Origin of the sequence: Bradyrhizobium huanghuaihaiense (assembly GCF_007830635.1) — a bacterium.
In the GTDB taxonomy this organism is placed as follows: Bacteria; Pseudomonadota; Alphaproteobacteria; order Rhizobiales; family Xanthobacteraceae; genus Bradyrhizobium; species Bradyrhizobium huanghuaihaiense.
On sequence record NZ_VLLA01000008.1, the window covers coordinates 1 to 220,784 of the forward strand.

At 63.5% G+C, this 220,784-nt stretch carries 225 protein-coding genes, 1 tRNA gene and 8 pseudogenes (1 of these 234 running past the window's edge); 124 read left to right on the plus strand and 110 right to left on the minus strand.

Annotation, left to right across the window (positions count from 1 at the left end):
• The 6 genes from IQ16_RS17670 to IQ16_RS17695 all read left to right on the plus strand — a co-directional run.
• Nucleotides 1–857: response regulator (locus IQ16_RS17670; protein ID WP_145831642.1), on the plus strand; the 857-nt coding region annotated here is incomplete at its 5' end.
• A 20-nt stretch (nucleotides 858–877) separates the two neighbouring features.
• On the plus strand, nucleotides 878–1,351 hold the full coding sequence (locus tag IQ16_RS17675; protein WP_018645940.1) for a chemotaxis protein CheW: 474 nt from the start codon (nucleotides 878–880) through the stop codon (nucleotides 1,349–1,351).
• Nucleotides 1,352–1,383: 32 nt separating this feature from the next.
• Nucleotides 1,384–1,770: a response regulator gene (locus IQ16_RS17680; RefSeq protein ID WP_018321619.1), complete on the plus strand. Its 387-nt coding sequence runs from the start codon at nucleotides 1,384–1,386 to the stop codon at nucleotides 1,768–1,770.
• A 61-nt stretch (nucleotides 1,771–1,831) separates the two neighbouring features.
• Entirely contained in the window at nucleotides 1,832–2,710 is an 879-nt protein-coding gene (locus IQ16_RS17685) for a CheR family methyltransferase (RefSeq protein WP_018645939.1), read from the plus strand.
• A 2-nt stretch (nucleotides 2,711–2,712) separates the two neighbouring features.
• Nucleotides 2,713–3,030 (plus strand): hypothetical protein, encoded by a 318-nt coding sequence (locus IQ16_RS17690; RefSeq protein ID WP_011083221.1) that lies wholly within the window; start codon nucleotides 2,713–2,715, stop codon nucleotides 3,028–3,030.
• 138 nt (nucleotides 3,031–3,168) lie between these two features.
• Nucleotides 3,169–3,672: a response regulator gene (locus tag IQ16_RS17695; RefSeq protein WP_018645938.1), complete on the plus strand. Its 504-nt coding sequence runs from the start codon at nucleotides 3,169–3,171 to the stop codon at nucleotides 3,670–3,672.
• A 48-nt stretch (nucleotides 3,673–3,720) separates the two neighbouring features.
• On the opposite strand, the gene IQ16_RS17700 is transcribed toward IQ16_RS17695, so the two are convergent.
• Nucleotides 3,721–4,026, minus strand: a complete 306-nt coding sequence (locus IQ16_RS17700) for a hypothetical protein (protein ID WP_018645937.1) — start codon at nucleotides 4,024–4,026, stop codon at nucleotides 3,721–3,723.
• 149 nt (nucleotides 4,027–4,175) lie between these two features.
• On the opposite strand from IQ16_RS17700, the gene IQ16_RS17705 reads away from it, so the two are divergent.
• The gene (locus IQ16_RS17705) at nucleotides 4,176–4,811 is read left to right on the plus strand and encodes a response regulator transcription factor (protein ID WP_020608024.1); all 636 of its coding nucleotides are present in this window, start codon (nucleotides 4,176–4,178) and stop codon (nucleotides 4,809–4,811) included.
• A gap of 109 nt (nucleotides 4,812–4,920) precedes the next feature.
• Here the strand turns inward: IQ16_RS17705 and IQ16_RS17710 are convergent, their stop codons facing one another.
• Together IQ16_RS17710 and IQ16_RS17715 are read right to left on the minus strand one after the other, a co-directional pair.
• Nucleotides 4,921–8,517 (minus strand): PAS domain S-box protein, encoded by a 3,597-nt coding sequence (locus IQ16_RS17710; RefSeq protein ID WP_145831643.1) that lies wholly within the window; start codon nucleotides 8,515–8,517, stop codon nucleotides 4,921–4,923.
• Complete coding sequence (locus IQ16_RS17715) at nucleotides 8,495–8,914, minus strand: response regulator (RefSeq protein ID WP_018645934.1); 420 nt, start codon at nucleotides 8,912–8,914, stop codon at nucleotides 8,495–8,497. Before IQ16_RS17715 ends, IQ16_RS17710 begins: the two co-directional genes overlap by 23 nt.
• Before the next feature lie 392 nt (nucleotides 8,915–9,306).
• Between IQ16_RS17715 and IQ16_RS17720 the strand changes: the two genes are divergently transcribed.
• Nucleotides 9,307–11,448, plus strand: a complete 2,142-nt coding sequence (locus IQ16_RS17720) for a HAMP domain-containing methyl-accepting chemotaxis protein (RefSeq protein WP_018645933.1) — start codon at nucleotides 9,307–9,309, stop codon at nucleotides 11,446–11,448.
• Nucleotide 11,449: 1 nt separating this feature from the next.
• Here IQ16_RS17720 and IQ16_RS17725 read toward each other — a convergent pair whose 3' ends face one another.
• Nucleotides 11,450–12,163, minus strand: coding sequence for a GntR family transcriptional regulator (locus tag IQ16_RS17725; protein WP_018645932.1), 714 nt, complete (start codon nucleotides 12,161–12,163; stop codon nucleotides 11,450–11,452).
• A gap of 97 nt (nucleotides 12,164–12,260) precedes the next feature.
• On the opposite strand from IQ16_RS17725, the gene IQ16_RS17730 reads away from it, so the two are divergent.
• The 6 genes from IQ16_RS17730 to IQ16_RS17755 all read left to right on the plus strand — a co-directional run bounded on the left by IQ16_RS17730 (nucleotide 12,261) and on the right by IQ16_RS17755 (nucleotide 18,664).
• Complete coding sequence (locus tag IQ16_RS17730; RefSeq protein ID WP_018645931.1) at nucleotides 12,261–13,277, plus strand: ABC transporter substrate-binding protein; 1,017 nt, start codon at nucleotides 12,261–12,263, stop codon at nucleotides 13,275–13,277.
• Nucleotides 13,277–14,038 carry an ABC transporter ATP-binding protein gene (locus tag IQ16_RS17735; protein WP_018645930.1) on the plus strand — a complete coding sequence of 254 codons (762 nt, stop codon included), beginning with the start codon at nucleotides 13,277–13,279 and terminating at the stop codon, nucleotides 14,036–14,038. Before IQ16_RS17730 ends, IQ16_RS17735 begins: the two co-directional genes overlap by 1 nt.
• An 11-nt stretch (nucleotides 14,039–14,049) precedes the next feature.
• On the plus strand, nucleotides 14,050–14,910 hold the full coding sequence (locus tag IQ16_RS17740) for an ABC transporter permease (protein WP_018645929.1): 861 nt from the start codon (nucleotides 14,050–14,052) through the stop codon (nucleotides 14,908–14,910).
• Nucleotides 14,907–16,643 carry an L-arabinonate dehydratase gene (gene araD, locus IQ16_RS17745; RefSeq protein ID WP_018645928.1) on the plus strand — a complete coding sequence of 579 codons (1,737 nt, stop codon included), beginning with the start codon at nucleotides 14,907–14,909 and terminating at the stop codon, nucleotides 16,641–16,643. The genes IQ16_RS17740 and araD overlap by 4 nt, the downstream gene beginning before the upstream one ends.
• A 134-nt stretch (nucleotides 16,644–16,777) precedes the next feature.
• Nucleotides 16,778–17,497 (plus strand): ribonuclease activity regulator RraA, encoded by a 720-nt coding sequence (locus IQ16_RS17750; protein WP_018645927.1) that lies wholly within the window; start codon nucleotides 16,778–16,780, stop codon nucleotides 17,495–17,497.
• Between the two features lie 75 nt (nucleotides 17,498–17,572).
• Nucleotides 17,573–18,664, plus strand: a complete 1,092-nt coding sequence (locus tag IQ16_RS17755) for an SMP-30/gluconolactonase/LRE family protein (RefSeq protein WP_018645926.1) — start codon at nucleotides 17,573–17,575, stop codon at nucleotides 18,662–18,664.
• A gap of 200 nt (nucleotides 18,665–18,864) precedes the next feature.
• Here the strand turns inward: IQ16_RS17755 and IQ16_RS17760 are convergent, their stop codons facing one another.
• Nucleotides 18,865–20,970, minus strand: a complete 2,106-nt coding sequence (locus tag IQ16_RS17760) for a S9 family peptidase (protein WP_018645925.1) — start codon at nucleotides 20,968–20,970, stop codon at nucleotides 18,865–18,867.
• Nucleotides 20,971–21,184: 214 nt separating this feature from the next.
• Between IQ16_RS17760 and IQ16_RS17765 the strand changes: the two genes are divergently transcribed.
• Nucleotides 21,185–22,621 carry an MBOAT family O-acyltransferase gene (locus IQ16_RS17765; RefSeq protein WP_018645924.1) on the plus strand — a complete coding sequence of 479 codons (1,437 nt, stop codon included), beginning with the start codon at nucleotides 21,185–21,187 and terminating at the stop codon, nucleotides 22,619–22,621.
• Nucleotides 22,621–23,730, plus strand: coding sequence for a hypothetical protein (locus tag IQ16_RS17770; RefSeq protein WP_018645923.1), 1,110 nt, complete (start codon nucleotides 22,621–22,623; stop codon nucleotides 23,728–23,730). Before IQ16_RS17765 ends, IQ16_RS17770 begins: the two co-directional genes overlap by 1 nt.
• Nucleotides 23,731–23,907: 177 nt before the next feature.
• Here the strand turns inward: IQ16_RS17770 and IQ16_RS17775 are convergent, their stop codons facing one another.
• The 3 genes from IQ16_RS17775 to IQ16_RS17785 form a co-directional block, all read right to left on the minus strand.
• Nucleotides 23,908–25,095 (minus strand): pyridoxal-phosphate-dependent aminotransferase family protein, encoded by a 1,188-nt coding sequence (locus IQ16_RS17775; RefSeq protein WP_018645922.1) that lies wholly within the window; start codon nucleotides 25,093–25,095, stop codon nucleotides 23,908–23,910.
• A 105-nt stretch (nucleotides 25,096–25,200) separates the two neighbouring features.
• The gene (locus IQ16_RS17780; protein ID WP_018645921.1) at nucleotides 25,201–25,923 is read right to left on the minus strand and encodes a thermonuclease family protein; all 723 of its coding nucleotides are present in this window, start codon (nucleotides 25,921–25,923) and stop codon (nucleotides 25,201–25,203) included.
• A gap of 263 nt (nucleotides 25,924–26,186) precedes the next feature.
• The gene (locus IQ16_RS17785) at nucleotides 26,187–27,914 is read right to left on the minus strand and encodes a hypothetical protein (RefSeq protein WP_026312452.1); all 1,728 of its coding nucleotides are present in this window, start codon (nucleotides 27,912–27,914) and stop codon (nucleotides 26,187–26,189) included.
• A gap of 424 nt (nucleotides 27,915–28,338) precedes the next feature.
• On the opposite strand from IQ16_RS17785, the gene IQ16_RS17790 reads away from it, so the two are divergent.
• Nucleotides 28,339–29,190, plus strand: coding sequence for a caspase family protein (locus tag IQ16_RS17790; RefSeq protein WP_018645919.1), 852 nt, complete (start codon nucleotides 28,339–28,341; stop codon nucleotides 29,188–29,190).
• A gap of 276 nt (nucleotides 29,191–29,466) precedes the next feature.
• Here the strand turns inward: IQ16_RS17790 and IQ16_RS17795 are convergent, their stop codons facing one another.
• The 4 genes from IQ16_RS17795 to IQ16_RS46315 all read right to left on the minus strand — a co-directional run bounded on the left by IQ16_RS17795 (nucleotide 29,467) and on the right by IQ16_RS46315 (nucleotide 32,172).
• Nucleotides 29,467–30,360 (minus strand): efflux RND transporter periplasmic adaptor subunit, encoded by an 894-nt coding sequence (locus IQ16_RS17795; protein WP_020608023.1) that lies wholly within the window; start codon nucleotides 30,358–30,360, stop codon nucleotides 29,467–29,469.
• Between the two features lie 186 nt (nucleotides 30,361–30,546).
• Nucleotides 30,547–30,726: a hypothetical protein gene (locus tag IQ16_RS17800; RefSeq protein ID WP_018645917.1), complete on the minus strand. Its 180-nt coding sequence runs from the start codon at nucleotides 30,724–30,726 to the stop codon at nucleotides 30,547–30,549.
• 60 nt (nucleotides 30,727–30,786) lie between these two features.
• Nucleotides 30,787–31,911 (minus strand): lactonase family protein, encoded by a 1,125-nt coding sequence (locus tag IQ16_RS17805; RefSeq protein WP_018645916.1) that lies wholly within the window; start codon nucleotides 31,909–31,911, stop codon nucleotides 30,787–30,789.
• 123 nt (nucleotides 31,912–32,034) lie between these two features.
• Nucleotides 32,035–32,172 carry a hypothetical protein gene (locus IQ16_RS46315; protein ID WP_018645915.1) on the minus strand — a complete coding sequence of 46 codons (138 nt, stop codon included), beginning with the start codon at nucleotides 32,170–32,172 and terminating at the stop codon, nucleotides 32,035–32,037.
• Between the two features lie 190 nt (nucleotides 32,173–32,362).
• On the opposite strand from IQ16_RS46315, the gene IQ16_RS45145 reads away from it, so the two are divergent.
• The 3 genes from IQ16_RS45145 to IQ16_RS17815 all read left to right on the plus strand — a co-directional run bounded on the left by IQ16_RS45145 (nucleotide 32,363) and on the right by IQ16_RS17815 (nucleotide 35,016).
• A complete protein-coding gene (locus IQ16_RS45145; RefSeq protein WP_018645914.1) occupies nucleotides 32,363–32,539 on the plus strand; it encodes a hypothetical protein in 177 nt (58 codons plus the stop codon).
• 96 nt (nucleotides 32,540–32,635) lie between these two features.
• On the plus strand, nucleotides 32,636–32,758 hold the full coding sequence (locus IQ16_RS47305; protein ID WP_018645913.1) for a hypothetical protein: 123 nt from the start codon (nucleotides 32,636–32,638) through the stop codon (nucleotides 32,756–32,758).
• 158 nt (nucleotides 32,759–32,916) lie between these two features.
• Nucleotides 32,917–35,016, plus strand: coding sequence for a methyl-accepting chemotaxis protein (locus tag IQ16_RS17815; protein ID WP_018645912.1), 2,100 nt, complete (start codon nucleotides 32,917–32,919; stop codon nucleotides 35,014–35,016).
• A gap of 140 nt (nucleotides 35,017–35,156) precedes the next feature.
• Here the strand turns inward: IQ16_RS17815 and IQ16_RS17820 are convergent, their stop codons facing one another.
• Together IQ16_RS17820 and IQ16_RS17825 are read right to left on the minus strand one after the other, a co-directional pair.
• Entirely contained in the window at nucleotides 35,157–36,854 is a 1,698-nt protein-coding gene (locus tag IQ16_RS17820; RefSeq protein ID WP_018645911.1) for a GMC family oxidoreductase, read from the minus strand.
• A gap of 123 nt (nucleotides 36,855–36,977) precedes the next feature.
• A complete protein-coding gene (locus IQ16_RS17825; protein ID WP_018645910.1) occupies nucleotides 36,978–37,337 on the minus strand; it encodes a hypothetical protein in 360 nt (119 codons plus the stop codon).
• 344 nt (nucleotides 37,338–37,681) lie between these two features.
• On the opposite strand from IQ16_RS17825, the gene IQ16_RS17830 reads away from it, so the two are divergent.
• Complete coding sequence (locus IQ16_RS17830) at nucleotides 37,682–38,197, plus strand: Spy/CpxP family protein refolding chaperone (protein WP_018645909.1); 516 nt, start codon at nucleotides 37,682–37,684, stop codon at nucleotides 38,195–38,197.
• A gap of 1,944 nt (nucleotides 38,198–40,141) precedes the next feature.
• Here the strand turns inward: IQ16_RS17830 and IQ16_RS17845 are convergent.
• From IQ16_RS17845 to IQ16_RS45660, 3 genes are all read right to left on the minus strand, one after another.
• On the minus strand, nucleotides 40,142–40,534 hold the full coding sequence (locus IQ16_RS17845; RefSeq protein WP_020608022.1) for a hypothetical protein: 393 nt from the start codon (nucleotides 40,532–40,534) through the stop codon (nucleotides 40,142–40,144).
• 281 nt (nucleotides 40,535–40,815) lie between these two features.
• Nucleotides 40,816–43,476, minus strand: coding sequence for a bifunctional diguanylate cyclase/phosphodiesterase (locus tag IQ16_RS17850; protein ID WP_018645904.1), 2,661 nt, complete (start codon nucleotides 43,474–43,476; stop codon nucleotides 40,816–40,818).
• A gap of 236 nt (nucleotides 43,477–43,712) precedes the next feature.
• Nucleotides 43,713–44,408, minus strand: coding sequence for a hypothetical protein (locus tag IQ16_RS45660; protein WP_026312450.1), 696 nt, complete (start codon nucleotides 44,406–44,408; stop codon nucleotides 43,713–43,715).
• 183 nt (nucleotides 44,409–44,591) lie between these two features.
• On the opposite strand from IQ16_RS45660, the gene IQ16_RS17860 reads away from it, so the two are divergent.
• A complete protein-coding gene (locus IQ16_RS17860) occupies nucleotides 44,592–45,614 on the plus strand; it encodes a LysM peptidoglycan-binding domain-containing protein (protein ID WP_018645902.1) in 1,023 nt (340 codons plus the stop codon).
• 170 nt (nucleotides 45,615–45,784) lie between these two features.
• The gene (locus IQ16_RS17865; protein ID WP_035667361.1) at nucleotides 45,785–47,053 is read left to right on the plus strand and encodes a Spy/CpxP family protein refolding chaperone; all 1,269 of its coding nucleotides are present in this window, start codon (nucleotides 45,785–45,787) and stop codon (nucleotides 47,051–47,053) included.
• Here IQ16_RS17865 and IQ16_RS17870 read toward each other — a convergent pair whose 3' ends face one another.
• From IQ16_RS17870 to IQ16_RS17880, 3 genes are all read right to left on the minus strand, one after another.
• Complete coding sequence (locus IQ16_RS17870; protein ID WP_244635733.1) at nucleotides 47,054–47,881, minus strand: hypothetical protein; 828 nt, start codon at nucleotides 47,879–47,881, stop codon at nucleotides 47,054–47,056.
• A 347-nt stretch (nucleotides 47,882–48,228) separates the two neighbouring features.
• The gene (locus IQ16_RS17875; RefSeq protein WP_018645899.1) at nucleotides 48,229–50,676 is read right to left on the minus strand and encodes an adenylate/guanylate cyclase domain-containing protein; all 2,448 of its coding nucleotides are present in this window, start codon (nucleotides 50,674–50,676) and stop codon (nucleotides 48,229–48,231) included.
• A 203-nt stretch (nucleotides 50,677–50,879) separates the two neighbouring features.
• Nucleotides 50,880–52,946 carry an AsmA family protein gene (locus tag IQ16_RS17880; protein ID WP_018645898.1) on the minus strand — a complete coding sequence of 689 codons (2,067 nt, stop codon included), beginning with the start codon at nucleotides 52,944–52,946 and terminating at the stop codon, nucleotides 50,880–50,882.
• 235 nt (nucleotides 52,947–53,181) lie between these two features.
• Between IQ16_RS17880 and IQ16_RS17885 the strand changes: the two genes are divergently transcribed.
• The gene (locus IQ16_RS17885; protein ID WP_026312449.1) at nucleotides 53,182–53,856 is read left to right on the plus strand and encodes a Crp/Fnr family transcriptional regulator; all 675 of its coding nucleotides are present in this window, start codon (nucleotides 53,182–53,184) and stop codon (nucleotides 53,854–53,856) included.
• Nucleotides 53,857–53,943: 87 nt separating this feature from the next.
• Here IQ16_RS17885 and IQ16_RS17890 read toward each other — a convergent pair whose 3' ends face one another.
• The 4 genes from IQ16_RS17890 to IQ16_RS17905 form a co-directional block, all read right to left on the minus strand.
• Entirely contained in the window at nucleotides 53,944–57,093 is a 3,150-nt protein-coding gene (locus tag IQ16_RS17890) for an efflux RND transporter permease subunit (RefSeq protein ID WP_018645896.1), read from the minus strand.
• A complete protein-coding gene (locus IQ16_RS17895) occupies nucleotides 57,093–58,022 on the minus strand; it encodes an efflux RND transporter periplasmic adaptor subunit (RefSeq protein ID WP_018645895.1) in 930 nt (309 codons plus the stop codon). Before IQ16_RS17895 ends, IQ16_RS17890 begins: the two co-directional genes overlap by 1 nt.
• Before the next feature lie 158 nt (nucleotides 58,023–58,180).
• Nucleotides 58,181–58,855: an OmpA family protein gene (locus IQ16_RS17900; RefSeq protein WP_018645894.1), complete on the minus strand. Its 675-nt coding sequence runs from the start codon at nucleotides 58,853–58,855 to the stop codon at nucleotides 58,181–58,183.
• A 148-nt stretch (nucleotides 58,856–59,003) separates the two neighbouring features.
• Nucleotides 59,004–60,548: a caspase family protein gene (locus IQ16_RS17905; RefSeq protein WP_018645893.1), complete on the minus strand. Its 1,545-nt coding sequence runs from the start codon at nucleotides 60,546–60,548 to the stop codon at nucleotides 59,004–59,006.
• A gap of 386 nt (nucleotides 60,549–60,934) precedes the next feature.
• On the opposite strand from IQ16_RS17905, the gene IQ16_RS17910 reads away from it, so the two are divergent.
• Entirely contained in the window at nucleotides 60,935–61,741 is an 807-nt protein-coding gene (locus IQ16_RS17910; RefSeq protein ID WP_018645890.1) for an N-acyl homoserine lactonase family protein, read from the plus strand.
• A 124-nt stretch (nucleotides 61,742–61,865) separates the two neighbouring features.
• On the opposite strand, the gene IQ16_RS17915 is transcribed toward IQ16_RS17910, so the two are convergent.
• Nucleotides 61,866–62,786: a c-type cytochrome gene (locus tag IQ16_RS17915; RefSeq protein WP_018645889.1), complete on the minus strand. Its 921-nt coding sequence runs from the start codon at nucleotides 62,784–62,786 to the stop codon at nucleotides 61,866–61,868.
• Nucleotides 62,787–63,080: 294 nt separating this feature from the next.
• On the opposite strand from IQ16_RS17915, the gene IQ16_RS17920 reads away from it, so the two are divergent.
• A complete protein-coding gene (locus tag IQ16_RS17920; RefSeq protein WP_018646232.1) occupies nucleotides 63,081–63,497 on the plus strand; it encodes a RidA family protein in 417 nt (138 codons plus the stop codon).
• Between the two features lie 300 nt (nucleotides 63,498–63,797).
• Here the strand turns inward: IQ16_RS17920 and IQ16_RS17925 are convergent, their stop codons facing one another.
• Nucleotides 63,798–64,754, minus strand: coding sequence for an AraC-like ligand-binding domain-containing protein (locus IQ16_RS17925; protein ID WP_018646233.1), 957 nt, complete (start codon nucleotides 64,752–64,754; stop codon nucleotides 63,798–63,800).
• A 564-nt stretch (nucleotides 64,755–65,318) separates the two neighbouring features.
• Between IQ16_RS17925 and IQ16_RS17930 the strand changes: the two genes are divergently transcribed.
• Nucleotides 65,319–65,879 (plus strand): TetR-like C-terminal domain-containing protein, encoded by a 561-nt coding sequence (locus IQ16_RS17930; RefSeq protein ID WP_018646234.1) that lies wholly within the window; start codon nucleotides 65,319–65,321, stop codon nucleotides 65,877–65,879.
• A 61-nt stretch (nucleotides 65,880–65,940) separates the two neighbouring features.
• Here IQ16_RS17930 and IQ16_RS17935 read toward each other — a convergent pair whose 3' ends face one another.
• Nucleotides 65,941–66,684, minus strand: coding sequence for a class I SAM-dependent methyltransferase (locus IQ16_RS17935; RefSeq protein ID WP_020608044.1), 744 nt, complete (start codon nucleotides 66,682–66,684; stop codon nucleotides 65,941–65,943).
• 57 nt (nucleotides 66,685–66,741) lie between these two features.
• Nucleotides 66,742–67,284, minus strand: coding sequence for a MarR family winged helix-turn-helix transcriptional regulator (locus IQ16_RS17940; protein ID WP_018646236.1), 543 nt, complete (start codon nucleotides 67,282–67,284; stop codon nucleotides 66,742–66,744).
• 110 nt (nucleotides 67,285–67,394) lie between these two features.
• Between IQ16_RS17940 and IQ16_RS17945 the strand changes: the two genes are divergently transcribed.
• The 5 genes from IQ16_RS17945 (at nucleotide 67,395) to fahA (ending at nucleotide 73,048) form a co-directional block, all read left to right on the plus strand.
• Nucleotides 67,395–69,011, plus strand: a complete 1,617-nt coding sequence (locus IQ16_RS17945) for an FAD-dependent oxidoreductase (protein WP_018646237.1) — start codon at nucleotides 67,395–67,397, stop codon at nucleotides 69,009–69,011.
• Between the two features lie 8 nt (nucleotides 69,012–69,019).
• Nucleotides 69,020–69,244, plus strand: coding sequence for a DUF2783 domain-containing protein (locus IQ16_RS17950; protein WP_018646238.1), 225 nt, complete (start codon nucleotides 69,020–69,022; stop codon nucleotides 69,242–69,244).
• Nucleotides 69,245–69,261: 17 nt separating this feature from the next.
• Entirely contained in the window at nucleotides 69,262–70,218 is a 957-nt protein-coding gene (locus tag IQ16_RS17955) for an MBL fold metallo-hydrolase (protein ID WP_145831645.1), read from the plus strand.
• 2 nt (nucleotides 70,219–70,220) lie between these two features.
• Nucleotides 70,221–71,567 (plus strand): homogentisate 1,2-dioxygenase, encoded by a 1,347-nt coding sequence (gene hmgA, locus IQ16_RS17960; RefSeq protein ID WP_026312494.1) that lies wholly within the window; start codon nucleotides 70,221–70,223, stop codon nucleotides 71,565–71,567.
• Nucleotides 71,568–71,776: 209 nt separating this feature from the next.
• Nucleotides 71,777–73,048, plus strand: coding sequence for a fumarylacetoacetase (fahA, locus tag IQ16_RS17965; protein WP_018646241.1), 1,272 nt, complete (start codon nucleotides 71,777–71,779; stop codon nucleotides 73,046–73,048).
• 121 nt (nucleotides 73,049–73,169) lie between these two features.
• On the opposite strand, the gene IQ16_RS17970 is transcribed toward fahA, so the two are convergent.
• Nucleotides 73,170–73,481 (minus strand): DUF1272 domain-containing protein, encoded by a 312-nt coding sequence (locus IQ16_RS17970; RefSeq protein ID WP_018646242.1) that lies wholly within the window; start codon nucleotides 73,479–73,481, stop codon nucleotides 73,170–73,172.
• 74 nt (nucleotides 73,482–73,555) lie between these two features.
• Complete coding sequence (locus IQ16_RS17975; RefSeq protein WP_026312495.1) at nucleotides 73,556–74,035, minus strand: Lrp/AsnC family transcriptional regulator; 480 nt, start codon at nucleotides 74,033–74,035, stop codon at nucleotides 73,556–73,558.
• Nucleotides 74,036–74,156: 121 nt separating this feature from the next.
• Between IQ16_RS17975 and hppD the strand changes: the two genes are divergently transcribed.
• The gene (hppD, locus tag IQ16_RS17980) at nucleotides 74,157–75,275 is read left to right on the plus strand and encodes a 4-hydroxyphenylpyruvate dioxygenase (RefSeq protein ID WP_145831646.1); all 1,119 of its coding nucleotides are present in this window, start codon (nucleotides 74,157–74,159) and stop codon (nucleotides 75,273–75,275) included.
• A gap of 182 nt (nucleotides 75,276–75,457) precedes the next feature.
• On the opposite strand, the gene IQ16_RS17985 is transcribed toward hppD, so the two are convergent.
• The 4 genes from IQ16_RS17985 to IQ16_RS18000 form a co-directional block, all read right to left on the minus strand.
• Nucleotides 75,458–76,564, minus strand: a complete 1,107-nt coding sequence (locus tag IQ16_RS17985; protein ID WP_026312496.1) for a CaiB/BaiF CoA transferase family protein — start codon at nucleotides 76,562–76,564, stop codon at nucleotides 75,458–75,460.
• Nucleotides 76,565–76,784: 220 nt separating this feature from the next.
• Nucleotides 76,785–77,585, minus strand: coding sequence for an FAD binding domain-containing protein (locus tag IQ16_RS17990; protein ID WP_018646245.1), 801 nt, complete (start codon nucleotides 77,583–77,585; stop codon nucleotides 76,785–76,787).
• 15 nt (nucleotides 77,586–77,600) lie between these two features.
• On the minus strand, nucleotides 77,601–79,943 hold the full coding sequence (locus IQ16_RS17995) for a xanthine dehydrogenase family protein molybdopterin-binding subunit (protein ID WP_018646246.1): 2,343 nt from the start codon (nucleotides 79,941–79,943) through the stop codon (nucleotides 77,601–77,603).
• 85 nt (nucleotides 79,944–80,028) lie between these two features.
• A complete protein-coding gene (locus tag IQ16_RS18000; RefSeq protein ID WP_018646247.1) occupies nucleotides 80,029–80,514 on the minus strand; it encodes a (2Fe-2S)-binding protein in 486 nt (161 codons plus the stop codon).
• Between the two features lie 548 nt (nucleotides 80,515–81,062).
• Here IQ16_RS18000 and IQ16_RS18005 point away from each other — a divergent pair.
• The 5 genes from IQ16_RS18005 (at nucleotide 81,063) to IQ16_RS18025 (ending at nucleotide 86,613) form a co-directional block, all read left to right on the plus strand.
• Nucleotides 81,063–81,512, plus strand: a complete 450-nt coding sequence (locus IQ16_RS18005) for an SRPBCC family protein (protein WP_026312497.1) — start codon at nucleotides 81,063–81,065, stop codon at nucleotides 81,510–81,512.
• Between the two features lie 407 nt (nucleotides 81,513–81,919).
• On the plus strand, nucleotides 81,920–83,635 hold the full coding sequence (locus IQ16_RS18010) for a PQQ-dependent methanol/ethanol family dehydrogenase (protein ID WP_018646249.1): 1,716 nt from the start codon (nucleotides 81,920–81,922) through the stop codon (nucleotides 83,633–83,635).
• Nucleotides 83,636–83,774: 139 nt separating this feature from the next.
• On the plus strand, nucleotides 83,775–84,965 hold the full coding sequence (locus IQ16_RS18015) for a c-type cytochrome (RefSeq protein ID WP_026312499.1): 1,191 nt from the start codon (nucleotides 83,775–83,777) through the stop codon (nucleotides 84,963–84,965).
• A gap of 153 nt (nucleotides 84,966–85,118) precedes the next feature.
• Entirely contained in the window at nucleotides 85,119–85,808 is a 690-nt protein-coding gene (locus IQ16_RS18020) for a response regulator (RefSeq protein ID WP_018646250.1), read from the plus strand.
• Between the two features lie 115 nt (nucleotides 85,809–85,923).
• Entirely contained in the window at nucleotides 85,924–86,613 is a 690-nt protein-coding gene (locus IQ16_RS18025; RefSeq protein WP_051123047.1) for a response regulator, read from the plus strand.
• Between the two features lie 143 nt (nucleotides 86,614–86,756).
• Here the strand turns inward: IQ16_RS18025 and IQ16_RS18030 are convergent, their stop codons facing one another.
• Both IQ16_RS18030 and IQ16_RS18035 read right to left on the minus strand, forming a co-directional pair.
• On the minus strand, nucleotides 86,757–88,112 hold the full coding sequence (locus IQ16_RS18030) for a hybrid sensor histidine kinase/response regulator (RefSeq protein ID WP_035667472.1): 1,356 nt from the start codon (nucleotides 88,110–88,112) through the stop codon (nucleotides 86,757–86,759).
• 5 nt (nucleotides 88,113–88,117) lie between these two features.
• A complete protein-coding gene (locus IQ16_RS18035) occupies nucleotides 88,118–89,284 on the minus strand; it encodes an FIST N-terminal domain-containing protein (protein WP_018646253.1) in 1,167 nt (388 codons plus the stop codon).
• A gap of 228 nt (nucleotides 89,285–89,512) precedes the next feature.
• Between IQ16_RS18035 and IQ16_RS18040 the strand changes: the two genes are divergently transcribed.
• Nucleotides 89,513–91,552 (plus strand): methyl-accepting chemotaxis protein, encoded by a 2,040-nt coding sequence (locus IQ16_RS18040; RefSeq protein WP_018646254.1) that lies wholly within the window; start codon nucleotides 89,513–89,515, stop codon nucleotides 91,550–91,552.
• 332 nt (nucleotides 91,553–91,884) lie between these two features.
• A complete protein-coding gene (locus IQ16_RS18045) occupies nucleotides 91,885–93,918 on the plus strand; it encodes a methyl-accepting chemotaxis protein (RefSeq protein ID WP_026312500.1) in 2,034 nt (677 codons plus the stop codon).
• A gap of 197 nt (nucleotides 93,919–94,115) precedes the next feature.
• Here the strand turns inward: IQ16_RS18045 and IQ16_RS18050 are convergent, their stop codons facing one another.
• Nucleotides 94,116–94,499 carry a DUF3175 domain-containing protein gene (locus IQ16_RS18050; RefSeq protein ID WP_018646256.1) on the minus strand — a complete coding sequence of 128 codons (384 nt, stop codon included), beginning with the start codon at nucleotides 94,497–94,499 and terminating at the stop codon, nucleotides 94,116–94,118.
• A 181-nt stretch (nucleotides 94,500–94,680) separates the two neighbouring features.
• Between IQ16_RS18050 and IQ16_RS18055 the strand changes: the two genes are divergently transcribed.
• The 3 genes from IQ16_RS18055 to IQ16_RS18065 all read left to right on the plus strand — a co-directional run bounded on the left by IQ16_RS18055 (nucleotide 94,681) and on the right by IQ16_RS18065 (nucleotide 98,698).
• Nucleotides 94,681–96,168 (plus strand): MFS transporter, encoded by a 1,488-nt coding sequence (locus tag IQ16_RS18055; RefSeq protein WP_018646257.1) that lies wholly within the window; start codon nucleotides 94,681–94,683, stop codon nucleotides 96,166–96,168.
• Nucleotides 96,169–96,172: 4 nt separating this feature from the next.
• The gene (gene otsB, locus IQ16_RS18060) at nucleotides 96,173–96,994 is read left to right on the plus strand and encodes a trehalose-phosphatase (protein WP_018646258.1); all 822 of its coding nucleotides are present in this window, start codon (nucleotides 96,173–96,175) and stop codon (nucleotides 96,992–96,994) included.
• Between the two features lie 240 nt (nucleotides 96,995–97,234).
• Complete coding sequence (locus tag IQ16_RS18065; protein WP_026312501.1) at nucleotides 97,235–98,698, plus strand: trehalose-6-phosphate synthase; 1,464 nt, start codon at nucleotides 97,235–97,237, stop codon at nucleotides 98,696–98,698.
• A gap of 48 nt (nucleotides 98,699–98,746) precedes the next feature.
• Here the strand turns inward: IQ16_RS18065 and IQ16_RS18070 are convergent, their stop codons facing one another.
• Complete coding sequence (locus IQ16_RS18070; RefSeq protein ID WP_018646260.1) at nucleotides 98,747–99,088, minus strand: hypothetical protein; 342 nt, start codon at nucleotides 99,086–99,088, stop codon at nucleotides 98,747–98,749.
• A gap of 195 nt (nucleotides 99,089–99,283) precedes the next feature.
• On the opposite strand from IQ16_RS18070, the gene IQ16_RS18075 reads away from it, so the two are divergent.
• Nucleotides 99,284–99,373 (plus strand) — tRNA-Ser (locus tag IQ16_RS18075).
• Between the two features lie 445 nt (nucleotides 99,374–99,818).
• On the opposite strand, the gene IQ16_RS18080 is transcribed toward IQ16_RS18075, so the two are convergent.
• Entirely contained in the window at nucleotides 99,819–100,085 is a 267-nt protein-coding gene (locus IQ16_RS18080) for a hypothetical protein (RefSeq protein ID WP_018646261.1), read from the minus strand.
• A 73-nt stretch (nucleotides 100,086–100,158) separates the two neighbouring features.
• Between IQ16_RS18080 and IQ16_RS18085 the strand changes: the two genes are divergently transcribed.
• A complete protein-coding gene (locus IQ16_RS18085; RefSeq protein WP_018646262.1) occupies nucleotides 100,159–100,545 on the plus strand; it encodes a hypothetical protein in 387 nt (128 codons plus the stop codon).
• 20 nt (nucleotides 100,546–100,565) lie between these two features.
• Entirely contained in the window at nucleotides 100,566–100,802 is a 237-nt protein-coding gene (locus IQ16_RS18090) for a hypothetical protein (RefSeq protein ID WP_018646263.1), read from the plus strand.
• A 26-nt stretch (nucleotides 100,803–100,828) separates the two neighbouring features.
• Here the strand turns inward: IQ16_RS18090 and IQ16_RS18095 are convergent, their stop codons facing one another.
• Both IQ16_RS18095 and IQ16_RS18100 read right to left on the minus strand, forming a co-directional pair.
• On the minus strand, nucleotides 100,829–101,155 hold the full coding sequence (locus IQ16_RS18095) for a hypothetical protein (protein ID WP_018646264.1): 327 nt from the start codon (nucleotides 101,153–101,155) through the stop codon (nucleotides 100,829–100,831).
• Nucleotides 101,156–101,157: 2 nt separating this feature from the next.
• Complete coding sequence (locus IQ16_RS18100) at nucleotides 101,158–102,537, minus strand: AAA family ATPase (protein ID WP_018646265.1); 1,380 nt, start codon at nucleotides 102,535–102,537, stop codon at nucleotides 101,158–101,160.
• Nucleotides 102,538–102,759: 222 nt separating this feature from the next.
• Here IQ16_RS18100 and IQ16_RS18105 point away from each other — a divergent pair, with 222 nt between their 5' ends.
• The 6 genes from IQ16_RS18105 (at nucleotide 102,760) to IQ16_RS18130 (ending at nucleotide 108,334) form a co-directional block, all read left to right on the plus strand.
• On the plus strand, nucleotides 102,760–103,137 hold the full coding sequence (locus IQ16_RS18105; RefSeq protein WP_018646266.1) for a ribbon-helix-helix protein, CopG family: 378 nt from the start codon (nucleotides 102,760–102,762) through the stop codon (nucleotides 103,135–103,137).
• A 304-nt stretch (nucleotides 103,138–103,441) separates the two neighbouring features.
• On the plus strand, nucleotides 103,442–105,754 hold the full coding sequence (locus IQ16_RS18110; RefSeq protein WP_145831648.1) for a hypothetical protein: 2,313 nt from the start codon (nucleotides 103,442–103,444) through the stop codon (nucleotides 105,752–105,754).
• Between the two features lie 203 nt (nucleotides 105,755–105,957).
• Nucleotides 105,958–106,431 carry a hypothetical protein gene (locus IQ16_RS18115; protein ID WP_018646268.1) on the plus strand — a complete coding sequence of 158 codons (474 nt, stop codon included), beginning with the start codon at nucleotides 105,958–105,960 and terminating at the stop codon, nucleotides 106,429–106,431.
• A 396-nt stretch (nucleotides 106,432–106,827) separates the two neighbouring features.
• The gene (locus IQ16_RS18120; RefSeq protein WP_143130628.1) at nucleotides 106,828–107,082 is read left to right on the plus strand and encodes a hypothetical protein; all 255 of its coding nucleotides are present in this window, start codon (nucleotides 106,828–106,830) and stop codon (nucleotides 107,080–107,082) included.
• Nucleotides 107,083–107,256: 174 nt separating this feature from the next.
• A complete protein-coding gene (locus tag IQ16_RS18125; protein WP_143130627.1) occupies nucleotides 107,257–107,484 on the plus strand; it encodes a hypothetical protein in 228 nt (75 codons plus the stop codon).
• A 169-nt stretch (nucleotides 107,485–107,653) separates the two neighbouring features.
• A complete protein-coding gene (locus IQ16_RS18130) occupies nucleotides 107,654–108,334 on the plus strand; it encodes an SOS response-associated peptidase (protein WP_018646271.1) in 681 nt (226 codons plus the stop codon).
• A gap of 781 nt (nucleotides 108,335–109,115) precedes the next feature.
• Here the strand turns inward: IQ16_RS18130 and IQ16_RS18140 are convergent.
• Complete coding sequence (locus IQ16_RS18140; RefSeq protein WP_321175565.1) at nucleotides 109,116–109,430, minus strand: polyphosphate kinase 2 family protein; 315 nt, start codon at nucleotides 109,428–109,430, stop codon at nucleotides 109,116–109,118.
• Between IQ16_RS18140 and IQ16_RS46570 the strand changes: the two genes are divergently transcribed.
• The 5 genes from IQ16_RS46570 (at nucleotide 109,314) to IQ16_RS47630 (ending at nucleotide 112,857) form a co-directional block, all read left to right on the plus strand.
• Entirely contained in the window at nucleotides 109,314–109,739 is a 426-nt protein-coding gene (locus IQ16_RS46570; protein ID WP_018646272.1) for a hypothetical protein, read from the plus strand. The genes IQ16_RS18140 and IQ16_RS46570 overlap by 117 nt on opposite strands.
• A 91-nt stretch (nucleotides 109,740–109,830) precedes the next feature.
• Nucleotides 109,831–110,694, plus strand: a complete 864-nt coding sequence (locus IQ16_RS18145; RefSeq protein ID WP_018646273.1) for a transglutaminase family protein — start codon at nucleotides 109,831–109,833, stop codon at nucleotides 110,692–110,694.
• A 978-nt stretch (nucleotides 110,695–111,672) separates the two neighbouring features.
• Nucleotides 111,673–112,002: a hypothetical protein gene (locus IQ16_RS18155; RefSeq protein WP_244635735.1), complete on the plus strand. Its 330-nt coding sequence runs from the start codon at nucleotides 111,673–111,675 to the stop codon at nucleotides 112,000–112,002.
• Nucleotides 112,003–112,238: 236 nt separating this feature from the next.
• On the plus strand, nucleotides 112,239–112,403 hold the full coding sequence (locus IQ16_RS18160) for a DUF3309 family protein (protein ID WP_018646276.1): 165 nt from the start codon (nucleotides 112,239–112,241) through the stop codon (nucleotides 112,401–112,403).
• A gap of 106 nt (nucleotides 112,404–112,509) precedes the next feature.
• Nucleotides 112,510–112,857, plus strand: a complete 348-nt coding sequence (locus IQ16_RS47630) for an exopolysaccharide biosynthesis protein (protein ID WP_145831649.1) — start codon at nucleotides 112,510–112,512, stop codon at nucleotides 112,855–112,857.
• A gap of 154 nt (nucleotides 112,858–113,011) precedes the next feature.
• Here IQ16_RS47630 and groL read toward each other — a convergent pair whose 3' ends face one another.
• From groL to IQ16_RS18180, 3 genes are all read right to left on the minus strand, one after another.
• Complete coding sequence (gene groL, locus IQ16_RS18170; RefSeq protein ID WP_028338372.1) at nucleotides 113,012–114,652, minus strand: chaperonin GroEL; 1,641 nt, start codon at nucleotides 114,650–114,652, stop codon at nucleotides 113,012–113,014.
• 141 nt (nucleotides 114,653–114,793) lie between these two features.
• Nucleotides 114,794–115,111 (minus strand): co-chaperone GroES, encoded by a 318-nt coding sequence (locus IQ16_RS18175; protein ID WP_018648612.1) that lies wholly within the window; start codon nucleotides 115,109–115,111, stop codon nucleotides 114,794–114,796.
• 344 nt (nucleotides 115,112–115,455) lie between these two features.
• Nucleotides 115,456–115,725: a hypothetical protein gene (locus tag IQ16_RS18180; protein ID WP_018648613.1), complete on the minus strand. Its 270-nt coding sequence runs from the start codon at nucleotides 115,723–115,725 to the stop codon at nucleotides 115,456–115,458.
• A gap of 199 nt (nucleotides 115,726–115,924) precedes the next feature.
• On the opposite strand from IQ16_RS18180, the pseudogene IQ16_RS45665 reads away from it, so the two are divergent.
• A pseudogene (locus tag IQ16_RS45665) lies at nucleotides 115,925–116,250 on the plus strand (IS701 family transposase); the annotation flags it as partial.
• Between the two features lie 28 nt (nucleotides 116,251–116,278).
• Here the strand turns inward: IQ16_RS45665 and IQ16_RS18190 are convergent.
• On the minus strand, nucleotides 116,279–116,554 hold the full coding sequence (locus IQ16_RS18190) for a hypothetical protein (RefSeq protein WP_018648614.1): 276 nt from the start codon (nucleotides 116,552–116,554) through the stop codon (nucleotides 116,279–116,281).
• 209 nt (nucleotides 116,555–116,763) lie between these two features.
• On the opposite strand from IQ16_RS18190, the gene IQ16_RS18195 reads away from it, so the two are divergent.
• The 3 genes from IQ16_RS18195 to IQ16_RS46575 all read left to right on the plus strand — a co-directional run bounded on the left by IQ16_RS18195 (nucleotide 116,764) and on the right by IQ16_RS46575 (nucleotide 119,499).
• Complete coding sequence (locus IQ16_RS18195; RefSeq protein ID WP_018273528.1) at nucleotides 116,764–117,012, plus strand: hypothetical protein; 249 nt, start codon at nucleotides 116,764–116,766, stop codon at nucleotides 117,010–117,012.
• Between the two features lie 261 nt (nucleotides 117,013–117,273).
• Entirely contained in the window at nucleotides 117,274–118,638 is a 1,365-nt protein-coding gene (locus IQ16_RS18200; RefSeq protein ID WP_026312942.1) for an alpha,alpha-trehalose-phosphate synthase (UDP-forming), read from the plus strand.
• Between the two features lie 330 nt (nucleotides 118,639–118,968).
• On the plus strand, nucleotides 118,969–119,499 hold the full coding sequence (locus IQ16_RS46575; RefSeq protein WP_018648616.1) for a DUF1003 domain-containing protein: 531 nt from the start codon (nucleotides 118,969–118,971) through the stop codon (nucleotides 119,497–119,499).
• Between the two features lie 1,028 nt (nucleotides 119,500–120,527).
• On the opposite strand, the gene IQ16_RS18210 is transcribed toward IQ16_RS46575, so the two are convergent.
• Entirely contained in the window at nucleotides 120,528–120,773 is a 246-nt protein-coding gene (locus tag IQ16_RS18210) for a DUF2061 domain-containing protein (protein ID WP_018643684.1), read from the minus strand.
• Nucleotides 120,774–120,856: 83 nt separating this feature from the next.
• Here IQ16_RS18210 and IQ16_RS18215 point away from each other — a divergent pair, with 83 nt between their 5' ends.
• Nucleotides 120,857–121,087, plus strand: coding sequence for a hypothetical protein (locus tag IQ16_RS18215; protein ID WP_145831650.1), 231 nt, complete (start codon nucleotides 120,857–120,859; stop codon nucleotides 121,085–121,087).
• Between the two features lie 41 nt (nucleotides 121,088–121,128).
• On the opposite strand, the gene IQ16_RS18220 is transcribed toward IQ16_RS18215, so the two are convergent.
• Complete coding sequence (locus IQ16_RS18220) at nucleotides 121,129–121,500, minus strand: hypothetical protein (RefSeq protein ID WP_018643682.1); 372 nt, start codon at nucleotides 121,498–121,500, stop codon at nucleotides 121,129–121,131.
• A 13-nt stretch (nucleotides 121,501–121,513) separates the two neighbouring features.
• The gene (locus IQ16_RS18225) at nucleotides 121,514–122,032 is read right to left on the minus strand and encodes a hypothetical protein (protein WP_018643681.1); all 519 of its coding nucleotides are present in this window, start codon (nucleotides 122,030–122,032) and stop codon (nucleotides 121,514–121,516) included.
• A gap of 592 nt (nucleotides 122,033–122,624) precedes the next feature.
• Here IQ16_RS18225 and IQ16_RS18230 point away from each other — a divergent pair.
• The 4 genes from IQ16_RS18230 (at nucleotide 122,625) to IQ16_RS18245 (ending at nucleotide 124,635) form a co-directional block, all read left to right on the plus strand.
• Complete coding sequence (locus tag IQ16_RS18230; RefSeq protein WP_244433026.1) at nucleotides 122,625–122,828, plus strand: hypothetical protein; 204 nt, start codon at nucleotides 122,625–122,627, stop codon at nucleotides 122,826–122,828.
• 99 nt (nucleotides 122,829–122,927) lie between these two features.
• Nucleotides 122,928–123,356: a hypothetical protein gene (locus IQ16_RS18235; RefSeq protein ID WP_018643680.1), complete on the plus strand. Its 429-nt coding sequence runs from the start codon at nucleotides 122,928–122,930 to the stop codon at nucleotides 123,354–123,356.
• 16 nt (nucleotides 123,357–123,372) lie between these two features.
• Complete coding sequence (locus IQ16_RS18240; protein ID WP_018643679.1) at nucleotides 123,373–124,050, plus strand: Crp/Fnr family transcriptional regulator; 678 nt, start codon at nucleotides 123,373–123,375, stop codon at nucleotides 124,048–124,050.
• 384 nt (nucleotides 124,051–124,434) lie between these two features.
• Nucleotides 124,435–124,635 (plus strand): hypothetical protein, encoded by a 201-nt coding sequence (locus IQ16_RS18245; RefSeq protein ID WP_018643678.1) that lies wholly within the window; start codon nucleotides 124,435–124,437, stop codon nucleotides 124,633–124,635.
• A 731-nt stretch (nucleotides 124,636–125,366) separates the two neighbouring features.
• Here the strand turns inward: IQ16_RS18245 and IQ16_RS18250 are convergent.
• The 7 genes and pseudogenes from IQ16_RS18250 to IQ16_RS18275 form a co-directional block, all read right to left on the minus strand.
• Nucleotides 125,367–126,521, minus strand: a complete 1,155-nt coding sequence (locus IQ16_RS18250; RefSeq protein WP_020607911.1) for an AI-2E family transporter — start codon at nucleotides 126,519–126,521, stop codon at nucleotides 125,367–125,369.
• A gap of 1,159 nt (nucleotides 126,522–127,680) precedes the next feature.
• A complete protein-coding gene (locus IQ16_RS18255; RefSeq protein ID WP_018643676.1) occupies nucleotides 127,681–128,421 on the minus strand; it encodes a DUF1236 domain-containing protein in 741 nt (246 codons plus the stop codon).
• Nucleotides 128,422–128,990: 569 nt separating this feature from the next.
• Complete coding sequence (locus IQ16_RS18260) at nucleotides 128,991–129,170, minus strand: hypothetical protein (protein ID WP_020607910.1); 180 nt, start codon at nucleotides 129,168–129,170, stop codon at nucleotides 128,991–128,993.
• Nucleotides 129,171–129,455: 285 nt separating this feature from the next.
• Nucleotides 129,456–129,683 carry an exopolysaccharide biosynthesis protein gene (locus tag IQ16_RS47635; protein ID WP_158646938.1) on the minus strand — a complete coding sequence of 76 codons (228 nt, stop codon included), beginning with the start codon at nucleotides 129,681–129,683 and terminating at the stop codon, nucleotides 129,456–129,458.
• Nucleotides 129,684–129,774: 91 nt separating this feature from the next.
• Nucleotides 129,775–129,861 (minus strand): annotated as a pseudogene (locus tag IQ16_RS47640) (hypothetical protein); the annotation flags it as partial.
• Between the two features lie 280 nt (nucleotides 129,862–130,141).
• Entirely contained in the window at nucleotides 130,142–130,387 is a 246-nt protein-coding gene (locus IQ16_RS18270) for a hypothetical protein (RefSeq protein WP_018643672.1), read from the minus strand.
• A 125-nt stretch (nucleotides 130,388–130,512) separates the two neighbouring features.
• A complete protein-coding gene (locus IQ16_RS18275) occupies nucleotides 130,513–130,863 on the minus strand; it encodes a phasin family protein (protein ID WP_018643671.1) in 351 nt (116 codons plus the stop codon).
• Nucleotides 130,864–131,293: 430 nt separating this feature from the next.
• On the opposite strand from IQ16_RS18275, the gene IQ16_RS18280 reads away from it, so the two are divergent.
• Nucleotides 131,294–131,824, plus strand: a complete 531-nt coding sequence (locus IQ16_RS18280; RefSeq protein WP_020607909.1) for a PRC-barrel domain-containing protein — start codon at nucleotides 131,294–131,296, stop codon at nucleotides 131,822–131,824.
• A gap of 821 nt (nucleotides 131,825–132,645) precedes the next feature.
• Nucleotides 132,646–133,354: pseudogene (locus IQ16_RS18285) on the plus strand (Crp/Fnr family transcriptional regulator).
• A 207-nt stretch (nucleotides 133,355–133,561) separates the two neighbouring features.
• On the opposite strand, the gene IQ16_RS18290 reads toward IQ16_RS18285, so the two are convergent.
• The 3 genes from IQ16_RS18290 to IQ16_RS18300 all read right to left on the minus strand — a co-directional run bounded on the left by IQ16_RS18290 (nucleotide 133,562) and on the right by IQ16_RS18300 (nucleotide 135,775).
• Nucleotides 133,562–133,810: a hypothetical protein gene (locus IQ16_RS18290; RefSeq protein WP_018643669.1), complete on the minus strand. Its 249-nt coding sequence runs from the start codon at nucleotides 133,808–133,810 to the stop codon at nucleotides 133,562–133,564.
• A 65-nt stretch (nucleotides 133,811–133,875) separates the two neighbouring features.
• Nucleotides 133,876–134,250, minus strand: coding sequence for a CsbD family protein (locus IQ16_RS18295; protein ID WP_018643668.1), 375 nt, complete (start codon nucleotides 134,248–134,250; stop codon nucleotides 133,876–133,878).
• Between the two features lie 1,006 nt (nucleotides 134,251–135,256).
• Entirely contained in the window at nucleotides 135,257–135,775 is a 519-nt protein-coding gene (locus IQ16_RS18300; RefSeq protein ID WP_018643666.1) for a hypothetical protein, read from the minus strand.
• Nucleotides 135,776–135,854: 79 nt separating this feature from the next.
• Here IQ16_RS18300 and IQ16_RS18305 point away from each other — a divergent pair, with 79 nt between their 5' ends.
• On the plus strand, nucleotides 135,855–136,118 hold the full coding sequence (locus tag IQ16_RS18305; protein WP_018643665.1) for a hypothetical protein: 264 nt from the start codon (nucleotides 135,855–135,857) through the stop codon (nucleotides 136,116–136,118).
• A 218-nt stretch (nucleotides 136,119–136,336) separates the two neighbouring features.
• Nucleotides 136,337–136,642 (plus strand): GlsB/YeaQ/YmgE family stress response membrane protein, encoded by a 306-nt coding sequence (locus IQ16_RS18310; protein WP_018643664.1) that lies wholly within the window; start codon nucleotides 136,337–136,339, stop codon nucleotides 136,640–136,642.
• Nucleotides 136,643–136,911: 269 nt separating this feature from the next.
• Here the strand turns inward: IQ16_RS18310 and IQ16_RS18315 are convergent, their stop codons facing one another.
• Complete coding sequence (locus tag IQ16_RS18315) at nucleotides 136,912–137,688, minus strand: sensor histidine kinase (RefSeq protein ID WP_026312088.1); 777 nt, start codon at nucleotides 137,686–137,688, stop codon at nucleotides 136,912–136,914.
• A 98-nt stretch (nucleotides 137,689–137,786) separates the two neighbouring features.
• Nucleotides 137,787–138,170, minus strand: coding sequence for a response regulator (locus tag IQ16_RS18320; RefSeq protein WP_018643662.1), 384 nt, complete (start codon nucleotides 138,168–138,170; stop codon nucleotides 137,787–137,789).
• A gap of 894 nt (nucleotides 138,171–139,064) precedes the next feature.
• Between IQ16_RS18320 and IQ16_RS18325 the strand changes: the two genes are divergently transcribed.
• Nucleotides 139,065–139,325, plus strand: coding sequence for a DUF1488 family protein (locus IQ16_RS18325; RefSeq protein ID WP_145831676.1), 261 nt, complete (start codon nucleotides 139,065–139,067; stop codon nucleotides 139,323–139,325).
• Here IQ16_RS18325 and IQ16_RS18330 read toward each other — a convergent pair.
• The 4 genes and pseudogenes from IQ16_RS18330 to IQ16_RS18345 all read right to left on the minus strand — a co-directional run.
• Nucleotides 139,267–139,971 carry an MOSC domain-containing protein gene (locus IQ16_RS18330; protein ID WP_321175520.1) on the minus strand — a complete coding sequence of 235 codons (705 nt, stop codon included), beginning with the start codon at nucleotides 139,969–139,971 and terminating at the stop codon, nucleotides 139,267–139,269. The two genes, IQ16_RS18325 and IQ16_RS18330, sit on opposite strands and share 59 nt — an antisense overlap.
• 38 nt (nucleotides 139,972–140,009) lie before the next feature.
• Nucleotides 140,010–141,692 carry a DNA polymerase/3'-5' exonuclease PolX gene (locus IQ16_RS18335; RefSeq protein ID WP_018643656.1) on the minus strand — a complete coding sequence of 561 codons (1,683 nt, stop codon included), beginning with the start codon at nucleotides 141,690–141,692 and terminating at the stop codon, nucleotides 140,010–140,012.
• The gene (locus IQ16_RS18340; RefSeq protein WP_145831652.1) at nucleotides 141,693–141,971 is read right to left on the minus strand and encodes a hypothetical protein; all 279 of its coding nucleotides are present in this window, start codon (nucleotides 141,969–141,971) and stop codon (nucleotides 141,693–141,695) included.
• A 48-nt stretch (nucleotides 141,972–142,019) separates the two neighbouring features.
• A pseudogene (locus IQ16_RS18345) lies at nucleotides 142,020–142,144 on the minus strand (ATP dependent DNA ligase); the annotation flags it as partial.
• Nucleotides 142,145–142,367: 223 nt separating this feature from the next.
• Between IQ16_RS18345 and IQ16_RS47645 the strand changes: the two are divergent.
• The 5 genes and pseudogenes from IQ16_RS47645 (at nucleotide 142,368) to IQ16_RS18365 (ending at nucleotide 145,090) form a co-directional block, all read left to right on the plus strand.
• Nucleotides 142,368–142,690, plus strand: a pseudogene (locus tag IQ16_RS47645) (hypothetical protein).
• A gap of 59 nt (nucleotides 142,691–142,749) precedes the next feature.
• Nucleotides 142,750–142,959, plus strand: a complete 210-nt coding sequence (locus IQ16_RS18350) for a hypothetical protein (RefSeq protein WP_018643648.1) — start codon at nucleotides 142,750–142,752, stop codon at nucleotides 142,957–142,959.
• Nucleotides 142,960–143,090: 131 nt separating this feature from the next.
• Nucleotides 143,091–144,191, plus strand: coding sequence for a glycosyltransferase family 4 protein (locus tag IQ16_RS18355; protein WP_018643645.1), 1,101 nt, complete (start codon nucleotides 143,091–143,093; stop codon nucleotides 144,189–144,191).
• Nucleotides 144,192–144,212: 21 nt separating this feature from the next.
• Complete coding sequence (locus IQ16_RS18360) at nucleotides 144,213–144,434, plus strand: hypothetical protein (RefSeq protein ID WP_018643643.1); 222 nt, start codon at nucleotides 144,213–144,215, stop codon at nucleotides 144,432–144,434.
• Between the two features lie 143 nt (nucleotides 144,435–144,577).
• On the plus strand, nucleotides 144,578–145,090 hold the full coding sequence (locus IQ16_RS18365) for a PRC-barrel domain-containing protein (protein WP_018643641.1): 513 nt from the start codon (nucleotides 144,578–144,580) through the stop codon (nucleotides 145,088–145,090).
• Between the two features lie 278 nt (nucleotides 145,091–145,368).
• On the opposite strand, the gene IQ16_RS18370 is transcribed toward IQ16_RS18365, so the two are convergent.
• Nucleotides 145,369–145,596: a hypothetical protein gene (locus tag IQ16_RS18370; protein WP_018643639.1), complete on the minus strand. Its 228-nt coding sequence runs from the start codon at nucleotides 145,594–145,596 to the stop codon at nucleotides 145,369–145,371.
• A 217-nt stretch (nucleotides 145,597–145,813) separates the two neighbouring features.
• Between IQ16_RS18370 and IQ16_RS47650 the strand changes: the two genes are divergently transcribed.
• The 4 genes from IQ16_RS47650 (at nucleotide 145,814) to IQ16_RS18385 (ending at nucleotide 148,106) form a co-directional block, all read left to right on the plus strand.
• Nucleotides 145,814–146,926, plus strand: coding sequence for a DUF1236 domain-containing protein (locus IQ16_RS47650; RefSeq protein WP_018643638.1), 1,113 nt, complete (start codon nucleotides 145,814–145,816; stop codon nucleotides 146,924–146,926).
• A gap of 25 nt (nucleotides 146,927–146,951) precedes the next feature.
• Entirely contained in the window at nucleotides 146,952–147,269 is a 318-nt protein-coding gene (locus IQ16_RS18380) for a hypothetical protein (protein ID WP_018643637.1), read from the plus strand.
• A gap of 91 nt (nucleotides 147,270–147,360) precedes the next feature.
• The gene (locus tag IQ16_RS47310) at nucleotides 147,361–147,492 is read left to right on the plus strand and encodes a hypothetical protein (RefSeq protein ID WP_283812186.1); all 132 of its coding nucleotides are present in this window, start codon (nucleotides 147,361–147,363) and stop codon (nucleotides 147,490–147,492) included.
• A 386-nt stretch (nucleotides 147,493–147,878) separates the two neighbouring features.
• Nucleotides 147,879–148,106 carry a hypothetical protein gene (locus IQ16_RS18385; RefSeq protein WP_035666614.1) on the plus strand — a complete coding sequence of 76 codons (228 nt, stop codon included), beginning with the start codon at nucleotides 147,879–147,881 and terminating at the stop codon, nucleotides 148,104–148,106.
• 378 nt (nucleotides 148,107–148,484) lie between these two features.
• Here IQ16_RS18385 and IQ16_RS18390 read toward each other — a convergent pair whose 3' ends face one another.
• From IQ16_RS18390 to ligD, 3 genes and pseudogenes are all read right to left on the minus strand, one after another.
• Nucleotides 148,485–148,904: a hypothetical protein gene (locus IQ16_RS18390; protein WP_018643631.1), complete on the minus strand. Its 420-nt coding sequence runs from the start codon at nucleotides 148,902–148,904 to the stop codon at nucleotides 148,485–148,487.
• 10 nt (nucleotides 148,905–148,914) lie between these two features.
• Nucleotides 148,915–149,136: a hypothetical protein gene (locus IQ16_RS18395; protein WP_026312084.1), complete on the minus strand. Its 222-nt coding sequence runs from the start codon at nucleotides 149,134–149,136 to the stop codon at nucleotides 148,915–148,917.
• 912 nt (nucleotides 149,137–150,048) lie between these two features.
• Nucleotides 150,049–150,964, minus strand: a pseudogene (gene ligD, locus IQ16_RS47520) (non-homologous end-joining DNA ligase).
• A gap of 118 nt (nucleotides 150,965–151,082) precedes the next feature.
• Here ligD and IQ16_RS18405 point away from each other — a divergent pair.
• Complete coding sequence (locus tag IQ16_RS18405; protein WP_018643627.1) at nucleotides 151,083–151,268, plus strand: DUF3606 domain-containing protein; 186 nt, start codon at nucleotides 151,083–151,085, stop codon at nucleotides 151,266–151,268.
• A 5-nt stretch (nucleotides 151,269–151,273) separates the two neighbouring features.
• Here IQ16_RS18405 and IQ16_RS18410 read toward each other — a convergent pair whose 3' ends face one another.
• Nucleotides 151,274–152,170: a 3'-5' exonuclease gene (locus IQ16_RS18410; RefSeq protein WP_018643626.1), complete on the minus strand. Its 897-nt coding sequence runs from the start codon at nucleotides 152,168–152,170 to the stop codon at nucleotides 151,274–151,276.
• Between the two features lie 244 nt (nucleotides 152,171–152,414).
• On the opposite strand from IQ16_RS18410, the gene ku (IQ16_RS18415) reads away from it, so the two are divergent.
• From ku (IQ16_RS18415) to IQ16_RS18430, 4 genes are all read left to right on the plus strand, one after another.
• Nucleotides 152,415–153,344 carry a non-homologous end joining protein Ku gene (gene ku / locus IQ16_RS18415; protein WP_018643625.1) on the plus strand — a complete coding sequence of 310 codons (930 nt, stop codon included), beginning with the start codon at nucleotides 152,415–152,417 and terminating at the stop codon, nucleotides 153,342–153,344.
• 129 nt (nucleotides 153,345–153,473) lie between these two features.
• The gene (locus IQ16_RS18420; protein ID WP_018643624.1) at nucleotides 153,474–153,770 is read left to right on the plus strand and encodes a hypothetical protein; all 297 of its coding nucleotides are present in this window, start codon (nucleotides 153,474–153,476) and stop codon (nucleotides 153,768–153,770) included.
• 303 nt (nucleotides 153,771–154,073) lie between these two features.
• A complete protein-coding gene (locus IQ16_RS18425; protein ID WP_018643623.1) occupies nucleotides 154,074–154,274 on the plus strand; it encodes a hypothetical protein in 201 nt (66 codons plus the stop codon).
• Nucleotides 154,275–154,354: 80 nt separating this feature from the next.
• On the plus strand, nucleotides 154,355–154,699 hold the full coding sequence (locus IQ16_RS18430; RefSeq protein ID WP_051122996.1) for a hypothetical protein: 345 nt from the start codon (nucleotides 154,355–154,357) through the stop codon (nucleotides 154,697–154,699).
• Between the two features lie 19 nt (nucleotides 154,700–154,718).
• Here the strand turns inward: IQ16_RS18430 and IQ16_RS18435 are convergent.
• Nucleotides 154,719–155,222: pseudogene (locus IQ16_RS18435) on the minus strand (protein-L-isoaspartate O-methyltransferase family protein); the annotation flags it as partial.
• 15 nt (nucleotides 155,223–155,237) lie between these two features.
• Nucleotides 155,238–155,408, minus strand: coding sequence for a hypothetical protein (locus IQ16_RS46585; RefSeq protein WP_158646939.1), 171 nt, complete (start codon nucleotides 155,406–155,408; stop codon nucleotides 155,238–155,240).
• Nucleotides 155,409–155,615: 207 nt separating this feature from the next.
• Here IQ16_RS46585 and IQ16_RS18440 point away from each other — a divergent pair, with 207 nt between their 5' ends.
• Together IQ16_RS18440 and IQ16_RS18445 are read left to right on the plus strand one after the other, a co-directional pair.
• The gene (locus IQ16_RS18440) at nucleotides 155,616–155,843 is read left to right on the plus strand and encodes a hypothetical protein (protein WP_018643620.1); all 228 of its coding nucleotides are present in this window, start codon (nucleotides 155,616–155,618) and stop codon (nucleotides 155,841–155,843) included.
• A 128-nt stretch (nucleotides 155,844–155,971) separates the two neighbouring features.
• Nucleotides 155,972–156,439 (plus strand): hypothetical protein, encoded by a 468-nt coding sequence (locus IQ16_RS18445; RefSeq protein WP_018643619.1) that lies wholly within the window; start codon nucleotides 155,972–155,974, stop codon nucleotides 156,437–156,439.
• A 249-nt stretch (nucleotides 156,440–156,688) separates the two neighbouring features.
• Here IQ16_RS18445 and IQ16_RS45170 read toward each other — a convergent pair whose 3' ends face one another.
• Nucleotides 156,689–156,880 carry a hypothetical protein gene (locus IQ16_RS45170; RefSeq protein WP_018643618.1) on the minus strand — a complete coding sequence of 64 codons (192 nt, stop codon included), beginning with the start codon at nucleotides 156,878–156,880 and terminating at the stop codon, nucleotides 156,689–156,691.
• A 161-nt stretch (nucleotides 156,881–157,041) separates the two neighbouring features.
• Here IQ16_RS45170 and IQ16_RS18455 point away from each other — a divergent pair, with 161 nt between their 5' ends.
• Together IQ16_RS18455 and IQ16_RS18460 are read left to right on the plus strand one after the other, a co-directional pair.
• Nucleotides 157,042–157,407 (plus strand): PRC-barrel domain-containing protein, encoded by a 366-nt coding sequence (locus tag IQ16_RS18455; protein ID WP_018643617.1) that lies wholly within the window; start codon nucleotides 157,042–157,044, stop codon nucleotides 157,405–157,407.
• A 117-nt stretch (nucleotides 157,408–157,524) separates the two neighbouring features.
• Nucleotides 157,525–157,911, plus strand: a complete 387-nt coding sequence (locus tag IQ16_RS18460) for a response regulator (protein WP_018643616.1) — start codon at nucleotides 157,525–157,527, stop codon at nucleotides 157,909–157,911.
• A 53-nt stretch (nucleotides 157,912–157,964) separates the two neighbouring features.
• Here IQ16_RS18460 and IQ16_RS18465 read toward each other — a convergent pair whose 3' ends face one another.
• Nucleotides 157,965–158,165, minus strand: coding sequence for a hypothetical protein (locus tag IQ16_RS18465; RefSeq protein WP_026312083.1), 201 nt, complete (start codon nucleotides 158,163–158,165; stop codon nucleotides 157,965–157,967).
• 408 nt (nucleotides 158,166–158,573) lie between these two features.
• Here IQ16_RS18465 and IQ16_RS45670 point away from each other — a divergent pair, with 408 nt between their 5' ends.
• Nucleotides 158,574–158,741: a hypothetical protein gene (locus IQ16_RS45670; RefSeq protein ID WP_018643613.1), complete on the plus strand. Its 168-nt coding sequence runs from the start codon at nucleotides 158,574–158,576 to the stop codon at nucleotides 158,739–158,741.
• 14 nt (nucleotides 158,742–158,755) lie between these two features.
• Here IQ16_RS45670 and IQ16_RS18475 read toward each other — a convergent pair whose 3' ends face one another.
• Nucleotides 158,756–159,001 carry a hypothetical protein gene (locus IQ16_RS18475; RefSeq protein WP_018643612.1) on the minus strand — a complete coding sequence of 82 codons (246 nt, stop codon included), beginning with the start codon at nucleotides 158,999–159,001 and terminating at the stop codon, nucleotides 158,756–158,758.
• A 5-nt stretch (nucleotides 159,002–159,006) separates the two neighbouring features.
• The gene (locus tag IQ16_RS18480; RefSeq protein ID WP_018643611.1) at nucleotides 159,007–159,225 is read right to left on the minus strand and encodes a hypothetical protein; all 219 of its coding nucleotides are present in this window, start codon (nucleotides 159,223–159,225) and stop codon (nucleotides 159,007–159,009) included.
• A gap of 167 nt (nucleotides 159,226–159,392) precedes the next feature.
• Here IQ16_RS18480 and ku (IQ16_RS18485) point away from each other — a divergent pair, with 167 nt between their 5' ends.
• Both ku (IQ16_RS18485) and IQ16_RS18490 read left to right on the plus strand, forming a co-directional pair.
• Entirely contained in the window at nucleotides 159,393–160,316 is a 924-nt protein-coding gene (gene ku, locus IQ16_RS18485) for a non-homologous end joining protein Ku (protein WP_018643610.1), read from the plus strand.
• 161 nt (nucleotides 160,317–160,477) lie between these two features.
• On the plus strand, nucleotides 160,478–160,675 hold the full coding sequence (locus IQ16_RS18490) for a hypothetical protein (protein WP_018643609.1): 198 nt from the start codon (nucleotides 160,478–160,480) through the stop codon (nucleotides 160,673–160,675).
• A 20-nt stretch (nucleotides 160,676–160,695) separates the two neighbouring features.
• Here the strand turns inward: IQ16_RS18490 and IQ16_RS18495 are convergent, their stop codons facing one another.
• From IQ16_RS18495 to IQ16_RS18510, 4 genes are all read right to left on the minus strand, one after another.
• Entirely contained in the window at nucleotides 160,696–161,865 is a 1,170-nt protein-coding gene (locus tag IQ16_RS18495) for an extracellular catalytic domain type 1 short-chain-length polyhydroxyalkanoate depolymerase (protein ID WP_018643608.1), read from the minus strand.
• A gap of 4 nt (nucleotides 161,866–161,869) precedes the next feature.
• Nucleotides 161,870–162,289, minus strand: coding sequence for a CopG family transcriptional regulator (locus IQ16_RS18500; RefSeq protein ID WP_018643607.1), 420 nt, complete (start codon nucleotides 162,287–162,289; stop codon nucleotides 161,870–161,872).
• Nucleotides 162,290–162,467: 178 nt separating this feature from the next.
• Nucleotides 162,468–162,737 (minus strand): hypothetical protein, encoded by a 270-nt coding sequence (locus tag IQ16_RS18505; protein ID WP_018643606.1) that lies wholly within the window; start codon nucleotides 162,735–162,737, stop codon nucleotides 162,468–162,470.
• 131 nt (nucleotides 162,738–162,868) lie between these two features.
• Entirely contained in the window at nucleotides 162,869–163,795 is a 927-nt protein-coding gene (locus IQ16_RS18510) for a LysR family transcriptional regulator (RefSeq protein ID WP_018643605.1), read from the minus strand.
• 282 nt (nucleotides 163,796–164,077) lie between these two features.
• Here IQ16_RS18510 and IQ16_RS18515 point away from each other — a divergent pair, with 282 nt between their 5' ends.
• From IQ16_RS18515 to IQ16_RS18525, 3 genes are read left to right on the plus strand one after another with little or no spacing between them, the layout of a single operon-like run.
• Complete coding sequence (locus tag IQ16_RS18515) at nucleotides 164,078–164,812, plus strand: SDR family NAD(P)-dependent oxidoreductase (RefSeq protein ID WP_018643604.1); 735 nt, start codon at nucleotides 164,078–164,080, stop codon at nucleotides 164,810–164,812.
• Between the two features lie 30 nt (nucleotides 164,813–164,842).
• A complete protein-coding gene (locus tag IQ16_RS45175; RefSeq protein WP_018643603.1) occupies nucleotides 164,843–165,481 on the plus strand; it encodes a class I SAM-dependent methyltransferase in 639 nt (212 codons plus the stop codon).
• A 56-nt stretch (nucleotides 165,482–165,537) separates the two neighbouring features.
• A complete protein-coding gene (locus IQ16_RS18525) occupies nucleotides 165,538–165,948 on the plus strand; it encodes a nuclear transport factor 2 family protein (protein ID WP_018643602.1) in 411 nt (136 codons plus the stop codon).
• Between the two features lie 30 nt (nucleotides 165,949–165,978).
• On the opposite strand, the gene IQ16_RS18530 is transcribed toward IQ16_RS18525, so the two are convergent.
• From IQ16_RS18530 to IQ16_RS18565, 8 genes are all read right to left on the minus strand, one after another.
• Entirely contained in the window at nucleotides 165,979–166,701 is a 723-nt protein-coding gene (locus IQ16_RS18530) for an SOS response-associated peptidase (RefSeq protein WP_018643601.1), read from the minus strand.
• Between the two features lie 4 nt (nucleotides 166,702–166,705).
• On the minus strand, nucleotides 166,706–167,155 hold the full coding sequence (locus IQ16_RS18535; protein ID WP_018643600.1) for a hypothetical protein: 450 nt from the start codon (nucleotides 167,153–167,155) through the stop codon (nucleotides 166,706–166,708).
• Nucleotides 167,156–167,169: 14 nt separating this feature from the next.
• Nucleotides 167,170–167,646 (minus strand): hypothetical protein, encoded by a 477-nt coding sequence (locus IQ16_RS18540; RefSeq protein ID WP_018643599.1) that lies wholly within the window; start codon nucleotides 167,644–167,646, stop codon nucleotides 167,170–167,172.
• Nucleotides 167,647–167,650: 4 nt separating this feature from the next.
• A complete protein-coding gene (locus IQ16_RS18545) occupies nucleotides 167,651–168,439 on the minus strand; it encodes a hypothetical protein (protein ID WP_145831654.1) in 789 nt (262 codons plus the stop codon).
• Nucleotides 168,411–168,869 carry a hypothetical protein gene (locus tag IQ16_RS18550; RefSeq protein WP_145831655.1) on the minus strand — a complete coding sequence of 153 codons (459 nt, stop codon included), beginning with the start codon at nucleotides 168,867–168,869 and terminating at the stop codon, nucleotides 168,411–168,413. The genes IQ16_RS18545 and IQ16_RS18550 overlap by 29 nt, the downstream gene beginning before the upstream one ends.
• A 128-nt stretch (nucleotides 168,870–168,997) precedes the next feature.
• Entirely contained in the window at nucleotides 168,998–169,273 is a 276-nt protein-coding gene (locus IQ16_RS18555; protein ID WP_020607905.1) for an SMODS domain-containing nucleotidyltransferase, read from the minus strand.
• 26 nt (nucleotides 169,274–169,299) lie between these two features.
• Nucleotides 169,300–170,742: an SMODS domain-containing nucleotidyltransferase gene (locus IQ16_RS18560; RefSeq protein WP_018643594.1), complete on the minus strand. Its 1,443-nt coding sequence runs from the start codon at nucleotides 170,740–170,742 to the stop codon at nucleotides 169,300–169,302.
• Complete coding sequence (locus tag IQ16_RS18565; RefSeq protein ID WP_018643593.1) at nucleotides 170,739–172,280, minus strand: T6SS phospholipase effector Tle1-like catalytic domain-containing protein; 1,542 nt, start codon at nucleotides 172,278–172,280, stop codon at nucleotides 170,739–170,741. Before IQ16_RS18565 ends, IQ16_RS18560 begins: the two co-directional genes overlap by 4 nt.
• 208 nt (nucleotides 172,281–172,488) lie before the next feature.
• Here IQ16_RS18565 and IQ16_RS18570 point away from each other — a divergent pair, with 208 nt between their 5' ends.
• Genes IQ16_RS18570 through IQ16_RS18580 form a run of 3 tightly spaced genes read left to right on the plus strand, consistent with a single transcriptional unit; the run spans nucleotide 172,489 to nucleotide 174,277 of the window.
• Nucleotides 172,489–173,091, plus strand: coding sequence for a hypothetical protein (locus IQ16_RS18570; RefSeq protein WP_018643592.1), 603 nt, complete (start codon nucleotides 172,489–172,491; stop codon nucleotides 173,089–173,091).
• Nucleotides 173,088–173,516 carry a hypothetical protein gene (locus tag IQ16_RS18575; protein WP_018643591.1) on the plus strand — a complete coding sequence of 143 codons (429 nt, stop codon included), beginning with the start codon at nucleotides 173,088–173,090 and terminating at the stop codon, nucleotides 173,514–173,516. Before IQ16_RS18570 ends, IQ16_RS18575 begins: the two co-directional genes overlap by 4 nt.
• Nucleotides 173,513–174,277 (plus strand): ImmA/IrrE family metallo-endopeptidase, encoded by a 765-nt coding sequence (locus tag IQ16_RS18580; RefSeq protein WP_018643590.1) that lies wholly within the window; start codon nucleotides 173,513–173,515, stop codon nucleotides 174,275–174,277. The genes IQ16_RS18575 and IQ16_RS18580 overlap by 4 nt, the downstream gene beginning before the upstream one ends.
• Nucleotides 174,278–174,347: 70 nt before the next feature.
• Here the strand turns inward: IQ16_RS18580 and IQ16_RS18585 are convergent, their stop codons facing one another.
• The 9 genes from IQ16_RS18585 to IQ16_RS18625 form a co-directional block, all read right to left on the minus strand.
• Nucleotides 174,348–174,584: a hypothetical protein gene (locus IQ16_RS18585; protein WP_145831656.1), complete on the minus strand. Its 237-nt coding sequence runs from the start codon at nucleotides 174,582–174,584 to the stop codon at nucleotides 174,348–174,350.
• Nucleotides 174,585–175,157: 573 nt separating this feature from the next.
• The gene (locus IQ16_RS18590; protein ID WP_018643589.1) at nucleotides 175,158–175,415 is read right to left on the minus strand and encodes a hypothetical protein; all 258 of its coding nucleotides are present in this window, start codon (nucleotides 175,413–175,415) and stop codon (nucleotides 175,158–175,160) included.
• Between the two features lie 85 nt (nucleotides 175,416–175,500).
• Complete coding sequence (locus IQ16_RS18595) at nucleotides 175,501–176,037, minus strand: hypothetical protein (RefSeq protein ID WP_145831657.1); 537 nt, start codon at nucleotides 176,035–176,037, stop codon at nucleotides 175,501–175,503.
• Nucleotides 176,038–176,054: 17 nt separating this feature from the next.
• Nucleotides 176,055–176,792 carry a hypothetical protein gene (locus IQ16_RS18600; RefSeq protein ID WP_018643587.1) on the minus strand — a complete coding sequence of 246 codons (738 nt, stop codon included), beginning with the start codon at nucleotides 176,790–176,792 and terminating at the stop codon, nucleotides 176,055–176,057.
• Nucleotides 176,792–177,199: a hypothetical protein gene (locus IQ16_RS18605; RefSeq protein ID WP_018643586.1), complete on the minus strand. Its 408-nt coding sequence runs from the start codon at nucleotides 177,197–177,199 to the stop codon at nucleotides 176,792–176,794. Before IQ16_RS18605 ends, IQ16_RS18600 begins: the two co-directional genes overlap by 1 nt.
• Nucleotides 177,199–177,594: a hypothetical protein gene (locus tag IQ16_RS18610; protein ID WP_018643585.1), complete on the minus strand. Its 396-nt coding sequence runs from the start codon at nucleotides 177,592–177,594 to the stop codon at nucleotides 177,199–177,201. The genes IQ16_RS18605 and IQ16_RS18610 overlap by 1 nt, the downstream gene beginning before the upstream one ends.
• Complete coding sequence (locus tag IQ16_RS18615; RefSeq protein ID WP_018643584.1) at nucleotides 177,591–177,890, minus strand: hypothetical protein; 300 nt, start codon at nucleotides 177,888–177,890, stop codon at nucleotides 177,591–177,593. The genes IQ16_RS18610 and IQ16_RS18615 overlap by 4 nt, the downstream gene beginning before the upstream one ends.
• The gene (locus IQ16_RS18620; protein ID WP_018643583.1) at nucleotides 177,890–178,228 is read right to left on the minus strand and encodes a hypothetical protein; all 339 of its coding nucleotides are present in this window, start codon (nucleotides 178,226–178,228) and stop codon (nucleotides 177,890–177,892) included. Before IQ16_RS18620 ends, IQ16_RS18615 begins: the two co-directional genes overlap by 1 nt.
• Entirely contained in the window at nucleotides 178,218–178,514 is a 297-nt protein-coding gene (locus IQ16_RS18625; protein WP_035666585.1) for a hypothetical protein, read from the minus strand. The genes IQ16_RS18620 and IQ16_RS18625 overlap by 11 nt, the downstream gene beginning before the upstream one ends.
• A gap of 159 nt (nucleotides 178,515–178,673) precedes the next feature.
• On the opposite strand from IQ16_RS18625, the gene IQ16_RS18630 reads away from it, so the two are divergent.
• Nucleotides 178,674–179,192: a hypothetical protein gene (locus IQ16_RS18630; protein ID WP_018643581.1), complete on the plus strand. Its 519-nt coding sequence runs from the start codon at nucleotides 178,674–178,676 to the stop codon at nucleotides 179,190–179,192.
• On the opposite strand, the gene IQ16_RS18635 is transcribed toward IQ16_RS18630, so the two are convergent.
• Nucleotides 179,161–179,439, minus strand: coding sequence for a hypothetical protein (locus IQ16_RS18635; RefSeq protein ID WP_018643580.1), 279 nt, complete (start codon nucleotides 179,437–179,439; stop codon nucleotides 179,161–179,163). The genes IQ16_RS18630 and IQ16_RS18635 overlap by 32 nt on opposite strands.
• Nucleotides 179,440–179,669: 230 nt before the next feature.
• On the opposite strand from IQ16_RS18635, the gene IQ16_RS18640 reads away from it, so the two are divergent.
• The 7 genes from IQ16_RS18640 (at nucleotide 179,670) to IQ16_RS18665 (ending at nucleotide 183,033) form a co-directional block, all read left to right on the plus strand.
• Nucleotides 179,670–179,885 carry a hypothetical protein gene (locus IQ16_RS18640; RefSeq protein WP_018643579.1) on the plus strand — a complete coding sequence of 72 codons (216 nt, stop codon included), beginning with the start codon at nucleotides 179,670–179,672 and terminating at the stop codon, nucleotides 179,883–179,885.
• 3 nt (nucleotides 179,886–179,888) lie between these two features.
• Nucleotides 179,889–180,785: a metallophosphoesterase gene (locus IQ16_RS18645; protein WP_018643578.1), complete on the plus strand. Its 897-nt coding sequence runs from the start codon at nucleotides 179,889–179,891 to the stop codon at nucleotides 180,783–180,785.
• Nucleotides 180,785–180,919: a hypothetical protein gene (locus IQ16_RS47325; protein ID WP_283812184.1), complete on the plus strand. Its 135-nt coding sequence runs from the start codon at nucleotides 180,785–180,787 to the stop codon at nucleotides 180,917–180,919. The genes IQ16_RS18645 and IQ16_RS47325 overlap by 1 nt, the downstream gene beginning before the upstream one ends.
• Nucleotides 180,916–181,125, plus strand: a complete 210-nt coding sequence (locus IQ16_RS18650) for a hypothetical protein (protein WP_018643576.1) — start codon at nucleotides 180,916–180,918, stop codon at nucleotides 181,123–181,125. Before IQ16_RS47325 ends, IQ16_RS18650 begins: the two co-directional genes overlap by 4 nt.
• The gene (locus tag IQ16_RS18655; protein WP_018643575.1) at nucleotides 181,122–181,313 is read left to right on the plus strand and encodes a hypothetical protein; all 192 of its coding nucleotides are present in this window, start codon (nucleotides 181,122–181,124) and stop codon (nucleotides 181,311–181,313) included. Before IQ16_RS18650 ends, IQ16_RS18655 begins: the two co-directional genes overlap by 4 nt.
• A complete protein-coding gene (locus IQ16_RS18660; protein ID WP_063710349.1) occupies nucleotides 181,310–181,870 on the plus strand; it encodes a metallophosphoesterase in 561 nt (186 codons plus the stop codon). Before IQ16_RS18655 ends, IQ16_RS18660 begins: the two co-directional genes overlap by 4 nt.
• Nucleotides 181,871–182,247: 377 nt before the next feature.
• Nucleotides 182,248–183,033: a metallophosphoesterase family protein gene (locus IQ16_RS18665; protein ID WP_051122992.1), complete on the plus strand. Its 786-nt coding sequence runs from the start codon at nucleotides 182,248–182,250 to the stop codon at nucleotides 183,031–183,033.
• Between the two features lie 437 nt (nucleotides 183,034–183,470).
• Here IQ16_RS18665 and IQ16_RS18670 read toward each other — a convergent pair whose 3' ends face one another.
• Genes IQ16_RS18670 through IQ16_RS18690 form a run of 5 tightly spaced genes read right to left on the minus strand, consistent with a single transcriptional unit; the run spans nucleotide 183,471 to nucleotide 195,153 of the window.
• Nucleotides 183,471–184,298 carry a phospholipase D-like domain-containing protein gene (locus tag IQ16_RS18670; RefSeq protein WP_018643572.1) on the minus strand — a complete coding sequence of 276 codons (828 nt, stop codon included), beginning with the start codon at nucleotides 184,296–184,298 and terminating at the stop codon, nucleotides 183,471–183,473.
• Complete coding sequence (locus IQ16_RS18675; protein ID WP_018643571.1) at nucleotides 184,295–186,520, minus strand: hypothetical protein; 2,226 nt, start codon at nucleotides 186,518–186,520, stop codon at nucleotides 184,295–184,297. The genes IQ16_RS18670 and IQ16_RS18675 overlap by 4 nt, the downstream gene beginning before the upstream one ends.
• Nucleotides 186,517–190,770, minus strand: coding sequence for a DEAD/DEAH box helicase family protein (locus IQ16_RS18680; RefSeq protein WP_018643570.1), 4,254 nt, complete (start codon nucleotides 190,768–190,770; stop codon nucleotides 186,517–186,519). Before IQ16_RS18680 ends, IQ16_RS18675 begins: the two co-directional genes overlap by 4 nt.
• Nucleotides 190,763–193,468 carry a hypothetical protein gene (locus IQ16_RS18685; protein ID WP_018643569.1) on the minus strand — a complete coding sequence of 902 codons (2,706 nt, stop codon included), beginning with the start codon at nucleotides 193,466–193,468 and terminating at the stop codon, nucleotides 190,763–190,765. Before IQ16_RS18685 ends, IQ16_RS18680 begins: the two co-directional genes overlap by 8 nt.
• Entirely contained in the window at nucleotides 193,465–195,153 is a 1,689-nt protein-coding gene (locus tag IQ16_RS18690; RefSeq protein ID WP_018643568.1) for an Eco57I restriction-modification methylase domain-containing protein, read from the minus strand. The genes IQ16_RS18685 and IQ16_RS18690 overlap by 4 nt, the downstream gene beginning before the upstream one ends.
• An 831-nt stretch (nucleotides 195,154–195,984) precedes the next feature.
• On the opposite strand from IQ16_RS18690, the gene IQ16_RS18695 reads away from it, so the two are divergent.
• The 8 genes from IQ16_RS18695 (at nucleotide 195,985) to IQ16_RS18720 (ending at nucleotide 199,188) form a co-directional block, all read left to right on the plus strand.
• Nucleotides 195,985–196,599 (plus strand): hypothetical protein, encoded by a 615-nt coding sequence (locus tag IQ16_RS18695; protein ID WP_018643567.1) that lies wholly within the window; start codon nucleotides 195,985–195,987, stop codon nucleotides 196,597–196,599.
• Nucleotides 196,600–196,691: 92 nt separating this feature from the next.
• On the plus strand, nucleotides 196,692–196,976 hold the full coding sequence (locus IQ16_RS18700; protein ID WP_145831658.1) for a hypothetical protein: 285 nt from the start codon (nucleotides 196,692–196,694) through the stop codon (nucleotides 196,974–196,976).
• A gap of 77 nt (nucleotides 196,977–197,053) precedes the next feature.
• Nucleotides 197,054–197,284, plus strand: a complete 231-nt coding sequence (locus IQ16_RS18705) for a hypothetical protein (protein WP_018643565.1) — start codon at nucleotides 197,054–197,056, stop codon at nucleotides 197,282–197,284.
• Between the two features lie 93 nt (nucleotides 197,285–197,377).
• Nucleotides 197,378–197,731: a hypothetical protein gene (locus tag IQ16_RS18710; RefSeq protein WP_018643564.1), complete on the plus strand. Its 354-nt coding sequence runs from the start codon at nucleotides 197,378–197,380 to the stop codon at nucleotides 197,729–197,731.
• Between the two features lie 99 nt (nucleotides 197,732–197,830).
• Nucleotides 197,831–197,995, plus strand: a complete 165-nt coding sequence (locus IQ16_RS45180) for a hypothetical protein (RefSeq protein ID WP_018643563.1) — start codon at nucleotides 197,831–197,833, stop codon at nucleotides 197,993–197,995.
• 439 nt (nucleotides 197,996–198,434) lie between these two features.
• A complete protein-coding gene (locus IQ16_RS18715; RefSeq protein WP_018643561.1) occupies nucleotides 198,435–198,671 on the plus strand; it encodes a hypothetical protein in 237 nt (78 codons plus the stop codon).
• Nucleotides 198,672–198,818, plus strand: a complete 147-nt coding sequence (locus tag IQ16_RS45185; RefSeq protein ID WP_018643560.1) for a hypothetical protein — start codon at nucleotides 198,672–198,674, stop codon at nucleotides 198,816–198,818. It abuts the gene before it with no gap.
• Between the two features lie 118 nt (nucleotides 198,819–198,936).
• Complete coding sequence (locus tag IQ16_RS18720) at nucleotides 198,937–199,188, plus strand: hypothetical protein (RefSeq protein WP_018643558.1); 252 nt, start codon at nucleotides 198,937–198,939, stop codon at nucleotides 199,186–199,188.
• Nucleotides 199,189–199,294: 106 nt separating this feature from the next.
• Here IQ16_RS18720 and IQ16_RS18725 read toward each other — a convergent pair whose 3' ends face one another.
• Nucleotides 199,295–201,004, minus strand: a complete 1,710-nt coding sequence (locus IQ16_RS18725) for a DUF6538 domain-containing protein (RefSeq protein ID WP_018643557.1) — start codon at nucleotides 201,002–201,004, stop codon at nucleotides 199,295–199,297.
• Nucleotides 201,005–201,123: 119 nt separating this feature from the next.
• Entirely contained in the window at nucleotides 201,124–202,077 is a 954-nt protein-coding gene (locus tag IQ16_RS18730) for a LysR family transcriptional regulator (protein ID WP_018643556.1), read from the minus strand.
• Between the two features lie 98 nt (nucleotides 202,078–202,175).
• On the opposite strand from IQ16_RS18730, the gene IQ16_RS18735 reads away from it, so the two are divergent.
• Nucleotides 202,176–203,357 (plus strand): MFS transporter, encoded by a 1,182-nt coding sequence (locus IQ16_RS18735; RefSeq protein ID WP_026312079.1) that lies wholly within the window; start codon nucleotides 202,176–202,178, stop codon nucleotides 203,355–203,357.
• Nucleotides 203,358–203,367: 10 nt separating this feature from the next.
• Entirely contained in the window at nucleotides 203,368–204,402 is a 1,035-nt protein-coding gene (locus IQ16_RS18740; protein WP_018643554.1) for an aldo/keto reductase, read from the plus strand.
• Here IQ16_RS18740 and IQ16_RS18745 read toward each other — a convergent pair.
• A complete protein-coding gene (locus IQ16_RS18745) occupies nucleotides 204,399–206,021 on the minus strand; it encodes an amidohydrolase family protein (protein ID WP_018643553.1) in 1,623 nt (540 codons plus the stop codon). The two genes, IQ16_RS18740 and IQ16_RS18745, sit on opposite strands and share 4 nt — an antisense overlap.
• Nucleotides 206,018–206,836, minus strand: a complete 819-nt coding sequence (locus IQ16_RS18750) for a uracil-DNA glycosylase family protein (protein WP_018643552.1) — start codon at nucleotides 206,834–206,836, stop codon at nucleotides 206,018–206,020. The genes IQ16_RS18745 and IQ16_RS18750 overlap by 4 nt, the downstream gene beginning before the upstream one ends.
• A 238-nt stretch (nucleotides 206,837–207,074) precedes the next feature.
• Between IQ16_RS18750 and IQ16_RS18755 the strand changes: the two genes are divergently transcribed.
• Nucleotides 207,075–208,649: an amidase family protein gene (locus IQ16_RS18755; protein WP_018643551.1), complete on the plus strand. Its 1,575-nt coding sequence runs from the start codon at nucleotides 207,075–207,077 to the stop codon at nucleotides 208,647–208,649.
• A gap of 48 nt (nucleotides 208,650–208,697) precedes the next feature.
• Here IQ16_RS18755 and IQ16_RS18760 read toward each other — a convergent pair whose 3' ends face one another.
• Nucleotides 208,698–209,996, minus strand: a complete 1,299-nt coding sequence (locus IQ16_RS18760) for a TadE/TadG family type IV pilus assembly protein (protein ID WP_018643550.1) — start codon at nucleotides 209,994–209,996, stop codon at nucleotides 208,698–208,700.
• Between the two features lie 395 nt (nucleotides 209,997–210,391).
• On the opposite strand from IQ16_RS18760, the gene IQ16_RS18765 reads away from it, so the two are divergent.
• From IQ16_RS18765 to recQ, 4 genes are all read left to right on the plus strand, one after another.
• Nucleotides 210,392–211,693, plus strand: a complete 1,302-nt coding sequence (locus IQ16_RS18765; RefSeq protein WP_018643549.1) for an O-acetylhomoserine aminocarboxypropyltransferase/cysteine synthase family protein — start codon at nucleotides 210,392–210,394, stop codon at nucleotides 211,691–211,693.
• A 12-nt stretch (nucleotides 211,694–211,705) separates the two neighbouring features.
• Complete coding sequence (gene metA, locus IQ16_RS18770) at nucleotides 211,706–212,707, plus strand: homoserine O-succinyltransferase MetA (protein ID WP_018643548.1); 1,002 nt, start codon at nucleotides 211,706–211,708, stop codon at nucleotides 212,705–212,707.
• Nucleotides 212,708–212,813: 106 nt separating this feature from the next.
• The gene (locus tag IQ16_RS18775) at nucleotides 212,814–213,557 is read left to right on the plus strand and encodes a polysaccharide deacetylase family protein (protein ID WP_018643547.1); all 744 of its coding nucleotides are present in this window, start codon (nucleotides 212,814–212,816) and stop codon (nucleotides 213,555–213,557) included.
• A 241-nt stretch (nucleotides 213,558–213,798) separates the two neighbouring features.
• Nucleotides 213,799–215,664, plus strand: coding sequence for a DNA helicase RecQ (recQ, locus tag IQ16_RS18780; protein ID WP_018643546.1), 1,866 nt, complete (start codon nucleotides 213,799–213,801; stop codon nucleotides 215,662–215,664).
• A 179-nt stretch (nucleotides 215,665–215,843) separates the two neighbouring features.
• Here recQ and IQ16_RS18785 read toward each other — a convergent pair whose 3' ends face one another.
• The gene (locus tag IQ16_RS18785; protein ID WP_026312078.1) at nucleotides 215,844–216,857 is read right to left on the minus strand and encodes a 1-aminocyclopropane-1-carboxylate deaminase; all 1,014 of its coding nucleotides are present in this window, start codon (nucleotides 216,855–216,857) and stop codon (nucleotides 215,844–215,846) included.
• A gap of 161 nt (nucleotides 216,858–217,018) precedes the next feature.
• Here IQ16_RS18785 and IQ16_RS18790 point away from each other — a divergent pair.
• The 3 genes and pseudogenes from IQ16_RS18790 (at nucleotide 217,019) to IQ16_RS18800 (ending at nucleotide 219,410) form a co-directional block, all read left to right on the plus strand.
• Nucleotides 217,019–217,475 (plus strand): annotated as a pseudogene (locus IQ16_RS18790) (Lrp/AsnC family transcriptional regulator).
• Between the two features lie 106 nt (nucleotides 217,476–217,581).
• Nucleotides 217,582–218,736: a PLP-dependent cysteine synthase family protein gene (locus IQ16_RS18795; RefSeq protein WP_018643543.1), complete on the plus strand. Its 1,155-nt coding sequence runs from the start codon at nucleotides 217,582–217,584 to the stop codon at nucleotides 218,734–218,736.
• Nucleotides 218,737–218,849: 113 nt separating this feature from the next.
• Complete coding sequence (locus tag IQ16_RS18800; protein WP_026312077.1) at nucleotides 218,850–219,410, plus strand: carboxymuconolactone decarboxylase family protein; 561 nt, start codon at nucleotides 218,850–218,852, stop codon at nucleotides 219,408–219,410.
• A gap of 16 nt (nucleotides 219,411–219,426) precedes the next feature.
• On the opposite strand, the gene IQ16_RS18805 is transcribed toward IQ16_RS18800, so the two are convergent.
• Nucleotides 219,427–220,784, minus strand: partial view of a sensor domain-containing diguanylate cyclase gene (locus IQ16_RS18805; protein WP_026312076.1) — the 3' portion only. Its footprint extends 223 nt past the window's final position; the window shows 1,358 of its 1,581 coding nt (coding positions 224–1,581); its start codon lies off the right edge, out of view; its stop codon occupies nucleotides 219,427–219,429.

Genomic DNA, 220,784 nt, shown 5'->3' on the forward strand with positions numbered 1-220,784 from the left:
AGAACGGCGCGCACCACATCGGCTCGGGCGAGCAGACCACCTCGCTCCTGGTGTTCCGCGCCGGCTCGTCGCAGCCCAAGGCGGTCCCGCTCGGCCTCGTCACGCGCCTGGAAGAGCTCCCCGCCGACAAGATCGAGTTCTCCAACGGCCGCTACATGGTGCAGTACCGCGAGCAGCTGATGCCGCTGGTCGCCATGGAAGGCGTCACCATTGCCAGCCAAGGCGCCCAGCCGATCCTGGTGTTCGCCGACGACGGCCGCTCCATGGGCCTCGTCGTCGACGAGATCATCGACATCGTCGAGGAACGCCTCAACATCGAGGTCGGCGGCTCCAGCCAGGGCATCCTGGGCTCGGCCGTGATCAAGGGCCAGGCCACCGAGGTGATCGACGTCGGCCACTTCCTGCCGATGGCGTTCGCCGACTGGTTCACCCGCAAGGAGATGAAGCCGTCGATGCATTCGCAGTCGGTGCTGCTGGTCGACGACTCTGCGTTCTTCCGCAACATGCTGGCGCCGGTGCTGAAGGCCGCCGGCTACCGCGTCCGCACCGCGCCGACCGCGCAGGAAGGCTTGGCGGCATTGCGCGCGCAAAACTTCGACGTGATCCTGACCGACATCGAGATGCCCGACATGAACGGGTTCGAGTTTGCCGAGACCATCCGCTCCGACAACAACCTCGCCGCGACGCCGATCATCGGTCTCTCGGCGCTGGTGTCGCCGGCGGCGATCGAGCGCGGCCGGCAGGCCGGCTTCCACGACTACGTCGCCAAGTTCGACCGTCCCGGTCTGATCGCGGCGCTGAAGGAGCAGACCGCGGGCGCCGCCGGCGCCTCCGAGCTGAGCCGGGCCGCGGCCTAAAGGGGACGAGGAGACACGAGATGAGCAGCAAGACCCAATCCAGCGAAGGCGCCATGGTCGAATACGTCACCGCGATGATCGGCGGCCAGCTGTTCGGCCTGCCGATCTCCCGCGTCCAGGACGTGTTCATGCCCGAGCGCGTCACCCGCGTGCCCCTGTCCTCGCGCGAGATCGCCGGCGTCCTCAACCTGCGCGGCCGCATCGTCACCGTGGTCGACATGCGCTCGCGTCTCGGCCTGCCCAGGGACGAGGACGGCAAGACCCCGATGGCGGTCGGCGTCGATTTGCGCGGTGAATCCTATGGCCTCTTGATCGACCAGATCGGCGAGGTGCTGCGCCTGCCCGAGGCCGGCATGGAAGAGAACCCCGTCAACCTCGATCCCCGCATGGCCAAGCTCGCCGGCGGCGTCCACCGCCTCGACGGCCAGCTCATGGTCGTGCTCGACGTCGATCGCGTCCTCGACCTCGAAACCAAAGTGCAAATGGCAGCGTAAGCCAACGAAAACATCGAAGCCGGAGAACCAAAATGAAAACGTGTTTGGTGGTCGATGATTCCAGCGTCGTACGCAAGATCGCACGCCGGATCCTGGAAGGCCTCGAATTCGAAGTCACCGAGGCAGAGGACGGCTCGAAGGCGCTCGAGATCTGCCAGCGGCAGCTGCCCGACGCGGTGCTGCTCGACTGGAACATGCCGGTGATGGACGGCTTCGAGTTCATGGGCCACATGCGCCGCCTGCCCGGCGGCGACCAGCCCAAGGTGGTGTTCTGCACCACCGAGAACAACGTGGCTCATATCGCTCAGGCGCTCAGCGGCGGCGCCAACGAGTACATCATGAAGCCTTTCGACAAAGACATTATCGCCGACAAGTTCGCTGAAGTTGGTTTGATCCCGGTCGGACAAGCCATGGTCTGAGTGTGTCTGGCCTGAGTGTTTGGGCCAGAGTGTTCCAGTACAGCTTTCTGAGAGGCCATCCGTGACCCCGACCGAGTACGAGTATCTACGTAAGTTTCTGAAGGATAATTCCGGTCTCGACCTGTCCGCAGACAAGCAATATCTGATCGAAAGCCGCCTGCTGCCGCTCGCCCGCAAGGCGGGGCTCTCCGGCATCCCCGAGCTCGTGCAGAAGCTGCAAGCCGGCTCGCGCCAGCTGATCACCGACGTGGTCGAAGCCATGACCACCAACGAGACCTTCTTCTTCCGCGACAAGGTCCCGTTCGATCATTTCCGCGATCACATCATGCCGGAGATCATCAAGGCGCGCGCCGGCAAGCGCAGCGTGCGGATCTGGTGCGCCGCCGGCTCGACCGGGCAGGAACCCTATTCGCTGGCGATGTGCCTGAAGGAGATGGGCGCGGCCCTCACCGGCTGGCGCGTCGAGATCATTGCGACCGATCTGTCGCAGGAGGTGCTGGAAAAGGCCAAGGCCGGCGTCTACAGCCAGTTCGAGGTGCAGCGCGGCCTGCCGATCCAGATGCTGGTGAAGTATTTCAAGCAGACCGGCGAGACCTGGCAGATCAATCCCGAATTGCGGGCGATGATCCAGCACCGGCAGCTCAACCTGCTGCACGATTTTGCCCAGCTCGGGACGTTCGACGTCATCTTCTGCCGCAACGTGCTGATCTATTTCGACCAGGATACCAAGATCAACATCTTCAACCGCCTGGCGCGCCAGATCGAGCCCGACGGCTTCCTGGTGCTCGGCGCGGCGGAAACCGTGGTCGGATTGACCGATACGTTCAGGCCGATTCCGGACCGGCGCGGCCTGTACAAGCCGAACGATCCGCGTGCCGCGGCTGCCAGGCCGGCTCTCGCCGGCGCGGCGCCGCGCATGGCGGTGATGGCAGGACGATAGGCATGGCCGAGGATGGCAAGGGCGCCGAACGCGTCACGTTCAGCCGCGGCTATGATGTCTGCATCATGGCCATTGACGGCACCTGGCGTCGCGACTGCAAGCTCAACGCCATTTCCGACACCGATGCCATCCTGACAGTTGAAGGCTCGATCCAGGGGTTGAACCTGAAGGAGTTCTTCCTGCTGCTGTCGTCGACCGGCCTTGCCTACCGTCGCTGCGAGCTGGTGCGGGTCAACGGCGCCGAAATGGACATCCAGTTCCTGCGCGGCAAGAACCGCAAGAAGCGCGGCGCAGCCGGCGGTCACGACGCGGCAGCCTGATCGGCACGTGGTGCCCAGCGCTTTCCGCTACGTTGCTTTATATTTGCTGAAACATCCGAACGAATTTGCCGCAGCGGCTTTACGGGGCCTAAGCGCGCGCCGTGTATCCATTGCCCGTCTCAATCTCAGGATCCGGCAATGCCCAGAAGTTCCCTCTCCCCCGTCACATCGAACCTGCCCGACGTCGCCGAGCGGCGTGCGCTTCAGCTCCTGGTCGTCGACGACGACGCCACGCAGCGCAGCCTGATCACCGTCGCCGCCAAGCAGGCCGGCCACGAGGTCACCGTGGCGCCGTCGGTGGCGGAGGCGATCGAAAAGCTCCGCGCCGCGCGCTTCGACTGCGTGACGCTGGATCTCGTGCTGGAGGATGGCGACGGCATCGACGTGCTGCGCGAGATGGCCGAGGCGAAGTTCGCCGGCGCGGTGATCGTCATCAGCGGCATGGACGGCAAGCGCCGCAGCGCCGCCCGCAGCTTTGCCCGTTCGGTCGGGATCGAGTTGCAGAGCCTGCCGAAGCCGCTCGATCTGGCCGCCCTGCGCATCAGCCTCGCCAATCTCGGCAAGACCGCGATGGGCCTGCCGGCGATTCACACCTGGGGTGGTGTCGCGACCGACGCGATCGTGGAGCGGCACCGCGCCTGACGCGCGGGCCTGCCATGCGGTGGGTCGCGGCGCGTGCGCGATTGCGGCCTACGCGGGACCGTCCGATGCCGACAGCTGCTGCAGGGCGTGGTCGAGCTCCGCCCGGCAGGCGTTGAGAGCGGCGCCTGCCGTGGCAAAACGGGGCGTGACGTCGTCGAGCACGAAGATCGCACTGGAACCCGCGGTAGCGCTGTCGTCCTCCGGCTCCATGTCGTCCACGGTCATGGCCGCGTCGATCAGACGCATACTGAGGTCGATGCGCGCGATCAGAGAGCGAAGTTCGGCTGCAATCAACTGACGGCTGTCGGTGTCAGCCATCGCGGTGAGCGGGGGTGTGCCTGCGTAATTTAGCATGGATATTCTCCGTCTCCCGCAATAAGGCACCCTGCCGCTACTTGTGCGTTAAGTCCATGTCCCGTACAAATACGGGTGGGCCGAATCCGCGCCGAACGCCATAACGGGAGGCGCGGACGCGAGTCCTTCATGCCAACTGGATGTGGCACATGGCCGAACAAAGCTCTCGCGGTGAAATCTTCGTAGTCGACGACGACCCTGCCGTTCGCGATACCTTGTCGATGGTGTTGAAGGCGGCGGGCTATGAGGTGATCTGTTTCGCGGACGGTGCAGCGCTGCTGTCCGTTGCGCGCAACCGCACACCGGCTGCGATCCTGCTCGACGTGCACATTCCCGGAAAGTCGGGTCTCGACATCCTGAAGGAGTTGCACGGCGAGGATTACCCGGCGCCGATCTTCATGATCTCCGGGCAGGGCGACATCACGATGGCGGTGAGCGCCATCAAGAACGGGGCGCTCGACTTCATCGAGAAACCGTTCCGTGGCAGCGAGATCGTCGGTCGTCTCGACGAGGCGATCGGCGCCTATGCACGCCGGCAGGCAGAGAACGCGTCGCCGAAATTCGGCTCGCTGCATTTCCCCGGGCGCGAGCCGTTGACGCGCAGGGAGCGCGAGGTGCTCGAGCAGTTCGCCTCAGGTGCCTCCAACAAGGAAGCCGGCCGCACCCTCGGCATCAGCCCGCGCACCATCGAGGATCACCGCGCCAACATCATGAAGAAGCTCGGTGCGCGCAATGCCGCCGACCTGATCCGCATCGTGATGACCGCGGCCCAGCGCGCGTCGTAAGGTTCTCAGTGACGTTTCGTAGCCCGGATGGAGCGCAGCGCAATCCGGGGATCGCGCGCGCGGCAAGTCTGTCCCGGATTACGCTACGCTCCATCCGGGCTACGGGACCTCACCCGTTCAGCGCCTTGCGGATGATCCGCGCCAGATCCGACTTGCGATAGGGCTTTGCCAGCAGCAGGACGCCGGAATCCAGCCGGCCGTGATGGATGATCGCATTCTCGGTATAACCCGACGTGTAGACCACCTTGAGATCGGGCCGCATCTTCGTCAGCTCGTCGGCAAGCTGCCGTCCATTCATCTTGCCGGGCATGATGACGTCGGTGAACAGCAGGTCGAACGGTTTTCCGGTGGCGACGATCGCGCGCGCCTCCGCGGCGTTCGCAGCCTGCAGGGTGACGTAGCCCAGCGCATGCAGTTGCGCCAGCACGTAGTCGCGCACCAGACGGTCGTCCTCGACCACCAGGATCGTCTCGTGTCCACCCTCGATCGTCGCGGGCGTCACGCCATCGCCGACCGCGGTCGCGGTCTTGCCCGGCGGCAGGTACATCTTGATCGTGGTGCCGTGGCCTTCCTCGCTGTAGATCTTGATGTGTCCGGCGGACTGCTTGATGAAGCCGTAGACCATGGAAAGCCCGAGCCCGGTGCCCTTGCCCGGTCCCTTCGAGGTGAAGAAGGGGTCGAACACCCGCGCCAGCATGTTCGCGGGAATGCCGGTGCCGGTATCGCTCACGGCGATCAGCACGTAGTGGCCGGGCCTGATATCGTTGACGCTGGCATAGACCTCGTCGAGATAGGCGGTGCCCGTCTCCACGATCAGCTTGCCGCCGCCGGGCATGGCATCGCGGGCATTGAGCGCGAGGTTGAGGATCGCGGTGGTGAGCTGGTTGGGATCGACGATCGCCACGCAGCTCTCGTCCTCGAACACCGATTCGATCTGGATCTGCTCGCCCAGCGTGGGCCGCAGCAGCTTTGCGGTGTCGATGATCAGCGAGTTGATGTCGATCTCGCGCGGCTGCAGCGGCTGCTTGCGCGCAAACGCAAGCAGGTGCTGGGTCAGCTCGGCGCCGCGTCCCGCCGCCTCGTCGATCATCCTGGTGATCGCCGCGAGCTCGGGTTCCTTGGCCACCGCTTCGCCGAGAATTTCGATCGTCCCGGTGATCACCGTGAGGATGTTGTTGAAGTCGTGCGCCACGCCGCCGGTGAGCTGGCCGACGGCCTCCATCTTCTCGGCGTGGCGGATGCGTTCCTCGGACGCGATCTTGTCGGTGAGGTCGCGATAGAAGACGTTGAACAGGATGCCTTCGCGACGCTTCAGTGCCGTGACGCTCAGCTCGGCCCTGAATTCCTTGCCGTCGCGGCGGCAGCACATCAGCTCGCGGCGGCGGTTGAGCATCTGGCCGTCCCTGGAATCGAGGAAGTGCGCAAGGCCTTCCCTGACCCTGTCACGCTCACCGGGGGCGACGATGAGGTCGATCGAGCTCCGGCCCAGCGCTTCGTCGCGGCGCCAGCCGAACAGCTCTTCGGCCCGCGAGCTCCAGTTCAGGATGATGGCGCGCTCGTCGGTCTGGACGAAGGCGTCGAGCGCGGTCTCGACGATGTTGCGCGCGAGTTGCTCGCTCTCGCGCAGGGATTCTTCCGCGAGCCTCGCCTCGGTCATGTCGCGGCCGACGAAGAAGAAGCGCTTGGCCTTCTCGGACCAGTTGCCGAGCCAGGACAGCCAGACCTCACGCCTGTCCTTGTGGAAGCAGCGGGTGTCGGCAAGCTTCGGGTGCTCGCCGCGCCTGAGCGCGCGCATCTCCTCCTGGGATCGCTCAAGGTGCGAGGGATGGATGAAATCCACGCCGCTGCGGCCGATCATCTCGTCGGGCCGGTAGCCGAGAATGGCTTCGCAGCTCGGGCTGATCTGCACGACATGGCCCCCCGGGTCCATGATCATGATCAGGTCCTGCGAGGCGTCGAAAAGCTGTCGCCGCTCCTCGAGCTGCTGTTGCAGCGCCCGCTCGGCCCGTCGCGCCTCGGTGAGGCTGCGCGCGGCGCCGGAGGCGCCGACGATTTCGCCCGACGGTCCCTTGATCGGCGAGAGGCTGAGCGAGATCTCGACCGGCGTGCGGTCCTTGCGCAGCCGTATCGTTTCGAAGCGTTCGATCGGCTCGCCCCGGGCTATCCGTCGCAGATAGTCCTTGCCCTGCTCGCGGCGGTCGGACGGCACGATGATCGCGGTGGATTGTCCGATCGCCTCGCTCGCCGCATAGCCATAGAGACGTTCGGCGGCGGGATTCCAGCCCGTGATGACGGCATCGAGCGACTGCATGACGATCGCGTCGTCGGATGATTCGACGGCAGCGCTGAACAATTGCTCGCGCGCCGCATGATGGCTTCGTGCCGCCTCGGTGCGTCGATGCTCCCGGACCTCGCGTTCGAGCGCGGCCGTCTTCGCTTGCGTCTCCTCGATCATCCGGGCAAAAGCCCGCGCCAGCACGCCGGTCTCCCCGCTGGCATCGACGGGAATGTCTGCGGGCCACCCGCTGCCGATGGCCTCCACCGCCGCGGTCAGGCGCCCGATCGGACGGGTCAATGAGCGCGCCAGCAGCACCGCGAGCGCGGCCGCGGCGAGCACGGCAAGGATGCCGACGAGAAGGGACGTCTTTTGAATGGCGGCTGGCACGCGACCGAAGACGGACGGGGGAACGGTCACGATGATGGCGACCCATTCCTTGCCCGCGAGCAGCGCCGGCGCGATCGCCGCGCCGCTCGGCCGGCCTGACTCGTCGGTTGTGAGCCGCGTGGCGACGTCCGGAGTGCCAGCCAGCGCCGAGAACAACGGAAAGTCTTTGCGCCAATCGGCGGGATGGCCGCGCAACGAGCCGAATTCCTGCGTGCGGTCGGGATGGACGAGATAGTCGCCGCGCGAATTCACGACGTATATCTCTCCTCCCGGACTCCTGGTCGAGCGGACGCGGTCGAGCGCCGGACGCATGTCGATATTGGCGATGACGATCCCGAACGGCTTGCCGTCCGGCGTGAACAGGGGCATCGCGACGCGAAGAGTCGGAATGTGGAGGCCCGTCGTGCCGCCCTGGCGGGTGGCAAGATCGATGGACGAGACGTAGATCTCGCCGGGTGCCAGCCGTATCGTTTCCTGAAAATAGCTTCGCTCGCTCTTGTGCTCCAGTTCGCTGTCCGGGACGATCCGTACCGTTCCATCCGGGCCGGAGCGGTCGACGCGGACCAGCTCGCGCTGGTTATCGTCGACGCCGATGATGCGAAACTGCGCATAGCTGGGCTTGGCCTCGATCTCGGCTACGAGCCGCGCCGCGATGCGATCGCGCCAGGTTTGCTCTGAAACGCCGTCGGAAGCGTCAATGCCTCCACCGAGGTGAGCGCGGATCAGTCCGTTGATGGCTGCGGCGGAGCGATAGCCGGTCAAATCGCCGCGAGCGCCGGCAACGTAGGATTCGAGATTGGTGGCCAGCAGGCGCGACTGGGCCTCGACCCGCTCCAGGACTCGCGGAATGACCGCTTGTGTGGTGTTGCGATAGCCCAGCCAGCCGACGGCGGCCACGGTCACCGCCACCAGCAGGATCATCGCGATGGCCAGCCGCGTTGCGAGCGTCATGCGGATGTTCGCAGGACTTGCCGGACGGCCGTGCCTGCTCCGGTCCGGTGCAGAGAGGAGGGGCTCGTCATCGGCGGCCGGAGTTGACATCGGATTCTTCCGGCTCGCTCGTCTTCAGGCAGCCGTCGACCGCGGCGAGCAGCGCGTGGGGCCGGAACGGTTTCTGAAGGCTCGCCACCGCGCCGAGCTTGGTCGCCATTTTCAGGAAATCCGGTTCCGCATAGGCGTCCGGCGTGATCGAGCGCCCGGAAATGACGATGATCGGAGTGGCCGGGGCTAGCGCCCGGATGTGGCGCATCGTCTCCAGCCCGTCCATGCCGGGCATGAAGATGTCGAGAAACAGCAGGTCGAACGGGCTGGCCTCGAACAGCGCAAGTCCCTTGTAGCCGTCGCCGGCGACAGTGACGTGATGGCCGGCCCTTTCCAGAAGCAGCCGGATGGTGATCTGCACGGCCGGGTCGTCATCCACGATCAGGATGTTGGCCACGTCAAGAATCCTCCGGGTCGCATGGCACGTTCCCGCGACCTCAAATCAAAGCAACAAATGCGAAATTGTTGCGCGGATTCTGGCTGCGCCGCAAGCGCCTCGCGTCTGCCGCGATTGCCTTTCCTGGCGCGCCGGGAGCCAATGCCTTCGAAATACCATACGCACTCTTGCGTGCATATGAGTTCAAATTTCGGTTCCAAATGCCGTAACCCATTTCAGAAACGAGAGATATTACTCTCGCCGTAGTTGTACGGCGCCTCGGCCTTCACGATGGATTAAAGGCCGTGGGCTACAATCTCCGATAGTTTCCGAACGTATTTCGCGCATTTCATTTCCGCATTCTGGCAACCGACGAAGCCGTCTCCCCCAACCGGCACAGCACGAGACCTCTCATGTTCAAATCGATCGCGAACACCGGAATTCGCACCCGGCTGCTCGGCGGCTTTGCGTTGATCTGTGGCCTGCTCGCGGCGACGGTGATCTACACAGTTGCCGCCGTCTCGGACATTTCGTCGCGGATCAGGGAGGTCGTGGACCAGCGTGCGCCGGTCGCGATTGCCAGCACGGAGCTCGTCGGCAATCTCTATTCCACGCTTTCGACGCTGCGCGGCTACCTGCTGACGGGCGATGCGCAGGGCAAACGCGACCGGGCCGCCGTCTGGGCCGAACTGGATCGCACGGCCGCTGCGGTCGACCGCATGGCGGAGGGCTTTTCCAATCCGCAGAACAAGACCAACTGGAGCGAAGCCAGGGCACTGATGGCGGAGTTCCGCCAGGCCCAGGACAAGGCCGAGCTCGCTGCCTTCACCCCATCGGCCTATCCGGCGAGCGAGCTCCTGGCGAAGGAGGCCGCGCCGCTGATCGCGACCATGTTCGCCGAGATCACCGCGATGATCGACGAGGAGGAGGCGCTGGAGGCGACGCCGCAGCGCAAGCGCCTGCTCAAGACCTTTGCCGACGTGCGCGGCAATCTCGCCGCCGCGGGATCGCAATTGCGCCTGTACGTGGCCTCGGGCGAGGCCACCGATCGTGACAAGTTCGAAAAGCCGCTGGCGACCTTCAGGGCTGCGCTCGCATCGGTCGGCACCCAGGCGGACCTGCTCACCGAACGGCAGGCGACCGCTTACCGGGCCATCGTCAAGGCGAATGAGGCCTTCACCCCGCTGCCGCAGAAGATCTTCGCGATCCGCCAGACGCCGCAATGGAACACGCCGGTCTTCATCCTGTCCACCGAGGCCGCGCCGCGCGCCGCGCGCATCCTCGATCTGCTCGACGGTCGCAAGGACGCCGACGGCAAGCGTTCCGGCGGTCTCAAGAGCGACCAGCAGTCGAAGCTTGCCGACGACGCCCGCAATGTGGCCGACGCGGTCGAGCGGTTGCTGCTGCTGCAATGGATCCTGCTCGCCGCGGGGCTTGCGCTCGCCACAGTGATTGCGATCCTGGTTGCGCGCTCCATCACGCGTCCGATCGTCGAGCTGGTGGGCGATTCCGCGCGCCTGTCCGGCGGCGACACCAGTGTCGAGTTCAGGACCGCCGAGCGCGGCGACGAGATCGGCGTGGTGTCGCAGGCGGTGGCCAAATTCCGCGACAACGTGATCGCCCAGCAGCAGGCGGCGGCGTCTCTCGCGCGTGAAGCGGAGGCGCGCGAAGCCGCCAACCGCAACATGGAGGACGCGGTCGAGGACTTTCGTGGGACCTCGCGCGACCTGCTCGCGCTGGTCGGCGAGAATGCGGGCACCATGCGGCAGACCGCGGAGAGCCTCGGCGGCATCGCCAATCATGCGACGAGCCAGGCCGCGTCCGCAGCGACCGCCTCCGAACAAACCGCGGTCAACGTCCAGACCGTTGCCGCGGCGGCCGAGCAGCTCGCGAGTTCCATTGTCGAGATCGGCCGGCAGATCGAACTGTCCAACAAGACCGTGCGCTCGGCGGGCGAGGTGACTGCGCGCTCGGAGAGCGAGATCGAAGGACTCGCACACGCCGCGCAGAGCATCAGCTCGGTGGTCGATTTGATCCAGGCGATCGCGGCCCAGACCAACCTGCTGGCGCTCAACGCCACCATCGAGGCCGCGCGCGCCGGCGAGGCCGGTCGCGGCTTTGCCGTGGTCGCGTCCGAGGTCAAGGCGCTGGCCGACCAGACCCGCAATGCGACGCAGGAGATCGCGCAGCACATTGCCGCGATCCAGAGCTCGACCGGCAGCGCGGTCGCCTCCGTCAAGGAGGTTGCAACCGCCATGCGCCGGATCGACGAGGTGACCGCGGCGATTGCCAGCGCCGTTGAGGAGCAGGGCGCGGCGACGCGGGAGATCTCGCAGAACGTCCAGATGGCGGCGTCGGGAACGCAGACGCTGGCAACCAGCATCGGCACCGTCTCCGGCGCGATCGCGGAAACCAACCGCTCGGCCGACGAAGTGATGGGAGCCGCGAACCACGTCTCGGGGGCGGCCGAACGCCTCGCCACCGAGGTTCAGGCCTTCTTCGTCAGGCTGCGCACTGGTCCGACGGAACGGCGCAGCGGCCGCGACGCGGCCTGATTCAATCCGTCAAATACTCCGGATGGTGGCTCCGGATCTTGTCGAGCTCGCTCAGCGTGCCCGACAGATGCTTGCGCAGATGCTGTTGCGCGGCATCGGCATCCGCCGCCTCGATCGCGCGCGTGATCAGCCGGTGGTGGCGCACGATGTTCTGGGCCTTGCCGGGTGAGGGCAGATGCAGCCGGCGCAGCCGGTCGATGTGTCCGCTGCGGCTGCGCACCAGCGCCCACAGATCCTGCTTGCCTGCCGCCGTATAGAGCTGGGCGTGGAAGTCATTGTCGGCGGCCATGAAGGCCTCGAACTCGCCGGCTTTCGCGAACTGCTGCTGGAGTGCGATGGCGTGGTCGAGGCGGATGATCAGGGCCTCATCGTGCTGTTCGGCCAGCAGCCGCACGATCTCCAGCTCCAGCGCCTGGCGCAGGAAATGCGCCTGCTGGGCGCGGCTGATGTCGATCCGGCTGACCACGGTCGCATGCTGCGGAAATACGTCGACCAGGCCCTCTTCCTCGAGCCGCATGAGAGCGTCGCGCACCGGGGTCGAGCTGATTCCGAACTGGGCGGCGAGCTCCGCGCGCGACAGCGGGGCGCCGGGCGGCAGCTCCAGCGCGATGATCGCGTTGCGCAGCCGCTCGAACACCTGCGGCGCGGCCTGGCGGGCGCGGTCGAGCCGGGCGGGTCGTGACGCCGCGCGCGGCGCGGTATGGGCTGCTTCCATATGTCGGGTCCCGCGGGCTTGCCTTTGATGCACTAATATATTAGTGCATCAGCAGGGTCAACGCAGCACGACGCGCACCCGGAGGAAACACACAACAATGATCGAGCATCTTCGCAGCAAGCTTGCGGCCGCCGTTCTGACCGCCGCCGCACTTTTCGCGCCCGCGGCGCACGCGCAGCAGAAATCCGAGATCGCGCTGTCGCGCCAGCCCGGCATTTTCTACATGCCGAGCCACATCATGGAGAAGCTGAAGCTGATCGAGAAGCACGCGGCTTCCCTCGGCGTCGCCGGCGTCACCACCAAATGGATCACCTTCTCCGGTGGCGGCGCGCAGACCGATGCGCTGCTGGCGGGTGGCGTCGACATCCTCAACACCGGTACCGGCAATCTGCTGCTGCTCTGGGATCGCACCCGCGGCGGCGTGAAGGGCATCGTCGCGACCTCGGCGCAGCCGATGACGCTGATCAGCCGCGACGCCAACATCAAGTCGATCAGAGATTTCGGCCCGAGCGACAAGATCGCGGTGCCGACCGTGAAAGTTTCGACGCAGGCGATCGTATTGCAGATCGCGGCTGCCGAAGCCTTCGGCGCCGACCAATGGTCCAAGCTCGATGCCAACACCGTGCAGCTCGGCCATCCCGACGCCTATGCGGCGCTCGCCAATCCCAAGCACGAGGTGCACACCCACTTCTCGATCCCGCCGTTCACCTTCCTGGAGCTGAAGAACGTGCCGGGCGCGCATGTCGTGCTGTCATCGCCCGACGTGATGGGCGGCCCGCTCAGCCAGGCGCAGTTCTTCACCACGACCAAATTCGCCGACGCCAATCCGAAGATCATCCAGGCCGTGCGCGACGCCACGAAGGAAGCGCAGGACCTGATCCGCAGCGACACCAAGCAGGCCGTCGAGATCTACAAGGAGATCACCGGCGACAAGACGTCGGTGGAGGAGCTGCTCGATCTCCTCAAGGAGCCCGGCATGATGGAGTGGAATCTCGAGCCGCAGGGCACGATGAAGTTCGCGGCGCATCTGTTTAAGACCGGCACGCTGAAGAACCAGCCCAAGGCCTGGACGGATTATTATCTCCCCGTCGCGCACGACCTGAAGGGCAACTGATGGCGCTGCTCGACGTCAGCGGCGTGACGCTGCGCTACAAGACCTCCAGCGCCGTCGTCACCGCCACGGAAAGGGTGAGTTTCACCGTCGACAAGTCCGATCGCTTTGTGCTGCTCGGACCGTCCGGCTGCGGCAAGTCGACCTTGCTCAAGGCCGTCGGCGGCTACATGAGCCCGAGCGAGGGCCGCATGACGATCGGCGATCGAGAGATCCACGGCCCCGGCGCGGATCGCATGATGATCTTCCAGGAGTTCGACCAGCTGCTGCCCTGGAAGAGCGTACTGGCCAACGTCATGTTCCCTCTGCTCACAGCGCGAAAACTGTCGCGCAAGGACGCCGAGGCGAAGGCGCGGGCCTATATCGAGAAGGTCGGTCTCACCCGCGTGGTCGATGCCTATCCGCACACGCTGTCCGGCGGCATGAAGCAGCGCGTCGCGATCGCGCGCGGCATGGCGATGGAGCCGGACATCCTGCTGATGGACGAGCCGTTCGCCGCGCTCGACGCGCTGACGCGCCGCACCTGCCAGGACGAGCTGCTCCAGCTCTGGAGCGAGACCAAATTCACCGTGCTGTTCGTGACCCACTCCATCGCGGAGGCGATCCGCATCGGCAACCGCATCCTGCTGCTGTCGCCGCATCCCGGCCGGGTCAAGGCCGAGGTGGTCGATGTCGACAAGGTCTCGAACGAAGACGGCAGCGCCGGCCGGCTGGAGAAGGAGATCCACGATCTTCTGTTCGCCGGCGAAGCCACCGCGCATTGAAGGAGCCTGCCATGGGCGAAGCGAGAATATTGCTCCGTGACGCGCCTGCTGCCGTCACTGGCGCAGACGAGGTCGAGCGCAAGCTGAGCGTGGCCGAGCTGCTCTGGAACGACGGCTTCGTCCGCAAGACCGTCATCATCCTGTTCCTGGCGGCGGTCTGGGAAGCCTACGGCGTGACCCTCGACAATCCGCTGCTGTTTCCGACGCTGCACGACACGATCGCCACGCTCTACGACCGCGTCAAGGACGGCACCATTCCAATGCGCGCCTGGACCTCGCTGAAGGTGTTGTTCATGGGCTATTCGGCCGGCATCGTGCTGGCCGCGATCTTCACCATCCTCGCCATCTCGACTCGCATCGGCACCGATTTCCTCGAGACGGTCACGGCGATGTTCAATCCCTTGCCGGCGATCGCGCTGTTGCCGCTGGCGCTGATCTGGTTCGGGCTCGGCAATGGCAGCCTCGTCTTCGTGCTGATCCATTCGGTGCTGTGGCCGGTCGCGCTCAACACCCATTCCGGCTTCAAGAGCGTGTCCAACACGCTGCGCATGGTCGGGCGCAATTACGGCCTGCGCGGGCTGCCCTATGTCGCCAAGATCCTGATCCCCGCGGCGTTCGGCTCGATCCTCACCGGCCTCAAGATCGGCTGGGCCTTTGCCTGGCGCACGCTGATCGCGGCCGAGCTGGTGTTCGGCGTGTCCTCGGGTCAGGGTGGACTCGGCTGGTTCATCTTCGAGAACCGCAACCTCCTCGACATACCTGCGGTCTTCGCAGGCCTCTTGACGGTGATCATCATCGGGCTCTTTGTCGAGAACCTGATCTTCCGCGCCATCGAGCGGAACACCGTCCAGAAATGGGGCACCCAATCATGACCAAGAAGAAAACGCCCGACCAGCTCCGCAGCGCGCGCTGGTTCGCGCCCGACGATCTCCGCTCGTTCGGCCATCGCTCCCGCACCATGCAGATGGGCTACGCGCCCGAGGAGTGGAAGGACCGCCCGATCATCGCGATCCTCAACACCTGGTCGGATGCGCAGCCCTGCCACATGCACTTCAAGTCGCGCGTCGACGACGTCAAGCGCGGCATCCTGATGGCGGGCGGCCTGCCGCTGGAATTGCCGGCGCTGTCGCTGTCGGAATCGCTGCTCAAGCCGACCACCATGCTCTACCGCAATCTGCTCGCGATGGACGCCGAGGAGCTGCTGCGCAGCCATCCCGTCGATGGCGTGGTGCTGATGGGCGGCTGCGACAAGACCACGCCGGCGCTGCTCTTGGGCGCGACCTCGATGAACATTCCGGCGATCTATCTGCCGGCCGGTCCCATGCTGCGCGGCAACTGGAAGGGCAAGACGCTCGGCTCCGGCTCCGACGGCTGGAAATATTGGGACGAGCGCCGCGCCGGAAAGATCTCCGACAAGGACTGGCTCGACATCGAAGCCGGTATCGCCCGCAGCTACGGCACCTGCATGACCATGGGCACGGCCTCGACCATGACCGCGATCGCGGAAGCGATCGGCATGACGCTGCCGGGCGCCTCATCGATTCCCGCGGCCGACGCCAACCACATCCGCATGGCCTCCGAATGCGGTCGCCGCATCGTCGAGATGGTGTGGGAAGACCTGACGCCGAAGGTGGTCCAGACCCGCAAGGCGTTCGAGAACGCAATCGCGGTCGCGATGGCGATGGGCTGCTCCACCAACGCGATCATCCATCTGATCGCGCAGGCGCGCCGCGCCGGCCAGGACATCGGCCTCGACGACTTTGAGATCGCCAGCCGCAAGGTACCCGTGATCGCCAACGTCCGGCCGAGCGGCGACGCCTATCTGATGGAGGATTTCTTCTACGCCGGCGGACTGCCGGCGCTGATGGGCGAAATCAAGCAGCATCTGCATCTCGATTGCGTCACCGTGACCGGCAAGACTCTGGCTGAGAATATCGACGGCGCCGAAGTTCACAATGCCGACGTGATCCGCTCGGTCGACAATCCCATCTACAAGGAAGGCGCGCTCGCGGTGCTCAAGGGCAACCTCGCGCCCGACGGCTGCGTCATCAAGCCTTCCGCCTGCGCGCCGCGGTTCCTCAAGCATACCGGCCCCGCGCTGGTGTTCGACGACTATCCTTCGATGAAGAAGGCGGTCGACGATCCCAACTTAGACGTCACCGAGGATCACATTCTCATCCTGCGCAATGCGGGGCCGCAGGGCGGGCCGGGCATGCCGGAATGGGGCATGCTGCCGATTCCGACAAAACTCGTGAAGCAGGGCGTGCGCGACATGGTGCGCATCTCGGATGCGCGCATGAGCGGCACCAGCTACGGCGCCTGCATCCTGCACGTCTCGCCGGAATCCTATATCGGCGGTCCGCTGGCGCTGGTGCAGAACGGCGACCGTATCACGCTCGATGTTGCCGCCCGCACCATCAACCTTGATGTGCCCGAGGCCGAGCTCGCCAAGCGCCGCGCTGCGTGGAGGCAGCCCGAGCGCCGCTTCGAGCGCGGCTATGGCTGGATGTTCACCAAGCACATCAAGCAGGCCAATGACGGCTGCGACTTCGACTTCCTCGAGACCGACTTCGGCGCGCCGATCGGCGAGCCGTCGATTTACTAGTTTCACCCACCGTCGTTCCGGGGCGATGCGAAGCATCGAACCCGGAACCTCGAGATTCTCAGGTGCGCAATTGCGCACCGTAGTTCACTCGCTAACGCGAGCGCCCCGGAATGACGAAGGAGAGAGTTCAGCCAATGCCCAAACTATCCGAAGCCACCCGCAACAAGCTCAAATCCGTCTCCACCGCCACTGTCGCCACCGCGCTGTTCAAGCGTGGCCTGCGCATCCAGATGATCCAGGATGTGCACCCGGTCGGCGCGGACCAGCCGACCATGGTCGGCGAGGCCTTCACGCTGCGCTACATGCCGGCGCGCGAGGATCTCAACACCATCGACGTCTTCAGGGATCGCTCCCATCCGCAGCGCAAGGCGGTCGAGGACTGTCCGCCGGGCGCGGTGCTGGTGATGGACAGCCGCAAGGACGCGCGCGCGGCCTCGGCCGGTGCGATCCTGGTGACGCGCTTGATGAAGCGCGGCGTTGCCGGCGTCGTTACCGACGGCGGCTTTCGCGATTCCGTCGAGATCGCCAGGCTCGGCATTCCCGCCTACCACCATCGCCCCTCGGCACCGACCAATCTGACGCTGCACCAGGCGATCGAGATCAACGTCCCGATCGGCTGCGGCGACGCGCCGGTATTTCCCGGCGACGTCATCCTCGGCGATGCCGACGGCGTCATCGTCATCCCCGCCCATCTCGCCGACGAGATCGCGAGCGAGACCTTCGAGATGACCGCGTTCGAGGATTTCGTCACCGAGGAAGTCGGCAAGGGCCGCGGCATTTTCGGTCTCTATCCGGCGACCGATCCGCAGACGCTCACCGATTTTGCGGCATGGCGGAAGAAGAACGGCCGCTAGAACCGAGACGAACTCGCATCAAGACATGAGCCGGCGCATCAGGCGCCGGCCTTTTATCGAGCAGGGAGGACTTTGATGAATTTCACACGACGCAATCTCATGGCCGGCGCCGGCGCGGCGGCTGCTTCCACGTTGCTCGCCCGCGCCGTCGGCGCCCAGCCGTTCGCGTTCACGCCGAACCAGCGTTATCCCGATCCCGCCGTCCAGATCCTCGATCCGAGCTTTGGAGAATACCGGCTCTATTCCTCGACGGTCGAGCAGGTCGCGACCGGCATGCGCTGGGCCGAGGGACCCGCCTATTTCCCCGAAGGCGGCTATCTCCTGTTCTCCGACATTCCCAACAACCGGATCATGAAGTTCGACGAGAAGACCGGACAGACCAGCGTGTTCCGCGCCAACGCCAATTACGCCAACGGCAATGCGCGCGACCGCCAGGGCCGCCTCGTCACCTGCGAGCACTCCGTCACCCGCCGCATCACCCGCACCGAGAAGGACGGCAAGATCACCGTGCTCGCCGACCAGTTCGAGGGCAAGCGGCTGAACGCGCCGAACGACATCGTGGTGAAGTCCGACGACAGCATCTGGTTCACCGATCCGCTGTTCGGCATCAATGGCGAGTGGGAAGGCAAGAAGGAGAAGGCGGAGCAGGCCACCACCAACGTCTACCGCATCGCCAAGGACGGCAAGATCAGCGCCGTGCTCACCGACCTCGTCAACCCGAACGGCCTCGCCTTCTCGCCGGACGAGAAGAAGCTCTATGTCGTCGAATGGAAGGGCACGCCCAACCGCAGCATCTGGAGCTACAATGTCGGCGACGACGGCTCGCTCGGCGGCAAGACCAAGCTGATCGACGCCGCCGACCAGGGCTCGCTCGACGGTTTTCGCGTCGATCGCGACGGCAATCTCTGGTGCGGCTGGGGCTCCAACGGCGCGCTGCAGGGCGAACCGACCGACATCGGTGGCCGCAAGGTGTTTCAGCTCAGGGGCAAGTCCGAAGACCTCGATGGCGTGATGGTGTTCAATCCCGAAGGCAAGCCGCTCGCCTTCATCAAGCTGCCCGAACGCTGTGCCAATCTCTGCTTCGGCGGGCCGAAGAACAACCGGCTCTATATGGCGAGCAGCCACTCGGTCTATGCGCTCTACGTCGAGGCGCACGGGGCGGTGTGAGGTGTTGGTAGGGCGGTAACTCGCCCCACAACCCCATTGTCGTCCCGGGGCGCGCAAAGCGCGAGCCCGGGACCCATAACCAAAGGGAGTAGTTTGGCGAAGACTCGGAGTTAGCAGCTTGCGCCGCAACTACTCCCTGTGGTTATGGGTCCCCGCCTACGCGGGGACGACGAGATGAATGTGTGGCTACGCGGGAGCTCTTACACCCCGGCCTCCGCCATCCCCGCCGCCCACAGCGCGAACGCGTAGACGATCGCGACTTCGTCGAGTCGGTCGAACCGTCCCGACGCACCGCCATGGCCGGCGCCCATGTTGGTGCGCAAGAGAACCGGGCCGCCGCCGCTCATGGTCGCGCGCAGGCGCGCGATCCATTTGGCGGGCTCCCAATAGGTGACGCGCGGATCGGTCAGCCCGCCCATTGCGAGGATCGCCGGATAGTCCCTCGCCGCGACATTGTCGTAGGGCGAATAGGACAGGATGGTACGAAAATCCTTCTCGCTCTCGATTGGGTTGCCCCATTCCGGCCATTCCGGCGGCGTCAGCGGCAGCGTGTCGTCGAGCATGGTGTTGAGCACGTCGACGAACGGCACCTCCGCGACGATCCCTGCGAACAATTCGCCGGCGCGGTTGGCGACCGCGCCCATCAGCATGCCGCCGGCCGAGCCGCCATGGCCGACGATGCGCTTGGCGCTGGTGTACTTCGCATCGATCAGCGCGCGGGCGCTGGCGGCGAAATCGTCGAACGAGTTGGTCTTCTTCTCGCGCTTGCCGTCGAGATACCAGCCCCAGCCCTTGTCGGCACCGCCGCGGATATGGGCGATGGCGTAGACAAAGCCGCGGTCGACCAGCGACAGGCGGTTGGCGTTGAACGAGGCCGGCATCGCCATGCCGTAGGAGCCGTAGCCGTAGAGCAGCAGCGGTGCGGTGCCATCGAGCTTGAGCCCGCGGCGATGGAGAATCGAGACCGGCACCTCGGCGCCGTCCTGCGCCTTCGCCATGATGCGCGTGGTGACGTAGTCGGCGGCGTTATGGCCTGACGGGATCTCCTGCCGCTTGCGCAAGGTACGCGTGCGCTTGACCATATCGTAGTCGTAGACTTCCGACGGCGTCGTCATCGACGAATAGGCAAAGCGCAGATTCGTCGTCTCGAATTCGTAGGAGCCCATCGTATCCAGCGAATAGGCCGCCTCGTCGAAGGCGATCGCGTGCTCGTCCTTTGTCGCGAGGTCACGGATCACGACCGATGGCAGCGCATTGGCGCGCTCGAGCCGCACCAGATGGCCGGCATAGAGATCGAGGTCGATGATGTAGATGCCGGGCCGATACGGGATCAGGTCGCGCCAGTTCTTGCGTTCGGGCGAGGCCAGCGGCGCCGTAACGATCTTGAAGTCAATGGCGTCATCGGCGTTGGTGAGGATGAACAGCTCGTCGCCGCGGTCGGCGAGCGAATATTGCACGCCTTCCTCGCGCGCCGCGACAAGGCGCGGCGGCGCCTCAGGGTTTGCGAGATCGATCAGCCGCTGCTCGCTTGTCTCGTGGTCGCCGCCCGCGATTACGCAGAACCGGCCGCTGGTGCTCTCGTGCAGATGGGTGAACCAGCCGGCATCCTGCTCCTCGTAGACCAGCGTGTCGTCGGCCTGCTTGGTGCCGAGCTTGTGCCGCCACACCTGCATTGGCCGGTGGTTGTCGTCGAGCTTCACATAGAAGAAGCTCTTGCAGTCCGCGGCCCACACCACGCCGCCGTCGGTCTCCTCGACGAGATCGCCGAGATCCTTGCCGCTTCCCCAGTCACGGACGCGGATCGAAAAATATTCCGAGCCCTTGGTGTCCGCGCTCCAGGCCTGCAGCTTGTGATCATACGAGTGCCGGCTGCCGCCGAACTTGAAATATTTGTGGTCTTTTGCGAGCGCATCGCCGTCGAGCACGATCTCGCCCTCGCCGCCGTCGCGCGGCATGCGGCCGAACAGCTCGTGCTGGCCGCCCTCGCGGAACCTGCGGAAATAGGCGAAGGGGCCGTCCGGCGACGGCACGCTGGAATCGTCCTCCTTGATACGTCCGCGCATCTCGCCGACCAGAGTCTTCTGCAGGCTAGCGGTATGGCCGAGCAGGCTCTCGGTGTAGACGTTCTCCTCGTCCAGGTATTTGCGGATGTCGGGATCGAGGACTTTGGGGTCGCGCAACACCTCCTGCCACTTCTCGTCCTTCAGCCAGGCATAGTCGTCGGTCACGGTGATCCCGTGCCGCGTGAGGGAATGCGGCCGGCGCGGGGCGACGGGGGGCTTCGAAGGCGTCTTGGCTTGTGTCACTCGGTCCTCATCATCTCTCATTCGCGGAGAGAGGCCCCTCACCCGGCCCCGTAAGCGGGGCGACGGGGAAGGAACAGGCTCGCCGCATTCCACTTATATCGTCGCGCTTTCGCGAATTGCCAGCGCGGCCGTTTCGATGCCTGCGCCAAGTCGCCGGGTTGTTGACCCGCCCCTTGTATGCTTTAGGGCTATACCCCCGCCGCCGGTCCAGCCGATGCTGTTCAATTCCTACCCGTTCATCCTGCTGTTCTTGCCGGTCGTGCTGGCCGGTTATTTCTGGCTTGGGCGGCGCAGCAATCTGACCCCGGTGATCTGGCTGGCGCTGGCTTCGATCGCCTTCTATGCGATCGGCAGCTGGCAATTCGTGGCCCTGCTGCTGCTCTCGATCGCGTTCAACTATGGCGTCGGTCATCTCCTCATCGTGGCGAAACTCGGCCCGGCGCAGCGAAAGGCGGCGCTCGCGCTGGGTGTCGTTGGCGACCTCCTCGTGCTCGGCATCTTCAAGTATGCCGGCTTCGCGACCGAGAACATCAACGCTTTGCTCGGCACGCATGTTGCGATCCATATCCTGCTGCCGGTCGGCATCTCCTTTTATACGTTCACCCAGATCGCGTTCCTCGTGGACGCGTATCGCGGCCAGGTCGCGGCCTATGCGTTGCCGCATTACGCGCTGTTCGTGACCTACTTCCCGCATCTGATCGCGGGGCCGATCCTCCACCACAAGGACATGATCCCGCAATTCGAGCGGGAGGACGCCAAGCATCCGCATGCGCATCTGATCCTGTGCGGGATCATCATCTTCGCGATCGGCCTGTTCAAGAAGACCTGCCTTGCCGACGGCATTCAGCCCCTGGTCGCGCTCGCCTTCGAGGCGCGCTCGCCGAGCTTCGACCAGGCCTGGCTTGGGGCGCTCGCCTACACGTTCCAGCTCTATTTCGACTTCTCCGGCTATTCCGACATGGCGATCGGCATATCGCTGATGTTCGGCATCTTCCTGCCCATCAACTTCAACTCGCCGTACAAGGCTTTCAGCATCGTCGAGTTCTGGCGGCGCTGGCACATGACGCTGTCGCAGTTTTTGCGCGACTATCTCTACATCCCGCTCGGCGGTAACAGGCGTGGCCGCGTGCTGCGCTATGTCAATCTGATGATCACGATGCTGCTCGGCGGGCTCTGGCACGGCGCGGCCTGGACGTTCGTGGTGTGGGGCGCGCTGCACGGCGCCTATCTCTGCGTCAATCACGCCTTCAACGCGCTGGTGCCGAACGTTCCGGCGTTGCTTGCGCGCCCGGTCCGTATCGCCGGTGCCGTGCTGACCTTCTTCGCCGTCGTCGTCGCCTGGGTATTCTTCCGCGCCGAGAGTGTCGCCTGGGCGCTGCGGGTTCTGCATGCGATGGCTGATCCTGCGAATATCGTCTTCGGGCGCGAGGAGATCGCGGCGCTGGTGCAGGTCACGGTCTATGCCGCGCTGGTGTGGCTGGCGCCGAACACGCAAGACATCATGGGCTACGATCACGGCAATCGCCGGGTCGGCGAAGCCTTGCTGGCAGGGCGCGTGCGACCGCTGGCTCTCTCTGCGGCGTCGCTGGTGCTCGCGTTCGGCATCCTGGGCATCCAGAGCCACAGCGAATTCATCTATTTCCGGTTCTGATGCGCACATCGTTCACCAGCCTGAAACGTCTTCTCCTCGCGAGCATCGTGTGCCTGTTGGGCGCAGCAGTGCTCACCTACGTCGTCGATCCCCTGCAGCTGTTTCGTCCCTCGCGTCTCATGGCGGCGTTCTACTCCGACGACACGCGCGTGCAGAATGCCGGGCTGATCCGCAGCCAGTCGTTCGACACCGCCTTCATGGGCACCTCGCTCGCGATCCATTTCCGTCAGAGCGACATCGACCGGGTGCTCGGCGTCCGCTCGCTGAAGCTGGCGATGACCGGTTCCAATTCGCGCCAGCAGGCCTTCGTGCTGGGGCAGGCGATCGACCGCGGCGCCCGACGCGTGATCTGGGCGATGGACGATTTCAGCTTCGTCGATGCGGCCGATATCGAGGCCGATCCCTATCTGTCCGTCGATCTCTATCGCGGGACGGCCAGGGGGATCGCGTCCTACGTCTTCAGTGCGGCGATGGCGAAGGAGTCGCTGTTCACGGTGATGCGGTCTGTCCCGCCGCTGCGCGAGCCTCTGACCCGAGCGGCGCCTTATCTTCCCGTCAAGTTCGCGCTGGAGGATGTCGACGACATCTACGCGCTGCCGCGGAATTTCGACGTTGCGCGAGACTACAATGCAAAGAAGACGCTCGCCGCCTTCGCCTACATCACCGCCCCCGCGCGCAGCCGTTTCCTCGGCGAAGGCTATGGTTATGAGGCCATGGTCCGACATTTCGAGCAGGACGCCGTCGGTCTCATCACGCGCCATCCGGACGTGACCTTCGAAGTCTACTTCCCGCCCTATTCGATCCTGCAATTCGTCGCCATGCGCGATGCCTCACCCGAGACGCTGAAGATCGTCACCGATCTCACGGCGCATATCGCGCAGCGATTGACGCAGCTGCCCAACGTACGCCTGCACGATTTCCGCGCGGTCAAGGCGGTGACGCATGACCTCAACAATTACAGCGACGTCATCCACCACTCGCCGGTGGTGGACGCGATGGTGCTGAAATGGCTGAGAAGCGGGGAGTATCGCGTCGATCCGAGGACGCCGCTCGCCTCGCTGGATCAGTTGAAGGCGCAGGTCGAGGCCTATCGCGTGCCGCGGCCGTAACCAAACCTTCCGCTGTCGTCCCGGACAAGCGAAGCGCAGATCCGGGACCCATAACCCCAGGGAGGAGTTTGGCGAAGACTTGCGGTTAAAGGGTCTTCTCGTGGTACGCACACCATGCGTCACTGATGGATCACGCGGTATGGGTCCCGGCCTTCGCCGGGACGACAGCGGCGGCTGCTACGCCGCTACCTCTTCACCGAGATACGACACCGCCGCCTCGAGCCCGCCCTTGCCATGCGGGATCTTCAGCGCGTTGAGGCCGATCTCGATCACCCCTAACGTGCCGAGCAGCATCGGCGCGTTCACATGGCCCATATGGGCGATGCGGAAGGCTTGTCCGGAGAGGTCGCCGATGCCGGTGCCGAGCACGACTCCGCACTTGTCCTTGCAATAGCGTTGCAGCACCGCCGGATCATGGCCGTTGTTCATGGTCACCGTGGTCACGGTGTTGGAGCGCTCACTCGCCTCCGCAACGTTGAAGCCGAGCACCTGGCCTTCCGACCACATCGCAACCGCGCGGCGCGCGGCTTCGCCGAGCAGGCTGTGGCGGCGGAAGGCGTTTTCCAGCCCCTCCTCGTGCAGCATGTCGATCGCCTTGCGCAGTGCGAACAGCAGATGCACGGGCGCGGTGCCGGCATATTTGCGATAGTTCTCGGTGCCCTCGCGCTCGCTCCAGCTCCAATAGGGCGTCGACAGATTGGCCTTCTTCTGCATCTCGAGCGCGCGCGCATTCGCCGCGACGAAGCCGAGGCCGGGCGGCGTCATCAGGCCCTTCTGCGAGCCGGACATCGCGACGTCCACGCCCCATTTGTCCATCTCGAACGGCATGCAGCCGAGCGAGGCGACGGTGTCGACCATATACAGCGCGGGATGGCCGCTCGCCTTGATCGCCTTGCCGATCGCCTCGATGTCGTTCTGCACGCCGGAGGCCGTGTCGACCTGCACGACGACGACGGCCTTGATCTTGTGCTCCTTGTCGCGGCGCAGGCGTTCCTCGACCTCGTGCGGCCGCACCGCGCGGCGCCAGTCGCCCTTGAGCACCTCGACCTCGGCGCCCATCAGCGCTGCGGCATTGCCCCAGCCGATCGCGAAGCGACCGCTCTCCAGCACCAGCACCTTGTCGCCGCGCGACAGCACGTTGCTCAGCGCCGCTTCCCAGGCGCCGTGACCGTTGGCGATGTAGATGTAGGACTTGCCCTTGGTCGCAAACAGCTTCGAGATGTCTGCGAGCAGCGTATCGGTCAGCTCGTGCATCTCTTTGGAGTAGATGTCGATCGCCGGACGATGCATCGCCCGCAGCACCTCGTCGGGCATCGTGGTGGGCCCGGGGATGGCCAGAAATTCCCGGCCCGCGCGAACGGTCATTGCTGTCGGTCCTTGTTGCTTGAGAACAGGATGGTATCGCTGATTCACACTTTTACGTGGCGCTGGGAGCCAAGAAAAGCCCGGAAAACGCAGGTCTGAACTGGGTTATCTCTTGGTCTCGCGGCAGCCGGCGGCTTCCGCTTCCTCCACCGAGCAGAACCAGCGGGTGCCCTTGCTGATCTTCATCTTGATCTGGGTGTACCAGCGGCTGGTCGGCTGGTGATAGATGCACTCGCCGGCGGTGTTGACGTTGCCCTTGATGGTGCAGTCGGGCGAGGGCGCGACCGGCCCCGAGGCCGAGGCCAGCAGCACGGCATGCGCGCCGTCCGGCGGCTTGGTGGCGCCCAGGATGGCGGTCTTCTTGTTGCGCACGCGCCAGTCCCAGGGCGCGATGAAGGCGCCCTGCCACATGCCGGCCTTGGCCTCGCGTGCCGCAGCCTCGTCGGGCTCGTAGTCCTTGGAGACGCGGGTGTAGGCCAGTGCCCAGCCGTTGCGCACCAGCCATTTCTGGATGTCCTCGCCGCCGACCTCGCAGCGCGCCACGGTGCGGCCGCGCCGGTCGATCGCGCGGGTGTGGCAGACCCAGGTCTTGCCTTCCGTGTACTTGGCGAGCTCCTCGCGCGCGGCCACGCCGCAGGTCCAGCGCTCGCTCTTGGTGTTGAGACAGAGCTGGTCGGACGACGGCGCGTCGATGCCGCCGAGCCGGATCCGCGTGTTGCCGATCACGATGGAATCGCCGTCGCGGACCTTTGCCGTGCCGGTGATGTCGGCGGCCTGGGCGAGCGACGGGACGAGCAGGGACAGCGCAATCAGGAATTTTCGCAACATGCCGGTCCGGGTGTTCAGGACAATCTCGATAAGCCGCGCGATTGTGGTCGGCTTTTGGCCACTCGGCCAGCTTATGCCTAACAGTTGGGCTTTCAACTTCCTGTCATTGTGGGAGGTCTCGTGTCCCGGACGCGGTGCGGCGTGTAACGCCGCTCCGCAGAGCCGGGACCCAGAAAGTTGCGAGCGTCGGTCTTGGCATGGGCCCCGGCTCAGCAGCGCACCGCTGAAGAAGCGCTGCGCTGCGTCCGGGGCACGAGACCGAGTCACCCCCGCGCCATCGCCCGCTTCGCCACCGCCAGTCCCATCAGCACAAACGCCGAGGTCACCTCCGGGCCGCCGACCAGGATCCGTGTCGGCGTCTTCATCTTGTTCCATTCATAGGCGCGGAACGGGCCGCGGCGGCCGCCTTCGCCGAGGCTTGCGATGATGACGTTCAGTGCCGGCGCAAAGGCACGCGGGTCGGCGCCGAGATGGCCGAGCGCGATCAGCGCCAGCGCGGCGTCGAACACGTTCATCTCCGCGGCCATCAGCTCGCCCTTGACGTAGGAGAGCACGCGGTGACGGATGAAATCGAAATCGCCGTCGGGATCGATCGCCGCCTGCGCCGCCAGCGGCAGCGCAAGGAACGCAGCATAACAGCGGCCGAAATAGGCGCTGTAGAGCTCCGGCAGATAATAGATGTGCGAGCGCGGATTGCCGAAGGCGCCGCTGGCGGCGAGCCGCTTCTGGAAGCCGATGATCCGATGCACGGTCGCGAGCCGCGCCGGTGTTTCCAGGATCTTCCAGCGCGTCAGATTGCGAAAACTCACCTCGAGAATGTCGAGATTGAGCGTCGGATCGAGATCGTTGCCATAGGGCCGCTCGCCCTTGAGATTGTCGATCCAGGTGGCGACGCCGCCTTCATAGTCGATGTTGTCATTGAGCGGCACGGTGACGCGCGGCGCGTTGACGCCGGCACGCACCTGATAGCCGCTGTAGAAGTCGAGCAGCGGCTGGTCGATGATCGCATCAAGGCAGCCGGCCTGCGTCGCCGCCGAGATCGAGCACGCCGTGGTGTCGCAATCCGGCACATAGATGCCGAAGCCGAGTTCCTGCTTGATCTGGGCAAAGAAGCGGGAGAAGCGCGGATGCGGCGCCGGCGCCAGCGCCGTGATGACGTTGAAGCGCGCACCGTCCGTGCCCTCGACCTCTTCGCGGCTGATATTGACGCAGAAATCGACCATGTCGGCGATGGCGCGCTCCGCCGCCGTCTTGTCCGCTGGCGAGGCGAGCCCGGTCTCGACATAGCCGAGCAGCGCCTCGATGAAGAACGCATCGTAATAGGCCGAGCGGTGGCGGATCTGCACCGGCTCCCACATCGGCTCGGCGATGCCTTTCCAGGGCGGATTGACTACGGCCCGCGCGTGCGAGCGCGCGATGAAGACGCGCGCGAGGTTGAACAGCAGCGAGGAGTTCTTGTAGCCGCGCGCATTCAGTCCCGTCAGCGCCATGATCAGCTCACGGCCGCGGACATCAGGGTCGCCGATCAGGTTGAAGGCGGCGTAGGTCGGCAGGAAGCCGTTCCGGCGGTACGAGCCGAGCAGATGCTGCGCGCAGTCGCGGATCACGCCGTCGATCTCTGCGGTCTGCGGCATGGTGCCGGTGAACATCGCCGGCGGCGGCTTCGGGTGGTCGAGCGCGATACTGTCGACGAGATCGGCCACGGGCTGGCCGACCGCCGCCCAATCCGGCTCGGCATCATCGCGGGCGCGGGCGAGGGCCTCGCGCAGCCGGGTCAGCTTCGCCGCGTCGCGCAGCTCGGGCAGTCCGGCCCGCCGCAGCAGCATCCGCAATGCGGGATTGCCGAGCGCGGTCTTGTAGAACTTTGCCAGGTGCGGATCGCCGCTGGCGCTGGCCGCCAGCACGGGATCGCAGACCTCATAAAGCGAGGGGCCGTCCTTCCGCGCCGTCAGCGCCCGGCAGGCGGCGCCGGCAAAATAATGAAAGCTCATGAAATACCTGGTCGCGGGGCCTTGCGCGGAAGCGGCGAGCGCGCGCACCCGACCGCCCGCCGCCCCCTGCAAGTCTTTGAAAAACTACCCGGATTCGCAGGAAAAACAAACGTGACTGATGTCACGGAATTAACCGGCACGGAGCCTGCATGATCAGTCCCCGGGTGCTTACGGGGATGCCACAAATCGAGAAAATCGGCCTGGAGAATTAACCAATAACTTCAGTGACTTAGTTCAAATTTTGGACGATCTATTGCTCGGGGGGCGATATCCGGTTAAGGGTTTGTTTGGTGCGGCGCCGCAAATTGCGCGCAATTCGGGGGCACTCCCCCGGCCAATCCCTCAAACCTAAAGACGCTATCGCGCTACTCAAACAGTGTGCGCGCGCTTGGCTGGTCTTTGGCACTGACAGGAATGAACCGAGATGAATGTAAGGCAGCTCGACATTTCCCGACGCACCATCGCGGTGGCCGCAGCCCTCATCGGCACGGTCTCGCTGGTGATCGGCGCGCATGCTGCCCTCAACATGCGTGCGCTCGATGCCGCCAAGGCCGTTACCACCGACCAGATCACCGGCTCGATCGGCCAGACCTCGCGCCTCGCGCTCGTCATCGGCAATGGACATTATCCCGACGCCAGCGCGCCGCTGACGCAGTCGATCAACGACGCCCGCGCGCTGTCCTCGTCGCTGCGCAAGAGCGGCTTTGACGTCGACATGGTGGAAGACGCGACCAAGGACGACATGGTGCGCGCCGTCAATCGCCTGAAGTCCCGGATCAAGCGCGACACCGTCGTCATGCTGTTCTTCGGCGGCTTCGGCGTGCAGGCGGGCCGCGAGAGCTACATGCTGCCGGTCGATGCCGTGATCTGGAAGGAAAGCGACGTCCGCCGCCACGGCGTCTCGATCGAGGGCGTGCTCGAGATGATGAAGGAGCAGGGCGCCAAGGCCAAGCTCGTCGTCGTCGACGCCTCCCGCCGTAACCCCTACGAGCGCCGCTTCCGTTCCTACAGCCACGGCCTCGCGCCGATCAGCGCGCCCGACAATGCGCTGATCCTCTCCTCGGCCTCGCCCGGCAAGGTCGTCGACGACGGCAAGGGCGAGCACAGCGTGCTGGTCGGCGAGCTGCTCGGCAATCTCAATGCTCAGAGCGGCAGCGCAGAAGCCGTCTTCAACAAGACCCGCGTCGCCATCTCCCGCGCCTCCGAAGGCGGCCAGGTCCCGACCGTTTCGTCCTCGCTGCTCGAAGACGTGCAGTTCGACCAGGCCGGCGGCTAGTTTTTCTCGGCAACCGTAGCTCTCGTAGGGTGGGCAAAGGCGCAAAGCGCCGTGCCCACGATCTTTCCAGGATTTCGATAGAAGACGTGGGCACGCTTCCGCCGCCGCTCTTCGAGCTATGGCGGACAAGTCGCTTTGCCCACCCTACGATAGCCGTGCCTTGGCGCACGTCTGCCTCCACACCGTCATTGCGAGCGTAGCGAAGCAATCCAGAATCTTTCCGTGGAAAGACTCTGGATTGCTTCGTCGCTTCGCTCGCAATGACGATCGTGGCTGCTACTTCCCCGCTTCCGCGCTCGCCATCGCCGGGCGCACGGGGTCGCCTTCGCGCAAGAGCGCGCCGGCGCGGGCGACGACGACGTCGCCTTCATTGAGGCCGTCGCGGACCTCGATATTGCCGCCCGACATCAACCCGATCTCGACGCGCTTGGTCTCGACGCGGTTGCGGCGGATCACCTGCACTACGGTGCCCGCGGACGAATATTGCACGGCGGTGAGGGGGACTGCGACGTTGCAGCTCTGGCCGGTCTTGATCAGCGCGCGTCCGCTCGCGTTCAGCAGCAGCCGCTTCTGCGAGGAGATGCCGATATAGACCATGCCTTGCTGGATGTTCGGCTCGACGGTCGGCCCGATGCGGCGCACCTTGCCCTCGAGGTCGCCGGCGCCAGCGATACGCACGGTCGCGGGCTGATTGACGGCTAGCTTGCGCATGTCGGTGGTCGCGACCAGGCCGACGAGATCGTATTCGCTGCGCGCTACGATGGTGAACAGCGCCTCGCCCTTGGCCGAGGCGAGATTGCCGATCTGCGCCGTGGAGGTCGCGATCACGCCCGCCACGGGCGCCGTGACCTGAAGCGTGCCGCCTTCGGGCAGCGCGAGGCGGGCCAGCACCTGGCCGGCCGTGGTGGTATCGCCGGCTTCCGCCAGCACCTCGGTCACCTTCAGGCCTGGGCGTTCGGGCCGCACCGAGGTTTCCTCGCGCGCGATGATGGTGCCGGTGGCCTCGACGATGTCGGAGAAGCAGGATTTCGCGACCTTGAGCACCGTGACCGCCGGCCCCTTGGGCGTGTCGTCATCGGCGGCAGGCGCGCCTTGCACGCCGAGGACGAATACTCCGGCGATGGCGGCGGGAAACAGGCTTCGAACGACGGAGCGGGGCAAATGACGCATTGGAAATTCCACGGGGGCGATGCCTCCAACCGATAGCAGATGGCGGGAGCCCGGACTACGGCAGCGTTGTCCCAGAGCGGGATGCCACGCCGCCCGGGCTGGCGCGGCAAGTCCTTGATTAGTCGCGGAATTGGGAAACAGGTTCGCTGCCGACCGGGCCGGCCCCACGGGGCCAAAGGGGACGGCTCAGCTCCGGCGATCGCCGAGCAGCCTGCCGGTGGAACGGTCGATCAGGTGCAACCGCGTGCAGGCCGGGCAGGGGACGGACACGTGCGTGCCCTCGGCTGGCGCGTCGCCGAGCCGATGCTGCACGTTCATGCCGGTCTGCGGGCACTTGAAGAGGATATGGCGGTCCATGACCGCCATATGATGGCAATGCCGGGGCTTCCGAAATTACGGATGATTACGTAGGTCGGTCGCAGCCCCTCACGGCAGGCTCAAAAACTCCACCCAGTTCGGCTTCTTGCCGGTGGGGTAGGACTTCAGCTTCGCCAGCGCGCCGCTCGACTGGTCGATCGCATAGACCGTCATGCCGTCGGAGAGCTCGCCGACCGCGGCAAGGTAGCGCCCGCTGGGATCGATGTTGAAGCCGCGCGGCTGCTTCTCGGTCGGTACGCTGCCGATCGTGGTCAGCTTGCCGGTGGCCGCATCGACCTTGTAGGCGGCGATCGTGTTGGTGGTGCGCTCGGAGGCGTAGAGGAAGCGCCCGTCAGGCGTGATGTGGATGTCGGCGGCCCAGGGTTTTCCAGTGAAGCCTTCAGGCAGAGCGGTGGTGCGCTGGATCTCGTCCCATGCGCCGCTCTTGGCCTCATAGTTGAACGCGGCGACATCGCCGTTCAGCTCGTGGAGGAGATAGACGAACTTGCCGTTGGGGTGGAATACGAAGTGCCGCGGCCCCGATTTTTCCGGCACCTTGTAGACGGGGGGATCGCTCGGCGTGAGCGCACCGGTAGTGGGCTCGAACGCAAAGCTCAGCACCTGGTCGGAGCCGAGATTGGTTGCGAACACGAAGCGGTTGTCGGGCGAGGGCAGGAAGGCGTGTGCGTTCAGCCCGGTCGGGATCACCTGGGTCGGCGCGGCCACCACGCCGTTCGCTCCGAGCGGATTCACCGCAACCTTGTTGCCGCCATAGGAGGCGCTGAACAGCACCTTGCCGCCGCGGTCGGTGGCGATGTTGGCCATGCTGTCGGCGAGCGGTCCGTTGCCAATATGGCTGAGCTGGCCCGTCTTTTGGTCGATCGAGAAGCTCACCGCCTGGAATGGCTGCGAGCGGACGCCGGCAATCAGCACGCGGTGGTCGGGCGTGATCGCGAGCGGCGTCGAGGAGCCCGGCTTCTCCACACCGGTGAAAGCGGCGGTCTGCACCGGTGTCATCTCGCCGTTCTCGGCCAGCTTGAACACGCTGATGTCGTTGCTGTCGGCGTTGCCGACATAGGCGAAGGTCTCGGCCATGCCGGCACGGGCTCCCAAGGTGAGGGCAAGAAAGGTGAGAGTGGTGGCGACCGCAGCGCGGGGTGCTCTGGCTGCGATGCGGCGGGTCGGACTCGACATGGGCGTTCTCCTCGGGACCAGGTGTTGTCGTTTTGCCGGAGAGGATAGCGGGCAGCCGGTTGCCGCACCAAATTCCAATTGAGATTGATCGATACCGAAATTGTATCGGTCGCACGGGTGTGGCTATCGCACCGCCGCCGTCAAATTGCGGGAGGGCAGATGCGGGCCGGCCGGGCGGTCCGGCGGCCCGAGCACGGTCCACACCGCGACCGCGAGCAGGGTGCAGGTCAGAAGCGTCCAGGCGACCAGTCGTTTTCGCATCAGGCCAATTTCCCTCTGAGCAAGTCCCCTCTGAGCAAGTCCCCTCTGGGCAAGTCCCGTCGTCAAATGCATGCGGCGACGCACGCGGGTACATCGTGCACTGCAACGGGCGACGCTTCTATGAACTCGTTCACAGGCGAGAACAGCGCGGGCGCAAGCGAACCAATGCCGCGCACAGGCATTAACCGATATGCCCCGCGAAAACGATCTCGAAGGCAAGCCCGACATGGGCGGCAAGCACGGCGGTCAGGCCGGCCAGCCCAGGCTGCCGCCGCGCCCACACGAAGGCCCGCGTGACGAGGATGTCGTGGCAAAGCGCCACACCGGTGAAACCGATCGCAGCCCCCCGCCGACCAAATCCAAATAGCGCCTCGCCCGCGCTGAACGCGCGTCAGGAACGGCAGCCTCGCCTTGTCGTTACCCTGATCCCGCAGGCGAAGGACACCAAAACGGAGGGTGGCACGTGTTTTGGATTTATTGGGACACCGCCTGGTCGATCATCATCAGCGGCATCATGTTCACGACCATCGTCACGCATCCCGACGCCGAGTTCGCCGAGATCCGTGCCGCCAAGCAGATGAAATGAGCCGGTCCCGCTTCAGGCTTTCATTTCCGTAGCTCGGTCTCCGTAGCTTGGTCTTGGCCGGCTCGCCCCCTGTGGGCAGGGAGCGCATTTGGTGAACCAATTCTTAGGGGGCGACCGGTATTTTTCTGCATCTTTTCCGCAGAGGCCCGGCGCTCCCAATGGCATTGTTCGGCAATCCCTCCATTCGTTCCGTTCTCGGCGCCATCATCGGCGTCCTCGGCCTGTTCCTGGTCGGGCAGCTCGCGACCGGTTTGTTGGGGGCTATTGAGCGCAACGGCGCCGCGCAGAAGGTCGAGCGTTTCGCCAGCACGGACCAGCAGCTGTTTGCGACCCTGCTCGGCTTCCGGCTCGAACGCGGCACCTTCCTGTCGGCGCTGGTCGCGGACGCGCCGGCCAATGCCAACGCCGATAACCGCATCGCCACCAACCGGCAGTTGTCGGAAGCCGCCTACAAAAGCGTGCTCGAGCGTCTCGATGGCGTGGCCGATCCGCGCCTCGCCGCTGCGCTCGGCAAGCTCGTTGCGATCCATGACGCGCTCGTGCCGCTCCGGCCCAAGGCGGAGGCCGCCATTCACCAGACCAAGGCGGAGCGTGATCCGAAGGTCGGCGACGAATTCCGCAAGGCCGCGCAGGACTATCTCGACGGCATTCTGGCCCTGACCGCCGAGCTCGAGAACGCGCTCAAGCTCACCGATCCCGTGGTCGATCATCTGCTCGCCGTGAAGCAGTCGGCCTGGGCCGCACGCAATTTCGGCGGCCTCGTCGCCATCCGCCTGGAAGCTGCGGCCGCGAGCGGCAAGCCCTGGAGTGCTGCCGACATGGTCGGCGCCGCCGAGGATACCGGCCGCGCCAAACAAGCCTGGAGCCAGGTGCTCGATGCAGCCGCGCGCGCCGATGCGCCGGCAAGCCTCACCGACGTCATCGCGCGCTCGAAGCAGGGCGAGGCCGCGGCCATGGCCGAGCGCCAGCAGGGCTTCATCAAGGCGCTGAGCAACAACCAGACCATCGACATCAAGATCGAGGATCTGTCGAAGCTCAATACCGCCATCCTCAATTCCAGCGTCGAGGCCGGGCAAGCCGCGCTCGCCGAGATGGTCGCCCGCGCCGGGCAGCAGATGACATCGGCGAAATGGAGTCTCGCGCTCAACGGCGGCATGATGCTGGTTGCGCTCGCCATCACAGTGTTCGGCTTCATCCTCGTCAACCGCCGCGTCAGCACGCCGATCCGCAAGATGACGCAGGCGATGCGCCGCCTCGCCGAACGCGACTATGCGATCGAGCTCGCCGGCATCGAGCGCGGCGACGAGATCGGGGAGATGTCGCGCGCGGTGGCCGTGTTCAGGGAGAACATGATGACCGGCGACCGCCTCGCCGAGGAACAGGCCGCCGAGCAGGCGAAGAAGGAGCGGCGGCAGCTCGCCGTCGAACGGCTGATCGAACAGTTCGAGAAGACCGTGACGGAATCGCTGCACACGCTCGCCTCGGCCTCAGGCGAGCTGAACGCCACCGCGCAGTCGATGTCGTCGACCGCCGAGCAGGGCTCGTCCAAGGCCGCCTCGGTCGCAAGCCTCTCGAGCGATGCGTCCTCAAACGTTCAGACGGTTGCCGCCGCCACCGAGGAGCTCTCGGCCTCGATCAGCGAGATCAGCCGTCAGGTCGCCGAATCCTCCAGCATTGCCGGTGCCGCTTCGGCCGAAGCCGACCGCACCAATGGCGAGGTGCAGGCGCTGGCCGATGCCGCGCAGCGCATCGGCGACGTCGTCGCGCTGATCACCGGCATTGCCGAGCAGACCAATCTGCTCGCGCTCAACGCCACCATCGAGGCCGCACGCGCCGGCGAAGCCGGCCGCGGCTTTGCGGTGGTCGCATCCGAAGTGAAGAACCTCGCCACGCAGACCGCGAAGGCGACCGAGGAGATCACCGGCCAGGTTGCCGCGATCCAGGGCGCGACCCAATCCTCGGTGACCGCGATCCGGTCGATCGGCTCCACCATCCAGCGGGTCAACGAGATCGCAGCCGCGATCGCGGCGGCCGTCGAGCAGCAGGGCGCTGCGACGCGCGAGATCGCGCGCAACGTGCAGCAGGCTTCGCAAGGCACCAACGAGGTCTCGCGCCACATCTCCGGCGTCTCGCAAGCCGCCGGCCAGACGGGCGCTGCCGCCGGCGAGGTGCTGGATTCCGCAAAAATGCTGGCGCGCCTGTCGGATGATCTCAAGCGCGACGTCGACCGCTTCGTCGGGGATCTCCGGGCGGCGTAGTTTCCGACGGTCTCGTGCCCCGGACGCTGCGCAGCACGAAGTGATGCGCTGCAGAGCCGGGGCCCATGCCGAAGCATTCTGGGTCCCGGTTCAGCAGCGCATCGTTACACGCTGCGCTGCGCCCGGGACACGAGAGCCAATCACTGCACCATCGCCGCAGCGATCTTCTCCGCCGTCATCAGCACCGGGAAATTGGTGTTGGCGCACGGCACCACCGGGAAGATCGAGGCGTCGACGACGCGCAATCCCTGGATGCCCTTGACGCGGCCCTGGTTGTCGACCACCGCCATCGGATCGTCGGCGCGGCCCATGCGGCATGAGCAGGAGGCGTGCCAGACGCCGATGGTCGCCTTGCGCACGAAGGCTTCCAGCGCCTCGTCATCGTTCATCACCTGGTCGAAGGTAAAGCCTTCGACCACGAAATTGTCGATCAGATAGTGACGCAGTGCCGCCGGCCCGTCCATCAGCGTTGCGGCGATCTTGGTCAGGATCCTGTTCTTGGTGTTGACCACGCCGATCTTGCGGACCTTGTCGGTGTAGGCGGCCGGGAACGGCTTGTCCGTCACCTTCTTCACGATGTCGCTCATCTGAATGGCGGCCATCTTGCGGAAGCCGTCCATCAGGCGATCGAGATCGCGCCGATCAGACAAGAGATTGAACTCGACGATCGGTTCGGCTGTGGGGTCACGCGAGGCAAGCTTGACCTGTCCGGTCTCCGAATAGGTCTTGTTGACGAAGGTCAGCAGCGAGCCGATCTGCTCGCCGACCGCATGCCAGGCGGATTTGCTGAGCAGGACAACGAACATGTCGCCCTTCGGTACGCCGGCGAGGCCCGACGAATAGCGCAGGCCGAGCTGCATGTGTCGCCTGGTGTGCTCGTTCATGCGCGCGCCGCGGCGGACGAAGGACGACAGCGAGATCGAGGGATGGTCCATCAGGCGCTGGCCGACACCCGGCAAGCCCGTCAGCACGGGAATGCCCAAATCCTTGAGATGGCCGACCGGGCCGATGCCGGCTCGCAAGAGATGCGCCGGCGAATGAATCGCGCCGCTGGAGAGAATGATCTCGCGTCCGCGGAATTCCTGCTCCCGCCCGTCGACCACGGCCTTCACGCCGACGCATTGCGTGCCTTCGAACAGCAGCCCCCGCACCTGCGTGTTGGTGGAGATGGTGAGGTTGGCGCGCTGACGCGTGTCGCGATCGAGATAGCCCATCGCGGCCGAGACGCGTTGCTCGGCCTGGTTGGAATGCGTCACCGGGAAATAGCCGTCGACGAACTCGCCGTTCTGGTCGGCCACGAATGGATGCCCGGCCTGCTGGAAGGCGTCGGCGAACGCCTGCGAATGCCGCGTCCAGTGCTCCCTCGGAATTCTGCGCACCGGAATGCGGCCGTCCTTGCCGTGATAAGGCCCGTCGAAATCGAGATCGCGCTCGACCTTCCTGAAGAAGGGCAGCACGTCGTTCCACGCCCAGCCCTCGGCGCCCCGCGCGTCCCACTCATCGTAATCGGTCGGCGCGCCGCGATTGGCCATCTGGCCGTTGATCGATGATCCGCCGCCCAGCACGCGCGCCTGCTCGTACTTGCGCAAGGGCGGACGCGCTTCGTTCGGATTGTTGTGGCTGACGACCTGCGTCGTGACCTTGAGCTCGGTCCAGTGGAAGCGCGGATCGAAATAGGCGGTGCCCGGATAGCTGTCCCTGATCTCGGCCGGCTCGTTGCCGGGTGGTGTGTCCTGTCCGGCCTCGCAGAGCAGGACCTTGTTGGCACTCTTCGCGGAGAGCCGGTGGGCCAGCACGGACCCCGCCGAGCCGCCGCCGACGATGATGTAGTCGTACACGATTGGCGCTTCCTCTTGTTCTTGCAAGGGGAAGCTAGCGCGGATTTATCGTGAGGTCACCTCACCGCAATCGTCGGTGCGCCATGAACGCCACGAATGGCCCGCGGCATGCGAGATAGGATCTCACGTCATGCTGCCCGGCATGAAGCAGCGGATCATGGCGCGGCCGTTGACGTAGTAGGGCCACACGAAAGTGCGACCGGCGCGGTTCGGCTCCTTGATCACGGCATCGTCGGGCACGGTGATCCACTCGCCGAGAAGGCGAACGCGATAGTGTCCGTCCAGCGTGTCCCAGTCGACCTCATCCAGCGCGGTGCCGTCGGCGTCGGCGCAGCACGGACCTCCAGCTTTGCTTTTCAGGCTCTCGAACCAGCCCTTGAGCGGAGAATTCGCGTAGCGACCGTCGTCGCGGGCCTCCGCCGACAGGCCGATCATGGCGATAGCCGCCAGCAGAGGAATCATCCTGAAGGTCACGATCGCCATCTCGCCTCGCTCGATCCGCGCACGCGCGCAACAACGCAGGCGCAAGTCGCCTGCGATGTGTGTGATGTGATGCTGGCTGACGCTCGCCGGCCGCGGTTCCGGCCGGTTCAGCGGAGCGATAACTACGATCCGCAGCGTTTGATCCTATTTTGCGGACAGGGGTCGGTCGTCGTCGCGCAATTACAGGTGGAGAATGGTGGCGCAAGAACGGACATGCCGCAGGTCTTGCTCGGCCTGCGCCCCACAATTCCTTCTCCAAGTCCCTTGATTTGAATCAATGTGACATCGCCTTGCCGACCATTGTTAGCGTGGTGCCTGGGGGCTACTCACCTAGGAGGTCGCCGATGATGAAAATAATCGTGATCGGAACAGCCGCACTCGTTCTTGCCGCACCGTCGATTGCCAGCGCGCAAGCTCCGTCCCCTGCGACGTCAGAACGGCTCAACGCAGTGGACCGGAATACACTGATGGACATGCGGATCGATTTGACCAAGGCCGCATTGCAGCTGACCCCTGACCAGGAAAAGCTCTGGCCGCCTGTCGAGAGCGCCATTCGTGCCAGAGCGGAAGATCGGAGGGCCCGTGTTGCAAAAATCTCGGAAACAGTGGGTCGGCGGGCCGACCAGAATGCCGTCGAAACGATACGTAACCGTGATCCCATCGCCTTCCTGCAACGACGCTCGGAGGCATTGGCTCAACGATCAGCCGATTTGGATAAACTCGCCGAGGCGTGGCAGCCACTCTACAAGACCCTCAATCCTGAACAGAGGCAGCGCATGGGGGCCCTCGCGGTCCTTGTCCTTCACGACATGAGCGATGTCGTGGAGCGACGTCGTGCGCAGGCCGAGGATGAAGACTGAAGCAGGATGTTGATTCATACGCGCCGCGTGATGATCTGAACCTGCGCGGCTAACCAACTTTAGGCCTGGAGATGTCCCCTTTTGCCAGGGACGACATCCCCAGGCCGCATTCAAAGTGCTGTAGCCGACCAACGTGGCGGCAACCCGCGGCAGCGTCAGTGTTCACATCGTCAGTCTCGCCGGAAGCGCATAGCCAAAGGCGCGAGAGGCCGCGTTCGTCCGAACTACCAAGGCCGCAGATTTCAGGCACGACGGGCTTACAGCATCGCCTCTCCATCAAGACTGGTCGCTGTCTTGAGGAACGAAACGGCCTTGACGCCGCGCCAATCGTTCGTGGGCGGATGCAAGCTGCCCTTCATCCAACCCATGACGATCGGGGATGTGAGCGGATCAAGAGAATACTCATTTGACGAACAGGGTTTGTGAATCGCCGTGAGCCACGCGCGCACACTGATGCGCGGGCGCACACCCCGCAGGGAACACAATTGTCGCCATCCCCGGACAAGCATGACTCACCTTTACTGAGCTGGAGCCCCCAAGCCGACCTACGGGCGCACACTTGCTCGAGAGGTCAGCCGCTAATTTGGAGCTTGAAATTGCTGCTCGCACCATTGTCCGAAAGGGAAGCTGCGGTAACAGGTGACGCCTGCGTAGCTTCGCGAGTGTTCGCTCTTCCGACGCGTAGCAGGCGCGGCGAACTACGTTTTCTCGCGTTTGAATTGCGGGAGGCCGATCAGATGCCTGCGCGATGGTGGTTCACTGATACAGCGCGCAAACGCCTGCATTCCATCGCACGCACCTGCGGACGTCCCGGCGGGTTTGACGGATTGTGGTTCTGGCTACGCACACACCATTGACCATCGTCCTGCCCGGTCCGCAGCCGGCGGCGACTTGCGTGATGAGGTCGTCCGACTGAATCGGTGCGAGTGGCATTGCCTGCGTCGATGTCGCGATGGCCAGCGCAAAACCGGCAACAGCAAATAACCTGATCATCGTCACTCTCCTCTTGAAATCATGCAGAGCAAGGTTGGCGCCCTTCGAAGGCAGCATCAGTCCGCATGCAGGGGTCAGAAAGAGTTTGATCTGGAGGCGGCCGCGTGGACCGCCTCCGGGCCGAAGTCCATGTCCCCTGTACCCACTTTCGTCTGTGTCTTACGGGCAGCGGAACGGCATGCCGTTGGCGCCTGTGACCAAAGTCCCCGATGTGCAGGCCATGCCGGTGGGCGTTATGTACCAGCCAGTGCTGGCGCTGGCTGTGGACGCAGGATAGTAGGCATTAGCTCCCAGGCCTCCACCATAGTAGGCATTAGCTCCCAAGCCTCCACCATAGGAGGAAGTCCCACCTCTGTAGGGACTCACGCCCGTAACTCCATAGCTGCCGGCGCCTGTGTAAGGGCCGCTTCCCCATCCCCAGTTGGGGGATGTGGCCGCCACGGCAGCAGCCGTGCCCACGGCGGCCGCGCCGGCGACGCCAGCGCCGACGACCCCGGCTCCATACCCATATGCAGCCCGCCGGTCTTGCCGGCGAGCAACACCTGCGACGCTCATTGGGGTCAGCGGTCGACCGACCCGTGCTTGGGCACTCTCCACCGACAAAGAGATGCCGCGTTGTTCAGACCAGCTGAACGAGAACAGCGCCGCGCATGCGACAGTTGAGCCCGCGATTGCAAGTTTTGTCAGATGCATCTGTCTCATGAACTTGCTCCATGACTGGCTTGCCCCATGCTGAAATGATGCTGCCTCCCCACCGGGGTGAGCATTGCGCTAGATCAAGGATGGACGAGGGGGCTTGCGAGCTCGGATGAGGCAGAGACTTTGACGCGACCAACGCGTTTTCTTCGATGGTGCGGGTCGAGCCAACCGAGCCCTTGACGGCGAGAATGGACAGCGCTCTCAAGATGAAAGAGGCGGCGATCGTGCCGCCTCTCCTTGTGGTTCGCGTGCTTACTGGCAGACGTACATGATTCCGTCACCGCCCTTGATCAACGTGCCGGGCGTGCAACCAATACCGTTGAGCTTCGCATAGCTATCCCAACCGTCGTAGCAGGTATGGGAAGCACGTCCAAAGACTCCAACGGCCGTGCCGTATCCGGTCCTGCCGCCGACGCCACACCAGGGGCCGCCAGCGTAGTAGGCCCGCACTGCGTACCAGGGGAGACCGGTCTGATCGGGTATGTACTGATTATAGGGATACGGGCTGACATAGAGTCGCCTCGCTTGCGCACTCTCGACTGAGAGCGAAAGCCCGCGCTGTTCAGACCAGTCGACGGTGAACAGTGCCGCAAAAGCGATAGTCGCAGTTGCAATTGCAAAATTTCTGAAAGCCGTCTGCTTCATCGTTTTGCTCCTATGCTGTCGTCCCCCTTTTGCATGAGAAGGCTCGCCGGTTGCGCCGACATTGACCAAGATCAAGAACCTTGACCTGCCTCGTGACTTCAAGTTGTGGCTCTCGATGAGCTGTGCACGTAACTGTGCGCAAGGGGGTAACGAGGGATGTCGACGCGTCGGGCTCTCTGCTGTGTTTGCTCGGTGCTATTTCGGGGCCGGGGCCGGCCGATCGTTTCAGGCACTACAGGATTTTCTTCGAAATCTCGTCGTGCCCGAACAACATTGCCGATCTAGGCAGCCGCCTGCGCCGAGAGAAGCTGCTTCAGCTTCGCCGCCGGCACGGCCGGGCTGAACAGCCAGCCCTGCATCTGGCTGCAGCCGAGCTGACGCAGCACCTCGCGCTGGGCCTCGGTCTCGACGCCTTCCGCCGTCGTCGCCATGTGGCGGGCGGCGGCCATGTGCACCACGGCCTGCACGATCGGCGAGGAATCCTCGGGCTCGCCGATGTCGCTGATGAAGCTGCGGTCGATCTTGATCTTGTCGAAGGGGAAGCGGTGCAGATAGCTCAGCGACGAATAGCCGGTGCCGAAATCGTCGAGCGCGATGCGTACGCCGAGCTCGCGCAGTTGCTGCAGGATCGTCAGCGCCTCCTCGTCGTCGCGAATGAGGACGGTCTCGGTGATCTCGAGCTCGAGCCGTCCGGGAGCGAGACCTGAGTCCGCAAGCGCCGCAGCGACCTTCAACGCCAGTGACCGCGACCGGAACTGCACCGGTGAAACGTTGACGGCGATGTGGATATTGCCCGGCCAGCTCGCAGCCTCATTGCAGGCCTGCTTCAGCACCCATTCGCCGATCTCGCCGATCAGGCCGGTGTCCTCCGCGACCGGAATGAAATCCGCCGGCGAGACCATGCCGCGCTCGGGATGGCGCCAGCGCAAAAGCGCCTCGCAGCCGGTGACGACATTGGCGGCGAGATCGACCAGCGGCTGGTAATGCACCTCGAACTCGCCGCGCGCGAGCGCCTGGCGCAGATCGAGCTCGAGCTGGCGCCGCTGCCGCGCCTTGGCGTCGTATTCGGGCACGAAGATGCGGAAGGTGCCGCGTCCTTCCGATTTCGCCGCGTACATCGCGAGATCGGCGCGTTTGAGCAGGTCGTCGAGATTGTCGCCGTGCTCCGGCGCGATCGCGACGCCGATGCTGGCGTCGGTCAAGACTTCCTGGCCCTTGCAGCTCACGGGCGCGCGCAACGCCGACAGGATCGTGTCCGCCAGCCTCGTCAACTCGGCCTGATCGTTGGTGCCGGCCTTGACGATGGCGAATTCGTCGCCCCCTAACCGCGCGACGAGATCGTTGCCGCTGACGCAGGCGCGCAGGCGGCTGGCGACCTGGCGCAGCAGCTCGTCGCCGACCTCGTGTCCCAGCGAATCGTTGACGCCCTTGAACTCGTCGACGTCGATATAGAGGATTGCGAACGGCCTGCCCTCGGCAAGCTCCGCGACGCGGCGCTCCAGATGGCTGCGCATCAGTACGCGGTTGGGCAGGTCGGTCAGCGCGTCGTAATGCGCCATATGTGCGATGCGTTCGTCGGCGCGGATGCGCTCGGTGACGTCGTCATGCGTGGCGAGCCAGCCGCCGGCGGCGCCGGGCTGATTCTTGATCTCGATCAGGCGGCCGCCACCCGTCTCCACGATCGTCCTGTGGGTCTGCTCGACGCTGCCCAGGATGCCGTCGCAATAGGCATCGACGTCGCCGTCGAAGGAGCCGGTGTCATGGCGGTGCTGGATCACGTCGCGGAAATGGGCGCCGGGCTTCACGATGTCGGCAGAGAGGCCATACATCTCGATGTAGCGCCGGTTGCAGACGATCAGCCGCTCGTCCTGGTCGAACATCAAGAGGCCCTGCGTCATGGTGTTCATCGCGGTGTCGAGCCGCTGCTTCTCGACCGAGAGCCTTTGCGTCATCTGGCGGAAGATCAGGAACAGCGTCAGCACCAGCAGTCCGATCGACGTCACGGCGACGGCGACGAAGAATTTCGTCTGCGTGCGCCAGGTGGCGAGCGTCGCGTCCAGCGATTTGGTGGCGACCACGACCAGCGGCTCGCCGGTCAAAAGGCGCGAGGCGACGATGCGGTCCTTGCCGTCGATCGGGCTCGCGAGCTGCCTCGTGACGAAGGTGCGCTCGAACACCGCCATCTGCTCCGGCGTGCCCTGGCGAAAATTCTGCCCGATCATGGCGTCGACATGCGGGATGCGCGCGAGCAGCTGTCCGTTCTGGTGGTGCATCGCGATCGAGGATTCCTCGCCGAGCCCGGTCGAGGCAAAGAAGGATTCGAGCTGGTCGGGCGCAATCGCGCGCGTGACGATGCCGAGGAACTCGCCGCGCGGGCTGGAGACGCGCCGCGCGAACACGATGGCAGGGCCGTTGCCGAGCCGGCCGGGAACGACCTCGATCTCTTCCTGCGCGATCGGATCGTTCTTGAGCCGCTTGAAATAGCCGCGGTCGGCGACCGTGACGTCGGCGACCGGCCAGCGCCGCGACGAATTGATCAGCACACCCTCTGAATCGAACACATTGGCGCCGGCGACGTCGGTCCAGCCGCTGGCCTTTGCGCGCAGCGCTTCGTGCACGGCGAGAGTGCTCATCTGGCTGCGGAACAGGTCGGCGGACTCGATGCCATGGCTCTCGAGCTCGGCGATGACGCTCTTCTGGAACACGGCGAAATCCGCGAACTCACGGTCGTAGTGCCGGGCGAGCAGCCGCACCGCGCTCTCGAGACTGTCGCGACCGCTCTCGATCGCATTCTGCCGGAAGCGGTCGACGGTGAGCGCGGTGCCGATGCCGGTCGCAAGCATCAGCACGAAGCCGCCGGCGATCAGCCATGTCAGCGGCGCCCCGCGCCAGCGGCGCAGCAGCGCACGCATCCGCGCGGTCCATCTGATCGATGTGCCCATCCAGCCCTCCCGTGGGATGCAAGATGCAGCAAAACCGACAAGACCCCGTTACCATGGAGGGTTAGGAAAAGATGAATCGGAGTGGAATCAGGGGGTTGGTTCCCTGGTAGACCGTAGGTGGATTAGCGCGCAGCGTAATCCACCTCTTTAGTCTCGGCGGCGGCAGAAGTGGTGGGTTACGCTTGCGACTGCGCTTCGCGCAGCCGCCAGCTAACCCACCCTACGATCCCAGTCGCCTACCGCCTGATCTCCCACTCCAGCGCTGCCGCGTTTTCCTTGGCGAACATCTTGGGCACGTCGAAGGTCCCGGTCTTGAGGTCGTAGCGGCAGCGCCAGTTGGCCAGTCCTTTGACGGCGACGTTCTTCGGATGCTTGTCCATTTCGCCCGACAGCGAGATCAGCAGGTAGCGGTTGTTGGGCCAGTCGACGCCGAGCCAGCGATAGCCGTCCTCCGTGCCTTTCATGAGATTGGCCGAGATGTGGTAGTCGAGCTTCATGTTCTTCGTGTCGGGCCGGCTGTGGAAGTAGGCCCAGGCGAGATCGCTGAGCGACTTCTTCGTCGCGTTCACGAAGGCGCCGTTCTCGACATGGTAGAGGAAGAGATCCTGCGAGCCCGAGCCGGTCTTCTGCATCCGCACCAGCCATTGCGAGTCGCTGGTGAAGCGGAAGCCGGCGCCATAGCCCTGCTCCGGCTTCAGCTCCGTCATCTGGTCGCCGCGCCGCGCCCAGACCTGCCATTTGACGCCGAAAAGGTCTTCACTGTCCTTCATGTACTGCTCGAGCTTGGTGGCGCCGTCGGGCGAGGTGAAGGCGAGGTCCTTATTGTCGGTGAGGACGTAGCCCGGCGGCGGGCCGGAGGCGGCGAGCGCGGGGGAGGCGGCGAGCATCAGGGCGAGCGCCAGCCATGGCGCGGTTCGAAAGGATGAAGTCATGGAAAAATCCTTGAAAAATAGCCGCTGCGCGGCCTCGCTCATTTGACGCCGAAGGGGTCGCGCCGGTTCACCCGCAGCGGGCGGAAACGATGGCCGATCATCCCTTCGGGCGACTTGCTGCCGTAACCAAATCGGCGCAGGCTACGGTCATCGGCTGATTTGCCAGCAAGGATTCGACTTCTGATGATGACCGCAACCAAGGCCCTCATTGCGTTCTGCCTGCTCGCGGTGGTTGGCACCGTCCTTGTGATCGGTCCCGCCGAGCTGCGCCGCCTGTTGCCGGGCGGAGCGGGCACCGAGATCGCTGTCGCCGCCAAGCCCGAAGTCAAGGCGGAGACCAAGCTTGAGCCCAAAGCCGCAACCAAGGTCGAGCCGAAGCCCGAAGAACCGAAGCTCGCCGCCGCGCAGCCCGCGCCATCCCCGGCGCCGGCCGCAGCGCCGAAGCCGGCGGGGCCCGTGGCCGAAACCCAGAAGCAGGTCACGGCCGCGCTCGCCGATCTCGCGCCGGTCAAGCCGCAGCCCTCCGCGACCGACGCCGGGCCCCGCTTCGACGTCGCCCGCGTCGACGATCATGGCGAGGCGGCGGTGATCGCGGGCCAGGCCGCGCCGGGGTCAAAGGTCGAGCTATTGCGCGACGGCCAGCCGCTTCATTCGGTCACCGCCGATGCGTCGGGCCAGTTCGTCATGACGCCGCCGCAGCTTCCCGCCGGCAGCTACGAGCTGACGCTGCGTTCCAGGGCGCCCGATGGCACCGTCACGCAGTCCAGCCGGACCATGCCGGTGACGATCGCGGAAATCGCGCCGCCGCCCGCGCGACCTGCGCCGGTTGCGAAGCAGGCCGAGAGGATGGACGACAAATCGGATGTTGTGGCCTCGCTGCCATCGGCCGCACCGCATTTGGCGTCAACGTCTTCCGCGGTCCGGCCCAGGATGATGGGCGCGACAAAGCCAAGAGCCATGGCGCGGGTGCCGGCGGCCACGACAGTCGCATCGGCCTCGCCGGCGGACGCGCTCAGCACCGCACCGGCCGAGGCAGGCGGCAGCCGGGTGATCTCCCGCGGCGACAGCCTGTGGGCGCTGAGCCGGCTGGCCTATGGCGACGGTGCCCGCTACGCGGTGATCTTCAAGGCCAACCGCGACAAGATCCACAATCCGAACCTGATCTATCCCGGCCAGACGTTCGTGTTGCCGCAAAAGCCGCAGTGAGCGCGGTCCCCAGCGCTGCGACTATCGGCATTCTCTCTCCCGCGACGGTTTGATCGTCGCATGTCGGGAACCTTTGGTTCCCCTGCGCGTCATCGTGGTGAGACGCATTGCGTGCGTCGTGCGGGAGGGAGGGCCAGGACGTGGCCAAGTCAGCGCTCGGGTCTGCGATCATGTCGGGACGCATGGGGCTGGTGCTCGCTGGCGCGACCCTCCTGATTGCGGCAGTGCTGCTGCCGAATACGGCGCAGGCGCAGTTCGGGCTGCGCGGCGGTCCGCTCGGTGTTGCGCGGTTCGCGGTCGGTCACGTCATCGGTATGTCGCGCATGCGCCACGCCCGCATGGCGGTGCGCGGTGGCCGCTACCGTTCCGCTGCGTTGCGATCCCAGGATCCGCGCGGAGCCGAGCGCGGGCAGCCTTCCAATCCTTACATCATCCGCGCGGCTCTCTCGGCGCAAGCCGCGCTCGCGGGCTGGCACGGCGGCCGCCGCCCGCAGGGCTGGTGGCGTCATCCCGACGGCAGCTATGGCTGGGCCGGCCCAGTGTTCTGGCCATTCGCACATGACGATCTCGCCAACGCGGTCATCTTCGCCGACACCACCGGCATCTCGCTTTACGGCTATGGCGACATCTATGCCGCGCTCTTCTCGCCCTATGCGGCCACCGAGCTCGCCGCCTACACCGCGCCGCAAGGCAGGCGCGCGCGCAAGATCCCGTCGGCGCAGAACATCTGCGATGTCAGCGATCCCGCCGGCTTCCCCGCGGATCTCATGGCCGCCGCCGTGCACCCCAACGAATTGCAGCGCACCGCGCTCGACGAGCTCGTGAGCGCCTGGCAGTCTGCCCGTGACAGCATTCGCGCGACCTGTCCGACAGAGGTGCCGGCGACCGCAGCGGAGCGCCTCGGTCTGATGCGCGATCGTCTTGCGGTCATGATCAAGGCGATGGATACGCTCGCGCCACCGCTCGCGAAATTCGAGGGGCTCCTCGACGAGCGCCAGAAGGCAAAGCTCGACGGGTTGGCCAAGGAGCGCCGCGCCGCGCTCGCAGCAGGCCAGCCCAGGGATGCGCAGGCCGCGAGCGCCTGCGATCCGAACAGCGATCCCCGCTATGACGAGAAGCTGCAGCGCCAGTATGAGCAGCTCGTGCAGCAGCAATGGCCCGTCGCGGATATGGCCACCACGCTTCGCCTCGACGAGATCGCGCGCGCCCGCCTCGACGTGCTCCAGGACACCACGCTGCGCACCATGGAGACGCTGAGCGCCTGTCCGACCAAGCCCGCCGAGACGCCGCAAGGCCGCCTCACCGAGGTGAAGGCACGGCTGGAGAGGATGCTGCAGGCAGTGAACGGCGTCGCTGATGCGCTCGACGATTTCGAGGCGGACTTGAGCGACGAGCAGAAGGCGGGCTTCGAGGCGATCGGGCCGAAGCGGGGGGTGTGATCACCCGCACGCCCAGTCGAACTTCATGTCCTTGAAGTCGAGCTGCGCGTTGCCGGTGCCGAAATTGTAGCCGCCGAAATATTCCTCGAACTCGATGTAGAACGGGCTCATCTCCGGCACCGCCTGGCACGGCCGCATGGTGCCGCCGAGATGGTTGTGGGCGTGGTCCTTGGCCCAATCGTGCAAGCGGTAATTCTCAGAGCTCGGGACGCCGCCGACAAAGTAGTAGTAGGACTGATAATCGCTCGGCGGGTTGCGTGGGATGTGCGGGTCCTGCGGGGCCTTGCCGGCGTTGGGATCGGTCGCGCGCGGCATCAAGGCGATCCCGAGGTTCTCTGCCAGATCGGCCCGCGGAGGGCCGGCGAACATCTTCTGCGCGAAGGGCGCGGCAGCCTCGAAGAAGGCGCTGGCGCCGCCGACATCGAGCCAGCGCGGCCGCTCCGCCGTCGCCAGCGCGAGCGGCGCGGGCGGCGTCGCAAGTGCGCCCTCGTATTCGCTTCTGGTCAGCAGCAGCGCGGCATATTCGTAGTCGAGGATGTCGGTCATGCGCGACAGCCGCGGATGCGGGGTGCGCGCCAGCACGGCGTCGCGGATTTCGGGATCGTCAACCGCGCCGCCGTCATTGTGATCGGGCGGCGTCGCAAAGAACGACACCGCGACGATGTCCGCGCCATGCACGCGATAATCCTCCGGAAGCAGAAGGGTGAAGCCGTGCATCAGCGGATAGCCGGTGACGGGATCGAGCGGCCATTGCTCGCTCGTGATCCCCGGCGGCAGCCCATAAACCCAGCCGTGGTCGCGCGCACGGTCGGCGGGCCGGTCCAGCATCTGCAGATCATACGCACGCGAAGGCAAGGCAAACGCCACAGGTCGTCTCCATCCGAAGCCTGCCTCGCCGTTGAGGCGATGGTTAGTCGCGGGGAGGGGCGTTGGGGTTCGTGGGAGGGGGGGATGACGCCATTCTGCCGGTGTTTTGCCCGACGTGTCAAACCGCGTCGGCGCCCGCGTAAGTCATTGATCGCACAGCCCCCGTCTACTGTGCATGGGGTTGTTTTCGACTTTTTGTTTGGTCTCGTAGCCCGGATGGAGCGAAGCGCAATCCGGGACCGCTGTCGCTTGTGGCACGACCCCGGATTTCGCTGCGCTCCATCCGGGCTACGATGTCGTCGCGACCGCTACCCTCGCCGCCGCACCGCCGACGCATCCACCACGTTCTCCACTTCCTCGCGCCAGGACAAAATCTCCATCGCCAGCACCGGGTGATTGAAGCCCTTGAGCTGGAGATCGTCGAGGGCGCGGGCCTCGACCCAGGGCTCGACCATGCCGTAGACGCGGCGGCTGACCACGATCTGGTTGGGCTTGGCCTCGCTGCAGAGGCGGGAGGCGAGGTTGGTGACGCTGCCGATCGCGGCATATTCCAGCCGCTGCTCGAAGCCGACCTGGCCGAGCGTGGCGTAGCCGAGCGCGACGCCGATACCGAAGCCGAGGCTGTGGCCGCGGTTGCGCCAGCGCTCGGTCAGCGGGCCGATGGTGTCGCGCATCTCCACCGCCATCTTCACCGCGCGCTGGGTGTGGTCCTCGAACTGGATCGGCGCGTTGAACAGGATCATCACGCCGTCGCCGGCATATTTGTCGAGCGTGCCCTCGTATTTGAAGATCAGCTTGCCGAGCGCCGCGTGATATTCGCGCAGCACATTCATCGCCTCTTCCGGCTCGGTCGCTTCCGTGAACGCGGTGAAGCCGCGCAGGTCGCAGAACACCACGGTGACCTCGCGGCGCTGGCTGGTGAGCAGCCCCTCGGGGCTGTCGGAGGAGGCGATCAGCTGCGCCACCTGCGGCGCCAGGAAACGCTCGAGCTTGCGGATGCGCTCGATCTCGCCGAGCTGGGTCCTGACGCGCTCCTCCAGCGACTTGTTCCAGTCCTTGAGCTGCTCGGTCTGCACGCGCAGCTTGTCGGCCTGGGCGCGCACGGTCTCGTGCGCCGCTTCCAGCGCGTGGCTCTTGTGATCGACCTCGGTGAACAGCCGCGCGTTGCGCATCGCCAGCACCGCCTGGTTGGCGAAGGTGCGCATCAGTCCGATGAGGCTGCCGGCGAACTCGCCACCGGCGCGGCGCAGCACCACCAGCGCGCCGAGCGTGCCCTGCTGGTCGACCAGCGGCACCACCAGCACCGAGTGGAAGCCGGCAGCGATCGCGGCATCGCGCAGCGGCTGCCCGGCCGCCTGCTCGAGATCGGCAAGCGCGATCGGCTCGCCGCTTCTGGCGGCATCGCTCAGGATGTTGTCGCCTTCGTCGATGGTGACATGGGCGCCCTCGGCCGATCTGTCGATGCCGCCCGCTTCCACCACGTTGAAGCGGCGCGCCTCGGCGTCGTAGCCGTAGATCAGCACCGCATCGGCGTGGGTGATCTCGATCGCGCGCGCGGCGATGGTCGGCAGCACGGCGTTGAGATCGAGCGAGGAGGAGACCGCGCGGCCGACCTCTTCCAGCACCTTGAGCTCGTGGTTCGACTGCGCGAGATCGCGGGTGCGCTCCTCGACCTTGGTCTCCAGGTTCGAATAGGTCTCCTGGAGCTGCGTGGCCATGCGGTTGAACTGGCCGGCGAGGTCTTCCAGCTCGTCGGAGGTGTGCACGTCGATGCGATGGCTGAAATCGCCTTCGCCGAGCTTGTGCGCACCGTCGCGCAATGCGGTGATCGGGATGATCATGCGGCGTGCGAGCAGCGTGCCGGCGAGGATCGCGACCATGAGGCCCATGCCGATCAGAAGCGCGATGCGCACCAGCTGGTCGCGGATCGGCGTCAGGGCCTGCGTGGTCGGCTGCTCGAACATCACGCTCCAGCCGAGCTTCGGCACGGTGCTCGCAGCCGTCAGCACCTCATGACCGTTGAAGTCGGTGCCCGACGTCTCGGGCGCGCCGCCGGGCGAAATCGCGGCCGCCACCTGCGGCAGCTTCGACAAATCCTTGCCGACATCGGGACCTCTGGCGGATGTCGCCAGCACGCGGCCGCGCGGGTCGACCACATAGGCGAAGGCGGCTTTGCCGACCTGGGCGTCGGACAGGAAGTCGGAGAGGAAGCTGAGGTCGATCTCGGCGACCGTGACGCCGGCGTTGAAACCGGAATGCGCGACCGAGATCGACATGAAGGGCGTCCGGTCGGAAAACCAGGCCGGTGCGTAGCTGACGCCGCGCGCGACGGTGTCGGTGAAGCGCATGTCGCGGGAGAGGTCGGCATTGCCGCCGGTCGTGGTCAACTGCCGCGAGACGCGCAGCACCTCGCGGCCGTCGCCGTTGAGCTGGAACAGCTGGTTGACGACCGAGACCTGGTGCAGCAGCGAGGCGTAATCGGCGCGGCGCTTCTCGAGCGTGTCCTGGCTCGCCCGCGTCACCCAGCTGATCTGGCGCTCGAGCTCGGAGATCGACTGTTCGATCCGCCGCGCGGCGGCCTGCGCCTTGTCCTCCAGCCCGCCGGTCAGTTGCGTCTTGGTGGCGCGATAGGAGATCCAGGTCTCCATCGCGCCGTTGACGGCCAGCACGAACACGACGAGGCCGACGAGGGAGACGACGTATTTGGCGAACAGGCCCTCGCGCAGAAACCGTGTCTTGTCGTTCGCCCCAGCCATCCGGATCCTCTTGCGCCATCGACGCTGGCGCTACGGGCCGTGCAGCCCAATTGCCCCTTCTACCACAATTTGGGCCACCGGACGGGTGGACCGCCGGTGTGGTTACCCGTTGCGGATGCCGGGAGGGGCCGAAGAGTGATGAATTGTCGCAGCCTCATCCGAAGCAGCGCACGGGAAGCCGATGTAGGGGGATTGGCGTGCAATCATCGATTGAAGAGCTGCCGCAGCACGTCGTTCATCGGCTGGCTGTCCTGCTGCGCCGCCGGCGGGTCGTCCTGAGCGGGGGACGCGGGCGAGGCCTGTGGCGCCGGGGTCGACGGCGTTGCCGGCAGGCTGCGGCTGCGGCCGGTGCCTGTCGCGGTGCCAGTGCCTGATCCCGCACCACTGGACAGCCCCTGCTGGATCAGATTGCCGATCGCCTCGCCGAGAGGACCGCCGAGCAGGTTGTTCTGTCCCGGTTGCTGGGCCTGCGGATTCGCATTGCCGGTTGCATTGCCGCCGCCCGGCGCGGTGGCTCCGCCGAGACCCAGGCTTCCCAAAATATTGCCGAGCCCCGCGCCGTCAGGCCCGAACAGGCCCTTGCCCATTTCGCGCAGCTTGGCATAGGCAGCGTCCGGATTGTCGAGCATGCCGGCCATGTCAGGGTAGATCTTCGGCTGCGACCAGCTGCCCTGGATCATCACGGGGATGCCGAACCCGACCGGGTCGGAGGTGCGGCCCTGGCCTTCGGTCGTCATCACCAGCTTGGGCTCGACGCGAAAGCCCATCATCTTGGTGTCGAGCGCGATGGTGCCGGCGCCGGTGACGCGCACCAGCGGCCCGATCAGGTTGAGATCGGTCGTCACCGCCTGCCCCTTGTCGATGCGGAAGGAGGCCGAGAGCTGCGACAGATCCGTGCTCTGCTCCTGGCTGGAGTCCTGGTTTCCTTGCCAGCCCGAAAGCGTTCCGGTCGTCAGCGAGCGGATCATCTGCGCGACATTGATGCCGCGGATGGCGCCGTCCTGGAAATTGACGAAGGCCGTGCCCAGCATGTTCGCCATCAGCGCGCGCTGACTGGTGCCGGCGCTGCGCAGGGCGAGCTTGGCCTGCAGCTTGCCGTCGATCCGATCGAATTCGGCGAGCCCCTGCAGCAGCGGCAGCGCGCGCACGCCGACGAGGTCGGAATGCATGGCAAAGCTCGGCGCGCCGGTGGTCGCATCCAGGATCACTTCGCCGGAGACCTGGCCGCCATAGGCGCCGAGATTGGCGGTGCCGGCCTTCAGCACGCCGCCGGCGAGCTTTGCGTCGAGCGCCAGCGGCGCAAGGCGCGCATCGCCGATCACGGCCTCGTTCGCCGAGATCCTGACTTGCGCATCGACGTAATTGAGCCCGGACACGTCGATCGGCGCATTGCTCCAGGGCTGTCCCGACGCACCATCAGGCGTTTTCGCCAACGGGATCGCGAGCCGCTGGAAATCGAGATCGACCTTGACCAGCGGCTTGCTCGCGATGTCGACCGAAGCCCAGCCGTTGAAGGCGCCGTCGCCGAGCCGGCCGCTCACGCCGTTGATCATCACGACATCGCCATTCAGCCGCATCTCGGCATGACCGGTGAGCTGGGACTTCAGCACGTCAGGCATGTCGATGGCGAAATCCACCGGAACGGTCGGCCGCTCGGCCGGCGGCGTCGGCGCCGTCGCCTTGATGTCGAACTTGGTCGGGTGATCGCCGACGCGCGCAGTGCCGGTGATGTCAACCTTGCGGTCGCGGCCGACGACGGCGTCGGCGTTGATGGCGCTGATGCGGCCCTCGACGCGGTCGCGCAGGCGCGCGAATGCGACCTCGCCGTCGACGAGCTTGACGCGGTCGATGGTCGCCCCGGCCGTGTCGAGCGCGATCGGCTTCGACGCGGCGCCGGCGTTCGGCAGGCGCTCGCGCAGCAGCGGCTGGTAGAGCACGGGATGGGTGACGACGAGCTCGCTGATCCTGGGGGTGCCCGACCACACGCTGGAGAGCGACATGTCGGCCTGCACGCTGTCGACCGTCAGACGCGTGATGCCGCTGCGGTCCTTGGGGTCCTGGAGCGTCAGGTCGTTCAGCGTGACGTTCAGCGTCGGCCACAGGCTGATCTTCGTGGTGCCGTCGATCGACAGGCGATAGCCCGTCGCGCTCTCGACGCGCGCGGCGATCGTCGAGGTCAGGAAGCCCGAGGGGATTCCGACCACGAGCAGAAGCGCGATCACGATGATGATAGCGGCGACCGCGGCGCCGGCGAATTTCACTGCTCTCATGTCGACTTTCCAACGACGGACGAACGGCGCCGAACCCGGCCGCTCACCCGTCCCTTGCGCGTGAGTTTATCCCCGGACGGGAAGCCGCTCCAAGCGGTCAAAAATAGTCAGGGGGTGCTGCAAAGTTATGTGACTTATGACACACTTCTCCGGTGCGGTTTTACGCGATCCTGAAGTTGATGGTTCCAAGCGATTTGCCGGTGACGTTGACAAGCAAATTCACAAGGACGTTCAAATGAGCAAACAGGCCGAATTTGCGGTCATCCTGAAGATGAACCCGATGTTCGCCGATCTCGGCGCGGACGAGCTCCAGCGGCTGTCCAATCTCTGCCACACCCAGCATCTGGCGAACGGCGAGGTGCTGTTCCAGAAGGGCGATGCCGGGGATGCGCTGTTCGGGGTGCGCCGCGGCCAGGTCCGCATCGAGACCGGCGCCTCCGACGGCAGCCGGCTGACGCTGAATTTCATGGGGCCCGGCGATCTGTTCGGCGAGGTCGCGGTGCTGGACGGCCAGGACCGTACGGCGGACGCGACCGCAGGCGAAGCCAGCGAATTGTTCGTGCTGCGGCGCGAAGACTTCCTCGGCTTCCTCGAGCGCGAGCCCAAGGTCGCGATCAAGATCATCGCGCTGCTTTGCCAGCGCATCCGCTGGCAGAGCGAGCGCATGGAAGAGTCCATGCTGCAGCCGCTGCCGGTGCGCCTGGCGCGGCGGCTCTGCGCGCTCGCCGCCGATTTCGGCTCGGAGGTGCACATCTCGCAGGAACAGCTCGGCGTCTTCGTCGGCGCCGCCCGCGAGAGCGTCAACCGCCAGCTCCAGGCCTGGCGCAAGGAAGCGATCCTCGATCTCCAGCGCGGCCGGATATTGCTGCGGAACATGACCAAGCTGACCGCGATCGCGCGGAACGAGTAAGGGGGCTAGGCTGCTTCGCACGTAACGCAACGTCAGTAACTCAGATCGCGGATGCGGGGCGGCACATGGCCGCCCATCGCGCGAATCCTACTCCGCCGCAGGGTGCACAATGTTCTTCGGCGCCGGCCCCGCTTCCGCCGGTGCCGCTCCGTGATGACCGTCCGTCTCCGCATCCTCGCTGTGCACGATCAGGCGCTTGCCGAACCGCCAGATCAGGGCGCCGAGATCGTCCATCACCATGAACATCGCGGGCACGAACACCAGCGACAGGATGGTTGAGAAGAGCAGGCCGCCGATCACCGCGAGCGCCATCGGCGAGCGGAATTCGCCGCCGGCGCCGACCGCGAGCGCGCTCGGCATCATGCCCGCGGCCATGGCGATCGTGGTCATCACGATCGGGCGGGCACGCTTCATGCCGGCGTCGATCATGGCCTCCTCGCGCGGCTTGCCGTCGCGGATCGCTTCGATCGCGAACTCCACCAGCATGATCGCGTTCTTGGTGACGATGCCCATCAGCATCAGGATGCCGATCCACACCGGCGTCGTGAGCTGCTTGCCGGTGATGAGCAGCGCCGCGATGGCGCCGCCGATCGAGAGCGGCAGCGAGAACAGGATGGTGATCGGCTGCAGGAAGGTGCCGAACAGCAGCACCAGCACGGCATAGACCATCATCAGGCCCGCCGTGATCGCGGTGGCGAAGCCGTCGGACAGCTCGTTCAGGCTTTCGGCATCGCCCGAGGGTGAGACCTTCACGCTCTTCGGCAAGGTCTTCATGACGGGCAGGTCGTAGATCTTCTTGGTGGCGTCGCCGAGCGCGGCGGAGCCGACGAGGTCGGCCGCGACCGTCGCCTGCCGCTCGCGGTCGTAGCGGTTGATGCTGGTCGGACCCTGGTCGAGCTTGACGTCGGCGATGACCGAGAGCGGCACGCCGCCCTTCTCGCCGCGCTCGCCGAGCGGCACGCGCAATTGTTCGAGCGTCTTCAGATTGCCGCGCGCGGCGTCCTCGAGCTGGACCCGGATCGGCACCAGGCGGTCGCCGACGTCGAATTTCGCGAGCGCCGGCCCGACGTCGCCGATGGTGGCGACGCGGATGGTCTGCGACAGGCTTTCGGTGGAGACGCCGAGGCGGGCGGCGAGATCGGCGCGCGGCTCGATGCGCAGCTCGGGCCGCTCCAGCGTGGTTTCCGAGATCACGTTGGAGATGGTCGGAATCCGCTTCATCTGCGTCGCGAGCTCGCTAGCGACGTTGTTGACGATGTTGGCGTCAACGCCGGTCACGACCAGCGAGATCGCGCGCAGGCCGTTCTCGTCGAGGAACCAGAAACGGATGTCCGGAATGTTCTCCAGCTCCTGGCTGATCGAGAATTCCAGCTCGCGCTGGGTGATGTCGCGATCGGCCTTGGGCGTGTAATTGATGATCAGGGCGGCGCGCCGGACTTCCTGGGTGCCGGGCGGAACGCGGCCGCCGTCGACGAAGATGCTCTTCACCTCGGGCCGCTTGCGCAGCCGCGCGACGATGTCCTCGGTGACCTTCTCGGTGTAGGCGAGCTGGGTGCCGGGCGGCAGCTCGAGCGCCAGCAGCGAGCGCGCGCTGTCCTGCGCCGGCAGGAAGCCCTGCGGCAGCAGCGTGATGCTCCAGATCGAGGCGGCGAAGATGCCGAAGCCGATCAGCACCGTGATGAAATAGTGCTTCACCGACCAGGCCACGATCCCATGATAGGACCGCAAGATGCGGCCGGGCGGCGGCTCCTCGTGATGGCCATGCTTGAGGAAGTAGGCGGCCAGCACCGGCGTGACGAAGCGCGCGGCGAGCAGCGAGAAGAATACCTGCACCGAGACGGTGATGCCGAACTGCTTGAAGAACTGCCCGGCGATGCCCGACATGAAGCTCGCGGGGGCGAAGATCGCGATGATGGTGAGCGAGATCGCGATCACGGCGAGGCCGATCTCGTCGGCGGCTTCCAGTGCGGCACGGTAGGGCGATTTGCCCATGTTCATGTGCCGGACGATGTTCTCGATCTCGACGATGGCGTCGTCGACGAGAATACCCGTCGACAGCGTGATGGCGAGGAAGCTGACGAGGTTCAGCGAGAAGCCGAGCAGGTCCATCGCCCAGAACGCCGGGAAGATCGACAGCGGCAGCGAGATCGCGGCGATGATGGTGGCGCGCAGGTCGCGCAGGAACAGCAGCACGATGACGACGGCGAGGATGGCGCCCTCGAACAGGGTCGAGATCGCCGCTTCGTAATTGCCGTTGGTGTATTCGACCGAGGTGTCGATCAGCTTGAGGTCGACGTCGGGATAGGCCGCCTTGAGCGCGTCGATGCGCTTCTGCACGGCGGCGGCGACCTTCACGTCGCTGGCGCCCTTGGAGCGCTTGATGCCGAGCGCGACCACCGGCTCGCCGTTGAAGCGGGCGAAGGTGCGGCGGTCGGCGATGGTGTCGGTGACGGTGCCGAGATCGTCCAGCCGCACCTCGCCGCCGCCGAACAGCGGAACCATGGTGCCGGCGAGATCGCCCAGCGTCTTGGCGCCGGCGAGCGTGCGGATCGCCTGGTCGTTCTTGCCGATCTCGGCGCGGCCGCCGGCGACGTCAACATTGGTGCCGCGCAGGCTCTGGCTGACATTGACCGCGGTTAGTCCCATCGCCTGCAGGCGGTCGGGATCGAGCGAGACCAGGATTTCGCGCTCGACACCGCCGATGCGCTCGACCTGGGCGACGCCGCGCACGCCCTGCAGCGCGCGCTTGACCACGTCATCGACGAAATAGGACAGCTGCTCCGGCGTCTTGCCGGGCGAGATCGCGGCATAGGTGACGATCGGCAGGCCGATGACGTCGACGCGCTGGATCAGCGGCTCGGTGACGTTCTGCGGCAGGTTCGAGCGCACGCGCGTCACCGCGTCCTTGACGTCGTTGAGCGCGCGGTCGGTGTTGGTCTCCAGCGCGAACTGGATGGTGGTCACCGACAGACCGTCGGTGATCGACGAGGTGATGTGCCTGACGCCCTCGACGCCGGAGACGGCGTCTTCAACCGTCTTGGTGACCTGGGATTCAAGCTCGGCAGGCGCTGCGCCGAATTGCGACACCGCGACCGAGATCACGGGAATGTCGGCCGAGGGCAGCCGCGTCACCGCGAGCTTCACGAAGGAGGTCCAGCCGAGCACCAGAAGGATGATCGAAAAGACGACCGAGGGCAGCGGGTGACGGATCGACCATGCCGAAATATTGAGAGCCATCAGCGTACCCGCGTGCGATCGAGTTCATCGGCGAACATGGTCTTGATCTGGTCGCCGTCATGGAGGGAAGAGCCGGCGTCGGCCACGACGATTTCGCCGACCTCGAGCCCTTCCAGGATTTCGGTCGCGGTATCGGACGACAGTCCGACCCGCACCTTGCGCGTCTCGACCGTGTTGCCTTTGACGACCTGCACGGTGAGATGGTCGATCGCGGTCTTGGGGACCGCGACGCCGCAGCTTCGCTTGGCGTCGATCGAGGCGCGGGCGAACACGCCGACCTTCAGCGAGGGATTGTTGGTGACGCTGATGCGGACGCGGCCGAGCTGCGTGGTGCGGTCGATCTCGGGCGCGACCAGCCGCACCCGTCCGATCAGATCGGGCGCGTCGTCGCGGCTGATGCGCACGGTCGCGCCGGGGCTGAGCTTGGGCATGTGGACCGCCGGAACCTGAGCGTCGAGCTCGATCTCGTTGTTGACGGCGATGCGGAACATCGGGCCGGCCTGCGGGGACGCGGGCGCGCCGACGATGGTGCGGACCTCGGTGACGAGACCCGGCGCAGGTGCCTTCAGCGAGATCGGGCCTTGCGGGCCCGGCCGTTGCGGCTGGCCCGGAATCTGCGGCGGCGCGGTCAGGCGCGCCAGCTCCTGGTTGTCGGTGACCAGAGTACCTTCAGTGACGAAGAGGTCGGTGACCCTGGAGCCTTCCTGGTCGGCGACGACCACGGCTTCGCGGCGCGGCACGAAGAAGCCGGTCACCCGCACGAGGTCGGAGAAGCAGGCATTGGTCGACTTCGTCACGATGACGAGCGCCGTGCTCGGCGCCTCCTTCACCTCGGGGCGGCGCCGATGCTCGAACAGATAATAGCCGACGCCGAGGGCCACGACGAAGGCCACGGTTCCGGCTGGCTTGAGATATTCGGAAAGGTTCATCGCCGGATCATCCTGGCCTGGCTCACGGCCGTCCGCACGAGGCCCATGAAGAGCATTTCCCTGAAATAAAGCGGCGTCCCGCAAGGCTGCGGGACGCGCTTTGGAAGCGAGACTTTACACCACATCACGACGGGTCACTGCAAAGGATTACGTCGTGCTTACTTCGAGGCCGTGGTCTTGTTTTCCATGTTGACCACCTGCACGCGGCGGTTGACCTCGGCCATGGGCTGGCTCGGGTCCTTCAGCTTGCTCTTGCCGTAGCCGACGGTGACGAGGTCGGTCGCCGAGATGCTGTACTTCTCGACGAGGTAGCGCTTGATCGAATCCGCGCGGCGCTCCGACAGGTCCTGGTTGTAGCCCTCGCCGCCGGCGGCGTCGGTGTGGCCGGCGACCACGAAGGTCGAGCCCTTCAGGTCGGGGCTGGTCAGCGCGCGGCCGAGCGCCTGCACGGAAGCAAGCGACTTGGCGCTGATATTGGCCGAGTTGTAGTCGAAGGTGATTTCGAGATCGATGTTCGGCTTGTCCTTGGCGACGGACGCGATCTCCTCGCGCTCGGTCGACGACAGCGAGCGCGTCGAGCGGCCGCGCACGGACTGGATCAGCTTGGTCTCGGCCGCATTAGGCGCGGGATCGGCCTGCGGCGCGCCGATCGAAAGGCCGCGGGTCAGCGGCTTCTTCGCCGGCGGCGCCAGCGCGCGAAGGATCTCGTCCTCGGTGACGTTCTTGCTGTTGCCGTCGTCGCCGGCGAATGCGGGAGCGGCCGGCAGCGACAGTGCCGCGCCGATGGCAATGATGGACAGGATTGCGGTCAGTCCCTTTGCAGCCAATCTCATAGCTAGTCCCTCCTGCGCAGCCGTGCCCGCGCGGTTCCAAAATTTCTGCAATAGGCCCCCCGGGAAAGGCCGCCTGCGGCATCCGAGCGTTAGTCTTCCGTGGGCCGCCAAGGGTTCGAGGCGTCGGCGGCCTGAACCCAAAAAAATACTAGCGGACTCCGTAGCTTGCGAATTCCTGAACGATGTTCGGATCCATCGCCTTGGCGTTGGCAATGTCCAGCGCGCCTTCCTGGGCGGAGCCGTTACGCTGCTTGGCGAGGCCGCGGCCATAGAGCGAGGAGGTGAGGCGCGGATTGATCCTCAGGGCGGCATCGAAATCGGCGATCGCGTTCTTGACTGCGCCCGACTTCAGATTGACGAGCCCGCGGCTGTCCAGCGCATCGACGAAGTTCGGCCGCAGCCGCAACGCCTCGTTGCAATCCTTCAGCGCGCCCTGGAGGTCGCCGATCACGGTGCGCGTCCAGCAGCGGTTGTTCAGCGCCTCGACGTCCTTCGAATTGATCCGGAGCGTGTCGTCGAAATCCTTGATGGCGAGGTTGTAGGCGCCCTTGCTGGCATAGACCTGGCCGCGCCGGTACAGCGCGTTCACGTCGTCAGGATTGGCCGCGATCTTGGCCGTCAGGCCCTTGATGGTGGGATCTTCCGCCAGGACGGCCGCGCTCGGCCCGCCATCCGCGTTCGGCGCGGGTGCGGGATCGGCCGGCTTCGCCGGCGGTGGCGGCGGGGGCAGGGCGGCCTCGACCTGCGGCTTCGGTGACGGAGCCGGTGCGGGCGGCGGGGGCGGAGGGGCAGGCGCAGCAACATTGTCAGCCGGCTTCGAGGGCGCGGGCGGCGCCGGCGGTGACGGCGGCGCGGGTGGTGCCGGCGGTGGGTTGTTGGCGACGACGGGCGGCGCAGGCGGCGGGGGCGCCGTCGTGGTTGTCGTCGGGCGCGAGCCGGCGGCGCCCGGAATGAAGGAGAAATCCTCGGCCAGCGAGGAGGAGATCCACGGCACCTGCTCGCCGCGCGAGGCGCGGGTGACGCCCATCTTGGTGCGGTTCAGCGTCTCCTCGGCCATCAGGTCGGGGACGCGGATTTCCTTCAGCAGTTCCTGCACGAACAGGCTGTGCTCGCCGCCGGCGTCCGAGACCACCGAGGCCAGCGCCGCCGAATACATCACCAGCGTGCCGTTCGGCGCGATGACGGGCGTGAGGCCCGCCGAGAAGCTGCGGAACCGGCGCTCGAACGGGTTGCGCCTGGAGGCATCGATCAGCGCGATCTTGACGCCGGCGCCGCGCGTGTTGAGCTCGCCGAGCACGGTCTCGAGGCTGAACCCGTCGCGGCGCACGTCGGATTCGGTCCAGATCTGCGCATCGACCGGTAGCATGTAGCTCTGGCGCGCCGACTGGATGCCGAAGCCGCTGAAGAACACCAGCGCCACCGAGCCCGGCTTGATCTTGCCATAGAGCTTGTCGAAGGCGCGGCGCATGCCGTCGCCGGTGAGGTTCTCGCCGATCTCGACCGAGAAGCCGTCGCGCTTGAGCTCATCGGCCATGTCGCGCGCATCGTTGAGCGGTTCCTTCAGCGGAGCATCCGCATCCGGATATTTGGCGTTGCCGATCACCAGCGCATAGCGGTCGCCGGCCGCCAGCGATGGCGCAGCCGGGACGAGCGAAACGAGCAACGGGAGAAGGAAAAGAAAGCGAATTTTCATAATCAGCGCGGTCCAGCCAAAAAGGCGCCGTTCCAGCTTGCGCCGCGGCGACCTTAACTTACGCTCTATGCATTATCAAACCGGGGGGAGGGGGCGTCAACCTCTTGGAGATTCGGCATTATCGCGGCGATTGACCGCAACGCAGGGGTGCGCGGGTAGCGGGATGAACGGGCTGTCATGTTTGGTTCGACCCGACCTTGTTGGGCATGGCAGCGGCCATGTTTGCAGCGGTCATGTTAGGAGACTCATGGCGACGAAAATGTGATTGGTCTCACATTGCAGGCCCGCGGTCGTAGCAAGCCCCGGCTGTTTGACCTTTGCGGCGGACGATGGCTTGGTGCGTCCGCTCGTTCAGCTCCCCTCACAAAAAAGCAAAGCCAAGAGCCATGGGAAACGTCTACGAAATCTACGCCCTGCGCTATGCGACGATGTCGCCGCGCACCCCCAGCATGAACTTCCTGGCGCCCGATCCGCATGACAGCGCGGCGCAGGATCTCGACTATTTCGTTTGGCTGATCCGCGGTGGAGGGCGCGACATCCTGGTCGATACCGGCTTCAATGCCGAGGAGGCGAGCGCGCGGGCGCGCAAGCTGACGCTCAATCCGGTCGATGCGCTGGAGCGCTTTGGTGTTGCGGCTTCGAGCATCCGCGACGTCATCGTGACGCATCTGCATTACGACCATGCCGGCAATCTCGACCGCTTTCCGAACGCGCGCTTCCATCTTCAGGAGCGCGAGATGGCTTACGCGACGGGACGGTGCATGTGCAACGGACTGCTGCGACATCCGTTCTCGGTCGAGCACGTCACGCAGATGGTGCGCCATGTCTATGGCGAGCGTGTCACCTTCTATTCAGGCGACGGCGAGGTCGCGCCCGGCGTCACCGTGCACCGGGTCGGCGGCCATTCCGACGGCTTGCAGGTGGTGAAGGTCGAGACCGCGCGCGGGCCCGTGGTACTGGCATCCGATGCCGCGCATTACTACGCCAATCTTCAGCGCCGCAGCCCATTCCCGATCGTCTACAATGTCGGCGACATGGCGCAGGGCTGGGAGACGATCGAGCGCCTCGCCGGCCACCCCGACCGCTACATTCCCGGCCACGATCCGATCGTGACGGAAATCTATCCGCGCGCCAGCGACAAGGTCGACGCCTGGGCGCTGCACCTGCCGCCGACGCGCTCGTTTGCGAAGTGACGGCGTAGTCGTCATCCGGGCGCGCGTAGCGCGAACCCGGAATCCAGAAGGTGTCGCGCGAGATTCCGGGTTCGCCGCTGTCGCGGCGCCCCGGAATGACAGCACCAGCTAACACTCGGCCGCTTCACCGCTCGAGCGTGGCGAGATAGGCGGCAAGTGGCAAAAAGTCCGCCTCGTTGAGCGTTTTGACCACATCGATCATCGGCTTGCTCTCCGGCCCAGCGCGGAAGCCGTGCTGGTATTCGTAGAGCTGGCGGAAGATGTAGGTCGGCGAGCGCCCGGCGATGCCCGGCACGACGTCGGTGCCGGTCAGCTTCTCGCCATGGCAGCCGGCGCAGGCGATCTCCGGCTTCGCGGCCAGCCCACGACCGGCAGCGACGCTACCGGGCGGCACGTAGGCGGTAAAGCGGACGCGCGCGTCGCGGTTGACGAAGCGGCCAACGTCCGCCGGTGTCTCGATGATGCGCATGCCGATCAGCTCGCGTTCATCGCCTTTGGTGACGAAGAACCAGCCGGCGACCGTCGGTTTCGGCACGGTCTCGGTCTCCACCACATCAACCAACTTCTTTGGCTTGATGGCGGCAAAATATTCAGCCGCCGCCTTGATCTCATCGTCGTTCGCTGCCTTCGCGAGCGAGATCATCCATGCTTGCGGAATGCGGTCGGGTCGTGCTGTCGCGCGTTTGCCGCTCCTGTAGTCTTGCATCTGTCGAATGAAATAGGCCACCGGCAGGCCGGCGATGTCGGCGTTCTCCGGACCACCCGTGCCAGAGGCGCGATGGCAGAAGCCGCAGGCGTAGACGTCAGGCGCGCGGCCGCTCGCCACCACCGTCGGCATCGCCGGATGGTCACCCGGGTGCCAATCCGGTGCGAGGAAGCGATCGCGCGTTTGTGGAACCGTATAGCTCACCGTGCTGTCGGGAACGTGGCGAGGTTGGCCGTCATCGGACGGCGGCTTGAAGTCAGGCGGATTGTAAGTGTAGGCCCAGAACGGCGGCTTGTCGGTGGTCTGCGCTTGCGCGCCCGCCGCAGATACGAAAATCATGGGCAGTGCAACTAACGCCTGAAAAGTCGCTCCCAACCGTGCCATGTTCGCCTCCGGCTTTCGGGCAGCGAAGAGAAATAAACTAGCCCTGAGTCCGCGTGGGAACAATTGGCTTGCTTGCTATTGAGGCCGGTCGTCCTGAGGCCCGCTTTTGGGTCAAAACCGCAATGCAAAGGATCTCGCGGCGCTGAATCATTTTGCAACGCAGACATCGACTGCTGACCAGCAGGCACGATTTGCGCTGGGGTATGAGCTAAACTTGGCCGTCTATCAGTCAACACCGCAGGACATGCAATGGGACGTTCCGTCCAGTCTCCACTAACACTCTTCGATAGCCTGCCATTCGGGTTCGCCCAGGTCTCCACCGTGCCCACGCCCTTCGGCGATGCAGTTCATGTTTCGGGACAGGTAGCCTGGGACGCGGACCGCAACATAGTGGGTGCGAATGACATCGGGATTCAACTGAAGAAAAGTCTGGAGAATCTAGCCACAGCGTTGGCGTCGGTCGGCGCGACACTCGATCAAGTCGGGGCAATAAGACTTTACATCCGGCAAAGCCATATCGACCAAGGCAAGGCGATCAGCGACGCACTGATGGAAACCTTTGGTGACCGGCCGCCGTGTGCTACTTGGATAGGTGTGCCGAGCCTGGCGCGAGAGGAATTCTTAATCGAGGTTGAGCCGTCAATTATCTTCGTTGCCCGAAGCTGAGTGATGTCTCTTGCGGGTCAAAAGCGCCGGGTTTGAGTCTCAGCCAAGCGACTTTCGGTCTGCCCCCTTTCTTCGGACACGTTCAGCTCTGAGACGGGCGGCTGGCGCGGTGCCGGAGCGTAACCCGGTACGCGCACGGATGGGCTGGGAAATCGTGGATATCGAGGCAACGGTGTGGCGGAAATTAACTCCTGCCCATAGCTCGCGCTATCGTCTGATACGTATTCTTGCGCGAGGTTGATTGGGGAGGGCAGTCTTCGCAAAGGCCGGTGTGCCGGCAACTGATCGAAATCTGTCCGTCTACGTCTTTCGATGCGAGAGCTGGTACTCGCTGGGCGAAATTCCATATGCTTTCTTGAAGCACCGGCCGAAGTGCGTCAGGTCGGAGAATCCCCACCCGAACGCAACCTCGCTCAAGGAGCGATACGGTTGCACAGGGTCTTCGAGTGCCTGCCGGCACCTCTCAAGCCTCTCTCTCAAAATCAGGCGCGCTATCGAAGTATCTTGCGAAGCGAGAATTTTGTTGATGTACCGGACGCTGAGGCCGACGGCGTCGGCGACCGACTGAGCGTCGAGCTCCGGGTCCGCCAACCTCGATTTGATCGTCGCGCGGATTTCCAGGATTGCCATCGCTTTCGTGGAGGAGACGCGCAGCGTGGTGCTCTCGGCTGCTTTGGCGAGCGACAGAGCGACCAAATCGAGCATGAAATTCGCTGCCAACTGTCCGCAAACGGGGCGCACCAGCCCGGCCAGACCTGGCAGCGCTGTGCTGAAAGACGAGGTCAAAGCGTCGTCCGTTGCATCCAGTTGAATTCGTCGTGTGAGCATGCTGCGCGGGTTTCCCAGGCGCGCCTGCAGCTCACGTCGAGGAAGTTTCAGGACCAAAGTCCTCGAACCGCCCGAGAACGTTGCCGAATAGGGGAGCGCCGGGTCGAGCAGCGTCATGTCCCCGGGATGAAGGGTGATTTGCCGCCCATCCTGCTCCATACTCACACTTCCGCTCGCCTCTCGACAGAAGAACAATTGGTCGGAGCTCCTCCGCGAAATATGGGCATGTGTGTGTTCCACTCGGAGCGGAGTGTTCTCGAAAGCTACAAGGTCCAGCGTCCCTACCGATCCGACCTCGATTTCCGCTTCGAAGCGAACCCGCGAGGTGGGGAAGGAGTCGTGTTCAACGATCTCCTTGCAGGCCACGCTGTGCCAGTACTCGAAGCGATCACGTGGATGCACGTCCTTCGTCGTGAAGATGGTCCGCAATTTACTCTCCCTTAAGGGTGCGGCAGCCGAGCAGAAGTTCCAATTCAGCCGAGCAACACTGGTCCCGTGCGGATAGCTTCACGAGCACTTGGCAACTTTTCGAGTGAAAGGAAAGAGATCTCGTACCAAACCGTGAAAGTACGGAAGGAAAGAACATCGAAGTCGAGAGGTTCCGATGCACAACCAACCAGCTCAGCAGCAACCAAGTGTCACAGCTTCTCAGCTTGGAAAACAGCACTCATGCGTCACCGGCAAACGCGTCACCATAGGCTTTCCTGTCCAACGCAAGCAGGAACCAAAGCAGGTCCATTTCGAACCACCGCTGCGTGCTCGATTTCTCACTGCAAATGGACTCCGAAGCAGAGCATGCGAGGTAACGACGGTTTGGGATACGGGCGCGCGATTGCGTATGAAACGTCCGCCGCCTTCCAAGTTCGTCCTGCAGTTTGCCTGGTCTCCAACGGTCGTTTCGCGGTTCTGCAGGCGCGTTCGCTGCGAGGGCGAGTACGTCTGGGTTGAATACGGGCGCCTGCGCCCGTGCTATTCAATGGAGAATGACCGGTGATGGACCAAGACATCAATGTTGGGCACATTTTCTCAACCCCGTGGGAGCGAAAGCTTGCGAACGACATTGTTGCTGATCTTGAACGCTACTCGGGTGAAAAGCGATCCAGTGTTGAAGAAATGCGCCGTTTCCTGGCGGTGAAAGGTTATCGCGATCTGCTCAACCGATTAGAGGCTGCGTGCGAAAACAAGCGGTCTCTCGAGGCGCTGAGAGCGGCAGCACATGCGATGCGATGGTATGCGCTCGAGCGCCCGGCAATGTTCGCTGCAACGTTTCGTACTCCCACGACCGATACTGCTGAATGGCGAGGTGCCCTGGACAGGTTGCGGATGTTTATGACCAAAATCCTGTCCGAATGTGGATTGTGTGAGACAGTCGCAGACGATGCTCTGCGAATCCTCCGCAGCCTTGTTCGCGGATTCGTTATGCACGAGGTAATGGACTCGTTCTACGACGCACCTTCATACGATGATTGTTATGAAGGCGCCATCGATGTGTTCATAGCCGGTCTGCCAACACTCGCTGCTCGTGGCCCGAGGCAAGATCGAGGTCGACATTGAGCGGGGACGCTTCGCCGAATTCGTCATCACGCAGCCTCTGAGACGGGCATCTGGCGTGGTGTCAACGAGCGCCGGCAGGATTCCTGCAAGCAACGATGTCGCCGGGGGATTTTCGAGCCGCTGGCTCCGGCGGAGAGAATACCGCCAAATATCCTCCGTCACCTGCGAGCTTATATGTGGCGATCTCGCGATAGCCGACGGCGGTCAATTCGCAGCGCAAGAGCTCAATCGGCGTGCCATGCTTCGACGTCGGAAGCTCGAGATCGACAATTCCGACCCGCGCACCCTGCTTCAAGGCGGGCGCGAGGTTGTAGAGGAAGGCATAGGGTTGGGCTATCTCGTGATACATATGCACGAGGATTGCGGCATCCAGCGAGGAAGCGGGTAGACGCGGGTCGTGTGGTTCGCCGAGCGCGAATTGCACATTCGTCAGCTTCAGACGTTCTGTTCGCCTGGCGAGTTCGATGAGGTAATCCCGCGTGACGTCCTGGGCAATGACAGAGCCGGCGGGTCCGACGAGGTGCGAGAGCCTGACCGTGTGGTAGCCATCGCCCGCTCCAATGTCGCCGACTGTCATGCCTGGTTTCAGCTCAAGAATACGTGCGATTTGACCGGCCTCATCGAGGGAGTCGCGGCGCTCTTCGGCGGCGCGACGTGGGCTGACGATCCGTGCAACAGGGCGCTGCGGTGAGAGAAACTCGTTTGCAGCGACTCCGGGGGGAGCCAGATAACCTATGTCAGCGGCGTATGCGCGAGTCGCGGCAAGCGCCACAAGGAGCGCCGCTATACAAGCCAGTGCCGTCACGGGCCTACCAAGCTTCCTCAACCGGACCCCCAACGCCGTCGGCGCCTCTATGAGTCCCTAGTACGCCTGCTTCGCGTCGGCTTCTTCGCTGGTCTGGATCAAATCGAGGCTCGTTTCGATCTTGCCGAGCAGGGCCGAGAGCTGCTTGCGCTCCTGTGCGGAGAGGCACGCGAGGATTTCGTCCTCACGCCGCAGCAATTGCGGGAACAGCTCCTCGTAAAGCGCGCGTCCCTTCTTCGTCAGTTGCAGGCGGAATTCGCGGCGGTCGGCTTCGTTCTCGACCCGCTCGATCAGTCCTTCATTCAGCAGCGTGGTGACCGCGCGGCTGATGGTGGATTTGTGCGTGCGGGTGCATTGCGAGATGTACTGTGCGCTGCAGGCGTCAACGCGGAAGCCGAGCGTGGCGATCACGCGCCAGGCCGGAATGTCGAGGCCGTGGCGTTCCTGATATTCGACCGCGAGCGCGGAACTCACCTCCGCCGCCAGCCGGTTGAGGCGGAACGGCACGAACTTGAACAGATCGAGCCGCGCCTTTGGCCGCGGCGCAGCCTCGCTCGCCTCTTGTCTCTTCAGCGCGATGTCGCTGGATGTCCTCGCCAAGGAGAGCGCTCCGATTTCCAGTTGACGGCCGGCCGGCTCCGGTCCAAAATAGTTGCACGTGAGACTATCTAGCAGATCAGTCCTCTTCTGACCAGAGCCGAGGTTAGTGTATGGCGCCGGCCAATACGCATCAGGCCAAAACCCAGTTCGGCTATCGCCGTCATCCCGATCAGGACCGCCCCGGGCCAAGCCCCGCGGAGCATCCGGTCGTGATCGTCGGCGCCGGCCCGGTCGGCCTCTCGCTGGCGATCGATCTCGCCCAGCGCGGCCAGCGGGTCGTCCTGCTGGATGACGCCGACCGCATCGGCGAAGGCTCGCGCGCGATCTGCTTCTCGAAACGCTCGCTGGAATATTGGGACCGGCTCGGCGTCGGCGACCGCATGGTCGACAAGGGCGTGGTGTGGAGTGTGGGACGGATCTTTCACGGCGAGTCGCAGCTCTACCAGTTCAACCTCCTGCCGGAGGACGGCCACAAGCGGCCGGCCTTCATCAACCTGCAGCAATATTACGCCGAGGCCTATCTGGTCGATCGCATCAACGATCTGCCCGAGATCGACCTGCGCTGGCGCAACAGGGTGACGGCACTCGAGCAGCGCAACGATTCCGCTTTGCTGACCATCGAAACGCCTGAGGGCGCCTATCGCCTCAATGCGCAATATGTCGTCGCCTGCGACGGCGCGCGGTCCTCGCTGCGGCAGATGGTCGGCGCGGAATTTGCCGGCCAGGTGTTCGAGGACCAGTTCCTGATCGCCGACGTCAAGATGACGGCGGAATTTCCGACCGAGCGCTGGTTCTGGTTCGATCCGCCGTTCCATGCCGGGCGTTCGGCGCTGCTGCACCGGCAGCCTGACGATGTCTGGCGCATCGATCTCCAGCTCAACCGCTACGCCGATCCCGTGGTCGAGAAGAAGCCGGAAAACGTGCGGCCGCGGATCGCGCGCATGCTGGGCCACGACAAGTTCGAGTTCGAGTGGATCTCGCTCTACAAATTCCAGTGCCGACGAATGGACCGCTTCATCCATGGCCGCGTGATTTTTGCTGGCGATTCCGCGCATCAGGTCTCGCCCTTTGGTGCGCGCGGGGCGAACTCGGGACTCGAGGACGCGGAAAATCTTTCGTGGAAACTCGATCGCGTGCTGCGCGGGACTTCGCCCGCGAGCCTGCTGGAGAGTTACCACGTCGAACGCAGCATGGCGGCGGACGAGAACATCCGCGAATCCACCCGCTCGACGGATTTCATGGCGCCGAACTCGCATCAGGAGGCGCGGCTGCGCAAGGCGGTGCTGTCGCTGGCCAAGGAGACCGAGTTCGGCAAGCGCATGGTCAATGGCGGCCGGCTGTCGGTGCCTTGCAGCTACGATACGGCGCTGTCGTCACCCGACGCCGATGCGTGGACAGGTGGTCCTCGTCCCGGCTGTTCCATGCTCGATGCGCCCGTCGCCGAGCGGGGATATCTAACGGACGCCTTCCGCAAGGGCGGAACAGACTTCACCCTGCTGTCGTTCAGCAATGGCGTAGCGTTCGATGCGCCCGACGGCGTCAAGGATATCCGCATCGGCGGAGAGGGAGGGCTTGGCGATCCCTCGGGTCTCGCCACAAAGCGCTACGACGCAGAGCCCGGTGCGGCCTATCTGCTCAGGCCCGATGGCTATGTCGCGGCGCGCTTCCGGCATCCGACGCGCGAAGCGATACAGACAGCGCTGTCGCGTGCCGCAGGCTTGAATTGAGGTTTCGCATGCCGCTTTCCACCAGCTCGAACTTCGCACGCCCGGACGATGCCTTCCGCGCCATCGTGGAGGCGCATCGCGGTCTCACGGAGGAGCAGAGCGCCGATTTCGATGCGGCGCTGGTGCTGATCCTCGCCAACCATATCGGCGACATCGACGTGCTGCGGGAAGCGATCGGGCTCGCCAGGCGCCGCATGATCGACGGCCAGCAGCAACAACAGCAACAGCAATAACTCGTAAGGACGAATCGATGGCGAAGAACTTCGCATCCACCGGCGATCTCTCCGAGAAGAAGATCACCTTCTCCGAGATCGGCACCGATCTCTATGCCTTCACCGCCGAGGGCGATCCCAACACGGCCGTGATCGTCGGCGACGACGGCTGCCTCGTGTTCGACGCGCAGGCAACGCCGGCGATGGCGAACAAGGTGATCGAGCGCGTGCGCGCCGTCACCGACAAGCCGATCAAATATGTCGTGCTGTCGCACTATCACGCCGTGCGCGTGCTCGGGGCCTCCGCCTACAAGGCGCAAGGCATCGTCGCCTCGCAGGAGACCTATCGTCTCATCGAAGAGCGCGGCAAGCAGGATTGGGATTCCGAATACGGCCGCTTCCCGCGCCTGTTCCAGGATGCCCAAAGCATTCCCGGCCTGACCTGGCCGACGCTGACCTTCGAAGGCGAGATGTCGATCTATCTCGGCAAGCGCGAGGTGCGGCTGATGCAGCTCGGGGCAGGTCACACCTCGGGCGACATCGTCGCCTGGGTGCCGGATGCCGAGGTGATGTTCTCGGGCGACCTCATCGAGTACCACTCGGCCTGCTATTGCGGCGATGCGCATCTGCGCGAATGGCCGATGACGCTGAACGAAATCCGCAACTTCAATCCGAAGGCGATCGCGCCGGGCCGTGGCGATGCGCTGAAGGGCACCGCCACCGTGCGCGAGGCCATCGCGATGACGCGCGACTTCGTCACCTCGCTCTATGGCGCCGCCGAAATCTCGGTCGCCAAGGGCCGCACGCTGAAGGAATCGATGGCGGCGACGCGCGAGGTGATGGATCCGAAATTCTCGAGCTTCGCCATCTACGAGCACTGCCTGCCGTTCAACGTGTCGCGCGCCTATGACGAAGCGTCGGGAATCGACGACCCCGTGATCTGGACCGACAAGCGCGACCAGGAAATGTGGGCTGCCCTGCAAGGAGGAGGATAGTCATGAACATCAATACCTCGCCTGACCAGATCGTTCGAAGCTCGGCCCAGGTGACGCCGGGCTACATGTCCGGCTTCGGCAACAGTTTTGAAACCGAGGCGCTGCCGGGCGCGCTACCGATCGGGCGCAACTCGCCGCAGCGCTGCGCCTACGGGCTCTATGCCGAGCAGCTCTCCGGCTCGCCGTTCACCGCGCCGCGCGGCACCAATGAGCGTTCCTGGCTCTATCGCATCCGTCCCTCGGTGAAGCATTCCGGTCGCTTCGAGAAGGTCGATGCCGGACTGTGGCGTTCGGCGCCGTGCCACGAATACGATCTGCCGATCGCGCAGCTGCGCTGGGACCCGACGCCGCTGCCGAAGGAGGAGGTGACCTTCGTCCAGGGCGTGCAGACCATGACGACGGCCGGTGACGTCAACACGCAGGCCGGCATGGCCGCGCACGTTTACCTCATCACCAAGTCGATGGTGGACCAGCACTTCTACAATGCCGACGGCGAGCTGATGTTCGTGCTGCAGCAGGGCAATCTTCGCCTCGTCACCGAGTTCGGCCGCATCGACGCCGAGCCCGGCGAGATCGTGGTGATCCCGCGCGGCGTCAAGTTCCGGGTCGAGATCCCGAACGGCCCGGCGCGCGGCTATCTCTGCGAAAACTACGGCGGCGCCTTCACGCTGCCGGAGCGCGGCCCGATCGGCGCCAACTGCCTCGCCAATGCGCGCGACTTCCTCACGCCGGTCGCGAACTACGAGGACAAGGACACGCCGACGGAGCTGTTCGTGAAATGGGGCGGCTCGCTGTTCAAGACGTCCTTGCCGCATTCGCCGATCGACGTCGTCGCATGGCACGGCAATTACGCGCCCTACAAATACGATCTGCGCACCTTCTCACCCGTCGGCGCGATCGGCTTCGATCATCCCGATCCCTCGATCTTCACGGTGCTGACCTCGCCGTCGGAGACCGCGGGCACCGCGAATATCGACTTCGTCATCTTCCCCGAGCGCTGGATGGTTGCCGACAACACCTTCCGTCCGCCCTGGTACCACATGAACATCATGAGCGAGTTCATGGGGCTGATCTACGGCGTCTACGACGCCAAGCCGCAAGGCTTCGTCCCCGGCGGCATCTCCTTGCACAATTGCATGCTGCCGCACGGCCCCGACCGCGACGCCTTCGAGCACGCCAGCAATGGCGAGCTGAAGCCGGTGAAGCTGACCGGCACCATGGCCTTCATGTTCGAGACCCGCTACCCGCAGCGCGTCACGGCACACGCTGCGAATTCGTCGACGCTTCAGGACGACTACGCGGATTGCTGGAAGGGCCTCGAGAAACGCTTCGATCCGAGTAAGCCGTGATGTCTCTTACCCTCCCCTGGAGGGGGAGGGTCGCTACGCATGCAGCGAAGCGGAATGCGTAGCGGGGTGGGGTGACGGTCTGTCCGCAAGGAACACTGCCCGTGTTGAGAGATCACCCCACCCCGTCTCATATTTCGCTGCGCTCAATATGAGCCGACCCTCCCCCTCCAGGGGAGGGTGACACCGCCACCGCTGCGCACGGGAAACCAATGCCTCACCCCAACGACCCCAGCCTCCGCTCCTTCATCGACGTCGATCCCGCCTCGGACTTCCCGATCCAGAACCTGCCCTACGGCGTGTTCTCGACCGCGGCCAATCCGACGCCGCGGGTCGGCGTGGCGATCGGCAATTACGTGCTCGATCTCTGGGAGCTCGAGCAGGATTCCCGGCTCGATGTCGGTCCGCTCGGCGTGTTCTCCGGGCCTTCGCTCAATCCCTTCATGACGCTGGGGCCGCAGGTCTGGAGCAAGACCCGTGCGCGGATCAGCGAGCTCTTGCGCGCGGATCATCCGGAGCTGCGCGACAACGAGGAGCTGCGCAACCAAGCCTTGGTGCCGATGCGCGATGCCAGGCTGCATCTGCCGTTCGCGGTCTCCGGCTATACCGATTTCTATTCGTCTAGGGAGCACGCCACCAATGTCGGCGTGATGTTCCGCGGCAAGGACAACGCGCTGCAGCCGAACTGGCTGCACATGCCGATCGCCTATAACGGCCGTGCGTCCACCGTGGTGGTGTCCGGCACCAGGGTGAAGCGCCCGCGCGGGCAGCTGAAGCCGCCGAATGTGGACGTGCCGAGCTTTGCGCCGTGCAAGCGGCTCGATTTCGAGCTGGAGATGGGCGTCGTCATCGGGCAACCCTCAGCCATGGGCGGCATGCTGACCGAGAGCCAAGCCGAAGAGATGATCTTCGGCTTCGTGCTGCTCAACGACTGGAGCGCGCGCGACATCCAGCAATGGGAATATGTGCCGCTCGGCCCGTTCCTGGCAAAGGCGTTCGCGACCTCGATCAGCCCGTGGGTGGTGACGCGCGAGGCGCTGGAGCCGTTCCGTCTGCAGGGGCCGGAGCAGGAGCCCGTGCCGCTCGGCTATCTGAAGCAGACCAAGCCGCAGAACTACGACGTCGAGCTCGACGTCTCCTTGCGCGCTGCCGGCGCCAACGCGCCAGGCAGCATCAGCCGCACTAATTTCAAGTACATGTACTGGTCCTCGGTGCAGCAATTGATGCATCACGCCTCGAGCGGCTGCGCCATGAATGTCGGCGATCTCTTAGGGAGCGGCACCATCTCCGGCCCGGAGAAGAACCAGCGCGGCAGCCTGCTCGAAATCAGCTGGAACGGCACCGAGCCGGTCGAGCTGCCCGGCGGCGCCAGGCGCTCGTTCCTGGAAGACGGCGACAGCCTCGTCATGCGCGGCTGGTGCCAGGGCAACGGCTATCGCGTCGGCTTCGGCGAGGTCGAGGGGACGATTGTGGCGGCGGAGTAGGGCGCCCCTGCCGCCACGATCTCCGTCATTGCGAGCGTAGCGAAGCAATCCAGAATCTTTTCCGCGGCGGCAGTCTGAATTGCTTCGTCGCAAGGGCTCCTCGCAATGACGTGGAGAGAGCCTACCGCCTCTCCGGCGGCACGTCGCGCACCCGCGCGCAATGCGCGGCGACATCCTCGACGCTGTACTTCAGATGCACCCGCTTGTCGGATGGCACCTGCCTGGTCGTGCACACACCCGGCCGCCATTCCTGCGCCGGCCTGATCGGACGCGGGGCAAAGCCGCCGCCGCAGTTCGGGCAGACGTTGAAGAGTTTTGTCTCGACGCAGTCCGCACAGAACGTGCACTCATAGGAGCAGATCCGCGCATCTGTCGCGCTCGGCGGCAGATCGCAATCGCAATATTCGCAGTTCGGTCGAAGCTGGAGGGCCATGGCGGAGTCTCCCGGATTTGACCCTGATCATCGCAGACGGCGCTTGACGCGCGAAGGCCGTAGTTCCCTCGATTTCAGCCAGCCTTCAACTCCCTCAGCGGCAGCTTCGCGCTTTCCTTGAGACGATCGAGCACGATCGAGGAGCGCACATGCGCCACGCTCTGGTGCGGCATCAGCACGTCGTTGACGAGGTTGGAGAGGCCCTTGAGATCGCGCAGCACGGCCTTCAGCACGTAGTCGGCATCGCCCGTGAGCGAATACGCTTCCTGGATCTCGTCGATCCGGTTCACCAGCGCGCGAAAACGCTTGGAATTGTCCGGCGAGTGCGTCGCAAGTCCCACCTGGATGAAGGCGATGACGCCGAAGCCGAGCGCCTCGCTGGAGAGATCGGCATGATAGCCCGAGATCACCTTCTCCTCTTCCAGCCGCATCCGCCGCCGCGAGCATTGCGAGGCGGATAGCCCCGCGAGGTCGGCCAGCTCCTGGTTGGTGAGGCGGCCGTCGTCCTGCAGCGCGGTCAGGATCTTGAGGTCGAAGGCGTCCACGGAGATCATGCGTGTTTTGTCCAAATGATGCACGGATCGTGCACATGATAGCCAAATCCCGTCCCGTTTGCACGCTCCTTGCGTGTCTTATGAAGGATAGTTCTTCCCTAGCCGCAATTGGGAGAGCAGCATGGGTCCGTTTCCGCACGATGCACCGCCGGCCACCATCAGTGCCGACAATCCGATGGGCACCGACGGCTTCGAGTTCGTCGAATATGCGCATCCCGATCCGGCCGAGCTGCACGCGTTGTTCAAGCTGATGGGCTATGCGCCCGTCGCGCGGCACAGAACCAAGAAGATCACGGTCTATCGCCAGGGCGACATCAACTATCTCGTCAACGAAGAGCCCGGCACCCACGGTTATGAGTTTGTCGCCGCCCACGGCCCCTGCGCGCCGTCGATGGCGTTTCGCGTGGTCGATGCCAAGGCGGCCTATGACCGCGCGATCGCGCTCGGCGCCGAGCCCGCCGATGTGTCATCGGCGCAGAAGACGCTCGACGTGCCCGCGATCAAGGGCATCGGCGGCAGCCTGCTGTATCTGGTCGATCGCTACGGCGCCAATGGCTCGGCCTATGATGCCGAGTTCGAATGGCTGGGCGCACGCGACCCGCGGCCCGCAGGTGCCGGCCTGTTCTATCTCGACCATCTCACCCACAACGTCCATCGCGGCCGCATGGATGTCTGGGCCGGCTTCTACGAGAAGCTGTTCAACTTCCGCCAGATCCGCTTCTTCGACATCGAGGGCCGCGCCTCCGGCCTGTTCTCGCGCGCGCTGACCAGCCCGGACGGCAAGATCCGGATTCCGATCAACGAGGACGCCGGCGATTCCGGCCAGATCGAGGAATATCTGAAGACCTATCGCGGCGAGGGCATCCAGCACATCGCCTGCGGCTGCCGGGAGATCCACAGCACGATCGAAGGCCTGCGCGACGCCGGCCTGCCGTTCATGCCGTCGCCGCCCGTGACCTATTTCGAGCGGATCGATGCGCGCCTGCCCAAGCACGGCGAGGATATCGCGCGTCTGCAGAAGAACGGCATCCTGATCGACGGCGAAGGCGTGGTCGAAGGCGGCCAGACCAAGGTGCTGCTGCAGATCTTCTCGGCCAACGCCATCGGCCCGATCTTCTTCGAGTTCATCCAGCGCAAGGGCGACGACGGTTTTGGCGAGGGCAATTTCAAGGCCCTGTTCGAATCGATCGAGGAGGATCAGATCCGGCGCGGGGTGCTGAAGGTGGGGAACGCGGCGTAAGCTTCCGCTGTTGCCCTCGCTGCTGCTTCACAACAGGTGTCGTCCCGGCGAAGGCCGGGACCCATACCGCGTGATTTATCGATAGTGATCGGTGAAAGTACCGAACTCCGAGTCTTCGCCAAACCACTCCCTGTGGTTATGGGTCCCGGCCTTCGCCGGGACGACAGTGAAGTTTGGAGCCTCTACCTCTTCCACGCCTTCGTCACCGCACCAATCTCCGCCGCCTCCGGCTCGCGCACCGCGGACGGCGTGCGCGAGAACCGCGGCGCCGGTGCCGGCTGCTTCACGCCGTGGCGCTCGAGGAAGACCTCGCGGGCGACCATGTGCGGATGCTTCGTCGCTTCCGACATGGTCAGCACCGGCGCGAAGCAGATGTCGGAGCCTTCCATGATCCTGCACCAGTCCTCGCGCGTCTTGCTCTTGAACACCGCCTTCAGCTTCTCCTTCAGCGCCGGCCAGGCCTTGGGATTCATCTGCGCGTCGAAATCGGCATCGGTCAGGCCCGCGTGCTCGCGCAGCAGCGCGTAGAACTGCGGCTCGATCGAGCCGATCGAGACGAAATGGCCGCAGGCGCATTCATAGACGCCGTAGAAATGCGCGCCGCCGTCGAGGAAGTTCTGGTTGCGGCCTTCGGTCCAGCGGCCGAGCGTGGTCATGTCGAAGAAGAACGACATCAGCGACGCGGCGCCGTCGCACATCGCGGCATCGACCACCTGGCCCTTGCCGGACCTTTGCGCTTCCAGCAGCGCCGCGAGCACGCCGACCACGAGATAGAGCGCGCCGCCGCCGAAATCGCCGACCAGGTTGAGCGGCGGCACCGGCGCTTCCTTCGTGCCGATCGCGGCGAGCGCGCCGGTGATCGAAATGTAGTTGATGTCGTGGCCGGCGGCATTCGCAAGCGGGCCTTCCTGGCCCCATCCGGTCATGCGGCCGTAGACGAGCTTTGGGTTGCGCGCGAGCACGATTTCGGGGCCGAGCCCGAGCCGCTCCATCACGCCGGGACGAAAGCCCTCGACCAGCGCATCGGCGCTGGCGAGCAGCTCAAGCACCTCTGCGATCGCCGCCTTGTCCTTGAGGTCGAGCTCGATCACCTTGCGGCCGCGGCCCGCCACCGACTTCATGCTCTTCTTCGCACCGACGCGGTCGAGCGTGACGACGTCGGCGCCCATGTCCGCCAGCATCATGCAGGCGAACGGGCCGGGCCCGATGCCGGCGAATTCGACGACGCGGAAGCCCGAGAGCGGGCCGGCGGTGCGGACGGAAGAGTTTTGGGAGGGTTTGTCGAGCACGTTGTTGTTTCCTCGGGTCGCGGGCGATGCCGGTGATCCGGCAGGCGCCTCACGTTGCTGCCTTACGTCGCACTTGGGGGCGAGTTAATCGGCTGATTAACTTTTCTCGCCTTCCCGCCAGCGAGGCAAGCGGTTTTCATGCCGCATGGGCAAAATAAAAACGGCGCGCACCGAAGTGCGCGCCGCGGAAAATTTGCGTCGAGGCGCTGGCGCGGGATTGTCAGCCCGCGGCAGCCACGGCGCGTTGCGCCATCACCTTGACGAGGTTGGCGCGGTACTCGGCCGTGCCGTGGATATCGGCCAGCAATCCGCTCGCGGGAATGTTGACGCTGTCGAGCGCCGACGGCGACCAGTTCGCCTTCAGCGCGGCTTCGATGACGCCAACGCGCATCACGCCGCTCTGCGACGCGCCGGTCGCCGCGACCCGGATCTCGCCGGACTTCGTCTGCGCGACGAACACCGCGGTGAGCGCGAAGCGCGAGGCGGGATGCCGCATCTTGGCGTAGCCTGCCTTCGCCGGAACCGGGAACGACACGGCGGTGATGATCTCGCCGTCTTCGAGGGCGGTGGTGAACAGGCCCTTGAAGAAGTCATCCGCCGCGATCGACCGCTTGTTGGTCTTCACGGTGGCGCCGAGCGCGAGCAGCCCGGCCGGATAATCCGCGGCCGGATCGTTGTTGGCGATCGAGCCGCCGATCGTGCCGCGATAACGCACGGCGGGATCGCCGATCAGCGACGCCAGATAGGCGAGCGCTGGAATCGCCTTCTTCGCGGCATCGCTGGTCGCCACATCGTAATGCGGCGTGGCGGCCTTGATCGTCAGCGTGTCGCCGGAGGCCTCGACGCCGATCATGTCCTTGATCTTGCCAAGGTCGATGACATCTGTGGGGGCCGCGAGGCGCTGCTTCATCACCGGCAGCAATGTCTGCCCGCCGGCAAGGAATTTGGCCTCGCTGCTCTTGCCGAACAGACTGGCAGCCTCGTCCACGGAGGAGGCGCGATGATATGTGGTCTGGTACATGTTCGTTCCTCCCTCTCAAGCCGCGTTGATCGTGCGCCACACCCGATCAGGGGTTGCGGGCATTTCCAGATTGTTCTTGCCGATCGCATCCGTGATCGCGTTGATCACGGCCGCTGACGCCCCGATCGCGCCGGCCTCACCGCAACCCTTGATGCCCAGCGGATTGCCCGGGCAGAGCGTCGTGGTGTGGGAGAGGTTGAAGGAGGGCACATCGTCGGCGCGCGGCATGGCGTAGTCCATGAACGAGGCCGTGACCGGTTGGCCATTGGCGTCGTAGATGGCGTGCTCGAGCAGCGCCTGCCCGATGCCTTGAACCAGGCCGCCATGGACCTGGCCCTCGACGATCATCGGGTTGATCAGCCGGCCGAAATCGTCGGCCGCGACGAAGTTGACGAAGGAGGTCTTGCCCGTACCAGGATCGACCTCGAGCTCGCAGATATAGGTGCCGGCCGGGAAGGTGAAGTTGGAGGGATCATAGAAGGCGCTTTCCTTCAGGCCCGGCTCCATCCCGTCAGGCAGATTGTGCGCGGTGTAGGCCGCGAGTGCGACCATCGGGAAGGCGATCGCTTTGTCGGTGCCCGTCACTTTGAACTCGCCGTTCTCGATGACGATGTCGGCTTCCGACGCCTCCAGCGCATGCGCGGCGATCTTCCTGGCCTTGGACTCCATCTTCTCCATCGCCTTCAGGATCGCGGTGAGACCAACGGCCGCCGAGCGCGAGCCGTAGGTGCCCATGCCGAACTGCACCTTGTCGGTGTCGCCATGGACGATCGAGACCTGGCTGATCGGAACACCCAGGCGATCGGCAACGAGCTGGCAGAACGTCGTCTCATGCCCCTGGCCGTGGCTGTGCGAGCCGGTGAGGATCTCGATGGTGCCGACCGGATTGACGCGCACCTCGGCGGACTCCCACAGGCCGACGCCGGCACCCAGGCTGCCGACCGCCTTCGACGGGGCGATGCCGCAGGCCTCGATGTAGCAGGACACGCCGATGCCGCGCAGCTTGCCTTGCGACTTTGCCTGCGCCTTGCGCGCGGCGAAGCCGGCATAGTCGATCGCCTTCATCGCGGCATCGAGCGAGGCGTTAAAGTCGCCGGTGTCATAGGCCATGATCACGGGCGTCTGGTGCGGGAACTGGGTGATGAAGTTGGCCCGGCGCAGTGCGGCCGGATCGACCTTCAGCTGCCGCGCCGCCGTCTCCATCAGACGTTCAATGAGATAGCTCGCCTCGGGCCGGCCCGCGCCGCGATAGGCGTCGACCGGCGTGGTGTTGGTGTAGACCCCGATCACCTCGGCATGGATCGCCGGGATGTTGTACTGGCCCGACAGCAGCGTCGCGTAGAGATAGGTCGGCACCGACGACGAGAACAGCGACATGTAGGCGCCGAAATTGGCGTAGGTCTTCACCTTCAGGCCGACGATCTTGTTGTTGGCGTCGAACGCCATCTCGGCATGGGTGACATGGTCGCGGCCATGTGCGTCGGTGAGGAAGGCTTCGGTGCGGTCGCCGGTCCATTTCACGGGACGGCCGACCTTCTTCGAGGCCCACAACGCCACCATCTCCTCGGGGTAGATGAAGATCTTCGAGCCGAAGCCGCCGCCGACGTCGGGCGCGATCACGCGCAGCTTGTGCTCAGGGGCGATGTTGTAGAATGCCGACAGCACGAGGCGGGCGACGTGCGGGTTCTGCGAGGTCGTGTAGAGCGTGAAATGCTCTTCCGCCGCGTCATAGTCGGCGATCGCCGCGCGCGGCTCCATCGCGTTGGGGGCGAGGCGGTTGTTGGTGACGTCGAGCTTCACGACGTTGGCGGCCTTCGAGAAGGCGGCGCTCACCGCGCCCTCGTCGCCGATCACCCAGTCATAGACCTGGTTGCCGGGAGCCTCGGGATGAAGCTGCGGCGCGCCGGCCTTGATGGCGGCGTGCATGTCGGCGACGGCCGGGAGCTCTTCGTAATCCACGACCACGGCCTCGGCCGCGTCACGCGCCAGATTCTTGCTGTCGGCGATCACGACCGCGACGGCCTGCCCGACGAAGCGCACGGTCTCCGGCGCCATCGCCGGCCATGCGCCCATCTTCATCGGGCTGCCGTCCTTGGAGGTGATGGCCCAGCCGCAGATCAGGTTGCCGACCTTGTCGTCGACGAGCTGCTGGCCGGTGAGCACCGCGACCACGCCCGGCATCTTCAGTGCCGCGGAGGAGTCGATCCCCTTCACCTTGGCATGTGCATGCGGGCTGCGGATGAAATGGGCATGGGTCATGCCCAGCAATTTGATGTCGTCCACGTACCGGCCCTTGCCGGTGATGAAACGCTTGTCTTCCTTGCGCACGACGCGCGCGCCGATGCCTTCAACACCCATGTCTGGTCCTCCCGACCGGAAATTGTTTCGACTGCGCTTTCCCTCGAAAGCTGCAGCGGTGGTTCTTTGTTCGAAGCGGGCGGCCTTACTCGGCCGCCTGCGAGACCTTCATGCGCCCGGCCGCATCCAGCACGGCTTTGACGATGTTGTGATAGCCGGTGCAGCGGCAGATGTTGCCCTCGAGCTCCTGGCGGACGGTGGCCTCGTCGAGCTGGCCGCCATGACGGTGCACGATGTCGATCGCCGACATGATCATGCCCGGGGTGCAATAGCCGCACTGCAGGCCGTGATTGTCGCGGAAGGCGGCCTGCATCGGGTGCAGCTCGTCGCCCTTGGCGATGCCCTCGATCGTGGTGACGTTGGCACCGTCGGCCTGGCCCGCAAGCATGGTGCAGGACTTCACCGCGCGGCCGTCCATGTGCACGACACAGGCGCCGCACTGGCTGGTGTCGCAGCCGACATGGGTTCCGGTGAGGTTGAGGTGATCGCGCAGAACATGGACCAGCAGCGTGCGGTCCTCGACGTCGACGGCAACGGCCTTGCCGTTGACCGTCAGTTTGACTGTAGACACGGCGTACTCCTCCCGAATGTTTGTAGTTATTCTAATTAGAGACAGCGCGAACGGAACTTTGCAACTGGGATTTTGCTGACCGCGCGTCATGGAAAGGTCATCGTGGCGGTCGCCGTAGATGTACGATTCGGTCGCGACATTTCGTGTCGCCACCAGCGCAGGGCGCAACCTTGCAATGAGCCCAGCGAAAACGGTGTCCACGTCGTCAGCAGCGGCCTGCGCTCAACCACTATCGCGCGAAGCGCTGGCCTTTTGAGCGCTGGCCTTGGACGTCGCGCTCCTCGCGCGTCGCTTCTCCCCTTGATGCCTTGTTCCTTGTCGCGAATAGGAGCACGCGCTCACGCCCTTGTAATCGCGATCTTGGTAGTAGGCGGAAGCGAGCTAAGTCATTGATTTTGTTCGCTGCGATGCAGCGAAGCTGCGCCCCCGCACGAGGCCCGCCGGCGAGCCGCGTCGCTCGCGACCTCCTAGTACTTCCTGGCGATTGATCGCAGCCGGGCGTCCTCCTAGTCGAAGCGAACAAGCAACGGCCAAAAGGGGTGGAAGCGATGCAGATGAACGACAGTCAGCGGATCCCGGCGTCGAAGGCCACGGTGTGGGCTGCGCTCAACGATCCCGATATTCTCAGGCGCTGCATTCCCGGCTGCCAATCGCTCGAGATGGCATCGCCGACCGAGATGACGGCGACCGTGGTGCTGAAGGTCGGCCCGGTGAAGGCGACGTTCAGCGGCAAGGTGACGCTGACCGACATCGATGCGCCCAATGGCTACCGCATCGTCGGTGAGGGCGCCGGCGGCGTCGCCGGCTTTGCCAAGGGCGGCGCGAAGGTCAGGCTGGAAGAAGAATCGCCCGACGTCACCATCCTGCACTACGAGGCCGACGCGCAGATCGGCGGCAAGCTCGCACAGCTCGGCTCGCGGCTGATCGACTCAACGTCGCGAAAACTCGCCGCGAATTTCTTCGAAAGTTTTGCCGGCCTGGTAGCGCCATCATCCTGATCAGCACGTCGTCCTCGGCGCCCCGACGCGAACTTGTAGGGTGGGCAAAGGCGCTCTTGCGCCGTGCCCACCACTTACTAATCCACGAGTGCGAGAGAAGAGGTGGGCACGCTTCGCTTTGCCCACCCTACTGCGCTGAGTGGGCCGGACAAATCGGATTGCGGCGCGATGCTGCCGTAATCCGATGGCGCATTTCGAGCTGAAAAATACGGGCAAGACGCGAGCTTCGGCAACGAGATGAGCGGCGAAAGCCGCCGATGATCTGCACTACTACCTTCCGCCTATACTAAGCGCGCAAACGCGATGCTGTAATTTCGAACGATGGCTCGCAGACGAACTGCGCATCACGAGCGCAGCGCGCTCAGGCGCCCAACGAGGCGTTCACAACAACATCGCGGAGGGAATACATGACCTTTGGAACGAAGGGCTTCTTGGCCGGCATCTCCATGATTGCGATGCTCGCCGCCGCTACACCGGGCGTCCGCGCCAACGAGACCGTGCTCAAGGCGCAGTCCGATTCGAACCAGTGGGCCGTCGCGGGCCACGACTACGGCAACACGCGCTTCAGCCCGCTCAAGCAGATCAACACCGAGAACGCGGGCAAGCTGACGCTCGCCTATTCGTTCTCGCTGGCGTCGCTGCGGTCGAACGAATCTTCGCCGATCGTCATCGGCAACACGCTCTACGTTTCGAGCTCGTGGGGGCCGAAATACGTCTACGCGCTCGATGCGGCCACCGGCGCGCGCAAATGGACCTGGGAGCCCGACATTCCCGAGGACGTGCTGCAATACGCCTGCTGCGACGTGAACAATCGCGGCGTCACCTATGCCGACGGCAAGATCTTCGTCGGCCGCCTCGACGGCAAGCTGACGGCGCTGGACGCCGCGACCGGCAAGGCGCTGTGGACGACGAAGGTGGTCGATTACAAGCAGGGGTCGGTCATCACCTCGCCGCCGCTCGTCGTGCGCGACAAGGTCATCACCGGTTTCGGCGGTGGCGAATACGGCGTGCGCGGCTCGCTGCAGGCCTTCGACATCAACACCGGCAAGCAGGTGTGGCAGACCTTCACCGTTCCGTCGCCGGACGAGCCCGGTGGCGACACCTGGAAGGGCGACTCCGCCCAGCACGGCGGCGGCGCGGCCTGGCTGGTCGGCTCCTATGATCCGAAGAGCGACACGGTCTATTGGGGCACCAGCAATCCGGGCCCGTGGAACACGGCGGTGCGCTCGACCGGCGACGGCAATTTCGGCAAGCTGACCAACCTCTACACCGCCTCGACGGTGGCGTTCGATCCCAACACCGGCAAGATCAAGTGGCACATCCAGACCACGCCGGCCGATGCCTGGGACTATGACGGCGTCAACGAAGCCGTGCTCGCGGATCTGAAGATCGGCGGCAGCACCGTTCCGGCGCTGATGAAGGCGGATCGCAACGGCTACTTCTTCGTCGCCAACCGTGAGACCGGCAAGGTGTTGTCGGCGGAGAAGTACGTGTTCTCCAACTGGGCCAAGAAGTGGGACGTCGCCACGATGCGCGCGGTCGAGGATCCCGACAAGCGCCCCGGACCGAATCATCCCGCCAAGGACATCTGCCCGAACCTGATCGGCGGCAAGAACTGGCAGCCGATGTCGTTCAACCCGCAGACCGGCCTCGTCTACATCCCGTCCAACAATGTCTGCATGGACTGGTCGGTCAGTGACGTCGCCTACAAGCGCGGCGTGTTCTATCTCGGCGCCGAATTCCCGACCAAGGAAGGCCCCGGCGGCTTCCTCGGCGAGCTCGTGGCCTGGGATCCGGTCGCGCAGAAGAAGGTCTGGTCGATCAAGGAAGACCTGCCGTTCAACGGCGGCACGCTGACCACCGGCGGCGGTCTCGTGTTTGCCGGCAACATCCATGGCGATTTCCGCGCCATCGATGCGAAGTCCGGCAAGGTGCTGTGGAGCAAGAATCTCGGCTCCGGCATCGGCGCAGGTCCGGTGACCTATCAGGTCGACGGCAAGCAATATGTCGCCATCGTCGTCGGCCGCACGGCTGCGCTGCCTGCGTTCCTGGGCGAGGTAGGAAAGAAGATGACGGCCGCAGCTCCCGAGGGCGGTTCGCTCTTCGTGTTCTCCGTCCAGTGACCACTCGCGCGCGTATCCTCTCGAGGTGACGGGATACGCGCGCGCTTTTTTCAGACTTTAGCTGCGGCATCGGCCGATGCCTGATGCCGCGGCGCCTGGCTCAACGAACTCCGGCCCAACAACGTTATGGGAGACGAGGATGCGTGCCAATCATTCTGCCATCGGTGCGAGCCGAGGCCGCTCCATCTCAGCCTTGTTCGCATGTGCCGCCGCGGCGCTGATCGTTCCGGCCTCGCCGCTGCACGCCGACGAAGCGCAGCCGCTCCGTCTCTGCGCCGATCCGACCAATCTGCCGTTCTCGAGCGATAGTCCGTCGCAGCCGGGCTTCTACGTCGAGATCGGGCAGGCCCTGGCGCAGGCGCTCGGCCGGCCGATCGCCTATGACTGGTACAAATCCTATTTCGGCAAGCGCACCGTGCGCGTCACGCTGCTCGGCAAGCAATGCGACGCCATGATCGGGCTGCCGCGGTCCGAGGATTTCATGGGACCGCCCGTGATCTTCTCCAGCAGCTTCGCGAAGGAAGGCTATGCTCTCGTCGCCGCCAAGGAATCTGCGAAGGGCCAAGCACCCGGCGGCATCGACGGCCTCAAGGGCAAGCGTGTTGCCGTGCAGTTCGCCAGCACGCCGCAAAACCTGCTCGCAAGCCGCGACGACATCCAGAAGGTGACGGTGCTGTCGCCCGAGGAAGGCATGCAGGCGCTCGACCAGGGCAGGGCCGACGTCGCCTTCATCTGGGGGCCGGTGGCCGGCTGGCTGAACAAGACTACCTATAACGGCCGCTATCAAATCGAGCTCATCGAAGGCGAAGGCCTGTCATGGGATGCCGCCATCGGCTTTGCGAAGACCTCGACCGAGCTGCGCGATCGCGTCGATGCCGTGTTGCCGCAGCTTCAGAGCACGATCGGCGCACTCGCGGTGAAATACGGCCTGCCGATCGGCGCGCCGGTTCGCTTCGGTGCGGTGCCGGCGGGAACGACGACGGGGACGGGAACCGGAGCCGCCGTGGCGCAGGTCGCCAATGTGGTGGCGACCGAGACCAAGGGCGATGCGGCAGCGCCGGGTCCTGAGGCCGTCGGCGCGGGCAAGGAGATCTTCAACGGAACCTGTGCGCACTGCCACGGTCCCGATGCCATCCAGAGCGAGCGGAAGATCGATCTGCGGCTGCTGCGTCATCGCTACGGCGACGAGATGCGCGAGAAGTTCTGGACGACCGTGCATGAGGGACGGCCGACCAAGGGCATGCCGGCCTGGAAGGAGGTGTACACCGACGACCAGTTCGACAGCATCTATTCCTTCCTGCTGACGGTCCAGTCCGAATCGAACGACTGAACGATCTTGACCGAACCCGATCGGGAGGATGTGGTAGCGTCCGTCCGGCATCATCCCGGTGCCGGACGGGTGCCGCATGGTTCTGCCTCTTCCGCTCCGGCGGCGGATGCCCGTGCGGTGCACTATTCGGCGGTGCAGTCCTGTGAAGGCGCCATGACCAGCTTCCTGATCATCGACGATCATCCGCTGTTCCGCGAGGCGCTCGGCAATGCGGTGCGTCTGGCCTTGCCGGAGGCGCGGATCTTCGAGGCGATGTCGATCGAGGATGCCCTTCACATCCTGACGGCCGAGCAGGGCGAGGGCATCGACCTCGCGCTGCTCGACCTCTTGCTGCCGGATTCGACCGGCTTCTCCGGCTTCCTGCGCTTGCGCGAGGCCTATCCGCGCCTGCCGGTCGCCATCGTGTCGAGCGACGAGGACCAGCGCGTCGTCCGCGAGGCGCTGGAGCTGGGGGCCGCCGGCTATCTGCCGAAATCGATGTCGAAGCGCGAGCTGGCGCAATCGATCGAGGGCGTGCTGAAGGGATCGGTGTCGGTGCCGAAGGATTTCGTGGCGGCGCCGCGGCGGCGGGCGGAAGCCAGCAAGGCGCTCGAGGTCAAGCTGCGCGAGCTCACGCCGCAGCAGCTTCGCGTGCTCGATCTGCTCCGGCGCGGCTATCCGAACCGGCAGATCGCCCAGGAGCTTCAGCTCGCCGAATCCACGGTGAAGGCGCACATCACCGAGATCCTGCGCAAGCTCGGCCTGTTCAGCCGCAACAAGGCGATCATCGAGATCGGCAAGATGGACTTGCCCGATCCCAAGGCCCGGCCCTATGCGCGGGCCGACCGCGGGCGGCCGCAATGAGGTGCGATGTCGTGCTTGATCTCGTGTTTGACCTGAATCAACCCGGTCTGACCGGACTGAGACATTCTCGCTTCTACGTCCACTCCGACAATAATCAGGGCATGGCTCACGCGTGATGCGATTTCTGATTGTCGAAGATCATCCGCTGTTCCGCGAGGCCCTCGAGGGCGCGCTCCAGATGGTGGCGCCCGCGGCCGAGATCCTTCAGGCGACGTCGATCGACGGTGCGCTCGAGCAGGTCGCGGCGATGACCGAACTCGACCTCATCCTGCTCGATCTGTCGATGCCGGGCACCACAGGTCTTTCGGGCATCATTCGCATCCGCAAGGCATTTCCCAGGATCCCCGTCGTCATCGTATCCGGGCATCAGGATCCGCAGATCATGTCCGGCGCCTTGTCGCTCGGCGTGTCCGGCTACATCCTCAAATCATCGTCCAAGCAGGAGCTGGCGCAGTCGATCGGCGAGGTGCTGCGCGGCGCGGTCTGCGTTCCCGCGGCCTATCGCGCGCTCGTGCGCCCGCAACGTGCGGCCGGCCCCGCGCAGGATCTGTTGAAACGTCTGCACGATCTGACGCCGCAGCAATTGCGCGTGCTCGAAATGCTCAAGCGCGGCCTGCAGAACAAGCAGATCGCCTATGAGCTGAAGATTTCGGAGACCACGGTGAAGGTCCATGTCTCCGACATCCTGCGCAAGCTCAACGTGCTGAGCCGCACCAAGGCCATCGTCGAAATGTCCCGGATCGATTTCGCGACGCTGGCAGCCGAGGGCACGAGGCGCGAGCGCGGCCGGCCAGAGCCGCAATGACGCGATTTGGTCTCTTTTCGTCGCGCCGGGCGCGCCACATCCGGCAGATGATTCATAGATAAATCAAAGCCCTGGCTCAGCGTAAGATGTTACCTCTACTGTGCATGGGGTTGTTTTGCGATATTCATGTGAGCAGCCGCGCGCTAGCTCAGCAGGAACGACAGCAGCGCCCGCGTCTCGGCCGGCTTGATCGGCTTCTTCAGCACTTCGAGGCCATGCAGGCTCGCTTCCTTCGCCGCCTTTTCGGAATAGTCGGCGGTGATGATCATGGCCGGCGTGTCGAGCTTCAACTGCTCCCGGACGGCGGCGATGGCCGACAGGCCGCTCTCGCCGTGATCGAGATGGAGGTCGGCAATCACGGCATCGGGCGCGCCGCCGAGCTCGTTGAGGCGCACCAGCGCGTCCGCGCCCGATCGCGTGGTCGCGACGTCGCAGCCCCATCCCTCCAGCAGCGCGGCCATCGCCTCCGAGCCGTTCGGATCGTTCTCGATCAGCAGGATCTTGGCGCCTTCGAGCCCGCTATAACTGTAGTGCCGCTCGGCGAGCTTGACCTCGTGCACCTGGTCGCCGACTTCAGTGAGATCGGCCGGCTCAAGCTCCAGGGTGAAGGTCGATCCCCTGCCGAGCTGCGACAACAGCCGTACCTCGTGCCCGAGCACGGTCGCGAAGCGGCGGACGATGGAGAGACCGAGCCCGAAGCCGGCCTGGTCGGTCGCAATCGCCTCCCCGCGCTGGAATTCGCGGAAGATCGCCTCCTGCTGCGCCTGCGCAATTCCAGGCCCGGTGTCGGAGACCTGGACGCAGATCTGGTCGCCCCGCGGCCGGCATCCCATGACGACGCCGCCGCTGCGGGTATAGCGGATGGCGTTGGCAAGCAGGTTCTGCAGGATCCGCCGCAGCATCATCGCATCCGACATCACCGCCAGCTGTGAAGAGCGGATGCGCAAGGACAGGCCTTGCCGCGCGGCGATCGGCTCGAACTCGTTGCGGAGCTGCTCGAGCAAGGGCGCGAGCGCAATCGCGCGCACGTCGGGCTTGAGCGCACCGGCGTCGAGCTTGGCGATCTCCAGCAGCGACCGCAGCAGGTCCTCCAGCATCAGCAGCGAGCGGTCGGCCTGGTCGATGAGCAGGCCCGCCTCCTGCGATTCCATCATCTCGGTCAGCGCCGACAGGGTGAGGCGCGCCGCATTGAGCGGCTGCAGCAGGTCGTGGGTGACCGAGATCAACACCGAGGATTTCAGCGAGCTTGCCGCCTCCGCCTGCTGCTTGGCGCGGTAGAGCCCTTCATTGGCGCGCTCGACCGAATGCAGCGCCTCGCGCAACTGGTGCGTCCGGTCGCGAACCTTGTGGTCGAGCGCAATGGCGGTTTCGAACAATGAAAAGGCGTTGAGCTGCTGGTCCATCGAGCGCTCGACGCGCGACATCAGGGCGGCGTTGATCTTCCTCAGCTTGGCGGCTTCGCGCCGCAACTGGTCGACCGCATCAGGGCCCTGCCACATGTCCGTCACGACGGACGCCTTCCGATCGCGACGCCCGTGAAGGTCTGGTTCACATGCATGGAGCCGAACTGCTCGCCATAGGTATGAAAGCCGACGACCCGGTTCTGCCGGTACAATTCGGACATGTCGCGGGTGAGCTGATGCTGCTCGGCATCGAGCCGGCGGAGCAGGCACTCGAAACCGATATAGAGCGAGACGTCTCCGATCTGGTCGCGGATGTCGGCAAAGGTCTCGCAGGTCGCGCCGACCAGGCTTCGCGACGTCGCGGCCGTCAGCACCATGCCCTCGTCGATGGCGCAGAAGAAATGCAGCGAGCCGTCCGGTTCGACGCGCTGGATCGAGCGCGCGTAGTAGGAGCCGCCGACACGCACCAGGACCGGGTGCGATGCAAAGGAGAACGGATCGAGCTTGGCGTCCAAGATGCCGACCACACGCGAATATTCCAGTGCGGCGGGCTCCGCGTTCAGCTCCCTGACCATTCGATTTTCGATGTCGGCCTCGGTCACGACCATCTTCTGCGCCCGCGGCTCGAAATTGTCGCACTTGAAGACGCGGAACGGCAACGAGGTGTTCAACAGGATCAGCAGGGCGGCATTGGTGTGCGCCTTGCCATCGACGAACACAAAGGTCTTCTCGAAGCGCATCCCGTCGCCGGCGGACCCGCCGACCACCGGAATATCGTCCAGCGATGCATAGATCGCGGACATCACCGCCTCTTCGCGGCGGCACAGGCCGTCGATCAGGACGAGGCCGAAGGGACTGCCACGGTCGACCTGCGGAGTGGCCCGCAACAGCTCGTGCCGGAGCTCGCCGCCGATCCTGCGGCCGTCCTCGACGCGGAAACTGTCGAGGTTGAAGATGGGCCGCACCGCCGCGGAGAAGTCGGCACGGCTGAACGCCAGCGCCACGACGCTGTTCTCGTCCCAGCCATCAGGGGCAAGCTCGCCCGCGGTTGTGCAGCCACAGACCTGGGTCTCATCGAAGTGCCGGGTGATCTCGGCGATGAAGTGATGGGGATCGTAGCTGGGGGAGAGGAACACCAGGATCAGCGCCAGCTCGTCCGAGGGGAGCTGGGCCGCCAGCTCGGCCACGGCTTCGTCGACGCTCGCAGCCTTCGACTTGGCCACGGCAACGCCAGATGCACCGCCAAACCGAAAATCGGTTTGCCCCACTCCGTTTCTCCCCTCGAGGACAGGCTCGGTCTGATGCCAAGTGCCTGATAAGTATTCGAGAGTAGGGCGTTTTCCGGTGAGCCGCAACACGGCGCCCGGTCCCTGCAAGGATGCAGACCGGACGGATTTACCACCCCTTGACGATTCTGCCTTAATTTTCCGCACGGTTCGGAAAGGGCTGCTTCCGAGCCGCAAAATCGTTGCAAGAACATAAGCTGGGGGTTGGGAATGTCCGGGCGTACCGCGTCGCCGTCGAAGCGTGCAATATTTCCAACTCTCCGGTTCCGCGCAAAGATCATCCTGGGCTTCGCCGCGGTGCTGGTGATCTCCGCCGGCAGCATGGCTTTTGCCTATTTCGGCTTCGAGCGGGTGTCGTCCGGGGTCGGATCCTACCGCACGAGCGTCACGGAGGCTGACCTCGCCCGCAACATCGACCGCGAGCTGCTCGCCTACCGTTCGGCCGTCAGATATTTCGTCGTCACCGGCAAGGAAGACGATGCCAAGGCAGCGTTGGACGCCGAGGCAAGCCTGAAGAGCGCCATCGACCAGGCCATCAGGGGCGCCAAGAAGCCGGCGCGGCAGGAGAGCCTTAACAAGCTCGCCAAGGAGTTTACCAATTTCTCCGCGACCTTCGCAAAGGTGCTCCAGGCCAAGCGTGACAGCGCGCTGCTGGTGCAGAACCAGCTGACCCGGAACGCCAACCTGCTGAAGTACAAGCTCGACGATATCGGCAACAACGCCTCCGATTCCGAGGCGCAGGCGATCGAGTTCGGCACCAAGCAGGTCAACGCCCAGTTCCAAACCGCGAGTGCTGCGGCCACCAACTTCGTGCTGACGTCCGACCAGACGATTGCCACCAGCGCGCTGGCGCGGCTGAAATTCGTCGAGAACTCGCTCGGCGCGGTCTATTCCATGGACGACAAGATCGTCGCCGGCCTGAAGGACGCCAAGACCATCCTCGTCGCCTATCGTGAGTCGCTGGAGAAGCTGATCGCCAACGCCAAGATGGTCGACGATCTCGTGACCGAGATGAGCGGCTCGGCCGGTGCGATCCTGCAAGGTGCGACCGCCATGAAGGCGGACCTCGTCGCCGAGCAGCAGCGGCTGGAGTCGGAGTCGGAAGCGACCATCGGGCAGACCGAGCAGCTGGTGCTGATGCTGGCCGTCGGCGGCACGCTGCTGGGCGCCATCCTCGCCTTCCTGCTCGGCACCGGCATCTCGCGTCCGATGATCGCGATGTGCAAGGCGATGCGCGAGCTCGCCTCGGGCAATTTCGACGTCGTGCTGCCGGGTTTGGGGCGCAAGGACGAGATCGGCGAGATGGCGGGCGCAGTCGAAGAATTCAAGGTTCAGGCCGTCGCCAAGGCCGAGCGCGATGCTGCCGCGAGCGAAGTCCAGAACCGGGAGCAGGCCGCCAGCAGACGCGCCGAGCTCATCCGCTTTGCCGACGATTTCGAGAGCGCGGTCGGCGCCATCGTCTCCAACGTCTCGGCCTCGGCCGTGCAGCTGGAATCGGCGGCCTCGACCCTGACCCGCACCGCCGAGACCACGCAGAGCCTGTCGAGCCAGGTCGCCGGCGTCTCCGAGCAGGCCTCCTCCAACATGCAGTCGGTCGCGACCGCGACCGAAGAACTCTCGGCCTCGGTCGAGGAGATCGGCCGCCAGGTCCGCGATTCCAGCCGTATTGCGGAGGCCGCCGTGGTGCAGGCCAAGGAGACCGATGGCCGCATCGGCAAGCTCTCGCATGCCGCCCAGCAGATCGGCGAAGTCGTCAAGCTGATCACGGCGATCGCCGAGCAGACCAATCTGCTGGCGCTCAACGCCACCATCGAGGCGGCGCGCGCCGGTGATGCCGGCCGCGGCTTTGCGGTGGTCGCGAGCGAGGTGAAGTCGCTGGCAAGCCAGACCGCGAAGGCGACCGACGAGATCTCCTCGCACATCGCAGGCATGCAGGGCGCCACCGCCGAATCGGTCGCCGCGATCAAGGAGATCGGTGCCACCATCGGCCAGATCTCATCGATCTCGACCTCGATCGCAAGCGCCGTCGAGCAGCAGGGCGCGGCGACGCAGGAGATCGCCCGCAGTGTCCAGACCGTCGCGCAAGGCACCCAGACCGCGGCCACCGACATCGGCCAGGTCAACCGCGGCGCCGCCGAGACCGGCACTGCGTCGGAAGAGGTCCTGAACTCGGCCAAGTCGCTCTCCAGCGAAAGCACCCGCCTCCGCGCCGAGCTCGACCGCTTCATGGGGAATATCCGGGCGGCGTAGGCGCTCCCTCTCTCGTCGTCCCGGCGAAGGCCGGGACCCATAACCACAGGGAGTAGTTTGGCGAAGACTGGCAACCATGAGCCTTCGCCAAACCACGTGCTGTGGTAATGGGTCCTGGATCAGCGCTCGCTCCGCTCGCTTGTCCAGGACGACAGCAGAATTTTAGCAGCGCGAGAAAGCCCGCCTTAACACTCCCCGCGACACCTAACCGCTAGTTGCGACGCCATAAATTTACCGTGGCTTATCCTTTGCCGACTACCGTGCATACGAGTCGGGGAGCGGGCTGCTCCCGGGCTGCGCCTGGTTTTCCGCGAATGGAATGGGGTGGGGGAATGCCCGTCAAGTCGAAGCCGAACACATCAAAGCTGCTCACCTTGCGTTTTCGCGCAAAAATCATCCTCGGCTTCGTGGCGGTGCTGGCCATCCTCGCCGTCAGCATGGCTTTCGCCTATTTCGGCTTCGAGCGGATCCAGGCTGCCGTGGCCTCCTACCGCACCAGCGTGTCGGAAGCGGACCTCGCCCGAACCGTCGACCGCGAGCTGATCTCCTATCAGGGGCTGGCGCGGGCCTACACGCTGACCGGCGCGAATGATGACGAGACCGCGGCCAAGGCGGCGGAAGAGAATCTGAGGGGCGCAATCGCCAAGTCCATGGCGGCCACGACCGGCGCTGCGCGCCGCGAGCAGGTCGGCAAGCTCGAGGCCGAGTTCCAGCGCTTCACCAAGGTGTTCGGTGAGATCATCACCCTGACGCGCGAGAACAACAAGATCGCGGCCGACGAGCTCAACAGCGTCGGCAACAAGATCCGTTTCAAGTTCGACGACCTCGCCGATACCGCAGCGCTCGCCGGCCTCGCCTCGGTCCAGACCACGGCCAAGGACGTCACCTCGCAATATCTCGCGGTCTCCACCTCGGTCAGCGCCTTCGTCGCCAAGCCCGAGCCGAAGACCGCCGATGGCGTCATCGCCCGCATCAAGTTCCTGGAGACCCTGCTGGTCTCGATCTACGCCAATGACCAGAAGATTACCGATCGCGTCACCGAGATCGGCAATCTGCTGAAGCAGTACCGTACCTCGTTCTCGAAGCTGACCGAGAACGTGAAGGTCATCGTCAAGTCGAACGGCGACATGACCAAGACCGCCGCGTCCATCCTCAAGCTCTCGGCCGATCTGCGTTCGGACCTCACTGCCGACCAGCAGCGCATCGAGGCCAGTGCCAACACGACGATTATTGAGACCGAGCGGCTGATGCTGATGCTAGCTCTGGGCGGCCTTGCTGTCGGCGCGGCGCTGGCTCTGATGCTCGGCAACGGCATCTCGCGGCCGATGATCGCGATGTGCAAGGCGATGCGCGAGCTTGCCTCGGGCAATTTCGACGTCGTGCTGCCCGGCCTCGGCCGCAAGGACGAGATCGGCGAGATGGCCGGTGCGGTCGAAGAGTTCAAGGTTCAGGCGGTCGCCAAGGCCGAGCGCGATGCTGCCGCGAGCGAAGTCCAGAACAGGGAGCAGGCCGCCAGCAGACGCGCCGAGCTCATCCGCTTTGCCGACGATTTCGAGAACGCCGTCGGCGCCATCGTCTCCAACGTCTCGGCCTCGGCCGTGCAGCTGGAATCGGCGGCCTCCACCCTGACCCGGACCGCCGAGACCACGCAGAGCCTGTCGAGCCAGGTCGCCGGCGTCTCCGAGCAGGCCTCCTCCAACATGCAGTCGGTCGCGACCGCAACCGAAGAGCTCTCGGCTTCGGTCGAGGAGATCGGCCGCCAGGTCCGCGATTCCAGCCGGATCGCGGAAGCTGCCGTGGTGCAGGCCAAGGAAACCGACGGGCGCATCGGCAAGCTCTCGCATGCCGCCCAGCAGATCGGCGAAGTGGTCAAGCTGATCACGGCGATCGCCGAGCAGACCAATCTGCTGGCGCTGAACGCCACCATCGAGGCGGCGCGCGCCGGTGATGCCGGTCGCGGCTTTGCGGTGGTCGCGAGCGAGGTGAAATCGCTGGCAAGCCAGACCGCCAAGGCCACCGACGAGATCTCCTCGCACATCGCAGGCATGCAGGGCGCCACCGCCGAATCGGTCGCCGCGATCAAGGAGATCGGTGCCACCATCGGCCAGATCTCGTCGATCTCGACCTCGATCGCGAGCGCCGTCGAGCAGCAGGGCGCGGCAACGCAGGAAATCGCCCGCAGCGTCCAGACCGTCGCGCAGGGCACCCAGACCGCGGCCACCGACATCGGCCAGGTCAACCGCGGCGCCGCCGAGACCGGCTCGGCCTCGGAAGAAGTGCTGAACTCGGCCAAGTCGCTCTCCAGCGAAAGCACCCGCCTCCGCGCCGAGCTCGACCGCTTCATGGGGAATATCCGCGCGGCGTAAGCGCTCTCTCCACCGTCGTCCTGGCGAAAGCCAGGACCCATTACCCCAGGACGTGTTTTGGCGAAGACTGGCAACCACGAGCCTTCGCCAAATTTCTCCCTGTGGTAATGGGTCCTGGATCAGCGCTCGCTCCGCTCGCTTGTCCAGGACGACGTCTGAGTGTTTCGCTGGCACAGCGGAGTTAGGAGACGCAAGCCTCATTCCCTCCCGAACGCCCGCTTCAGCTCCACCTTCGCGCGCTCCAGTCGTGTGCGCTGGGTCTTCGGCAGCGTCTTGCCGGCGCGGTTGACGTAGAAGGTCAGCATCGACAGCGCCGAGCGGTAGGCGCCGGTCTTGCGGCGTGAGCTGTGCTCCGCCGAGCGCTTCAGCGACGCCGCGATCTTCTTCGCGCTGGTCAGCTTGAACACGCCTTGCTTGAGATCGAGCGCGTCGCTCTCCCTCGTTACGCGCTGTGACCAGCGCTTCGGCGTCGCGCGCTTCGTGCCCTTGCGCGCGGTGCTACGCCTCGCGCTGGTCTTTCGGCGTGCGGTCTTGTGCGCGCCGCTCTTTCGCGAATGTGTCGTCTTTCTGACATGAGCCATGCGTCAACTCCTTGCGGCTGCGTCGCAAACGGGCGGCCCGTGAGACTGTTCCTGCGGGAACCCGGCATCGCCGCAGACGTTGTCGCATGTGGCAGGCGAGGTGCCGCACCCCGATGATCGGATCGCCCCGTCCACCTCATGTGAACCGGGGCTGCATCCTTTGGTCAGATCCAACAACCCGATGGAATTGCAGCAAACCCCAGCGCTGAACTACGGACCTGCCGTCCCTGCGGCGGTTGCGGTCGATCGCATCGTCGAGACCAGCATTCCCTCGCGCCTTGACGCGCTGCCGTGGAGCGGCTTTCACACCCGCGTCGTGCTGGCGCTTGGCATTACCTGGATCCTGGATGGTCTCGAGGTCACGCTTGCGGGCGCGCTCTCCGGCGCGTTGAAGCAGAGTCCTACGCTGCAGTTCTCCAATCTCGATCTCGGCATCGCCAACTCCGCCTATCTCGCCGGCGCCGTACTCGGTGCGCTCGGCTTCGGCTGGCTCACCGACCGCATCGGCCGCAAAAAACTGTTCTTCATCACGCTTGCGCTCTATCTTTCGGCGACCGCGGCGACCGCGCTGTCCTGGGACATCGCGAGCTACGCGCTGTTTCGCTTCCTCACCGGCGCCGGCATCGGCGGCGAATACACCGCAATCAACTCGACCATCCAGGAACTGGTGCCGGCGCGCTATCGCGGCTGGACCGATCTCGTCATCAACGGCAGCTTCTGGATCGGCGCTGCGATGGGGGCGGTCGCGGCCATTGTGCTGCTCGATCCTGCATTGATGGGCCCCGATCTCGGCTGGCGGCTCGCCTATCTCATCGGCGCCGCCATCGGCCTCGTCGTGCTCTTGATGCGGATGTGGATTCCGGAGAGCCCGCGCTGGCTCATGATCCACGGGCGGCCTGACCAGGCCCATGCCATCGTCGACGACATCGAGCGCTCGGTGATCGGGCATGACCACGGTGCGAGCGACGGACGCTTCACAAAGATCCGGCTGAAGATGCGCGATCACACGCCGATCCGCGAAGTCGTGCACACGCTGTTTTCCACCTATCGCCAGCGCGCGCTGGTCGGCCTCGTGCTGATGAGCGCGCAGGCGTTCTTCTACAACGCCATCTTCTTCACCTTCGCGCTGGTGCTGACCGATTTCTACGGCATCAGCGCCGACCATGTCGGCTGGTACCTGCTGCCCTTTGCCGCCGGCAATTTTCTCGGTCCGCTGCTGCTCGGCCGCCTGTTCGACACGCTCGGACGGCGCACCATGATCATGTTCACCTATGGCATCTCCGGCCTGCTGCTGGCGATCTCGGGCTATCTGTTCACGATCGGCGCACTCAGTGCGCAAGGACAGACCATCGCCTGGATGGTGATCTTCTTCTTTGCCTCGCCCGCCGCGAGCGCGGCCTATCTCACCGTCAGCGAGACCTTCCCGCTGGAAGTGCGCGCACTGGCGATCGCGGTGTTCTATGCGATCGGCACCGGCATCGGCGGTGTGATCGGGCCGGCACTGTTCGGCGCGCTGATCGATACGGGATCACGCACCAGCGTGTTCGCCGGCTATCTGCTGGGTGCCTTCCTGATGATCGCGGCCGCGATCGTGGCGTGGCGCTATGCCGTCTCCGCGGAACGAAAATCGCTCGAACAAATCGCGCGGCCGCTCGCCTTTATGGAGTAGACTGATGAAATCGGAACTTGCGGACATGTCGATGGTCGACGAACGCGCTGTGCGCAACGACAACGAGAAGCCGGATGCGGTGCCGGTGCCGCATGCGCTCGTCCCGCATCTCGACGAGACTGCGATCCTGCTCGACATCGACGGCACGCTGCTCGACCTGATGCCGACGCCGCGCGAGGTGTGGGTGCCGCCCGGCCTGTCGGAGACGCTCAACCGGCTGACGGAGCGCACCTCCGGAGCGCTGGCGCTGGTCAGCGGCCGCTCGCTCAACGACATCGACCTGATCTTCGCGCCCGACGTCTTCCGCGCCGTCGCGGGTCACGGCGCTGAGATGCGGCTGTCGGTAGACAACGAAGCGGATGACGTGCACGCGCCGCCGCTGGACAAGGAGCTGAAGCGGCGGCTCGCCGCGATCGCCAAGCTTTCGCCCGGCATTCTGCTCGAGGACAAGGGCTATTCGCTGGCACTGCATTACCGCCTCGCGCCGCACGCGGAGAAGGCGATCTACGAATCCGTCTCGCTGATCCGCGCCGACCTGCCCAGCGCGCCCATCGAAGTGCTGCCGGGCAAGTTCGTCTGCGAGATCAAGCATTCCGGCTTCACCAAGGCGAGCGGCGTGCGCGAATTGATGAAACATGAACCTTTTCGGGGGCGCCGGCCGCTGTTCATCGGCGACGACGTCACGGATGAGACGGTGTTCGCGATCATGCCCGACATGGACGGGCTCGCCTTCTCGGTCGGCCGCCGTGCCATGGGCGTGAATGGTCACTTCGATGCGCCCGCCGATGTGCGCATGTTCCTCGCGCGCCTGCTCGATCCAAGGTGAAACGAAGGCAGCGCCACGTCACAGACACAATGCTCTCGGCAAGGCACCATTGCGCTACGCAATGCATGCTGCGCGACAAGGTCGCAAATGCTGTCTTTGCAGTGAAATTTCCAGGTTCCGCAGGCGAAACCTGCTCCAACGCGCATGCCCGATTTTGGTTTCAATCCGAAGAAATCATGACAGGAACCATATTGATGAACGGCAGTTAAACGGGGTGGAATGAACAGGAGGGGACGACCTGTGAACTTAGTCGTCGTTTCAAATCGCGTCGCTCGCGGCAAGCCGAATGAACCCATGACGGGTGGCCTCGCTGCGGCATTGCTTCCCGTTGTCGAGCATTCAGGGGCCATCTGGGTGGGGTCGTCAGGCCGCGTGCGTGACGGCCATCAGAAGGAACCGTTTGCCGAGATCGAGGCGCTGGGTACGGGCGCGATCGCAACGCTGGATCTGCCGGCGGCGCATTACGGCGGCTATTACGAAGGTTTTGCCAATTCGGCGCTGTGGCCGGCTCTGCATTCGCGCAGCGATCTGATCCGCGTCTCACGCGAGGACTATGTCAGCTATCGCGAGGTCAACGCCTTCATGGCGCGCGCCTTGATGCGCTTCCGCAAAGCCCGGACCGCGTTCTGGGTGCAGGATTATCATTTCCTCGCGCTCGGCGCGGAGCTGCGCGAACTCGGCGTCGATGATCCGATCGGCTTCTTCCTGCACACGCCCTGGCCGGTGGTCGCGGTGATGCAGGGCGTGCCCAATCATCGCGAGCTGATCACGGCGATGCTGGCCTATGATCTGCTCGGCTTCCAGACCGAGGAGGATCGGCAGAATTTTCTCGGTTATGTCGGCGGCGAGCTTGGCCTCGCCATCGAAGACGGTGTCGTGGTCTCGCAGCACGGTCGCACACGCTGCGAAGTCTTCCCCATCGGCATCGATGCGGAGAAATTCGCAGCCTATGCCGCCAAGTCGGCATCGCATCCCGACGTGTCGCGACTGCGCCGCAGCCTCAATGGCGAGCGGCTCGCGATCGGCGTCGATCGGCTCGACTATTCCAAGGGCCTCGTCAACCGCATCAGCGCGTTCGACCGGCTCTGGACCGAGCAGCCGCAGTTTTCGCGCAGCATCTCGCTGCTTCAGATCGCCAATCCCTCGCGCGGCGCGATCGAGGCCTATGGCAATCTCCAGAACGAGGTCGCGCGCCTCGTCACCGACGTCAACGGCCGTCACGGCGAGGTCGACTGGACACCGATCCGCTATCTGAACAAGGGTTTTAGCCAGGCCGTGCTCGCGGGGCTCTACCGAACCGCGCAGGTCGGCGTGGTAACGCCGCTGCATGACGGCATGAACTTGGTTGCCAAGGAATATGTCGCCGCGCAAAACCCGGCGGATCCCGGCGTGCTCGTGCTGTCGAAATTTGCCGGCGCCGCCAATGAGCTCGACGCCGCGCTGCAGGTCAATCCGCACGACATCGACGGCATGGCGCGCGCGATCGCGATCGCAGCCTCGATGCCGCTCACCGAGCGCAAGATGCGCTGGGACGCGATGATGAAGAAGTTGCGCGGGCACACCATTCAGCAATGGTCCACCGATTTCGTCACTGAACTGGAAAAGTGCCGCACGCAGAAGGCCGCCGTCGCCCCGCTCGCCGCCCAGCCGCCGCAAGCACTGCGCTGGCTGAAGTCGGCGATATCGGGTGTGCGGTTGATTTAGCTCTTCTCCCTCTCCCCGTTCTTACGGGGAGAGTGAAAAACGACGGCCTCAATAACAATACGACACGCCCTCCAGGATCGCGCATTGCCGCTTGTTCGGCGCGTTGGGATCGTCCAGCGGCACCATGCCCTTGCCCTGGCCGACGAACACGCCGGGGCCGACATGGATCGAGCTCTTGTTGCCGATGATGACGCTCTGATGTGGCGTCGAGCTCGAGCGCGTCCCGTCCGGCCAGAGGATGGCATCGCCCGACAGCACCCCGCGCCGCCCGTCGTCACAGCTGACATCGACGCCCTGCCGGGTGCAGACCTGTGCCAGCGCCGGCACGGCAAAGGCGGAGGCGAGGGCCGAAATCAGGCCCAGCGCTGCGATGGTCTTGCGGATGGTCATGGCGTCCCCGGTCGTGTTTGGTGGCCTCAGGTGAATCGTCGCGCCAAACCCGCCTCGGGTTCAGCCCCGGGCGGTTCCGTAGAGCCCGCTAACGCCTGATATTATTGTTTAAATACAACAACTTACGGAAAATTCACCCGATTTTCCCGCGATCCCTTGCAAAATCACCGGCGCCCCTTCAAGAGAGGGCGCTCCGGAGAGATGGCCGAGTGGCTTAAGGCGCACGCTTGGAAAGCGTGTGTGCGGGAAACCGTACCGTGGGTTCGAATCCCACTCTCTCCGCCAGCGCACCGCGACGACGCAGAATCCCTACAAAACAAGGCCCATCCCGAACCGCCGGAAATCGACGGTGTAGCACCGCAGTGGAGCACCGAGTGGAGCAGCCGCGGGCCGAGTCACGTTGCCATCATTGGTGGGCCGGCGCGAGTCCGAATCCTTGGCGATGATACGAACTCGGGGCAGAAGCGAGGTCGTGCCCCAAGTTCGTATCATCCAGGATGCGGATTTTACACCTGCGACGCCTAGAATGAGGATTTCTACACCTCAATGAGGATTTTTACACCTGACGCAGCCGCAAGAGATTTGAGACCGAGGGGCCTCCGCGTAAGCGATTTGAGACCGGCATAAGAGATTTGAGACCTTGGTGTTGGACCGGCCCGTAACGATTTTGCAGCCGGCACCCCTCGTCATAATCAATTGGCAGCGGCCGTAACGATCTTGCAGCGCCAACCTAAGCGGAATTCGGTTTTTTCTGGGCGGGTTCAGCTTTTTCTGCCGGCGATGAGTCCTTGCGCCTCGCCACCCTGCGACCCCGAAGGAAGCCGCGGCTCGCCTTCGCATAGACGTCGGACAGCTCCTGCTCGAGCATCCCGTTCGCGACGATCAGCGCCTTGATCGTCTGGACCAAGTCGCCGCCGCACGCCTCGATCGCCTGCGCGGCCGCGATCTCCAACTCGGCGGCCTCGTCGACGGGTTGCTGCTCGACGGGCGCGGCCATGGCGAAGGATTCCTGATTTACGGAGAAACCATCTTGTTCTCTATTTGTTCTTTGGTCAATTGGAGTTTAGCGTATGGCCGGAAGACGGTGTGCAGAGTGGCGCTTCCCAACAGCAAAGCAGCAGAAGGCAGAGGAGACGGCGCGCCGCCTGGCCGAGGCGCAGCGGCGCCGCGTTTCCGTCGACGACGATGAGGCGTGGTGGGCGTCGGTGCTGGCGGATCCGCGCGCCGAGACGAACCGGCCGGACGCCAGGCGCACGCTCGCGGAGATCGGGTCCTCGGAGCTGAAGGTCGAATGCTTGAAGTGCTTCCGCGTCGTCCGGATCGCACGAGATGATGCGATGACTCGCTTCGACGTCGGCTCACTCTGGAAGGAGGTCGCGATGCGCCTGCTCGCCGACGGCTGCATGAGCAGGACCGGGAGGCACGAAAAAGACGGGTGCTGGCCGGATTTCAGGTAGCGCCTTCGAGAGCGCGCGCCATGGCGCGCGCGGAAGACGGGTCCGCCGACTACGAGCATATCCACTCCGTCGGCTTTGTATGCAGTGAATGGGAAGCTAAGCCGCCTTCCGTATCCTACGGCACTTGCCTCGGTGACGACGGCGACGCGCGCTCCGCCGAGCGCTTCCGACACCGAGCGCTCGATTTGAGCGAGCGTGCTTCTCATCATGCCGCGCCTTTGGACGACGATAACCAATTGACCGTTCACGACTTCTGAGTGAAAAATTTTCACTGACGGCATGGTCATTCGGTGTTGATCCCGTCCTCCGGGATCTCCTCGCCGGCCTGCTCGCCCAGCACGTAGATCCGGTGCGCGGTCCGGACGAAGCGCGCATGGCGGTCGAACCAGTGCACGGCGGCGGTGCAGATGCGGTCGCCGTCCTCGTAGTCGGGATGCCGCCTCGCCTGGCCCACGACGACGAGCTTGAACCCCTTGCCGATTCTCCTGATCTCGGTCGACCAGTGCTCGATCACCGACGCCCGCGCCATCTCGAACGCCGACGGCTCCTCGCCGAACCCGTAGGCTTCAAGGTCGCGAGCAAGGTCGTCCTTCCATCCTGTGTTCGACATCGCTAATGCCTCATTGCGTGTGCGTCGCGGGCCTCGAGGGTCGCCCTGATAATGGCCTGCAGCTTGCGCAGCGAGAAGCCGGCCTTTTCCCAAGCCTTCGCGATCACCATCAGCTCGTCCGGCGCCAGCGGCTCGTCGCCGGCGCGCTCCGGATCCTCACGGGCGAGGTCTTCCATGACCGACGACGCCAGCAGCGGCAGGTCGACGAGCCGCGGCGCCGGCACGCGAACGATTCTGAACCGGTCTCTCAAGTAGTCCGGCAGCAGGGAGACGTCGTTGGCCGTGCAGATGTACGACGCCATCGAGAGGTCTAACTCGCAGTCAAGACTTTGATCTCTATAGCTTTTTGCCGTTTCGACCTCTAGGAAGGGCAAAAGCGCCGACGTCAAGGATCCGTTCAGCGAACCTCGGCCGCCGCTGCATTTGTCAAGCTCGTCAATGAACACCAGCGGGTTACCGGTCCGAGAGGCCAGCACCGCGCGCGCTGGCACTGAGGCCTCGGTATTACTCCAGCCCTTGGATGTACCCGAAAATTGCCCGTCGGACACGGCGCCGTCGTAGCGGTGCACGTGCTGCAGACCGATTGCCGTGGCGATACGTCTTACGAAACGGCTCTTGCCTGTGCCAGGCTTTTGCGAGACCAAGATGGTCGGCCTGAATTTAATCGGCTCGCCCTCGCGCAAATCCCTGAACAGCGCCGCGATCGCTGCCGACGCGTGCGGAAACTCGTTCGACAAGCGCCGGCGCGCCTGGTCGAGATTGCGAGCGCAGACCAGCGGCAGCTCCTTATCGAGGATCTCGGCGAACGGGCGATTATGCGAGTTCAGTTTCGTAGCCCGTGACGCCGGCATCACCGTCAGCGTCGGGCCAACATGCGGCGACCGAAACCACTTCGCCACGTCGACCTCATGAGCGAGCGACACCAAAGCTGACTCCTTCTCGATCTCGCCCGCGAGCACGGCGGCCGCCAGCGCGAACGGCGAGCGCTTCTCCCTCACGTAGTCGCCGGCGCCGGCGGCCCACCAGATGCGAAGCCGCTCTCGGCAGTCGCCATCATCGTCGGCGCTCAGGTCGGCGGCGTCGAGCGCATACTGGAGCTGCGGCAGCACGCTCCGGAAGCTCGGCGGATAGCTCGGTCGGCAGGTCATCATCGACCAGGCCAGCGCCAGCTCACCCGCCTGATGGGTGCCGCGCTTGTAGAGCTCGTCGACGGTCTCGCGGATCTCGGATTGGATGGCCCGGCGGTCGCCGCACTTGTCGAGGAGGCGCTGCGCGCACTCGGCGCCCAGGGTCTCCTCTGAGAGGTGGTGCAGATCACCGAACGCATCGTCCCAGCGGCCGGCCATGAGCGTGATGAGGGCGGGGTGCTGAAGCTTCGTCATCGGTCGTCCTCCTCTTCCGGCGGTGGCGCGGTCTCGGCGCGGTCTTCGGCGATACGATCGAGCAACCATGCACGGAAAAGCGGAGCCGCCGGCCTCGACGAATCCTTTTGAGACGTGTTATCCGTGGTGTGCCGAGTTGCCATCATTGGCAACACTTGTCGAACAAGTTGCGCCAAAAATCAAGGACTTGCAGCCGCCATGGTTAAGGATTCGAAAAGAAAAATGCGCGTGAAACCGGGTCCGAAGGTGGCCGACGAGGACGTCAAGCACGAGCGGTTGACCCTACGGGTTCATAGCGACCTAATCGACATCCTGCAGCGGCGCGCCGACGAGCGGAACATGTCGCGCTCGGCCTATGTCGAGCAATTGCTGGTCGCCTGGGTGCAGGCCGATCCCCGCAACCCGAAGGTCGATTCCAAGGGGAAACGTGTGGAAAACGCCCCGCATCCGTTCGAGCTGATGAACAAGAATTCCATGCTTTTCGGCGCCAAATGGGCCAAATTCAACCAGATCTACTCGCTCCTTTTCGACCAGTCGGCGCCGGCTAAATGGGTCGACCAGCCGCAGGATCACTGGTTCGGGCAGGACGACGAGGCCTGAACAATTCGACTCCTTGATGTTCAAAGACTCGAATTCTCCGCCGAAATACTTCAATGACATCAGGGCACGTCGTCTCTGTTCCTTGCCATCATAGCGACCTCTTTTCGCGTGGTTCGGCATTACGACTCTAGAAGGACGACATTACGAGTCTAGAAATTCGCCCGCCCCGGCGTGGCGCACCGGAACCGGACTTGGTGCCTCGCTGTCCACCGTCGTCCGACGAATTCGGCGGCCGCCCGCAAGGATTCGATTGCATGTTGCTGCACGTCAGCTGCATGCTGTCTCCTGGATCGACCGAGACAGCATGGACTCAGTACCGACCATTTCCGAATCCTTGACGCCTGCGCACGTTCGCGCAGACGGCGATTTCACGCGCCGCATTACCGGCTTCGTGCTCGTAGATCGCCCGGATCGGCCCGATGCCGGCCCGACGCCGGCCGAGGTGATCGCTGGCATCGTCGATGCCGCGGCGCCCGCCAAAACAGAGCCCGCCAGGCACAAGGCCCCGCGCCCCGGCCTGCGCGGTAAGGGCTCCAAGCCGGCCCGGCAGACCAATGATTCCTTCGAGCCGGACTACGACGCCGTCGCCGAGGACCGCAGGTGCGCCCGCATCAAGCGCGCCAAGAAGAAGGACGCGAAGGACAAAGCCGACAGCGAGATCGCCGCCGAAGAGGGCCTGTCGCTGCGCGAGTGGCGCGACCGCCAGTTGGAAGGGGCGATGAAGCGCGTCGGAGCCTACGTCGAATGGATGGAGAAGGCCCGCGCCAAGGTCTGGGTCGCCGTATATTCCGAGAACCTCGAGTCCGCAGGATGTACGGACGAGCACGCCAGGAAGATGGCGGACGCCGCCGTCGCGGCATTCAACAAGGAGCCGCCCGCGGACCCCGACATGCCGCACGTGAGCGACGAAGACCGCCGCCTCATCAACGACGTCGAGAAGGCCCAGGCGTTCTGCGCGAAGCTGTACGACGAGGCGACCCGCGACGCGAACGGGGTCTTCCACCATCCCGGCGGTCTGGTCGCCGGAAAGTATCTGCGCGCCCCCTTCAGCAAGGCGGGCAAGAAGAGCGACGAGCACGTGCACTACAAGGCCTTCGCCGCGTCCGTCGGCAAGGCCGCACGCGGCAACCTGTTCGCCGGCGACACCAAGGATTCATGCCACAAGCACGTCAGCAAGCTCTACGCGCTCGACAAGCCGCAGATCTTCTTCTCGGCTGTCTGCAAGGACTTCTTCCGTATCGAGCTGGACATCGACTTCCCGTCCGAAGCGCACATGCGCGCCCACATCGCGAACAAGGTGGATGAGCACGACTTGCCGTCGGGCCCGCAAATCGGCGCGTGGTTTCCCGATGATCGTCGCCCGGGCGAGGCAAACCATCCGCACCTCTACTTCCGCCTGCCCGAGGGCAGCGGGGTATGGCCGTGGTCGCCCGAGCGCCAGCACCGCATGCTGAAGGCGGTGATCGCGAAGCTCACAGAGATCTTCGGCGGCGACAAGGGCGGTACCGCGCACCCCTACAGCGGCAAGAATCCGCTCTCCTGGCTGACCAAGTCGTGCATCATGTCCGAGCGCATGCCGACACTCATCGAATGGTTCGAGGCGCTCGGCTGCGAGTGGGAGCCGGACGGCATGCCGGACGACGTCACCATCGCCAACCTCCACGACGCGGCCCAGTCGGTCGACAAGGAGAGCGCGGCCTGGTGGCGCGTTGTGCAGGGCGTGGCGTTCTCGACGGCCAAGGCGTTCTATCGCTCCGGCAAGGTCGACCTCGGTGACCGCGGCGCCTTCGCCAAGAAGATCCGCCGCGCGATCTCCGGCCCGCTGACCAAGGAGCTGCGTCCGTCGTCCGGCAAGCAGTCCGAGGACCTGTCCGAGATGATCGAGAAGGTCTGCGACTACGCCGCCGAGTCCTTCGACCCGGCCAAGTGCGACCGCAAACGCCGCAACCACGGCGCAGCCGCGCACCTGATCGAGCCGGACATGACGATGAAACAGCGTTATGTCGTCGGCGGCGAGTTCTCCGGGCCCGTCCGCATCGGCAAGACCGTCGAGATGCTGGCTGAGATCATCCGGCTGGACCTGCTCTGCGGACGCACGCCGACCATCGCGAGCGTCGCGGGGCGCGGGCGTTGCTACAACACCGTTGCGCGGCACTTCGACGAGGCCTATGCCGTTGCAAAGTCGAGGATTCCCGCGCCGAAGGAGGCTCGGCTTCCCTCGCTTTCACTAAGGGGTCTGTTTCGGGGTATCCCTGCTCTTCCTGCCTTCCACCCCCTTCCGGGCCAGGCCGCCGGTCCCGATTCCGCCCCTTTCATCGTGCCGGAAGCCGACCCGCCGGAGGCATCAGCACCGGCAAGCCCGGACAAAACCATCGATCCTGACCCTGCCGACCTCCTCGGAACGACCGGCGCTGACGAGTTCGACCCCGACGACTTCATCGTCGACGCGCTTCGTCGCATCGAGCATGCGAAGCGTCGGCGCCTGCGGCCCTCCGAAGTCCGCGCCGTGCAGCAGGTTCGTCAGCCGGGTTCGCTCTTCGTAGACTTCCGGGCCTCCGGCATCAAGACCCTCCACCGGTCGATCAAGAATCCCGTGCTCCGGTCGGCCGTGGCGTAGCCCTCAGGGCCTCCGGCTCAAGCCTTCATCTCTCATCCCTTATCGTCGAAGACCTCCGGGGCTCGGACTGCAGAGCCTGCGGCGCCGACCGCGAAGCCTCCGGCCACATGCTGAATCTTCTGAAGCGTTGACCCTTGCGGCGCTGCACCGGATAACCACGTGCGAAGCCGATCGGTCAGCCGGTCGGGGACGATGGAGGCAACATGGCGAAGATCAGAAGGCAACTGACTCAGGAGGATGTCGACCGGATCGCTGAGATGGACTCTGCACGCGGAGCGTATTTCCAGCGTGATCCGGACCGGCCGGACAACATGTTCGTGAAACCCCGTCGACGGCAACCTGTCGAGGTCAGCCGGGCAAAGGCAAGACTCAGGACAGCCAGGTGGCGGAGCGAGAAGGACCGGCGCCGGGCACCGACCGTCAGCGAGGTGGGCATGTCGCTCGCAGTCGCGCTGGCGACCACGTCGTGGTCTGACCCGCTGACGAAAGCCGACTACGACTTGCTCAGCCGCGCACTCCTGGACCTGCAGGCCCGTGGATTCTCGATCGAGGAGGCGAAGAAGACCATGCGCCGGCTTCGTCTCCGTCTCGTCGATCCCGGCGACCGCGCCGGCGAGGAGTCCGAGGGCTGCGGCCCGCCGATCTGGCAGGACGACGAGCGCAAGCTGCCGTTCTGAGCGCGAAGCCTCGTCAACAAATCATAGGATTGACCGTAGTCCGTATCCGGACGATCGTCAGTCTCGCGACTAATATGGATTACGTACTCTAGCCGAGTTGGATGCCATCGAGTCCGACGGCCATCGCTGATAGTTGTGGAAAAGCTTGGACAGCGCCAGGTCCGCGCTTTGGCGCCTCAGAAGCGAATTTAACCATGCTGGCGAGGCCTCCGCCGAGTTGGTTCTTCCTTGCGCTCAGGATCGTGCTTTGCGCCGACGAGAAGGCCCATCCTGAGCTCTTTCCAGCCCGCGATCATGATGCCTTCATCGACTCTGCGAAGGCTCTCGACGCGCCCGCCGCAGTCGCGGCATGTTGAGCCATAGCTTCGACGTGGAAGCGAGCAGAGGAGTATCAGTATGTCTAAATCGAAGTCTGGTGTTCAGCTCGATATGTTTCCGCCCTTCACGATCAACAAGACGGATTCTGGTCGCGTCATCGTTCGCCCGCTGGAGGATGGTCATGGGATCAAGAACCGCGTTGACCGGCTCTGCGAGGCCTTCGGGGGCCGTTATGTCGACCAGGAGGAGGGCTACGTCATGACCAAGGCCGGCGTGGCCAACATGGAGGCGGCTTACGTGAAGGGCCGCGAATCGTTCTTCTGGTTGCTGTAGTTTGTCCCGCGAGCCGGCACCGACGGATGCGGTTTGAAGCGCACAACTGTCGATTTTGCGCAGTGTAGCACGTAAGCCATCAAGGACTCACGGCACGATTGCTAGGCGCCGTGAATCCCAGAGTGCCGACGGGTGGCTGGCCGCCTCCCGCAGTGGTAGAAAGAGGAGTGATAGATGGGCAAACCGCGCACTTATTCGTGCTGGGACACGTCAGTAAGGATCCAGGAGGCTGGTCACGGGCTTGGCGTCTACGGGAATACGTATGAACTCTTCCCAGGCGGCGGTCACACGCGTACCGGCGACGCGATTATGATCCATATGACGCCGGGCATCCGGTTTCTGATCAAAGATGTCGACGCTGCTATTGCCGAGGCCAATCGCCGCGCGAACGAGCGGGTCTGACGTGTAAATCGGCGCCGGACGCCGGTAAGTACGGCTACCCACGTGGCGAGTGCCCCGCTGCGGTATCAAAAAGACAACGCAGCCGCAATGGACCGGCTCCCGGTCGCTGCCGCGAGGCCAGACTGCTAAAGCTCCAGCAACGAACCCGCCAGCCGGATCCGGAATACCGATGGGCAATCTCTATTCGATCACGACCAACCAAGCCGCTATCAGCGCTCTGTTCCGCGTCGTCAACCGCTACGTCGGCAACCTTGCGCTGATGCCCGGCGTCTTTCCGGACTACAGGGCGCCGATTGTGCGCAATAGTGCCGATGGCCGGGAGCTCGCTACCGCAAGGTGGGGGATGCCGTCGTCCCAGCAAGCCCTCCTGCAGGCAACCAAGAAACGCGCCGAGAAACTGCAGGCGAAAGGCAAAACCATCAACTTCAAGGAGTTGCTGCGGATGGAGCCGGACAGCGGCACCATCAACATCCGAAACGTGAAGTCGAAGCACTGGAGGCGCTGGCTGGGTCCGGAGCACCGCTGCGTGGTGCCGTTCAACTCGTTCAGCGAGTTCAACAAGGCCGAAGGCGGCGACATCTGGTTCGCGCTCGACGAAAGCCGTCCGCTCGCATGCTTCGCCGGCATCTGGACCAACTGGACGTCGGTCCGGAAGGTCAAGGAAGGCGAGACCACCAATAACCTCTTTGCATTTCTGACGACGGAGGCGAACGCCGAAGTCTTCGCCATCCATCCGAAGGCAATGCCCGTCATCCTGACGACGCCCGACGAGATCGAGACCTGGATGACCGCACCCGCCGCCAAAAACCGAGCCGATGCCGGCGAGCTCACAATGCTGAAGACGTACTGAGTCAGAGTTCGTTGGACTGTTCTGAATGGCGCGCCACTCAGAACAAAACTGCGAACTCGAATGTAATTGAAATTACAGCCATACATTGCTCGACCTGCCGCTTAAGGGTTGAGCCTATCTTCAACAGGACAAGCGCGCCGGCTGGAAGGACATTGGGCCAAGAGAAAGCGAGTGGCCTCAAGTGCCGTCATGCAGCCGAGACCGGCGTGACAGCTTGCCGATAGACGCCGTCCCCCACGTCGCCAACCGCAAAGAGGCCCGGCTTGAGCGTCGCAAATCGGTGAGGGCTACGCTCGCCTGCGCTGATCGTCGGAGGAACGAGAATACGTTTTACTCCTTCAAACAGGATATTGTGCACTCCAGCGCATTGGCAGCGTACCGCAGCGGCTCTAGGTAAAATGATGATATTGTGACGATCGTCGAGAAGCGGGAGACGAGGCAATGATACGGGATGAGAAGCTCCAAAGGATCATCGAACGCGCTATCCAATCAGCTTTCGTTGATTTTCCAGACGCGGGAAACGGGACGGTGTGGCCGAAAACTTACAAAGAGCCCAACGAATGCAAGACTATCGCAACAGCCGTCCTCGCCGCTCTCGAAAGTGCAGGCTACAGAGTTTCGCTCGATGCAAACTGAGGCATCAAGGTAAGCCACCTAAGCCTCGATCAGGCCGCGCTCATAGCAGGCTTTATAGTAAGGAAAAACGACCGCCGGATCGGGCCTGTGGAGACGACGGTGCTTTCCGGGATAGTGCAGCCGCCACAGAACATCGCGAATGATATTAAGTCGCGCATGTTCCTTGTCGCCGGCCCGGACCACGGACACGCTCAACTCCAGCACGGTTGTACCGACTGCGATTGAACAGCACGATCTCTCCTGCCGCGGGCAAGTGCGAAACGTGACGCTGGAAGTACCATGAACACCGCTCCCGATTGCTCGGCGGCCCCAGCGCTACGATGCGGGTATCACGCGGGCTTAGATGTTCGACAATCGACTTGATCGTGCCATCCTTGCCGGCGGCGTCGCGACCTTCGACGATGCCAAGGATTCGCTGGCCGCGCTCAATCACGCTGCGCTGCAGCTTGACGAGCTCGATTTGCGGCCGGACCAGCAGCGCGTGATACCTATGGCGACTCAAATGTTGCGGAAGCGGTGGCCGGTTCTTCATGGTTCGATCCCTCCTAGTCGCCTCACTATCCAGGGTTGTCACGCCGACACGGCGCTGTCCATCATTTGCGGCCCTCCGACCAGCGGTCACGTCACACTTGTCGGATCCTGTCGCACCGCGAAACTGATGTTGTGCTTGCACTTCGACACCCGTCAACATGACCGTATGAATGAATCGCAGCGTTCTTGCTCGGTGCCTCGTCCGCAAATCCGCCCGGGTTTCGGTCGTCTGGATTGACATTTGCATGGGCACGTTCAACTTGGCCATACTTCCCGAGGGGACCACCGGATAAGGGCCTGTCAGACGCTGCCGCGGATTGGAGCTTGCGTTGATTACGCTGAAGGTTCTTCACACGACGACCTATCGATTCAACGAACACGTGCACCTGTTGCCGCACCGCTTGATGCTTCGTCCGCGCGAAAGCCGCGAGCTTCGTTTGATTTCGAGCAACGTCACGGTGACGCCGCATGCGGCCTTGACCTGGGCGCACGATGTGTTTGGCAATGCAATCGCGACGGCCACGTTTCAGATGACAGCCTCCAACCTGGTGATCGCCAGCGTCGCGGAGCTTCAGCTCGACGCGGTTGCATGGCCGGTGTTCGATATCGCTGTCTCGGCCATGTCTTACCCATTCCGCTATTCTGATGACGATTGGACCGATCTCGGCGCCCTGGCTCTCCCCCAGTTCTCGGACACGGCGGGGGTCCTACGAAGTTGGGCACAAATGTTCGTTCGAGGAAGTCGGACTGATACGCTGTCGCTGCTAAAGGACCTGAGCGTCGGCGTTTCGGAAGCTGTCCGGTACCAGAGCCGTGAGGATGAGGGTACCCAAACGCCGGTAGAAACGTTAAATCGTGGCTGGGGGTCATGCCGGGATTTCGCGATGCTGTTTACCGAAGCAGCACGCATGCTCGGGTTCGGAGCCAGGATCGTCTCCGGCTATCTTTACAATCCAGAGCAACAGAGCGTCGGATCGAGCAATGCGGGATCAACCCATGCGTGGGCCGAGGTCTTCGTACCGGGCGCCGGCTGGATCACTTTCGACCCGACGAATCGCAGCCTCGGCGGCCTCAATCTGATCCCAGTCGCGGTCGCGCGCGACATCCGGCAGACGATTCCAGTGTCCGGCAGCTTCGTCGGCAGCATCGGCGCCTTCGCCGGGATGTCCGTAGAAGTTCTTGTCACATCATAGATCGACGCATTGGACCTTCGGCAACCTTTCTGATCAGCCGTTCAGCTTCAAGGCCCTCACGTTTTCTAGAAGGGACTTCAGGCGCCCGCTCATGATGGGCATCGCCTGTTGCGCCTACTCGTCAGTGGGGCTTGGGCCAAAGAGTGACATTGCGATCAGTGATGCCGTCCTAATCTGATGGCAAATTCCCTTTCGTTAAATTTTCTTGAATGAGCAATTTTGACCCTGAGCTCGCGCCGCGTTGCGGCACAATACTTCTCACCGCCCTGCTCTCGGCATCCATCGATGATTGAGAGAATGTTTGCGAGGAGCGCAGCTATAGCCAAATGATTCCCGCTAACGGCAACACCCGCTGAAGGATCGCCGCTAGGCAGGATGGAATTGGGCGATTGGCATAACCTGTCGACAGACTTTCAGGGCTGTCGCTGACCCACGTCAATCCACACGAAACAAACAAATCGGCGATAGCTGGAACTCTTGTCGGCTTGCCCTGTTCATTCTTTGTCCGATTCCGGACGCATAAGAATTGGTGGATACTATGAAAAGAATTCTATTAGCGACAGTCTCTGTTCTCGCATTCGCTTCTCCGTCGTTCGCGGCGGAGACTGGCAAAACCGTTGGCCAATCGCCCTCCTCGTTCTACCTGGCTCAGGATACTGCGACCATGAAGTGTCAGATCGTCGAGAGCCAGCCTGCTGCCGGCGGCAGCATGAAGGTTGTCGGCGCCGCTCACACGACAAAGGCCTCGGCAGAAGCGGCTTTGAAGGCGGACAAAACTTGCGCCAAGTAATCGGTTAAGTCGCGGCGCGAGTACAAAGGCGGCTCTGCGAGTTCGCTAGAACCACGAATCCTCGGATCCGCCCCCACCAGCGCCTCGAGCGCCCTGGGTCGAGGTTCTTTATCGGCCAGCGGCACGCAATCGACTTGCCGCTTGAGATGCTCCAAATTCGAGAGGATACGACCATGAACCAGCAGACAATGAGATACGCGATTGCGGTCGCACTCTTCGGTGCGGCGACGCTCGCCTCGGTGCTGCCTTCGGGGGCAGCTCCGATCTCGCCGAGCACGACTCTTCCGACACAAGCGGCTTCGTCGTCCGCAGTGACAGAAGTCTACTACCGACGCCACTACCGCGGTCGCGGCTACTACGGCGCTCCGGGGGCCGCAATTGGTCTTGGCATCCTGGGTGCCGCGGCTGGAGCCGCCGCCTACGGAGCCTACGGGCCAGGCTACGCGCCGGGCTACTATGCGCCAGATTACTACGGCGGCCCGTATCCCTATCGCCGCCAATACTACGCCCCGTATTGAGGGCACGAGCGACGCTGTTTGGGCGTGGCAACCTCTGTCACAGACCATTCCCACTCAACACGCGCTCGAGCGCGCACTGGATCGCGATGGCGCGGCTGCGCCCTTGTGATCCGGTCAACTGCATCGGCCCCTCCCATCCGGGGTCGCCTGCGGACTCTTGCAGGAGGTCGACGACTCGCAAGACAGACAAAACTTGAGACCCAATATCCACAAGGTCCCACCAAAGGAGTCGGACAATGTCGATCGGACTTATCCTCATCATCCTCCTCATCATCTTCCTGCTTGGTGGCTTCAGCGGCCGCTTCGGCGGCTACGGCTACGGCTATGGCCACGGTGGGATGGGGGTCATCGGTACCATCCTGGTCATCCTCGTCGTATTGCTACTTCTGGGTCGGCTCTGACCCTCGCAGGGTCGGCTGTGTCGACCGGGCGCCTCCCAAAATATCCTGTCCCCGGCGTACCGGGTCCCAACGAGCCCCGACCAGCTGAAGCCGACAATGCCCGCCGATGAAGGGGTGTTTGTGCCTGCCTCGGTCCTGCTGCAGCGGCTGCACGACGAGGCACCGGCAAGATCGCTTTACCCTGGGCTGGCTGATGGGTCGCCTACACAAGCGCTCCTTCGGCCCTATTATGCCGCTGCTCGCTGTGGTCGCTATTGCACCGGATGTCTCGATCGTAGCCGGCCTGCTACTCATGATCCCCGCGTCCCAGATGATCGCGGTCTTCGGTCTAATCACGGGGGCGACCAACCAGGGCGGAGCTATGCACTTCCCAAAATCCAGTAACGGTGGGGTGCGTCCTGACTGGTTTGGTAACAATTCTCACCCGCCACCCGGCTGCAATGCAAAGTGCTGATTTTGAGATATTGCACAAGGCGTCCTCACGGAAATCCGTGAAACGGCGAGAATTCATCACGCTTCTCGGCGGCCGCTTTTTGCTGGTTCCTGCAAAAAAGGCCCAAGCATCTCTGCCGGGCCTTCGTTATTGTTGAGCTCTGAACGAGTAGGACTTAAAAATCCATACCACCCATGCCGCCACCTTGAGGCATGCCGCCACCGCCGGCGTTCTTCTTTGGCAATTCGGCCACCATGGCTTCGGTAGTGATCAGGAGCGCCGCAACAGAAGCCGCATTCTGAATCGCCACACGAACGACCTTGGTCGGGTCGATGATGCCCTTAGTGACCAGGTTGCCGTACTCGCCGGACTGGGAGTCAAAGCCGTAGCCATACTGATCCTTCTCCAGGATCTTGCCGACGATAACGGAGCCGTCCTCGCCAGCGTTGATCGCGATCTGGCGGGCCGGCGCAGACAGCGCCTTGCGCACGATCTCGACGCCGGTCTTCTGGTCATCGTTCTTGGTGCGCAGCCCCTTGAGATGCTCGGAAGCACGCAGCAGGGCGACGCCGCCGCCCGGCAGGATGCCTTCCTCGACGGCCGCGCGGGTCGCATGCATCGCGTCATCAACGCGATCCTTGCGCTCCTTCACCTCGACCTCGGTCGCGCCGCCGACGCGGATCACCGCGACGCCGCCCGCGAGTTTGGCAAGACGCTCCTGCAGCTTTTCACGGTCATAGTCCGAGGAGGTCTCCTCGATCTGCGCCTTGATCTGCGCCACCCGCGCCTCTATGTCGGCCTTCTTGCCGGCGCCGCTGACGATGGTGGTGTTCTCCTTGTCGATCATCACCTTCTTGGCGCGACCGAGCATGTTGAGCGTGACGTTCTCGAGCTTGATGCCCAGATCTTCCGAGATCGCCTGGCCGCCGGTCAGGATCGCGATGTCCTGCAGCATGGCCTTGCGGCGATCGCCGAAGCCCGGAGCCTTCACGGCCGCGACCTTCAGACCGCCGCGGAGGCGGTTCACGACCAGGGTCGCGAGCGCTTCGCCCTCGACGTCTTCCGCGATAATCACAAGCGGCTTGCCACTCTGGACGACGGCTTCCAGCAGCGGAAGCAGTTCATTCAACTGAGATAGCTTCTTTTCGTGGATGAGGACGTAGGCGTCTTCCATTTCGGCGCGCATTTTGTCGGCGTTGGTGACGAAGTACGGCGAGATGTAGCCGCGGTCGAATTGCATCCCTTCGACGACCTCGAGTTCGGTCTCGAGCGACTTGGCTTCTTCAACCGTGATGACGCCCTCGTTGCCGACCTTCTTCATGGCGTCGGAGAGGAACTTGCCGATCTCCGCGTCGCCGTTGGCCGAGATGGTGCCGACCTGGGCGATCTCCTCGTTCGAGGTGACCTTCTTGGAGTTCTTCACGAGATCGGCGACCACGGCTTCCACCGCGAGGTCGATACCGCGCTTCAGGTCCATCGGGTTCATACCGGCGGCAACCGCCTTTGCGCCTTCACGGACGATCGCAGCCGCGAGCACGGTCGCGGTGGTGGTGCCATCGCCAGCTGCATCTGCCGATTTGGAGGCAACTTCTCGCACCATCTGCGCGCCCATGTTCTCGAACTTGTCCTCAAGCTCGATCTCCTTGGCGACGGTGACGCCGTCCTTGGTGATGCGGGGGGCGCCGAACGACTTGTCGAGCACGACGTTCCGGCCCTTGGGCCCGAGCGTGACCTTAACCGCATTGTTGAGAATTTCAACACCGCGCAACATCCTGTCGCGGGCGTCGACGCCGAACTTAACTTCTTTGGCCGACATCATGATCTCCGTTTTCAACTGTCAGATCCAAGGACCGTGCGACTGGACGAGCCCTTAAGTGGCGGGACTTGAATTTGCAGGCCTCGTCCTTCGAGACGCGGGCTGCAGGGACGGCTCAGGATAAGGAAAATTGGCTGGCGTCTATGCGACCTTCTTCTTGGCGGCGGGCAGCTCAGTGAGAACGCCCATAATGTCGCTTTCCTTCATGATCAGTAGTTCCTGACCATCGAGCTTGACCTCGGTGCCTGACCACTTGCCGAACAGGACGCGGTCGCCAACCTTGAGATCGATGGGAATCAGCTTGCCGGATTCATCGCGGCCGCCTGGGCCAACCGCCGTGATCTCGCCCTGCGAAGGTTTTTCCTTGGCAGTGTCCGGAATGATGATGCCACCAGCGGTTTTGTCTTCGGCCTCAATGCGCTTGACCACAACGCGGTCGTGAAGCGGACGGAATTTCATGCTGTCCTCCTGTTTTCTTGTTGTTGTTGCTTTGGACGAAATGGCAGTCGTGGCCAGCGAGTGCTAATCAGCACATAAGCCGCCGCAAGGGGACGTACAAGACCGTCCCGAAACGATATTCTGCTCAGAGCATCACGAAATAGCTGCCAAGACCGCGGCGGCTAAGGATCCGGTGAAGGCCAGCTGTGTGGTGCGAAAGTCGTTGGACGCCGCGTCATCAAATTTAAGAAAGCTTCCCATCGCGCAGGGGCATTGCGTTGTTCTCGACGTGCGCCAGAATACGCCGGACGTCGGTCGCTTCTTGTGCAGCCATTCAGCGGTGCTTGTCGAGATCGAGTGGCTCGTCACTCGCGAGGCGCTTCGGCATCAATGCGCTGAGCGTCAGCCAAATCGACCGGGTCGATGGAAATCCTCTCCACCGTTGAAGTGCGCGGCGGCGCCGCCGGCACCGTGATCATAGTGGCAACCCGGCGAAACGCCTCGAACGACAATCCTTCGATCATCTCCTCATCGGTGATGACCTCGTAGGCACCCGGAGGCAGGAGGCGGTCGATGCCCTTGATCCGGAAGGGATGCTTGAAGGTGACCGTTTCGCGTCGGGAGCGCATGGTCATGATCGGCTATCCTTCAGAAACGGCTTTGCATCGGCGCGATAGTGAAGCAATCCGTTTACAGTGCTCTTTGTGCCGAGATTAGCTAACTCTTTATCATGAGATGGCTGCGAAGTCACCAAACACAAGGCAATACACATCGCGGATTTGTTATAGATGCCGGCGGACGAAATGCTTGCTGATGCCAAGTGAAAAAATGCGAGTTGGCGATCGGCAAGCATCGCGACTCGGAGAGAAGAAATGCTATCTCGCAAATCTACCAGCCGAGATAGACTTGCAGCGGTTGGCTACAACCGTCATGGCGCGATGGGACGGTTCTGGCACGGTCTTCATCGTCACGCTCTTATGACGATGGTTGCTTACGCCTTCTTGCAGCACTTCCGCATTGCCAAGACGGGGCGCAAAAATGAAACGACGGCCACCACCTCAGCCCAACCTGCCAGCCGCGCGTCCCGCCATCGTCGCTCTCATTCTTCAGCCATCAGATCCGCGATACGGATACTGCAGAACACAGGTCAGCGAAGAGCAAGGCGTGAACAAATCTGCCAAAGTCGTGTTAGCGCCCGCCCGAAGCGCCTTTATGATCGTGCAGGAAACGGGCGATCCGCGTCTTCAACACGGTGGCGTCGTGCGATTTGCCCGAGGCCGCGTGCTCGAAGAGCCTGCGCTGGACGTCAGTAGGCAGATCATTCCATTCGCTGACAAGGGCGGCACCCAGACATTCCAGGACTCTGCGCTCCACATCGCGCAAATCGCTGGCTTCATAGGGTAAAGGCCACGCCAACTCCTGCGCTCCGCCTTCCTCGTCCCAACGGTCGAGAGCGGTTGCCATTTCTTCTCCCGACGTTGGCCTTCGACCTTTCTTTTTGACCATTCTATATAGTCGCATATATCGGCATTAAGCGCCATTCGCTCGATCGCGGGGCGATCCGAAGCGCCAATCCTTCCAGTACCGAGAATGCCGCGGCCGCGGAACTCGGTAGTTCGCCCATCGGTTATTGCAGCGGTTTGTTCGCGCGGCGTACAGACTCAAGGTTCACCATGGATGTGATCGTTACACCGGCAGAGGGAGGCACGGTTTGGCAGCTGACGGACCTGCTCGGCCGCTCGATGGGGCGCATCACGGCAAGCGCTCCACGTCAGTTCATGATCCATCCGGAGGGCCACGCATCGGAAACTATGGCCGGCATACAGCAAGGGCCGCACGCCTCGCTCGACGCCGCACTGGCTGAGATCGAGAGGCACACCCGGGGCGTCTGCCGTCGAAATCCTGGCGAAGATCAGCTTTAGACAGCGCCCAACAATCCAGATCGTCGGCAGAGTATCCTATATTTACTGCGGGAAGATCTATATGTTTTACAGGTAACGCCCGCCCAGATTGCCTGATGACGGGACCGTCAGTTCCGGTAGAAGGAATTGTGGATTTTCGCGCGAGGACCGAGCGAATGTGGGCTCCGGCGGATGTCACCGCCGATCATTGCGTTGCCGTGTTCGCCGAGATCTTTTGGCGGCTCGGCTCGACGCAACCCTGACAGTGCGGAGGGAACCCGCTTGAGCCGCTTGGTCATCGTCTCCAACCGTGTCGCCTTGCCGGCAGAAGCTGCGCAGCGCAGCGGCGGGCTCGTGACCGGCCTCGTCGACGCTCTGCATCAGGCTGGAGGCTTATGGTTCGGGTGGAGTGGCAAGCTTGGAGAAACAACACCAGAGCCGAACGTTTTTGAGACCGAGGGAGTGACGTACGCTACCGTCGATCTTACCCGCGCGGACCATGACGGCTACTACAGCGGCTTCTCCAACGCGGCACTGTGGCCCTTATTCCACTATCGCCTTGACCTCATGAACTTTACCCGCCGGGACTTGGCCGCCTATCGACGGGTGAACGCCGTGCTCGCCGACGCCCTCGCGCCCCTGCTCAGCCCGAGTGACCTCGTCTGGGTGCATGACTACCATCTGATCCCGATGGCCGAGGAACTTCGCCGCGCCGGCGCCACACAGCGGATCGGGTTTTTCTTGCATACGCCGTTTCCGTCTTTGGGGGTGCTGGCGACCCTTCCTCACTACGGCGACCTGCTGAAATCACTGTGCGCTTACGATCTCGTCGGCTTCCAGACGGTGGAGGATTTGACCGCCTTCCATGACGCCATCCTTCGCCGTGCAGGAGGCACGATTTCGTCCGATGGCCACGTTCACGCTTTCGATCGGGTTCTGCGCGCCGGCGCCTTCCCGATTGGTATCGATACTGAAGCGATCGCCGAAATGGCTAGTCGCGCTGTGAAATCCCGAACGGCACGCCGGCTGCAGGAGAGTCTCCGGGGGCGCAAGCTCATCATTGGGGTGGACCGGCTGGATTACAGTAAGGGTCTCGAGCACCGGTTCAAAGCGTTCGCCGCCTTTCTCGAGGGCTATCCCACATACCGCAACCACGTCCGCTTGCTGCAGATCGCCACCGCAACGCGCAGCGACGTTCCTGAATACCGTGCGCTGCGGCAGAGGCTCGGTGCGCTGGCGGGCGACGTGGCCGGACGCTTCGCGGAACTCGACTGGGCGCCAATCCAGTATTTGAACAGGAGCTTTTCCCAGCGCTCGCTCGCTGGCTTCTTTCGGCTCAGTCGCGTCGCTCTTGTCACTCCGTTGCGCGACGGAATGAACCTGGTTGCCAAGGAGTATGTCGCTGCACAGAACCCCGATGACCCCGGCGTGCTCATTCTCTCGCCCTTCGCGGGCGCGGCCTATGAACTCGACGCTGCCGTGATCGCCAACCCCTATGACCCCGACGCCGTCGCCGAAGCATTGCGGACAGCGCTGGGGATGCCACTTGAGGAGCGATGCGAGCGTTGGGGGGCCATGATGGCGGTGCTGCGCCGCAATAGCATTATGGCATGGCGCGAGAGTTTCCTCGGGGCACTCAGCAGCTAACTGGGGATGTCGTTCGGAGGGTAGCATCACTGCAGCAGGTCGTGATCCGCTCGTCAACCAAGTCGCCCCAGTCCGCCGATAAAATGGTACTTGGAAATCCTCTCCCTGGCGTAAATGATCCTCGAGTGACGGGACCACTTGCATCCGCCTGATCGCCGCGCTGACCAGATAGACCACAGGCAAGTCGCCCGCCGCCTTCTCCGCCTCCGCGTCAACGTAGTAAACTTATTCTGCTGGCTCAGCGCGAGGCACCCCAATCAGCCCCTTCTCATCTCAAAACGCCCTGTACCCGATTGTCATGGCCCTCCTAACTGACTGTGGATTTAACGAATGACCAACGAGCAAAGCCACAAAGTGCACCTAAGTCCCGAAGACCAGGAGCGGTTGCGAGAACTTCGGGCGCAAAAGCCAGCCCGCAACTTACCCAAGCTCGCACTGACGCCGGGCGCGATGCTTGCCGACCGGGTTGCTGAAACAGTTGGTTCTTGGCGCTTCATCATTATCCAAAGCGTGCTACTCGGCATTTGGATCATTCTGAACATGATCGCATTCATCAACCATTGGGACCCTTATCCCTTCATCTTGCTGAACTTGGTTCTTTCTTTCCAAGCAGCCTACGCGGCGCCCATCATCATGATGAGCCAGAACCGTCAATCCGAGATTGACCGCAGGCACGCAGAACACGACTATCGAATAAATGTGAAGGCTGAACTCGAGATCGAATTGTTGCACAACAAGATTGACGCCTTGCGCGAGCAAGAAATCTTGCAGCTACTCAACATCATTCAGCGTTTGTCCGCGCACCTTGCGCCCGAGCTTGTCGCCGCTATCGAGGCCGAAGCGGTGCCGGGCAAGACCTAGGCGGTGACGACCTTGTCTATCATGGACCAGAAGGGAAGCGGGAAGCACTGATGTTTATCGGGCACGAGATTTTCATTCCCGCTCTATCGTCGAGGTTGTCAGTTAGAGGGCACTTGTAGCGCTGACACCTTCGAGGCGACGCCAAGTTCGACCGGATCCGCTAGTCAAGGCACAGGCTGCTCGCGATGTTCCTGAAGCAGTTCGTCAAGTCGTTTTGCGCACCACGTGAACACCTTCGCCTCGGCCAAGGCAACGGCCTCAGTGCGGGGGCATCTGAGGCCGCTAAGCCTTCCGCCGGGCATTGGGGCAAAATGTCGACCGGTCAGTGGGCTTGGTTCTCGAAGATAAGATCTCCGATTGCGGAGGACCAAGAAGTCCCAAGATCAATCGTTCCAGCCGTTTGAGAGTATTGCCTGTCCTAACTTGGGCAATATTCTAAAGACTCAGGACGTGCCCCTCCGCCCCCGGGGCTCACCGCCGGCACTGACTTGCGGAAGCGATGACTTCGGTGCGTCGCCGTCTTTGGGTAGCGCTCGGACAAGCAATCCGCTCGAGGATGCCAGCACGCTACGCCGATTCTGCACCTGATGAATAACTCCCGCTTTGGGTCACCTCGTTGCGGAAGATGAAACCAATTGACCTTCCCGCGACCAAAACGGCTATCTATTGATCCGGGGGGTGGTCAATATTGACCAGCAGCTGTAAGAGTTTCAGGTCATATTTCGCCAAAATGGGGGTTGGCGGATCGATGCAGTCACTCGACGATAAGCTTTTTTACCTCCAATCCATTTCAAAGGATCTCAATACACAGCTGCTCACTTTGATCGCTTTGCGAGAGAGCACCAACGAGGCCTACAGAAAGATCGCCTATCGGGGCAGGCGCAGGCGGTGTCGACGCGCGAGAGAGAGAATTTAACCGCAATCTTCCTGTTCTACGCTTTGCAGAACTTACCTATGTCGGTCGACGCTCGCTCCTCCAACCGCTAAATAGGCCGAAGTCGCTCTTGCGCAGTGAGCCGAAGCGCGAATCAGGTTGAGCTGGACTCGCCACCGGTAGGACCTCGCTGGTCCCAGAGAATGACGGACCAGGCTCTTTCGTGAAGATAGTAGAGGATCATTTTCGTGATCGCTTCAGCGCCGGCGATCGAGCCTGCAACCTTTACGCTGCCCGTGAAGATGAAACTCAGCACGAAGGTGTCGATACTACCGGTAATCCTCCAACTGACGGCCTTGACGATAGAGCGAAAATGGGAATCTCGTACCCGAATGAACATCGGTTCCTCCCGGTCCCGGCGTCGGCATCCACATTCTCGGGCGCCATGTGTCCGCCGGCGGCCGGAGCTTCGGCTCGGCGACGATGGCCATCCTGCTGATCAAGAGAGCTGCCACCGAGGAGGCATTCCGGATCGCATTGGGCACTTTTGTCGGGGTCGATATCGATCTTGTTCCCCGAATTGTTGTTGAATGTACTGTGAGTCGAGACCGTATTGTACTGATCCTCCAGGATCTTGCCGCCACGACCGAGCTGTGGTTTCACGGCTCTGCTTATCGCCAAGCGCAGGTCATTCTTCTACGATTGTGGTACTGAGCGCACATGACTCCAGTCGCGGGACTCTCGTGATCCAGGTCTCAGGCCAGTCTATGAAATGCTGGCGGCAACGCCTCCCGAACGAGTTCACTTAGATCCAAAGCCTCGCCGCTTTCCGTAATGTCAGAGAATAGAACCTCGACAAAAGGATGCTGGCGGTTGAATGCGGCGCCTCGCTGGTATTTCGCGCTCACAATCCGCTGAAGTGCGGCAAGGTTCAGCCTGCCAAGCGCATTGTATTGATCGCGGAACAGACTTTGTCGTCCTCCACGATGCTCGACAGACTCCGCCCAAACGTCCATCACCTTCCGGCCCATGAACGCCTCGACCCGTTCATTTCCATCCAGAGCAAAAAGCCGTAGCCCGTCCATGGTGTGTGGTCCGTCATCAACTCGAAACTGTGTAAATGACATGGGAGTCCTCCTGTTATCGACGTCTATTTTCATCGGCAGCCACGTCGCGGACTGCGCCTCCCTCGTTGTCCCACCGTGACAGAGCCAGAGCGACCGTTCTCACATCGCTAGGCGTGCCTTCTGTTAAAGGCAGTTTGCTACGACCGGCATCATCCTTGTGCTTATGCAGAAATCGCGCGATTTGCCCGCGGAGCGCCGCCGTCTCCAACAACTTGCCGACCGACCCGGCGGTGTCGAAGATCTCTCGCCGCAGCGTCGTCGGCAGGGCGTTCCATTGCATGATGATGGCCGCGCCGAGACAACGCAAAACGAGCTCTTCTTCGGCCGCAAGGGCTGCGCCGCTCGATCCGTCCTGCTCCGCAACGTGCACTGCATTGTCATAGTCGTCCGCCAGACCCTGCTCGTTATCCGCGAGCGAGGCAAGTCGGTCCTGCAGTTGTTGAAATTTACGGATCTCAGCCGGACCGATCGAACGCTTAATCAGTTCGCCGTACTCGACTGCCTTTGCACGATATTGCTGAGATTTAAACATGCCGGGCCCCTTTCGTTGAAAGTCTCGGCCCATTCCGACCAACTTCGATGGTTGATCAGACATACATAGATATGGGGACCAAAGGTTCGAATAACGAGCCCAGGGCACAAATAAACTGGTACGAAAAGACCGCGCTAGTTGGCAATGGTTGGCGTCTAACGCTCGTGTCTCTCAAAGAGGCTCGCCGCTACAGCTGATTACAATCATCCCGTCAAATTCTCATGAGTGAGCAATATTGACCAGCGGGCCGCGCTCCGAGTCGATACTGCTGTGATCACCGCCGACCGTTGGCACCCATCGGTGACAGAGAGTTGGACAGTGCGCCCGCCCTGTCCCACAGGGGGCAAGTTTGCCCGATCACAAGCAAAGACCCTATCACCTCGCGCGGCGGCGCAGCCTCGTTGTCCCAAATGGCAGTCGCGTACAGAGGTGCGAAACGTTGCGGTGGCCCATGCTCGGTTCGAGCACTGGACCCTGCGTTGCATCAGGTGCGCCCATATTCATGAGGCGCAGATAGCCGCCGACCCGATGAAGTCCGGTGCTGTCGATTGGGAACACAGCCACCTGCGAGGGCCGCAGTAAGGATCATGACATGACAGAGCTGCCGCGCAACGATCTCGGTAGTCACGATTGGGCTGCCCGGGCATCTGAGGCTCTGGCACGGGCAGAGAAGTTGCCGGCCGGATCGATGCGATCCGAAGCCATCAGAAAAGCCGAACAACTTGGCTTTGCCGCTGACATGAGGAAATGGCTGATACCGAAAAAGCCCAACGGCGCACCGAAAGTGACCGGCTGACCGCGATCCAAGACATAGGACGCGTCCTCAACTCGGAATGGCAAACTGCCTTCCCACGCCGATCTCTGGGCTGGGTAGACGTGCACAGGTGGACGGTTGATGGCAAAGACTTATTTCTCGTCCCGCGTCTCACTCCTCGCCCAGCCAGCAACCGCATTGTCCAAAATGCAACGCGAGGATGCATTTGGAGCAGGGCCATCCGGCTTCGATATCCGCGCACTTGAGTGCGCCAAGTGCGATCATGCTCACATCGTCACGGTCGCAACTGGTCTGGTGAGTGACAGCCGCAGCCTGCACGCGAGAGCGATTGACGCGCTTGAGGAAGCGCAGGCGATGTCGCCCGGCGCACAGCGAACCGAGGGGCTCAAAAAGGCGGGCCTTCTCCGTAGAACTGCGGGCAATCAGGGGGTAATGTCTGCGAAACGGGGCAAGCCCCGAAAAGTGATCAGTTGGCTAAAGCAGCAGCTCGCCGCTCGGCTCGAAAGGCTTGGCGCTTGGCAGCCAACCGAAATCGAGCAAATTCGCTGAGTCAAAGGAGGCTCCCGTGGCGAAGCCAACCAAGGAGATGTTTGACCCCAAAACGTTTCTCGCCAAAGTGGGCGCGGGGAAAACGATTCTCGAACTTCCCAAGAACCAACATGTGTTCCAGCAAGGCGACGTCGCGGACACCGTTTTTTACATTCAAAGAGGCAAAGTCAAGCTAACGGTCGTGTCTGAGCAGGGCAAGGAAGCGGTCGTCGCAATTCTGGAGCCCGGCCAGTTCTTTGGCGAAGGATGCATGAATGGTCACCCGTTACGCATCGCTACGACAACAGCGATGGAAGATTGCGTCATCACGTCGATCACCAAGGAAGCCATGATGTCGGCTATTCGTGACGAGCCGAAATTTTCAGAGCTATTCATGTCATACCTCCTGACCCGGAACAGTCGGATTGAGGAGGACCTGATCGACCAGCTATTCAATTCGAGTGAGCGGCGGCTTGCTCGGCTGCTGTTGCTGCTCGCGAATTTCGGCAAGGAAGGGAGCCCGCAGCCGATCAGCGTGAACATCAGTCAGGAAACATTGGCTGAAATGATCGGGACCACGCGATCCCGGGTCAGCTATTTCATGAACAAGTTTCGCAGGCTGGGCCTCATCAGCTATAATGGGCACATTGAGGTCCACAATTCGCTGTTGAGTGCGGTCTTGCATGAGAAGCCCCTGCTGAGAGAGCGCGACTAGAAGCACCGTTCCAAGGAACGGCCCCAGCGCGCGGGGGGACGAGCTGAGGCCGTCATTTCATCGGATGCTTGGGGGCACATGCATCCGGTCACCCGTCACCAAGTTGCGCCGACGACATTGGTTCCGGCAGAAGGTCAAGCCGCTTTTGGTCGGTTGATCCTTTTCCGAAGTCCCGGACCAGTTCTCGTGAAAGGGATTTAGCATTCAGCCTCATGCAACGCCGTCAGGGGATCATTTCCGCCTGGCGGCGTTTGTGCATCACAGAGCGAGGGGCGCAATCACTTCGCGCTCAAAATCGCATCATGAGACGGGCTATTTCTTGGAACGATACGAAGCAGCGAACCTTACCTTCTCAGAGCTGAAACGGTCCCATGAGTTAATCCAATGAACATCGTCCCCGTTGATCGCGCGCTAAGCATATACGGCGTCCTTGCGGACCGCTCCGAGACGAAGGGCGCCCGTGAATGTCTTTCCAAGCATCTGATGAAATTGTACATCGGCGGCGAAAAAGACCAGCACCGCTTGACGGTGCACGGACTATCGTACCTTCGCGACCTGGACCGGGCGATCGATTCCAGCAACTGAACAGGCAACCTGTCGGCCTGCACTAGCCCTTCTGCGCTTGACGCTGCGTCCGCAGGGAATTGCGCCGCATCATTCTTGCGTTCGCGGTGCGGACTGCATCCGCCCTTGCTTGTTGTTCTTTCGGAAGTGGCGTCCTGTGTTGCTCGCCGACCGTTGGCGCCATAGCCAGCTGGGTTGGCGCTGTCGAGCTATGCTCGACAGGCTGCATGCTCATTGCGCCCGTGGATGGTGATTTGCGTTTAGGCATCAGGGACAACTCGTTGCTACCGAGTTCGTTCAATAGCTCTCCGACGGGACCTTGCTGGCGGAAACCTCAAGGTCACCGGTCCTCTCCACTCTTGCGATGTAGCAACCAGCTGCCGCAAAGGGAATATGCATAGTCGACATTCGACGGCGCGAGCCACCACTCTTCTACGACTGGTTCGGTCTGAAGACCGTCGACTAACCGGTTATCGGCCATCATTTCCTTCGAATGACTTCACGGCAAGCGTACGTGTGCGCAGTTGTTCGGGAATTTCGTCACTTTATCGTAGGTCTGATCGCCTTCGCGCACACGTAAACCGCATCCAATACGGCGAATCGACTGGACGGCGGATGGTTCTCCGATCGCGTCATCCCGGTCATCAATGTAGGGCGCGCTCCGAGGCAGCCACCGTTCTCAAAAACCGTCAGCCCAAAGTCGTCACCCACATTTCGGTTGCTACGGGTCATGCGAACCAGCGGTAATGCCGCTATTCCCCTTCGAGGAAGTGCCCCAAGGCCTTGAGCGGGCGCAACCTGTCACAGATGATCTTCAGAATAGCCAGCATCGGGACGGCCAGGATCGCGCCAAGCACGCCCCACATCCAAAACCAGAACACCAGCGATAGGATGATCAATACCGGATTCAGCGTGAAGCGCCGCGCCAGCAGCATGGGCGTCACTGTTTCACCTTCGACGAGATGAATGCCAAAGTAGAGGACCGGCGGCAGCAAAGCCCACCATAAGCTTTCGAAGCTCAGCATTCCGACCAGCACGAAGATGCATACCCCGACAAGCGGTCCCAAAATTGGAATGTAGTTGAGCAGGAAGGCTGTGGTGCCCCACAACAAGGGGTCTCCCAGGCCGCAAAGATACATCGCGGCCGCCGTCGTGACACCGACGGCGGCATTCATGGCCGTGATTGTCACCAGATAGCCCGATATGTCCTCCTGGACCTGCTGAGCGATATCGACGGCTTGTCGCTTGTTGTTGAATGTCGGCAGGATCTCAACGGTGCGTCGAAGGAATATATTGCCCGCTACCAGGAGAAAATAGAGCACCAAGACAGTCGTAAACAGGCCGTCGAGTACGGAGCGCGTGCCAGCGAAAAGTACGCCCGTTATGCCCAGATCGCGGCGAACCGAAACAATCGAACCCCGGCCAGGCGGCGCGTCTGCAGCCTGCTCGGCCTGTTGGATTACCTTTTGCAACGCCTGGATCGGCGCGCTTATAACCCGCAGGTGTGCCTCCAGGCGGGGGATGCCCTCGGGTAGCCGCTCGGCCCAGGTCGTGGCCGGTACCGACAACGCTGCCACCGTACCGACAAGCGCTCCAATCACCAGGAAGACGGTGAAGAGCGCTCCGACAGCGCGGGGTAGATGCAAACGCCCCAAGAGGCGAACGGCGGGTTGAAGCAGGAGATTGAGCACGAGGGCGACCACGACAGGAAGGATGATCGAGCTTGCCACATAGAGTGCCGCCAGGACGCCCAACGCGAACAAACCACCGAGAAAGAACGTCTGCGGATCGGATGGCAGCGGCATCTCCGCCTCGTCGGCGGCCTCCGTCGCAGCGGCATGTGGCTCCGGCCGATCAACATCCAGCGGGAAGGAAGGACACTGTGTTGGCGGTATGGCGGCAACCATGGCTTTCCCTCTGAATGGGAGCGTATGATCGCTTCCGGTGTCAATCATAACCCCTTTCAGCGAACGAGTTCGTCCGGAAGAGCGCGGGCGTAACAAACCTACAGAGGAACAAATTCGAGAACTGAGCAATATTGACCAGTAGTCATCGCCGCCGGGGTACAAACTACCTCATCACCGCCCCGTCAGTGGCAGCTTTCGGTGACTGAGAGCCCGGTAGCGCTCTCGCCGATAACGTCAGGGGAGCATCATGTCTTCCGTCCACCGGTTGCCAACCTTCGAGCAGCGTCACAGCATTGAGGAGTTTATCCAGATAAGGCGCGATATGTTGCGCTATGCCCGCTCGTTCCCGCCGGGGGCTGAGCGGAATCAGCGGCGACAGATAGCCTTATCACTTCGAGCCCTGTTCAAGAACAATGATTGGCTGAACGCCCATACATGGGAAGGAGCAACGCTGCTCACTGATTGTCCTTCGCCTTCCCCAGTAAAATAGGGACAGCTTCAATCCCAACTCTCCACAAGATCGTGCCGGCTGCACTGGATGCGGTTCGCCAATGATCCTTGCGATGATCGAGCCGGCGAAACGAGTTGTGTCCTTCGGACCGCTCCCCGCGGCATCATGCGATCGGCCGCAATAGCTTCCGCGGTTGCGGCATCACAATCATGCATTCTAGCGTAGGAGCTCTTGCGCTGCTCTGTAGGCGGGCGCAATCAAGCGGGATATGAAACTCAGTTAAATGGCAACGAGGAGGGTTTCGTCGGCACTGCACTTTGCGCATTCAAAGGTGCGCACATCAAAACCAGGTTTGTCCGGCTCGATGCAGACCAACCTCATTGGTGTTCGGCATTTCGAGCAGTTATGAATTCTGAAGTCTGCAACACCAACACTTGGATGGGATTGAGTCGACGGCATGATACTCCCCTTAAGACCCAGGCGGGAGTGCGACACTCTCAGTCACCGATTGTTGCCTATGGTAGGGCGGTGATCTAACCAATATAGTGTCTTGGTTCCATCCACACTGGTCAATACTGCTCGCTTTCGAAAAAAGACTCGAAGAGGACAAATAGGACCTTCCGCGGCCGCTGGCTCAGAAAATGAGGACGGCTCTTAAGCCCCCCTCTGGTTTTTTGTAGCTGCTTGTCGTGTGCTTGGCGAGTTCGCCTAACCTTCGATGATGTAAACGATCTCGTGGGTGCGCGGGCGAAGAATGATGTAGTTGCCGTGCACAAGGATGAAATCGTATCCACGCCATTCCGGATAGATTTCCACGATACGTGCTGGCATCGGATGATAGCGGACACCCGCCGGGACAGCCGTTCCGATTGAGAGGTTGAAGTTCACGTTTGTAACTTCCTCAACCTTCTCCTGCTTGATCGCCGAGGTTATCTGGGTGCGCTTTTCGGCGGGAGGCGCTGATGTCGCCGAGGTTGCGGCATTGCCGGTCGTCCTACTGTCGGGTGTCGAAGGCCTGGTCTCGGCAGTCGGAGATTTCAAGTCCTTTGAGGTGGTGGTCGAATCAGGTGATTTCGCCTTGCTGTCGGCTTTCATGTCGCTCGTCGCCTTGCTGTCAGAAGGCGACTTCGTTTCGGCGGTCGGATTTTTCATGTCCTTCGAAGTGGTGGTCGGAGTAATTGACTCTGAAGCCTTCGACTTGCCATCAGCTTTCATGTCGCCGGTCGTTTTTGCATCCGGCTTGCCCTGCGCATGTTGAGGCGCCGCTTCTTTTGACCCAGCGCCGGGTGTAGCGGTCTCGGCGCCCTTTGCGGGTGCATTCATCGGCGCCGCAGTATCACCTTTAGGCGAAGCGACAGTCGGAGATTCCTTCGCTGCTCCTTGATTAACGCCTTGAGCTGTCGCAAGCCCGGTCGTGGCCAACAAGGCCGCAACGGCCACGGACACCATTAATGGCTTTCTCATCTGATTTTTCCAATTCAAATTGAATCCATGCCGACGAAGGTCGGCCATAGAGTGGAACGGCCCCAACAGCCTATAGTTCCGCTTCTATCTTGGGTTGGGAGATGTATTGGGAAGTAATGCGAGTGATCGCGTCGATCACTGGGCTGTCGCCAGAACGTTCAACCCCTGTGTGCGCTAAGTCATTTCTTGGGCTCGACCAGGCGCCAAGCAACGAGGAAACCTCTCTGCTCTCGCTCGGACCCACCCGGAAAGGCCGGAAAGGAATGGGCGTACTAGCAAAGAGCGATCTGGCCAAATATAGACCCGCATGAGCAACGCCATATCAGGAACGTTCAGGTTAAAGCCGAAAGGCTGATCTTGCCGTCGGTGCAAGCCTGCGTGAAGCGACAAGGAGAATCCGATACGGAGCGAACCTGCACGCACCTGGCGGTGGCTGCGTATCATTTCAACAGAATTCTGTAGGGTACCAAACCCGGCGATCTGCGGGAGGGGGAGACACAACGGTTTTCGAACTGGCGATGAAGCGGCATGCTTCGACGCGACCACAGGCAAAATCAAGCCGACCATCTGTCCTGCTCTTTACGGCAATCGTCTTCGTTGAGACGGTCCGCGATATCCTCTGCGATGTCTGGCGTTTTCGCCTTGGCGATTGGCTTGCCGTCCGCAGTCATTAATTCGTCGCCCTCAACCTCAACCGGAAAGTCGTCGGGCTTGAGGGGCTTATCATTTGGCATTGCACCCTCCCACGTTAAAGGAAAAAGCCGCCCGGGCATTACGCCGAGCGGCTTTTCGAGCAACTGCCAGTCGCCCGGTTCTGTTGCTGGAATGACAACATCGATCCGAAGGAAAGGTTTCTCCCGCCAGCAAGGCTATTCTTTCCCGCTTCGGTCCCGTAGCTCCGCTGGTCGTGTGGTCGAGCGAAGCAGCGCTGACGCCTTTGTTTGCGGCTTCAAACGGTCTCCGGACAGAAGCGACGCGAGTATTGTTGGCGCGGCCAGCAAGCGGCATCGCACGGTTCGTTACCAGCGACAGGTCGCTACCAGAGATCGATGATCCATTTTGCGCCGACGACCGTCTGCCAAACTACCGCCGTCGCGACCGCACAAATGGCGGCGGCCAGCAAGGCGATCGAGAGACAGGCCCCCATCCTCCTCGAGATAGGCAAGGGAGATCAAGGCAATCACCAAAGCGGGGACGACGTTGCTCAGGGGTATTGGAATGAAGACCAGAGTAGCGCTCAGTACCACGACGAGCCGACCAGGCGCTTGGTTGCCTCCAACGGGTGCGCCACCGTGGATGAACCACCTTCTCAAGATATCTGAGCACCGGTAAGGATCGCTGCACCACAGCAGCGAGGTGTTTCGTCGGCAAGGAACGAGTGGCGATGCGGCGTGGAAAGACCGGAGCGGGTTTGCCCGCGATCATCTGGAACGCGGGAATCGTGAGTAGCAGGCCAGCTACGATCGAGAGCCCGGTGCGAGCGCGACCAGCGCGAGCAGGATCATGATGATCCCGAAGGATCGCTTGCGAAGGCCGTGCATCAGCCAGCCCAAGGTGAAATGGTCCGCTGCAGCACGGCGGAGGTAGTAACAAGCCCTATCGGGTCAGCTGGCGGTCTCGACATCAGAATAGCGTCTCCTGGCCTCTTGATTGGCAGGCCGATGTCTCCGTCTCGAAGCCGAAACCGGTCGCTTCGTTGGTTGTTTTAAGTGCCATGCTGCCGATAGTCCACCGGGGTCAATCCAAGGATAGCACGTTCACATAGTTTGTTGGCGTCCCGCTCGCCGCTGCCTGCAGCCTGCAAAATACCCTTAGCAATAATTTCGCGATCTACCTCCAACTGACCGATATTCTGAAGTGTTCGACATGCCAGGTCGTAGGCCTGATTCACGGCGGTTACCTGCTCTGGATCAAAGGACAACTCTTGGAAAAGCGGATTAGGATTGGACATATGCTCCTCGTAGCAAACGCGAGCGCAAGCTCTCAGCTGCCAGGATTAGACGGATTAAGTGATGATCGGAAAAAAACCTCGCGATGAGCAGGGTATTTGTGCTCTGACACACCGCGGGGAACGATTTATCGATTTGTCGAGGTCATCATTGCAACAAGATCACCGAATGGCTTGTAGGACTGCTTGGCAAAATCGCTGTACAGTCCGCCAATCTTCTGTGACTCCGTAACGAACGTCTCGTAGGCCGTCTTGGCGAATTCGGTTTGAACTTCAATCGCCTTGTCGAGCGACTTCACGCCAGAGAGCTTCTCAACGAACAGTTTCGTGTCTTCAAACGACTTTTTCGTGCAGTCACCGTAAGCAGTGGCAATCGCCAGGAAGGCGTTAGATGACGCAGTCCCTGTATCGATTTGTTCGTTACTATTCTGCTGGTGCTCGAAATTTTGATTCGAATGAATCTGATTTGCGTTCGACATTTTTTGAACTTTCCCTTGTTTGTTTAACAGTGGACCAATGCCGCGCGCCACCAATGGTTGCTTCGGAATCTCAGTTCTCGCTTTTAATTAGGCGGTGCTTGTATGTTCGTACGATGATCACCAGGCGCAGTTTGCCGGGTAGCGCCGAGCGATCGCAGTCGACTCCGCCGCAATGCCAACGAGCGAAACGCACCTTAAGGTGCAGAATGTGATTTGGGCAAACCGGCTGATTATCTGCCGCGCGGGTGTCGAGAAGGCCGCAACTCACGCTACTCTCGCGCCGACGAGGTGATCGAATGAGTAGCGCAATATTTGAGCGCGGGTGTCCACCGCCTCTCTGAGACCTTGCCGCGGGGAGATGATTTACTGTTCCGTCGCTGGAACCAAAGTCACACCGCGTTATTGTTCACCAAAACAATGGAGGAACATCATGATTTCCAAATGTCTTGCAATAGCATTCCTGGCTATCGCGTCGATGACCGGCGCGGCGGCGGCGCAAACAGCCACAAACCAAGCGGCTTCGACAACCAGTGCTACCACGCACAAGGAGGGTGAATGGCGCGCGTCCAAGCTCGCCGGCGTCGATGTGTACAATGAAGCCAACGAGAAGATCGGCGACATCCACGACGTGATTTTGGATAGGTCAGGCAAGGTGGCCAATGTCATTCTGGGTGTGGGCGGCGTTCTCGGCCTGGGCGAACACTACGTGGCGGTCGCCTTCGATAAGCTGAAGTGGGTTGACCAGCCGGTGACCTCGACAACTTCGTCAACAACGTCCGCACCGGCGAATGCGCCTGCAACCACTCCCGCTCCAGACAGCACCACGCGAACCACCACCGGTGCCGCAACAACCACCACGACAACCACCACAACCAGCGCCAGTACGCGTTGGTATCCCGATCACGCGGTGTATAACGCGACCAAGGACGAATTGAAGGCCATGCCGGAGTTTAAGTACTAACTCTCGACATACGGCGTTTTTTGACGGGATGCGACACTTCGACCCTGGCAAAAGGAGGGCCGGCGTTCTAGGTGGGTTCGCGTCTTGGCGATCAAAACTCCTTCGATGGCGCCTGAATCAGAATGCGGCCATCTGGCACACTCCTTACGACCACCCCTTACGACCACCGCGAATCGCGGAATGCTAATTCAGTGTAGTGACCGTTTCCACGGTAATCGCTTGAAAGGCGTGCGGGCCGTAGACGGCGCGCGGCTTACACCTTGAGGGGGAACGGTGATCGCACAAGTGCGGGTCCGCGGCAGAAGATCGTGGGCGCGGCTCATCGTCGGGACTCGTCAATGGGCAAGCGTGTCAGACTGTTAGCTCCGGCCTTGCGGAGTCCTTCGACACGGCGCTCGAAATCGTCTCGAATCGATCAATGGCGCGGTGACCCGGACCCGATTGCCCGCCTTGCGTACGCTGCCTCCAGCACGTGGCGGACGCCCAGCGTCAGACACCGAGATCGCTGCTCTCTTGTAAACGAAGGACGAGCTACGCGCGATCGGGCAGCTTGGAGAGGTCAGTAATGTCGCTCGGTAGCGCAACAGCGGTCAATGGTAAGACTGAGCCATACGGGTCGTCGCCGGTTTCGCCTAGTGTCGAGACTTCGCAAAAGGGCGTAACACATAGTGTTGCACTGCGCCGGAGTTTCTGGCCACGGGAAAATTTCGAAGATCCGCTACCGCCCAAAGCAGAGATCAAGGACGGCTGGCCAACGACAGTGGTGACTGCGTAAGCAGCCGCTTCATTTTGGTGTTGGAACCGCTATAATGCTGGCGCGCATGTCCGGAGCAAAGGAGGCTCCTGTGGCCAAGCTTGCCGACGAAGGGTTCGACCCCAAAGCCTTTCTCGCCAAGGTAGGAGCTGGCAAAACGATCTTGAAATTGGAGAGAAACCAGCACGTCTTCGAGCAAGGAGACGTGGCGGAGAGGGTCTTCTATATTCAAAAGGGACGGGTCAAGCTTACTGTCCTATCGGAGCAAGGCAAGGAAGCGGTGGTCGGGATTCTAGAACCGGGCCAGTTCTTCGGCGAGGGGTGCCTCAATAGCCAACCATTGCGGATCGCGACGACGACGGCGATGGAAGAATGTGTGATCACCTCAATAACCAAAGAAGCGATGATCGCCACCCTTCGTTCCGAGCCGAACTTTTCCGAGCTGTTCATGGCGTATCTCTTGACACGGCAGCCGAGTTGAAGAGGACTTGATCGACCAGCTCTTTAATTCAAGCGAGAAGCGGCTCGCGCGCCTTCTTCTTCTGCTCGCGCATTTCGGAAAGGAAGGAGTACTTCAGCCTATTCTATTGGATATCAGCCAGGAAACATTGGCTGAGATGATTGGAACGACCCGATCCCGCGTGAGCTACTTCATGAACAAATTCCGCAAACTCGGACTCATCAGCTACAATGGAAAGATTGAGGTTCATAATCCGCTGTTGAACGCCGTTTTGCGTGAAAAGCCTGAAATAGAGCGGGATGATTCAATAAGCTAAAGTCTAAACCGATTTGTTCTACGTGCCGTCTCGCTCTGAAGATGCCCGCTCTAAGCGCACTTAGCCTACCGCCCTCACCAAGGAGGTGACCATGGCACAGGACCCTTCTCGGCCATTGCGGGCGGGTATCGGGCACCTGCTCTAAGCAGCTACCGAGGAGTCCTGAGATCTGTATAGCCTGGGACGGTTAGCGCGCCCCCAAAACCATCATCGCCGGCGTGCGACGGCAACGCCCAACAGGAACGCGACTAACAGCGAACCAAGTGGCGCTTCGCGCGCGATATTGCTCAAGATGCTCAACGGCATCCCTGGCTTTCGACCCGCTTCTATCGCGCCGCTAACTCGATGGACTGCCCCCTTCACAGCTTCGGAGACTTCCGCGATGGTGGATTTCGGTTCTGGAACGGAATCCAAGCTTTCATGGGCGAAAGGGGCCAGCGGGATGTCATCACTCACGATCTCATCTCCAAGTCAACAAACAGCCAATCAATCAAAAAGCGTGAATAGCTCCGATATGGCCGTCATAGCCGTTGTCGCCCGCGCTGCGGCGGATGGTGCGGCGGGCGCGTCAGCAATAGCCCCAACGCAAAGCCCATCCCGCCCGCGATCAACATCGAACCGAGGGGATTGTCCTGCACCTTCTTCGCGATCGCTTGCGAGCCGTCACGGAAAGTATCACCGCTGTTCTCATAAGCGTCCTTGGCGTAGTTGACGGCGGCATCCGTAGCTTCCCGCGCTGCATCCTTGGCCTGGCCATACAGGTTCTGCGCGGTGCCTGTCGCCTCGCGGATGCGGCCTGCTGCCTGGGTCTTTGCGTCGCCGGCGATATCGCCGACGGTGCCCTCGACCCTACCGGCGAAGTCCTTCGCCGAGCCGGCAATTCGATCGTTCTCCATAGCGAACACTCCCTAAGATGAAGTCTCGGAGCGCTAACTGACAAGATCAGGCTACGTTCCTGCGCGCACAGAAGACCGGCTTGCAAATGTGGTCTGATCTAAGCTCTCACCATTCCACGCTTGCTGCTCGCCCACGAGGCGATCGAGTATCAGAAAACTGTTGCGATGCATGGGCTGTCGATCCCCGCACGGCCCAGCGCCGTCTGGATCTTGAGAGAACTCACAGAATGGCTGCGGTTTCCGTTTGCAGCCGCAGCGGCGCTTGCTCACTTTTGCTCACTGTCAAAATTTCAAATTGCGAGTGTCCTGATCAGGACGGCTCGGGACGGTAGGTACTGGCCTGTTTCAGACGACAGTGGCCTAGTCTTAAAAATGGCAATGATCTAATTTGAAAGTGAGCAATTTTGAACAGACGATCGCAGTGCATATCTGCTGTTTTGGTGGTAACCGGGGGATTGCGCTGTCCGGACCTAATCCAACGCCACCAAGCATTATTGGGCTTGGTGGCGTTGTGCTTTCCCGGGTCCTAATTCGTTAACTTTTCGAAAGTGAGCAAAATAGAACGGCGCTGGGATAGCGATGATTCCATGGTGCCGCCATCACCGCCCCCATCACGGCATCTATCGGTGACTGAGAGTTCTGTAACGCTCCCGCCTGAGTTTAGGTGAGCATCATGTCATCCTTAGCAGTCTTGTTCGACCCAAGCCGCATAGCGGTTCAGCCCCATACCTGCCCCCAATGCTTGGGTCCAATGACCCTGACGCACATTAAGCCCTCTCGGATCGGATTCGAGATTCGTACGTTTCAGGGCGTCAATTGCCATCACGTCGATAAAGTCGTCAGCGAAACCCATTCGATGAAGTGGATTTCTTCCGGGCTGCGGCCTCCGGTTTAGATCCCAACACGGTTCCCTAGATGGGGATCTGGGCGACGACACAACCTGTCAGAAGGGAATAGTTTTCAACAAACATCTGGCGGCGCTATTTGCTCAGCCGTGCGCCGACGTTCAGCGCGCTCGCCAAAAAAGCCTCTTTCGCTTCTGCGCAGCCTTAAATTCAAGGACATATCTTTGAACAGCGTGCTTGGCATTGGAGCTCCAACGACGCATGAGTTGCCATGCCTGCAGGGATGCGACCCAGTCCTGGCCTTGACAAAACCTGTCGTAGCACCAGGCGAAAACAGGAATTAACATAAGCTTATCGCGGCTAACGCTGAAGAGACGCTCAATAAGCAGGAGCTTGAGAAGCTCGCCAACGATGAGGACCATAAGCCCGTCAACGACGTGGCCTGTCGCCGTCAGGTAAGCCGCAACAGGCTTAACAGGTTCGAGCAAAATGACCGGCACGATGAACAGCGCCAGAGTAGGATATGGGCGAAGCGACACAATCCACGCTCGCAAGCTTTCGAATACCCAGCAATCCGCCATCCGGCGAAGGACAGGTTTGAAGAGAGTGAAAAAGACGGCGTCCACCAGGAAGTAGATGGCGGCGATCAGAAGCACAAAGGGTTTGAATATACGGCTCAAGCTAGATTCTCCAACGAACCAAAGCGCGAATCATCATTAAGTTCACGAGCCAAAGCAGCGAATGACACGACCGCAACCAATGATCAAAACGCTCTCGGCCGTCGCAATTTCCGCCTTCATTGTCGCCGCCTTGTTCGTACTGTCTGTATATGCCCCAGAGGTCGAACCTGGGCAGTCGGCCGCCCTCCAGAAGAGCAACCGGCGCGATATTCATGTTGTCGACACGGGCTGCGCAAAGCAGACTTGGCCTCACTTCAGCGGCTCGTGCCTGCACGGGAATGGCGCGAAACTCGAGGCGCGCCTTGTCAGTGCAGCTCGCGAGTCAGAAAACGGTTCGAAATGAGACTTCAAATCGACCGCGCGTGCCTCTACCTGCGACCAAAGGAGTGGTGGACTGCCTGTTACCCTGACAGGCGAGCTCAACCAATTGCGACGAGGCCGATGGCGTGAGGCCATACCTGGCGCCAAAGCCAATATTCCAACAAGCTGATCAAATTTGCACAGACACCAGGCGGATCAGCTTGGAATACTGCGTCCAAACCAGAATGCCGAGGTGTCACAATGAATATGTCGAGCGAAGGCCTGCTGGTCATACTGTTTGTCGGTCTCGTTGCGGGCTGGTTGGCTGGTCAAATCGTCCAGGGGACCGGTTTTGGAATTATCGGTGACCTCATTGTCGGGATTTTGGGCGCCTTTATCGGAAGCTGGTTGTTACCTCAGCTAGGCATCCATCTCGGTAGAGGGATGATCAGCGCGATCGTCAACGCCACCATCGGAGCGATATTGCTGCTGCTCATCGTGCGGCTGCTTCGAGGTGGCAGCGGATGGGGAAGTAGGTGGGGCGGCAATTGGGGTCGGCGATGGTAACGCATTCCCGCAGAGTGACTCGCGACCGCCCGCTGTGACCTGGCTACCGGCCCCGCGACTGTGGATCCGCTCTGAGTGATGCAGCACGCTGCATAATCGGCAATGCGCCGGCTCCCAGGATCCCGCGTGGGTCCCGCGAATGGGAGACCCCTTCAACGACGGCTTTGCTTTGGTCGTCGCCTCGAAGGCGCCCAACAAAAAGGGACGAAGAGAAATACTGATCCACTCACGTAAATACTGATCCACTCACGTGACCACATGCGCGCTGGCTATGCCGGCGGGGAGCTCAAAGAAGCTATCGGTACGTCGAACGTGTACGAGAAACCCGTCGACGCATAGGCTAATTGCACATTGCCCTGGAGCTGCTTGCCAAGCGTCTCGATCAGCCGTGTTCCGAAGCTGCGCTTGGCGGGCGGCTGGACAACCGGACCGTTCTTTTCGGTCCAGGTGAGGTGCAAGCGCTGTGTCGGTTGGTCTACCGTCCAGACGAGGTCGACGCGCCCCTCCGGGACCGACAGGGCGCCAAACTTCGTGGTGTTCGTGCAGAGCTCATTGAGCGTCATCGCGACGGCGATGACGGCAGCCGACGTCATCCGGATATCGGGTCCCGTGATCGAGAATTTCGACTCGGCGGGATTGTCGAAGGCTTCGATGGCGCTGCGGACGACCGTGCCAAGATCGGCGCTGGACCATTTTGCCTGCAGAAGGAGATCGTGGGCCCGGCCGAGTGCCAAAAGCCGGCCCTCGATGGCATGTTGCGCGTGCTCGCCCCCCTGCAGGTTGCGCAGGCTCTGGGAGACGATTGCGGCGACGGTCGCGAGCGTGTTCTTGATGCGGTGGTGCAGTTCTTCGAGGATCAGCTTCTGCAGCTTGTCGGATGCCTCGCGCTCTTTGGCATCGATACCGGCCTTGGCAAGCAGGCTCCTCGTATTGATCTCAGCCTGCGCCAGGAGTAACCGCAGGCTGACATTCTCTGCCGCCAGAAAGTCCTGTTGGAATTCTGCGCCGCCCGGACGCCTGTCTGTGCGGAGATCGACTTCAAGCATTTGCAACTGTATCACCTTGGGCGGGGTACCGCACTTGATTTCGGCCGGGTGTTGGCATTGAAAGGTCTGGCGGCATCCGGCGCCAAGAACCACGAGATTCAGGCGTGGCCTATCATGCTGCGCATCTGGGCTATGACTTGCCAGGCTTGGAGTGGTTTGCCGAAAAATCTGCTACAGGGGGGAAGATCGATGCTCGATGGGTTCAATTGTCCCGACACCAGGATGATCTTGATCGCCGGCCAACGCTTATGCACGGTATGCGCAAGACTCAGGCCGTCCATGCTGCCGGGCAATTGAATGTCGGTGCATATGAGCGCGATGTCGGACCTGGATTCGAGGATTGCGACGGCTTCGTCGGTATCCAGAGCTTCAACCGGCGTGTAACCGGCGTCTTCCACCATGTCGACCGCACGCATGCGGAGAATCATGTCGTCCTCTACGACGAGAACGACGGCCGGACTGCGTGAAAGATCGGGTACCATCGGATAGGCATCCACGGGAAAACGGGTGTTGACTGAAACGAGCGATCGATCTGGGACAAGCATCTCGGTGCTCCTACGATCCATGCCTGCCCAGGAGCTCTTTTCCTAAGTGCCCGAGTTTGGGCGTGAACGGTGGAGCGGGGGAAGAAACTAGCCCTCAACCGTCATTTTGCCGGCACGCCGACCCTGCGGCTGAAATGCTCGAGCATTTCAGCGGCGTTCTCCAGGATCGTAGCCTTTTTCATTGCCTCCGCGCGCTCGTCTCCCGGCGGCATCTTGCGGGCTCCATCCAGGGCGTCTGCCGCCCGGATGTTCAGCTTGCAAGCTAACGACGATTGGACTCGCTTGACTGGCCGGAATGAGCGGTTGGCTTCAGCAGACGGCGCGGGCCCAACGAGGGGAACTACCACTGAATAAGCATCGCAGCAGCGATCAGCAGCACAAAGAAGATCGGCAGCAGTACCGGAGGCACCAACCACTCGCGAACGCTGAATTTGGAGATATCTGACATAGTAACCGCCTCTAGGTCGCGGCGGGAGCACACTGCTCTCAGTCACCGATAACAGCCGAGGGGCGCGCGGTGATATCCAAGATATAGTGCCGATCCGCAGAATAACGAGGCCAGGCGCGACTATTTGCTGTGGCGGGATCGAGCGGGGTTGTGATCCGCTTCCAGCATACCCAGTTAGAGGTTGGCGCAACCGGATCGCTCCAACGTCCCTCCCTTCGCGCTTCGCGCCAAGCTTTGGCTACCGGATACCTTGTCAGCGTATCGACCGGTTGCACGCGAGTGCGCCGGAGACAGGATCGGACGCCATCGAATATGCCGCGACGCAAATCGCGTGCAGCCGGCACGGAGGTCTCGTGCTCCGACAACTGATCGGCCCCGACAACATGATCGAGTTTCCCAACCATAGCCGTTCATATGACCGCACGCGGCGTGCCGTACGATTTTGGGGACACGACAGCGCTATTGAGGCATCGTTTTTCATAAACGAAGATGCGCTGAAGCGAATTCAACCAGATACCGGTTACGATGAGTCGGGTTTTCTGCACGCGTTCGATTTCAATCGTGACTTGATATGCGCCGCCGCTGCTAAGATGTACGTCCGCGGCAGCAGGGGCTCTTACGATCTGGTCGCCGCAAATTTTTGAACCGATCCTGCTTCCGCAAGCTCGGCCTGATCAGCGAAACTGCTCGACGAACGGCGTAAATCTGGATCTGCCACCGGTACCGCTTGAATAGTTCCGCACCGAGAGGCGTCGTCCGGTCTGGAAGGTTCGACTTGATGTCTGTCACCGAGGAGGATGGAAGGCGAACCCGCGCGCTGTCGCCGGCCACGACCGGTCCCCCGGCCCGGACCACGCCCAGCACTCCAGATTTGAACGCAGGGCCCGTTTCCGCCGACGAGAGCACCTGTCGCTTCAGGCCGGCCCGGAAGCGGTCGATCAGGACGCAGGGCGTCCGCAGGCCCGTCAGCTCGACGACTGCGGCCGGTCCGAGCTCGATCAGGGTCCCGAGCGGCATCCGTTCGAGGTCCAAGCCGGCGGTGGTGACGTTCTCGCCGAGGTCGCCGGCGCCAATCTCGAAGCCAGCTTCGAGGAGAGACGGGAAAAGTTCGGACGGGATCAGGTGGACCTGCCGGAGATTGGGCAGCCGGGGCCGGCGGCGTGCCAAATAGCGGTGCCGGACGAACGGGCCGGCGTGAGCGTCGCCTTCGACGCCGTGACCTTCCGCCAGGATAATGCGGTCCTGAGTTGGTTTGCTGAAGTGGTGACCGCGATCGGCGGCGACCGCCACGACACTCCCCTCGAGCGCCAGATCGTGCCCCTGCGACATCACGCGGCGCGGGCGAGCGAGCGCCGCTTCTGGCGTAGGTAGCGCGTGATCTCCGCAAGCGTCATCGCATTCAGGACCCGGTCGGCAGGGACGCCGCCCTTGCGGGCCATCTGGACGCCCCAGTGCATGTGGTCGAGTTCGGCGATCGAGTGCGCGTCCGGATTGATGCTCAGCATGCAGGCGAAGTCGAGGGCCGCCTGGTGCCAACGCCAGTCCAGGTCGAGCCGCCATGGATGGGCATTGATCTCGACGACGACATCGTGCTTGGCGCAGGCCCGGAGCACCTTCTCGACGTCGATTTCGTAGCCCGGTCGCCGCTGGAGCTGTCGCCCCGTCATGTGGCCGATGATGGTGGTGTGAGGGTCGGAAATAGCCCGAAGCAGGCGCTGCGTCTGGGCCTTGCGGTCCAGTTTGAACCGGCCATGGATGCTGGCCACCACGAAGTCGAAGCGCTCCAGCACCTCGTCGTCATAGTCGAGAGACCCGTCCGCCAGAATGTCGGACTCGATGCCTTTCAGGATCCGGAAATCCTTGCCGAAGCGCTTGTTCAGCCGGTCGGCTTCCCGATGTTGCTGCGCAATCTCCTCCACCGACAGACCTCCGGCATAGTGCGCAGACTTGGAATGGTCGGCGACCCCGAAATACTCGAAGCCTCGCTGGCGCGTGGCCTTGGCAATGCTCTCCAGGGTCTCCGTGCCATCGGAGGCATCGGTGTGGCAGTGAAGGATGCCGCGCAGATCCTGGTCGGTGACGAGCTTCGGTAACTTGCCTTTCAGAGCCAGCTCGATCTCGCCGCGCCCCTCCCGGAGCTCAGGGTCGATGAAGGGCAGACTGAGGGCGCGGTAGATCTCGGCCTCCTCGCCGGCGACCAGCGCGCGGCCCTTGTGCAGGCCGTCGGCCTTCAACCGCATGCCCTTCTCGGCAGCCAAGGCTTGGAGCTGCTCGATATGTGCGGCGGAGCCGGTGGCGAACAGAAGCGTAGCGCCGAAGTGTTTGCGATCTGACAGCCGGATCTGCAGTCCCTCGGCGGGTGACGGATTCGGTGCCTTGACGGCCTCCGGAGCTTCCGCGACGATGGCGAGATCGCCGACGAGCTCGCAGCCTCGACGGTAATCGCCGGCGATCGTCACGCGCTTGAGTTCGGGGCGAGCCTTGCGGATCGAGTCCTGCGCGTGCGCGAGCAGAGCGGCGGCCCGATGAAGGTGAAGGCGGCCTTCTCCGCTTTTGGCGATCGCCAGGTTCTGCAGGATCTTGGTCTGCAGCGCGGCGCCGAGTCCTTTCGTCTTCTTGATGCGGTCGTCCTTGGCAGCGGCCTCCAATTCCGCGAGTGAGGCGATGCCGAGATCGTTATACAGGCGCAGCGCCTTCTCCGGACGAAGGCCGGGCACGGCGAGCATCTCGAGCACGCCCTCGGGAATCTCCTTCCGCAGCTTTTCGAGGCTCGGATGGCTGCCCGTCTTGTGGAGCTTGGTGATGATGTCGGCGATAGCATCGCCGACGCCCGGGATCTCAGTAAGTCGATCTGCGGCGATGAGCACGTCTAGAGGAACGGCTAGGGCCGCCAGGCTGTCGGCGGCCCGAGAGTAGGCTTTCGCCCGGTAGGGATTGCCGCCTCGCAAGGCGGTGCGCTGCGCGTACTCTCGCAGGAGACTTGCCACGCCGCGCGCGTCGAGCGAAGACATTCAGCCAGCCTCCCGGTCCGAGCTTTGCGGCGCCGCCGGAGTAAGGCGACCGCCGGAGTGGTCATTTGACCGGCGATCGAGAGAGCTCTCGAGCTTCTGGGCTGCGCGAAAGTCGTCCAAGTGCTGGATATTGGGGCCGTAGGCCGCCTCCTTCTTGAGGAGGTTATAGATCCGGCCGACCACAAGCTGCAGGTGCTTCATCCGGCCCTTCGGCATCGATCGCGCATTGCAAAGAGCTCGGACAGCATAGGCGCGGAAATAGTCGAATGCGTCTGACATGATCGATAACGCTCGTTCCCGTCGATAGTTCGGCCGCCACCCGCCTTCTCAGAGGTCCTCGCGAAGCCCCTTGAAAAACGGGTGCCTCACCTTTCCTTCCGCGACTTGGCCCGATATTCGACTTCGGCGAGCAGCTTCGGCTCCACCCAGATGCCCTTGTGCGCGATCCGCTTCTTCAGGATGAGAGGCGGCGGGCCGCCAGATCGAACCCACGCTTCGGCGAGCAACCCGGTCTTCCCTTCGCTCTGGAATCCGGCGAGAACGGAGCGCAGCGCGAACAGCTCGCGCGAAGCCGGCGAAGAGAGCCGCTCCCAAGATCAGTGAAGGGGAAGCCCGAAAGGTCGCCGCCCACTTCGAGAAGGAACAAAGGCGGCGGCAGGCCAAGCGCCGGCCCTCATGGCGGACCTCGAGTGCGACATGGCGATTCTTGCGACGAGCGAACGGGACTGGGCCGAGCGGACCAAGCGCTTGGCCGCGCGCCCACCGGATCTTGACATTTTCTCCCAAGGACTGGTCGAGCGCCTGAACGGGGGTTGGCGCATCACCGAGAAGGGCCGCCGCCCGTAGTTGAACCGTTGCCGGCGCCTCGCCGTCACGACTCATTTCGGCTTGGTCGAGCCCAACGCCGGCAGCGCCGTCGAACCGCCCGCGACCGAAAGCTTCCTGATAGACCCGCCAAGCGCTTCTCCGCCAAAGGTCGAAGCCTCGGGAAAAACTAGAAACTTTCGCCATCGCGCTGAGTTGGCAGCGACTGGATCCAGTCGCTTGGAGCGTGAGAATGGTCGACGAAGTCACGGTGAGAAAGGCGGCAGAGACGGCCTGGACCGTGTACCGGGTGGCGCACCCTGACATCGACGTTCAGGACAGCCGCCGCTGCCTGCTCGAGCGCTATCTGCACAGGAGACGGGAAGAGCGAGAGAGCGATGCCGAAGAACTCGCCAGCTTCGGGATAGCCTACCTGCACCAGCTTCCCGAAGACGAATGTTGACGGGCATGAAGATGTTCGTCGCGCGCGTGGTTCGCGAGAGCACAAGGCCCAGTTGGACGCTGCTCGCGATTTCATATCTCATTTCCGCGGTCATCGTGATTGCCCTGCGGTGCGTGGTCGGGGCCTAGCCGATGCGGATCGCCCAGCTTGCTCCGTTGGCCGAGAGCGTTCCGCCGAAGCTTTATGGCGGTACGGAGCGCGTAATCGCCTGGCTTGTCGACGAACTGGTGGAGCTCGGACACGACGTCACCCTCTTCGCGAGCGGGGATTCGCAGACGAAGGGAAAGCTCCACCCTGTCTGGCCGCGCGCCCTGCGCCTGGGGCGGAGAGGCACTGATCCAAACGCCGCCTGCGCGCTGCTGATCGAAGCGATCGCCGAGCGCGCGGGCGACTTCGACCTAATCCACTCCCACGTCGACTGGGTGCCTCTTCCGGTGCTGAGCCGGACCGGCGTGCCGTTCCTGACGACGATGCACGGCCGCCTCGACCTTCCCGGTCTGTCCGACGTGATCGGGGCTTTTCCGAACGCGGCCTTCATCTCGATTTCCGACAACCAGCGTCAACCCCTTCCAGACGCGAACTGGATCGCGACGATCCAGCACGGGCTGCCCAAGGATCTGCTTAGGCCGTCCTACGAACGTGGTTCGTACCTGGCTTTTCTCGGGCGGCTGACGGCGGACAAGGGACCGGAAGCCGCCATGCGCATCGCACGCGCCGCGCGGATGCCGCTGCGGATAGCAGCCAAGATACCTCGCGCGGAGACGGCCTACTTCAAGAACAAGCTCGAGCCGAACATCGATGGCCAGAAGGTCCAGCTCGTCGGCGAAGTCGACGATGCGAAGAAGCAATCTTTCCTCGCGAACGCAGCAGGCCTGCTCTTTCCGATCGATTGGCCGGAGCCATTCGGTCTCGTCATGATCGAAGCGATGGCATGCGGAACGCCCGTAATCGCCTATCGCTCAGGCTCGGTGCCGGAAGTCGTAGAGCACGGCGTCACCGGCTTCATCGTCGATGGTGAGGAGCAGGCGATCAGGGCAGTGGACCAACTGGAGCGGCTGGACAGACAAGTGGTCCGCGCCCGGTTCGAGGAGCGTTTCGCCGCGAGCCGGATGGCGAGGGAGTACGAAGGCCGATATCGCGAGCTGCTCAGTCGCGGATTACGCGAAGGATTCGAAAAGGGGGCAGCTATATCTCGTCTCGCGGCCGGAACGGCTTCGGAGCCTCTTCGTTGAGTTGCCGATCAGGAGGCTCCCATGAAAACCATTCTTTCCGCGGCGGCGGCTTTTGTTCTTCTCGCGACGGTCGCTCTTGCAGACGAAGTGCCTCCTCCACAGCCGAAGGTCCAGCAGGCCGGCGACTCCGCGAAGGAATCGGACGACTGTTCGAAGCAGGTTTGGCCGCATTTCTCGCAGGCTTGCCTTCGCTCCGAAGGCAAGGGGATTGCCGTGCGGCTTGTGACCACCGAACGTCGGTAGTGGACTGGGTCCGGCCGCCAGCGAAGTTTTGGATCGAATCCTTTCAGACCATTCCGAGTGAAAGTGATCAGGAACAAGTGTCAATTGCGGGCGTTGGGCCGGGCATCTGAAAGGGTGCTGGCTCACGTGGGAGGAGATAATCGATGAAAAGCTTTCTTGCCGTCGCTCTGCTCGGCACTGCCGTGATCGGCGGCGCCGCGTTCGCGCAATCCACTCAGCCGGCCGATCGCGCCGCGCCGGCGGCCACCGCCCAATCAGCCGATGCGAAGATGGCGCTCAAGGGCAGTTGGCGTGCCTCGAAGCTCATGGGGCTGAACGTCTACAACGAAGCCAACGAGAAGCTCGGCGACATCAACGAATTGCTCGTTGACAAGAGCGGCAAGATCAACGCGGTGGTCATCGGCATCGGCGGCTTCCTGGGAATGGGCGAGCACGACATCGCCGTCTCGATCGACAAGCTGAAATTTGTGGAAGAGCCTGTCCGGACCAGCTCAACCAGCACCTCGACCACCTCGCGCGACACCACGACCGGCGCCGCGTCGACGACGACCACGAACCGCAACGTGAACGATTGGGTGCCTGACCACGCCGTCATGAGCGGCAACAAGGAGCAATTGAAAGCGCTCCCGCAGTTCAAGTACTCGGACTACAACTAACAGGACGAGCGTTCTTGGAGATTAGGGCCCCCACCGCGGGGCCCTTTTTCTCTCCTCAGGGCCGCGCGACCGATGCTGCACGAAAAAAAACGGCCCGCCCAAATTACCGGGCAGGCCGTTCACGCGAGCGTCAATCGCTTAGTGCATGTGAACGATCACAATAGCCTACGCCGCCAACAACGAGGACGGCGGGAACGGCCCACAAAATCAGTACGGGCATTTGCTCCTCCATTTTTGTCAGACGGTTTCGCCGAGCGGCTGGGCCCTGCGACAACCGTTTACTGTTCGGTGCAGACCTTGGTGGTCTTCACGGCGGACTCCGCCTCGACCTTGGTCTTGTAGACACCGTCGCCTACGACGGTCGTGGTGGTCGTCGTCGGCTTGGTGTCCACCACGGTGCACTTCTTGGTGGTCGCGTCGCGAACGATATAGAACTCGGCGGCGCTGGCGGCCTGGGTGCCGAGGGCGAAGGCGGCGAGCGCGCCGCACACGATCAGCTTCTTCATGGTGTCCTCCTAAAAAAATCCTTCGTAAGTAGTCACTGCCAACGAGGAGGATCGATCGATGTTCCGGTTCTTCCCGACGCCTCCGCGCGCGTCCCATTTCGCTACAGGGCAATCCTCTTCCTTCCCAAGAAATCCAGACGACATTGCCGAGTTTTCCCGAAGTGGAACCGCGCACCTCGTCGGATGTTGATCGACGTCCGCTTTTTGGAGGTTTCAGATGAACAAGCGTTTATTCTTGGCTACGACCGCTGCAGTCGCGATCGCGACTTCGGCTTTCGCGCAATCTTCTCCGAGCACCTCGAGCTCCACCCCGTCGGCTACGCATCGTCAACAGGATTCCACATCGACCTCGTCACCGCCGTCTTCGACGTCGACACCGTCATCCAGTCCGTCTTCAGGATCGGCACAGACCAGTCCTTCGACGAATTCCGCCCAGACGCAGTCTACGCCGTCAGCGGGTCAGACCGCGACAGGTCAGTCGTTCAATTCCGGCACGGGCACCAACACCACGCAGGCGCCGGCTTCGAACAACTCGACCAACCAGGCGCAGACCAGCCAGCCCTCAAACCAGACCACGACGCCTTCGAACCAGGCGCAGACCAATCCGCCTGCGAACAGTCAGACGCAGAGCGCGAATCCGCCGGCTTCGGGCACCAATCAGGCGCAGTCTCCGACGGGTAGTGGGTCGACCAATACGGCCCAGCAGCCGAACAGTCAGCAGAACACGGCCGATCGTTCGTCGAACACCAACGTGAACGCGTCGGTGAACATCAACGATCAGCAGCGGACCCGGATCAGCACGTCGATCTCGCATCTGAACGTGCAGCCGCTCACCAACGTGAACTTCTCCCTTTCGGTGGGCACGGTCGTGCCGCGCGATATTCGCCTGCAGCCGCTGCCGGCCGAGGTCGTCGAGATCGTGCCGCAGTATCGTGGCTACAATTTCGTCCTGGTGAAGGACGAGATCGTGATCGTGGAGCCCTCCAGCTACAAGATCGTGACCGTCCTGCCGTATTCGGGGCGCTCCACGGCGTCGGCGCCGGCGCGCACCGAGCAGCGCAAGGTGACGTTCAGCGACCGCGATCGCGAGGTGATCCGCAAGCACGCCAAGGCCCGTCCCGTCGAGCGCGAGCGGCAAACGACCGGCAGCACGGTCCGAACCGAGATCCGCCGGGGCGAGCGCGTGCCCGAGGGCGTTGAGATCGATGCCTTCCCCGAAGAAGTCTATCGCGACGCGCCGAGCCTGCGGGAGTACCGGTACATTCACCGGGATAGCCGCACCTACATCGTCGAACCGCAGGAACGTCGCGTCATCGAAGAGATCGACTGATCTCGCCAAACGGAGGAAGACGAACATGAAGACAATTGCGCTCGGAGCTTTCGCGACGGTCCTGTTGGCGTCGGCAGCGTCGGCAGCTCCGCTCAATGAAACCTCGATCGGGTCGGCGGAGGTGGCCAACGTCGACCAGGTTCGCCTGGTCTGCGACGAGTACGGCCGCTGCTACCGCACCCGCGGTCCCCGCTACGTCCAGCGGTACTACGGCGGAGACGATGGCTATGTGGTGCGCCGAAGCTACGGTTCCTATGGCGCGCCCGGCTACTACGATCGCGGCTACGGCTACTACGGCGGTGGCCCAAGCATCGGTTTCAGCTTCGGCACCCGAAGCTGGTGAATTAGGAAAAAGGGCCGCTCTCTGAGCGGCCCTTTCGACATCGAGGTGATGAGATGTCTGCTGTTGCGAAGCTCCTGTCCAAAAGGAGCAATTGCTGGCGCGGCTCGAAGCGGATCCCGGTCCGAACGAGCGCGCCGAATTCCAGGCGCTCCTCGCCAAGATCGAGACCGCGCTGAAGCTGCTCGCCGCCAAGCATTCCGCCGCTACGGGCGAGCATCAATAGTCCTGGGTGCGAAGGATTGAGAAAGCGGAAAGCTTCACCGAAGCCTTCGCCTCGCAGCGCTTCCCAGGATTGGCGTACGAAGGCCCCAGCTCGGGGGGCAGGGGGCTATGAGCTGGGGCCAGTACGGGGTTCGCCCCTTGGGGCAGGGGCGTCGGGAAAACTTGGCATTCGCATTATCGTTCCTCTTCGCGCTGCGAAGTGTCGGGTCGAATCGCCAGGAAAGGCGCGGAGGCCCTGTACGCGTCCGCGACGATTTTCTTCGCCGCTCGCCGCCTGCAAGCTCGCAGGACGCGAGCGGGGGGCAGTCTGCGAAAGTTAAAATTGGCCGCTAAGAAGCAATGCTCCTTCAGCAGATCGGTGCTACGGTGCGCCCAGGGGACAACAAGTTGGCCATCTACCGAATACTTCAAAACTCGCCTCTTGGGCCCGAAGAGATCACACGGCTTTCCAAAGCCTACGAACAGGCCCTCCGCGCGATTGGCGTACAGGATCGCAACGATCCTCTCACAGAACTGATTGCCAAGAAGATCATCGAGATCGGTCAGACCGGCCTCAAGGATCCCGGTGCGATCTGCGGTCGAGCCGTCGAGGAACTAGGCCTGCCGAAAGGTTGATTCCGCGGAAGGGCCGGTGCACCCAAGCGACGGATCCGACGGCGGTCCGGGCTATGGCGATCGCGGCTAAGGTTCGGCCGCAGCCAACCCGACAGCGCCCCCTTTTCCTCGCTGAGCTCCTGATCATCCGGGCGATCTCCTTCGGATGGAAGGGCTTGCGCACAATCCGGCTGCTGGGAACGAGGCGTAATGGGCCGGGCGAAAAGCCCGTCGCGTAGATGACCGGCAGTTCCGGATCCTGCTCCTGGTCCGATCCTGCGATGGCGCGCTCGGTCGACGACTATTACGACGGCATAGCAGCTCCGTGCGCTGCACCGCCAGAAGCTCCACGGCCAAGCGGCCGCAAAGAAGCCTGCGCCAAACGGGGGCTATGAGTCCTCACCCGAGCGGGCGTGCTTGCCTGAAATGGAAACCGTTGGGCGCGAACCTCCGGGCCAAACTGAGCACTTCACCCTCGCATGTTTCCAGCGCGATCTTCTGTGCGAGCATAATGTCACCGATCGGCAGAGCGCCGATGGGCATGAAACACAATCCCACCTTTCGGTGACCTGTCTCGGCGAGTTCGCACACGTTAACCGAGGCCCCGGCGTGGATCCTGTAACGCATTCCGCTGTCGCTCCCGATCACCTCGAAATAGCCCTTCCTCACGAACTGCTCCCGCTGCGCCGGCGACAGCCATTCCCGCAAGAGCCGCAGCGACCGGCCCTCCGCCGTGCCCTCGGCGCCGTGCCTGATGAAGAGCGTTCTCACCGCCTTCATTCGGGAGCGGCCGCCCCGCGAAGGTTGAAAGCCGAACATGACTGCCCCGCTACCCGCCGACCAATCTGGGGAAGAAGACAGTTTCCTTCGCGGTCGGGTCGAACGATCTGATCTGCGAAACCTGACCTGGGCCCGTGCGGACCGCCGCGGTGAAGCCGTTATTGGTGAGTTCGTAGAACCGCTGTTCCGCTCTTGCCAGTTCTGGTGCGTTATCCGCGTTGAAATAATGTCGGCTGTCGCCGCTACGGTCCATAACGATCTGAATTGCCACGATCGTCCTCCTCGGATTGCTGGTGACCAAGGACCTCAATCGAGTATCCGACCGATGTCACAGAATATCAATGGGCAAAGCGATCGCGGGTCACCCGTGTCAAGGCACGCAACGCCTCGTCCCGTCCAAAAATGCCGCTCAGGCGGCGGAGGAGATGCTAATGCCGATGAAGGTAGCGTCGCTATGGCGGTGCAGGACTCCGCGGAGGTCCTGATCAGTGACCAGTTTTGGCAGCTCCTTCAGCCCGAGGTAGATCTCATCGCGCTCCTCGCAACTCTGGCTCGATGTAGCGCAGGCCGAGAGCACGGTAGACCTTCCTCGGCGCCAATCACGCTGAGGCTCTTGTGCAGATGTCTTGATCGAACCGCATGCCGCGAGCGGGCGAACTCGCTTGAGGTGGGCCGGACCGGGCGCGCACAGCAGCGTGGCCTCAGGTGCCCTAAATCAGCGTCGCTTTTGATAGGCAGGCGTCATTCCAACCGGATAGTCCGGGACGGAAAAAGACCGCCCGAAGGCGGTCTCTTCAGTTAACCACCGGGCCAAAATAGATCGGGATCAAACTTCTCCGCCCGGAGCGGTTACAGCTAACCACCTTCCAACGAGCGCCGCCTGACAAATATGGTTGCAGTTCTGAAATGGAACAGAGCGCGTCTTAGCAGGCACTGTCGCGTGTCCGCGCTCTATTCACAGTCGATCGAGCCGGATGATTCCCGCATAACGACGAGAACACGCGCGATTTCATGACGTTCTTTGCGCATGGCGTTTCCCGCAAAAACCGAACCTGAACGCGAACTCTACCGAAGCCGGATTGCGCGGGAGCACCGGCTGATGATCTCACAGGCGGCGGCTTCTCGGACCGGTTCGGGGCGTAACGTGGCATCCGGCTACACCGGCGCCGCGGCCAGGCATCCATCACAGGTCTTCCCGCAGCCCCTTGAAGAACGGGTGCCGGATCTTCCCTTCCGCAGACTTCGCCCGGTACTCGACCTCGGCGAGCAGCTTCGGCTCGACCCAGATGCCCTTGTGGGCGATCCGTTTCGCGTAGGGCTGGGTCTTCCGGATCAAGGGCTTCAACCGCTTCTGGAGGTCGGCTGCGGAGACCTTGTCGAAGCCGTGGTCGACCTTTCCGGCGTAGATCAGGTCGTTGCCCTTGCGCCGACCGAGGTAGATGCCATCCCACTTGCCCTCGTCGAGCGCGAAGCCGGCGATCGTCAGCGTCTCGCGCTGCGCGCATGTCTTCTTCACCCAGTTGTTGCCGCGGCCGCTGGCGTAAACGCTGTCGCGGACCTTCGAGACCACGCCCTCGAGGCCCACCTTGCAGGCGTGCGCGAACATTTCGCGGCCTTCGATCTCGAAGCTTTCGCTGAACTGGATCTCGGTGCCCACCATGATCTTCTTGAGCTCGGTCTTGCGCTGGAAGAGAGGCAGCTTCCGGAGGTCGCGGCCGTTCAGGTAAAGGAGATCGAAGGCGACCAGGACGATGCTGGTCGATCTGCCTTTCAGTTCGTTCTGAAGGACCGAGAAGTCCGTTGTGCCGTCCGCGGCGCACTACTTCGCCGTCCATGATCGCCGACCCCGCCTTGATGTGCCGGGGCGTCGTCTGCGACCTTCTTGAAGCGGTTGGTCCAGTCGTGGCCGCGGCGGGTGAAGATCTTCACGGCTTTGTTCGCCAGATGGACCTGGACGCGGTAGCCATCGAACTTGATTTCATGAATCCATCGCGCTCCGGACGGCACCCTCTCGATCGGCGATGCCAAGGCCGGTTCTACGAAGCCGGGGAACGGCGCCTTCACGCCGATCGCCGCCGGTTACGCCGCTGAAACGCCACGCAACGAACTCCAACGCAACAACTCGCTGACTCAAGTCGGGACGGCAGGATTCGTTTCCGGAACCCGCGAATCCTTGCTGCGTTGGAATCGCCATCTAGTTCGCAAGAGGAGGAGCCGATGGCGGCAGCGAAGAAGAAGACCGCGCGTGGACGCAAGCAGGACCGGGCACGCGTCGCCAAGGAACAGGACTACGAAGTCGGCTACGAAGCGAAGAGGACCGGCCGCTCGGCATCGGCCGTGAAAAAGGCAGTCAAGAAGGTCGGCAACAGCCGCAAGCGCGTCGAGAAGCGTCTCGGCCGCTAGGCCCCTCAAATCCTGCCGGAGAACCGCGTGAAAGCGGTCAGCCTCTGCACGGTTGGCTCGACGTCCTGCATGTAGATCTGGGTGCGCAGGAAGGCAATCTCGTCTTCGAGAGCGGTCTCGTCGACGTCAATGAACCAGGACTTAGGACGCCCGTCGCTGCCGTCATTCCAACGATAGCCGCGCCGCTTCAGCGAGTCCTTGAGCTCGAACGCGGTCTGCTCCGCCCAGACCCGCATCGTCGCCTTGCGGGCGGTCTCTAGCAAGAGCGCCAGCGCCGGCAATCCGGTCGTCGGCAGTTCGAAAGCGAGTACCTCCAGCAGTGCGTGGCAATCGTCGACCGCCCTATGCGCCTGGTGGAAGAAGCCGGCACCGTTCAGCAGATAGCCGAGTTGCGCTCCCACGAAGCCGTGTTTTCGCCAGTCGATCTCGCTCATGCTGCAGCCCCAGGCCTTGTGCTCGAACAGGGGCCAGTAGCGTTCGGCGAACTTTCGGTCAAAGCCGCTGTTGTGCGCGATGACGATGACGGCGTTTTCCGCGAAGGCGGTGATGGCCGCGTCGTCGAACCTGTGGCCGGCCACCATCTCGTCGGTGATGCCCGTGAGTGCCGTCACCTCCGCGGAAATCGGCGCACTCGGCTCGTTGAAGGCGGAGAAGGTGTCGCGGACACCGACGATCCGGCCGTCCGGCGTATAGTCGAACTTGACCATCCCGAGCTCGATGAGCTCGTCCTTGGCATGCTCGAGGCCGGTCGTCTCGGTGTCGAGCAGAATGCCGGTCCTGACTTCCTGCCCGAACGCCGGCGGGGACACGGGCCGCGGCACCAAGCGCCGCAGCACCCGGTAGTCGGCCGACCGGCTCAAGGCCTCGGCCATGGCCGCCAGATCGGTCGGGTCGTGGAGCATCGGTTCTCGAGGATTTGCTTGTCCGGAGACCGGTTTGGCACAAGAAAGGCCCACTCGGTACCGCAAAATCGAGCGATTCACGGCGTTTTCGGCCGGTATCGTTCTGATCAAGGCGGCGGCCGTCCGTCGATGGGTGGCCCGCCGTTTCTCCATATGCCATGTCGGAACCCCAGCCGGCCGTTCGCTGAATCCGAGCCGCCCTATCGGAGTTCTGCGTACATGGCCCCTCGCGCCAACTGGAAAGTTGGCCCCTCGCGCCAACTGGAAAGGCTTCCTGAGACTGTCGCTCGTCACCTGCCCGGTGGCGCTCTATCCGGCCACCTCAGAGTCCGAGAAGATCTCCTTCAATCAGCTCAACCGGCAGACCGGCGATCGCGTCAAGTACCTGAAGGTGGACGCCGACACGGGCGACGAGGTGCCGAACGAAGACATCGTCAAGGGCTATGAATTGGAGAAGGGCCAGTACATCGAGGTCTCGAAAGAGGAGCTCGACGAAATCGCACTGGAGTCGACGCGGACGATTGAAATCGACGAGTTCGTCGACAGGACCGATATTGACCCCCGCTATCTGATCCGCCCCTACTACCTGCGTCCGGACGGCAAGGTCGGCCATGACGCCTTCGCGGTGATCCGCGAGACCATCCGCGAGATGGACAAGGTCGCGATCGGGCGGGTGGTGTTGACCAACCGCGAACACATCATCCCGCTCGAACCGATGGACAAGGGTCTTGTCGGCACCCTGCTGCGCTACCCCTACGAGGTCCGCAGCGAGCAGGAATACTTCGACGAGATCCAGGACGTGAAGGTCACCAAGGACATGCTCGATCTCGCCAGGCACATCGTGAACCAGAAGGCAGGGCGGTTCGAGCCCGAGAAGTTCGAGGACCACTACGAGACCGCGCTGATCGACCTCATCAACCAGAAGCGCGCCGGCAAGCCGATCACCCCGAAGTCCAAGCCGGCGGCGACCAATGTCGTCGATCCGATGGACGCGCTGCGCAAGAGCGTGGGCGGCGCTGCGGCCGAGACGGCGGCGGAGAAGAAGCCCGCCAAGAAGCCGAAGAAGGCTTCGGCCGGTCAGAAGGAAATGCTGATGCCGATCGCCGGGAAGAAGCCGGCGAAAGAGGCCGCCGCCAAAAAGCCCGTCGCCGGGGCGCGGCGGAAGTCGGGTTAGGCGAGCCCCTGAGGCAGGGCGATCATGACGCTGATGACGATGCAGATCAGAGGAACGCTCCCTGCAACGGGGCGTTTGCGGACATGGTACGCGCAACCCGCGCTTCCGAACGGCTAAGAGGAGGCCATCATGAGGTTCATCGCGAGCGCACTTTTGTTCGCACTGGCGCTTTCCGCACCGGCCGCACTTGCCCAAACCACGAAACCGGACGTCTCCGCCGCGCCGAGCGCGCAAAACTCGGGCGCCGGCATCGCCGGTCAGCCTGGCAACAAGAATGGTCCGGCGGCAAAGCCGGGCGAGACGGTCGGCTCCAGCTCTACGCTTAACCAGCAGAATCCGACGATCCAGCAGCAGGACACGTCCAACATCAAGGGCCTGCCCGGAAACAAGAGCGGTCCGCCGGCCAAGAACCCGGAGCAGCAGTGACGTTGTCGCTGGCGATCGAGAGGCGTTGCCCGGGGAACGTTGCCTGGCTGGTCGGGACCAGCCGAGCAAACGGAATTACGTCAGTTCACCCCGAGCCCACACCGCAATCCGAATAGCCCAAACCGAGCGATTCACGGGGGTTTTCGGTCATTGCGGATTCAATTGCGGGCGCCCTGCGTCGGTCAGTGCAGCGGCAGCGCCCGTAAACGAGCAAGCCCGTCTGGTGGCGGGCGCTTCAACATATCTGACTCCCAAGACCTGAAAAGGCAGCTATGCTCGGGTTTTCACGTCTGGGGGCAGCTCATGTTCGATACCGCCACCACCGCGCTTTTGCGCCCGGTCCTCGATGAAGTCTGCGAGAGCGTTTCGCACCGCGAGATCGGGGCGCGCACGCACGTCGCTTCGAAGATCTTGGAGGCCGCTACCAAGGGCGAAATCTCGCCCGAAACTCTCCGACTGGTCGGTCGCGAAGCACTCTCCCGCCCGCCCACGATGTGGCGCTGATCCAGCGAGGGGGCCGACGGTGAAACTTCCAGATCACGGTGCTGAAGATTCTGGTGAGTTATCCGGGCGGCTTCGCCGTGATGGCTGACCTCAAGCGCGACATGGCGATCCTGGCGACCAGCGGCCGGGATTGGGCGGAGCGCACGAAGCGACTCGCCTCGCGCATGCCGGACCTCGACATCTTCTCGCAAGGCTTGGTCGAGCGCGAAAGCGGCGGTTGGAAGATCACCGAGAAGGGGCGGGCGGTGCTGGAATTCCTGGAGGCCCGCCCCGGGACAGACCAGATATTGCAGGCGCCCCTGACCGAGACTGTTGCTGCGCCGGTGCCTGCGCTGCGGCAACCGGCCGAGCGGGCGAAACGGCGGCGCAAACGTCGCGAGCGGCGTCGAGAAGCTCGCGAACGATCACGGGCCAACGCATCTTGAGCCGGACGACTTCGCGAGTTCAACTCTCGTTATGGCTACCGCGGCTCCCAGCCTGAACAAGAGAAACGAAGCGGACCTCCTCTATCCTTTCCTCGATGAAACGACCATCCGGCCCGCGTGTCAGCTTTGTCAGCCACTGCACACCGTCCGGATCGCCGAGCGGGATGAGCAGTCGTCCCGACGGAGCCAGTTGAGCCTTGAGAGCCGCGGGCGTCTGCGCGGTGGCGGCCGAGACCAGGATCACGTCGAGCTCGCCGCCTTCCGACCATCCTGCGGTTCCGTCGCCATGACGCAGATCCACGTTGCGACAGCCGAGATGCCGGAGGCGCGATCGGGCGCGCTGCACCAATGCCTCGTGACGCTCGACCGCGCAAACCTCCCGCCCCAGCTTGGCGGCGAGTGCCGCCAGATAACCCGATCCCGCGCCGATCTCCAGAACCCGCTCCGATTTGGCGATCGCGGCAGCCTCGAGCATCTTGGCGACGATGTAGGGCTGAGAAATGGTCTGCCCTTTCGGGATCGGTACCGCGCAGTCTTCTTATGCGGCTTCCGCGAACCGCCGATCGAGGAAAATCTCGCGGGGGACCTGCCGGATCGCCAGCAGGACTCGCCTGCTGCGAATGCCGCGGCCGGCGATCTGCACGTCGACCATCGCGTCGCGGAGGAAGCGGGACCGCTTGGACCGTTTGCTCTCCTTGACCGCGCGCACGACCTCTCCATGCATGAACGACTTCGCTCCAGCAGATGAGAAACTCGGAGGCCAGCGACTTGCTCCTACACGCGGGGGGCGGCTCGCGCCGACGAGGCCGGCTGCCCACGAGCAAAATCGCGGAGCTGCCGTCAGGAACATGCCCGCAGCGGAACGACAGCCTCCGGATCGAATTGATTTCGCGGAAACCGAGCCCGGAGAACGCTCATGAAATGGATCTTCACGGCGGCATGCGTGGCCGCAATGGCGCTGGCATCGGCCGACGGCGCGGACGCGAAGGGCTGCATCAAGGGCGCCATCGTCGGGGGCGTCGCGGGCCACATGGCGGGGCACGGCAAGCTCGGCGCTGCCGCCGGCTGCGTGATCGGCCATCATGAGGCGAACAAGAAGAACCCGAACGATTCGAATGCTCAGGCGCCATCGGGCCGGAAGTGACCTTCCGAAGCGGCGCTCAGTTCGTCGCGACGCCGCCTTGCGCCCGAAGCCGATCGGACCGGCGGCACCCTGATGATCGAACCCGAGACGCCGCTCGTCGGGTCTTCGTGATTCATGGAGGAGACGGGATGAAATCGGCAGTGTCGGCGCTCGTTCTCGGACTTGTCGCCTCGAGCTCCACGGTCTCGGCGGAGCCGGTGAGATGGACGACGTTTTCCATCCCGCAGACAGGCACCTCTGTCGATTTCCCGGCCTCGATCTTTACCGAAGAAGCCGGCCGTCCGGACGGGTACGGACAGCGATTTCGGACGGCTGACGGCCGAGCCGACCTCACGATACAGGCCGCACCCAACGTCTCGAACGATTCACCCGCTGCATTTCTCGCAAAGAAGCATCCGCCCGCGCGCATTCAGTACAAGCGGACGACGCCTCGATTCTTTGCGGTGTCCAGCTACAAGCGCGACAAGGTCTGGTACAACCGGTGCAACTTCTCGAGCGGATTGATCCACTGCGTCCTGCTCAACTACCCGGCGAGCGAAGAGCGCGAGTGGGACCACATCGTAACGCGCATCAGTCTCTCGCTGAGGAACAGATAAGGCGGGCGGGATGGAGATCGCGCCTGCCGGCGAGGGCGCGAAGGCGCATAGCTGCGAGAATACCGAGGTTTCGGAGAGGCCGCCGCCTTTGGCTATCCTCGCGAGCGCTAGTTCTGAATAGCGGGTCGTGAGACCTTTGGCTATCCGCGACAGGCGCCGTAGTTCAACGGCGGGCGACGGTCCCTGCAGTTCAATAGGGCGGCAAGGCTATCGTTCCTCCGATCTGCCCGCGGCTCGCCGATCTGTGGTTCACGCGGTAGCCGCCGCCCGTCCGGCCTCGGTGATGCGATACTCGATATCTCCGGATGGAAGCGGTTCGGTTTCCACGAGACCGAGCTCCACGAGCCGCGCCACGATTTCATGGTCGAACGTCGGCGGGCTGACCCAGGATTCGCCGAGGAGCTTCCTCAGAAAATCCCGCTCCAGATCGGTCAGCTCCATGCTCTAACTCCGCTCGCCGACTTTTCCGGCACATTGCGGCGCGTCATCCGATCCGGCCGCTTCATCCCTGAGAAATCAACTTTTCGCCCCGGATTGTGCCAGGAACAGAGGCATCGTGGCCCCGTTGATTCCCGAAGACAACACCCAGCCAGGAGGTCAACATGACCATGGAAGATCGCGAGACGTTCAGCCTGATCGGCAGCGACAAGGTCGAGGGCACAAACGCGTACGACGCGAAGGGCGAAAAGGTGGGCTACATCGAGCGCGTCATGATCGACAAGATCAGCGGCAAGGTGTCGTACGCGGTGCTCAGCTTCGGCGGCCTGCTCGGCATCGGCGACGATCACTATCCGCTGCCATGGCAGACGCTGAAATACGACACCAACCTCGGCGGCTATGTAGTCACCGGCATTTCCCAGGACCAGCTCCGCGGCGCCCCCAAATACGCCGACGAGAGCAGTTGGAATTGGAGCGACCCGGCGACGACGCGCTCGGTGAACGCATATTATGGTGTGCCGGTGGCTTGACACGGCGCATTACGGTGCTTGGCTGGCTGACGGCGGAGGTTGCTCTTCCGCCGGACTACGGACCAGCGCACTGCCGCACGCGAGACGACCCGGCTCGGTCGCCGAGGAGATTTGAAAGTGAGTGATGCCGTTCGTGTTCTGGTCGTGGAGGATGAAGCTCTCATCGCAAGCTTCGTCGAGGACGCCTTGTCCGACGGCGGTTTCGAGGCCTGCTCGGTCCATTCGGGGGAAGAGGCCATGTGCACCTTTTGCGATGGCCGCGAGGGATGTCGAGTCCTGCTGACGGACGTCAACCTGGGTGACGGCATAAGCGGCTGGGAGCTGGCGCGGCAGATCAGGGAAATCACGCCTGGCTTTCCTGTGGTCTACATGACGAGCGCCAGCGCGCCTGACTGGCAATCGCAGGGCGTCGACGGCAGCGTCCTGATCCAAAAGCCCTTTGCGCCGGCGCAATTGGCTGCCGCCGTCTCGCAGCTACTCGGCGGCGCGACATCGCCGGGTTGACCGGGAAATCGCCCGGAAACCGTGTTTCGCATAGCGCGAGAGCGGACCCGGTATCAGGCTTCGCCGGAGCCGGAGAAGAGCACCGTCGGTGGGGTCGCGCGCGTGGGCGGCGAGGGCCGTCCGTAGCTCGATCCCGGTCTGCTCTTGAGCTCGTACCGTTGGGCCAGATCGAGAAGCCGCCGCCTAGTGAACGGGTCGGCCTTCTCGGCCAGATCGCGCGCCCGCTGTGCGAAGCCACTGTAGAACTCTTCCATGACGCTACCCCACAACATCACCGAATGCCGATCTTCGATGGTCGACGAGGCTCACGTCAAGAGATCGCTTGTGCCCGCCCGGCAAAGGGCACTACGCTGACCGAGGTGGGGGAAGGCAAATGTCGCTGCAGCATCCAATCCGGAAGCCGTGCCCGCACTGTGGGCGGGCGATGAAGCTCGTGCGCGACGAGGGCGCAAGAGGCGGAGAGCGCTACGTCTGCTCCGATTGCGACGACGATCCGCTGCACGACCCCACCGCCCGGAAGTGGGTGGACGGCCCGCTGCGGCCGCCTGCGAAATAGCGGTCCGGAGGGCCCGGGCTGGTCCGGACCTCGCAGCATCGGGACTGGCAAGTTCGTCACGGCCGCACCAACTCCCTTGTAGATGCCAAACATGGGGAGGTGCGATGTGTCGGCTGTCGCAAATCTGCTTGCGCGAAAGCAGGCGCTCATGGAGCGACTGCAGAGCGGTACCGGACCGAACGAACGCGAGGAAATCGAGCGCCTGCTCGCGCAGATCGAGACCGCGCTGAACCTGCTCGAGTCGGGCGATGCCGCCGCCCCGGGCGAGGAATGATCGGTTCGTGCCGGTCAGAGCGCGCTGAGATCGTCCGGAACCTCGCCGAACTTCCGGATCAGCTTGGCGTCGCCGAAGTCGCCGCTGGACGGGTCTCCAGTCCGCGAAAAGGCGACCGCGCCCGTGCAGCCTGGTTTCCGCGAGAGCGCTTCGGCGCGCATGACGGCGGCGTTGGCACTCAGGCACTCGACCGCCTCGCCGGGCGCGACGCCGTCATCGGCCATGACGAACGGCAATGCCACGTAGTAGGTGACGTCCATCGCAGTCACTCCTTGCGTTCGCGGTGCGGGCCATGCCGCCCCCGTGAATATCCTTTCGAGACCGCCGCACGCAGCTCGTTGGCCTCGGCCTCGAGAAAGTCGATGGCGATCAACAACGCCTTGACCGCCTCCCGGGGGTCTCCGCCGCAGACTTCGATGGCCTGGTCGGCGGCGCGCTCAAGATCGCCCTTGGCGAGCGCAGCAGGTTCGGAAGCGGCGGACATGCTTTCTATGTTCTCTATTTGTTCCATATGAGTCAATGGGCATCCGTCGGATTCCGCCGGTGGCGAGGACCGTACGGATGAATCTTCGCCCGGAGAGGCCCGCCCGTCGGAACTGCCATCTGCCGTTCGTCTTGACTCCAGGCCACCCCAATGGAGTTCTGCGTAACATGGCCCCGCGCGCCAACTGGAAAGGCTTCCTGCGTCTGTCCCTCGTCACCTGTCCGGTGGCGCTCTACCCCGCGACGTCGGAGAGCGAGAAGATCTCGTTCAATCAGCTCAATCGCGAGACCGGCCATCGCATCAAATACCTGAAGGTCGATGCGGATACCGGCGACGAGGTGCAGAACGAGGACATCGTCAAGGGCTACGAGTTTGAGAAGGGCCAATACATCGAGGTGTCGAAGGAAGAGCTCGAGGAGATCGCGCTGGAGTCCACTCGCACCATCGAGATCGACGAGTTCGTTGACAAGGCCGACATCGATCCGCGCTACCTGATCCGCCCGTACTACGTCCGCCCGGACGGCAAGGTCGGCCACGACGCTTTCGCGGTGATCCGCGAGACAATTCGCGAGATGGACAAGGTCGCCGTCGGCCGCGTGGTGCTGACCAACCGCGAGCACATCGTCGCCCTCGAGGCAATGGACAAGGGGCTCGTCGGTACGCTGCTGCGCTACCCCTACGAAGTCCGTAGCGAGCAGGAGTATTTCGACGAGATTCAGGACGTGAAGGTCACGAAGGACATGCTGGATCTCGCCAAGCACATCGTGAATCAGAAGGCCGGGCGGTTCGAGCCGGAGAAGTTCGAGGACCACTATGAGACCGCGCTGATCCACCTCATCAACCGGAAGCGCGCCGGAAAACCGATCACGCCGAAGGAGCGGCCAGCATCGACCAATGTCGTCGACCTGATGGAGGCGCTGCGCCGATCCGTCGGCAAGGAGGCCGCGCCGGCGAAGGCTGCCAACCCGGCCAAGAAGCCGCGCAAGGCGGCAGCCGGCCAGAAGGAAATGCTGATGTCGATCGAGGGCAAGAAGCCGGCGAAGGAAGCGGCGGCGAAAAAGTCGGCCAAGCCGCAGCGGAAGTCGGCGTAATCTTCTGAGACACCAAGCGGATTGGAACGAATGGGTTCGCGAAGCGTCGAATCCTTGCCCCCGGCCCCCAAAAGCCCCGCCGGGGGAAAACCTACCCCCTAGGTTGGCGGTCCGAATGCGCAACATAGCGCAAGGACCGTTTGCGCCCGAAGGAGGGAGCAATGAACAATCGCACCTCAAACCGGAGGATGCCCACCGCGGCCCAACGGGAAGCCCAGAAGGTGTTTCGCGACACGCGCGCGGAGGCACCGGTCTCCGAGCATGAGCGCGACCAACAGGCATTCCATGCGAACCGGGAGCGCCTGAAGGCGGAGCGGCTGGCTCGCGAAGCGGCCGTCGAACACAAGTCCAAGACCTGATCGTTGCGTCCGCAGTGACGCTAGTTTCGTCTCTGCTGCAGCGAATGTTCGAGAAAGAAACGCAGCATCTCCCTCGTCGCATCCGGTCCGTCCGGATCGGTGTAGGATCCGGCGGGGCTGCCTCCCGACCATGCGTGTCCGGCTCCGTGGATTTCCCAGTGTTCGAGGATTCCGCGCCCGCCGGAGTCGGCGTGGACCGTGCGAGTGTAGGCATGCCCTCCTGGTACCCGCCCGCGATGCACCTTCGCCTTCGTGCGGGATTCGCCGAGCGACTGTCGGACGATCCGAGTGCCGTTCTTGGAATGCACCGTGGTGTCACGATCGCCGTGGAAGACGATTGTGGGCACGGGCGGGCCGTCGCCCGGCATTGCCTCAGGCCCGCCGCCTTGCTTCATGGCCATCAGCGCGGAGGGTAGGTCGCTGGCTGCTCCGCAGGCCAGTCCGGAATGAATGGCGATCGCCGCGTAGAGGTCGCCGTACGTCGATCCCATGACGGCCGCGGCCGCGGCCCCGGCGGACAGTCCGGCGACGTAGACGCGTTCCGGATTGACTGAATAGTCGCGCATGATCTGGCGGGTGATACCGGCGATGAGCGAGGGCTCGCCTCTGTCGCGCTGCTGATCGGCCGGCCGAAACCAATTCCAGCATTTCGCCTGGTTCGCTTCCGTCCGCTGCTCGGGATAGGCCACGAAGCAGGTCTGTTCTTCGGCGATGAAGTTCATCCGCGTGCCCGCGGCGAAATCCTCAGGCGACTGCGTGCAGCCGTGGAGCATGATCACCAGGGGAATGGCCTGGCCATGATAGCCGCTCGGGATGAAGAGACGGTAGGCGCGGCTCCCTGCGGCGTTTGCGTAGACGCCTTCGACGAACCTGGCGCCGTCCGGCACGATATCCGCCACGGACGGCGGCGCACGCCTCAGGGCTCCTCGTCCGAGCCCGTGGATGCTGTTGGCAAGATCCACTTGCGGCCGGGCCGTGCGACGCGGACGCCTCATCTCCCTGGCGTTCGCCTTGGCCTCGATGGTCGGCGGTTCTATTCCTGCGGCAGGGGCGGGGTGACGGGTCGTCGGTGCGGTAGCGCCCCGCTCTTCCTCGCCCCGAAGCATGCGCTGAAGCAGCGCGGTGGCCTCGACGAGTTGACCTGAGCGCGTGAGGCGTGTGGCTTCGCGAATGATGTCCTGGTTCAGCATGACCTTACCTCGTCCTGTCGGCGAGAGCGGACTTGATCGCCGGACTCGCATGCAGGGCCCCCAGCACAGAGACCGATGCAATCGTCGCGCGGGCAAGCTCCGGCGTGACATCTTGGGCGATGGTGGCAAGGCCCAGAACATTGATGTGCAGCATCTCGCCCGCGTGCCGCGCTGCTTCGAGATCATCGCGGCTGTAGTTTCGCAAGCCCAGGTCCAGGCTCTTTCGCGCCGTGGACTGCTTGACCACGTCGGCATGGCGCTCGAGCTGGTTGCGGATCGCGGTCCGAATGAAATCCGTGCGGTTCGAATAGAAGCCTTCCTGCACCATCAAATCGACCTGACCGAGATCGACAAAGCCAAGATTGATCGTGATTTTTTCCGTGTCGGACGGCTTTTGTCGGATTTCGAGAATGTTGCTCGGCATCACCTTACCATCCCTAAGACATCCATTTGGATGGTATATGGATGTTCAGCCTTGGAGCGTCAAGGGGGCGTGCCCCCGCGTGATCGCGGCAGGGGGCGCGATGATGCAGAGCGCTCTGGCGTAGCTCACGCGTCTGCGGGCGGCTGCCTCCGTGAGGACGGCCGGACGGGCAAGCCGTCTAGTCGGACTCAATCGGGCACTCCGGGCAGGTGTCGCCGATCGATTCCAGGACATCGCGGACCTCGGCGACAGTCTCTTCCGGAGAGAAGCCGGCCGGCGAATCCTGACGTGCGATGACGAAGGCCCGCTCGCGAGCGTGAGGGTCCGACCGATCTTGCATCCACCCGTGCTCCTCGCACTCGCGGATGGCGCCGGCTTCCTGCAGCACCGATATCGCCCAGCCCCGGAGCGTCCGGGTCGCCGATCGTCGTTCCTTCGTCACCAGCATCGAGATTTGCTCCTGCCGGGACGAATCCTTCCGGCCGCCCGCTCGTTCCCGGCGGTTAGCACGGGTCAGGGATTCGCAATCGTTAGGGCTACCGCTTGTCCACGTGTTCCGCTGGGTCTGTGCAATGGTCGTTACACCGACCGAGTCCGCCGCACCTTCGTCGAAGGATTGGTCTTCGTCAGCCCTGCAAGAAGAGGAGCGTAAGTGGAGAGCCTGCTGGCCAGGAATTCCGTGAAAAGCCGCACGCGCTTCGTCTTGCGGGTCTCCCCCTGCGTGAGAAGCCAAAGCGTGCCGTACGTGTGAAGGTCGCTGCCCGGCACTCTCGCCAGCAGCGGGTCCGCATCTCCGACGAAACACGGCAGCGTCGTGATCCCCAGTCCCTGTCGGACGGCGGCAACCTGACCCTCGGCGTCCGTGACCCTAAACGGAACCTGCGTGGTGCGGAGCTCGCCCGCGCTGGCCCAGTCCGGGATGCCATGCATGCTGATGACGATCCACCGAGCCGGGTCGGGCGCTCCCGAGCGCATTGCGGCAAGGCGTGCGCGGGACATGTAGACGCCTCCGAACACGTCAGGTCCCTTCAAGCCGTGAAGATTGAGCGGCAAGGTCTTGCGGTCGTAGACCACGCGGATGGCGACATCGGCCTCCCGGTTGGTCAGGTTGACCAACTCGCCCGACGCCAAGATGTCCATCTCGATGTCCGGATGCTGCCGTGCGAACTCGGCGAAGTCGGGCATGAGTAGGTACGTCGCGAGAGGAGGAGCCAGCGTCACGCGCAGAAGCCCGCGTACGCTCTGGTCTCGTCCGAGGATACGCGTCTCAAGCTTGTGCGACGACGCTTCCATCTGCTCCGCGAGTTCGAGAACCTCCTCGCCCGCCGCCGTCAGGCGGTAGCCCGAGGGCAGCTTCTCGAACATCTGCGTCCCGAGGCGTTCTTCCAGCTGCGCGACGCGCCGAAGCACGGTCGCATGGTTCACGCCGACGCGTTCGGCGGCCGCTCTCACCGAACCTCCGCGCGCGACGGCGAGAAAATAGCGAACGTCATCCCAATCGATCATGGTGCAATACAGCACCGGTTGGAGCCCATTCCGAAGCCTCCGTCTAGGTGGCAGATCAATAAAACATAGCCGCATTCGTAGGCTTTTGCGAACAAGAAAGGGCCGCCTGCTAACGGCCGGTCTCTGTGGAGCTTGGTCGGAACCGCAGCCTCCGAACCGGTTCGATTTCGCACCAGCGATGTGCGCGTTTACGCACTCAAAGCCGGACCCGGTCAGGCCTATTTCGAGGACGTCGCGGGGACGTCCCCGAAAAATCAAAGCAAAGCCCGAAGGAAAGATGTCATGGGAAAGTTAGACGGTAAGGTCGCGGTCGTAACCGGCGGATCGAGTGGGATGGCGCTCGCGAGCGCAAAGCGGTTCGTCGAAGAAGGCGCCTACGTCTTCATCACCGGCCGGCGGCAGGAGACGCTCGACGAGGCCGTCAAGTCGATTGGACGGAACGTCACCGGCGTGCGCGGCGACGCGGCCAATCTCGCCGACCTCGATCGCCTGTTCGACACGGTCAAGCGGGAAACGGGCAAGATCGACGTCCTGTACGCGAGCGCCGGCACGGGCGAAGCCGTCCCGCTGGGCGAGATCACCGAGCAGCACTTCGACGCGACCTTCGGCCTGAACACGCGCGGCACGCTGTTCACCGTGCAGAAGGCGTTGCCGCTGTTGAGCGATGGCGCATCGATCTTCATGACCGGATCGGTCGCTTCGCTGAAAGGCTTCCCCGGTTACAGCGTGTATGCGGCGAGCAAGGCGGCGCTGCACGCCTTCGCACGCGGGTGGCTCAACGAACTGAAGGCCAGGAACATCCGAGTGAACGTGCTGCACCCGGGGCCGATCGCCACACCGATGCAGGACCAGGTTCTCACCGAGGAAGCGAAGCGGATGTTCGAATCCCTGATCCCGCGGGGAACGATGGGCCGTCCCGAGGAGATCGCAGCGGCCGCGCTGTTTCTGGCTTCGGACGATTCGAGCTTCGTGAATGGGCTGGAGCTGTCCGTCGACGGCGGCTTCTCGGCGATCTGAACAAGCGCCTCACCAGATCGGAGATCACCAATGTACCCCTCCTCGAAGCAAACCGAATTGATCAGTTTTTCGCGCGTAGCCGCGGGCTCCACCGTCATCGACGTCTACCCTGGCGATGGCGATTGGACCCGCCTCTTCTCCGACATCGTGGGGCCCGAAGGACGCGTCCACAGCTTCGTTCCGGCGGAAGTCGCGCACTTCAAGAACGATCCGGTCGGGCGCATCCAGACGCTGGCGAAAGAGCCTGGCCGAGAAAACGTGCAGGCCGTTTCGGCGGATCTGGTGGCGTTGCCCGGCGCCGCCGGCCCGGCGGACGTCTTGTGGCTGCACCTCTTCTACCACGATCTCCACACCGAGTTGATGCGAGCGAGGGGCGGGACGGCACCCGACTTCAACCGAGCGGTCTACGGGCGCCTCAAGCCTGGCGGATTCTACGTGATCGTCGATCACGCCGCCGCCGCGGGCACGGGCACGAACGACGCCCAATCGCTGCATCGGATCGACCCTACTTCTGTCCGGGCGGAGGTGGAAGCGGCCGGCTTCGTGCTGGACGCGGAAAGTACCATGCTCGCGAACACGTACGATTCCCATTCCGTCAAAGTGTTCGATCCTTCGGTCAAGGGCGAGACCGACCGCTTCGCCTATCGGTTCGTGAAGCCCAAGGGATAAGCGGCCACGGTCGATCGTGGAAAGTCGACGATTCCATGCGCATAAGGAGACACACCATGAGCATTGAAGAGAATACGCGGATCGTGAAGGACTTCTTCGCCGCGCTCGGGCGCGGCGACCGGCAAGGGCTGCTCGCGTCGTGCGCCGACGACATCGAGTGGATTATTCCGGGTAAGGACTGGGCGCTGGCCGGCACGTACCGCGGTCACGCCGGGCTGACGAGCTTGCTTCAAAAGGCGTCCGAAGCGACGCAGATTTCGTACCCGGCGCCTCCGGAGTTCGTAGCGCAGGGTGACCGTGTTCTCGTCATCGGATTCGCCAAGGGAACGGTCAGGTCCACGAACAAGGCGTTCGAGGATCACTGGGTGTTCACAATAACCGTTCGAGACCGAAAACTCACGCACATCCGGGAATACATCGACACGCAAGCGTTGGCGGAGGCCTCGAAGGAGGATACCAGCAATTAGTCGGTCCGACCGTTTCAAGCCAGCGGATAACTATTCCGTCGATGCCGCATCCTCCTTCACGCCGCGGGCGACGATCCGCAGCGTCCCGTCCGGCAGCGGCCGCTGCAGCTTCAGGGCTTCCTCCACCGGCGCGGTCATCCAGGTCTCGACCTCTTCCAGCGTCGTCAGGATCACGGGCATCGCCTTCGGGTGGATGGCGAAGACTTCCGTGTTCGCCTCCGTCGTCAGGAACGCGAAGAGGTCGTTGGTGGTCTCGCTTTCCTTCACTTTCCGTACGGACGTCCAGTTGGTCCAGATGCCGGCGAAGCAGGCGAGCGGGCGGGTTTCGTCGAGCGCGAACCAGATGTCGCCGCCTTCGGCCTTGTTGAACTCGGAGAAACTGTTGAACGGCACCACGCAACGGTGCTCTGGACCCAGCCACCGCGCCCAGTGTTTGCTTTTCACGTTCCGGATGTTGGTCGTCCCGCCGTCGGGCTCCATCCGGAGCAATTCCTTGAAGTCGACGGCCTTGCCCTTGGCCTGCAGCTTTTCCGCGCGCTTCTTGGTCGCGTCCATCAGTGCCTTCGATGACGAGGGCATCCCCCAGCGGGCGATAGCGAGCTCGCGGCCGTCGATCCCGTTCCGGACGATCGGCGCCTTGTAGTCCGGAAAAACGCCGGGCATCGGCGCGAGGTTGCCGACGTAGCGGTTGACGACACGGAACAGCGCGCTAATCGCGGCCTGGTTGGTGGTGATCGAATACAGATTGCACATCTCGTCAGGTCTCCACAGCGGCCTGGCGAGGGCGCTGCGCCAATTGTAGCAGCCTAGCCGCCGGACGACGATTGGCCTTGGCGCACTTGCTGCAGCGGAGCCGGCTCACCAGGTCGTGGACGAAGGTGGTCGGCGGATGGCGCAGCGCGGCCAGGTCGACGTCCCGCTTGGTCTTGCAGCGCGAGCACTCGATCTCGAGCCAAGGGTAGCCGCCATTCAAGGCCTGATCGATTGCCGAGGATGGATCGATCGGCTGGCCGTCCGCCCACATGCGTTCGTTCCAGCTCTCGCACAGCAGCTTGTCGGCCGTCCGGATCAGCGCCTCTCCCTTGGCCCGGGCCTCGTCCGCCTGCGCTGCGAGAATCGTTGTCATCGTGCGGGCGCGCACAAGCTCCTTGGCGAGTGCCTTTCGGTCGCCTCCGGAGAGCGGCGTCGGGTGGTGCTTGGGCGCCATGGCCGTCCGCCGGCTTAGATGTCGTACGACGGCCAGCAGCCGTCCTCCTCATGGCGGCCGGTGCGCTGAGCGCACGTGTTGTCCAGCAAGCGCTGGCTGACGTTCCGCCAAATCGAATCCGGGCCATACAGACGAACCGCGTCGACCTTCTGGATTTCGATGGTGCGACCGCAGCGGCGGCAGCCAACTCGCAGCAGGTGGCGGTCGATGTCGCAGAGCCGCTGCGTCCGGATCGGATCTGGGGTCGGTCTTGCGTTGGCGGAGGCGTCGTCCAGGACGGCCCGCCAGTATTCGGGCGGCATGTCGTCGCCCGGACCGATCGCGGGCGATCCTGATGCGTTTCTGCCGACCGGCGAGGCGGATGCCAGCCTTTCGATCTGTTTTCGGGTCGGCATGCGCCAGCCGGCGGGATGGTCGATCATCCCGCCATAAGAACATATCATGAACATAGAGTCGAGTCGGTCGATGGTCGAGGCGTGCAAATCCAACATCGGGCTACAGACCTAGCGTCGCCCTCGTCTTCGCCCAATCGGCGTCGGTGACGGGTGAACGGCGTGCGAATATCTTCGAAGACAGCACCAGCGCCGCGGTGGCCTTGGAGATTTCGTAGCGGCCGAGCGCTTCGAGAGCCAGCACCTCGGTCAGACCTTTGCCCTGTATAAGGCGGAAGAGTTCGCCGTAGATCGTTTCGCACTCCCTCCGGAGCCATTCTATCCGGAACCAGCGCGAGACGATCTGCTCGCTGAAGAGGATCTGGGCCGCCACGCCTATCGTGGCCAGATTGGTAGTCCGATTGAGCGCGACGACGAACCAAACGACAAAATAGAGCGCGACCCTGATCCTCTCGGCCGTGCACATCTGCGCCAGCGTATCCCCGGTGTAGAATGAGTTTTCGAGCACCTGGGCGGCGATGCGCCGCCATCCGTTCTGCGCGGAATTGTTGTAGTAGCCCGTGGTCTGCTGAAAGCTCAAAGGGCGATCGAACGCGTGCGACAGGAAATCCGAATAGCGTCGCTGCTGCGCCCGGGGCGAAAAGTAGAGCCGCACCGCGAGAGTGACTGCGAAGAGCGCGACGACCACGACGACGAAGCCGATCTGTACCAGCGAATAGAGTTGCGGCCGGGAGCCCTGCTCCACGACCAGCGCGAGCAGGGACAGGATGCCGGCGACGTAGAAGAGGATGTCCGAGACTTTGTCGGCCTTGACGAGCGGTTCGAAGAAGCGATCCCCGATCGGATCGCTGCGTGGCGGTTGTTCAGCCATGGGCGGGGTACCTGTCTCCAAAAATCTGTCTCCAGAGTCCGATCGCGGTCGCGTGGTCGTTGTTGGATCCGTGCGTCGCATACCAGGCGGACAAGCTCCTCGAGTACGCCGTCTCCAGCCGCTTGACCGCCTCGGCACGGCCCGTGGCCGAGAGGTAGTCGTCGACGTAGGAGACCTGGTGCCAAAGACGCTGCCGGACGAGATCGCGCGCCTTGTCGAAGAACATGTGCAGATGCCAAGGCAGGTCGTCCAAGTCGGAATCGAACGTCTTCAGCGCCAGAACCTCGATGTGATAGCCCGTCAGATACTCGCTGTGCACGCGATTCCATTCCTTCGCCATCTTGATGATGCGCCGGAAGTTCGCGCCGCATTTGGTCGACGCCGTCTCGATCAGCGCGGCGTGCTCCTTCGGCTTGCTCGGGATCCAGCATTCCGTCCTGGAATTAGGCACCTCGCAGTGCGTCACCGTGCCGTTGTTGTCGGTGACGCGGCTGACGGGAACGATATCGACGCTCGGCCACGTGTCGTAGTACAGGGTGACGGCCTGGCCGTTGCTTCTAACGCCGGTCCTATAGGCGCTCAGGCGTCTCTAACGTTCTGCAGGACGACGCTCGGAAGCTTGTCCTTGACGTGCTTCCCGTAGTGCAGCGCGACGATGACGTCGAGGTCCGCGTGGCCGCGCAGGGCGGTGTATTTCGGGATCGATCCCGCGCTGTAGGCTTCCAGTATCGTGAAGTCGTTCTTCAGGAGATCGACGATCCTGTCGCGACGCTTGTTCGCGGTGTCGCGATGGTCGCCGCCGAGGTTGATCTCGTCGTAGAATGCGTTGAACGATGCTTCGACCGTGTATGCCATGTGTTCGATGACCTCGGTTCTCGCCGTCACTCGATGACGACGTAGAACGGTTTGCTGACGCCGACCAGCACATCGTCGCTTCGGCGAACGACGAAGGCTTCGGCAAGATGCACCCCGCGGAAGTCCAGCGTCTCCCAGCGCCCATGCGAGGAGTTTTCGGGATAGAAGCCGCCGCGGCCGGCGCCCTTGGCCATGGCGACCGCGCCGGTGTTGGTGATCCTCCATTGCACTTCGAACGCCGGCGGGATCGGTCTGCCGTCGGTGTCGAAGGTTTTGAAATGCAGGCCGCCGTGCGGACGGAGTACGTCGCCGGCGCGGATCGCGCGTCCCGTGGAAGCCCGCCGCTCCCGCCATTCGGCGGTGACCAGGACCGTCGCGAGATTCGGCGCCTGCCGCCAGGTCGGCTGCCGGATGTGCGGCGGGCGGCAGAAGTCGAGCGGCAGCACCGAAATGCCGTAGTTCTTCACCACGTCCACCAGCTCGTTGAGATGGGCCGCCGTCGATGACAGCAGCCCGCGGACTTTCGCGAGCCCGTCCGCCGCGGCATCGGCCGCGACCTTGATGACGCTGGCCTTGCCGAATTCCTCGCCGAACACCTTCTGCCACGCCGCGATGCTCTCCTGACGACCTTCCATCGCGTGGGCTTCATCGATCCATTTCCGGTAGCGGGCGATCACGGTGCGGAAGTTGGAATACTGATCGTCGCTGCCGAACAGCGGCGAGAAATCCTCGCTCGACAGCTTCGGATTGGTGACCGAAGGCCTGTTCGGGTGCATCCTTAGCCAGTCGTCGAGACGACCCACCACGGTCTGCAGAGTGGTGGGAACGTCGGCGAACGCGTCCGTGTCCTTGTCGAACCAGTGGATCTGGTTGCCGAGAAGGGTCGTCAGGAGCACGGACGGACAGGTGAAGGTCGTCTTGACGTCGCGCAGATACTTCATCAGGCGCGTCACCTTGCGGAAGGAATTGCCGCCCGAGTACGTGTTCCTCTCCTTCATCCACGCGGTGTAGTCGACTGGAGCCGACAGTTCGAAGCCGCCCTTGCGGTTGCACACCTCCATGCTCCCGTCCCAGCGCCGGCCGACGACGCAGGGAGCGAGGTCGATCTTGCGGTCGCCGGCGTAGGTGATCGTGACGCAATAGTTCCAGGTCTTGGTCTTGTCTTCATAGGTCTTGCTGCCGGAGAACACACGCCCGAGGTTCTCGACGTATTCGGCCGCGGTCCAGCCGTCGGCTGGATCCACCATCACCAGAAGGTCGGCGTCGAATTCTCCGCCGTCGACAGGACGGATGATCGTTTCGTGAGCCCACGAACCTTGCTCCACGAAGGTGCGGACCTTGGGCTTCCAGTCGGACTCGCGGACGAACGACTTGAGCGCAGGGAAGCTGGCTTCCAGAAGATCGATCCTGGTCTTGTTGAGGTTGACGGTCTCCTTCAGAAAGTCGTCGAACAGCGCGACCAGTTTCATGACGCGTCAGCCTTGCCCGGGTAGTACCGCTTGAAATCATTGTGCCCGGCGAGTGCGTCGGGACGGTAGGGGGCTGCTCCGGTCGCGCACTGCACAACGGTCGGAATCTCGAAGCGCTGCCCGACCGTCGGGTGGGCCTTGGCTGCGGCGTCGATGTCGCGAAGCTTGATCTCCCAGTTCTGGCGACCGATCAGCTTTCGGACCCAGGACCAGTTCGGCAGCTTGCCCGCGAAGGCATCCAGCGTGTCCCGCATGCCGGCGACCTCGCAGTGCTGCACGCCGCCGGCGTCCGGATAGACGTAGAGTGCCTGGCCGATATCGCCGCTACCCTCCAGCTTCTCGCCGCTAACGATGATCGGGCCCGTGAGCAGGCCGTCCGGGACGGAAACGGCTTCGCGGCACATCCAGTCGAGCGCGATGTCCGACAACCGGGACTCGGGCTCGGGATAGGAGCCGCCGACGTCGGAATGATTGCCGGCAAACCACCACTGGCGCAGGCGTTCGTGGCCGGCGAAGTGAGGCGCGCCGGCGTCCCTTCCGCCCCAGCCCACCCGGTCGAAGTCCTTCCGGGTCTCGTCGATCGCGTTGGCCGAGCGCGCGAAGGCGACGTGGCGGCTCAGCAGCCGGTCGAAGTTCGCGCCCTTCCACACGGCCTTGTGCGACCGCGACTCCCCCGGCTTGGGATAGTCGACGATCGTCTTGGTCGTCGACTTGTTTTGCCAGTACCAGAATGCGCAGAGCGCGACGGCGATGATCGTGACCTGGGTGATGAAGCCGGTCAGCATGAAGCCGGCGCCGAACCACCAGGACCACAGCAGCGCGATGAGCACGGACGGAAGAAACCCAGCCGCGAAGGCGGCGGCCGCAACGCCGGCGGCGAGGCCCGCCTGGATGACGAGGTAGCGCAGTCCGCTGGCGCCCAGGGCGGCGACGGTATCGAACACGCCGATGAAGTAGGGGGCCACGTTCGAATCGGAGCCGTCGCCGGAGCCGTATTTGAGCTGGAAGCGTTTGGCCAGTTCGAGACGCTCGTCCTCGAACTCGGCCCTCGGGTGACCGGCGCCGTGCTCGAGCACCGTATCGACGGCTTCCCAAGCGATGTCTTTCACAGCCTTGCGATAGCGCGTCAGCGCTCCGCCGGGGGCCTTCGTCGGCACGCCGCAGAGCATCAGCAGGTTGGCCAGGCTGCGGACGGTATAGGCGCCGCGGCTGAAGCCGAAGAGGAAGATCCTGTCGCCCTCTTCGTAATGGTTAACGATGAATTCGTAACAGTCGGCGATGTTGCGCTTGATGCCGGCGCCGGTCACGGACCCCAGCAGCTTCTGGACGAAGCGGACGGGAGCGGTCAGGGCCGTGGTGCCGATATCGGTGCCTAGCCCGGCGTCGTAGAACACCACCTGGCGGGACGGATGGATGCCGGTGTCCGCGTGATCGCGCGAGATCCGGTACATCTTGTAGATGTTGCTGATCCGCTGCTCGGGACGGGCGCCGCCGTCCTGACCGGTGCCGTCCGAGAAGACGACGATATTTTTGGGCATAAGCGCTCGCCTCCTGCTCGGGCGACCGCTCAAGGTTGCACCGCCGGCTTCCCGGTTGTATCACGCCGAAGCTGGTCTATTTCATCCGGCTTCGGCTTCTCCCGGGGTATGCCGGCAAGAGGCGCGGATTCGGACAGCATTTATTTTTCGCCCGGGACGGTTTTTTGTCCGATTCCGTCGCCGAGCACGGCATAGGGTCTTCAAGACCATGGACGACAAGAGCGGATCCCCGAAAGGCGGCGTGACCGCCGCCCCGGAGACAGAGCACCTTGCTCCCGAGGAGGTGCTGGAGAAGCTCGATTCCATGTCCGCCGACGACAAGCGGAAGCTCCGGCTCATCGAGCGGCGCCGGCGGGGCGGTACCGATTTCCAGGAGAACGAGCTCTATCGGGAGGCCCTCACCCAGGCGATCGTCGGCCAACGCCATTGCCCGAGAGAGGAATCCTTCGTCGCGTTCCTGGCGCAGTCGATGCGGAGCATTGCATCGCACCGCAGGAAGGCGCTCGGCCGCACGGAGTCGCTGACTTCGGACGGCCGTGGGCATGACGGCGGCGAGAAGCAGCTCGCCTCGGATCAGCTCGACCCGGAGGCGCTGCTAATCGAGAAGCAGGCCGAAGACGTCATCAAGGTCATCTACGAAGCCCTCGAAGGCGATGAGGAGGCGCAATTGGCCGTCATCGCCATTTCGGGCCAGAATCGAGGAAAGGCATTGCGCGATGAGATCGGAGTCGATCAAGCTGGCTACGACTACATCATGAAGCGGATCAGACGGACCTTGGCCAAGAAGCTCCCGGATGGATTTCGGTCATGACCGGTAAGCGCACCTCGCAGGACGAGCTCAGCAAGCTCGACGACGCGATCGACGAGAGCATTCTGGCCGCTTCTTCGGAGGAGCTGCGTGAGGAGCTCGCGGCGATGGGCATCGACCCCGACGCCGTAGTGTCGGAAATGGACGCCGCCACGGCGCACGCCAAGTCCGTGGCCGCCAAGAAGAGGTTCGAGCAGGCCAGGCAAGCGGTCGTGGCCTTCAAATCCCGGCCGACGAGGGCCAATCTGGACGGCAGGAATGCCGCACGGAGAAAGCTGGATGCTATGCGCGCCGGCGAAGCGACCGACGCATTCGACATGATGGCGGCGCGGAAAGGCAAAGGTCTATCCGAAGGCGACGAACAGGGTATGTTGGACGACATTGCCCAACTCGCGGCGCTTGAGGCCGAGGATTCGGAGGACGAATGATCGCGCTCACCCCTGCCGAGCGCATTCTCAAAGGCTTGGGAATCGAGGCCCCAAGCGAAATCGACTTGGAAGCCATCGCGTGGACGCGCGGCGCGGTTGTCAACTATCGTCCGCTCGATCGCTGCGAAGCGACCATCGTCGGGTCCGAGAGAAGGGCGGTGATCACCGTAAACGGTCGGAGCCCTCCCGAGCGCCGCCGGTTTTCGCTCGCTCATGAACTGGGGCACTGGCACCATCATAAGGGCAAGATGCTCTTCTGCGGCGGGCGAGACGTCTGCAACTTCGCCAACAGCCCACTCGACCCCGAGCGCCAAGCGGATGCGTTCGCGTCGGACCTCATTCTGCCGAATTACCTGTTGAGCCCGAGGCTGCGCCGCGTGAAGCGGCCGACGCTCGCGGCAGCCAGAGAGATTGCCGAAGAATATTCGGCGAGTCTGACGGCGACGCTCTTCAAGATGACAGCCTTGAACCGCTTTCCCATCATAATCGCCTGCTACAACAAGACGAAGCGGCGCTGGTTCGAGAGATCTCCGATGCTTCAGCCGTGGTGGTTCCCCTTGGACTCGCTGGATCGCGCGACGTTCGCCGCGGACATGCTGTTCAACGAGGCCGCCGAAGAAAACTTTCCGAGGAAGATGCCGGCCGACGCGTGGTTCGGGTTCAAGGGGTGCGATCGCTTCGAGGTCGAGGAGCAATCCTTTCGGTTGCCGGATGAGGAAATTCTGACGGTCTTGAAGCTTCCGGACGAAGCAGTGGCATGATCGAAGGGAGGACAGGGCACCAGCGTAAACGTTGAGGCAACTTCGAGCGCGAGTGATCACCGCTTCATGCTCAACTGAGCGAAGATGCCATTTCCGATCGAACGTCAGAAGACAGTGAATAGCCGTGACGAACGATGGGCCCAAGCGAGTCGCGGTCGATCACCCGTACCGTTGGCCGAACAAGTCCATAGTCGAGAAGAACTTTAACCAGCACATCCGCGCAATTCGGAGAGGCGCCACGGGCAATGCGCTCGAACGTTTCAAGGATATCGTTAAAGAGGCGATCGCAGGGATGATTGGCTGGCATCGTTTTCGCTCCTCTAAATCAAGAGAGTCACAGCGACAGAAAAATTGCAAGGCCGAGCAGAATGAGGTCTGTTGAAGCTGCAATGGCAACGAGCAGCGTCAAAGTGCCGTGGTGCGTAAATCACCTTGCTTTCGACCTCGAGCGAGAGATCCAGCGACTGCTCGACGGCGCCGGCAGCTAGTTCAAGCTGCCATCATTGGACGCCCGGCGGAGTGAGGCTTTTTCTGCCGGGGGTCGGCTGAATTAAGTTTTTTCCGCCGGTGTAATGCATTTTCTGCCGAAGGCCCCCGAAATAATGCTTTTTCTGCAGCCGTAATGCGTTTTCTGCAGGCGCCGGCTCTGTCGAGGTGAGAACGCGGGGGCGGGGAACCCGCTTAGCCCCCTGCATTCTCACATCGGCGCTCGGGTCCGGACGTGGTGCCGAAGGGAAGTTAAGGTCAGTTAGCTTCACATTATCGCACGGTATCCTGCCGTCACTGCACCGTGCGATCCCGTTGAGCGTCACAGGTGACGCCATCACCGCTGATGTCCGATTCCTTGACGCCCCCCGTTACTACCTGGGCGGCGCCGCCTTTAATTTCGAGGTTTGTCCGATTTCGCCGCAATCCCGTTCGCGGCCAACCAAGCCGCGCCGGCGTCGGAAAGGCGCCAGTCGAACCTGTCGATCCGCTCGACGAGGCCGTTCTTGATCAGCGTGTTGACGCAGCGGCCGTGGACGCGCTCGAAGTCGCCATTCCGCTTGATCACGGAAAACCAGCCGTCGACATGCCGCAGCCGAGCGCCGCGCGCGACGGCGACGAGGAGGTGCAACGGCGCCGGCGTCAGGCGCATTTCGACCCGACCTCGCGGATGGCATTCGCCCTGCGCTCGCCGAACACCCACCACGTCCTGCCGCCGCCGCGCTTCGAGCCGTCGATCAGGCGGTTGCGGAAGACGAATTCGCTGTCCTGCGTCGACAGCAGAGGCGAGACGACGTCGTTGAGCGTATCGGCGGACTCGGGGTGGCGCGGCTTGAAGCCGGCGCGCGCCCATCCGGTGCCCGTGAGTTCGTAGGCGCCGAGACTGGTGAAGAGTCGATACGGCGCGTCCATGGGAAGCGGCGCGGGTCCAGCAGGGCCATGAAGACAGGATGGTGCACGACGCGCACGCCGATCTTTCCCAGCGGCTTGTACTGCTCGCCGAGCGCCTGCATGAACTCGTTGCCCGGATGATGGCCGGGCGTGACGTAGACCAGCACGCGCTCACCGCGGTCGTCGACCGCCGGTGGCAGCGGGTCTGGCGGCTGCCAGTTCGATTTCTTGGCGATGCTCTCCAGGGACTCTCTCTGCCCCTTCGAGAGGAGGCTGCCGCGATTGTCGAGATCCTGCGCGACGGAGATCAGGAATCCGGACGTGCCGATCTGGATCGGGCGGCTCTGAAGGAATCGGATCGCGAGCGAGTTGCGCGGGTCCATCGTGTAATCCGAGGCTTTCATGCCAGCATCTCCATGGCTGCTTCGTCCTCCTTCGCGAGGCGCTCCGGCGCCAGATACGCGCGCGGCAGCCACGTGACCTTCGCCGTCGCCATGCCGCCGCGCGGGCCGAGCTCGATCCGGACGAGGCCGGCGTCTTCGAGGCCCCGCAGGGCGCGCCTGACGCGGTAGTCTCCGGTGAAGCGGTGGCGCCCGTCTGGAGCGAAACCGTCGAACAGCTTGCGGAACGCCCATGTCGGCTTGCCTGCCGACACACGGAACGCTTCGCGGAATCCTTGCTCCGTCTCCAGCGGCCGCTCGACCGGAGCCCACACACCATAGGCAGCCTCGAAGTACCGGCCCTTCTTCGAAAGGTACGGCCTGAGGCCGTCGGCGCCGACTACGCGCGCGATCCCGATTTCGTCCAGGCCGCCGGGGTTCGTCGGCTTCGCCGCGGCGTAGTCGACTTCGTAGGCCCGGTTGCCGTGCGCCTTGGTGCAGGCCGACAGCGCGGCCACCGGATCCCACCGCCCAGGCGCGATCGCCGTCGCGCGGACCTTCGTTTCCTTGAACCGGATGTCGGCGAACAGCTCGCTCCCCATTTCGACGGCGCACTGCCGGCGCCCGGCGATGATCGTGACACCCTCGGCGTCAAAGAGGCCATCGCGGTCGGGCTGCGGCGGCGCGTTGCGGCGGCGCGCGTGGTTCGCGGCGGCGGTAGCGAAAATCCCGAAGTCCATCTCGCTCTGCTCGTTCATCAGCGGCCCCGATAGTTTCGCGGCGGGTCGTACGGAATGCTTTCCGGGTCGAGATACTGCGACGGCGGCTTGCGCACGTACGGCGTCGGCGGCGGCTTCACGGCGGCGGTCGCCGGCGTCGCGGCCTTCGTCGGCGGCAGCTCCCCCTCGCGCTTGACGGTCGGCGCCGTCGGGCGACGCGGCACCAGCGGCAGGCCTCCGACCTTCGGCAGCGTCGGCTTCGGCGCCGTTGGCATCGGCGGCAGCGGGCGGGCGTAGCTCGGCAGGGGCCGGGTCGGCGCCGGCGCGAGCGGCTTGCTGATGCGGAGTCGCCCGTCCTCGTCGAACTCGACGTCTTCGGCCGCGACCGTCGGCACCTCTGCGATCTTAGCCGGCACGGGCCGGCGCTGCGGGAATCCTCCGACCACTATGCGGCCTCCTTCTTCTTCCAGCCGATCACGTTATCTTCGCACCACTGGTTCGCGAACGCCTCTGCGTAGTCGTTGCAGTCCTGAATCTCGGCCGTCCTGACCTCGAAGCGGCGAACGGCGGACTTGCCATCGAAGACGCGGGCGTCGCGCTCGATCTCTTCCAGGCCTCGCCGCCAATCCTCTATCACCGCACGGAATGCCGCCGCGATAAGGTCTTCGATCCGCACCAGCTCTTCATGGGTGATGTCGTGGCGGTCGATGTGAGCGCGCAGGCCACCGCGCGGGAGGCCGAACAGCTCCTCGCCGTAGCGTCGCTTGCTAGATCCGGCGATGCGATCGAGCGCTTCCCAGGTGTCCTGCCAGTGTTTCGTGTTCGGCATCTTCTTGGTCATACGATGTCTCCCGTGCCGCCGCGCACTGCGGCGCGCGCGGCCTCGCGGCGGCCGACGTTGTAGCCGTCGACCCAGGCGCCGATCATGTCGACGATCTGCGCGTCCTGCAGGTCGCCGGTCTTGACGAACATCATCTGACCGCGCGGATCCCTGACCGAGAACCATCCGACCCTGCCGTTCATCGAAGTGCGGCGCACGGGGTAGTCCCGGCCGAAGACCGTCATCACGCGGTCGACGTGAACGACGGCGGGCTCGGGCGCCTTGCGGTGGTCGTCGAGGCGAATGACTTCGGACATCAGTAGACTCCCCAGGGAAGATGGCGGTCGCCCTTGCAGCGCGGGCAGATGCGCGTGCCCCTGTCGGGGCTCATGAACAGCTTCTGGCCGCGGCAGCCGTCGCCGAGGCACTTGCGCAGCCTGACGTCGTTGCCCGTCACCGCGAGGCCCAAGTTGCTCGCTTTGGTCCAGACGGCCGTTGCGCTGCGCCCCATCAGCGCGGCGATGGCGCGGATATCGCCGCCGGTCTCGACATAGAGATCCGCGAGGCGGCCGTAGTCGGCCTCCGACCACGGCATCGTCGAGTTCGCCGGCGCCGGCCGCGGCGCGCTCCATTCGAGGGGGAGGCTAAGCTGCATCGCGGCGCTCCTGCTTGCGGGCGCGGGCGATCAGACCGAGCATCTGGTTGCGCAGCGCCGTCAGCGCCGACACGCGAGCGGCGGCGGCATCGCGTTCGCGGTCGATCAGGTCGATGAGCATGCCGTCGATGTCGCGGGAGGTGCGGGCGCCGCGCCGATAGTCGAACAAGCGCGAGCGGCTGATGCCGAGACCGGCGGCCAGGCGGGACATCCGGCCGTACGCGCCGTAGACCGTCGTCGCCACGACGTCGATGCGGTCGGCCTGGGTCTTCGGGGATTCCTTCACACTCGATTCCTTCACGGTTTCGTCAGCATTCGTCGGACAGAATGCGTCCGACGTCGGCAGGTGTCAAGACGGTTTCCGAATCCTTCCCGGAGCCGGGCCGTTTCGGAATTGCGGACGACCGTGCTCTCATGGTCGCCGGAAAGAGGAGGACACCCATCCATGTTGAAGAGCATCGTTTCCGCGGTCGGCGCCGCCCTGCGCGCCGTCTTCGCGCTCGCCGGTGGCGTACTGTCGGTCCCCGGTCGCCTGGCCGCAGCACTCTTCGGAGGCGGCTCCGCGCCGCCCGCCGAGGACACGCCGGCGGTGCAGGATCTCGTCGCTCGGTTGGCGGCGGCCGACGCCGAGGAGCAGGACAACTGGAAGCGGATCGCCGACGCGATCTGGCACTGGTGCGTAGAGTCCCTCATCGCCGACGGCCCAGTGGCGGTGCCGTCCTGGCTGCCTCGGCCGGTGAAGGCGTGGCTGCCGGGCCTGACGGCGAACGAGGCGGAAACCATCGTTTCCGCTGAAAAACAGGCCATTCAGGCTCATGTGCGCGGCCTGTACGGGCTTCCTGGCGTGAGAAAAGTGCAGACGCTGGCGCCGGTGAAGGAGTGGGCTCCGGAGCCGGCCCAACGTCAGCCGGCTCCGGTCTTCGCTGTCGACGCTACCTGCGAGGCAGCACGCCGACCCGCTTGAGCGCGAGGCGGTTGAGGGCATCGAGCTCGGCCTCGGCGCGCTCGGCGCGTCGCACTGCGTGCTCGCGCAGCAGCTCGGAGACGTTCAAGATCTTCTGGAGCTGGCCGCGGTCGTACCGCGCCCACTGGTTCGCGGTGTTGAGCTCGGCTGCGGCCTGCACCGCGCCGATGAAGGCGCCGGCGAGGGTCAAGGATCCGCCCACGGCGCCGGCGGTGAAAGTGCTGGGGTTGAAGTTCGTGTGGTTCACAGGAGAGCTCCTTCGGGCTTGACTTAGAACGATACTTGTACGACAATAAGCAACACTAGGCGAACATTACTCTAGGATTTGTTAATCGGCGGTCGAATTCTTTAACGATCGGTCGATTTCCAGAACGGGAGAGGCAACCCATCATCACCAGCGAGACCCAGAACGAGGTTGTACGAGGCGCGCAGGGCGCTGCAGACGATGTCTCGCATTCGCTCATCCACATCACCGCGATGTTCCGTCAGCTCGAGTCGCACATCGACCTGCATGACCTCTGCGAGGTGGCGAGCACTTGGCCCGCAAACGCGAACTCGCTGCGCTCGGCGCTCCAGTACGTGGGAGGCCACTTCGCCGAGGTCGAGCGGAAGGTCATCGCGGCCGCTGCGCACGGCGCTGAGCCGAAGCTCGCGGCCGCCGTCGACAAGTTCGTCGACGAGAACGGCATCTAGCGCATGAGCATCCGCCTCCATGCCGTCAGCGATCTGCACGACGACATCGCTGGCAACCAGATAGGCGATTGGCCAGTCGTCGACGCCGACGTGATCGTCGTCGCCGGCGATGCGATGGCGCCGGGATCGCATGCGCTGCGGCTCGTCAGGCGGCTCTATCCCGAGACGTCGATCCCGCTAGTCTACGTCCCGGGCAACCACGATTTTTACTCGGAGAACAACCCGAAGATCGTGGCTCGCGATCCGTCGCTGAAGACGACGTGGGAGGCCGAACGCGAGCGCATGCGCGACGTCGCCGCCGCGCTCGGCATCAGCCTGCTCGACGACGATGTCGACGTGTTCGATGTCGCGGGCGAGCAGGTGCGCGTCATCGGCAGCACGCTCTGGAGCTCGTTCAAGGCCCGACCGCCGCACATGATGTGGGGCGACGCGGCGGAGGAGGCTCGGCGCCGCATGAACGACTATTCGATGATCAAGACCGGCCGCGGCCGGGGTCGCGACAAACTGCGGCCCGGCGACACGGTCGACGCGCACAAGCGCTCGGTGGCCTTCATCGAGCAGACGCTGGCGATGCCGTTCGACGGCGCCACGGTCGTCGTCACGCACATGTGCCCGTCGTACCGATCGCTCAGCGGCTGGGATCCGGAGAAGCCGCGCGGATTCCAGCAGCTCGACTACTGCTATGCGAGCGATCTCGAGCATCTGATGACCGGCGACACGGCGCCCGAGCTGTGGCTGCACGGGCATGTTCACCGCAGCCTGGATTATTCCGTCGGTGACGTGCGGGTGCTGTGCAATCCGCGCGGCTATCCGGCGCCCGGCGGCCGCGAGAATCCGGACTTCGATCAGGCTCTGGTCGTCGAGGTCGAGCGTCGGCCGACGCCCGGATGGAGGCTGTGATGAGCGAGCCCGAAATCCACGACCCGCTCTACGGTGACGTCATCGTGCGCTGGTCCGAGATAACTCCCGAGGAGCAGGAGCGGGCGCGGCGCGACTATGAAAAGGCGGTCGGCGCCGACAAGGAGACGAAATGAGGTTCATCACGGACCAGAGTCTTGACCGCGGCTGCGCCGTCATAAGCGAGGACGGCGGCATCATCATCGTGCGCCCAGTGCTGAGGTGCTCGTCTCGGCCAGCGATGCCGTTGTCGTCGGCGAAGGAGCTGCGCGCCCACGCCGACACCATGCGTCACGTGAAGGACTGGATCAAAGCTGGCGCCACGAAGAGGACCGGGCTGTGAGGTTTCATTCGAACGACCAGACCGCGCCAGGCCACGTCCTCGTCACGCAGCCAAGCGAGGTCCTGCTCTGCAGGCTTATTGAGCTTATTTACGAACCCGGCGAGGGCGACGGCGACACCGACCCGCACCCCGCCGACTTCGCGGCTGCCAAGGCGATGTGGTTCCAGGACAAGGGGAGGGTGCAGTGAGCACGTTCTTGACAGCAGACTGCCATTTCTTCCACGGCGCCATGTTGAAGTTCTGCCCTGAGACGCGCCCCTATGCCGGCGTAGAGGAGATGAACGACGCCATGGCTGCAGCCTGGTCGGGCGTCAGGCCGACCGATGAGGTCATCGTGGTCGGCGATTTCGCGCACCGCGCCGACCCGAAAGATTTGCGCAAGCTGTTCGATTCCTTACCCGGCGTCAAAAGACTGATCAAAGGCAACCATGATGGGCCCAACACCCTGAGCCTGCCGTGGGCCAGCATCCACGACGTGGCCTACGTGACCGTCGATAGCACGTACTGCGTCCTGGCTCATTATCCGTGGCGATCTTGGCCGCGGATGAAGCGTGGTGCCTTGATGTTGTACGGCCACTACCACGGCCGTCTACCCGGCAACAATCAGAGCTGCGACATCGGCGTCGACGTGTTCGGTCCGGCACCGGTGCGGCTCAGTCAGATCAAGGCGCACCTCGCTACTCTGCCGCCGCTGGTGGATCCGGAGAGTGGCGACGACTTCGAGAACGATGGAGTGAAGCCTTGAGCGTCGAGATCACCAACGCTGACATCCCGCACGGTCTCCGCAAGCGCCCAGCGTGTTCTCGATCTCGACGAGCGCACGATCGCGCTGCAGGTCGGAGTCTGGGCGCGCGCGACCGTCAGCGAACCTCAGCTCGCCGCGATGCGGCCGCGCACGTCCGGGGACATCATGTACTCGCTCGCGGGTCCGAACGTCGACAAACTGGGGCAGCGGCGAACACGGCGGCGATTATCAGGTTCATCCCCGGCGTGTCGGGAGGCCGCATCGATGGTATCCGCTCGGTGCAGTCGTTGCAGTGCGTGCTGCTTTTTTCGAAACTACTACCCTGCCGAGGACCTGACCGATAGCGACCGAGGCTATGGACCGAAGCGGAGGTTTGGTTGACGCTGCTCGCAGTTCAGTCAGAACAGCACATCGATCATGAGCGCTACGGCTGTCCGACGCCGCCGGTCGAGGCCGACGTGCTAATCGTCATCGGCGACACGACGAACGCCATGACCCGCGGGCTGCATTGGATCGCTAACAACCTATGCGGCGGCGTGAAGCGGTGCATCTACGTGCCCGGCAATCACGATTTCTACCGCGCTCCAGGAGAAGAGAACACGTTCCACGAAGACCAGATGGCGCGCGGGCGCGAGATCGCTGCGAGCTTGGGAAACGATCTCTTGCAAAATGACGTTCTGCATCTCGACGAGTTTGGTGTCAGGATCGCTGGCGCTACGCTGTGGTCGGATTTCAGCCTGTTGCCACCCGGATGGACGGGGAGGCAGGCGATGTACTATAGCCAGAACGGTCGGCTGGGTGACGATAGGTGGAGCCGGCGAGACCGGCACAACGACTACGTCGAAATTAGGATGGGAGCTGGCAACAACCGGCACCGCCTGTCGCCGAGCGACACGCTGCGCATGCACAAGGAATCCTTCGCGTTCTTCGAGCGAGTGCTCTCGACGCAGGACGAAGGCGAGACGGTGTGCGTCTCGCATATGGGTCCGGCGTCGAGCGTCAACACGAAGGACATGCACTCCTGGCTGTACGGCAGTAGCGACATAGTAGACGGCCTCACGTGGTCTGCAATCCGCGTGGTGACGCTTTGGCGAACGGCATGCGCGAGAACCCCGATTTCGATCCGACGCTCGTCGTCGAGATCGAGCCGCGCCAGTCGTTAACGATGAACATCTGAGCATGCTGAATCAGGCGAAAGAAGGAGAGTCGCACTGATTGATGATTCCCTCGGCGAAATCGCCGGTGTGCTGGCCGTCCCGCATGGCCTAGACCGGCATGAGGCGCATGGGATGCGCCTCGCAGCGCGTCGTTTGCCCCCAGGCCGCCATGATGGGCTCGCGTAGAGCTTGCAGGTCGTCGCGCTGCGCACTTCCGCCCGGCCGATGGCTTACTCGACCTGAGCCTCGGCCTCCGGCGAGAGAGCGCCGTCCCAGGGACTAATTTCCTCGATCTGACTGAACTGAAGGGTGCCGGCCGTCGGCCCTCGACAGCGTGTGGAGTCCAGATGGTCCTCCGCGTCGAGCATGTCGCCTTCCGCCGCCGGGCTGCCTGGGACGTGATGGAGCAGGCCACGAAGGAGTTTCTGGAGCGGCGGGGGAAGTCAGCCGAGGGGTACGCGCGAAGAGATTTTGACGACGGCACGCACGACGTTTGCGACCACTCTTGCTGACCGACCTTCAACTAAAAATCCAAGATCCATTGAGTGTCTAGCGAAGACGGTTATGTTCGCGCTACCGGCGTAAGCAAGTTCATTGTCGGCCAGTGCAACCTTTGCGTGGAAGGTTTCATAGCCTTCTTCGGCCTCGATTGTGTAGTCGAACGCTTCGATGCCGAGCCTTGCCAGCGTCGCCGCGTTGTTGAGGACTATGCGCGTCGCATCACCCGGTCTGCGGACGATGAGCCTTCTCTTCGGCGCTTTAGTTCTGGCGAAAAGCTGCTGCGCGAACTCTAGTCCTTCCTGGTTCAGAAACGGCGTCATGATCGTAAAGGTGTCGATGGCCTTGTCGGCGACTGTTTGCAGTGCTTCGTTGGTAGAAACAAGTGAAGCGTAGGCCATCCCTGTCTGCCCAAGGGCCGCGGCGATTGCGCTCGGCGGGGGCGGCATGGTCACGATGGCGGTGGCCGTTTCACGAAACGCATCGTGGGAGCGCATCGCGGCCGCACCTTCCAAGAAGGAAACGACGGCGCGTGGTAGAGGGGCCGGTCCGGTCCTCCACCCGGAATCGGATGGCGTCAGCCAACCGCGTCTGACGAAGTCGGCAGCGACGCGAGACAGCGTGGTTCTCGGCATAAATCCCAAGCTGGCGTTATCGATGGTGCCGGCCGGACGGTCGGCGATGGCTGCGGCCAACTGGGCGGCTGCCGCGCAGTCATCGCCCAGTTCGCTGACCAGCGATCTCGAAAGCGAGCTTCCGATCGTCGCGTTCATGGCGTGGCGTCCGCCCGCGTTCGCCGTCGCGCCACTTCATAGTAGCCCGTGAGAGCGCGTCCTTCGGCATCCCAGCGTGGGAAACCCCGGCCGATCAGCACGGAGCGGGAAAGCAGTTCGTTGCGAGTGAGGCAGGCGGTCTCCGGGATAAGCAGGCAATCGGGGCAGGCTCCGCCTCGGTGATTGCACACGCTTTCAGATCCGCAGCGTAGACTGGCAGGATCGACCATCCGGTCCAACACCTCGTTGCCATAGGCGGGGTCACCCCGATCGCGCCACATCGATGACAGGTTACCCAGGTCCATCGTCATGCCGCGACGGTAGACTAGGAAGGCAAGGTCTGGGACAAAGATGTGCTCGCCGAACGATCCTAAGTCCAATCCGGACATTGACGCAGAAATGCCCAGCAGATGGTGGGCCATCGTGTGTAGCAGCGTGTAGACATAGGGGTATGCCAGCCGGGGAACGCTGCGTTCTCGGCGATATTCGTCGAGGAAACGCGAAAAGCGAACGTCTTCGTCGTTGGCCATCCGTGCGAACTGCTCGATGAGGCGGCCTCCCAGACGGACGCCGGGATCGGCTACCGGCAACTGGATCTGATTCGCTTCGAGCCATTCGAGCAGGCACGCCTCGTTCAGGCGGACGTACAGCCCCTCATTGGATTGGATCAGGCAGAGCACGGGATGAAGAGCTCGATCCCCAACCGGGACCTTGTCGAACAAGCGCAACCGCACGGGCATTTCGGCAGATCCGGCCTTGTCCCGCATGACGACGGGTGACGAGCTGGTGCGCGTGTAGCCGAAAGTGTATTCGCAGACCCGCACGTCGCGGACGAGCCGCATCTCCTCGATGCCCAGCAGGTCTCTACGGAGGCGCACCTGATCCAGCAGTCGTGCGCGTGCGTCCGCATCGAGATCGTCCGGGAACAGGAAGTCGTCGAGGATCGTCACGTCGACCGAGGCACTCTTGCCGTCAGGCATTTGGCGGCCTTGGAGACGCTCCTCGGTGAGGGTCTTGTGTTCAAGCGCCATGCGGACCGGATCGAACCGCCGCACATAGTCGCCCCGTTCGCGGCAGGCTCTGTCGATGCCTTCCACGGCCTCGAACTGTCCGGCGAAGACCGTCTCGTTCCACTCGGCTTCCTGTCGAGCGATCATTTCCCGTTGCGCGGCGATGGCTGCAGGCTCGATCTGGGGCATTCGTTCGAGGGTCGCTATGAGATCTCTCACGCGCCGATACGTGTCCCATTGGGCGGACTGTCCGGCCGCCTGTAGCAGCGCTTCCTTTTCGGCGTCGTCGAGGTTAGTCGGGGGATAGCCGTACTCGGTCGACAGAAATGCGCTCAGGAGCGTCGTTTGCGCCGATCCCAGCAGTTGGATGTACCGCTCCTGATCAAACACAAGGAGCCTGTCCCCGTGGACGTAGTAGGCAGCCGAGGCCCGGTAGGAGACGGGCTCCATATTGATCTCCGCCGGCAGCGCCTGATTTTGGGCAAGCAGAGGGCCGAGCTCTTCGAGCGTCGTCAGGTCCCTCTGCTGCATCGGCCTCGGCAGCTTGCAGTTTACGCACTGGAATTCCCAGTTGCCGAGCCGCCCCGGAGGGCGGTGAAGCAAGAAGCGATCGGAGCCGCACGACGTGCAGCGGTCCAGGTCGCGCACCTGACCGTCCTGCCACGACCGATACTTCGGCGTGATCGGCTCCACGTTTCCGGACCAGTGCGCGTAGACGACATCCAGCTGCTGCCAGTCGTTGGCGCAGTTGTCGGCGCCGGAGGGGCATGCATTCCTGAACCGAGCAGCTTCATCGGCGAGCCGCTCGACCCGGTCGCTGTGCCGGTGCAGTTTGCAACGAGTGCAGACGAACGAGAGAGGGAAGGGGACGTACCCAACCCGATCCGGCACTTGGAATGCGAGATCCCCGAAGCGGACTCGAACAGCGTCGTCGCTAATGACGCGTCCGTCCACGGCCAGGTTCAACGGTACGTCATGCCGGAGGTTCGTGCCTCGCCTGGCCCTCGTTGCCCAAGCCTCGAAATATTCCTGGATCTGCTCGGAGATCATGCGCTGCGTGTTGGGGCGCAGTTCGTCTCCAGCCGTCCTATTGCCCGGGCTCGGCAGCGCAAAACATGCTCCAGACCCGCCCTCGAATGTAAAGAGGCTGTGCGGTGCATAGGCGGTCGCAAGCTGTCCACGCGACCTTTGCATCGTATCGGGCTTGCTCATGGGTTTTGTCCCGTGTCTGCACCGCTGTCGAGTTCGCTGTAGGCGCCACGCCTTCCGAGTGCGACGCCGCGGTTACGGATCATGGAGATGGCGTCGGTCAACTGTTCTTCCGTAATCGCCTTGTTCGTCTGCGAACGGCGGCTGCCTTCGATCCGTCCCTGAACGTCCACATCCCGGAGGCTAGTCATCGGTCGCATAAGGTCGGTGTTGGTGGCCTTCCAGAAATCGTTGAGGCTGCCGGTGTAGTTCTTGCTGTCAAGCACCTGCCGAATGCGCTCAACTTCGGAACGGGCGAGATTGCTGTAATATTCCGGATTGGTAGGCGACCCGATCGGAGCTCCGATGCCGATGGCGGCGCCGACGAAGCGGACGCAATCGTCGAACTCCTGACGGGAACGCAGCAGCCTGGCCGCGGCCTCCACCGTGGAGGGAAGCGCCACTGGGCCCTTCTGATCGTCGGGCGCGGGAAGGAAGCGTTCGTTGTGCCTCACGCCGGCGAGCCAGGTCTGCACCATTGAAGGGATGGTCCGCTTGATGGCGCGATCAGCCCATCGTTCGACTGCGGGCGGAGAAATCATCCGCTCAAGAAGTCGATGGAAAGATTCATGGACCTCCACGATGAACCGGTCTCGCCGGGTCTGCGGAATGGGAATTAGCAGCGAAAAGCCGACGTGCGTGCGCCCGACGCGGGACGATGCCTGGATGTACTCGGCGATGTCCGACGGCATGCCCGCGAAGGCCATCGCGTTAAAGAATTCCACGTCCACGCCGTGCGAGATCGCCGATGTGGCCACGATTCCACGCAGCGCCGTGGAGATGTCATCGGCCATCGGATCGAAACTCGACTCCGCTTTGCGGATGACGCCCTGAATGTCGGCGATATCCACGCCGCCCGAGATCAGCTCCATGGAGAAGTCGGTGAGGGCGTATTGCACGCCCATGGCGGCATGGACTTCCCGCACCTCGGTTTCCAGCGCCGAGAGGATCTGATCGCCACCTTTCTTGTTGGTTACGTACGTGAGCTCGATGCGATGCAGATCGACCAGTTGCGCCAGCCGGTCGTATCGGCCGTCCTGCGCGGCTGACCGGAGAGCCGCAACCCGCCGCTCCGACCACGGTGCCGTCGAGACGCAGGATATCATCTCTTCCGCCGCCCTCATTTGCCGCGTCGGGTCGGTCGCGCTCAGGTCGCGCTGCCATCTCGTTATCGTCGCCGCATGTGCCGCCAGAACGGACAATGTCGTGACCGTGTGAAGCCGGCCATTGGTCATGAGGCTCGCGTAGACGCGGCCCCAAGGGGCAGCGAGCTCCAACCCGCGAGGTGTGATCCCGGAAGCAGCCCTCGCCCCTGCTGCGTCGCCCTCAGGCTCGAAAGTGGCCATTCGGGTGTAGAAGCCTTCGTGAAGGGCCGGACCGGGATGCGGAAACTGGACAACTCTGCGCTGGTAAAGTGCGCGCGTGTGCTTGGCGACGTCGGCCGCCGTGGCTGTCGCGCCGATGACGTGAGGAAGGCGGGGCCGGCCCGGCGCCGATGGCACCTCCACCACACGATTTCCTAACAAGGGCGCCAAGCGCGTCAACCATTGAAAGAGGGCCGTCTCGAAGATGCCGCCGAACGTGCCGAGGCTCTCCTCGAGAAGGTGCATCTCGTCCTGGACGATCAGGCTCGGAAACGGATCGAAGAAAACCTCTTCTCCGGACCGAAACGAAGGTGCCACTCGTCTGTAGTCCGCCGGCGTCTCGTTCGGTTGGGGGCTGCCAACCATGTGCAGCAGCCCCAAGGGGCCACCCTGCACGTACCGGGCCATGCCGAACATGCCCGCGACTTTATCGATCGTGCTGACATTCTGGCCGAGGAGGGCCAGCTTGTCGATCGTGCCGAGCAGCACGGACGGTGCGGCCCGGTAGACGTCCGTGTCGATCATCAGGAACGGGAGCGGCTCGGCTTGGCCCTGCCGGTCGCTCGTCTCCACATTCCATTCGCACCGGGTGTTGAAGCAGACGATGCCCAGTCGATTGTGCCGCTCGGGGTAGAGCCGCAAGCCCGTGTCGCGCGCCGAGTTGCAGAATGGACAGCGGGGTAGCTTGTTCCAGGCCGCGTTTGCTGTGACGTATTCCCGGTCCGCCTTTTCCTGTCCGTCGAGGATCGCCTGTTCGTCTCGGGCGCGCGGACTGCCCACGACGGGAATGCACCTCATCTCGTCCGACAAGGTGCCCAATCTCGTTTCGGTGGTATTCGGCGTATTTCCGCTGCCTACCCAGAAGCCGACCTCGAACGGTGCGCCCCCCACCCCTTCGCGACGCCGAACCATCTCCGCCTTGGCCAGCAGCCGGGCGAGGCGCTGCGCCTGCTGCACGGTCAAAAGGCGTAACGGATAGTGCATCATGGCCGTGACGCCGCGCGCCTTTCCGCGCAGGCGATCGATGAAGAGCGCGAAGACGAGCACGCCGAAGAAAGCCTCGGTCTTGCCGCCGCCGGTCGCCATGTAGAGAAGGCTTGCGGCATCTTCATCGAAGGCAGCATCGAACTCGTCCGCGTATGCAGGAACGCGCGAGGCGAAGGTCGGCACGTGCGCGAGCACGAATGCGAGCTGGAATAGACGCCAGCCGGGCCTCTGATCCTGCGACGCCGGGTTTGCTCCCGCAAAGGTCCGGTTGAGGAGTAGCCACGCTCGGTACGGGATCGCGGCCGGAGACCCTGCGTCGCTGCGCCAAGCCTGTTGCGATCGAGCGACGAGGCGGATTCCTTTTCTGATCCGATCCGCCTCGCGGCGCCAGGCCTGCAGGTCGTCTTCGAACCTCGTCCGTTGCGCAGCCTCGTCCGCTTCCGTCCCCTGCTCGCCCGGTTGAGTGATGGCAGTGGTTCTTGCCACCCGATCGATCCAGCGATCCATCTCGGCTGTGAGCGCCTCGAGCGAACCGATTGCGGTATCGGCGGAGGAGAGGGCCTCATATTGAGTGACAACGTCCGAAATCTCGGTCGCCTTGGTGCGCGGCAACACGAAGCGCGGCATCCAGGTGGTACGAAGCCTACGGTGTTCCTCGAAGGTGCCGAGATCTTCGACGCCTCCATTGACGCCGATCGCCGGCATCGTCATGAAGCCGGCCAGATGATAACTGCGGCGGACGCGCTCTAGGCGCATCGGACCCAAGGCGTCGAACGGAATGTCGACCGCGAGAGCAACGCCGAAAAGCCCGGACTCCTGCGCGGAGTCGTTCTCCTGCAGGTTCTCCAGCGCGATCCGCACGGAGAAAGCTCCATCGACCAGCGGGTCTGGCAGAGCCTGAGCGAGCACCTGGATATCGAAATCCGGTACGAGGTCAGCCTCGGCCGGAGGTCGCGCGCGCGCATCGGTGAGGAAGCGCTCCCAGTTCTCCCTCGACCAGAACGCCTCGGATGGAGGATTCAATTTCCGCCAGGCGTTCGCCTTGCCTTCCTCGGTTGCCAGCCAGCTTCGATAGGAAGTCTTGATCGCGGTCTCGAGCACCTGCTTGTATGCCAACGAAGCGGTGGTCCAGGCCGCCGGGTTGCACGGCAGCGGGAGCGTCAGTGGTTCCAGAGGTACCGCCAATCTGATCCACTTCTGCGGCACGTCGTATCGCTGCGACACTGCGCTCGGAATCCGAAGTCGTTCGGCGCCCGTCGGAGCGAGAGGGTCGGTGACTCCGGTATCGGGCTGTGCGTCGTCGATCTCCGGATTGTCGCCGACCGGGGGAGGGAGAGCCTCGCGAGGCAGCGCAACGCCCATCGCTAAATGGACCTCGCGGGATATCTGCGATCGAATGCGAAAGCGCTCGCTGGAAGACGCGCCTTGGGGAATCTCGGCCTGCGCCCTTTGGCGGATTTGATCCCTGATCTGCGTCTTGGCGGCCTGACTGAAGCCGGGCGGCGGTATGAGCCATCCGTTTCGCGCGAAGAGTTCGTCGGTCGTAGGCAGCGCGCGCACGTAGCAGCTAAAAACCGGTTGGATGACGAGAGCGCCAGCAGTGCTTGGCAGAATCCGGAAGTCGAGCCCGTGCGTAGCGATCCGGATGTCGCTGGATTCGTCGTCGCCGTTCTCGTCGAGGCGGGGCAGAATAAAACCGCTCGAAAGCTTTCGCGCGGGGCGGTCGCCTACGACGATCCTGCCGAATTCGCCGTCGCCGCTGACAGCTTGACGTGTGCGCTCCAGCACCGCGTCGCAGACCGCCTCCTTCAGCTCTTGCCGGTCGTCGGCAGACATGTCGGCCACAGCAGTCGGTTCAGCCATTGTCGCCCTCGAACGCTACCTTGTTGACGTCCTCGATCACGTCGACCGCCTCCATGACCTGCTGCCAAAGCCCTTGCATCGACTTCCAGATGCCTGCGGACTCCGGATCCAGCACGAACTGGACGACGCGCTGATTGAACAAATGGCCTTCCTGAGCCCGATACGAACGGGCGGGAAGCACGGCGAACCTCCAATAGAGCGACGACAGGCTCTCCTCGACGCCGACGGCCTCCATGAAAAGGCGAAATCTAGGCCAATCGCGTGCGGCCCCCGGTGCACGGCTGCCCTCCACTGTCGTCCGGGCAACATCCGCCTTCAGCCAACGCTTGATGTTGTTGATCTCGTCTCCGGTCGACGGGTCAATGGCGTGCATCTTGGTAAGCACGTTGCGCGCCTTGCTGGTCGTAGAATCGCCCGGCGTCTTCGCATAGATGTCCGCGATGTGGCTGTGATACGCCGCGAGCTGCTGTTGGCTCTTTCTCGAACCGGCGATCGCCAGACGCAGCGGCTCGCGGATGGAAGCGTCCAGCACCAGGATCCGCTGGCCGGGTTGCACTTCTCGAGCCTGTATCCTCTCGAAGGGACGGAGCTCACCCGGCGAGAGAAGCAGAATTTCGCCGCCGGGACGATAGTCCAGACGCAGACCGCTCTGCATGGTAAGCTGGATCACCTCGCCGCGATAGGCCTCATCGGCCTGGGTCAGGTCGACCTCGCGCTCCTTGATCACGCTCGCCACACTGAACTCGGCTTCGGCATGATCCAGCGACTCGTCGGATCCGCCCCGCTTCAAGGCGGAGACGAGCAGCTTCGCTCGAGCCGCGAAAGACTGGAAGGCGGATAGGGACTCGATCGATGATAACTCCGCCGAAAGCAGCGCGCTGCCGGCGGCGTCGCCGAGAAGGTAGCAAGTCTTCAGTCGGCTCTTTGTCGTAAGAAGCGCTTGTACAGCTTCCGACGTCGGGCCTACCACGATCAGGCGTGCCGGAGAGACCACTGCCAAGTGGGTTGCCAGGCTTCGGTGATCGACGACCGTGCAGCGGTAGCCGACGGCGCGGTCGGACGCCATGAACACCTCGGCGACGCGACGGTCGGCGAGCGAGACGGTCGTTCTCGGCGAGTCCATCTCCGGGTTGGCGAGCAATTCCGCCAACTTTGCAGCGACCGGAGTGTCCTTCTCCCAATCCGCCACCTTAGCCTCGATCTTCTGGACGGCTTTCTTGATGTCGCCGGCGAAGACCGGATGCAGCTCGCCGGCGGCGATCAGGTCCGAAAGGACCATCTTGGGGCGGAACAGCGCCCGAAGCGCCGCATCGAACTCGCCGTCTTCGTCGTAGATGATGTCGGCGATGTCCCTGGCGTCCGTCAACCCGAGCGGAAGGGAGGCGCAGCGCCTGACGAAGGCGAGCACGCGAGAAACGGACTCGGCGGCACGCGGCGCTCCTTCATCCCGCATCCGGCGTCCGAGAGCGACAAGTTCCTTCCGCAGAGGCGCGAGAGAGGCATCCTTGATGTCTGCCTGGAACGAGATCGGAGGCAGCTCGGCCGGCATATCGGGCGCTTCCCCGAGCAACATCGGGCTTTCCAGGTACAGCCCGATCTGCAGGGCTTTCACCCTCGGCCGTCGCATCTCGGCATGATTCTTGAGCAGCCGGAACGCCCGCCGATGGATGAACGACTCCTCCGCCACGACGAGAACCCCGGGTCTCCTGCCCTCGACGCCATCGAGGGCAGTCAATAGGGCGTCGAGTCTCCGTTCCCAATCGTCCTCGATTTCCGATCGTCCGATGCGCGTCAGGTCGGCGACGATCAGGTCCAGCCCATGCCGTCGGATGCGTTCGGACCCGAGATAGCGCGTGAATCCCTCCGCTGCCTGCACCGGAGGCAGACCTAGCAGCGCGAAGGGCGTGCGGGTCGGGTCTCCGATGGCGCCGACGTGCTCGACCAAGCCTGCATTCGGTTCGCCCATCGACGTGTACTTTCGCACGCGACGCAGGACTTGGTCGGGAGCCACCTGATATGCGCTGGCGCCCTTTTTTCGGTCAGGAGCGAAGACCGACGTGGTCTCCAGCAGCGTCGGGCTCCGGATTACGATGGACTTGATGCTTGCAACTCTCGCAGCGCTGGGGCGGCTCTTCACAAGATCCTTGAGGCGCATCTCGAGCAAGCAGAGTGACTGATGCGCAAGCGTACCGGCCTGCCAGTCGCTCTTTTTCGGGTCGTTGTAGGCGGCGAGCGATGCGCGGCCGATGTCGTCCGGGGAAACCAGGATCGAGCGCGCTGCACGGAGGGCTCCCTCGCGCCAAGGCCAGTAACCAACGGTGGCATGGGCTAGGCGCCCCGACGCACGCGCCTCCCTGAGGAAAATGCAGGCGGGCACGAAGCCGCCACCTGGCCTTGAGGGCCAGGCAATGATCGCTCTGTCAGCAGCGTCCTTAACGGTATCGAAAGCGGCCTCGATGAGCGGTCTGCCGGCATCTATCGACATCCAGTTGGTCGGGTCGGCGGTCGTGGAGTACCTGACGGGCGTGGCTGTAGAAACGCCAGGTCGCAGCAGTTGCGTGGCCGGGGCGGGTGCGCGAGCGGATTGCAGCAGAATGCGGGCGCGCTCGGCTTGTGCGCGCGACTGTTCCTGCCTGGCGAGCGGGTTTAGGTCCCGGTTAGAGCGCCCGAACCTATCGTTGTGGTTCCTGGGTTTCATGCCGCCCTACGACCTGATGCAGGGCTCTGGGTCATCGAGTAGGCGAGCTCGACCGCGGTTTCGAAGTCGTTCGTTTTCTTGATAGCGCTTCGCAGATGTTTGGGGCTAGGCAGCGGCAGATTGCGCAACGCAGCGATGGAAACGCTCGACGTGCCGCCCACCCGTCGGAAACGCTTGTCGACGGCATCGGTGTTCAGCAGCCTGACCAGCAGCGAGAGGTTGGCGCGGCCATCCGGAACCAACGCGATGGTGTGGTTTTCGCAAACAAACCCCTTGTGCTTCTTTAGAACCTTGCGGGGAACGGCGGCGGCCACAAGTCGACGGGGCTGTCGACTGTTGGTCGTGCGCTGCAGCAGGACGGACGGCTTGCGGATGATTCCGGAGTTCTCCTTTTCGTAGACGACAAAATCCGTGCCTCCATCGTCTTTGCTGCGCGGCAGACAAGCCTTTCCGGGTTTTATGTTCGTGCCCCAGAACAGCGGGAACGCTTTTCCCACCTTCTTCCCGCGCTGTAGACGCGCGGTCTCGCGATTCCAAACGAACGATCCGGCTTTCGGTGTGACACCGTAATCCTTGAGGCGACCAAGGCAGTCTTCGAAGCCGATGTCTGCTCCCGGCAGGATCCATGGAGCCGTCAGAGCCGCGTCGTTCGTCGTCACGACTCCGTCTTCCGCGAACTTCCAATTCCGGTCGATTCGCCCGACCTTCGGGGCAAACGACTTCGTCGCCAAGCGCGAATTGCCCTTGATCCGGAAGATCGAAACACATGCGTCCTGCTGGACGTCGTGGAACACATCCTTGCGTTCGAGTACGTCGATGCGCAGCACGTCTGCCCGCATACGGATGTTCTCACGCAGCTTGTCGAACAACGGGCCTGAAATAAAACTCGACGGCGTCACGGTTGCGACAAGGCCGCCCGGCTTCGCCATCCGGAAAGCGAGGTCAATGAATAGCGCATAGCGATTGACATGGCCGGGCGCGCAGAAGTCGCGCCATTCGACAGGGATCTCGTTGCCTAGACCCAGAATCCGGCCGTAGGGCGGATTCACGAAGACTCCATCGTATTTTGCGACCTCGCTAACGGTCAGAGAGTCGCCGGTGCGAATAAGTCTCCTTTTGCTGCGCTGAGATCCGAGCCGGTCTTTCACCAGCGCCTCGCCCAAAAGGGCAAGATGGGGATCGATTTCGATGCCCGAAATTCTGGTCTTAATGTCGCCCGCAACGCAGCCGAGTTCCGTCATGCGGCCCGCGAGGCTTGATACGAATGCGGCGCCTCCCGCAGCCGGATCGACGACCCGCGCAGTCGTAAGATCCAGGTCGGCTTTCTCGGCTTGGCTGATGAGGTGGCGAACGATGGCCGGCGGTGTGAAATAGGTGGCTTTTTCACGCCTGGAGGACGTGCTCATCAGCAAGGTGTAGAAGGTGCTGATCCAGTAGTGACGGTCGTCTACATCGAGCTTGTTCATCTCGGCGCGAAGCGCTGCAGTCACCCTGCTATATCGAAGAGACGGCTCCTGAGGACTGCGTTCCAACAGCGATAGAGTGAGGGCAAGACGGGTACGCGCTTGCAGATTATCAATCGTGGCGAACGCCGTCTCGATTTCGGAAATGGTGGCTCGAATGAGCGCCCGAATTCTTTCGGGCGCCGCGTCTCGCGCCAAAAGATGCGCAACTTCTGCGACCATTATTCCCCCCAGCCGACGCTTAGTTTAGCGCCGCCAACCGTAAACAAGCAAAGGTTTTGCGCCGTGTGCGACGCATCTTTTTAGGAAATCTGGGATGCTTGGTTTCTCGAGGGGAATGCGCTTGCAGAGGACATTACCTGCAGCTGGACCGGGATGTGTCAATTGGCCGAATGACTGGATCCACGGATCTGGCTTTTCAGCGGCGTCAGCCTCGATGGTGGTCGTTTAGATCATCTCAGAGTGCACAACCAATTCAGTGCGGAAGCTCGAATGTTGGCAACGCCAACCCCTGGGAACGGATCCAGCTAGGTTTCCACATCACGATGAACATATCTGCGCTGCGCTAAGTCTCACACAATGCGAGCCGTCGCATTGCAATCTGCCTTCCGCGTTAGCGCTGGCGACATGTGCCGTATTGCGCTCTGGCTTACGTTAACCATACCCGCGTTTGGGCTTGATTTCCGGGCGGGAGGCGCAGACATTCATGTGCAGCTGGATTGTTTTCCGGCGTGGCTCCGTCTCTTGGCGGTGGTCTTTTTTCCGCGCTCTCGCGGGTCTGCCATTTCTCCGCTCTTTAGCGGCCCCGAGCTTGGGCACTATTGCCCGAGTGGCAGGCGCTGCCGTGACCCGCTCACGGCGGCTCGATCACCCTTGCTTCAAGCCAACTACGGAGAGCTCTATGCATTTCAACATTAGTCTCTTTAACGCGTCGCGTCGGGCCGGCTATGCCGCGGGCGTTCGCGGATGCCATCGCGCCCGCCTGCAGGACCATCTTCGGCGAGGGACTGCGGCGAAGTTCGCCCAGTCGTACTCACGTTAAGGCTGAGCGCGATGATCATCTTCTCTGTAAGCCGAGAATTCAAAGCGGCTCTTGTCGCAGGCCTTACGGCGCATGGCACCGACCGCCTGGTGCTGGCTGGCTTGGGACGTGTGTCGCGCGAGAATAGCGCTGCGGCGATTGCCGCCGTCATCGCGGCCTGGCCCGCGGAGCCTGACGGTCGCTATCGTATCGCGCTCAGTGACGTAGCCGGTTATATCGTCTGGCGGTCATTCGTGTGCTCTGAAATTGCTTTAGGCCGCGGCAAGCGGGACGACGTTGCCACGTATCGCGCCGCCCTCGGGATCGAGACTAAGGCCGCATACGACTATGTCGCCGCCGTGGTCAAGGGCAGCCGCATGAGGCCGTGCTCCGGCCGAACGTGGTCTGACAATACGCGGTGGGTGGTCTTTAGCTCCAAAATCGAAGAGCCTCGCGCGCGTTGGTCGCGCTCGGCATGGGTCGCACGGGCGCGCGCGCACAAAGTCTTGGCGGATGCGGGCTTAGCGTTGCCGAGGCAGCCGACGTGGAAGCCTATCGCCACCGCGTTGTTCGATGAGCCGAAACGCGTCGAAGCGCCTCCTGTCCTTTCAGCAGAGGACGACGCGGCGCTTGCCGCTCTCGCCTGAGGCCGAAACCTAGGCGGCGGCCTGCGGGCCGCCAATGGCCTGTCCGGTGGATGCCGGCGCTGACGAGGCCCAAAGTCAACAAGGAGATCAAGATGCCTGAACTTCGCGACTACATCAGCAACATCGAGTTTGCCACCTCGCTTCGTGAATTGCGCAGCGCGGTTGTGGATGCCTATGACTTCCTGGGGCAGCAAGACCTCGGCGATCTCGACGACTACGTGTCGATGTCGTCTCTGCCGACGTTCGGCGGCGAAAAGCCGGAGGACACGAATGAAGTCTGGTCATGGGATGCCGACGAACTGATGGTGACCGGCCCGGATGGCGACTTCGCCATTGTCGAACGCGAGGTGTGGGCCGACATTCAGGCTGGGGCATAACGCTCACGCGCAAAGCTGGTTCGCCAGTGAAGGACCCGAAGACGTGCCGCTGGCGGCGGCGAGGAGAGGAGAAGAGTATGAAGACTTTGCTCGAAACGGTCCGCGCTATCGAAGGCGCGGGTTTCGCCGTCAGCATCAGGACGCGCAAGTTCAGTGGCGAGGACATGCCCGAGGGCTACTACAACATTGACGCCCGCCGCGAAGAGGATGGCGCCCTTGTCGAGTGCTGCATCGGTAGCGAGAAAGGCGTTCCTGACCACGTGTTCGCGCAGACCATGGCGGTACTGAAGAAAGCCGCGCCGAATTAAGTTTGCGAATACGCCACCAGCGCCCGGCGGCCAGCGATGGCCTACCGGGCTCGGGGCCGTAGAGACGCCCTTCCGGCGTCGGAGGAGGCTACGATGACGGACTTCGACGACAAGGATATCGCCTTCGAGGCGGCGAACACGCTGCTCTGCGACGGCCAGGAACTCGCCACGGCCAGCGCACTGATGAACGCGTCCACCCTCGACGAACTCTGCGTCGTCTACAACGCGATCCAGGCTGATCTCCGGCCGGGCGAGACGCTCGAGGGCCGCCTCGAAGAAGCCGGATGCTTCTTTGCGTTCGGCAAGAGACCGGCGCCGGTTGGGGTGGCGTACTGGTCGTTTGACGACAAGAGGCTGCTCATCGAGCGGGACGGCAAGTACGTGATCGTCGACCGCGAGCCGCCGCAGCCCGGCGACGGTTTTGTGTTCGATCGGGTTTTCGGCTGATCCGTACCACATCGACCTCACGCCCGGCGGCCGACAGGCTCACCGGACTCGGGGCGTCAGATGGCGTCGCCTTCGCGGCGCCGAGAGAAGGAGGACAGAATGGCAGAACGCAACTACGCTGACCGCGAGCAGAACGAGGCCGACATCAACAGTCTTTACGGCTTCCCGGGAGAGGGCAACGCCATCGGCGACAGGCTCTATTCCGAGACGCAAGAATCCTTCGGCCCGGGCGCTTTCAAGGAGGGATGCTTCTCGTCGATGTAAGCCGGCCCGGCCGGATTCACCGACGAGTTCATCATGATGCTGGCCGCCAAGCATCGCGGAGGAGACCTCCGCTCAGCGCATCGTCCTTCTTCGCGGACACCGATTGCCTAAGCCCGCACAACATCGACCTCACGCCCGGGCTCGGGGCGTCAGAGGGTGCCGCCTTCGCGGCGCCGAGAGGAGGCAACATGTCGAACCGCAATCCCACGCAGGCTCGCGTCGGCGACCGCCCGCGCTTCAGCGTCCCGAAACCGTCCGCAAGGGCTTCTTCCGCTACGCCGCCACGCTCGAGGACCGGCTCGATCCGTACTGGAACGGCCTGAAGTTCCCGGCCATGACCAGCCGCCGCGCGCAGCTCGCCGCCTGGAAGCACGCCGAACGCATCGTCAACCGCGAGGCCGACCACGGCTTCGACTATTCCGTCGCCTGAGGAGGACACATGCCGAACCACAAGTACCGCGGCTACGACATCATCAAGTCCAGCCGGATCAGCCCGTATACGGGCAAGCCGGAATGGGAAATCCCCGCAGAGGAGGACTTTCAGTCCCGTTATCAGGATACGCTCGCCGACGCTCGCGCGCGCATCGACCGCATCATCAAGGAAGAGGCGGCATGGAAAGCGCAGCGCCCCGTGATCCTGGATGGGCTCGCACAGATGCTGGTTCGGTCGAAGTAGATGGCGAAGCTCTCGACCCGAGCTGCGCGCATCGAGACGGCCGCGGAGACGGCGTTCGGCCCGCGCGGCATGACGCAGCTCGCCACGGCAACCGGCGTCTCGCAGCAGATGCTGAGCTTCATCGCGCGGGGAGCGCCCGGTCAGTGACGACGCCTACCGCAAGATCGCCGCCGCGATCGCAGCGGAGGCGGCCCGCATGCGCGTCGCCGGCGCGCAGCTTGAGAAAATGGCGCGACAGATGCTGCGCGAACTGGAGGAGTAGAACATGAAGACGACAAAGCTGAGCGACGCCTTTCATAAGATCGAGACCGCGTTCCCGGACAGGAAGGTGCGGTATCACGTGATCGCAGGACGTGGCGAGGCGACGTTCGTTCCCGTCGCCTCGGATGGCGAGACCCTGCCGATCACAATCGGCATCAGGGACAATGGCACGTTCATCCACGACGACTTCGACGAGCGCCTCGCTCGCGCGACCGCCACGGAGTCTCTCCGGGGCATTCCGCCTTATCGCGGGTAAGCCGACTTGAAATGAATGACCTTCCGCGCAGACGACCGTCGCGGGTAGACCGAGCGCCTGCTTCTCCTGAGATGGCCCCCGGCTGCGAAGCCGGGGGCTTTCGTTTTCAGGCGGCCCGCTTAGACCGCGAGGCCTTCCGCGCGGCCTGGGCGGCGGCGTCGGCAGCGATCTGATCGGAGGTGCGGCGACGGACCCTATGTGGCGCCGGTGGCGCATTCAGCGCAGGGATGTCGAAGCGTGGATACTTTTCGATCTCCGCCGACATCGTCGCGACCCAGCGGTCGCCGTAGTCGTGACCAGCGTTCGAGTCCTTCGGCCGGTGTCCGGTGATGAAGCCTTCCACCTCGCGATCCATCTTCACGTGCCGCGCGACAGATTTGAACAGATGCCGCCACGCGTGGTTCGGTTGGACGTTCCGGATGCCGAGACCGTCGCGCACCCAATCGGCGACGCGTTCGGCCGTCTTTTTGAACTGCGGATTGGCCGGCTTCCCGCCGCGCGATCGCGCGGGATCGTAGAACAGCGGCTTGCCGAGCTTCCGCCTCTCCTCGACGTAGGCGAGGAAGGCGCCGTCTTGCTGCTCGAGGACGTGCGAGTGTATCGGCACCTCCCGCCACTGCGATGTCTTCTCGAGCGACGGTTTGATCATCATGCACCACTTGCCGGAGGTCGAGTCCTGCCTGACGTCGCCCGGATAGAGCGACGTGATCTCGTTGACCCGCGCTCCGCTGTAGGCGCAAAGCCACGGCAGCCATCGCCTGGCCGCGCGCTTCTCCGGCGAGATCATGTTCGACGGCGTGGCGAGCGTCGCCGTAAGGATGATCTTGGCTTCCGCCTGCGTGAAGCCCTTCTGTCGGGGCGGCGTCGGCTCCTCGCCAGGTTTCGGTTCTTCGACCTCGTCGCGGATGACGATGCCGCGGAACGGATTTTGCGCCAGGCGCCGCCGTTCGACCATGAAGCCGGCGGTGGCCGACAGCGCGGCGATCCAGACCAGGCGGACCGAGTTGCGGGCATAGTCTTTGTCGATCAGGTGGTCGGCCCATCGATAGCCGTCGTTCGTCGTCACCTTCGCCAGGTCCCGGTGCCCCAGCCACTTACAAAAATCGCGGATCTTGGGCCGCCAACGCTTCGCCGTCGGCCCGTCGACGCCGCCCTTCAGTCCTCCTTTCGAGGCGTACTCCTCGAAGCATTTGATGAAGTCGAGTTCCGGCGCCGCGCGCGCCTTCGGCAGCTTCGCCAGCACGGGGTTCGGGCTGTAGTCGTCCTCCAGTCTCGCGCGCCTCAGATCATCGACGGCGTCCTGCCTGGCCTGGATGTACATCGGCCGGAATTTCTCGAGATCTGCGGGGCTGATCTCGACGCCCTGCTCTTCGAGAAATTCGGCCATCGCTTCGTCGACATCGCGGGCAAGCAGGATGGTGGTGCGGAAGCCGGGGCCAGGTGGGTTGGCGATATGTCCGTCCCGGATCCGGACGTGTGCGGCGGCGCGAAGCGCGAGCAGGTCTTGGCGTGGCAGGGCCGTGGGTTCGGATCCCGGGGCGGGATTCGAACTCTCCTCGACGGGCGGCAGTCTGGGCGGCTTCATCGGTAGCGCGGCTACCGCCGCCGCCGTGGCCAGACGGGCCCATTCGCCCTCGATTTGGTCGTTGACGGTGCCGAGCTTCCTCTTTGCCTCGGCGGGATCTGCCGTCTTAAGGCTCCTCCAAACCTCCCATTTACCGACGAGCTTGCGGTAGCGGCGCGGAACCTTCTTCCGGATCCAGTAGTGCTGGCTGTTGGGACGCTTGACTGGGGTCGGCATCTTGATCGAGGGCATGGTGGAGCATCCCGGTGTAGCACCGGAGGCTCAAGAAGCCCTTGAATCGAAGGATAAACTTGAATCTAAGTGGTCCGCGCCACCGGCGGGGGCGAATCCCACTCTCTCCGCCATGGGCCTCATTTCACCAGCCTCCACCTCCCATCCCCCGCCCGCTTCAGCGCGGGATCGCTCACCTTCACATGCTCCGCCAGGAAATCGATGAAGGCGCGCACGCGCGCGGGGAGCGGCGCGGTGTGGCCGACATAGACGGCGTGGATGTCCTCGCGGTCGCCGGGATTGTAGCTCTGCAGCACCGGGACGAGGCGGCCGGCTTCGATGTCGGGGCCGATGTGGAAGAGGGCGAGGCGGGCTAGTCCCACGCCGCCGAGGCAGAGGCGCCGGGCGGCTTCGCCGTCGCTGGCGCGCGCGATCGGCGGCGGCACGGCTTCCTCGGTGCGATCGCCGCGCCGGAATGGCCAGCCGCCGCGGATGCGTGGAAAGGTCCAGCCGATGCCGCGGTGATCGGCGAGATCCTCGGGCGTCTTCGGCGTGCCGAAGCGCGCCAGGTAGTTTGGGGTGCCGACCACCACCATGCGGCTGGTGCCGAGCTTGCGCGCGATCAGGCGTGAGGCCTTCAGAGGCCCGACGCGGATGGCGACGTCGGCACGCTCCTGCATCAGGTCGATCAGCGTATCGGTCAGCATGAGGTCGAGCGTGATTTCGGGATGCTGTTCGAGGAAGCGCGGGATCAGCGGCATTACATGCAGCATGCCGAACGGGATGTTGCTGTTGACCGTGAGGCGGCCGCGCGGCGCGGCCCCCGAGGCCGCCTCGCGCTCGGCTTCCTCCATCTCGCTGAGGATGCGCACGGCGCGGTCGTAAAAGGCCTGGCCTTCCTCGGTCAGCGAGAGCTTGCGCGTGGTGCGGTTGATCAGGCGAGAGCCGAGCCGCGCCTCCAGCCGCGAGATCAGCTTGCTCACGCCCGACGGCGTCAGGCGCAGTTTTCGCGCAGCCTGGGTGAAGCCGCCGAGGTCGACGACGCGGACGAAGACCTCCATCTCGGCGGAGCGGTTGGTATCGAAACGGGCCATGTTGAATTCACGTCATAAATGATTGGATTGCGGACATTCTAATGGTTTTGTCGCGATGCAGCTATCTGCGTGGCTCGTCTCATCCATTGGAGCAACGCATGCCTCCCGCCGTTCTCGCGCTCACCGCCGGTGCCTTCGGCATCGGCACCACCGAATTCATCATCATGGGCCTCTTGCTCCAGGTCGCCGCCGACATGCATGTCTCCGTGCCGGTCGCGGGCCTGCTGATCTCCGGCTATGCACTCGGCGTCTTCGTTGGGGCGCCAGTCCTCACCCTGGCCACACGACGGCTGCCGCGCAAAACCGTGCTACTGGCGCTGATGGCGATCTTCACGCTCGGCAATGCCGCCTGCGCGCTGGCCCCCAACTACGAATTGCTGATGGCGGCGCGGGTGCTGACCTCGCTCGCCCACGGCACGTTCTTCGGCGTCGGCTCGGTGGTGGCCACCAGCCTCGTCGCCGAGGACAAGCGCGCCTCCGCCATCGCGACCATGTTCATCGGCCTGACGGTCGCAACGCTGCTGGGCGTACCCTTCGGCGCCTGGTTCGGCTTGATGCTCGGCTGGCGCGCGGCGTTCTGGGCGGTGACCGTGATCGGCGTGATGGCGTTCGCGGTGGTCGCGGTGCTGGTCCCCGGTCATGTCGGCAAGGGCGACAAGCCGATCTCGCTTGCTGAGGAAGTCGCGGTGCTCGGCCGTCCGCAGGTGCTGCTCGGCCTTGCCATGACCGTGTTCGGCTTCGCCGGCCTGTTCGTCGTCTTCACCTATATCCAGCCGATCCTGACCCGCTTCACCGGCTTTTCGGAAGCCGCGGTGTCGCCGATCCTGCTGGTGTTCGGCGTTGGCCTTGCGATCGGCAACGTCGCCGGCGGCAAGCTCGCCGACCGTGGCCTCGAGCGCGCCCTGATCGGCACGCTCGCCGCGCTCGCCATCGTGCTGCTCGGCCTTGCCGCAGTGCTGTCGGTCAAGATCGCCGCCATCGCGCTGATCCTGCTGCTCGGTATCGCCGCCTTCGCAACCGTCGCGCCGCTCCAGCTTCGCGTGCTGGAAGCCGCAGGTCCCAGCGGCCGCACGCTCGCCTCCAGCCTCAACATCGCCGCGTTCAATCTCGGCAACGCACTGGGAGCCTGGGCCGGCGGCGTCGCCATCGATCGCGGGCTCGGCCTCTCGGCGCTGCCGCTGGTCGCAGCCGGCATCACCGCGATCGGTCTCGTGCTGGCGTTGTGGAGCCTCCAGCTCGATCGCACGACGACCGCGGTCGCGGCGTGCCCGGCGGAATAGGAGAGCGATCATGGAATACCGCAATCTTGGCGCATCCGGGCTCAAGGTCTCCGTCCTCAGCTTCGGCACCGGCACGTTCGGCGGCCAGGGCCCGCTGTTTTCGGCCTGGGGCCGCAGCGGCACTGAGGAGGCCCGTAGGCTGGTCGACATCTGCCTCGATGCCGGCGTCAATCTGTTCGACAGCGCCGACGTCTATTCGAACGGCGCCTCCGAGGAGATCCTCGGTGCTGCGATCAAGGGCCGCCGCGACAAGGTGCTGATCTCAACCAAGATGAGCCTGCCGATGGGCGACGGCCCGCTCGACGCCGGCTCGTCGCGGCAGAGACTGCTGGCCTCGGTCGACGCGGCGCTGCGCCGGCTTGGTACTGACACCATCGACCTGCTCCAGCTCCACGCCTTCGACGCGTTCACGCCGATCGAGGAGGTGCTGTCCACGCTCGATACGCTCGTGCGCGCCGGCAAGCTGCGCTATGTCGGCGTCTCGAATTTCGCCGGCTGGCAGCTGATGAAGTCGCTCGCCATCGCGGACCGGCATGGCTGGCCGCGCTATGTCGCGCACCAGGTCTATTACTCGCTGCTCCGCCGCGACTATGAATGGGAGCTGATGCCGCTCGCACGCGATCAGGGCGTCGGCGCGCTGGTCTGGAGCCCGCTCGGCTGGGGCCGGCTCACCGGAAAGATCCGGCGCGGCCAGCCGTTGCCGGAAGCGAGCCGCCTGCACGCCACCGCACAGTTCGGTCCGCCCGTGGATGAGGAGCGTCTGTACGCCGTCGTTGATGTGCTTGATGGAATTGCCGCAGAGACCGGCCATACCGTGCCCCAGGTCGCGATCGCCTGGTTGCTGTCGCGCCCCACGGTCTCCTCCGTGATCATCGGTGCCCGCGACGAAGCGCAGCTGCGCGACAATCTCGGCGCCGTCGGTTGGTCGCTGAACGCGGATCAGATCAGGCGTCTCGACGAGGCCAGCGCGGTGATGCCCGCTTATCCCTATTATCCCTACCGCGTCCAGGAAGGCTTTGCGCGGTTGAACCCGCCCCTGGTCTAGGCAGGTGACTGATAGAACGCCGCGATAGCCGTTGCGATTCCGTCGGGAAGGTTCGTCTCGCTCTTCAGCGTGCCCAGGAAGGCGGGATCGCCCGCCACCGTGAGGCCATCCAGCTTGATCGGATGCAGCGGCTCGTCGGTCACGGCCACTGCCGCCAGATCGGGACCGGTGCGCACGCCGTCATATTCGAGCCGCGGGCGCAATTGGACATTGTTGCCGAACTGCTCGTCCAGCGCGAGGCGCCACCCGGTGCGTGACACCGTTCCGCGGGCGATCGCATCGCTCATGGCGAGGCTGTCCGTTTGCAGCGCGCCGAGATTTCCGAGTGCGGCCTTCAGGCGGCTCGTCGCTTCCGCCAGCGTGACTTTCTCGATCCCTGGATCCTGGTCGGGCGAGGAGAAGTCGATCACGCGCGCGCTGCTGCCGATCTTGAGGGCCTCGCCGCTTCCGCCGGCCTTCTGCATCACCGTCTTCGTTCCGTAGCGCGGCCGTCCGCCGATCGTGACCAGAACGATATCCTGCTCGCGCGATTTGATCAGGTGGGCGTAGGGATCGCCGGTGACGCCCTTCACGACCAGGAGATCGGCGAACTTGCCCTTGGCGATGGTCCCGAGCTTTGCATCCCATTTCAGGATCGCGGCGGGATTGCGCGTTGCCATCGCGACGATGTCGAAGTCGCTGAAGCCGAGACTGAAATGCGCGGACACGACCTTCGCCGCCTTCAGCTCGCCGAGCAGGTTTTTGCTGCCCGATGGCGACCAGTCCGAGCCGAGCGCGATGGTGAGGCCGGCGGTGCGTGCGGCCGCGACGTCGGTCGTCTTGCCGTAGAGCAGCAGATTGCTCAGCGGCGACCAGACGACCTTGGCATGATTTTCGGCCATCGTTCCGAAGTCGGTCGCGTCCAGCGCCGTGCAATGAATGCCGGCCAGCGACGGTTCGATTGCCCAGTCGCCTTGAGGGTTGCGCAAAGCGAGGAAGTGGCTGTGCGCCTTGGTGTCGATGCCCTCGCTCAGGTGCAGCAGGAAGCACGACGACGATTTCAGCTCCTTGTCGAACTTCGCCCAGTCCTCGGCATCGATGTCGGGAATCTTGGAGTGAGCGCGCGGCAGATCCGGCGGGCTGCCGATCTCGGCGGCCCGCAGCGCGCCCTTGTAGTACTTGTGGATCGTGCCGCTCCAGTTCGACAGCGTGATTCCCTGGCTCGTCGTCGTTCCCGCGACCATGCATTTGGCTTCGACATAACGGACCAGGGCCGGCAGCAACGAGCCGTCATCGGCGAGCGCGATCGCGCTCATCGGGCCGGTCACGGACGTCTTGTAGGATTTGGCATTCTGCCACTGGTCGCGATTGCCGTAGGATTGAGGCACCTGCCAGAGCGGCAGGATGTTGTAGCTCAAATGATTATGCAGCTCGATCAGGCCGGGATAGATGGTGCCCCCGGTCGCCACCGGAGCCACGGTCTCGAAGCCCGCTGGGGCCGGCTGTCCCTTCGGAACGATCGCGGCGATGCGGCTATCCTCGATGAAGATCGTCCCGCTCTTGATGACGTCGCCGTCAGTGGCCATCGTCACGATCCGCCCGCTCAGCGCCCAGCGCTTCGGGCCTGCGGCCGGGCTCATGGGATCACCCCATTGGGAATGGTGATCGTGATGTTGCGCCGCTTGGTGACCGCATCAGTGCCCTGGCGCACGGCCCATGGCGTGTCTCCGCGCATCCAGGCCGGCAGGCCCGCCGGAAGGTCCTTGGCGATGATGTCGACCAGTTCGGTCGGCTTGAAGGCATCGCCATAGGGCACGAGCGCAGTCTGGACGTCGGGATGTTTGACCGCAGGCGCGAGCGCGGCGAGGGCGGCATTCCATTTGGTCAGCATGAGCTTGGTGTTCGCGGCCTGCGTGGCGGCATCATGGGCGGAGCTTTCCGGCCAGGTCGGATGCGTGATGTGCTGATAGGCGAGCGTCTTGTAGGCCGCGCCATCGGCGGTCTTCAGCCAGGCTTTCCAGGCCTCGTCGGCAAGGCCGCCGAGCGAGACAACGGCCTCGATGTTGCTGGGCGCGAGCACGGCCTTGAACCATTTGTTGCGATAATCGACGATGCCGGGCTCGTTCTTGTGCTTGGAGCCGCCGCTCTGCCCGTAGACGCTGTACAGGAACGTATTCACCATCACGTAGCTCTGCGTGATGCCGAGCTTGGCCAGGAAACCTTGCGTCCGGCGTCCCGCGGTGCCGACCAGAATCCGGCGCACGATCGTCTCATGCTGGGCAGGGTCCTGTCCGACGACAAGCACACGCGCCGATCCATCGAGCCGGCCGCGATGGAAGATCGGTCCCCATTCAATGCGGAAATCGTGGGGATCGTAGGCTTCAGGGCCGGGATAGTTGCTGCACAGATCGCGAAAGGGTTGTTCGCCGTATCCGGCGTCGAACTCTGTGAGCATGGCAATGCTCCAATCTGTCGAGGTCAAAATAGCTGCGTTACTGAACCTGTTTATGCGGCAATCTTGGCGGTCATGTCCTAAAACACTCAACCAGTATATAGGTCGAGCCTGATCGCCCAAAGGTTCACGATCGTCTGGGCGTGACAGAGCGTCGCGACAATGCGCCATGCAGAAACGCACCTGTACACGGTCGCGTGACCTCCATAACCTCCGCGGCGCAATTTTTGGGAGATGCGACGTGGCGAAGAAGGCGGCAGCCAAGAAGAAAAGTACTGCAAAGAAGGTAACGAAGACCTCGAGCAAGACGAGCTCCGCCCGAAAGGGCACCGTCGCGAAAGCCGCGAAGAAGACAGTCAAGACGGCGGCATCGCGCAAGCCAGGCGCGGCACGTCGCCCCAAGGGTCCGGTCTGGCAATGGTCTGCGGTCGAGACCGCGGCCGCGATCCGCTCCGGCGCAATCACTGCCGTCGAGACCGTCGAGGCGCATCTGGATCGGATGCGCGCCGTCAATCCGAGGCTGAATGCGGTGGTCGTCGATCTCGGCGAGGAGGCGCTGAAGGCGGCGCATGCGGCCGACAAGCAGCGCGCCAAGGGCGGCGAGCTCGGCCTTCTGCATGGCGTGCCCATCACCATCAAGGAGAACGTCGACTACGAGGGACGGCCGAACTTCAACGGCGTGCCGGCGAACAAGGATCTCATCGCGCCATCGAATTCGCCTGTCGTCCGCAACCTGAAGAAGGCCGGCGCCATCGTCATCGGTCTCACCAACACGCCGGAATTCTCCTTTCGCGGCTTCACCGACAATCCCCTGCACGGGCTGACGCTCAATCCCTGGGACCCTGACATCACCTGCGGCGGTTCTTCGGGCGGTGCGGGGTCGGCGGTCGCGGCCGGCATCGGAACCATCGCCCATGGCAACGACATCGGCGGCTCGCTGCGCTGGCCGGCGCATTGCAACGGCGTTGCCACCATCAAGCCGACGCAGGGCCGCATCCCCGCCTTCAACGGCAGCGCAACGGCCGAGCGGCCGATGCTGGCGCATCTGATGTCGGCGCAGGGGCCGCTCGCCCGCCATGTCGCCGACGTTCGCCTTGCGCTGGAGGCGATGAGCCAGCGCGACCCGCGCGATCCCTGGTGGGTGCCGGCGCCGCTGGTCGGGCCGAAGCCGAAGGGTCGCATCAAGGTCGCACTCGCAAAGATTCCAGAGGACATGGATGTTGATCCGTCCGTCGCCGCGGCGCTGCGCCAGGCCGCCGATCACCTCGAGCGCTCCGGCTATCGCGTCAGCGAGGTCGAGGTGCCCGACATCAACGGCGTCTGGCAGACCTGGTGCGACATCATCACCAACGAGACGGTGGTAATGCAGGAAGCGAGCATGCTGAAGGTCACGACCGAGGACTTCCACAAGGCCTGGGGCGGAATGAGGGCCAAGGCCAATGGGCTCGATCTCAAGGCCTGGATGCAGGCGACGGCCGCGCGCAACGGTCACATCCGCGCCTGGCAATTATTCTTCGAGGAGTATCCGGTCGTGCTGGCACCGACCACGGTAAAGCCGACGCCGGGCCCGCGCGACGACACGGTCAGCGCCGAGCGGGTGCAGGAGATCTTCTGGGGCGAGATTCGCTTCATCTCCGCGATCAACGTGCTGGGCCTGCCCGGCGCGGTGGTGCCGGTGGCCGTCAACGAGGGCAAGCCGATCGGCGTGCAGCTCATTGCCGGCCGCTATCGCGAGGACCTCGCGCTCGATGCCGCAGCCGCGATCGAGAAGCGTGCCGGCGTGATCGCCCATCGCCTCTGGGAGACGCTGGCTTGATGCCATGTGCAAGGGCTCCGCGTCACGCGCGGACCCCGCGGGGGCCGATCAGTTGGTCAGATGCGCGGAGGCGATCGCCTTCTGGAACAGCGCGTTCAGCGCGTCGGTGATGCTCGAATCGCTCGAGACCTCGTAATAATAGCCCGACGTCGCGCAGGCCTGCATCTTGGTGGCGATCGAGCTGCGCCACGGCGCGATGTAGGTGTTGTACCAGCTGTTGTTGGTGATCGCGAGATAGGTGGTGTAAAGCACGGCGATCTTGACGCCGCGCGCCTTGATGGTGTCGCAGATCGTCGTCGTCAGCGGCTCCTGGCATCGGCCCGACGAGCTGATCACGGTCTGAGTGCAGCTCGAAGGGTAGTAGTAGTCGGCAACGCCGTCCGCGACGAAGAACAGCCATTTCTGCGGCGAGGACGAGGAGCCGTCTCCGGGTGTCGGGATCGCGCCGTTCATCGAAGACAGGATGCCGTCGAAATCCGTGCACATGTCGTTGTTGTAGTTGGTGTAGGGAATCGTCATCAGGTCGACGGCGGAAACCGCTGTCTTCACCGAAGAGAGGCTCGAGGTCAGCGCCGAGATCGTGGTGAGGCCGATCGAACCGCAATCGCTGCCCATGGTGTAGACCGCCATCCGGTACTGGTTGCTGACGAGCTGGCTCGCGGTCGCCGTGTCCGTCAGCGACTGCGTTGCGTCCCGCACCAGGTCGATCCGCATCTTGATCCCGAGCTTCTTTGCGATCGAATAATAGCTGTTGGTCTGCTTGGTCTTCTTCGAGCTCGACGTGTAGGTGTCATGGCAGGCGAAGGCGCAGCTGTCGGATGTCGCGTTCTGCAGCGCGGTCATGTCGGCCGTGGTGGCGCCGAGCCCCTGCGACGGCGAGTTGTCCAGCAGAACGTAGAAGTCGATGTAGGACGGCAGCGAGGCCGCCGCGCTCGAGGTGGCGGAGAAGTCCAGCGTCTTGTAGCCCAGGATTCCCATGAAATAGGTCGTCACCGACGACGCCGCCGTTCCCGTGGCGGTGCGCGTGGTGACGCTGTCGGTCACGGTGATGGTCACCGAGCCCGTCGCCAGGCCGTACGCGGACATCTGCCCGGTGAAGGTGTTCAGCGCATCGCTCTGCGCGGCCGATGCGCTCTTGGTGATCTCGCTCTTCGCGGTCGCGACCAGCACCGCGGTGTCGAGCGCAGCGATCAGCTTTGTTCTCGCCCGCGCGGCGAGGGAGTAGTCGACGGCGGCGCCGACGAAGGACAGCAGCGGCACCAGCGCCAGCGCGAAGATGACGGCGATGTTGCCGCGTCGATCGGAGACGAAGCGCGAGAGCAGGTGACCTCTGTTGGCGTTCGTCAAGCGGCATATCCAAAGCAAGAAGTGATGCGCCAGCGTAAAATCGACGAACTTACGCAACGATTGACCGCAGCGTGATCGTCGATGTCCGCTGATTGCGGATCGTGTCGCCAGAGCTTTGAGAGATGTTGCGAAACGATTGGGGCGGGGGCTCATGCCGGGCCGTTGCGGAGCGGAGGCGGATGGCACCTTCGGCAGGGCCGCCATGGTGCATCAATTGATGAATCCAAATTAACTCGAATTTTAGCCAATTCACCAACAAGCGTTAGGGTTACTTCCTCGATCTCTAAGCGAATTATTGTCCGCTTTACCACCCGCCTCTAACAGAGGGACGGCGGACAACGCACGCGCCTCATACAGGCCAATAAGTGCGGCCCGCTCCACGCGGAGGTGGCACGATGCGCAACGAGACGATCGCTATTCACGCCGGCTACGAACCCGAAGCCACCACGCATGCGGTCGCCGTGCCGATCTACCAGACCGCGGCCTACGCTTTCGACAGCGCCGATCATGGCGCGGCCCTGTTCAATCTCGAGGCCGAAGGCTTCCGCTACAGCCGCATCGCCAATCCGACCAGCGCAGTGCTGGAGAAGCGCGTCGCCGAGCTCGAAGGCGGTGTCGGTGCGCTCGCGGTCGCGACCGGCCAGGCCGCACTGCATTTCGCCTTCGTCAACGTCGCCGACCACGGCGGCAACATCGTTTCGGTGCCGCAGCTCTACGGCACCACGCACACGCTGCTCTCGCACATCCTGCCGCGCCAGGGCATCACCGGCCGCTTCGCCGAGAGCGACAAGCCGGAGGCGATCGCAAAGCTGATCGACGAGAACACCCGCGCCGTGTTCGCCGAGACCATCGGCAATCCCGCCGGCAATGTCTGCGACATCGAGGCGCTGGCGAAGATCGCGCATGCGCTTGGCGTGCCGCTGATCGTCGACAACACGGTGGCAACCCCGATCCTGCTTAAGCCGTTCGACTACGGCGCCGATATCGCCGTGCACTCGCTGACCAAGTTCCTGGGCGGCCACGGCACCACGCTCGGCGGCGCCATCGTCGATTCCGGAAATTTTCCGTGGGCGAAATACGCCGATCGCTTCCCCGCCTATAACAAGCCGGACGCCTCCTATCACGGCCTCGTCTATGCCGAGCGCTTCGGCCGGACCGCCTATATCGAGCGCGCGCGCAGCGTCTATCAGCGTACCATGGGTTCGGTGCTGTCGCCGTTCAATGCCTTCCTGCTGCTCCAGGGCATCGAGACCGTGGCGCTGCGCATGGAGCGCCATGTCGAGAACGCCCGCAAGGTCGCCGAATTCCTCCGTGGTGATCCGCGCGTTGCCTGGGTCAACTACACCGGCTTCCCCGACAGCCCCTACTACCCGCTCGTCCAAAAGTATCTCGACGGCAATGCCTCGTCGCTGTTCACCTTCGGCATCAAGGGCGGCATGGAAGCCGGCAAGACCTTCTATGATGCGCTGAAGCTGATCACGCGCCTCGTCAATATCGGCGATGCCAAGTCGCTGGCCTGCCATCCGGCCTCGACCACGCATCGGCAGATGTCGGCGGAGCAGCAGCGCGCCGCCGGCGTGCTGCCGGAAACGATCCGCCTGTCGATTGGCATCGAGCATTCCTCAGATATCATCGAGGACATCGACCAGGCGCTGGAGAACGCCTGTCCGTCGTCGCGTCTTCAGGCCGCGGAGTAGGCGGACGGCCCGATGACGATCTTGATCGACAGGGATCAAGGCATATCGAGCCCGGCGCTGGTGCCGGCCGAGGGCGATCTGGCGCGCGATCATGCCGGCGCCGAGCTTACCATCGGACTGATCAACAACATGCCCGATCCGGCGCTGAAGGCCACCGAGCGGCAGTTCATGAAGCTGTTGCAGGCCGCCGCGGGCCCGCGCCGCATCCGCTTTCACTGCTTCTCGCTTCCTAGCGTGAAGCGTTCGCCGGAAGCGAAATGGCATGTCGAGAGCGAATATTCCGATCTCGCCGATCTCAAGCGCGGTCGCTTCGACGGACTGATCGTGACCGGCGCCGAGCCGGTCGCGCCCGAGCTACATCAGGAGCCGTATTGGCGCGACCTCACCGATCTCATCGATTGGGCCAAGGCCAACACGCGCTCGACGATCTGGTCGTGCCTCGCCGCGCACGCCGCGGTGCTGCATCTCGACGGCATTGAACGGCGCCGTCTGCCGGCCAAATGTCACGGCGTCTTCGACTGCGAAGCGGTGGTGGATGATTCCCTCACGCAGGCGGCGCCTGCACCGCTCAAGGTGTCGCATTCGCGCCTGAACGAGATCGCCGAGAGCGACCTCGCGCGGGCCGGCTATCAGGTGCTGACCCGCTCGGCCCTCGCCGGCGTCGACGTCTTCGTCCGCCAATATGCCAGCCGCTTCGTGTTCTTCCAGGGCCATCCGGAATATGATGCCCTGTCGCTCCAGCGCGAATATCTGCGCGACATCGGCCGCTACCTTGCGCGCGAGCGCGAGAATTACCCGCACGTGCCCGTGAGCTATTTTGACGCAGTCACCGAAGAGAAGCTGGCGCGGTTCGAGAAGCGGGCGAGACAGGAGCGTCATCCGGCGCTGACCAACGACCTGCCGGCGCTGAATTTGCGCGCCGATATCGCCGCGGGCAGCGCGGCGGCGGCGCTCTTCCGCAACTGGCTGCACTATCTCGGCGCGGAGGCCGATACCTCGGTTCTGTCGCGCTAGGCCAAAGGGCGTTGATTCCGCGTTAGGATTACCAAAGCGTTAGGCTTGCCTCAGCCAGCGCACGAATGTTTCAGTAGAGAAATACGGAATCACAGGAAACGCTGTCGTGTGGTCGGCACTCCAGGGACGCGTGAGCAATCGGCTGGCCCGGCATTTCCGCGCCGCGCCGCACCGGCTGCCTGCGCATGCGCCGATGGTGAGCTTTACCTTCGACGATGCTCCCGATAGCGCCGCCGGCGAGGGCGCCTCGCTGCTCGAGGCGCATGGCGGCCGTGGCACGTACTACATCGCCGGCAGCCTGATCGATCAGCCGTCAGATCACTGGCATGGGCTGTCGAACGACGCGATCGTGCGGCTTCACCAGACCGGGCACGAGATTGCCTGCCACACCTTCTCGCATCAGAGTTCGGCCAATCTCGACGAGGCCGCCATGGCCCGCGAGATCGAGCGGAACCGCAGCCATTTCCGTGGCATCGATTCCTCGATCACGCTGGAGAATTTCGCCTACCCCTATGGGATCGCCTCGGTCTGGCGCAAGCCGCAGCTGGCAAAAGCCTTCCGCTCGGCGCGCGGCATTCTTCCCGGCGTCAATCGTGACGTCATCGATCTTCAGTTCCTGCGCGCCTCGCCGCTGGTCGATTGCGAAATCGATCCGGCAGGCGTCGATCGCTATTTCGACGAGGCGGTCGCAAGCGGCGGCTGGCTCATCTTCTACAGCCACGACGTCGTCAACGCGCCGAGCCCCTATGGCTGCACGCCGCGCCTGATGCGCCACGCGCTGGAGGCGGCGGGCAAGCGCAACATGCCGATCGCGACGGTCGCCGAGGCGCTGCGGCGAATCGGGGCGTAGCTACTTTACCTCTCCCCGCTTGCGGGGAGAGGTCGGATCGCTCTTGCGATCCGGGTGAGGGGGGACAGGTCTCACGTGCAACTCATCTGCGGATAGATGCCCCTCACCCCAACCCTCTCCCCGTAAGAACGGGGAGAGGGAGAAGAAGCAGCGGTGCAAGCCCCCCAAACAGTCTTGCCACGGCCGCGCCAGCATGCGACTGGCCTTGTGACGAATCCCACGGCCGCGCTCCGACACACCCATGAACGCCCCTTCCACCGCTCCGCTGCCCGCGCCGGCCAACGGCCGCGATGCGCTGTCGGTGCTGCATTCGGTGTTCGGCCTGCCGGGGTTCCGCGGCGCGCAGGGCGACATCATCCGGCACGTCACCGACGGCGGCAATTGCCTCGTGCTGATGCCGACCGGCGGCGGCAAGTCGCTGTGTTATCAGCTTCCATCGCTGCTGCGCGAAGGCTGCGGCATCGTGGTCTCGCCGCTGATCGCGCTGATGCGTGATCAGGTTGCGGGCCTGCTGGAGGCCGGCGTCAACGCCGCCGCGCTGAACTCGTCGCTGACATTTCAGGAGGCCTCCGACATCGAGCGGCGCCTGATCGCGGGCGATCTCGACCTGCTCTATGTCGCGCCGGAGCGGCTGGTCACGCCGCGCTGCCTGTCGATGCTGGCCCAGGCCAAGGTGGCGCTGTTCGCGATCGACGAAGCGCATTGCGTCTCGCAATGGGGCCACGACTTCCGGCCCGAATATGTCGGTCTGTCCGTCATCGCCGAGCGCTTTCCGGACGTGCCCCGTATCGCATTGACCGCGACGGCCGACGAACTGACGCGGAAGGAGATCGTCGAGCGTTTGAAGCTTGCCGACAGTCCCCAATTCGTCTCGAGCTTCGACCGTCCGAACATCCGCTACGAGATCGTCGATAAGCGCAATGCGGTGTCGCAACTGAAAGAATTCATCCGGGAGCGCCATGCGGGCGACGCCGGCGTGGTCTATTGCCTGTCGCGCAACCGGGTCGAGGAGGTCGCCGCCGCGCTCGAGGAGGCCGGCATTGCCGCGCTGCCCTATCACGCCGGTCTCGACAGCAGCGTGCGCTCGCGCAACCAGGATCGTTTCCTCAACGAGGACGGCATCGTCATCGTCGCGACCATCGCCTTCGGCATGGGCATCGACAAGCCCGACGTGCGCTTCGTCGCCCATCTCGACCTGCCCAAGAGCATCGAGGCCTATTACCAGGAGACCGGGCGCGCCGGCCGCGACGGCAAGCCGTCGGCAGCCTGGATGGCCTACGGCCTCTCCGACATCGTGCAGCAGCGCCGTATGATCGACGAGTCGGCCGGGTCAGAGGATTTCAAGCGCGTCTCGATTCGCAAGCTCGATGCGCTGGTCGGCCTCGCCGAGACTGCGCATTGCCGACGCAAGCGGCTGCTCGGCTATTTCGGTGAGGACGTGACGGCCGAGACCTGCGGCAATTGCGACAACTGCCTGACGCCGCCAAAGATGCGCGACGGCAAGGTGCTGGCGCAGAAGCTGTTGTCTTGCGTCTACCGCACCGGACAGCGTTTCGGCGCGATGCACCTGATCGACGTGCTGATCGGGCGCCTGACCGAGAAGGTGACGCAGTTCGGCCACGACAAGCTGTCGGTGTTCGGCATCGGGCGCGAGCTGAACGAAAAACAGTGGCGCACGGTGCTGCGGCAGCTGGTGGCGATGGGTCATTTGCAGAGCGACAGCGAGGCTTATGGCGCGCTGAAGCTGACGGAGTCCGCGCGCGGCGTGCTGCGCGGAGAAACGGAAGTTTGGCTGCGCGAGGAGACGCCTGGCAGCCGCATCCGCTCCAGCCGGGCAAAATCCCGCCGCGGTGATCTTGCGCCCGCGGCGAACGCGCCGCAGGGCGACGTCGATCCCGAATTGCGCGCGCGCCTGCGGTCCTGGCGCTCGGAGGTCGCGCGCGAGCGCGGCGTGCCGGCCTATGTGGTGCTGCACGATGCCACCATCGACGGCATCGTGCGGGCCTGGCCGACCACGCTGGACGAGCTGCGCAACGTCCCCGGCATCGGCGACAAGAAGCTCGAGCACTACGGCGACGAGCTGCTGCAGATCATCAGGACGCGGTAGGGCGCGCGACGAAAACTCCGCCGTCATCCCGGGGCGCGACGAAGTCGCGAGCCCGGGATCCATAACCACAAGCGGATGTGGTTACGGCCAGCTGGTCACCACGAGTCTTCGCCAAACGGCTCCCTGGGGTTTTGGGTCCCGGGCTCGCGACTTCGTCGCGCCCCGGGACGACAGAGGAGCTAGCCGTTCCGGAACGCATACCCGTAGCCGTTCAGCGCAGGCGCGCCGCCGAGATGGGCGTAGAGGACCTTCGCGCCCTTCTCGAAATGGCCCTTCTTCGTGAGATCGATCAGGCCCTGCATCGATTTGCCTTCATAGACAGGGTCGGTGATCATGGCTTCGAGACGCGCGGTGAGGCGGATGGCCTCCTTGGTCTCTTCCGACGGCACGCCATAGGCGGGATAGGCGTAGTCCTCGATCAGCACGACGTCGTCGGCGACGATCTCCTTGCCGAGCTCAACCAGCTTCGCCGTGTTCTGCGCGATCGAGAGCACCTGCGCCTTGGTCTGCGCCGGGGTGAACGACCCGTCAATGCCGATCACTTTTCGCGCGCGGCCGTCTGCGGCGAAGCCGACCAGCATGCCGGCGTGGGTCGAACCGGTCACCGTGCAGACCACGATGTAGTCGAACTTGAAGCCGAGCTCTTTCTCCTGCTTGCGCACTTCCTCGGCGAAGCCGACATAGCCGAGCCCGCCATATTTGTGCACGGAAGCGCCGGCGGGAATCGCGTAGGGCTTGCCGCCCGCCGCCTTCACCTCCTCGATCGCCTGCTCCCAGCTCTTGCGGATGCCGATGTCGAAACCGTCGTCGACGAGGCGCACGTCGGCGCCCATGATGCGCGACAGCATGATGTTGCCGACGCGGTCATAGACGGCGTCCTCGTGCGGTACCCAGGCTTCCTGCACCAGGCGGCACTTCATGCCGATCTTGGCGGCGACGGCGGCGATCATGCGGGTGTGGTTGGATTGCACGCCGCCGATCGACACCAGCGTGTCGGCGTTGGAGGCGATCGCATCCGGGATGATGTATTCGAGCTTGCGCAGCTTGTTGCCGCCATAGGCGAGGCCGGAATTGCAGTCTTCGCGCTTGGCATAGATCTCGACATTACCGCCGAGATGTTTTGACAGCCGCTCCAGCTTCTCGATCGGCGTCGGTCCGAAGGTCAGCGGGTAGCGCGCGAATTTTTCCAGCATGGTCAGGTCATCCCGATTGGCGTTGATCTGGGATGTGGCTAGCATTGCCGTAGGAAAATGTGCTCTCAAATATTGCGTCGATATTGCACGTCTTCTTGCGTAGATTGCGCCTATAGGTAATATTTCTTCCAGAATATCCCAAACTTGTGGAAGCTTCTTCCATGTCCGCTCGGCTTGATCGCACTGACCTTAAGATCTTGAGATTGCTGCAAAATAACGGCCGGCTCAGCAATGCCGAGCTGGCCGAAACGGTCGCGATCAGCCCCGCTACCTGCCACCGCCGCACCCAACGCCTGTTCGAGGACGGGTTCATCGCCGCTGTCCGCGCCATGGTCGCCCCGAAGAAGGTGGCGAAGGGCACGTTGGTCATGGTCGGCGTGGTGCTCGACCGCTCGACTCCGGAGAGCTTTCGAGCAGGCCATCGCCAAGCTGAAATTCGTGCTGGACTGCCACCTCGTCGCCGGCGACTTCGACTACTTCCTGAAGATCCGCGTCGGCGACATGGAAGACTTCAACCGCATCCATGGCGAGCAGCTCATCGCGTTGCCCGGCGTGCGCCAGACCCGCACCTTCTTCGTGATGAAGGAGGTCGTCGACAACGCGCCGCTGGAGTTTTGAAGCAGAGCGTTTTCCAGCGAAGTGGAAACCGGTTCGCGTCAGAAAACGCGTCAAAACAAAATCCAGCGCACTTGATGCGCGATCCGCATCATGAGAGATTCACGAGATGCAGACATTCCCCTTCCGTCAGCACAATCCGGCCGGGCCATCTTATCGGCGCGGCTGGGTCGACGAGGCCGTGGCCGCGATCGAGGCCGACCAGTGCCGCACCGCGGACACGCATCTGATCCGTTTGATAGTGCCGGCGCTGTCAGGCATCGACATCTATCTCAAGGATGAATCCACGCATCCGACCGGCAGCCTGAAGCATCGCCTAGCGCGCTCGCTGTTCCTTTATGCGCTCTGCAACGGTCACATCCGCGAAGGCACACCCGTGGTCGAGGCCTCGTCGGGGTCGACCGCGGTGTCGGAGGCCTATTTCGCGCAGATGATCGGCGTGCCCTTCTATGCCGTGATGCCGCGCACGACCTCGGCGGAGAAGATCGCCGCGATCGAGCATTATGGCGGCAACTGCCATCTGATCGACGACGGCCGCGCGCTCTATGCGGAGGCTGCTGCGCTCGCCGCCCGCCTGAACGGCCATTACATGGACCAGTTCACCTTCGCCGAGCGCGCTACCGACTGGCGCGGCAACAACAACATCGCCGAATCGATCTTCACGCAATTGGCGGGCGAGCCGCGGCCGATCCCGGACTGGATCGTGATGGGGGCCGGCACCGGCGGCACCTCGGCCACCATCGGACGTTACCTGCGCTATCGCCAGTATCCGACGCGGCTATGCGTCGCCGATGTCGAGCATTCCGCCTTCTTCGACTGCTTCCGCTCGCAGGATCGCTCCCATGTTTGCGATCGCCCGTCGCTGATCGAGGGCGTCGGCCGTCCCCGCTGCGAGCCGTCCTTCGTGCCCGGTGTGGTCGACCGCATGATGAAGATCCCGGATGCGGCAACGATCGCGGCGATGAACGTATTGTCGCGCCGGCTGCGGCGCGTGGTCGGCGGCTCCACCGGGACGAACTTCCTGGCGCTGTGCCGGCTCGCCGCGGAGATGCGACAGGCGAATGTGACGGGATCGCTGGTGACGCTGATCTGCGATTCCGGCGAGCGATACCGGCAGACTTATTACGAGCCGGAATGGCTGAAAGCACGCGGCCTCGATCCCGCGCCGTTCGAGGCGGCCCTGTCGTCGTTCCTCGACAGCGGGCAGCCATTGGCGCTCGACGTCGCTGACGTTGTCAATCCGCAGGGAAGCGTCGAGGCCTGATAGCCGACTGTCTCCGTGCGATTTGCAAAATGGCACGGTCGTCACGGCAACTTCACTTGCCATGCGCGTTCGTGCGGGCGACGGTCGCGTCTTCTCAACGAGGAGATCCCGCCGTGCGCCTCCCCATTCTCGATCCCAAGGATCTGACCGCCGAACAGAAGCCGCTCTATGACGACATGCAGGCCGGCATCAAAGACCATTTCAAGGGCTTTGTGAACATGCGCGACGACGGCGCGCTGCTCGGGCCCTGGAATCCCTGGATCCGTGAGCCGCGCTTTGGCAAACCTGTGTGGGAGCTGGTCAAGGCGATCGCGTCGAACCCGCTGCTGCCCGCAGCCGTGCGCGAGGTCGCGATCCTCGTCACCGGCTCGCATTTCCGTTCGGGCTACGAGCTCTATGCCCATGTGCTGGTGGCCGAGCAGCGCGGCCTTTCCGACGAGAAGCTCGCGACCATCGTCGCTGGCCAGCGGCCAGTCGATCTCACCAAGCAGGAGGCGGTCGCTTATGACATGGCCTCGGCCCTGGTGAGCGGCGGCGTGCTGCCGGAGCTGACTTATCGGGCGGCGGTGAAGGAGTTCGGCGAGCATGGCGCGGCCGAGCTATCCTATCTCGTCGGCGTCTATTGCATGGTCTCGGTCACGCTCAACACATTCGACGTGCCGGTGCCGGAGTAGACGCAGCGTCCGTCGATCACTCCGCCGCCTTGCTTGCAGGCGGCGGGGGCGCGAAGGCGATGCAGCGATTGCGGCCTTCGGCCTTGGCCCGGTAGAGCGCATGATCGGCTGCGCCCATCAGCGCGTCGATGACGGACATGCTGGCGGTGGCCTCGGCGATGCCGATGCTTACGGTGAGGCCGAACTGGATCTTCTCGGCAAGGACCTGTGTGCTCATCACGCGCTTGCGGATGCGCTCGGCGACCGTCCTCGCCCGGGACAGACTAGTCTCGGGCAGCAGAATGGCGAATTCCTCGCCGCCGAGACGGCCGACGATGTCCGACTTACGCTTGCCGTCGAGGCACGCGGCCGCGACGGCCTTGATCGCGGCGTCGCCCACGGCATGGCCGTAGCGATCGTTGACCGACTTGAAGTGGTCGATGTCGAGCATCAGCACCGAGACGGAGCGGTAGTAGCGCTGGAAGCGGCTCCATTCCGCCTCGAGGCTCTCGAGGAAGTGGCGGCGGTTGTAGAGGCCGGTGAGCGGATCGGTGGTGGCGAGCGTCTCCAGCATCGCGGCTTTTTGCGTCAGATCGGTGATGTCGACATAGGTCAGCATGCGCCCGCCATTCGACATCGTGGTGCAATGAGCCCTGATGCGGCGGCCGTCCGGCGTCTGCAGGTCGCGCACGTGATCGCCGGCCTTGACCTCCTCGACGCGCCGCGCCGGGAACTTCGCGAGCTCGCTGTTTGGAAGATTGGGCGCGCTGGCGCGATGCAGGCGCCGCACCAGCGATGAATAGGCCGGCCGGCCTGCAGCTTCGTCTTCGCTGACCTCCCAGAACCGCCGCATCCGCCGGTTCATGAAGGTGGCGTGCAGGTCGGAATCGAGCAGCAGAACGCCGTCCTGGACATTCTCCAGCGCATCCCGCAGCAGCCTCAGCTCGTCGGAGGCACGCACGATGTCGGTGACGGGCGTATAGGTCAGCATGCGGCCACCGTCGGGCAATGGCGTGACCTGGACGCGCACGACGTCGCCATTGGTCCGGCGCAGATCGATCGGGGTCGGATCGCCCGCCTCGATCACGCGGACGCGCTCCGCGACCAGGGCATCGAGCTCGGGGTCCGGCACCTCATAGGCGCCGGTGTCGCGTCCGTGGTGAAGCAGCGTGAGAATGGATGGATTGCTGTCGGCAACCTCGTCGGGCAGGCGCCACATCTGGCGAAACGACCGGTTGATCAGGCGCGCCCTGAGGTGGGAGTCGAGCAGCACGATGCCGGTCGGCACATGATCGAGCGCGGCGCGCAGCGCCAGCATCTGGCCGCGCATCAACGCGTCGGACGAGCGTTCCCGCTCCTCGCCCGCCGGGCGCTCGCTGCCCGGCTGCTCAAAGG

Excerpts from the sequence above, each read along its gene's own strand:
- IQ16_RS18785 (WP_026312078.1), bottom strand. The coding sequence starts at position 216,857 with ATGCTGGAAAAATTCGCGCGCTACCCGCTGACCTTCGGACCGACGCCG.
- IQ16_RS18070 (WP_018646260.1), bottom strand. The coding sequence starts at position 99,088 with ATGACCATCCGCAAGACCATCGCAGCGCTGGGCCTGATTTCGGCCCTC.
- IQ16_RS18270 (WP_018643672.1), bottom strand. The coding sequence starts at position 130,387 with ATGTCCAATCCTAATCCGCTTTTCCAAGAGTTGTCCTTTGATCCAGAG.
- IQ16_RS18030 (WP_035667472.1), bottom strand. The coding sequence starts at position 88,112 with ATGTGGCAGGGCCCTGATGCGGTCGACCAGTTGCGGCGCGAAGCCGCC.
- araD (WP_018645928.1), top strand. The coding sequence starts at position 14,907 with ATGACCAAGAAGAAAACGCCCGACCAGCTCCGCAGCGCGCGCTGGTTC.
- IQ16_RS17910 (WP_018645890.1), top strand. The coding sequence starts at position 60,935 with ATGGGAAACGTCTACGAAATCTACGCCCTGCGCTATGCGACGATGTCG.
- IQ16_RS18110 (WP_145831648.1), top strand. The coding sequence starts at position 103,442 with ATGGACTCAGTACCGACCATTTCCGAATCCTTGACGCCTGCGCACGTT.
- IQ16_RS45660 (WP_026312450.1), bottom strand. The coding sequence starts at position 44,408 with ATGACTTCATCCTTTCGAACCGCGCCATGGCTGGCGCTCGCCCTGATG.
- IQ16_RS17915 (WP_018645889.1), bottom strand. The coding sequence starts at position 62,786 with ATGATTTTCGTATCTGCGGCGGGCGCGCAAGCGCAGACCACCGACAAG.
- IQ16_RS18365 (WP_018643641.1), top strand. The coding sequence starts at position 144,578 with ATGAAAAGCTTTCTTGCCGTCGCTCTGCTCGGCACTGCCGTGATCGGC.
- IQ16_RS17790 (WP_018645919.1), top strand. The coding sequence starts at position 28,339 with ATGAATGTAAGGCAGCTCGACATTTCCCGACGCACCATCGCGGTGGCC.
- IQ16_RS18465 (WP_026312083.1), bottom strand. The coding sequence starts at position 158,165 with ATGGAAGAGTTCTACAGTGGCTTCGCACAGCGGGCGCGCGATCTGGCC.
- IQ16_RS18530 (WP_018643601.1), bottom strand. The coding sequence starts at position 166,701 with ATGTGCAATCTGTATTCGATCACCACCAACCAGGCCGCGATTAGCGCG.
- IQ16_RS18475 (WP_018643612.1), bottom strand. The coding sequence starts at position 159,001 with ATGGACGTCACCTACTACGTGGCATTGCCGTTCGTCATGGCCGATGAC.
- IQ16_RS18055 (WP_018646257.1), top strand. The coding sequence starts at position 94,681 with ATGGAATTGCAGCAAACCCCAGCGCTGAACTACGGACCTGCCGTCCCT.
- IQ16_RS18640 (WP_018643579.1), top strand. The coding sequence starts at position 179,670 with ATGTTCCGTCAGCTCGAGTCGCACATCGACCTGCATGACCTCTGCGAG.
- IQ16_RS17905 (WP_018645893.1), bottom strand. The coding sequence starts at position 60,548 with ATGAAAATTCGCTTTCTTTTCCTTCTCCCGTTGCTCGTTTCGCTCGTC.
- IQ16_RS18305 (WP_018643665.1), top strand. The coding sequence starts at position 135,855 with ATGATCAAAACGCTCTCGGCCGTCGCAATTTCCGCCTTCATTGTCGCC.
- IQ16_RS18105 (WP_018646266.1), top strand. The coding sequence starts at position 102,760 with ATGCGCGTGAAACCGGGTCCGAAGGTGGCCGACGAGGACGTCAAGCAC.
- IQ16_RS45185 (WP_018643560.1), top strand. The coding sequence starts at position 198,672 with ATGGCGAAGCTCTCGACCCGAGCTGCGCGCATCGAGACGGCCGCGGAG.
- IQ16_RS46575 (WP_018648616.1), top strand. The coding sequence starts at position 118,969 with ATGACCAACGAGCAAAGCCACAAAGTGCACCTAAGTCCCGAAGACCAG.
- IQ16_RS17675 (WP_018645940.1), top strand. The coding sequence starts at position 878 with ATGAGCAGCAAGACCCAATCCAGCGAAGGCGCCATGGTCGAATACGTC.
- IQ16_RS18260 (WP_020607910.1), bottom strand. The coding sequence starts at position 129,170 with ATGCCAAATGATAAGCCCCTCAAGCCCGACGACTTTCCGGTTGAGGTT.
- IQ16_RS18210 (WP_018643684.1), bottom strand. The coding sequence starts at position 120,773 with ATGTTCATTCGGGTACGAGATTCCCATTTTCGCTCTATCGTCAAGGCC.
- IQ16_RS17865 (WP_035667361.1), top strand. The coding sequence starts at position 45,785 with ATGTCGGGACGCATGGGGCTGGTGCTCGCTGGCGCGACCCTCCTGATT.
- IQ16_RS18730 (WP_018643556.1), bottom strand. The coding sequence starts at position 202,077 with ATGGCCCGTTTCGATACCAACCGCTCCGCCGAGATGGAGGTCTTCGTC.
- IQ16_RS18255 (WP_018643676.1), bottom strand. The coding sequence starts at position 128,421 with ATGGTGTCCGTGGCCGTTGCGGCCTTGTTGGCCACGACCGGGCTTGCG.
- IQ16_RS18320 (WP_018643662.1), bottom strand. The coding sequence starts at position 138,170 with ATGGTACCCGATCTTTCACGCAGTCCGGCCGTCGTTCTCGTCGTAGAG.
- IQ16_RS18705 (WP_018643565.1), top strand. The coding sequence starts at position 197,054 with ATGAAGACTTTGCTCGAAACGGTCCGCGCTATCGAAGGCGCGGGTTTC.
- IQ16_RS18440 (WP_018643620.1), top strand. The coding sequence starts at position 155,616 with ATGAAATGGATCTTCACGGCGGCATGCGTGGCCGCAATGGCGCTGGCA.
- IQ16_RS18325 (WP_145831676.1), top strand. The coding sequence starts at position 139,065 with ATGATCGAGTTTCCCAACCATAGCCGTTCATATGACCGCACGCGGCGT.
- IQ16_RS18680 (WP_018643570.1), bottom strand. The coding sequence starts at position 190,770 with ATGGCTGAACCGACTGCTGTGGCCGACATGTCTGCCGACGACCGGCAA.
- IQ16_RS18250 (WP_020607911.1), bottom strand. The coding sequence starts at position 126,521 with ATGGTTGCCGCCATACCGCCAACACAGTGTCCTTCCTTCCCGCTGGAT.
- IQ16_RS17775 (WP_018645922.1), bottom strand. The coding sequence starts at position 25,095 with ATGACCGTTCGCGCGGGCCGGGAATTTCTGGCCATCCCCGGGCCCACC.
- hmgA (WP_026312494.1), top strand. The coding sequence starts at position 70,221 with ATGAACATCAATACCTCGCCTGACCAGATCGTTCGAAGCTCGGCCCAG.
- IQ16_RS18405 (WP_018643627.1), top strand. The coding sequence starts at position 151,083 with ATGGCGGCAGCGAAGAAGAAGACCGCGCGTGGACGCAAGCAGGACCGG.
- IQ16_RS17800 (WP_018645917.1), bottom strand. The coding sequence starts at position 30,726 with ATGGCGGTCATGGACCGCCATATCCTCTTCAAGTGCCCGCAGACCGGC.
- IQ16_RS18175 (WP_018648612.1), bottom strand. The coding sequence starts at position 115,111 with ATGAAATTCCGTCCGCTTCACGACCGCGTTGTGGTCAAGCGCATTGAG.
- IQ16_RS18535 (WP_018643600.1), bottom strand. The coding sequence starts at position 167,155 with ATGGCGCCCAAGCACCACCCGACGCCGCTCTCCGGAGGCGACCGAAAG.
- otsB (WP_018646258.1), top strand. The coding sequence starts at position 96,173 with ATGAAATCGGAACTTGCGGACATGTCGATGGTCGACGAACGCGCTGTG.
- IQ16_RS18600 (WP_018643587.1), bottom strand. The coding sequence starts at position 176,792 with ATGAACGAGCAGAGCGAGATGGACTTCGGGATTTTCGCTACCGCCGCC.
- IQ16_RS18100 (WP_018646265.1), bottom strand. The coding sequence starts at position 102,537 with ATGACGAAGCTTCAGCACCCCGCCCTCATCACGCTCATGGCCGGCCGC.
- IQ16_RS17880 (WP_018645898.1), bottom strand. The coding sequence starts at position 52,946 with ATGAGAGCAGTGAAATTCGCCGGCGCCGCGGTCGCCGCTATCATCATC.
- IQ16_RS18725 (WP_018643557.1), bottom strand. The coding sequence starts at position 201,004 with ATGCCCTCGATCAAGATGCCGACCCCAGTCAAGCGTCCCAACAGCCAG.
- IQ16_RS18225 (WP_018643681.1), bottom strand. The coding sequence starts at position 122,032 with ATGTTTAAATCTCAGCAATATCGTGCAAAGGCAGTCGAGTACGGCGAA.
- IQ16_RS17860 (WP_018645902.1), top strand. The coding sequence starts at position 44,592 with ATGATGACCGCAACCAAGGCCCTCATTGCGTTCTGCCTGCTCGCGGTG.
- IQ16_RS18315 (WP_026312088.1), bottom strand. The coding sequence starts at position 137,688 with ATGCTTGAAGTCGATCTCCGCACAGACAGGCGTCCGGGCGGCGCAGAA.
- IQ16_RS18585 (WP_145831656.1), bottom strand. The coding sequence starts at position 174,584 with ATGCCAGCCAATCATCCCTGCGATCGCCTCTTTAACGATATCCTTGAA.
- IQ16_RS18160 (WP_018646276.1), top strand. The coding sequence starts at position 112,239 with ATGTCGATCGGACTTATCCTCATCATCCTCCTCATCATCTTCCTGCTT.
- IQ16_RS17885 (WP_026312449.1), top strand. The coding sequence starts at position 53,182 with ATGAGCAAACAGGCCGAATTTGCGGTCATCCTGAAGATGAACCCGATG.
- IQ16_RS18370 (WP_018643639.1), bottom strand. The coding sequence starts at position 145,596 with ATGAAGAAGCTGATCGTGTGCGGCGCGCTCGCCGCCTTCGCCCTCGGC.
- IQ16_RS17815 (WP_018645912.1), top strand. The coding sequence starts at position 32,917 with ATGGCATTGTTCGGCAATCCCTCCATTCGTTCCGTTCTCGGCGCCATC.
- ku (WP_018643610.1), top strand. The coding sequence starts at position 159,393 with ATGGCCCCGCGCGCCAACTGGAAAGGCTTCCTGCGTCTGTCCCTCGTC.
- IQ16_RS18710 (WP_018643564.1), top strand. The coding sequence starts at position 197,378 with ATGACGGACTTCGACGACAAGGATATCGCCTTCGAGGCGGCGAACACG.
- IQ16_RS17755 (WP_018645926.1), top strand. The coding sequence starts at position 17,573 with ATGAATTTCACACGACGCAATCTCATGGCCGGCGCCGGCGCGGCGGCT.
- IQ16_RS18500 (WP_018643607.1), bottom strand. The coding sequence starts at position 162,289 with ATGCCGAGCAACATTCTCGAAATCCGACAAAAGCCGTCCGACACGGAA.
- IQ16_RS18595 (WP_145831657.1), bottom strand. The coding sequence starts at position 176,037 with ATGGACCCGCGCAACTCGCTCGCGATCCGATTCCTTCAGAGCCGCCCG.
- IQ16_RS18335 (WP_018643656.1), bottom strand. The coding sequence starts at position 141,692 with ATGTCTTCGCTCGACGCGCGCGGCGTGGCAAGTCTCCTGCGAGAGTAC.
- IQ16_RS17805 (WP_018645916.1), bottom strand. The coding sequence starts at position 31,911 with ATGTCGAGTCCGACCCGCCGCATCGCAGCCAGAGCACCCCGCGCTGCG.
- IQ16_RS18720 (WP_018643558.1), top strand. The coding sequence starts at position 198,937 with ATGAAGACGACAAAGCTGAGCGACGCCTTTCATAAGATCGAGACCGCG.
- IQ16_RS18455 (WP_018643617.1), top strand. The coding sequence starts at position 157,042 with ATGACCATGGAAGATCGCGAGACGTTCAGCCTGATCGGCAGCGACAAG.
- IQ16_RS17700 (WP_018645937.1), bottom strand. The coding sequence starts at position 4,026 with ATGCTAAATTACGCAGGCACACCCCCGCTCACCGCGATGGCTGACACC.
- groL (WP_028338372.1), bottom strand. The coding sequence starts at position 114,652 with ATGTCGGCCAAAGAAGTTAAGTTCGGCGTCGACGCCCGCGACAGGATG.
- IQ16_RS18510 (WP_018643605.1), bottom strand. The coding sequence starts at position 163,795 with ATGATCGATTGGGATGACGTTCGCTATTTTCTCGCCGTCGCGCGCGGA.
- IQ16_RS17735 (WP_018645930.1), top strand. The coding sequence starts at position 13,277 with ATGGCGCTGCTCGACGTCAGCGGCGTGACGCTGCGCTACAAGACCTCC.
- IQ16_RS18425 (WP_018643623.1), top strand. The coding sequence starts at position 154,074 with ATGTTCGATACCGCCACCACCGCGCTTTTGCGCCCGGTCCTCGATGAA.
- IQ16_RS18700 (WP_145831658.1), top strand. The coding sequence starts at position 196,692 with ATGCCTGAACTTCGCGACTACATCAGCAACATCGAGTTTGCCACCTCG.
- IQ16_RS17950 (WP_018646238.1), top strand. The coding sequence starts at position 69,020 with ATGCCGCTTTCCACCAGCTCGAACTTCGCACGCCCGGACGATGCCTTC.
- IQ16_RS18220 (WP_018643682.1), bottom strand. The coding sequence starts at position 121,500 with ATGTCATTTACACAGTTTCGAGTTGATGACGGACCACACACCATGGAC.
- IQ16_RS18310 (WP_018643664.1), top strand. The coding sequence starts at position 136,337 with ATGAATATGTCGAGCGAAGGCCTGCTGGTCATACTGTTTGTCGGTCTC.
- IQ16_RS18355 (WP_018643645.1), top strand. The coding sequence starts at position 143,091 with ATGCGGATCGCCCAGCTTGCTCCGTTGGCCGAGAGCGTTCCGCCGAAG.
- IQ16_RS18050 (WP_018646256.1), bottom strand. The coding sequence starts at position 94,499 with ATGGCTCATGTCAGAAAGACGACACATTCGCGAAAGAGCGGCGCGCAC.
- IQ16_RS18685 (WP_018643569.1), bottom strand. The coding sequence starts at position 193,468 with ATGAAACCCAGGAACCACAACGATAGGTTCGGGCGCTCTAACCGGGAC.
- IQ16_RS17725 (WP_018645932.1), bottom strand. The coding sequence starts at position 12,163 with ATGGAAGCAGCCCATACCGCGCCGCGCGCGGCGTCACGACCCGCCCGG.
- IQ16_RS17870 (WP_244635733.1), bottom strand. The coding sequence starts at position 47,881 with ATGCTGGACCGGCCCGCCGACCGTGCGCGCGACCACGGCTGGGTTTAT.
- IQ16_RS17825 (WP_018645910.1), bottom strand. The coding sequence starts at position 37,337 with ATGGCGATCGTGACCTTCAGGATGATTCCTCTGCTGGCGGCTATCGCC.
- IQ16_RS18235 (WP_018643680.1), top strand. The coding sequence starts at position 122,928 with ATGGCAAAGACTTATTTCTCGTCCCGCGTCTCACTCCTCGCCCAGCCA.
- IQ16_RS18215 (WP_145831650.1), top strand. The coding sequence starts at position 120,857 with ATGGCCATCCTGCTGATCAAGAGAGCTGCCACCGAGGAGGCATTCCGG.
- IQ16_RS18735 (WP_026312079.1), top strand. The coding sequence starts at position 202,176 with ATGCCTCCCGCCGTTCTCGCGCTCACCGCCGGTGCCTTCGGCATCGGC.
- IQ16_RS18025 (WP_051123047.1), top strand. The coding sequence starts at position 85,924 with ATGCGATTTCTGATTGTCGAAGATCATCCGCTGTTCCGCGAGGCCCTC.
- IQ16_RS17705 (WP_020608024.1), top strand. The coding sequence starts at position 4,176 with ATGGCCGAACAAAGCTCTCGCGGTGAAATCTTCGTAGTCGACGACGAC.
- IQ16_RS18280 (WP_020607909.1), top strand. The coding sequence starts at position 131,294 with ATGATTTCCAAATGTCTTGCAATAGCATTCCTGGCTATCGCGTCGATG.
- IQ16_RS17900 (WP_018645894.1), bottom strand. The coding sequence starts at position 58,855 with ATGAGATTGGCTGCAAAGGGACTGACCGCAATCCTGTCCATCATTGCC.
- IQ16_RS17920 (WP_018646232.1), top strand. The coding sequence starts at position 63,081 with ATGGGACGTTCCGTCCAGTCTCCACTAACACTCTTCGATAGCCTGCCA.
- IQ16_RS17845 (WP_020608022.1), bottom strand. The coding sequence starts at position 40,534 with ATGAAGCAGACGGCTTTCAGAAATTTTGCAATTGCAACTGCGACTATC.
- IQ16_RS17765 (WP_018645924.1), top strand. The coding sequence starts at position 21,185 with ATGCTGTTCAATTCCTACCCGTTCATCCTGCTGTTCTTGCCGGTCGTG.
- IQ16_RS18795 (WP_018643543.1), top strand. The coding sequence starts at position 217,582 with ATGCAGACATTCCCCTTCCGTCAGCACAATCCGGCCGGGCCATCTTAT.
- IQ16_RS17730 (WP_018645931.1), top strand. The coding sequence starts at position 12,261 with ATGATCGAGCATCTTCGCAGCAAGCTTGCGGCCGCCGTTCTGACCGCC.
- IQ16_RS17970 (WP_018646242.1), bottom strand. The coding sequence starts at position 73,481 with ATGGCCCTCCAGCTTCGACCGAACTGCGAATATTGCGATTGCGATCTG.
- IQ16_RS18045 (WP_026312500.1), top strand. The coding sequence starts at position 91,885 with ATGCCCGTCAAGTCGAAGCCGAACACATCAAAGCTGCTCACCTTGCGT.
- IQ16_RS17990 (WP_018646245.1), bottom strand. The coding sequence starts at position 77,585 with ATGTACCAGACCACATATCATCGCGCCTCCTCCGTGGACGAGGCTGCC.
- IQ16_RS18410 (WP_018643626.1), bottom strand. The coding sequence starts at position 152,170 with ATGCTCCACGACCCGACCGATCTGGCGGCCATGGCCGAGGCCTTGAGC.
- IQ16_RS18765 (WP_018643549.1), top strand. The coding sequence starts at position 210,392 with ATGCGCAACGAGACGATCGCTATTCACGCCGGCTACGAACCCGAAGCC.
- IQ16_RS45175 (WP_018643603.1), top strand. The coding sequence starts at position 164,843 with ATGTACCCCTCCTCGAAGCAAACCGAATTGATCAGTTTTTCGCGCGTA.
- IQ16_RS18420 (WP_018643624.1), top strand. The coding sequence starts at position 153,474 with ATGAGGTTCATCGCGAGCGCACTTTTGTTCGCACTGGCGCTTTCCGCA.
- metA (WP_018643548.1), top strand. The coding sequence starts at position 211,706 with ATGACGATCTTGATCGACAGGGATCAAGGCATATCGAGCCCGGCGCTG.
- IQ16_RS18360 (WP_018643643.1), top strand. The coding sequence starts at position 144,213 with ATGAAAACCATTCTTTCCGCGGCGGCGGCTTTTGTTCTTCTCGCGACG.
- IQ16_RS18615 (WP_018643584.1), bottom strand. The coding sequence starts at position 177,890 with ATGTCCGAAGTCATTCGCCTCGACGACCACCGCAAGGCGCCCGAGCCC.
- IQ16_RS18650 (WP_018643576.1), top strand. The coding sequence starts at position 180,916 with ATGAGGTTCATCACGGACCAGAGTCTTGACCGCGGCTGCGCCGTCATA.
- IQ16_RS18005 (WP_026312497.1), top strand. The coding sequence starts at position 81,063 with ATGCAGATGAACGACAGTCAGCGGATCCCGGCGTCGAAGGCCACGGTG.
- IQ16_RS18115 (WP_018646268.1), top strand. The coding sequence starts at position 105,958 with ATGGCGAAGATCAGAAGGCAACTGACTCAGGAGGATGTCGACCGGATC.
- IQ16_RS17930 (WP_018646234.1), top strand. The coding sequence starts at position 65,319 with ATGGACCAAGACATCAATGTTGGGCACATTTTCTCAACCCCGTGGGAG.
- IQ16_RS18155 (WP_244635735.1), top strand. The coding sequence starts at position 111,673 with ATGAGATACGCGATTGCGGTCGCACTCTTCGGTGCGGCGACGCTCGCC.
- IQ16_RS18515 (WP_018643604.1), top strand. The coding sequence starts at position 164,078 with ATGGGAAAGTTAGACGGTAAGGTCGCGGTCGTAACCGGCGGATCGAGT.
- IQ16_RS18085 (WP_018646262.1), top strand. The coding sequence starts at position 100,159 with ATGGCCGGAAGACGGTGTGCAGAGTGGCGCTTCCCAACAGCAAAGCAG.
- IQ16_RS18380 (WP_018643637.1), top strand. The coding sequence starts at position 146,952 with ATGAAGACAATTGCGCTCGGAGCTTTCGCGACGGTCCTGTTGGCGTCG.
- IQ16_RS18495 (WP_018643608.1), bottom strand. The coding sequence starts at position 161,865 with ATGCTGAACCAGGACATCATTCGCGAAGCCACACGCCTCACGCGCTCA.
- IQ16_RS18540 (WP_018643599.1), bottom strand. The coding sequence starts at position 167,646 with ATGTTGGATTTGCACGCCTCGACCATCGACCGACTCGACTCTATGTTC.
- hppD (WP_145831646.1), top strand. The coding sequence starts at position 74,157 with ATGGGTCCGTTTCCGCACGATGCACCGCCGGCCACCATCAGTGCCGAC.
- IQ16_RS17770 (WP_018645923.1), top strand. The coding sequence starts at position 22,621 with ATGCGCACATCGTTCACCAGCCTGAAACGTCTTCTCCTCGCGAGCATC.
- IQ16_RS18670 (WP_018643572.1), bottom strand. The coding sequence starts at position 184,298 with ATGAACGCGACGATCGGAAGCTCGCTTTCGAGATCGCTGGTCAGCGAA.
- IQ16_RS17850 (WP_018645904.1), bottom strand. The coding sequence starts at position 43,476 with ATGGGCACATCGATCAGATGGACCGCGCGGATGCGTGCGCTGCTGCGC.
- IQ16_RS47325 (WP_283812184.1), top strand. The coding sequence starts at position 180,785 with ATGAGCGAGCCCGAAATCCACGACCCGCTCTACGGTGACGTCATCGTG.
- IQ16_RS17795 (WP_020608023.1), bottom strand. The coding sequence starts at position 30,360 with ATGCGTCATTTGCCCCGCTCCGTCGTTCGAAGCCTGTTTCCCGCCGCC.
- IQ16_RS17750 (WP_018645927.1), top strand. The coding sequence starts at position 16,778 with ATGCCCAAACTATCCGAAGCCACCCGCAACAAGCTCAAATCCGTCTCC.
- IQ16_RS18350 (WP_018643648.1), top strand. The coding sequence starts at position 142,750 with ATGGTCGACGAAGTCACGGTGAGAAAGGCGGCAGAGACGGCCTGGACC.
- IQ16_RS18750 (WP_018643552.1), bottom strand. The coding sequence starts at position 206,836 with ATGCTCACAGAGTTCGACGCCGGATACGGCGAACAACCCTTTCGCGAT.
- IQ16_RS18010 (WP_018646249.1), top strand. The coding sequence starts at position 81,920 with ATGACCTTTGGAACGAAGGGCTTCTTGGCCGGCATCTCCATGATTGCG.
- IQ16_RS18430 (WP_051122996.1), top strand. The coding sequence starts at position 154,355 with ATGGCTGACCTCAAGCGCGACATGGCGATCCTGGCGACCAGCGGCCGG.
- IQ16_RS18715 (WP_018643561.1), top strand. The coding sequence starts at position 198,435 with ATGCCGAACCACAAGTACCGCGGCTACGACATCATCAAGTCCAGCCGG.
- IQ16_RS17895 (WP_018645895.1), bottom strand. The coding sequence starts at position 58,022 with ATGAACCTTTCCGAATATCTCAAGCCAGCCGGAACCGTGGCCTTCGTC.
- IQ16_RS17695 (WP_018645938.1), top strand. The coding sequence starts at position 3,169 with ATGCCCAGAAGTTCCCTCTCCCCCGTCACATCGAACCTGCCCGACGTC.
- IQ16_RS17710 (WP_145831643.1), bottom strand. The coding sequence starts at position 8,517 with ATGTCAACTCCGGCCGCCGATGACGAGCCCCTCCTCTCTGCACCGGAC.
- IQ16_RS18590 (WP_018643589.1), bottom strand. The coding sequence starts at position 175,415 with ATGCGCCTGACGCCGGCGCCGTTGCACCTCCTCGTCGCCGTCGCGCGC.
- IQ16_RS18480 (WP_018643611.1), bottom strand. The coding sequence starts at position 159,225 with ATGTCCGCCGCTTCCGAACCTGCTGCGCTCGCCAAGGGCGATCTTGAG.
- IQ16_RS18130 (WP_018646271.1), top strand. The coding sequence starts at position 107,654 with ATGGGCAATCTCTATTCGATCACGACCAACCAAGCCGCTATCAGCGCT.
- IQ16_RS18195 (WP_018273528.1), top strand. The coding sequence starts at position 116,764 with ATGGATGTGATCGTTACACCGGCAGAGGGAGGCACGGTTTGGCAGCTG.
- IQ16_RS18630 (WP_018643581.1), top strand. The coding sequence starts at position 178,674 with ATGTTGAAGAGCATCGTTTCCGCGGTCGGCGCCGCCCTGCGCGCCGTC.
- IQ16_RS18555 (WP_020607905.1), bottom strand. The coding sequence starts at position 169,273 with ATGGCATACACGGTCGAAGCATCGTTCAACGCATTCTACGACGAGATC.
- IQ16_RS18015 (WP_026312499.1), top strand. The coding sequence starts at position 83,775 with ATGCGTGCCAATCATTCTGCCATCGGTGCGAGCCGAGGCCGCTCCATC.
- IQ16_RS17975 (WP_026312495.1), bottom strand. The coding sequence starts at position 74,035 with ATGATCTCCGTGGACGCCTTCGACCTCAAGATCCTGACCGCGCTGCAG.
- IQ16_RS18190 (WP_018648614.1), bottom strand. The coding sequence starts at position 116,554 with ATGGCAACCGCTCTCGACCGTTGGGACGAGGAAGGCGGAGCGCAGGAG.
- IQ16_RS18340 (WP_145831652.1), bottom strand. The coding sequence starts at position 141,971 with ATGTCAGACGCATTCGACTATTTCCGCGCCTATGCTGTCCGAGCTCTT.
- IQ16_RS18180 (WP_018648613.1), bottom strand. The coding sequence starts at position 115,725 with ATGACCATGCGCTCCCGACGCGAAACGGTCACCTTCAAGCATCCCTTC.
- IQ16_RS46315 (WP_018645915.1), bottom strand. The coding sequence starts at position 32,172 with ATGCGAAAACGACTGGTCGCCTGGACGCTTCTGACCTGCACCCTGCTC.
- IQ16_RS18645 (WP_018643578.1), top strand. The coding sequence starts at position 179,889 with ATGAGCATCCGCCTCCATGCCGTCAGCGATCTGCACGACGACATCGCT.
- IQ16_RS18570 (WP_018643592.1), top strand. The coding sequence starts at position 172,489 with ATGGACGACAAGAGCGGATCCCCGAAAGGCGGCGTGACCGCCGCCCCG.
- IQ16_RS17995 (WP_018646246.1), bottom strand. The coding sequence starts at position 79,943 with ATGGGTGTTGAAGGCATCGGCGCGCGCGTCGTGCGCAAGGAAGACAAG.
- IQ16_RS18445 (WP_018643619.1), top strand. The coding sequence starts at position 155,972 with ATGAAATCGGCAGTGTCGGCGCTCGTTCTCGGACTTGTCGCCTCGAGC.
- IQ16_RS18095 (WP_018646264.1), bottom strand. The coding sequence starts at position 101,155 with ATGTCGAACACAGGATGGAAGGACGACCTTGCTCGCGACCTTGAAGCC.
- IQ16_RS17720 (WP_018645933.1), top strand. The coding sequence starts at position 9,307 with ATGTTCAAATCGATCGCGAACACCGGAATTCGCACCCGGCTGCTCGGC.
- IQ16_RS18695 (WP_018643567.1), top strand. The coding sequence starts at position 195,985 with ATGATCATCTTCTCTGTAAGCCGAGAATTCAAAGCGGCTCTTGTCGCA.
- IQ16_RS47650 (WP_018643638.1), top strand. The coding sequence starts at position 145,814 with ATGAACAAGCGTTTATTCTTGGCTACGACCGCTGCAGTCGCGATCGCG.
- IQ16_RS18245 (WP_018643678.1), top strand. The coding sequence starts at position 124,435 with ATGAACATCGTCCCCGTTGATCGCGCGCTAAGCATATACGGCGTCCTT.
- IQ16_RS17955 (WP_145831645.1), top strand. The coding sequence starts at position 69,262 with ATGGCGAAGAACTTCGCATCCACCGGCGATCTCTCCGAGAAGAAGATC.
- IQ16_RS18080 (WP_018646261.1), bottom strand. The coding sequence starts at position 100,085 with ATGGCCGCGCCCGTCGAGCAGCAACCCGTCGACGAGGCCGCCGAGTTG.
- IQ16_RS18275 (WP_018643671.1), bottom strand. The coding sequence starts at position 130,863 with ATGTCGAACGCAAATCAGATTCATTCGAATCAAAATTTCGAGCACCAG.
- IQ16_RS18505 (WP_018643606.1), bottom strand. The coding sequence starts at position 162,737 with ATGCTGGTGACGAAGGAACGACGATCGGCGACCCGGACGCTCCGGGGC.
- IQ16_RS18690 (WP_018643568.1), bottom strand. The coding sequence starts at position 195,153 with ATGGTCGCAGAAGTTGCGCATCTTTTGGCGCGAGACGCGGCGCCCGAA.
- IQ16_RS18295 (WP_018643668.1), bottom strand. The coding sequence starts at position 134,250 with ATGGAGAACGATCGAATTGCCGGCTCGGCGAAGGACTTCGCCGGTAGG.
- IQ16_RS18575 (WP_018643591.1), top strand. The coding sequence starts at position 173,088 with ATGACCGGTAAGCGCACCTCGCAGGACGAGCTCAGCAAGCTCGACGAC.
- IQ16_RS18020 (WP_018646250.1), top strand. The coding sequence starts at position 85,119 with ATGACCAGCTTCCTGATCATCGACGATCATCCGCTGTTCCGCGAGGCG.
- IQ16_RS18120 (WP_143130628.1), top strand. The coding sequence starts at position 106,828 with ATGTCTAAATCGAAGTCTGGTGTTCAGCTCGATATGTTTCCGCCCTTC.
- IQ16_RS18620 (WP_018643583.1), bottom strand. The coding sequence starts at position 178,228 with ATGCAGCTTAGCCTCCCCCTCGAATGGAGCGCGCCGCGGCCGGCGCCG.
- IQ16_RS18565 (WP_018643593.1), bottom strand. The coding sequence starts at position 172,280 with ATGCCCAAAAATATCGTCGTCTTCTCGGACGGCACCGGTCAGGACGGC.
- IQ16_RS18745 (WP_018643553.1), bottom strand. The coding sequence starts at position 206,021 with ATGAGCCCGGCCGCAGGCCCGAAGCGCTGGGCGCTGAGCGGGCGGATC.
- IQ16_RS17830 (WP_018645909.1), top strand. The coding sequence starts at position 37,682 with ATGATGAAAATAATCGTGATCGGAACAGCCGCACTCGTTCTTGCCGCA.
- IQ16_RS17875 (WP_018645899.1), bottom strand. The coding sequence starts at position 50,676 with ATGGCTGGGGCGAACGACAAGACACGGTTTCTGCGCGAGGGCCTGTTC.
- IQ16_RS45145 (WP_018645914.1), top strand. The coding sequence starts at position 32,363 with ATGCCCCGCGAAAACGATCTCGAAGGCAAGCCCGACATGGGCGGCAAG.
- IQ16_RS18675 (WP_018643571.1), bottom strand. The coding sequence starts at position 186,520 with ATGAGCAAGCCCGATACGATGCAAAGGTCGCGTGGACAGCTTGCGACC.
- IQ16_RS45180 (WP_018643563.1), top strand. The coding sequence starts at position 197,831 with ATGGCAGAACGCAACTACGCTGACCGCGAGCAGAACGAGGCCGACATC.
- IQ16_RS17890 (WP_018645896.1), bottom strand. The coding sequence starts at position 57,093 with ATGGCTCTCAATATTTCGGCATGGTCGATCCGTCACCCGCTGCCCTCG.
- IQ16_RS46570 (WP_018646272.1), top strand. The coding sequence starts at position 109,314 with ATGTTCGACAATCGACTTGATCGTGCCATCCTTGCCGGCGGCGTCGCG.
- IQ16_RS17740 (WP_018645929.1), top strand. The coding sequence starts at position 14,050 with ATGGGCGAAGCGAGAATATTGCTCCGTGACGCGCCTGCTGCCGTCACT.
- IQ16_RS18740 (WP_018643554.1), top strand. The coding sequence starts at position 203,368 with ATGGAATACCGCAATCTTGGCGCATCCGGGCTCAAGGTCTCCGTCCTC.
- IQ16_RS18090 (WP_018646263.1), top strand. The coding sequence starts at position 100,566 with ATGGCGCGCGCGGAAGACGGGTCCGCCGACTACGAGCATATCCACTCC.
- IQ16_RS18040 (WP_018646254.1), top strand. The coding sequence starts at position 89,513 with ATGTCCGGGCGTACCGCGTCGCCGTCGAAGCGTGCAATATTTCCAACT.
- IQ16_RS17785 (WP_026312452.1), bottom strand. The coding sequence starts at position 27,914 with ATGAGCTTTCATTATTTTGCCGGCGCCGCCTGCCGGGCGCTGACGGCG.
- IQ16_RS18125 (WP_143130627.1), top strand. The coding sequence starts at position 107,257 with ATGGGCAAACCGCGCACTTATTCGTGCTGGGACACGTCAGTAAGGATC.
- IQ16_RS18525 (WP_018643602.1), top strand. The coding sequence starts at position 165,538 with ATGAGCATTGAAGAGAATACGCGGATCGTGAAGGACTTCTTCGCCGCG.
- IQ16_RS47630 (WP_145831649.1), top strand. The coding sequence starts at position 112,510 with ATGAAGGGGTGTTTGTGCCTGCCTCGGTCCTGCTGCAGCGGCTGCACG.
- IQ16_RS18490 (WP_018643609.1), top strand. The coding sequence starts at position 160,478 with ATGAACAATCGCACCTCAAACCGGAGGATGCCCACCGCGGCCCAACGG.
- recQ (WP_018643546.1), top strand. The coding sequence starts at position 213,799 with ATGAACGCCCCTTCCACCGCTCCGCTGCCCGCGCCGGCCAACGGCCGC.
- IQ16_RS45170 (WP_018643618.1), bottom strand. The coding sequence starts at position 156,880 with ATGGAGCTGACCGATCTGGAGCGGGATTTTCTGAGGAAGCTCCTCGGC.
- IQ16_RS18230 (WP_244433026.1), top strand. The coding sequence starts at position 122,625 with ATGACAGAGCTGCCGCGCAACGATCTCGGTAGTCACGATTGGGCTGCC.
- fahA (WP_018646241.1), top strand. The coding sequence starts at position 71,777 with ATGCCTCACCCCAACGACCCCAGCCTCCGCTCCTTCATCGACGTCGAT.
- IQ16_RS17780 (WP_018645921.1), bottom strand. The coding sequence starts at position 25,923 with ATGTTGCGAAAATTCCTGATTGCGCTGTCCCTGCTCGTCCCGTCGCTC.
- IQ16_RS18560 (WP_018643594.1), bottom strand. The coding sequence starts at position 170,742 with ATGAAACTGGTCGCGCTGTTCGACGACTTTCTGAAGGAGACCGTCAAC.
- IQ16_RS18580 (WP_018643590.1), top strand. The coding sequence starts at position 173,513 with ATGATCGCGCTCACCCCTGCCGAGCGCATTCTCAAAGGCTTGGGAATC.
- IQ16_RS17945 (WP_018646237.1), top strand. The coding sequence starts at position 67,395 with ATGGCGCCGGCCAATACGCATCAGGCCAAAACCCAGTTCGGCTATCGC.
- IQ16_RS17680 (WP_018321619.1), top strand. The coding sequence starts at position 1,384 with ATGAAAACGTGTTTGGTGGTCGATGATTCCAGCGTCGTACGCAAGATC.
- IQ16_RS17690 (WP_011083221.1), top strand. The coding sequence starts at position 2,713 with ATGGCCGAGGATGGCAAGGGCGCCGAACGCGTCACGTTCAGCCGCGGC.
- IQ16_RS18610 (WP_018643585.1), bottom strand. The coding sequence starts at position 177,594 with ATGACCAAGAAGATGCCGAACACGAAACACTGGCAGGACACCTGGGAA.
- IQ16_RS18390 (WP_018643631.1), bottom strand. The coding sequence starts at position 148,904 with ATGTTCGGCTTTCAACCTTCGCGGGGCGGCCGCTCCCGAATGAAGGCG.